This is a genomic window from Hyphomicrobium sp. B1 (assembly GCF_049532635.1).
GTDB lineage: Bacteria > Pseudomonadota > Alphaproteobacteria > Rhizobiales > Hyphomicrobiaceae > Hyphomicrobium_B.
In genome coordinates, this window is sequence record NZ_CP134871.1 from 1 (window position 1) to 227,436 (window position 227,436).

The 227,436-nt window shown below is 60.4% G+C and carries 219 protein-coding genes, 5 tRNA genes, 2 pseudogenes and 1 riboswitch (1 of these 227 only partly in view); of the genes and pseudogenes, 110 read left to right on the forward strand and 116 right to left on the reverse strand.

Annotation, left to right across the window (positions count from 1 at the left end; genetic code table 11):
• Entirely contained in the window at positions 1–2,877 is a 2,877-nt protein-coding gene (locus tag RLW55_RS00005; protein WP_423415237.1) for an autotransporter outer membrane beta-barrel domain-containing protein, read from the forward strand.
• 201 nt (positions 2,878–3,078) lie between these two features.
• Here RLW55_RS00005 and RLW55_RS00010 read toward each other — a convergent pair whose 3' ends face one another.
• Positions 3,079–4,146, reverse strand: a complete 1,068-nt coding sequence (locus tag RLW55_RS00010) for an ROK family protein (RefSeq protein ID WP_423415238.1) — start codon at positions 4,144–4,146, stop codon at positions 3,079–3,081.
• A 317-nt stretch (positions 4,147–4,463) separates the two neighbouring features.
• Here RLW55_RS00010 and RLW55_RS00015 point away from each other — a divergent pair, with 317 nt between their 5' ends.
• The 5 genes from RLW55_RS00015 (at position 4,464) to RLW55_RS00035 (ending at position 6,773) form a co-directional block, all read left to right on the forward strand.
• Positions 4,464–4,601: a hypothetical protein gene (locus RLW55_RS00015; protein ID WP_013946504.1), complete on the forward strand. Its 138-nt coding sequence runs from the start codon at positions 4,464–4,466 to the stop codon at positions 4,599–4,601.
• Between the two features lie 270 nt (positions 4,602–4,871).
• Positions 4,872–5,705 carry a ribonuclease HII gene (locus tag RLW55_RS00020; protein WP_423415239.1) on the forward strand — a complete coding sequence of 278 codons (834 nt, stop codon included), beginning with the start codon at positions 4,872–4,874 and terminating at the stop codon, positions 5,703–5,705.
• Between the two features lie 204 nt (positions 5,706–5,909).
• Positions 5,910–6,107, forward strand: coding sequence for a hypothetical protein (locus tag RLW55_RS00025; protein WP_155831180.1), 198 nt, complete (start codon positions 5,910–5,912; stop codon positions 6,105–6,107).
• A 116-nt stretch (positions 6,108–6,223) separates the two neighbouring features.
• The gene (locus tag RLW55_RS00030) at positions 6,224–6,382 is read left to right on the forward strand and encodes a hypothetical protein (RefSeq protein ID WP_409562416.1); all 159 of its coding nucleotides are present in this window, start codon (positions 6,224–6,226) and stop codon (positions 6,380–6,382) included.
• Between the two features lie 52 nt (positions 6,383–6,434).
• Positions 6,435–6,773, forward strand: a complete 339-nt coding sequence (locus RLW55_RS00035) for a hypothetical protein (RefSeq protein ID WP_409562415.1) — start codon at positions 6,435–6,437, stop codon at positions 6,771–6,773.
• Between the two features lie 43 nt (positions 6,774–6,816).
• Here the strand turns inward: RLW55_RS00035 and RLW55_RS00040 are convergent, their stop codons facing one another.
• The 4 genes from RLW55_RS00040 to RLW55_RS00055 form a co-directional block, all read right to left on the reverse strand.
• The gene (locus RLW55_RS00040; RefSeq protein WP_423415240.1) at positions 6,817–7,842 is read right to left on the reverse strand and encodes a response regulator; all 1,026 of its coding nucleotides are present in this window, start codon (positions 7,840–7,842) and stop codon (positions 6,817–6,819) included.
• 2 nt (positions 7,843–7,844) lie between these two features.
• A complete protein-coding gene (locus RLW55_RS00045) occupies positions 7,845–8,294 on the reverse strand; it encodes a response regulator (protein WP_409562413.1) in 450 nt (149 codons plus the stop codon).
• Positions 8,284–9,714 carry a sensor histidine kinase gene (locus RLW55_RS00050; RefSeq protein WP_423415241.1) on the reverse strand — a complete coding sequence of 477 codons (1,431 nt, stop codon included), beginning with the start codon at positions 9,712–9,714 and terminating at the stop codon, positions 8,284–8,286. Before RLW55_RS00050 ends, RLW55_RS00045 begins: the two co-directional genes overlap by 11 nt.
• A gap of 160 nt (positions 9,715–9,874) precedes the next feature.
• Positions 9,875–10,465 (reverse strand): NADPH-dependent FMN reductase, encoded by a 591-nt coding sequence (locus RLW55_RS00055; RefSeq protein ID WP_409562411.1) that lies wholly within the window; start codon positions 10,463–10,465, stop codon positions 9,875–9,877.
• A 166-nt stretch (positions 10,466–10,631) separates the two neighbouring features.
• Here RLW55_RS00055 and RLW55_RS00060 point away from each other — a divergent pair, with 166 nt between their 5' ends.
• Together RLW55_RS00060 and RLW55_RS00065 are read left to right on the forward strand one after the other, a co-directional pair.
• Entirely contained in the window at positions 10,632–12,314 is a 1,683-nt protein-coding gene (locus RLW55_RS00060; protein ID WP_423415242.1) for an FAD-dependent oxidoreductase, read from the forward strand.
• A 119-nt stretch (positions 12,315–12,433) separates the two neighbouring features.
• A complete protein-coding gene (locus tag RLW55_RS00065) occupies positions 12,434–12,925 on the forward strand; it encodes a hypothetical protein (protein ID WP_423415243.1) in 492 nt (163 codons plus the stop codon).
• 34 nt (positions 12,926–12,959) lie between these two features.
• Here the strand turns inward: RLW55_RS00065 and RLW55_RS00070 are convergent, their stop codons facing one another.
• Positions 12,960–13,253 (reverse strand): MliC family protein, encoded by a 294-nt coding sequence (locus RLW55_RS00070; protein ID WP_423415244.1) that lies wholly within the window; start codon positions 13,251–13,253, stop codon positions 12,960–12,962.
• Positions 13,254–13,437: 184 nt separating this feature from the next.
• Between RLW55_RS00070 and RLW55_RS00075 the strand changes: the two genes are divergently transcribed.
• On the forward strand, positions 13,438–13,809 hold the full coding sequence (locus tag RLW55_RS00075) for a carboxymuconolactone decarboxylase family protein (protein WP_013946492.1): 372 nt from the start codon (positions 13,438–13,440) through the stop codon (positions 13,807–13,809).
• Between the two features lie 132 nt (positions 13,810–13,941).
• Here RLW55_RS00075 and RLW55_RS00080 read toward each other — a convergent pair whose 3' ends face one another.
• From RLW55_RS00080 to RLW55_RS00090, 3 genes are all read right to left on the reverse strand, one after another.
• A complete protein-coding gene (locus RLW55_RS00080) occupies positions 13,942–14,853 on the reverse strand; it encodes an alpha/beta fold hydrolase (protein ID WP_423415245.1) in 912 nt (303 codons plus the stop codon).
• Positions 14,850–15,311, reverse strand: a complete 462-nt coding sequence (locus RLW55_RS00085) for a DUF1330 domain-containing protein (RefSeq protein WP_423415246.1) — start codon at positions 15,309–15,311, stop codon at positions 14,850–14,852. The genes RLW55_RS00080 and RLW55_RS00085 overlap by 4 nt, the downstream gene beginning before the upstream one ends.
• 317 nt (positions 15,312–15,628) lie before the next feature.
• A tRNA-Ser gene (locus tag RLW55_RS00090) sits at positions 15,629–15,718 on the reverse strand.
• 135 nt (positions 15,719–15,853) lie between these two features.
• Between RLW55_RS00090 and RLW55_RS00095 the strand changes: the two genes are divergently transcribed.
• On the forward strand, positions 15,854–16,345 hold the full coding sequence (locus tag RLW55_RS00095; protein WP_409562404.1) for a hypothetical protein: 492 nt from the start codon (positions 15,854–15,856) through the stop codon (positions 16,343–16,345).
• 118 nt (positions 16,346–16,463) lie between these two features.
• Positions 16,464–17,138, forward strand: coding sequence for a peptide-methionine (S)-S-oxide reductase MsrA (gene msrA / locus RLW55_RS00100; protein WP_414461955.1), 675 nt, complete (start codon positions 16,464–16,466; stop codon positions 17,136–17,138).
• A gap of 222 nt (positions 17,139–17,360) precedes the next feature.
• On the opposite strand, the gene mepA is transcribed toward msrA, so the two are convergent.
• Entirely contained in the window at positions 17,361–18,869 is a 1,509-nt protein-coding gene (gene mepA, locus RLW55_RS00105) for a penicillin-insensitive murein endopeptidase (protein WP_423415247.1), read from the reverse strand.
• A 174-nt stretch (positions 18,870–19,043) separates the two neighbouring features.
• On the opposite strand from mepA, the gene RLW55_RS00110 reads away from it, so the two are divergent.
• Together RLW55_RS00110 and RLW55_RS00115 are read left to right on the forward strand one after the other, a co-directional pair.
• Complete coding sequence (locus tag RLW55_RS00110; protein WP_423415248.1) at positions 19,044–19,754, forward strand: alpha/beta family hydrolase; 711 nt, start codon at positions 19,044–19,046, stop codon at positions 19,752–19,754.
• A gap of 95 nt (positions 19,755–19,849) precedes the next feature.
• Positions 19,850–21,502, forward strand: a complete 1,653-nt coding sequence (locus RLW55_RS00115) for a lysine--tRNA ligase (RefSeq protein ID WP_423415249.1) — start codon at positions 19,850–19,852, stop codon at positions 21,500–21,502.
• A gap of 22 nt (positions 21,503–21,524) precedes the next feature.
• Here RLW55_RS00115 and RLW55_RS00120 read toward each other — a convergent pair whose 3' ends face one another.
• Entirely contained in the window at positions 21,525–23,306 is a 1,782-nt protein-coding gene (locus RLW55_RS00120; RefSeq protein WP_423415250.1) for a DUF262 domain-containing protein, read from the reverse strand.
• Between the two features lie 195 nt (positions 23,307–23,501).
• On the opposite strand from RLW55_RS00120, the gene RLW55_RS00125 reads away from it, so the two are divergent.
• The 4 genes from RLW55_RS00125 to pdeM are packed head-to-tail and all read left to right on the forward strand — an operon-like array spanning position 23,502 to position 28,351.
• Positions 23,502–23,855 carry a DUF952 domain-containing protein gene (locus RLW55_RS00125; RefSeq protein ID WP_414461950.1) on the forward strand — a complete coding sequence of 118 codons (354 nt, stop codon included), beginning with the start codon at positions 23,502–23,504 and terminating at the stop codon, positions 23,853–23,855.
• Positions 23,840–24,937 (forward strand): quinone-dependent dihydroorotate dehydrogenase, encoded by a 1,098-nt coding sequence (locus RLW55_RS00130; protein ID WP_423415251.1) that lies wholly within the window; start codon positions 23,840–23,842, stop codon positions 24,935–24,937. The genes RLW55_RS00125 and RLW55_RS00130 overlap by 16 nt, the downstream gene beginning before the upstream one ends.
• A 58-nt stretch (positions 24,938–24,995) precedes the next feature.
• Complete coding sequence (locus RLW55_RS00135; protein WP_423415252.1) at positions 24,996–27,632, forward strand: ligase-associated DNA damage response DEXH box helicase; 2,637 nt, start codon at positions 24,996–24,998, stop codon at positions 27,630–27,632.
• Entirely contained in the window at positions 27,629–28,351 is a 723-nt protein-coding gene (gene pdeM, locus RLW55_RS00140) for a ligase-associated DNA damage response endonuclease PdeM (RefSeq protein WP_423415253.1), read from the forward strand. Before RLW55_RS00135 ends, pdeM begins: the two co-directional genes overlap by 4 nt.
• A 2-nt stretch (positions 28,352–28,353) precedes the next feature.
• Here pdeM and RLW55_RS00145 read toward each other — a convergent pair whose 3' ends face one another.
• The 3 genes from RLW55_RS00145 to RLW55_RS00155 all read right to left on the reverse strand — a co-directional run bounded on the left by RLW55_RS00145 (position 28,354) and on the right by RLW55_RS00155 (position 32,888).
• On the reverse strand, positions 28,354–29,145 hold the full coding sequence (locus RLW55_RS00145) for a TIGR02186 family protein (RefSeq protein ID WP_423415254.1): 792 nt from the start codon (positions 29,143–29,145) through the stop codon (positions 28,354–28,356).
• Complete coding sequence (locus tag RLW55_RS00150) at positions 29,145–30,071, reverse strand: sulfite exporter TauE/SafE family protein (RefSeq protein WP_409562393.1); 927 nt, start codon at positions 30,069–30,071, stop codon at positions 29,145–29,147. Before RLW55_RS00150 ends, RLW55_RS00145 begins: the two co-directional genes overlap by 1 nt.
• A 93-nt stretch (positions 30,072–30,164) precedes the next feature.
• A complete protein-coding gene (locus RLW55_RS00155) occupies positions 30,165–32,888 on the reverse strand; it encodes a sel1 repeat family protein (RefSeq protein WP_423415255.1) in 2,724 nt (907 codons plus the stop codon).
• Positions 32,889–33,240: 352 nt separating this feature from the next.
• On the opposite strand from RLW55_RS00155, the gene RLW55_RS00160 reads away from it, so the two are divergent.
• Complete coding sequence (locus RLW55_RS00160; protein ID WP_409562391.1) at positions 33,241–33,795, forward strand: hypothetical protein; 555 nt, start codon at positions 33,241–33,243, stop codon at positions 33,793–33,795.
• Between the two features lie 9 nt (positions 33,796–33,804).
• On the opposite strand, the gene pip is transcribed toward RLW55_RS00160, so the two are convergent.
• The 3 genes from pip to RLW55_RS00175 form a co-directional block, all read right to left on the reverse strand.
• A complete protein-coding gene (pip, locus tag RLW55_RS00165; RefSeq protein ID WP_423415256.1) occupies positions 33,805–34,764 on the reverse strand; it encodes a prolyl aminopeptidase in 960 nt (319 codons plus the stop codon).
• A gap of 69 nt (positions 34,765–34,833) precedes the next feature.
• Positions 34,834–36,669 (reverse strand): solute symporter family protein, encoded by a 1,836-nt coding sequence (locus RLW55_RS00170; protein WP_423415257.1) that lies wholly within the window; start codon positions 36,667–36,669, stop codon positions 34,834–34,836.
• 9 nt (positions 36,670–36,678) lie between these two features.
• Positions 36,679–36,939: a DUF4212 domain-containing protein gene (locus RLW55_RS00175; RefSeq protein ID WP_013946447.1), complete on the reverse strand. Its 261-nt coding sequence runs from the start codon at positions 36,937–36,939 to the stop codon at positions 36,679–36,681.
• Positions 36,940–37,183: 244 nt separating this feature from the next.
• On the opposite strand from RLW55_RS00175, the gene mscL reads away from it, so the two are divergent.
• Entirely contained in the window at positions 37,184–37,573 is a 390-nt protein-coding gene (gene mscL, locus RLW55_RS00180) for a large-conductance mechanosensitive channel protein MscL (RefSeq protein ID WP_013946446.1), read from the forward strand.
• Between the two features lie 98 nt (positions 37,574–37,671).
• Here mscL and RLW55_RS00185 read toward each other — a convergent pair whose 3' ends face one another.
• Together RLW55_RS00185 and RLW55_RS00190 are read right to left on the reverse strand one after the other, a co-directional pair.
• Positions 37,672–37,971, reverse strand: a complete 300-nt coding sequence (locus tag RLW55_RS00185; RefSeq protein WP_423415258.1) for a hypothetical protein — start codon at positions 37,969–37,971, stop codon at positions 37,672–37,674.
• A gap of 90 nt (positions 37,972–38,061) precedes the next feature.
• Positions 38,062–38,607, reverse strand: coding sequence for an FUSC family protein (locus RLW55_RS00190; RefSeq protein ID WP_414461941.1), 546 nt, complete (start codon positions 38,605–38,607; stop codon positions 38,062–38,064).
• Between the two features lie 141 nt (positions 38,608–38,748).
• On the opposite strand from RLW55_RS00190, the gene RLW55_RS00195 reads away from it, so the two are divergent.
• Positions 38,749–38,822: transfer RNA gene (locus RLW55_RS00195), tRNA-Gly, on the forward strand.
• 486 nt (positions 38,823–39,308) lie between these two features.
• Positions 39,309–41,129, forward strand: coding sequence for a methanol/ethanol family PQQ-dependent dehydrogenase (locus tag RLW55_RS00200; protein ID WP_423415259.1), 1,821 nt, complete (start codon positions 39,309–39,311; stop codon positions 41,127–41,129).
• A 137-nt stretch (positions 41,130–41,266) separates the two neighbouring features.
• Here the strand turns inward: RLW55_RS00200 and RLW55_RS00205 are convergent, their stop codons facing one another.
• Together RLW55_RS00205 and RLW55_RS00210 are read right to left on the reverse strand one after the other, a co-directional pair.
• On the reverse strand, positions 41,267–41,443 hold the full coding sequence (locus RLW55_RS00205) for a hypothetical protein (protein WP_423415260.1): 177 nt from the start codon (positions 41,441–41,443) through the stop codon (positions 41,267–41,269).
• A 146-nt stretch (positions 41,444–41,589) separates the two neighbouring features.
• Entirely contained in the window at positions 41,590–42,522 is a 933-nt protein-coding gene (locus RLW55_RS00210; protein WP_423415261.1) for a LysR family transcriptional regulator, read from the reverse strand.
• 139 nt (positions 42,523–42,661) lie between these two features.
• On the opposite strand from RLW55_RS00210, the gene RLW55_RS00215 reads away from it, so the two are divergent.
• The 9 genes from RLW55_RS00215 to RLW55_RS00255 all read left to right on the forward strand — a co-directional run bounded on the left by RLW55_RS00215 (position 42,662) and on the right by RLW55_RS00255 (position 50,636).
• Entirely contained in the window at positions 42,662–43,690 is a 1,029-nt protein-coding gene (locus RLW55_RS00215; RefSeq protein ID WP_013946438.1) for an ABC transporter substrate-binding protein, read from the forward strand.
• Between the two features lie 32 nt (positions 43,691–43,722).
• A complete protein-coding gene (locus tag RLW55_RS00220) occupies positions 43,723–44,598 on the forward strand; it encodes an ABC transporter permease (protein ID WP_423415262.1) in 876 nt (291 codons plus the stop codon).
• A gap of 10 nt (positions 44,599–44,608) precedes the next feature.
• Positions 44,609–45,388 (forward strand): ABC transporter ATP-binding protein, encoded by a 780-nt coding sequence (locus RLW55_RS00225; protein WP_409562382.1) that lies wholly within the window; start codon positions 44,609–44,611, stop codon positions 45,386–45,388.
• Positions 45,389–45,413: 25 nt separating this feature from the next.
• Positions 45,414–46,187 carry an SDR family NAD(P)-dependent oxidoreductase gene (locus RLW55_RS00230; protein ID WP_423415263.1) on the forward strand — a complete coding sequence of 258 codons (774 nt, stop codon included), beginning with the start codon at positions 45,414–45,416 and terminating at the stop codon, positions 46,185–46,187.
• Positions 46,184–46,897, forward strand: a complete 714-nt coding sequence (locus RLW55_RS00235) for an SDR family NAD(P)-dependent oxidoreductase (RefSeq protein WP_423415264.1) — start codon at positions 46,184–46,186, stop codon at positions 46,895–46,897. Before RLW55_RS00230 ends, RLW55_RS00235 begins: the two co-directional genes overlap by 4 nt.
• A 14-nt stretch (positions 46,898–46,911) precedes the next feature.
• Positions 46,912–47,700 (forward strand): creatininase, encoded by a 789-nt coding sequence (locus RLW55_RS00240; RefSeq protein ID WP_423415265.1) that lies wholly within the window; start codon positions 46,912–46,914, stop codon positions 47,698–47,700.
• Positions 47,697–48,290 carry a DUF1989 domain-containing protein gene (locus tag RLW55_RS00245; RefSeq protein ID WP_423415266.1) on the forward strand — a complete coding sequence of 198 codons (594 nt, stop codon included), beginning with the start codon at positions 47,697–47,699 and terminating at the stop codon, positions 48,288–48,290. The genes RLW55_RS00240 and RLW55_RS00245 overlap by 4 nt, the downstream gene beginning before the upstream one ends.
• On the forward strand, positions 48,287–49,165 hold the full coding sequence (locus RLW55_RS00250) for a dimethylarginine dimethylaminohydrolase family protein (protein ID WP_423415267.1): 879 nt from the start codon (positions 48,287–48,289) through the stop codon (positions 49,163–49,165). Before RLW55_RS00245 ends, RLW55_RS00250 begins: the two co-directional genes overlap by 4 nt.
• Before the next feature lie 187 nt (positions 49,166–49,352).
• Positions 49,353–50,636 carry a diguanylate cyclase gene (locus RLW55_RS00255; RefSeq protein ID WP_423415268.1) on the forward strand — a complete coding sequence of 428 codons (1,284 nt, stop codon included), beginning with the start codon at positions 49,353–49,355 and terminating at the stop codon, positions 50,634–50,636.
• 24 nt (positions 50,637–50,660) lie between these two features.
• Here the strand turns inward: RLW55_RS00255 and RLW55_RS00260 are convergent, their stop codons facing one another.
• A complete protein-coding gene (locus tag RLW55_RS00260; protein WP_414461931.1) occupies positions 50,661–50,915 on the reverse strand; it encodes a hypothetical protein in 255 nt (84 codons plus the stop codon).
• Between the two features lie 394 nt (positions 50,916–51,309).
• On the opposite strand from RLW55_RS00260, the gene RLW55_RS00265 reads away from it, so the two are divergent.
• Positions 51,310–51,537, forward strand: a complete 228-nt coding sequence (locus tag RLW55_RS00265) for a hypothetical protein (RefSeq protein ID WP_013946428.1) — start codon at positions 51,310–51,312, stop codon at positions 51,535–51,537.
• A gap of 35 nt (positions 51,538–51,572) precedes the next feature.
• Here RLW55_RS00265 and RLW55_RS00270 read toward each other — a convergent pair whose 3' ends face one another.
• Positions 51,573–51,758 (reverse strand): hypothetical protein, encoded by a 186-nt coding sequence (locus RLW55_RS00270; protein ID WP_035575729.1) that lies wholly within the window; start codon positions 51,756–51,758, stop codon positions 51,573–51,575.
• 393 nt (positions 51,759–52,151) lie between these two features.
• Between RLW55_RS00270 and RLW55_RS00275 the strand changes: the two genes are divergently transcribed.
• Positions 52,152–52,295, forward strand: a complete 144-nt coding sequence (locus RLW55_RS00275; RefSeq protein ID WP_423415269.1) for a hypothetical protein — start codon at positions 52,152–52,154, stop codon at positions 52,293–52,295.
• A gap of 312 nt (positions 52,296–52,607) precedes the next feature.
• On the forward strand, positions 52,608–53,198 hold the full coding sequence (locus RLW55_RS00280; RefSeq protein WP_423415270.1) for a lysophospholipid acyltransferase family protein: 591 nt from the start codon (positions 52,608–52,610) through the stop codon (positions 53,196–53,198).
• 15 nt (positions 53,199–53,213) lie between these two features.
• On the opposite strand, the gene RLW55_RS00285 is transcribed toward RLW55_RS00280, so the two are convergent.
• The gene (locus tag RLW55_RS00285; protein ID WP_423415271.1) at positions 53,214–54,470 is read right to left on the reverse strand and encodes a class I SAM-dependent methyltransferase; all 1,257 of its coding nucleotides are present in this window, start codon (positions 54,468–54,470) and stop codon (positions 53,214–53,216) included.
• 151 nt (positions 54,471–54,621) lie between these two features.
• Between RLW55_RS00285 and RLW55_RS00290 the strand changes: the two genes are divergently transcribed.
• A complete protein-coding gene (locus RLW55_RS00290) occupies positions 54,622–54,984 on the forward strand; it encodes a DUF3175 domain-containing protein (RefSeq protein ID WP_414461930.1) in 363 nt (120 codons plus the stop codon).
• A gap of 13 nt (positions 54,985–54,997) precedes the next feature.
• Here RLW55_RS00290 and RLW55_RS00295 read toward each other — a convergent pair whose 3' ends face one another.
• The gene (locus RLW55_RS00295) at positions 54,998–56,284 is read right to left on the reverse strand and encodes a glycosyltransferase (RefSeq protein WP_423415272.1); all 1,287 of its coding nucleotides are present in this window, start codon (positions 56,282–56,284) and stop codon (positions 54,998–55,000) included.
• 384 nt (positions 56,285–56,668) lie between these two features.
• On the opposite strand from RLW55_RS00295, the gene RLW55_RS00300 reads away from it, so the two are divergent.
• Positions 56,669–57,529 (forward strand): transporter substrate-binding domain-containing protein, encoded by an 861-nt coding sequence (locus tag RLW55_RS00300; RefSeq protein ID WP_409562370.1) that lies wholly within the window; start codon positions 56,669–56,671, stop codon positions 57,527–57,529.
• A gap of 94 nt (positions 57,530–57,623) precedes the next feature.
• On the forward strand, positions 57,624–58,946 hold the full coding sequence (locus RLW55_RS00305; RefSeq protein WP_409562369.1) for a glycoside hydrolase family 3 N-terminal domain-containing protein: 1,323 nt from the start codon (positions 57,624–57,626) through the stop codon (positions 58,944–58,946).
• Positions 58,947–58,954: 8 nt separating this feature from the next.
• Here the strand turns inward: RLW55_RS00305 and RLW55_RS00310 are convergent, their stop codons facing one another.
• On the reverse strand, positions 58,955–59,518 hold the full coding sequence (locus RLW55_RS00310) for a nuclear transport factor 2 family protein (RefSeq protein ID WP_414461927.1): 564 nt from the start codon (positions 59,516–59,518) through the stop codon (positions 58,955–58,957).
• 300 nt (positions 59,519–59,818) lie between these two features.
• On the opposite strand from RLW55_RS00310, the gene rpsU reads away from it, so the two are divergent.
• Positions 59,819–60,172 carry a 30S ribosomal protein S21 gene (rpsU, locus tag RLW55_RS00315; protein ID WP_423415273.1) on the forward strand — a complete coding sequence of 118 codons (354 nt, stop codon included), beginning with the start codon at positions 59,819–59,821 and terminating at the stop codon, positions 60,170–60,172.
• A gap of 78 nt (positions 60,173–60,250) precedes the next feature.
• Here the strand turns inward: rpsU and RLW55_RS00320 are convergent, their stop codons facing one another.
• The 8 genes from RLW55_RS00320 to RLW55_RS00355 all read right to left on the reverse strand — a co-directional run bounded on the left by RLW55_RS00320 (position 60,251) and on the right by RLW55_RS00355 (position 70,064).
• Entirely contained in the window at positions 60,251–61,078 is an 828-nt protein-coding gene (locus RLW55_RS00320) for an alpha/beta hydrolase (protein ID WP_423415274.1), read from the reverse strand.
• Positions 61,079–61,090: 12 nt separating this feature from the next.
• Positions 61,091–62,479 (reverse strand): YiiX/YebB-like N1pC/P60 family cysteine hydrolase, encoded by a 1,389-nt coding sequence (locus RLW55_RS00325; RefSeq protein ID WP_414461925.1) that lies wholly within the window; start codon positions 62,477–62,479, stop codon positions 61,091–61,093.
• A 157-nt stretch (positions 62,480–62,636) separates the two neighbouring features.
• Positions 62,637–64,061 (reverse strand): NAD(P)(+) transhydrogenase (Re/Si-specific) subunit beta, encoded by a 1,425-nt coding sequence (locus tag RLW55_RS00330; protein ID WP_423415275.1) that lies wholly within the window; start codon positions 64,059–64,061, stop codon positions 62,637–62,639.
• A 65-nt stretch (positions 64,062–64,126) separates the two neighbouring features.
• Positions 64,127–64,528 (reverse strand): proton-translocating transhydrogenase family protein, encoded by a 402-nt coding sequence (locus tag RLW55_RS00335; protein ID WP_423415276.1) that lies wholly within the window; start codon positions 64,526–64,528, stop codon positions 64,127–64,129.
• A gap of 11 nt (positions 64,529–64,539) precedes the next feature.
• The gene (locus tag RLW55_RS00340) at positions 64,540–65,679 is read right to left on the reverse strand and encodes a Re/Si-specific NAD(P)(+) transhydrogenase subunit alpha (RefSeq protein ID WP_414461923.1); all 1,140 of its coding nucleotides are present in this window, start codon (positions 65,677–65,679) and stop codon (positions 64,540–64,542) included.
• 109 nt (positions 65,680–65,788) lie between these two features.
• On the reverse strand, positions 65,789–65,932 hold the full coding sequence (locus RLW55_RS00345) for an aa3-type cytochrome c oxidase subunit IV (RefSeq protein ID WP_013946414.1): 144 nt from the start codon (positions 65,930–65,932) through the stop codon (positions 65,789–65,791).
• Positions 65,933–66,108: 176 nt separating this feature from the next.
• Entirely contained in the window at positions 66,109–68,022 is a 1,914-nt protein-coding gene (locus RLW55_RS00350) for a potassium transporter Kup (protein ID WP_409562361.1), read from the reverse strand.
• A gap of 194 nt (positions 68,023–68,216) precedes the next feature.
• A complete protein-coding gene (locus tag RLW55_RS00355; RefSeq protein WP_423415277.1) occupies positions 68,217–70,064 on the reverse strand; it encodes a M3 family oligoendopeptidase in 1,848 nt (615 codons plus the stop codon).
• 300 nt (positions 70,065–70,364) lie between these two features.
• Here RLW55_RS00355 and RLW55_RS00360 point away from each other — a divergent pair, with 300 nt between their 5' ends.
• The 3 genes from RLW55_RS00360 to RLW55_RS00370 all read left to right on the forward strand — a co-directional run bounded on the left by RLW55_RS00360 (position 70,365) and on the right by RLW55_RS00370 (position 76,293).
• Positions 70,365–71,873 carry a sigma-54-dependent transcriptional regulator gene (locus RLW55_RS00360; RefSeq protein ID WP_423415278.1) on the forward strand — a complete coding sequence of 503 codons (1,509 nt, stop codon included), beginning with the start codon at positions 70,365–70,367 and terminating at the stop codon, positions 71,871–71,873.
• A gap of 464 nt (positions 71,874–72,337) precedes the next feature.
• Entirely contained in the window at positions 72,338–74,521 is a 2,184-nt protein-coding gene (locus RLW55_RS00365) for a L,D-transpeptidase family protein (protein WP_423415279.1), read from the forward strand.
• Positions 74,522–74,742: 221 nt separating this feature from the next.
• Positions 74,743–76,293, forward strand: coding sequence for a DUF882 domain-containing protein (locus RLW55_RS00370; RefSeq protein WP_423415280.1), 1,551 nt, complete (start codon positions 74,743–74,745; stop codon positions 76,291–76,293).
• 22 nt (positions 76,294–76,315) lie between these two features.
• Here RLW55_RS00370 and RLW55_RS00375 read toward each other — a convergent pair whose 3' ends face one another.
• The 3 genes from RLW55_RS00375 to RLW55_RS00385 form a co-directional block, all read right to left on the reverse strand.
• Positions 76,316–77,245: a hydrogen peroxide-inducible genes activator gene (locus tag RLW55_RS00375; protein ID WP_024275407.1), complete on the reverse strand. Its 930-nt coding sequence runs from the start codon at positions 77,243–77,245 to the stop codon at positions 76,316–76,318.
• A gap of 318 nt (positions 77,246–77,563) precedes the next feature.
• Complete coding sequence (locus tag RLW55_RS00380) at positions 77,564–77,860, reverse strand: DUF2312 domain-containing protein (protein ID WP_013946407.1); 297 nt, start codon at positions 77,858–77,860, stop codon at positions 77,564–77,566.
• Between the two features lie 266 nt (positions 77,861–78,126).
• Positions 78,127–78,435: a DUF1244 domain-containing protein gene (locus RLW55_RS00385; protein ID WP_414461918.1), complete on the reverse strand. Its 309-nt coding sequence runs from the start codon at positions 78,433–78,435 to the stop codon at positions 78,127–78,129.
• Between the two features lie 177 nt (positions 78,436–78,612).
• On the opposite strand from RLW55_RS00385, the gene RLW55_RS00390 reads away from it, so the two are divergent.
• The 4 genes from RLW55_RS00390 (at position 78,613) to RLW55_RS00405 (ending at position 82,665) form a co-directional block, all read left to right on the forward strand.
• The gene (locus RLW55_RS00390; RefSeq protein WP_423415281.1) at positions 78,613–79,908 is read left to right on the forward strand and encodes a glycerate kinase type-2 family protein; all 1,296 of its coding nucleotides are present in this window, start codon (positions 78,613–78,615) and stop codon (positions 79,906–79,908) included.
• A 101-nt stretch (positions 79,909–80,009) separates the two neighbouring features.
• Positions 80,010–80,429, forward strand: a complete 420-nt coding sequence (locus RLW55_RS00395; protein ID WP_085941688.1) for a DUF1036 domain-containing protein — start codon at positions 80,010–80,012, stop codon at positions 80,427–80,429.
• Positions 80,426–81,871, forward strand: coding sequence for a pyruvate kinase (pyk, locus tag RLW55_RS00400; protein WP_423415282.1), 1,446 nt, complete (start codon positions 80,426–80,428; stop codon positions 81,869–81,871). Before RLW55_RS00395 ends, pyk begins: the two co-directional genes overlap by 4 nt.
• A gap of 44 nt (positions 81,872–81,915) precedes the next feature.
• A complete protein-coding gene (locus RLW55_RS00405; protein WP_423415283.1) occupies positions 81,916–82,665 on the forward strand; it encodes a DUF4336 domain-containing protein in 750 nt (249 codons plus the stop codon).
• 17 nt (positions 82,666–82,682) lie between these two features.
• Here RLW55_RS00405 and RLW55_RS00410 read toward each other — a convergent pair whose 3' ends face one another.
• Both RLW55_RS00410 and ykgO read right to left on the reverse strand, forming a co-directional pair.
• Positions 82,683–83,405, reverse strand: coding sequence for a tetratricopeptide repeat protein (locus RLW55_RS00410; protein ID WP_423415284.1), 723 nt, complete (start codon positions 83,403–83,405; stop codon positions 82,683–82,685).
• An 85-nt stretch (positions 83,406–83,490) separates the two neighbouring features.
• Entirely contained in the window at positions 83,491–83,616 is a 126-nt protein-coding gene (gene ykgO, locus RLW55_RS00415) for a type B 50S ribosomal protein L36 (protein ID WP_013216601.1), read from the reverse strand.
• 412 nt (positions 83,617–84,028) lie between these two features.
• On the opposite strand from ykgO, the gene RLW55_RS00420 reads away from it, so the two are divergent.
• Positions 84,029–84,520 (forward strand): cupin domain-containing protein, encoded by a 492-nt coding sequence (locus tag RLW55_RS00420; RefSeq protein WP_423415285.1) that lies wholly within the window; start codon positions 84,029–84,031, stop codon positions 84,518–84,520.
• A gap of 145 nt (positions 84,521–84,665) precedes the next feature.
• Here the strand turns inward: RLW55_RS00420 and RLW55_RS00425 are convergent, their stop codons facing one another.
• The 3 genes from RLW55_RS00425 to cpdR all read right to left on the reverse strand — a co-directional run bounded on the left by RLW55_RS00425 (position 84,666) and on the right by cpdR (position 86,387).
• Positions 84,666–85,556: a class I SAM-dependent methyltransferase gene (locus tag RLW55_RS00425; RefSeq protein WP_409562348.1), complete on the reverse strand. Its 891-nt coding sequence runs from the start codon at positions 85,554–85,556 to the stop codon at positions 84,666–84,668.
• Between the two features lie 283 nt (positions 85,557–85,839).
• Positions 85,840–85,914 (reverse strand) — tRNA-Val (locus tag RLW55_RS00430).
• Between the two features lie 86 nt (positions 85,915–86,000).
• On the reverse strand, positions 86,001–86,387 hold the full coding sequence (cpdR, locus tag RLW55_RS00435) for a cell cycle two-component system response regulator CpdR (RefSeq protein ID WP_013946396.1): 387 nt from the start codon (positions 86,385–86,387) through the stop codon (positions 86,001–86,003).
• 283 nt (positions 86,388–86,670) lie between these two features.
• Here cpdR and RLW55_RS00440 point away from each other — a divergent pair, with 283 nt between their 5' ends.
• Together RLW55_RS00440 and hisN are read left to right on the forward strand one after the other, a co-directional pair.
• On the forward strand, positions 86,671–87,570 hold the full coding sequence (locus RLW55_RS00440; RefSeq protein WP_423415286.1) for an N-formylglutamate amidohydrolase: 900 nt from the start codon (positions 86,671–86,673) through the stop codon (positions 87,568–87,570).
• A gap of 554 nt (positions 87,571–88,124) precedes the next feature.
• The gene (gene hisN / locus RLW55_RS00445; RefSeq protein WP_423415287.1) at positions 88,125–88,937 is read left to right on the forward strand and encodes a histidinol-phosphatase; all 813 of its coding nucleotides are present in this window, start codon (positions 88,125–88,127) and stop codon (positions 88,935–88,937) included.
• A 2-nt stretch (positions 88,938–88,939) separates the two neighbouring features.
• Here hisN and RLW55_RS00450 read toward each other — a convergent pair whose 3' ends face one another.
• Positions 88,940–89,911, reverse strand: a complete 972-nt coding sequence (locus RLW55_RS00450; protein WP_423415288.1) for an alpha/beta fold hydrolase — start codon at positions 89,909–89,911, stop codon at positions 88,940–88,942.
• 211 nt (positions 89,912–90,122) lie between these two features.
• Here RLW55_RS00450 and RLW55_RS00455 point away from each other — a divergent pair, with 211 nt between their 5' ends.
• The 3 genes from RLW55_RS00455 (at position 90,123) to RLW55_RS00465 (ending at position 97,345) form a co-directional block, all read left to right on the forward strand.
• Complete coding sequence (locus tag RLW55_RS00455; RefSeq protein ID WP_409562344.1) at positions 90,123–90,581, forward strand: Hsp20 family protein; 459 nt, start codon at positions 90,123–90,125, stop codon at positions 90,579–90,581.
• A gap of 545 nt (positions 90,582–91,126) precedes the next feature.
• Positions 91,127–95,854, forward strand: coding sequence for a glutamate synthase large subunit (gene gltB / locus RLW55_RS00460; RefSeq protein WP_423415289.1), 4,728 nt, complete (start codon positions 91,127–91,129; stop codon positions 95,852–95,854).
• A gap of 51 nt (positions 95,855–95,905) precedes the next feature.
• Positions 95,906–97,345: a glutamate synthase subunit beta gene (locus RLW55_RS00465; RefSeq protein WP_024275402.1), complete on the forward strand. Its 1,440-nt coding sequence runs from the start codon at positions 95,906–95,908 to the stop codon at positions 97,343–97,345.
• Between the two features lie 47 nt (positions 97,346–97,392).
• On the opposite strand, the gene RLW55_RS00470 is transcribed toward RLW55_RS00465, so the two are convergent.
• From RLW55_RS00470 to galE, 3 genes are all read right to left on the reverse strand, one after another.
• Positions 97,393–98,742 carry a DUF459 domain-containing protein gene (locus tag RLW55_RS00470; protein WP_423415290.1) on the reverse strand — a complete coding sequence of 450 codons (1,350 nt, stop codon included), beginning with the start codon at positions 98,740–98,742 and terminating at the stop codon, positions 97,393–97,395.
• 99 nt (positions 98,743–98,841) lie between these two features.
• The gene (locus tag RLW55_RS00475) at positions 98,842–100,101 is read right to left on the reverse strand and encodes a lytic murein transglycosylase (RefSeq protein WP_414461909.1); all 1,260 of its coding nucleotides are present in this window, start codon (positions 100,099–100,101) and stop codon (positions 98,842–98,844) included.
• Between the two features lie 83 nt (positions 100,102–100,184).
• On the reverse strand, positions 100,185–101,186 hold the full coding sequence (gene galE, locus RLW55_RS00480) for a UDP-glucose 4-epimerase GalE (protein WP_409562340.1): 1,002 nt from the start codon (positions 101,184–101,186) through the stop codon (positions 100,185–100,187).
• A gap of 203 nt (positions 101,187–101,389) precedes the next feature.
• Between galE and galU the strand changes: the two genes are divergently transcribed.
• Together galU and RLW55_RS00490 are read left to right on the forward strand one after the other, a co-directional pair.
• Positions 101,390–102,286, forward strand: a complete 897-nt coding sequence (galU, locus tag RLW55_RS00485; RefSeq protein WP_423415291.1) for a UTP--glucose-1-phosphate uridylyltransferase GalU — start codon at positions 101,390–101,392, stop codon at positions 102,284–102,286.
• A 302-nt stretch (positions 102,287–102,588) separates the two neighbouring features.
• Positions 102,589–103,620, forward strand: coding sequence for a KpsF/GutQ family sugar-phosphate isomerase (locus RLW55_RS00490; protein ID WP_414461908.1), 1,032 nt, complete (start codon positions 102,589–102,591; stop codon positions 103,618–103,620).
• 13 nt (positions 103,621–103,633) lie between these two features.
• On the opposite strand, the gene RLW55_RS00495 is transcribed toward RLW55_RS00490, so the two are convergent.
• The 7 genes from RLW55_RS00495 to thiS all read right to left on the reverse strand — a co-directional run bounded on the left by RLW55_RS00495 (position 103,634) and on the right by thiS (position 109,253).
• Positions 103,634–104,086 carry an NfeD family protein gene (locus RLW55_RS00495; RefSeq protein ID WP_024275399.1) on the reverse strand — a complete coding sequence of 151 codons (453 nt, stop codon included), beginning with the start codon at positions 104,084–104,086 and terminating at the stop codon, positions 103,634–103,636.
• A gap of 36 nt (positions 104,087–104,122) precedes the next feature.
• Positions 104,123–105,103, reverse strand: a complete 981-nt coding sequence (locus RLW55_RS00500; RefSeq protein WP_423415292.1) for an SPFH domain-containing protein — start codon at positions 105,101–105,103, stop codon at positions 104,123–104,125.
• Between the two features lie 176 nt (positions 105,104–105,279).
• Positions 105,280–106,341 carry a ferrochelatase gene (gene hemH / locus RLW55_RS00505; RefSeq protein ID WP_423415293.1) on the reverse strand — a complete coding sequence of 354 codons (1,062 nt, stop codon included), beginning with the start codon at positions 106,339–106,341 and terminating at the stop codon, positions 105,280–105,282.
• Between the two features lie 40 nt (positions 106,342–106,381).
• Positions 106,382–107,434 (reverse strand): CHAD domain-containing protein, encoded by a 1,053-nt coding sequence (locus RLW55_RS00510; protein WP_423415294.1) that lies wholly within the window; start codon positions 107,432–107,434, stop codon positions 106,382–106,384.
• 120 nt (positions 107,435–107,554) lie between these two features.
• Complete coding sequence (locus RLW55_RS00515) at positions 107,555–108,157, reverse strand: thiamine phosphate synthase (RefSeq protein ID WP_409562334.1); 603 nt, start codon at positions 108,155–108,157, stop codon at positions 107,555–107,557.
• 28 nt (positions 108,158–108,185) lie between these two features.
• Complete coding sequence (locus tag RLW55_RS00520; protein WP_409562333.1) at positions 108,186–109,001, reverse strand: thiazole synthase; 816 nt, start codon at positions 108,999–109,001, stop codon at positions 108,186–108,188.
• Between the two features lie 33 nt (positions 109,002–109,034).
• Positions 109,035–109,253, reverse strand: a complete 219-nt coding sequence (gene thiS / locus RLW55_RS00525; RefSeq protein WP_423415295.1) for a sulfur carrier protein ThiS — start codon at positions 109,251–109,253, stop codon at positions 109,035–109,037.
• 168 nt (positions 109,254–109,421) lie between these two features.
• Here thiS and RLW55_RS00530 point away from each other — a divergent pair, with 168 nt between their 5' ends.
• Positions 109,422–112,865: an acyl-[ACP]--phospholipid O-acyltransferase gene (locus RLW55_RS00530; protein WP_423415296.1), complete on the forward strand. Its 3,444-nt coding sequence runs from the start codon at positions 109,422–109,424 to the stop codon at positions 112,863–112,865.
• Here RLW55_RS00530 and RLW55_RS00535 read toward each other — a convergent pair.
• Genes RLW55_RS00535 through RLW55_RS00545 form a run of 3 tightly spaced genes read right to left on the reverse strand, consistent with a single transcriptional unit; the run spans position 112,824 to position 116,069 of the window.
• Positions 112,824–113,822 carry an FAD-dependent oxidoreductase gene (locus tag RLW55_RS00535; protein WP_423415297.1) on the reverse strand — a complete coding sequence of 333 codons (999 nt, stop codon included), beginning with the start codon at positions 113,820–113,822 and terminating at the stop codon, positions 112,824–112,826. The genes RLW55_RS00530 and RLW55_RS00535 overlap by 42 nt on opposite strands.
• A 25-nt stretch (positions 113,823–113,847) precedes the next feature.
• A complete protein-coding gene (gene ggt / locus RLW55_RS00540; protein WP_423415298.1) occupies positions 113,848–115,593 on the reverse strand; it encodes a gamma-glutamyltransferase in 1,746 nt (581 codons plus the stop codon).
• Positions 115,594–115,643: 50 nt separating this feature from the next.
• The gene (locus tag RLW55_RS00545) at positions 115,644–116,069 is read right to left on the reverse strand and encodes a cupin domain-containing protein (RefSeq protein ID WP_409562328.1); all 426 of its coding nucleotides are present in this window, start codon (positions 116,067–116,069) and stop codon (positions 115,644–115,646) included.
• Positions 116,070–116,230: 161 nt separating this feature from the next.
• On the opposite strand from RLW55_RS00545, the gene RLW55_RS00550 reads away from it, so the two are divergent.
• From RLW55_RS00550 to otnI, 4 genes are all read left to right on the forward strand, one after another.
• Entirely contained in the window at positions 116,231–116,488 is a 258-nt protein-coding gene (locus RLW55_RS00550) for a hypothetical protein (RefSeq protein WP_013946370.1), read from the forward strand.
• A 457-nt stretch (positions 116,489–116,945) separates the two neighbouring features.
• Positions 116,946–118,109, forward strand: a complete 1,164-nt coding sequence (locus RLW55_RS00555; protein WP_423415299.1) for a L,D-transpeptidase family protein — start codon at positions 116,946–116,948, stop codon at positions 118,107–118,109.
• Positions 118,110–118,265: 156 nt separating this feature from the next.
• Positions 118,266–119,234 (forward strand): lipoyl synthase, encoded by a 969-nt coding sequence (gene lipA / locus RLW55_RS00560; protein WP_423415300.1) that lies wholly within the window; start codon positions 118,266–118,268, stop codon positions 119,232–119,234.
• Between the two features lie 17 nt (positions 119,235–119,251).
• Positions 119,252–120,040, forward strand: coding sequence for a 2-oxo-tetronate isomerase (gene otnI, locus RLW55_RS00565; RefSeq protein WP_423415301.1), 789 nt, complete (start codon positions 119,252–119,254; stop codon positions 120,038–120,040).
• Between the two features lie 21 nt (positions 120,041–120,061).
• Here the strand turns inward: otnI and RLW55_RS00570 are convergent, their stop codons facing one another.
• From RLW55_RS00570 to RLW55_RS00630, 13 genes are all read right to left on the reverse strand, one after another.
• Complete coding sequence (locus RLW55_RS00570; RefSeq protein ID WP_423415302.1) at positions 120,062–121,000, reverse strand: CysB family HTH-type transcriptional regulator; 939 nt, start codon at positions 120,998–121,000, stop codon at positions 120,062–120,064.
• Positions 120,997–122,091, reverse strand: a complete 1,095-nt coding sequence (locus RLW55_RS00575; protein ID WP_409562322.1) for a sulfate/molybdate ABC transporter ATP-binding protein — start codon at positions 122,089–122,091, stop codon at positions 120,997–120,999. Before RLW55_RS00575 ends, RLW55_RS00570 begins: the two co-directional genes overlap by 4 nt.
• Positions 122,091–122,984: a sulfate ABC transporter permease subunit CysW gene (gene cysW, locus RLW55_RS00580; RefSeq protein WP_013946363.1), complete on the reverse strand. Its 894-nt coding sequence runs from the start codon at positions 122,982–122,984 to the stop codon at positions 122,091–122,093. Before cysW ends, RLW55_RS00575 begins: the two co-directional genes overlap by 1 nt.
• Complete coding sequence (gene cysT, locus RLW55_RS00585) at positions 122,984–123,820, reverse strand: sulfate ABC transporter permease subunit CysT (RefSeq protein ID WP_423415303.1); 837 nt, start codon at positions 123,818–123,820, stop codon at positions 122,984–122,986. The genes cysW and cysT overlap by 1 nt, the downstream gene beginning before the upstream one ends.
• A gap of 222 nt (positions 123,821–124,042) precedes the next feature.
• Positions 124,043–124,678, reverse strand: coding sequence for a helix-turn-helix domain-containing protein (locus RLW55_RS00590; protein WP_423415304.1), 636 nt, complete (start codon positions 124,676–124,678; stop codon positions 124,043–124,045).
• Between the two features lie 245 nt (positions 124,679–124,923).
• Complete coding sequence (locus tag RLW55_RS00595; protein WP_423415305.1) at positions 124,924–126,207, reverse strand: porin; 1,284 nt, start codon at positions 126,205–126,207, stop codon at positions 124,924–124,926.
• Positions 126,208–126,397: 190 nt separating this feature from the next.
• Positions 126,398–127,138 (reverse strand): RBBP9/YdeN family alpha/beta hydrolase, encoded by a 741-nt coding sequence (locus RLW55_RS00600; protein ID WP_409562318.1) that lies wholly within the window; start codon positions 127,136–127,138, stop codon positions 126,398–126,400.
• Positions 127,139–127,390: 252 nt separating this feature from the next.
• The gene (locus RLW55_RS00605; RefSeq protein WP_423415306.1) at positions 127,391–128,425 is read right to left on the reverse strand and encodes a sulfate ABC transporter substrate-binding protein; all 1,035 of its coding nucleotides are present in this window, start codon (positions 128,423–128,425) and stop codon (positions 127,391–127,393) included.
• A 203-nt stretch (positions 128,426–128,628) separates the two neighbouring features.
• Positions 128,629–129,204 (reverse strand): DUF3299 domain-containing protein, encoded by a 576-nt coding sequence (locus tag RLW55_RS00610; RefSeq protein WP_423415307.1) that lies wholly within the window; start codon positions 129,202–129,204, stop codon positions 128,629–128,631.
• A 25-nt stretch (positions 129,205–129,229) separates the two neighbouring features.
• Positions 129,230–130,489: an ABC transporter permease gene (locus RLW55_RS00615; RefSeq protein WP_409562315.1), complete on the reverse strand. Its 1,260-nt coding sequence runs from the start codon at positions 130,487–130,489 to the stop codon at positions 129,230–129,232.
• Positions 130,486–131,244, reverse strand: coding sequence for an ABC transporter ATP-binding protein (locus RLW55_RS00620; RefSeq protein WP_409563228.1), 759 nt, complete (start codon positions 131,242–131,244; stop codon positions 130,486–130,488). The genes RLW55_RS00615 and RLW55_RS00620 overlap by 4 nt, the downstream gene beginning before the upstream one ends.
• Positions 131,245–131,247: 3 nt before the next feature.
• Positions 131,248–131,829 (reverse strand): DUF2796 domain-containing protein, encoded by a 582-nt coding sequence (locus tag RLW55_RS00625; RefSeq protein ID WP_409562314.1) that lies wholly within the window; start codon positions 131,827–131,829, stop codon positions 131,248–131,250.
• 156 nt (positions 131,830–131,985) lie between these two features.
• Positions 131,986–132,357 carry a hypothetical protein gene (locus RLW55_RS00630; protein WP_423415308.1) on the reverse strand — a complete coding sequence of 124 codons (372 nt, stop codon included), beginning with the start codon at positions 132,355–132,357 and terminating at the stop codon, positions 131,986–131,988.
• A 206-nt stretch (positions 132,358–132,563) separates the two neighbouring features.
• On the opposite strand from RLW55_RS00630, the gene RLW55_RS00635 reads away from it, so the two are divergent.
• On the forward strand, positions 132,564–134,543 hold the full coding sequence (locus RLW55_RS00635; protein ID WP_423415309.1) for a sensor histidine kinase: 1,980 nt from the start codon (positions 132,564–132,566) through the stop codon (positions 134,541–134,543).
• A gap of 169 nt (positions 134,544–134,712) precedes the next feature.
• Positions 134,713–135,147 (forward strand): response regulator, encoded by a 435-nt coding sequence (locus RLW55_RS00640; RefSeq protein ID WP_409562312.1) that lies wholly within the window; start codon positions 134,713–134,715, stop codon positions 135,145–135,147.
• Between the two features lie 55 nt (positions 135,148–135,202).
• Here RLW55_RS00640 and RLW55_RS00645 read toward each other — a convergent pair whose 3' ends face one another.
• Positions 135,203–136,582: a CHASE3 domain-containing protein gene (locus RLW55_RS00645; protein WP_423415310.1), complete on the reverse strand. Its 1,380-nt coding sequence runs from the start codon at positions 136,580–136,582 to the stop codon at positions 135,203–135,205.
• Positions 136,583–137,182: 600 nt separating this feature from the next.
• On the opposite strand from RLW55_RS00645, the gene RLW55_RS00650 reads away from it, so the two are divergent.
• From RLW55_RS00650 to RLW55_RS00660, 3 genes and pseudogenes are all read left to right on the forward strand, one after another.
• On the forward strand, positions 137,183–137,356 hold the full coding sequence (locus tag RLW55_RS00650) for a DUF1328 domain-containing protein (protein WP_013946346.1): 174 nt from the start codon (positions 137,183–137,185) through the stop codon (positions 137,354–137,356).
• A 36-nt stretch (positions 137,357–137,392) separates the two neighbouring features.
• Positions 137,393–137,472 (forward strand): annotated as a pseudogene (locus tag RLW55_RS00655) (CsbD family protein); the annotation flags it as partial.
• 159 nt (positions 137,473–137,631) lie between these two features.
• Complete coding sequence (locus RLW55_RS00660) at positions 137,632–138,090, forward strand: PRC-barrel domain-containing protein (RefSeq protein ID WP_423415311.1); 459 nt, start codon at positions 137,632–137,634, stop codon at positions 138,088–138,090.
• 92 nt (positions 138,091–138,182) lie between these two features.
• Here the strand turns inward: RLW55_RS00660 and RLW55_RS00665 are convergent, their stop codons facing one another.
• The 7 genes from RLW55_RS00665 to cbiE all read right to left on the reverse strand — a co-directional run bounded on the left by RLW55_RS00665 (position 138,183) and on the right by cbiE (position 143,702).
• Positions 138,183–138,986: a response regulator gene (locus tag RLW55_RS00665; protein WP_409562309.1), complete on the reverse strand. Its 804-nt coding sequence runs from the start codon at positions 138,984–138,986 to the stop codon at positions 138,183–138,185.
• Between the two features lie 89 nt (positions 138,987–139,075).
• On the reverse strand, positions 139,076–139,630 hold the full coding sequence (locus tag RLW55_RS00670) for a sigma-70 family RNA polymerase sigma factor (protein WP_013946342.1): 555 nt from the start codon (positions 139,628–139,630) through the stop codon (positions 139,076–139,078).
• Positions 139,627–139,785: a NepR family anti-sigma factor gene (locus tag RLW55_RS00675; protein WP_244420968.1), complete on the reverse strand. Its 159-nt coding sequence runs from the start codon at positions 139,783–139,785 to the stop codon at positions 139,627–139,629. The genes RLW55_RS00670 and RLW55_RS00675 overlap by 4 nt, the downstream gene beginning before the upstream one ends.
• Before the next feature lie 233 nt (positions 139,786–140,018).
• A complete protein-coding gene (locus tag RLW55_RS00680) occupies positions 140,019–141,341 on the reverse strand; it encodes a cobyrinate a,c-diamide synthase (protein WP_423415312.1) in 1,323 nt (440 codons plus the stop codon).
• Positions 141,338–142,099, reverse strand: a complete 762-nt coding sequence (gene cobM / locus RLW55_RS00685; RefSeq protein WP_423415313.1) for a precorrin-4 C(11)-methyltransferase — start codon at positions 142,097–142,099, stop codon at positions 141,338–141,340. The genes RLW55_RS00680 and cobM overlap by 4 nt, the downstream gene beginning before the upstream one ends.
• Complete coding sequence (locus RLW55_RS00690) at positions 142,096–142,482, reverse strand: cobalamin biosynthesis protein (protein ID WP_409562306.1); 387 nt, start codon at positions 142,480–142,482, stop codon at positions 142,096–142,098. The genes cobM and RLW55_RS00690 overlap by 4 nt, the downstream gene beginning before the upstream one ends.
• Positions 142,479–143,702: a precorrin-6y C5,15-methyltransferase (decarboxylating) subunit CbiE gene (cbiE, locus tag RLW55_RS00695; protein ID WP_423415314.1), complete on the reverse strand. Its 1,224-nt coding sequence runs from the start codon at positions 143,700–143,702 to the stop codon at positions 142,479–142,481. Before cbiE ends, RLW55_RS00690 begins: the two co-directional genes overlap by 4 nt.
• A gap of 14 nt (positions 143,703–143,716) precedes the next feature.
• On the opposite strand from cbiE, the gene RLW55_RS00700 reads away from it, so the two are divergent.
• A complete protein-coding gene (locus tag RLW55_RS00700; protein WP_423415315.1) occupies positions 143,717–144,505 on the forward strand; it encodes a cobalt-precorrin-6A reductase in 789 nt (262 codons plus the stop codon).
• Here the strand turns inward: RLW55_RS00700 and cobJ are convergent.
• The 6 genes from cobJ to cobW are packed head-to-tail and all read right to left on the reverse strand — an operon-like array spanning position 144,475 to position 152,164.
• Positions 144,475–145,233: a precorrin-3B C(17)-methyltransferase gene (cobJ, locus tag RLW55_RS00705; RefSeq protein ID WP_423415316.1), complete on the reverse strand. Its 759-nt coding sequence runs from the start codon at positions 145,231–145,233 to the stop codon at positions 144,475–144,477. The two genes, RLW55_RS00700 and cobJ, sit on opposite strands and share 31 nt — an antisense overlap.
• Entirely contained in the window at positions 145,230–145,973 is a 744-nt protein-coding gene (locus tag RLW55_RS00710) for a precorrin-2 C(20)-methyltransferase (RefSeq protein ID WP_423415317.1), read from the reverse strand. The genes cobJ and RLW55_RS00710 overlap by 4 nt, the downstream gene beginning before the upstream one ends.
• Complete coding sequence (locus tag RLW55_RS00715) at positions 145,970–146,599, reverse strand: precorrin-8X methylmutase (protein ID WP_423415318.1); 630 nt, start codon at positions 146,597–146,599, stop codon at positions 145,970–145,972. The genes RLW55_RS00710 and RLW55_RS00715 overlap by 4 nt, the downstream gene beginning before the upstream one ends.
• A complete protein-coding gene (gene cobG, locus RLW55_RS00720) occupies positions 146,596–147,864 on the reverse strand; it encodes a precorrin-3B synthase (RefSeq protein ID WP_423415319.1) in 1,269 nt (422 codons plus the stop codon). The genes RLW55_RS00715 and cobG overlap by 4 nt, the downstream gene beginning before the upstream one ends.
• Positions 147,861–151,127, reverse strand: coding sequence for a cobaltochelatase subunit CobN (cobN, locus tag RLW55_RS00725; protein WP_423416441.1), 3,267 nt, complete (start codon positions 151,125–151,127; stop codon positions 147,861–147,863). The genes cobG and cobN overlap by 4 nt, the downstream gene beginning before the upstream one ends.
• Positions 151,127–152,164, reverse strand: a complete 1,038-nt coding sequence (cobW, locus tag RLW55_RS00730; RefSeq protein ID WP_414461871.1) for a cobalamin biosynthesis protein CobW — start codon at positions 152,162–152,164, stop codon at positions 151,127–151,129. Before cobW ends, cobN begins: the two co-directional genes overlap by 1 nt.
• Positions 152,165–152,274: 110 nt before the next feature.
• Positions 152,275–152,459, reverse strand: a riboswitch (cobalamin riboswitch).
• A gap of 60 nt (positions 152,460–152,519) precedes the next feature.
• Between cobW and cobU the strand changes: the two genes are divergently transcribed.
• Genes cobU through RLW55_RS00745 form a run of 3 tightly spaced genes read left to right on the forward strand, consistent with a single transcriptional unit; the run spans position 152,520 to position 155,140 of the window.
• Positions 152,520–153,044, forward strand: a complete 525-nt coding sequence (gene cobU / locus RLW55_RS00735) for a bifunctional adenosylcobinamide kinase/adenosylcobinamide-phosphate guanylyltransferase (RefSeq protein WP_423415320.1) — start codon at positions 152,520–152,522, stop codon at positions 153,042–153,044.
• 3 nt (positions 153,045–153,047) lie between these two features.
• Complete coding sequence (gene cobO, locus RLW55_RS00740) at positions 153,048–153,668, forward strand: cob(I)yrinic acid a,c-diamide adenosyltransferase (protein WP_423415321.1); 621 nt, start codon at positions 153,048–153,050, stop codon at positions 153,666–153,668.
• Positions 153,668–155,140, forward strand: coding sequence for a cobyric acid synthase (locus RLW55_RS00745; protein ID WP_423415322.1), 1,473 nt, complete (start codon positions 153,668–153,670; stop codon positions 155,138–155,140). Before cobO ends, RLW55_RS00745 begins: the two co-directional genes overlap by 1 nt.
• On the opposite strand, the gene cbiB is transcribed toward RLW55_RS00745, so the two are convergent.
• From cbiB to RLW55_RS00780, 7 genes are all read right to left on the reverse strand, one after another.
• Positions 155,124–156,098: an adenosylcobinamide-phosphate synthase CbiB gene (cbiB, locus tag RLW55_RS00750; RefSeq protein ID WP_423415323.1), complete on the reverse strand. Its 975-nt coding sequence runs from the start codon at positions 156,096–156,098 to the stop codon at positions 155,124–155,126. The genes RLW55_RS00745 and cbiB overlap by 17 nt on opposite strands.
• Positions 156,099–156,139: 41 nt before the next feature.
• Positions 156,140–157,639 carry a uroporphyrinogen-III C-methyltransferase gene (gene cobA, locus RLW55_RS00755; RefSeq protein WP_423415324.1) on the reverse strand — a complete coding sequence of 500 codons (1,500 nt, stop codon included), beginning with the start codon at positions 157,637–157,639 and terminating at the stop codon, positions 156,140–156,142.
• Positions 157,640–157,756: 117 nt separating this feature from the next.
• On the reverse strand, positions 157,757–158,773 hold the full coding sequence (locus tag RLW55_RS00760; protein WP_414461865.1) for a DUF4340 domain-containing protein: 1,017 nt from the start codon (positions 158,771–158,773) through the stop codon (positions 157,757–157,759).
• A 12-nt stretch (positions 158,774–158,785) separates the two neighbouring features.
• Positions 158,786–160,816, reverse strand: coding sequence for a GldG family protein (locus RLW55_RS00765; RefSeq protein ID WP_423415325.1), 2,031 nt, complete (start codon positions 160,814–160,816; stop codon positions 158,786–158,788).
• Between the two features lie 9 nt (positions 160,817–160,825).
• A complete protein-coding gene (locus RLW55_RS00770; RefSeq protein WP_013946322.1) occupies positions 160,826–161,572 on the reverse strand; it encodes an ABC transporter permease subunit in 747 nt (248 codons plus the stop codon).
• A complete protein-coding gene (locus tag RLW55_RS00775) occupies positions 161,565–162,527 on the reverse strand; it encodes an ABC transporter ATP-binding protein (protein WP_409562291.1) in 963 nt (320 codons plus the stop codon). The genes RLW55_RS00770 and RLW55_RS00775 overlap by 8 nt, the downstream gene beginning before the upstream one ends.
• A 147-nt stretch (positions 162,528–162,674) precedes the next feature.
• Positions 162,675–163,496: a rhodanese-related sulfurtransferase gene (locus tag RLW55_RS00780; protein ID WP_409562290.1), complete on the reverse strand. Its 822-nt coding sequence runs from the start codon at positions 163,494–163,496 to the stop codon at positions 162,675–162,677.
• A gap of 195 nt (positions 163,497–163,691) precedes the next feature.
• Here RLW55_RS00780 and RLW55_RS00785 point away from each other — a divergent pair, with 195 nt between their 5' ends.
• Positions 163,692–163,922, forward strand: coding sequence for a hypothetical protein (locus RLW55_RS00785; RefSeq protein ID WP_409562289.1), 231 nt, complete (start codon positions 163,692–163,694; stop codon positions 163,920–163,922).
• A gap of 104 nt (positions 163,923–164,026) precedes the next feature.
• The gene (locus RLW55_RS00790) at positions 164,027–164,557 is read left to right on the forward strand and encodes a hypothetical protein (protein WP_414461862.1); all 531 of its coding nucleotides are present in this window, start codon (positions 164,027–164,029) and stop codon (positions 164,555–164,557) included.
• Between the two features lie 4 nt (positions 164,558–164,561).
• Here the strand turns inward: RLW55_RS00790 and RLW55_RS00795 are convergent, their stop codons facing one another.
• The 4 genes from RLW55_RS00795 to RLW55_RS00810 all read right to left on the reverse strand — a co-directional run bounded on the left by RLW55_RS00795 (position 164,562) and on the right by RLW55_RS00810 (position 167,993).
• On the reverse strand, positions 164,562–165,257 hold the full coding sequence (locus RLW55_RS00795) for a Crp/Fnr family transcriptional regulator (protein ID WP_409562287.1): 696 nt from the start codon (positions 165,255–165,257) through the stop codon (positions 164,562–164,564).
• A 138-nt stretch (positions 165,258–165,395) separates the two neighbouring features.
• Positions 165,396–165,941, reverse strand: coding sequence for a tetratricopeptide repeat protein (locus RLW55_RS00800; RefSeq protein ID WP_409562286.1), 546 nt, complete (start codon positions 165,939–165,941; stop codon positions 165,396–165,398).
• Between the two features lie 203 nt (positions 165,942–166,144).
• On the reverse strand, positions 166,145–166,636 hold the full coding sequence (locus tag RLW55_RS00805) for a hypothetical protein (protein WP_409562285.1): 492 nt from the start codon (positions 166,634–166,636) through the stop codon (positions 166,145–166,147).
• Between the two features lie 97 nt (positions 166,637–166,733).
• Positions 166,734–167,993, reverse strand: coding sequence for a cupin domain-containing protein (locus RLW55_RS00810; RefSeq protein WP_409562284.1), 1,260 nt, complete (start codon positions 167,991–167,993; stop codon positions 166,734–166,736).
• Between the two features lie 458 nt (positions 167,994–168,451).
• On the opposite strand from RLW55_RS00810, the gene RLW55_RS00815 reads away from it, so the two are divergent.
• Positions 168,452–168,733: a hypothetical protein gene (locus tag RLW55_RS00815; protein ID WP_013946313.1), complete on the forward strand. Its 282-nt coding sequence runs from the start codon at positions 168,452–168,454 to the stop codon at positions 168,731–168,733.
• Positions 168,734–169,093: 360 nt separating this feature from the next.
• Positions 169,094–170,026: a hypothetical protein gene (locus RLW55_RS00820; RefSeq protein ID WP_423415326.1), complete on the forward strand. Its 933-nt coding sequence runs from the start codon at positions 169,094–169,096 to the stop codon at positions 170,024–170,026.
• Positions 170,027–170,047: 21 nt separating this feature from the next.
• Here RLW55_RS00820 and RLW55_RS00825 read toward each other — a convergent pair whose 3' ends face one another.
• From RLW55_RS00825 to RLW55_RS00840, 4 genes are all read right to left on the reverse strand, one after another.
• Complete coding sequence (locus tag RLW55_RS00825; protein ID WP_423415327.1) at positions 170,048–171,454, reverse strand: molybdopterin-dependent oxidoreductase; 1,407 nt, start codon at positions 171,452–171,454, stop codon at positions 170,048–170,050.
• A 297-nt stretch (positions 171,455–171,751) separates the two neighbouring features.
• Positions 171,752–171,827 (reverse strand) — tRNA-Phe (locus RLW55_RS00830).
• Between the two features lie 89 nt (positions 171,828–171,916).
• Positions 171,917–172,141 (reverse strand): DNA gyrase inhibitor YacG, encoded by a 225-nt coding sequence (locus tag RLW55_RS00835; protein WP_013946310.1) that lies wholly within the window; start codon positions 172,139–172,141, stop codon positions 171,917–171,919.
• 8 nt (positions 172,142–172,149) lie between these two features.
• Positions 172,150–172,884 carry a Maf family nucleotide pyrophosphatase gene (locus RLW55_RS00840; protein ID WP_409562280.1) on the reverse strand — a complete coding sequence of 245 codons (735 nt, stop codon included), beginning with the start codon at positions 172,882–172,884 and terminating at the stop codon, positions 172,150–172,152.
• Positions 172,885–173,051: 167 nt separating this feature from the next.
• Between RLW55_RS00840 and RLW55_RS00845 the strand changes: the two genes are divergently transcribed.
• A complete protein-coding gene (locus tag RLW55_RS00845) occupies positions 173,052–173,759 on the forward strand; it encodes a Crp/Fnr family transcriptional regulator (protein WP_024275376.1) in 708 nt (235 codons plus the stop codon).
• Between the two features lie 30 nt (positions 173,760–173,789).
• Entirely contained in the window at positions 173,790–175,070 is a 1,281-nt protein-coding gene (locus RLW55_RS00850; protein WP_414461857.1) for an adenylate/guanylate cyclase domain-containing protein, read from the forward strand.
• A 9-nt stretch (positions 175,071–175,079) separates the two neighbouring features.
• Here the strand turns inward: RLW55_RS00850 and RLW55_RS00855 are convergent, their stop codons facing one another.
• The 5 genes from RLW55_RS00855 to RLW55_RS00875 all read right to left on the reverse strand — a co-directional run bounded on the left by RLW55_RS00855 (position 175,080) and on the right by RLW55_RS00875 (position 179,090).
• Positions 175,080–175,577 (reverse strand): UPF0262 family protein, encoded by a 498-nt coding sequence (locus RLW55_RS00855; RefSeq protein ID WP_409562278.1) that lies wholly within the window; start codon positions 175,575–175,577, stop codon positions 175,080–175,082.
• Positions 175,578–175,585: 8 nt separating this feature from the next.
• The gene (gene hisD / locus RLW55_RS00860) at positions 175,586–176,884 is read right to left on the reverse strand and encodes a histidinol dehydrogenase (RefSeq protein ID WP_414461856.1); all 1,299 of its coding nucleotides are present in this window, start codon (positions 176,882–176,884) and stop codon (positions 175,586–175,588) included.
• Positions 176,885–176,920: 36 nt separating this feature from the next.
• Positions 176,921–177,394 (reverse strand): DUF2948 family protein, encoded by a 474-nt coding sequence (locus RLW55_RS00865; RefSeq protein ID WP_409562276.1) that lies wholly within the window; start codon positions 177,392–177,394, stop codon positions 176,921–176,923.
• Between the two features lie 96 nt (positions 177,395–177,490).
• Positions 177,491–178,783, reverse strand: a complete 1,293-nt coding sequence (gene murA, locus RLW55_RS00870; protein ID WP_423415328.1) for a UDP-N-acetylglucosamine 1-carboxyvinyltransferase — start codon at positions 178,781–178,783, stop codon at positions 177,491–177,493.
• A gap of 115 nt (positions 178,784–178,898) precedes the next feature.
• Positions 178,899–179,090, reverse strand: a complete 192-nt coding sequence (locus RLW55_RS00875; protein ID WP_013946301.1) for a hypothetical protein — start codon at positions 179,088–179,090, stop codon at positions 178,899–178,901.
• Positions 179,091–179,297: 207 nt separating this feature from the next.
• Here RLW55_RS00875 and RLW55_RS00880 point away from each other — a divergent pair.
• Positions 179,298–179,372 (forward strand) — tRNA-Thr (locus RLW55_RS00880).
• Between the two features lie 146 nt (positions 179,373–179,518).
• The gene (locus tag RLW55_RS00885) at positions 179,519–180,880 is read left to right on the forward strand and encodes a tyrosine-type recombinase/integrase (protein ID WP_409562274.1); all 1,362 of its coding nucleotides are present in this window, start codon (positions 179,519–179,521) and stop codon (positions 180,878–180,880) included.
• Between the two features lie 47 nt (positions 180,881–180,927).
• Here RLW55_RS00885 and RLW55_RS00890 read toward each other — a convergent pair whose 3' ends face one another.
• Positions 180,928–181,125 (reverse strand): hypothetical protein, encoded by a 198-nt coding sequence (locus RLW55_RS00890; RefSeq protein ID WP_409562273.1) that lies wholly within the window; start codon positions 181,123–181,125, stop codon positions 180,928–180,930.
• A gap of 183 nt (positions 181,126–181,308) precedes the next feature.
• Here RLW55_RS00890 and RLW55_RS00895 point away from each other — a divergent pair, with 183 nt between their 5' ends.
• From RLW55_RS00895 to RLW55_RS00955, 13 genes are all read left to right on the forward strand, one after another.
• Positions 181,309–181,785 (forward strand): DUF6878 family protein, encoded by a 477-nt coding sequence (locus RLW55_RS00895; RefSeq protein WP_409562272.1) that lies wholly within the window; start codon positions 181,309–181,311, stop codon positions 181,783–181,785.
• 1 nt (position 181,786) lies between these two features.
• Complete coding sequence (locus RLW55_RS00900) at positions 181,787–182,182, forward strand: hypothetical protein (protein ID WP_409562271.1); 396 nt, start codon at positions 181,787–181,789, stop codon at positions 182,180–182,182.
• 31 nt (positions 182,183–182,213) lie between these two features.
• Positions 182,214–182,600 carry a DUF6915 family protein gene (locus RLW55_RS00905; protein ID WP_409562270.1) on the forward strand — a complete coding sequence of 129 codons (387 nt, stop codon included), beginning with the start codon at positions 182,214–182,216 and terminating at the stop codon, positions 182,598–182,600.
• 147 nt (positions 182,601–182,747) lie between these two features.
• Positions 182,748–183,245: a hypothetical protein gene (locus tag RLW55_RS00910; protein ID WP_409562269.1), complete on the forward strand. Its 498-nt coding sequence runs from the start codon at positions 182,748–182,750 to the stop codon at positions 183,243–183,245.
• Positions 183,246–183,444: 199 nt separating this feature from the next.
• Positions 183,445–183,780, forward strand: coding sequence for a hypothetical protein (locus RLW55_RS00915; RefSeq protein WP_409562268.1), 336 nt, complete (start codon positions 183,445–183,447; stop codon positions 183,778–183,780).
• Positions 183,781–184,133: 353 nt separating this feature from the next.
• Positions 184,134–184,523 (forward strand): plasmid mobilization protein, encoded by a 390-nt coding sequence (locus tag RLW55_RS00920; protein WP_409562267.1) that lies wholly within the window; start codon positions 184,134–184,136, stop codon positions 184,521–184,523.
• Positions 184,520–185,989: a relaxase/mobilization nuclease domain-containing protein gene (locus RLW55_RS00925; protein WP_423415329.1), complete on the forward strand. Its 1,470-nt coding sequence runs from the start codon at positions 184,520–184,522 to the stop codon at positions 185,987–185,989. The genes RLW55_RS00920 and RLW55_RS00925 overlap by 4 nt, the downstream gene beginning before the upstream one ends.
• 27 nt (positions 185,990–186,016) lie before the next feature.
• Positions 186,017–187,012 carry a hypothetical protein gene (locus RLW55_RS00930; protein ID WP_409562265.1) on the forward strand — a complete coding sequence of 332 codons (996 nt, stop codon included), beginning with the start codon at positions 186,017–186,019 and terminating at the stop codon, positions 187,010–187,012.
• A 52-nt stretch (positions 187,013–187,064) separates the two neighbouring features.
• Positions 187,065–188,096: a hypothetical protein gene (locus tag RLW55_RS00935; protein ID WP_409562264.1), complete on the forward strand. Its 1,032-nt coding sequence runs from the start codon at positions 187,065–187,067 to the stop codon at positions 188,094–188,096.
• Positions 188,097–188,116: 20 nt separating this feature from the next.
• On the forward strand, positions 188,117–188,920 hold the full coding sequence (locus RLW55_RS00940) for a vWA domain-containing protein (protein WP_423415330.1): 804 nt from the start codon (positions 188,117–188,119) through the stop codon (positions 188,918–188,920).
• A 1-nt stretch (position 188,921) separates the two neighbouring features.
• The gene (locus tag RLW55_RS00945) at positions 188,922–189,806 is read left to right on the forward strand and encodes a protein phosphatase 2C domain-containing protein (protein WP_409562262.1); all 885 of its coding nucleotides are present in this window, start codon (positions 188,922–188,924) and stop codon (positions 189,804–189,806) included.
• Positions 189,806–191,824 (forward strand): type IV secretory system conjugative DNA transfer family protein, encoded by a 2,019-nt coding sequence (locus RLW55_RS00950; protein ID WP_409562261.1) that lies wholly within the window; start codon positions 189,806–189,808, stop codon positions 191,822–191,824. The genes RLW55_RS00945 and RLW55_RS00950 overlap by 1 nt, the downstream gene beginning before the upstream one ends.
• Positions 191,825–191,893: 69 nt before the next feature.
• Positions 191,894–192,325, forward strand: coding sequence for a hypothetical protein (locus RLW55_RS00955; protein WP_409562260.1), 432 nt, complete (start codon positions 191,894–191,896; stop codon positions 192,323–192,325).
• Between the two features lie 2 nt (positions 192,326–192,327).
• Here the strand turns inward: RLW55_RS00955 and RLW55_RS00960 are convergent, their stop codons facing one another.
• The gene (locus RLW55_RS00960; RefSeq protein WP_409562259.1) at positions 192,328–192,696 is read right to left on the reverse strand and encodes a hypothetical protein; all 369 of its coding nucleotides are present in this window, start codon (positions 192,694–192,696) and stop codon (positions 192,328–192,330) included.
• The gene (locus RLW55_RS00965; RefSeq protein WP_409562258.1) at positions 192,696–192,995 is read right to left on the reverse strand and encodes a primase-like DNA-binding domain-containing protein; all 300 of its coding nucleotides are present in this window, start codon (positions 192,993–192,995) and stop codon (positions 192,696–192,698) included. The genes RLW55_RS00960 and RLW55_RS00965 overlap by 1 nt, the downstream gene beginning before the upstream one ends.
• A gap of 185 nt (positions 192,996–193,180) precedes the next feature.
• On the opposite strand from RLW55_RS00965, the gene RLW55_RS00970 reads away from it, so the two are divergent.
• The 14 genes from RLW55_RS00970 (at position 193,181) to RLW55_RS01035 (ending at position 208,085) form a co-directional block, all read left to right on the forward strand.
• A complete protein-coding gene (locus RLW55_RS00970; RefSeq protein ID WP_409562257.1) occupies positions 193,181–193,828 on the forward strand; it encodes a hypothetical protein in 648 nt (215 codons plus the stop codon).
• A 177-nt stretch (positions 193,829–194,005) separates the two neighbouring features.
• A complete protein-coding gene (locus RLW55_RS00975) occupies positions 194,006–194,926 on the forward strand; it encodes a restriction endonuclease (protein ID WP_409562256.1) in 921 nt (306 codons plus the stop codon).
• A gap of 166 nt (positions 194,927–195,092) precedes the next feature.
• Positions 195,093–195,659 carry a hypothetical protein gene (locus tag RLW55_RS00980; protein ID WP_409562255.1) on the forward strand — a complete coding sequence of 189 codons (567 nt, stop codon included), beginning with the start codon at positions 195,093–195,095 and terminating at the stop codon, positions 195,657–195,659.
• Between the two features lie 10 nt (positions 195,660–195,669).
• Positions 195,670–195,942, forward strand: coding sequence for a hypothetical protein (locus RLW55_RS00985; RefSeq protein ID WP_409562254.1), 273 nt, complete (start codon positions 195,670–195,672; stop codon positions 195,940–195,942).
• Positions 195,943–195,950: 8 nt separating this feature from the next.
• On the forward strand, positions 195,951–196,352 hold the full coding sequence (locus RLW55_RS00990) for a hypothetical protein (RefSeq protein WP_409562253.1): 402 nt from the start codon (positions 195,951–195,953) through the stop codon (positions 196,350–196,352).
• Positions 196,349–197,176: a hypothetical protein gene (locus tag RLW55_RS00995; RefSeq protein ID WP_423415331.1), complete on the forward strand. Its 828-nt coding sequence runs from the start codon at positions 196,349–196,351 to the stop codon at positions 197,174–197,176. The genes RLW55_RS00990 and RLW55_RS00995 overlap by 4 nt, the downstream gene beginning before the upstream one ends.
• A 193-nt stretch (positions 197,177–197,369) precedes the next feature.
• The gene (locus RLW55_RS01000) at positions 197,370–197,927 is read left to right on the forward strand and encodes a hypothetical protein (RefSeq protein ID WP_409562251.1); all 558 of its coding nucleotides are present in this window, start codon (positions 197,370–197,372) and stop codon (positions 197,925–197,927) included.
• Positions 197,928–198,090: 163 nt separating this feature from the next.
• The gene (locus RLW55_RS01005) at positions 198,091–202,425 is read left to right on the forward strand and encodes a strawberry notch-like NTP hydrolase domain-containing protein (protein ID WP_423415332.1); all 4,335 of its coding nucleotides are present in this window, start codon (positions 198,091–198,093) and stop codon (positions 202,423–202,425) included.
• A 14-nt stretch (positions 202,426–202,439) separates the two neighbouring features.
• Positions 202,440–203,459, forward strand: coding sequence for a DUF7146 domain-containing protein (locus RLW55_RS01010; RefSeq protein ID WP_409562249.1), 1,020 nt, complete (start codon positions 202,440–202,442; stop codon positions 203,457–203,459).
• A gap of 308 nt (positions 203,460–203,767) precedes the next feature.
• Positions 203,768–204,691, forward strand: coding sequence for a DUF2493 domain-containing protein (locus RLW55_RS01015; RefSeq protein WP_409562248.1), 924 nt, complete (start codon positions 203,768–203,770; stop codon positions 204,689–204,691).
• A 45-nt stretch (positions 204,692–204,736) separates the two neighbouring features.
• Complete coding sequence (locus tag RLW55_RS01020; RefSeq protein ID WP_423415333.1) at positions 204,737–205,255, forward strand: helix-turn-helix domain-containing protein; 519 nt, start codon at positions 204,737–204,739, stop codon at positions 205,253–205,255.
• Positions 205,206–207,209: a ParB/RepB/Spo0J family partition protein gene (locus RLW55_RS01025; RefSeq protein ID WP_409562246.1), complete on the forward strand. Its 2,004-nt coding sequence runs from the start codon at positions 205,206–205,208 to the stop codon at positions 207,207–207,209. Before RLW55_RS01020 ends, RLW55_RS01025 begins: the two co-directional genes overlap by 50 nt.
• A gap of 130 nt (positions 207,210–207,339) precedes the next feature.
• Complete coding sequence (locus tag RLW55_RS01030; protein ID WP_409562245.1) at positions 207,340–207,738, forward strand: hypothetical protein; 399 nt, start codon at positions 207,340–207,342, stop codon at positions 207,736–207,738.
• A 149-nt stretch (positions 207,739–207,887) separates the two neighbouring features.
• Complete coding sequence (locus tag RLW55_RS01035) at positions 207,888–208,085, forward strand: hypothetical protein (RefSeq protein WP_409562244.1); 198 nt, start codon at positions 207,888–207,890, stop codon at positions 208,083–208,085.
• 300 nt (positions 208,086–208,385) lie between these two features.
• Here the strand turns inward: RLW55_RS01035 and RLW55_RS01040 are convergent, their stop codons facing one another.
• Both RLW55_RS01040 and RLW55_RS01045 read right to left on the reverse strand, forming a co-directional pair.
• Positions 208,386–209,354 carry a helix-turn-helix transcriptional regulator gene (locus tag RLW55_RS01040; RefSeq protein WP_409562243.1) on the reverse strand — a complete coding sequence of 323 codons (969 nt, stop codon included), beginning with the start codon at positions 209,352–209,354 and terminating at the stop codon, positions 208,386–208,388.
• 88 nt (positions 209,355–209,442) lie between these two features.
• Positions 209,443–209,610, reverse strand: coding sequence for a DUF262 domain-containing protein (locus RLW55_RS01045; RefSeq protein WP_423415334.1), 168 nt, complete (start codon positions 209,608–209,610; stop codon positions 209,443–209,445).
• Between the two features lie 432 nt (positions 209,611–210,042).
• Here RLW55_RS01045 and RLW55_RS01050 point away from each other — a divergent pair, with 432 nt between their 5' ends.
• Entirely contained in the window at positions 210,043–210,642 is a 600-nt protein-coding gene (locus RLW55_RS01050; protein WP_423415335.1) for a hypothetical protein, read from the forward strand.
• Between the two features lie 331 nt (positions 210,643–210,973).
• Here the strand turns inward: RLW55_RS01050 and RLW55_RS01055 are convergent.
• Both RLW55_RS01055 and RLW55_RS01060 read right to left on the reverse strand, forming a co-directional pair.
• A pseudogene (locus RLW55_RS01055) lies at positions 210,974–211,103 on the reverse strand (integrase); the annotation flags it as partial.
• 81 nt (positions 211,104–211,184) lie between these two features.
• Positions 211,185–212,054 (reverse strand): hypothetical protein, encoded by an 870-nt coding sequence (locus tag RLW55_RS01060; RefSeq protein WP_409562240.1) that lies wholly within the window; start codon positions 212,052–212,054, stop codon positions 211,185–211,187.
• A 333-nt stretch (positions 212,055–212,387) separates the two neighbouring features.
• On the opposite strand from RLW55_RS01060, the gene RLW55_RS01065 reads away from it, so the two are divergent.
• The gene (locus RLW55_RS01065) at positions 212,388–213,725 is read left to right on the forward strand and encodes a helix-turn-helix domain-containing protein (protein ID WP_409562239.1); all 1,338 of its coding nucleotides are present in this window, start codon (positions 212,388–212,390) and stop codon (positions 213,723–213,725) included.
• A 123-nt stretch (positions 213,726–213,848) separates the two neighbouring features.
• Here the strand turns inward: RLW55_RS01065 and RLW55_RS01070 are convergent, their stop codons facing one another.
• Together RLW55_RS01070 and RLW55_RS01075 are read right to left on the reverse strand one after the other, a co-directional pair.
• Positions 213,849–214,727 carry an ImmA/IrrE family metallo-endopeptidase gene (locus tag RLW55_RS01070; protein ID WP_409562238.1) on the reverse strand — a complete coding sequence of 293 codons (879 nt, stop codon included), beginning with the start codon at positions 214,725–214,727 and terminating at the stop codon, positions 213,849–213,851.
• 2 nt (positions 214,728–214,729) lie between these two features.
• Positions 214,730–215,044, reverse strand: coding sequence for a helix-turn-helix domain-containing protein (locus RLW55_RS01075; RefSeq protein ID WP_409562237.1), 315 nt, complete (start codon positions 215,042–215,044; stop codon positions 214,730–214,732).
• A 131-nt stretch (positions 215,045–215,175) separates the two neighbouring features.
• Between RLW55_RS01075 and RLW55_RS01080 the strand changes: the two genes are divergently transcribed.
• From RLW55_RS01080 to RLW55_RS01095, 4 genes are read left to right on the forward strand one after another with little or no spacing between them, the layout of a single operon-like run.
• Positions 215,176–215,397, forward strand: coding sequence for a DUF2188 domain-containing protein (locus RLW55_RS01080; protein WP_409562236.1), 222 nt, complete (start codon positions 215,176–215,178; stop codon positions 215,395–215,397).
• A 6-nt stretch (positions 215,398–215,403) separates the two neighbouring features.
• The gene (locus tag RLW55_RS01085) at positions 215,404–216,414 is read left to right on the forward strand and encodes a CBASS cGAMP-activated phospholipase (protein WP_409562235.1); all 1,011 of its coding nucleotides are present in this window, start codon (positions 215,404–215,406) and stop codon (positions 216,412–216,414) included.
• Positions 216,411–217,610, forward strand: coding sequence for a nucleotidyltransferase domain-containing protein (locus RLW55_RS01090; protein ID WP_409562234.1), 1,200 nt, complete (start codon positions 216,411–216,413; stop codon positions 217,608–217,610). Before RLW55_RS01085 ends, RLW55_RS01090 begins: the two co-directional genes overlap by 4 nt.
• Entirely contained in the window at positions 217,610–218,086 is a 477-nt protein-coding gene (locus RLW55_RS01095; RefSeq protein ID WP_409562233.1) for a hypothetical protein, read from the forward strand. Before RLW55_RS01090 ends, RLW55_RS01095 begins: the two co-directional genes overlap by 1 nt.
• Positions 218,087–218,417: 331 nt before the next feature.
• Here RLW55_RS01095 and RLW55_RS01100 read toward each other — a convergent pair whose 3' ends face one another.
• Both RLW55_RS01100 and RLW55_RS01105 read right to left on the reverse strand, forming a co-directional pair.
• Positions 218,418–219,401 (reverse strand): hypothetical protein, encoded by a 984-nt coding sequence (locus RLW55_RS01100; protein WP_409562232.1) that lies wholly within the window; start codon positions 219,399–219,401, stop codon positions 218,418–218,420.
• A gap of 2 nt (positions 219,402–219,403) precedes the next feature.
• Positions 219,404–220,252 carry a hypothetical protein gene (locus tag RLW55_RS01105; RefSeq protein ID WP_409562231.1) on the reverse strand — a complete coding sequence of 283 codons (849 nt, stop codon included), beginning with the start codon at positions 220,250–220,252 and terminating at the stop codon, positions 219,404–219,406.
• Positions 220,253–220,325: 73 nt separating this feature from the next.
• On the opposite strand from RLW55_RS01105, the gene RLW55_RS01110 reads away from it, so the two are divergent.
• A complete protein-coding gene (locus RLW55_RS01110) occupies positions 220,326–221,156 on the forward strand; it encodes a hypothetical protein (protein ID WP_409562230.1) in 831 nt (276 codons plus the stop codon).
• A gap of 422 nt (positions 221,157–221,578) precedes the next feature.
• On the opposite strand, the gene RLW55_RS01115 is transcribed toward RLW55_RS01110, so the two are convergent.
• Positions 221,579–223,795: a heavy metal translocating P-type ATPase gene (locus RLW55_RS01115; RefSeq protein ID WP_409562229.1), complete on the reverse strand. Its 2,217-nt coding sequence runs from the start codon at positions 223,793–223,795 to the stop codon at positions 221,579–221,581.
• Positions 223,796–223,899: 104 nt separating this feature from the next.
• Positions 223,900–224,325 carry a MerR family transcriptional regulator gene (locus RLW55_RS01120; RefSeq protein WP_409562228.1) on the reverse strand — a complete coding sequence of 142 codons (426 nt, stop codon included), beginning with the start codon at positions 224,323–224,325 and terminating at the stop codon, positions 223,900–223,902.
• Positions 224,326–224,420: 95 nt separating this feature from the next.
• Between RLW55_RS01120 and RLW55_RS01125 the strand changes: the two genes are divergently transcribed.
• Entirely contained in the window at positions 224,421–225,116 is a 696-nt protein-coding gene (locus RLW55_RS01125; RefSeq protein ID WP_409562227.1) for a ZIP family metal transporter, read from the forward strand.
• Between the two features lie 1,258 nt (positions 225,117–226,374).
• Positions 226,375–227,436: the 5' portion of an efflux RND transporter periplasmic adaptor subunit gene (locus RLW55_RS01130; RefSeq protein WP_409562226.1), read on the forward strand. 231 nt of this gene lie beyond the right edge of the window; 1,062 of the gene's 1,293 nt are visible here — the first part of the coding sequence; it begins with the start codon at positions 226,375–226,377; its stop codon lies off the right edge, out of view.

The following is a 227,436-nucleotide window of genomic DNA, read 5'->3' on the forward strand; positions in this document are numbered from 1 at the left end:
ATGTCTCGTCTGTTGAGTAGCGCGGCACACACCGCGCTTGTTGCTGTTCTCGTGTCCTATCTTCCTGCGCCTTCTGTCCATGCTGCCGATATCGTCGTCAACAGCGGCGATACCAACACAACAGCTCAGACACTCAAAAACCAGGACACACTCACCATTCAGGGTGGAGGAACCCTCGACGTTTCCGCAACTGCGATCAAGCTCAAGGATGATTCCGCAGCGCCGGGGATCGTGATCGACAACTTCGGCACCCTAAAATCCGGAAACCGCGGCGTCGATACGAGCGGTAGCAGCACCATCCGGACGTTCACCTTCAACAACGAAAAGGGCGCGACCGTCGACACGTTTGATGACGGCATCCGCATCGATACAGACGTCACCGACGGAAAAGTAACAATCAACAACGCTGGAACCATCACCTCGCAAACCGGCCAGGCGATTGATCTCGACTCGATTTCGACCAATGGCGCCACGATCAACAATTATGCGACCGGTGTAATTAGCACCCAGGATTCCGACGCCATCCGCGCCGGAGGAAACGGCACAGTCAACAACTGGGGCAAGATCATCTCTAACGCTGCCGCGCCGGATGACTCCAAGGACGGTATCGATTTTCAAGACCACGCGGGCACGGTCAATAACTACGCGGGCGGCGTCATCTCAGGTGCGCGCCACGGCATCACCAGCGACGTTGACGTGAACGTCTACAACGAAGCCGGCGCCAGCATCACCGGCCGCAACGGCTCCGGCGTCGGCTCCGACGGCAACGGCACGGTCCTGAACTACGGCACCATCACCGGCACTATCGACGACGTCTCAGAGAACGGCGATGGCGACGGCGTCGATATCGACTTTAAAGCCAACATCACCAACTACGGCGCAATCCAGGGCACGGGCGCGAAGGGTGAAAAAGACGGCTCGCCGAACACCAGCGAAGGCATCGCGGCGGGCGGTGGCACCATCATCAACGGCTCGGCCAATGCCGTCATCAGCGGCAAGGACAACGCCATTCTGATCGATGACAGCAATGCGAGCGACGCCCCGTACGCGACCCAGATCACCAACCTCGGCACCATCCGCGGCGAAGACGGCTTCGGCATCCGCATCATCGGCACTCAAAACGATACCATTCAGAACGCCGGCCTGATCGAGGGCGCGAACGGCGAAGCGGTCAATCTCGGCGGCGGCGACGATACGCTGATCGTCAACACGGGCGGCAAGTTCATCGGCCTTGTCGATGGCGGCGCCGGAACCGACACGGTCGATCTCGACGGCACCGGCACGTTTGCGGGCGGCGTCAACTTCGAAATCCTTGACGTCAAAGGCGACTGGACGCTGACTGGCACGCAAAGCTACAGCAACGGCGCCACACTTGAATCGGGCAAGCTCAGCGTCGATGGCACGCTCGACGCCGACTTGACCACGAAGGCCGGAACGATCCTCGCCGGCAACGGCACCATCGAGTCGGCGTCCATCTTCGGCACCATCGCGCCTGGCCATTCGATCGGCACGTTGACCTTCACGGGCGATTATCAGCAGCAAGCCGGTTCGACTTACGAAGTCGAACTCGACAGCACTGGTAAATCCGATCTCATCACCGTCGACGGCGCCGCGACGCTCGCTGGCTCCGTCGTCGTGAAGCCCGCTTCGGGCCAGTATAAGCTCGGAACGCAATACACGATCCTGACGGCGCAGACCGGCATTACGGGCGGCTACACCAGCGCGACGGACTCGATGCCCTTCATTGACTTCGCGCTCGCCTCCGACGCCAACAACATCTATCTTGACGTTACGCGCAGCAACGTGACGTTCCAATCGGTTGCCATCACATCGAACCAACGCAAGGTTGCCGCTGCGATCGACAGCCTCGGCTCGAACAGCGCCGTTTTGAATTCCGTCGCGAACGCCACCAGCGAAGAGGCAGCCCGCAGAGCCTTCAACAGCCTGTCCGGCGAGATCTACGCCTCCGCAAACGGCATCATGCTCGAAGACAGCCGCTTCCTACGCGACGCCGTGATGGACCGTGTCAGAAACGATCTGGAAGACCAACCCCGCGGCGGCCTCTGGGGACAAGCATTCGGCTCGCAAGGCACGTATAGCGGCGACAGCAACGCCGCAGGTGTCGACCGCACCATTGGCGGTGTCTTCGTCGGCGTCGATACCAAAGCCGGCAGCTTCGGCAGCATCGGCATCGCCGCTGGCTACAGCCACGCTTCCCTCGATGATGATGGCCGCAACTCGTCGCAAGAGCGCGATGATGCCCACCTCGCTCTCTATGGCGGCGGCCGCTGGGGTGCGCTCGGCGTGCGTTGGGGTGCGGGCTACACCTGGGCCGACCTCGATACCAAGCGCCGCTTCGATCTTGGCGGAACGACTGACGAAGCGCGCAGCAATCAAACCGCTGGCACGGCGCAGGTCTTCGGCGAACTCGGCTATCACATCGGTTTGGGAGGAGTCGATTTCGAACCGTTCGCCGGCATCGCCTACGTCAACCTCAACACCGACGATTTCCATGAAGCTGGCAGCGACGCTGCCCTCAAGGGCTTCGGCGACAACCAGGACCTGCCGACAACGACGCTCGGCCTCCGGGCCGCAACCAACGTCATCATGCAGAGCGGCACGATCTTGACGACACACGGCATGGTCGGCTGGCGGCATGCGCTCGACGACGTCGACACAAGCCAGACACTCGCCTTCTCCGGCGGCTCAGCGTTCTCGATCGAAGGCGTGCCGATTGCGCGAGATACGTTGATGCTGGGCGCTGGCCTCGACATCAATTTCTCGCCGGATCTCAGCGTCGGCCTCTCCTACAGCGGCGAGATCGGCGACGACGTCCAGGACCATGGCGTCAAAGGCAACCTGTCCTGGAAATTCTGACGCGCCTTGTGGACGTCGAGCACGAAAAATATGACGGGCACCTCCAAAGTTATGATCGCTTAAAGAGGTGCCCGGCCACCAGGCCTGTTGTTTGTGAAGACAAGCGCGGACGGCAGATCGTATCTGCCAGAGAAATCCTAAGAAGCCTGTAACCGCGGAAACTGACGCGGCGGCCAATGCCAAAAATTTTTGCCGCCGTTATCAATCCTTCTTCACGTCCCGATTTGAAAAGCGCGCATTGCCGAGCCCGGTGCCGATCGTCAAAACCGCCCAGCGCTGCCGGTCCTGCATGCGCGGCAGCTCGCTGAGGCCCTGCACCACCGCATCGTTGTGCATGACGACCATCGTCTCTGATCCGCCGATCTCGGGGATCGCTGCCTTGATGGCGCTCGGAAGATGGAAGCCACGAGCCTCCCAATTCCCCGGAAGGTTCTGGCCGCCGCGGTCGATCGAGCCATCTTCGCGGATAATTCCGGGGCAGCCGATCCCGATTACCGGCGCCAGCGCAAACTTCTCTTTCTCGTTCCAGCGAATTTGCCCTTCGAGCATTTTGACGAGATGGGCAACCGCCTCGGTCCTATTGGTTTCCGCATCCGCGTGACACCAGATCTCCGAGCCTGCCACTTTGCTCTTCATGAGATCAGAAGATTTCTTGAGGTTGAGTTGCACCGTCCCGGCGCGAATGTTAGTGCCGCCAATATCGACCGCCAGCATCGTGTCGTGCCCTTTGAGCATCCAAGCCGGCAGCAGATGCGCTGCCCCGATGAGGCCGGCATCGTCCGGATCGTTGTGGATCATCTCGATGTCGACAGCGATATTCTCGGCTTTCAGCAGCAGCCCGGTCCGACCGGCCACAAGCTCTCCGATCCGGCTGCCACTAAAGCCGCCGCCGACGACGATAGCTTCCGTGTCCCGCCACTCCTGGGTTTGCAGAAAGCGGCGAATGATTTTCGCAAACTGCTGAGAAAACTCTTCGACGGCGCTCTGAACGAGACCCGCAGCCTCCGGATCGCCTTCCTCGAGTTCCGCGACAAGGTCATCCTTCTTGAGCTTGTCCGTGCTCTTGTTTCCGAAGGGATCCTCACCGGCGTCTTTCAGCGGCTTGCGCCATTTTTCGACGATTTCCCAGAACGCGCTCTTACTCGCCTGGTCGCCGATGAAGCCATCGCCGTCCCGGATTTCGATGTTGTAGCTGTCGACCGTTACGCTCGGCAAAACGGCGGCGCCATGGGTCGGAAGATCGGATCGAGAAGATATCGGTTTGTCCATCGGCACAACGACGCCGGATGAGGGAAATTGGTTCCCCCTGGAACCAACGAATGTCGGCGCGACTTGCACTAAGCAAAGCGGTGAAAGGGAAAAATAATGCCAAAAACGCCCAGAACACCTGGAACTCACGCCGATGACGACGCGACGCAGCAACCACGTCAAACAGAAACGCCGACGAAGCGCGAGCGGTCCGCCGTCGCCAACGAAGACCACACCAAAGCGCGCCAGAAACTCGCAGACGAAACCCGCGCCCCAGAACGCAAGCGGCGTGCGTAAATATGTTTTTGAAAACCGTTCCTATCCGAGCGGAGGAAAAAATGACGATCAGAAAAGTGAAGGCCGGATATCGCCTAGTTTCCAAGAAAGGCAAGAACCTCGGCACCTATAAGACAAAGGACGGCGCCAAGCAGCGCGAACGCGAAGTTCAATATTTCAAGAAGGCAAAAGCCAAGTGAACGTGGCCCACCATGGGATAGGGCGTCCCGGCAATCCGCATGATCCCGCGACCGATCCCGGCTTTGATCCCAATATCGAGCCAAGTGAACCCGAGCCGCTCCCCGAGCCCAGTTCGCCCCCGCCGCCGGATCAGCCGCCTGAGGAACCTGACGTCCCGCCTGTAATCCGGCCTCGTAGAAACTGAACCGAGTTGAAAGTTGACGCTCGCGGAGCGCCCGTGCCACGGTCTTGCCGAACAAGACCTCTACGCGTGCCCTGTGAAACTCAATTTGTCAGAACTTACCCTTCGCCATGTGCGCGAAGGCCGGCCTCTCGATAAGGCGCTCGAAGCCGCACTGCGGCGTGATCCGCGCGCTGGCGCCAGAGTCATTCTCTCAGCCATAGAAAAGCGCCGCTTTGATAATCGCTCGGAAGGCCAGAGGCTGCGCAATTTACTGCGCTTCGAAACCGATTTGTGGTCGTCGGGCGTGCTTCTGGTGGCAGGCGTCGACGAAGCCGGCATGAGCCCGCTGGCCGGACCGGTGTGCGCAGCAGCCGTCATCTTCGAACCCGGCACCCGCATTCCCGGCGTAGATGACTCCAAAAAGCTTGACGCCGTCTCGCGCGAGCGTCTTGCCGTCGAAATCAAGAAGGTTGCAGTGACGTGGGCCGTCGGCTGGGCCGAAGTACATGAAATCGACAGCCTGAACATCTACTGGGCCGGTATCCTGGCAATGCGCCGCGCCGTCGAAGGTTTGGCCAACCCGCCCGATCACATTCTGCTCGATGCCCGGCGGATCAAAGACTTGGCTATCCCGCAGCAGGCGATCGTGCGCGGCGACTGCAAAAGCCTGACGATCGCGGCAGCCTCGATCATCGCCAAGACCTCGCGCGACGCCAAAATGCACGATCTTGATGGCGAATATCCCGGCTACGGCCTCAAGACCCACAAAGGCTATCCGGTCCGCGAACATCTCACGGCATTGAAAATACTGGGCGCTTCACCCATTCATCGCCGCTCGTTTGCGCCGGTCCGCTCCGTGCTCGGCCTGCCTCCGCTTTATGACACAACATCATTCAACGGCGATGACAGCGCCTCGATAGCAGATACAGAAGAACGCTGATCGTCCCCCAGCAGAAAACCCGCAGCGCAACCACGCCATTCGGCTGCTCGGATTTCTCTCAATTTATGACAGTTGTGATACTCGGCCTGAGATGATTTTTGAACGGCGGGGGATCCATTGCGGATGAAATCCGCTATAAGCTGGGGCCTCGCAGTAGCGTAATCAAAACGCGGGGTGAGCGTAATGATGTCGGAAAGCGATCTCATGGAAGCCAGGTCAGAAGCCCGGCTCATACTCGACCTCGGCGACGAGGAGGTGAGCCAAATCTTCTTCCAGCAGACGATGCGGCGCAATCTGACGCGTACCGTCCGCCACCTAGATCGATTGGTGCAAAGCGGCGGCGACGACCGCAGGCTCGGCGAGAGCGCGTTGGAACGACTGGGCTTCGGCGCTCAGAATTAATCCAACAGTGGTCAATGTCCGGCCATCCCGGCGCATAGCTGCCCCGCACCGCTCACATTCGTAAACGGGAACTTATTTCTCCGGTTGAGACTTAATTCGCGGAGAAGGGAGGCGGCATGCTCGCCATCGTTTACGATTTTTTGTTGCTGCTGTCGGTCGCCGCACCCCCGATCGTCTTTTGCTACCTGCTGTATCTCGGTTTGCAAATTTCCGACCGGGATGGAGCGGAGCCCGCCGAGGTTCGCCGTACCAATCAGAAATCTTCGCGCCGATAATTCGGCATTGATGTTCGAGGCTGACATTGGATGAAGCGATAGGAGAACCGTAATGGCTTCCAAATCGTTCGTTGTCGTCGACCGGACTCGCTCATGCGGCCTCGAACTGAGAGACATTGTCGTCAAGTCCGGCGACACAGCCCATATCTTCAGCACATTTTCTCCCGCGCTCGAAATGATCGAACGCAAACACATCGACGCCGTACTCGTCGAATTCGATACCGACAAACAGACGACGGCGTTTTGTACAGCCGTGCAGGCTCTCGGCGTGCCGGTGATTTTTCTGTCGGCGCCGTTTCATCCGTTCGACATTCGTGAATTCGGATTTGTCGCCTCGTTCCCGGATCTGCCGCACGCGCCGAAACTACCGGTGCAATACGTTCGCCGCTAGCGACGCAAACTGCCTTCCGCAAAACCTGCACGCCGCTCGAGCTTCAAACTGGAAATGTCAGCACGGCCCGCGTGCCGCTGTCTCCACCGCTGAAGTCCAGCTTGCCGCCGATGCTCGACGTCATCGACGTCATGACACGTGTGCCCAAACCGGTGCCGCCCGCCATCTGCGTTTTGCCGAGACCGACGCCGTCATCCTCGACGATGAGAACGACTTGGCCCTCCCTCATGGAGACATCGACGCGGATTTCGCCGTCGGCACGATCAGGATAGGCATACTTATACGCGTTCGTAACAAGCTCGGTGACGACGATGCCGATCGAAACCGCCTTGTCGGTCGGAATGGACAACGGCACGCTGTTGAGATGGACGGGATGGTTGCGACCGGCATCGCCCATCGCCCGCTTCAAATCTTCGATTAGGCTGGTGAGATATTCCTTAAGATCCACCGCCGTCACATCTTGCGACGTGTAAAGTCTGCGGTGCACCCCCGCGATCGCTATGATCCGCGCACTCATTTGATCGAGCAGATCCTGCGCGCCGGGATCACTGAGCGAATGCCGTTGTAGCGCCAAAAGTCCGGCGACGATTGCCAGCGAATTGGCAACGCGATGATTGACCTCTTTCAGCAGCAGTTCAGCCCTGTCGCGCGCCAAGCGGATTTCCGTCTCGGCCGCTTCCATGTCTCGCCGCAGCCGCTCCTGCTCCAACGATGTCTGGACGGCCTGCATCAACAGCTCTCGGAAATGTCCTTGCACATCCTTCCAGACGTAATCGATCGCTCCCGCCTTGAGCGCTGCGACGGCAACGCGGCTATCTTCCGATCCGGTCACGTAGACGACTGGCGGCGGATTAGGGAGCGCTCGGATTTCCTTCAGCACCTGCAGCCCGACCATTCCGGGCATGTGATGATCGAGCGCTACGATATCGAACGGCTTGGCGCGAACGAGATTTAGTCCATCATCGCCCGAATGAGCGAGTTCGACGTCGAAACCACCCGCCTGCAGCGTTTTTTGAACCAAGCGCCCGATGCCCGGATCGTCATCGATGTAGAGCACCCTCGGCGCCATGATCAGTTGGTTTCCGGTACCTGGATAACAGAAAAGAAAAGCCCCAATTGCCGGATCGCATTCGCGAAGTTCTCGTAGTCGACGGGCTTCGTGATGTAGACGTTGGCGCCGAGATCGTAGCAGCGCTGAATTTCGCGTTCGTCGTCCGTTGTCGTCAACACGACGACGGGTGTCCGCTTGGTATGCTCGTTCGCCTTGATCTTTTCGAGGATACTGACGCCAGTCATGTCGGGAAGGTTGAGATCGAGCAGCACAAGCAGATGCTTTCGCGCGCTCGTCTCGCCGCTTCCATTCGGACCAAACAGAAATGCCAGCGCTTCCGTTCCATTCACAAATGGAATGATGTCGTTGTTGACGCCCGCGCGCCGGATATTCTTTTCGATGAGGCGCGCGTGTCCAGCGTCGTCCTCGATCATGACGATCTGGACCGCCTTACCTTCACTATTGGGCATTCGGCTTCTCCGGTAGTTTACGAGGCAGCATGACGCGGAACGTCGTGCCTCGTTTGAGTTCAGACGTCATCGTGATCTCACCCCCGAGGCGGCGGATCAAAGTCTTGACGTGCGCCAAGCCGATCCCTTCGCCTTGTTTATCCTGTGCTCCAGCGCGCCGAAAGAGGTCGAACACGCGTTCCGCATCGTCGATAGCGATGCCGCGACCGTTATCGCGAACCTCGATGACGATTGCCCCCCAGCGGCTCGGCACCTGCTCAATGACGATCTTGGGCGCGCGTCCCGGCATAGTGTATTTCAGTGCATTATCAATAAGGTTGCCGAAAACCTGCTCAAGAGCCAGACGGTCGGTTTCGATCGTCGGCATCGGCCGCAAAACCTCGACCTCGCCGTCCGCTTCCGTAACCCGGTGCTGCACAGCTGCGATGGCGGAATCAAAAAACTCTTCCAGATCGACCGTCTCGGGCCGGAGAATTCTCTGCCCTTCCCGCGACAGTTTAAGGATCGCCTTGATCAGCCCGTCCATCTTATGTGTCGAAGTCCGGATGAACCCGATCGATTCCGGCAAGTCTTCACGGATCGCGGTCCGGGCGGCTGGCCCCGATTCCAGTTCATCGAGCTTGGGATCCTCGCAAAGGCTCACAAGCGTCCCCAGCCCCGCTTCGAGCTCTGAGGTATACCCCATGACATTCACGAGCGGCGCCCGCAGGTCATGACTGACGATATAGGCGAAGCGCTGAATTTCATCGTTCGCACGCTGAAGGTCCGCTGTCCTTTCCTTAACGCGCTCCTCAAGCCCCATATTGAGCTGCTCCATCTTGCCGCGAGTTGCCAACAGAGCGCGCGTATATCGCAAGATCGTCGCGGCGGCGCCCAGGGCCGCCAACAGGATGACGACACCCGCGCCCACGGTGAACCAACGAGCAAGCATCGCATCGTCCTGCTGGCTTTGGATGCTCTTGGTTAACTCAGCTTCGACCAGCTCCGTCTGCTCTTCGACAAGCGTGCGGATAGTGTCCATCAGGTTCTTGCCACGGTCGGATTTAACCACGGCCAATGCCCGCCCCGAGTCGCCCTCTGTCTTCAGGCGAACCGTCTCGGCAAGCTCCTCGAGCTTGTCTGCCGTCGCTGCCGCCAATTTATCGAAGCCCGCGTTGAGTTGGGTTTGATCTTTGAACTGTCTCCGAACCTCCGCCAGCCGTTGCGGCACATCCGTAACAGCCAAGTTATATGGCTCGAGATACCGGCTTTCGCCCGTCAGCAGATACCCGCGCTGCCCCGTCTCCGCGTCCTGAACTGCCGACAGGAAACGCGTCAGAGCCCCACGTTGCTCACGAGCGGAAATCACGTCGCGCGTCGAGGTGCTGGTCTTCTCCAAAAGCCAGAAAGAAACCGCAACAAGCACGACAAGCGTCAACACGCCAGCCGCCGCGAATACATATGTAACGCGCAAAAGATTCGAAGAATTCGCGCCCATTAACCGCTCGGCTGCCCCAGTCTATTTTTCTCCGATAAGACAGTTTCGACCAAAGTGCTATCTGAAAAATAACTTCGGAACTGCCCAGCGAAGCTTCACAATATCAGTAAGGGGGCGCGCGTTTGGCACGCTGCGCCTTGGCGGCTTCGGTCCACCAGGAGAGATCGTCGGCAAAACGCGGAAACATCTTCTCCAAAGCTTTGCCACCTTCACCCATCGGCTCGCCGTCGGGGCCGAGCGTCTGCCCGATCGGACCGACCGACAGCGTACTGGAGACGACGATCATTCCCATTTCCGATAGCGTCCCATGCCATGCCGTCGCAGAGCGGACACCGGAAAGCCGCCCGGCCGAATAGCTCGCGATCGCCGCCGGTCTCCAGAACCATTCTTCAAGAAAATGATCGGTGAGGTTCTTGAGGCCGGGCTGCATGCCCCAATTGTATTCGCCGACCACGAATAAAAATGCGTCAGCGGCTTTGATTTTCTGCGCCAGCTCTTCCAGCGCCGCGGGCGCAGTGCCGGGCTTGTGCTCCTTGTACATCCGATCAAGCATCGGCAGGTTCACGGCTTTCGCATCGATCAATTCGACATCGGCGCCCCGCTGCTTCAAGCGCGACACCAGAAAATCAGCAAGCCGAATGCCCATCCGATCGCTGCGATATGAACCGTAAAAAACGAGAATTTTATCGGGCACCCAGATCTCCAGTCCAAGATACATCGCAACGGGACTGACAACGACGCCGGCGGCGTTTCGGTTCCATGACCTGCCGCTTTTATCCGGGCTTTATCCGCCCTATTTCGTTGCGCAACGCCGCAGTCGTGAATATTGAATACCTATAACGACGTAAATGCGAGTTGCCATGACCTCGAACGTGGGTTCCCTCACCGCAAATCGGCGCGAGCAGATGTTCCCGCATCTCGAAGCATACGAGATCGAGCGCGTACGCCGTTTCGGAGAGATCAAATCCTTTGCCGCAGGCGATGCGCTTGCCCAGGTCGGCAAAGTCGGCGCCGGTGTGATCATCGTGCTGAGCGGCAGCGTCGATGTCACCCAACGCGACATGAAGGGGCACAATACGCCCATCGTCACGCACGGACCGGGCTCGTTCATGGGAGAACTTGCTCAGTTGTCCGGCCGTCCCTCGCTCGTCGATGCCGTCGCGACGACGACGGTCGAAGCGCTCGTCATCGCACCGTCGAAACTGCGCGCCCTTCTCATCGCCGAAGCCGAGCTTGGCGAACGGATCATGCGTGCACTGATCTTGCGCCGCGTCGGCCTCCTGGAAACAGGAGCAGGACCCGTCATCGTCGGCCGCGCAGGCAATAGCGACGTTATCCGCCTGCAGAACTTCCTGTCGCGCAACGGCCATCCCCATGTCGACCTCGACCCTGAAAACGATCCGGAAGCACGCTGCCTTATCGAGCGCTTCCACGTCGATCCATCCTCACTTCCAATCGTGCTTTGCCCGAGCGGCGACCTTCTGCAAAACCCGACCGAATTGAAGCTTGCCCGCTGCCTTGGCCTCGTTGGCCCGCTCGATGAAAACCGCCTCTATGACGTAACGATCGTCGGCGCGGGACCGGCGGGCATGGCCGCAGCCGTTTATGCTGCCTCCGAAGGACTGTCGGTGCTTATTCTCGATTGCCGATCGTTCGGCGGCCAGGCCGGCGCATCCTCGCGCATCGAAAACTATCTGGGCTTTCCCACTGGAATAACCGGCATGGCCTTGATGGCGCGGGCCTTCAATCAGGCGCAGAAGTTTGGCGCCGAATTCGCCATTCCCTCGGAGGTCGTCGGCCTCGAAACACATGGCAGCGACAGCACCACCAGTTTCACGCTGCGACTCGCAGACGGCCAATACGTCCGCACGCGCACCGTCGTCGTCGCGACCGGCGTCCGCTATCGCCGCCTTGGCGTCGAGAACCTGCACGATTTCGAAGGCAGCAGCGTCCACTACTGGGCCTCTCCGATCGAAGGCAAGCTGTGCTCGCAGCAGGAGGTCGTCCTCGTCGGCGCCGGAAATTCCGCCGGACAGGCCATCGTCTACCTCGCAGGCCGCGCAAAAAAAGTCTGGTTGCTCGCGCGTGGCGGCGACATCTCGCTCTCGATGTCGCAATATCTCGTTGACCGGATCAAAGGCCTGCCCAACGTCGATATTCTTACGAATTCGGAAATCACGCGCCTCGAAGGTAACGATGGCATCCTCGAAACGATCGCGTGGCGCTCTCCGTCCGGCGACGAAGTCTGCCGTAGCGTCCGCCACCTCTTTCTATTTATCGGTGCCGATCCCGAAACCGGCTGGCTAGCCGAGACCGGCGTCAAGCTCGACCCCAAAGGCTTCGTCTTGACGGGTATCGGCGCGGGCGAAGATTGCGCCTCTCTGGAGACCAGCATCCCCGGCATCTTTGCCATCGGCGATGTGCGCGCCGGCTCGATCAAGCGCGTCGCAGCTGGAGTCGGTGAAGGCGCCCAGGTCGTCGCCGCGCTTCACACGTACCTTTCGTCGGCGCCCGCACCCCTTCAGGCCGCCGCAACCGTCTAATAAGTTTGCTGTTTTCTGACGTTCAGCCAACTGCCATAAGTTGGTCGCCCGTTTGGCTTAGCAGACCATCCGCGCCACGATGTGTAGGGTCTCTGCATCGCGGAATTGAGAGGACTTGAATGAGTGTTTGGCGAACGACGATTTTGACCGCAGCTTTGGCTGCCGCCTGGACGGCCCCGATCCGCGCCGACGAGTGTGATGCGCTGGCCGCAAACGTCCACGCCCAAAACCCCGAAATCGCCGTCGCCGAACGCAATACCCAGGATCAATCGGTCGTGGTTGCTCTGAAGACCGATAGCGTCGACGAATTGACGCTGACCTGCGCCAGCGACGTCGACAAAGCGCCCGAGCTGATGGCAAAGGCGAATGCGACATGGCCTTCATCCGACTTCTACGACCGCGTCTCGTCCGCAGGCGCTATCATCATGGCGACCACCAGATCGGCCATCCGCAGCGGCTCGGTCCTTTGCGCGCAGCGTGCCATGGCCTCCGATGACAACAACGCGATCTACGACATCAACGGCGATCGTTTCGAATGCCGGACGACGTCGGGTGTCGGCGGTTCGACACTGATCCGAATTTCAAAACTCAAGACCCCGCCGCCGCAATAAGCTTCTGCGCCGCGCGGCCAGGCAGAGAGGACCGTCAGCTCTTGCAGGTCGTCTGACTGTCGCCGCGCGTCAGCGTCGCGTCCCTGCCTTTGATCCAGAACTCGGTATCGCACTTCACATAGCGGCCACCGTCGGCAGACGGTGCTTGCGGCAGGTTCATCGTCTCGCCCGAACCGGCGAACACGAGATGGGCGGCGCTTGGCGACATGTGAAACGTCGCCGTTAACTCCGTCTTGTCGGCGCAAACATAATGGACGGGCTCCATCGCCATCGCAGCCGGAGCGGCCGCAACGATTGCCACGAACGCCAGAAACAAACGAAGCCGCATGTTCCCGTCTCCTCAATCTGTGAGAGCCTGATCTTCACGCGTCGATGGTTAGCCGATTTCTAATAGCACCGCCGGTTTGAATTCGTCGAGGCGAACCCCTGCTGATGACGGACCTTGACGCACATCATAGCGGCTCCCTCACGCACGGCGATTTTGTGCGTTAGCTAATGAGGAACGGACGGACATGAAAACCGACTATATGGAGATCACGAAAAACGTCAGCGCCACCTTGAAAGAACTTCGCGCTGGCGCACCTGACGTGATGAAAGGTTTCGGCGCCATCGCTCAGGCCGCGGCCAAGGCTGACGCCCTCGATACCAAAACCAAGGAGCTAATCGCTCTCGCGATCGGCGTCGCCGTCCGGTGTGAAGATTGTATCGCCTTCCATGCCAAAGCGGCCGTCGCTCAAGGAGCGACCGACGCTGAAATCTTCGAAACCCTCGGCATGGCGATCTACATGGGCGCTGGCCCCTCGGTGATGTATGCCGCCCACGCTGTCGACGCCGTCCGTCAATTCGAAGCCGCCAAAGCTGCGGCGACCCCAACGATGGCGTGATCGATCAAGCTCCGAGGCGCATACGTTTCCGATCCTATCTTATGGCTGGGCTCTAGGCGGCGAACGTCCCCGGACGGAAGCTAGAATCCGGCTTTGGTGCCGAACACCTAATGTCATGCCGGTGTGTCAGCGTCACCTTGAAACAGCTTGATGCGATCCCTTCTTCGCCACATCGCAGATCGCGTCGATCACTGTCTGCTCGAGTTCGGGAGGCAGGTCGTGTCCCATGCCTTCGATCGGTCGATAGATCGAACTGGGGATCGAGACAGCCGTGTCGTGGCCGCAGGCTGGCGGGATCAGTGGATCATCTGTTCCATGAATGACGAGAGTGGGCGCCTTGATCGTTGCTAGGCGCGCACGGCGGTCTCCCGCCACCGCCATGGCGGCGATCTGGCGCGCCGTACCGTCCGTATCGTAGCAACGCCGTGCTTCCTCGAGCAGCAGGGCACGATGGACGTCCTCGTCGAACGGATAGGCTGTTCCGGCGATCCTGCGCGCGAAGGGCAGACGCATCCTTAGAAAGCCGTCCGGATCGACAGCAGGATCCGGCGCGGGACGCATCATCATCGCCATGACATCGGAGGCGGCCTGAGGGAGAGCCGGATTGCCCGTGCTCGACATGATCGAGGTTAGTGAAACAACACGGTCGGCATGTTCGCTCGCCAGGACTTGCGCGATCATGCCGCCCATCGACCTGCCGACGACATGGACCCGTGCGATGCCGAGAGCATCGAGGAGGCCGATCGCGTCGGTCGCCATATCGTTGAGCGTATAAGGCACGTCGGGCCGGCGTCCGGCCATCAGCGCAGAGACGAGCGCCCCAAAATCAGGCGCGGCCCAGGCCGTGAAATGCGTCGAGCATCCGGCATCCCGGTTATCGAAGCGGATCACCCGATAGCCTCTTCCGGCCAAGCCCTCACAGAATCCCACGCTCCAGCGGATCATTTGCGTTCCGAGCCCTGAAATCAGCAGGAATGCTTCGGCGTCGGCATCGCCGAAACTGTCCCAGCCGAGTTCAATGCCGTTGGCCATTATTATATTCATGCCTGCATTCCCTCAGCAGGCGTGCGACATGGCATTTCCGATAGCGGGAGAAGGCGGGAGTCCTCCACCGCTGCCGAGCGATGGCCAAGCCCCGCGAGATACCCTGCATGGGCGGCGAAGGAGAGAAACGAAGCAACACTGGACTGCCGGACCAGCATTGCCAGATCCCACTGTTCGTCGGCGGGGCCGATCAGGAAGGCGCCGCCCTTGGCGAGAAACAAGATGTCGCCCCCGCTTTCGCGCAAGAAGGGCAGCGTATGCTCAACGTAGCGATCGAATGCTCGTGCACCGCTGATCGGCACAGCAGGCGCCAGTTCGGGATGGCCTGAATAATCGGCGACATCCCTGAACCTCAGCAGATTGAGCATGACGACCGGGCCGGAAAGATCGCGCTGCACGAACAGGCGCCCCGCGGCCTGTGTGGGTTCGAGATACGCTGTCGAGCCGGTTTTGTTCATGGCGGTTCCTTGAATGGGATGTATCGCTGGCCGCGCGACCGCGATGGCCACCTCCGGCAACGAACCAGAAGACAGCAATCGTTGACCCGCAGGGGCTGTTCAGGAAATCGAACGTGTCGCGCTTGGCCAGATGCCCGCGCCATTAATACCCGGGCGAAATACCTTCGTCAATTGTATCCGGGTAATATATCTGAGCCTTATAGAACCAAGCGGCGGTTCACCGCTCGAAGCTCCGCCACGTTGCGAAAGCGGGTGGGGAATATGGGAGGAAAACCAGAAGAAGCTAATCGTCGTCAAAACGGCACGTCTGACAACAATGGCGGAGAGAGTGGGATTCGAACCCACGAGACCCTTGCGAGCCTACACGCGTTCCAGGCGTGCGCCTTCAACCACTCGGCCATCTCTCCATCCGGTTCGTGGAAGGGGCGCACTATACGCATCCGCATCCCGAGCGCAACGGCACCCTGAAATGATTTTCCCCAGCTTGACGCTGGGCCGCAGGGGCCGCAAAACTGACGCTGGCTCATGAGCAACTGCCACCTATGACCAGCTCCACGCTTCTCAAGGTCTTTTCAGCTTTGGCAGCCGCTTCGGCGGCCGTTTACTGTTGGCTTTGGTACACCTCGGGCGAACAGCCGACTGCGTGGCTGCTCCGCGTCGCCGCCGCTGCACTGCTGATCGCCTTGGTCGCAGGCTTCGTGAATCCCGAATCGCGCCCGCGCCTCATGCTGCGCTTTCTCGCCGCGCTGTTCGCCCTCTTCACCCTCATCTCTTTCGCCGCCGACGTTTCGCGGCCTCGAAGCGACGGCGAAGGCGCAATCTCGCTGTTGCAGCACCTTCACAACCTTGCTCCGGCGTTCGTGTCGGCCCTGGAGCGTACAGTCAGCCGCATAACAGGGCCGGTCGGCTGGGATCCGGTGCTGACCTCGGTCCTGTCGCTTCCGGCGACGATGATCTTCCTGCTGCTGGCCATCGCCTGCGGCTTTCTGGGTCGCCCACGCCGTCGGATTCGAATTTTCGCCAACGACTATTGAAGCCCGCGACCAGCGCGCCATTTGCACCCCGGAAGCGAGTTGCAGGCTTTCTGAAACGAACGGGGAACGGCCGTCGTATACTGGGGCACCCACCCCAACGATAAAAAGGAGCTAATCCATGTTCGCACGCAAGCGCGTCGTCATGCCGACCGCCGAGACCGCCCCGAAGGGCCGTCCAACCCCGATCCTCTCCGCCAATGCCGAGCACTATCTCTTTTCGCGCCCCCTGCATGGCCCCTACCCGGCCGGCCTGGAAGTCGCGGTTTTCGGCCTCGGCTGTTTCTGGGGCGCCGAACGCCTGTTCTGGCAGTTGGGTGATGGTATCTGGATCACCGCCGTCGGATACGCGGGCGGCTACACGCCGAACGCGACCTACGACGAGGTTTGCACCGGCGCGACCGGCCACGCCGAAGTTGTCATCGTCGTTTATGATCCGAAGGTCATTTCCTACGAGATGCTGCTGAAGACGTTCTGGGAAGCGCACGATCCGACCCAGGGCTTCCGTCAGGGCAACGACATCGGCACCCAGTACCGATCGGCGATCTACACCACCACGCCCGAGCAGTTTGCAGCGGCTGAGGCTTCGAAGAAGGCCTATGAGGCTGCGATCTCCGGCAAGGGCTACGGTGCGATCACGACGGAGATCCAGCCCTCGCCGCCAGTCTACCTGGCCGAAGATTATCACCAGCAGTACCTGGCGAAGATCCCCCATGGCTACTGCGGCCTGAAGGGCACGGGCGTCTCCTGCCCGATGCCCGCTTCTGACGCAGCATCGGCGGACTTAAAGGGCTAAGTCCGCTTCGTCGCTATTCCAACGTCATCCCGGCGCAGGCCGGGATCCAGACAAGTCGAAAGACGACGCGAGCTGATGCTTGCCTGGGTGCCGACCTACGTCGGCATGACGTTGTTGCGAGTGCGCCGACAAACTTCGCCACCGCCCACCATCATGTTGTCTCGCCCGCAAGAGTGCGATGATCGAAATGGCCTCCCGGCACAAAAGAGGATGACGTCCGGCCTACTTCGGATCGGCCGTCGCCGATTTATGCATATGCGGACGCAGTGCCGGGCTCTTTGCGAGTTCCGCTGGCGACCCTTTGGCGGCGCCCGCGGTCGACGCCTTGTAGAGAGCCATATTCACGGCCGCCGCCTTGGCCAGCGCTTTCTTCACCTGCACCCTCGTCATCAGGGCAGCCGTCGGAATTTTGATCGGATCAGGCCCGGAAGCCAGCACCGCCTGACACGCCTTCGGCAAATCCGAAAGCATGATCGGTGGGCTCGGCGCCCTTGGCGGCCCAGGCGGACGCGGCGCTGGCGGACCCTTTGCAGGGATGACCTTCGCCAGCCACTGCGTCACTTCCTTGCCGCATCCATCGTCGCCTGTAGGTGGCACTTGCGGCGTACATCCTGTAGAGCCCGGCGGACATTTGATGCGCATATGGAAGTGATAGTAATGGCCGTACCACGGCCGCACTTTGCCGAGCCACGCACGATCTGTTCCCGCTCGCTCGCACAGCGCCTTCTTGATCGCCGGATGTACGAAAATCCGCTCAACCTCCGGATATGACGCTGCGCGCTTGATGAGCGCCACCTGCTTCGACGTGAACACCTTCGGATCGACTTTCAATCCTGTGTCATCAAGCATCGACGTGGCATTCAGCGTCTCGCGCTCTTTCCGCGTAAGCCGTTTCTTAGGCATCGGCGTCAGCCAGAAGTCGGCATCAAGACCGATCTGATGGCTGGCATGTCCCGTCACCATCGGACCGCCGCGCGGCTGCGCGATATCGCCGACCAGCAGTCCCGGCCAACCGTCGAGCTTCTGGGCATCCTTGGCGAACCGTTCGATCAGCGCGATCAAGACCGGGTTGCCCCAGTTGCGATTGCGCGAGAGCCGCATTTCCTGCCACGCCGGACCGTCGATCGGCAACGGCACACCGCCCGCCAGACATCCACGCGAATAGCTGCCGATCGAACGCGCCTCCATCGGCGCAGGCTTCTTGGCTTCCCCGAACAGTTGCTTCGCACCGACGAACGTCGGCCAAGTCGGCTTCTTCGGTGCCGTCAGTCCTGGAATCGGCTCAACTTTGATTTTGACTTTGATCGAAACCGGCGGCTTCTTCGACGATTTCGCAGGTGTCGTTGCGGCGCTTGCAGCATCGGGCTTGTCGGAAACGGAGCCGGTCGTCGTGCTTGCGGCAGCAGGAGCCGCGGTATCCGACGGCGGCGCCTCGGCATCGTCACCCGGCGGTTCGCTCGGCTCGGAATCAGACTGCGTCAACGCGTGCGGCCGCGCCACGAAAGCAGGAAGCGTCGAACCTTGCGCTCCATCTGCATGCCCAGGATCGGGCGCTGACGGAACATCGCTTGCGTCATCGCTCTGTCCGGACGCAGCATTCTGCGCGGATTCCGCCTGCGACGGCTGGATGAAACCAAACAAACTCGGCGTGTCGGATGCCTGAACCAGCGAACTACCGATCGCCGCCAATGCGCAGACGACCGCGAGCGCCAAGACCTTTGCGGCTCTCATGCTTCGTCCCCGTTTACCTCATGACGCTACTTTAGCTCAATCTCGGGCGAAAATCAGACCCTGCCTGCAATTTTAAGGCGCAACGGCACGCCTGTCACATCCGCACCCTGCAATTTCGCTGGTACGCCAACCGCCGGCACTGTATCAGCTCGTCTTTTTCGCATCGTGACCACCATGACCCGCGTTCAAAAATCATCCGGCGCAACAGCAGAAAAGCCTACGTCTTCGGCTCTGCCGGCATTCCGTATCGACCGCGGAAACGCTGCAGCCGACACGCGACTGATCTTAGCGCATGGCGCAGGCGCGGGGATAAGTTCGCCGTTCCTCGACACAATGGCTGCTCTCTTGGACGAACGCGGCCTGGCGCTTACGCTCTTCGAGTTTGGCTACATGGCCGGACGTCGCAATGGAGGCCCGAAACGCCCGCCGCCGCGCGCAGAAGCCCTCGTCGAAGAATACCGCGCGTGCATCGACGCCATCCACGCCGCGTATCCGCGCGCCACCCTCGTGATCGGCGGCAAATCCCTCGGCGGCCGAGTCGCGAGCCTCGTCGCCGACGAGCTCTTTGCGAAAAAGGCGATCGCCGGCCTCGTCTGCCTCGGCTATCCGTTCCATCCGCCCGGCAAACCCGATCAGCTACGGACCGAGCACCTCAAAAATCTTCGTTGCCCGGCCCTGATCGTTCAGGGCGAACGCGACCCATTCGGCAGCCGCGCCGAAGTGGAAAAATATCCGCTTTCGAACAAAATTGCGTTCGCCTGGATGGACGACGGCGACCACGATTTCGGGCCGCGGGGCGCGTCGGGCTTCACCCGCAAAGGCAATCTTGCATCCGCCGCCGACGCCGTTGCGGCATTTGTCACGGAGATTTCGAAGGCGCGTTGACGCTGCCCGCCCGTGCACCTACGGTGCGCGCCTTCGCCGCAAAGCCAGCCTTTGTACCTTTGCCATCTCGTGACCATTCGAACAGCCATAGCCAAATGACCACACTCGTCTTCACGCCCGAGCAGTCCACCGCCAGCGCCGACTCCAAGGCTTGGCCCTTCGAAGAAGCGCGCCGGCTGCTCAAGCGCCTGGAGACAATTCCCGGCGGCGACACCAAGACGGTCCTGTTCGAGACAGGCTACGGACCTTCGGGCCTGCCGCACATCGGCACGTTCGGCGAGGTTGCGCGCACGACGATGGTGCGCCATGCCTTCGAGACGCTGACAGAAGGCAAGCGCAAGACCCGCCTTCTCTGCTTCTCCGACGACATGGACGGCATGCGCAAGATTCCGGAAAACGTTCCGGACCGGAAGGCGCTCGAACCGTATCTGCAGATGCCGCTGACGACGGTCCCCAATCCGTTCGGGGGCGATTACGCAAGCTTCGGCGATCACAACAACGCCATGCTCCGTCGCTTCCTCGATACCTTCGGCTTCGAATACGAATTCGCGAGCGCAACCGAATACTACAAGGCCGGACGCTTCGACGACATGCTGCTGCGCGCCGTTGAACACTACGACGCCATCATGAAGGTCATGCTGCCGACACTCGGCCCGGAACGGCAGGCGACGTACAGCCCCTTCCTGCCGATCTCGCCGAAGAGCGGTCGCATCCTTTATGTGCCTATGAAGGAAGTGAACGCCAAGGACGGCACCATCACCTTCGCCGACGAAGACGGCCGCGATGTCACGCTGCCCGTCACCGGCGGCCGCGTAAAGCTGCAATGGAAGCCCGACTTCGGCATGCGGTGGGTCGCGCTCGGCGTCGACTTCGAAATGTTCGGCAAGGACCATCAGACCAACGCACCGGTCTACGACAAAATCTGCGAGATCCTGGGCGGCGTTCCTCCGCAGCATTACGTTTACGAGCTATTCCTCGACGACAAGGGCGAGAAGATTTCGAAGTCGCGTGGCAACGGCCTGACGATCGACGAATGGCTGACATACGCCTCGCCGGAAAGCCTCGCGCTGTTCATGTATCAGAAGCCGCGTAGTGCCAAGCGGCTTTACTTCGACGTCATCCCGCGCGCCGTTGATGAATACCTGCAATTCCTGTCGTCGTTCCCGAAGCAGGATTCCAAGCAGCAGATCGACAATCCGGTCTGGCACATTCACGCCGGCAGCCCGCCGAAGCCGGAAATCCCGGTGACGTTCGGCTTGCTGCTCAATCTGGTGTCGGTATCGCACGCCCACACCAAGGACGTGCTGTGGGGCTTCCTGCGCCGCTACGCACCGGGCGCCGAGCCCGAGAACGCGCCGATCCTCGACAAGCTCGCCGGCTACGCGATCCGCTACTACGAAGACTTCGTCAAACCGACGAAGAAGTTCCGCGCACCCGACGACATTGAGATCGAAGCCTTAAAGAGCCTCGACGCGGCGCTCGCAGCTTTGCCGTCAGGCGCCGACGGCGACACCATCCAGAATGCGCTGCTCGACGTCGGCCGATCCATTCCGCGCTATCAGGACACGACCAAGACCAGCCCCAGCGGCGGCCCCGGTGTAAAACTCGATTGGTTCCAGGCGATCTATGAGATCTTGCTGGGCCAGGAGCGCGGCCCGCGTCTCGGCACCTTTGTTGCGCTGTACGGCATTCCCGAAACCCGCGCGTTGATTGCGAAAGCACTCGGCGGCGAACTTGCCGCTGCCTAAGCATGCGGCTCCCGTCATCCCCTCACGCGAGATGCCGTAGAGGCTCCGTCGGCTCTTCGACATCGACAGGCTTGAGCGGCGGCGGGCGAACGCCCGGCCGTTGCCCGAGAAGGTCGATCCGCCAGAGCTTGCCGATCAATTCGATCAGTCGAAGCTCGCGCGCCTCGATCTGCTCCTTGCACCACTCCGTTTCACCGAGAACGTCGCGCGTGATCGCAAGAAGCGGCACCCGGCTCGAAGCCTTAGCGTAAATCTGCTTCTTGTCCTCCCACGATGCGTTGCGCGCCCGGTCGTTCTCCTGCTGCGTGATCAGCACAAGGTTGCCGAGGCTTTCCACGAGTTGCGCGCGCTCTTCCGAACTCGCGAACTTCTGGCGCCACGGACTAGACGCGGCCGGGCGCTGCGGCAGCACGTGCTCGATGGTGTAGAGGTCGGGATCGACCACATCCATCTCACCTGCCAGCTCGTCGCCAAGCCGCATCAAAAGCAGCTTGCACACCTTCGGATTGCGTTTGTGAAAATCCTTGAGATGGAAGGCGACGCCGCGAACTTCATCGCGCGACATCTGCAGAACCGGATGCGACGCGTCGATCGGCACTCCGGACCGCATAACTTTAATAAGCTCCGCAAAGCGCCGCACACGCTTGCCTGACCCGGCGCAAAGCAGCCGCGTCAGCATCGCCAATCGTTCGATCTCGTCCAAAAGAAACGCGGCCCGGTGCGGATCGTGCTTCCAGTCCTTGAGCGCAACGATAGCCGCAGGCGCCCAGTCGGCTTCCGGCAACCGATTGAGATAGATGAGCGTCCGCTGCATGCTGTGCGACAGCACGTCTTCGCCGTTATTCCTAACCAGCACATACGCTTTCGCAAGCGGCAGGAACACGTCCTTGAAGAACGCTTCCGATCCGCCGCTGTCGCGAATGACTTGCCGCACGCCCGAGACGATTTGCAGACGGCCATGGCCGTAAATCGTGCGCAAATGACCGAAGAACGGCTCGAATCCTTCGCCGAGGGCCAGGCTCATATCGTCCCACATCCCGACGGCCCACTTCGCATCGCTCGTCGACATGCGCGCCAGAATGTCGGACTTCAGGATGTCGTTGCGCTGCAGCTTCTTCCCGCGCTCGTTCAACACCACGAACATCTGATGCGACCGGTCGATGTCGTTGCCGACGATCACGACGACATAACAACTGTCGGCGATGAAATCGGCAAGTGTCCGCCGTGCCGTATTGGTCATCTCGGACAAAACGGCCTTGAAGCGGTCGCGCACTTCCAGAAGCGTCGCTTCTGGTAGGGACGGCGCGGCGAGATAGGTCGGCTGCACCGAACTTCCCGGCAGCAGAATATGATCTTCGAACACGGCGCGCTCGCGCGTCGAAAGATGCATTCGGAACCGCTCGGTACGAAAGAAGCGCGTCCCAAGTTGCGCAATGAGCATATTGTGTACGCGCTTGCCGACCGGCCTGCGCGTATCGGTTTCAAGATCGCGCAACACGGCAAGCAGCGTCATCAGCGTAACGAGCCGCTGCTGTCCGTCAATCACTCCGAACTCGCGAGGCGTCATCTTCGCGGTGAGCTTCGAAGTCTCGGCGCCAGGCGCATCCATCAACACAACGGCGCCCAGAAAATACGTCTGATCGGCCTCTCCGCCCGAGCAGACGCCGGCAGCCTCCATCAAATCGTCGAGAAGCTGCTCGGCCTGTTCTCGTCCCCACGAGTACGGCCGTTGGAACAGCGGAATGTTCAACAGATAGGGTCCGAAGAACAGTTCCGAAATCGTTAGCGACGCCGTTGGATACACGAAAACGAAGACCTCTATCTGCCATCCGCGGGTACCGCATCCCCGCGACCCGAAATTGAAAACCCGCGATACACGAAACGGGTTGCACGCATATGCAGCCGTGATAGCAACGGGCTTGCATCGGCGCCACACTCTCCGTGTCGCTGCGGCGTAATGATATCAGTGAGAGAGCGCCATCAAAATTCAAACTCTGCAATGAACAAAATCGTATTCAAAATTGCTACCGTCCGTGAATGGTCTAAGGCGACCATAGATGGAGTATATACCGGATCGGTCGATGATCGTCGTGATGGCTTCATACATCTTTCGGCGCAACATCAGCTTCCCGGCACATTAGAAAAACATTTCAAAGACAAAGGCGATCTTGTTCTCATCGCGTTTGAGGCCTCGACATTAGGCCCCGAACTCAAATGGGAACAATCGCGCGGCGGAGACCTTTTCCCGCACCTCTACAGCAACTTGTCGGTGTCCAAAGCAATGTGGCAGCGTCACCTTCAAAACGATGAGAATGGCATACCGCGAATTGAAGAGGAATGGTTCGTGTGCTGAAAAATTTCTACCGCTTCGCGCGCTCCGCGCTTTTCGCACTCGGCCCAGAAGAAGCCCACGAGGCTTCCCTCAAGGCACTGGAATGCGGAATTTACCCGCGCCCACTCAAACCCGACGATCGCGTGCTGGCGCAATCCGTCTTTGGTCTTGAATTCCCCAACCCCATCGGCATCGCCGCCGGCTACGACAAAGACGCACGCGTACCCGACGCAGTCCTTGGAATGGGCTGCGGCTTCGCCGAAGTTGGTACGGTAACACCGAAACCGCAGAGCGGAAATTCACGCCCGCGTGTATTCCGCCTCCTGGAAGACAAGGCCCTGATCAACCGGCTCGGCTTCAACAACGGCGGCCACACCGCGGCATTGGACCGGCTCGAAGCGCGAAAAAATCGCGGCGGCATCGTCGGCGTCAACATCGGCGCGAACAAAGACAGCGACGACCGCGGCGAAGATTATGTTCTGGGATTGATGCGGTTCACATCGCTTGCCAGTTATTTCACCGTCAACATCTCCTCGCCGAACACGCCAGGCCTGCGCGACCTTCAAGCGCCCGAAGCGCTCGACGAACTTCTGACGCGGATCATGGCGACGCGCACGCGGCTGGTCAAAGATGGTGCGTTACGCCGTCCGATCATCGTCAAGATCGCGCCCGACATCGCCGAGGCCGACATCGCGCCGATCGTCGAACGCCTCGTCGCGCACCGCGTCGATGGCATCGCAGTCTCCAATACGACCCTCACCCGCAACGGCGTCAAATCGCCGTTGGCGCACGAGACAGGCGGCCTCTCCGGACAACCGCTGTTTGCCCGTTCGACCGCCATGCTCGCCCGCATCTACCGGGAAACCGGCGGAAAAATTCCGCTCATCGGCATCGGCGGCATTGGTTCCGGCAAGCAGGCCCTGGAAAAAATCGAAGCCGGCGCCACATTGTTGCAGCTCTATACGGGTCTTGTGTACGAAGGGCCAAGCCTCATCAGTGAGATCAAGTCCGTCCTCACCGACGCCCTGAAGAGCAGCGGCCAGTCGAGTCTCGCCGCCATCCGCGGCCGCCACGCCGACTACTGGGCGAAACAGCCGCTTTAGAGATAGAATGCCGCGGGGACGGTACCAGTCGAACGCTTATCGCAACGAAGTCTGATACGTGCCGCGTAAAACCACCGACAAGCCCCCCCGCAAAGCGCGCCCGCCAACCTCGCGCGCAAAGCCGAAGCCGCGCAGCGCTGCGTTGGTCGCACCGCTGCTGAAAAAGAAATCACGTCGCGCCGAAGCTGCTCTCGATACGGCACACCTCCCGCCAGAAATCGCGGACTGGTTTGCGCATCGCGGCTGGACGCCAAGGCCACATCAGCTGGCACTTCTTGATGCCGCCCGCGAGCGCCGCTCGACACTGCTGATCGCTCCGACCGGCGCGGGCAAGACGCTCGCGGGCTTCCTGCCGAGCCTGATCTCCATTCATAACGGCGGCCGGAAGAAAACCGGCGCCGGGCTGTACACGCTTTACATCTCTCCGCTGAAGGCGCTTGCCGCCGACGTGGAGCGCAATCTCAACACACCAATCGAAGAGATGGGGCTGAAGGTCCGCACCGAAACGCGTACCGGCGATACGTCCCTCGCGCGCCGCCACCGCCAGCGCGTGAAGCCGCCGCACATCCTGCTGACGACGCCGGAGCAGGTTGCGCTCCTGCTAAGCCACCCGGACGCGCCCTATCTCTTCGCTGATCTCGATACGATCATCCTCGACGAGCTTCACGCGCTTGCCGCCTCGAAGCGCGGCGATCTGCTCGCGCTCGACATCGCCCGCCTTCGAAAGCTCGCGCCTAACGTCATGACCATCGGCCTGTCGGCAACCGTCGCGCGCCCGAGCGAATTGCGCGGCTACCTGGTAGCGCAGACCGATCCCGAAACGATGACGAACCTCGCCGGTCTCGTCACCGTCAAAGGCGGCGCCAAGCCCGTCATCGAAATCCTGGAAGCGGAAAACGATATCCCCTGGACCGGCCATACCGCCCGCTACGCCATGCACGAAGTCTACGACGCAATCCGCGCGCACAAGCTGACGCTCATCTTCGTCAACACGCGCATGCAGGCCGAATATGCCTTCCAGGAACTCTGGCGCATCAATGACGATAACCTGCCGATCGGCCTGCATCACGGTTCGCTCGAAGCTGCCCAGCGCAAGAAGGTCGAAGCGGCGATGGCCGAAGGCCGCCTGCGCGCCGTCGTCGCCACCTCCACGCTCGACCTCGGCATCGACTGGGGCGACGTCGATCTTGTCATCCATCTCGGTGCGCCCAAAGGTGCAAGCCGCTTGCTGCAACGCATCGGCCGCGCCAATCACCGGCTCGACGAGCCGTCGCAAGCAATCCTCGTTCCCGGCAATCGCTTCGAAGTTTTGGAATGCCGCGCCGCCCAGCAAGCCGCCGAAGCTGGCGATCAGGACGCGCAGCTGTCCCGCAGCGGCGCACTCGATGTTCTCGCCCAGCACGTGCTCGGCATGGCCTGCGAAGCCCCCTTCGATCCGGACACGCTGTTCGATGAAGTCCGCTCTGCCCTCCCCTACGCGGGTCTCACACGAAATCAATTCGACCGCACCGTCGATTTCGTCTCGACCGGCGGCTACGCTCTTCGCTCCTACGAACGTTTCGCCAAACTCCGCCCAACCGACGACGGTAAACTGCGTGTCGCCAATCCCCGCATCGCGCAACAATACCGTCTGAACATCGGCACCATCGTCGATGCGCCACATCTCAAAGTCCGCCTCATCGCCCATCGCGGCGCCAAGCGATTGCCGAACATGGGCGGCCGGGTGCTGGGCGAAGTCGAAGAATATTTCGCCGAGCAACTGACGCCGGGCGATACATTCGTCTTCGCCGGCCAAGTGCTGCGCTTCGAAGGCATTCGCGATACCGAAGTCTTCGTCACGCGGGCCAACGCTGAAGACCCGATGGTGCCAAGTTACGACGGTGGCAAATTCCCGCTGTCCACGCATCTCGCGCGCCGCGTTCGCGATATGCTCGCCGACCCGAGCGTCTGGTCGGCGCTTCCAAATCCTGTCGCCAACTGGCTTGAGTTGCAGACCGAATTCTCAGTCATGCCTGCGCCCGATGAGGTGCTGGTCGAAACCTTCCCGCGCGGCAACCGCCACTTCCTCGTCGCCTATCCGTTCGAAGGCCGCCTCGCGCACCAGACGCTCGGCATGCTGCTGACCCGCCGCCTCGACCGTATCGGCGCCCAGCCTGTCGGCTTCGTGGCGAATGATTATGCGCTCGCCGTCTGGACCCATGGCGATATGTCCGATCTCATCGCCAACGGCCGGCTTTCGCTTGCCGAACTCTTCGACGAAGACATGCTTGGCGACGACCTCGATGCGTGGCTCGCCGAAAGCGCCTTGATGAAGCGGACATTTCGCCTTGCGGCCGTCATCGCCGGTCTGATCGAGCGGCGCCACCCCGGGAAGGTAAAATCCGGCCGCCAAGTGACGATCTCGACCGATCTGATCTATGATGTGCTCCGCCGCCACGACCCGAACCACCTTCTGCTGGAGGCAGCCTGGGCCGACGCGGCCACGGGTTTGCTTGACATCAAGCGGCTCGGCACGTTTCTCGCTCGCATAAAAAACCGAATCAGACATCAAATTCTCGACCACGTGTCGCCGCTCGCCGTGCCGGTGCTGTTGGAGATCGGCGTTGAGCTGGTCTACGGTCAGGATCGCGATGCGGTTCTGCGTGCGGCGGCCGACGAATTGATACGCGAAGCGACGGGGGATGCAGAGCAATGAACATGCTGAAACCGGAGCGCATCGGGCTCGATGATTTCGCCGATCAGCCGGTCAACATCTGCGGAAAGACCTTCCTCGCCCATAAATTCGGCGCACTCTACTGGCCTGCCGAGCGCGCGCTGATCGTCTCCGACCTTCATCTCGAAAAAGGCTCGGCGTTCGCGGCGCGCGGCCAGATGCTGCCGCCTTATGACACGCGAGAGACCCTGAGCAAGATGGCAGCTCTGATTGATCGCTACCAGCCCGAAACGGTCATTTCGCTCGGCGACAGCCTGCACGATTCCGATGGCGCGGCGCGCATGGATCAAGCCGACATCGAAAGCCTCCACATGCTGCAGGAGGATCGCGACTGGATCTGGATCACCGGCAATCACGATCCCAAGATCGACCGCACGCTGGCGGGCTATGTCGTCGAGGAAGTCATCGTCGGCGGTATCGCGCTCCGTCATGAGCCACGTTCCGGCGCGGCGACGCATGAGATTGCCGGACATTTTCATCCCGCCGCCCGCCTCGTGTTTCACGGCACCTCACTGCGGCGGCCATGCTTCGTCGGCAATCGCCTGCGTCTCGTGATGCCGGCATTCGGTGCCTATACGGGCGGTCTCAATATTCTCGACATGGCCTTCGAACCGCTGTTCGGCGATGATGGTCTTGACGTCTGGATGCTCGGCCACGAGGGCCTCTATCCCGTTGCCCCCCGCCTGCTGCGCGACGATTGAGGTCAAACCGGCTTACGGAATGCAAACGCCGCCGCAAGCCCCGACGAGACCGCCAGCAGCACCGTCACGACGCCGTAGAGCAATGGCTTCGTCATCGCTGTCTCATGAATGTAACGCTCGACGCCTTCACGTTGCAGCATGACGCGGTTGCTGTATTCGCCAAGCATGTGGCCGCCTTTGAATAGATACACATGCGCCGTCAGCGGCCCGACGGGCACGTTCGGCGGCAACGCAATCGTCGCACGGAAAAGACTGCTGCCGATGAACGACGTGCCGAAGTCCGATTTGACGTAGACGCGCTCTCGCTCCTTCAAACGGATCAGCGCTTCCTTGAACGCTTGCAACTCCGCCGGATCGGTCGCATCCGTTCGGCTCTGCGCAGCGCGAACCATCCGCACATGATCGAACCCGATCCCTTGCGCATCGAGCACCGCCTTGTCCGCGATCTCATCAATTGGCCGCGTCGAGGCAATGGCATAATAGCTCGGCACCGACGCAAAGCGCATCGACTGCGTGTTGACCCATATGCCGCCCACGCGCGACTTTCGGCGCACGACGACCGGCGCCGGAATGCCTTCGACCACCACAATCACGTCATAGGTACCGGCCTCTGGACTGGATTGCACGCTGTTCGTGACCGCTCCGAAGACCAGAATTTCCGTGCCCGTGAAGCTCGATGTGATGGCGACCTGCCGCGTCGAGGCGTCGGCTTCGACGCCTTCTTTCGGCACCTCCGCCGCCGCAGCGCCTGCGAAACCGATCATCACGGCCATCGTTGCTAAAAACCACCGCATCAGGATGCCCCCGCCACAGCCGCGAGCGAGAACAGATCGGCAGGCGGTACGACAAGCTCGTACGCCATCCGCGCAGCAACGAGCAAAATGACCGCGCCCAACAACGCGCGCAGATGTTCGCCGCGCAATTTCTCCCCAATCATCGTTCCGAATTGCGCACCAATCACCCCGCCGACGATCAAGATCAAAGCGAGCACCACATCGACCGTCTTGTTCTCGACAGCGTGCAGCACGGTTGCCAGCGCCGCAACGAATACGATCTGAAACAGCGACGTGCCGATAACGAGCCCTGTCGGCATCCGCAAGAGGTAGATCATCGCCGGGATGATGACGAACCCCCCGCCGATGCCCATGATCGCCGACAGGCAGCCAATGAACATGCCGATGATCACCGGCGGAACGGCGCTCATGTAAAGCTTCGAGCGTGGGAACCGCATCTTGAGCGGCAAGCCTTCCATCCAGCCATGCTGACCGGATTTTCTGGCCGTCGTCCCGCCAGTCGAGCGCACCCGCCGCGACGCGTTGATGCCCTCTACGAAAATCACCGTGCCGACCACGCCGAGAAAAATGACGTACATGAGCGCGACAGTGAAATCGAAGTATCCCAGACGCCGCAAGATCTTCACCGCACTGACGCCGAGATAGGTTCCCGTCAGGCCGCCCATCAGCATGACGAGCCCCATCCGGATATCGACGTTGCCGCGGCGATAATGCGTGATCGCGCCCGATACCGAAGACGCCACGACATGCGAGGCGCTGGTCGCCACCGCGACCGCCGACGGAATGCCCAGAAACGTCAGCAGCGGCATGAGCAGAAAGCCGCCGCCGACACCGAAAAGACCTGAGAGAAAACCGACACTCATCCCGAGAGCCAAAAACACGATGACGGAAACCGACATCTCGGCGATCGGCAGGTAAAGGGTCATCCTCGGATCCGAAACGGCATGGTACAGGCGATGGAACTAGCGTCTAACAGGATTTCCCGCCAGGAGACACCACGCGGCGCGTCACGGCAAGCTCTAGCCGTTGAGGCCGTTTCTGGGATTTTGTTTCCATAGATCGCCGGCAACGTGGGCATCGTTGATCGCGCGATCGGTAGGCGTCATCCGCCAGGCGTCAATCATCTTTCTCGCAACGGTAATATCCTGCGCCGTCAGCTTGCCGCGAAGAATATCGCGGCGGCGGACTGCATCTGCGTCACCACCTTGCGCGGCAAGCGAAAGCCACATGAACGCCGTCCTCAGATCGCGCGTCACGCCAAGACCGTTCTCATAAAGAACAGCCAGATTGAATTGGCTGTCGGGCAGGCCGCGCTTGGCAGCTTCCTCGAACCATTGCGCCGCCGTCGTGTAATCGGGGGCGCGATCCGATTGGTTGGCCGAGAGCACAGCGAGATTGTGCATGGCCTTGATGTTGCCCTGCTCGGCTGCGCGCAGATACCAGGTGCTTGCTTGCTTCCGGTCGGCCTTCAAACCGAGACCACGTTCATAAAGCGTGCCGAGACGATACTGCGCCAAGGCGAAACCCTGTTCGGCCGAGCGCTGATACCATTTCGCGGCCTCAGCGAAGTTCTGCGGCACGCCCTCGCCTTCCGCGAACCGCGCGCCGACTTCGAACTGAGCCGATGAGTCCCCGTTAGCCGCCGCGAGCCGAAACGACAGCGGACCGATCATCGCCGGCGGCATATCGAGCCGCGATGACTTCTGCCCCCCGACCGGTGCGCTTGTGTTTTGCGCCGGCGGCGCGATGCCTTCCGTTTCCGCTTCCGTCGGAATCATCGACGCCGGGACCACGGCAGATTCGCCTGGCCGCGCCGCAGCGCTTCCAAGCTCACCCGAAATGTTCGCCATCGCCTGATGACGCCGCGCCTGGATCAGCTCGGCTTCCGTTACCGGATGATCGAGATCGACCGCAACGCCTGTCATCGGCAGCGTCGTCCGCGGTCTAGAATCCGGGTCGATCGAGGCCGTCGTCGCAGGCGCGCCGCCGTCATGCGGACTGAGATCGCTGCGCGGACCATTGACCCCGCCTTGCGCGTTCGGTTCACCAGCGGGCGCCGAAGGGGCTTGCGACCCCGACGACGGCTCGGAAGCCGACGGTGCACCCGAAGCCTTTGCTGAATCAGTGGCGTTGCCCGGTTGGACTGTCTTGCTTTGCGTGGTGGTTGCAGGAGCGGCCTCCTGCACGGCCGCCGACTGGGGCTTGCTTTCGAAGCCGAAGGCATACCAAAGCCCGGCAAGCGCCAAGAGCACGAAGCCCGCGATGATCATCAGCCGCGGCGACGGCGCAGTGGGTCCCGACGTGTTCCTTGCAAGCGCGCTCGAAGGCCGGATTGGCCGGCTGCCGGCTGGCGCCGAGCCGCTTGCATACGCCATCCGCGTTGCCGACAGCGATGGCGCGACGGAATCGTCAATGTCGTCGCCCTCGGCGCTGAGACGCATCTTGGCCCGGCGCGCATCAGCAATGAATTCCTGCCGCATCTTTTCGCTGCGCAGCGCCATTTCTTCCGGCGACATTCCCGTCTCGCTGACCGCCGAAAGCGGTGGCGGCGAGACGGCATCGGGAAAGGCGCCATGGCTATCGTCTTCGTCGAAAGCAAACGGCTGAGCACCAAAGTCGTCATCGCGCAGTGCATCGCTGCCGAACATTTCCGTTCGCGCGCCGTAGTTGGCCGCATGGTCAGCCTCGAAGATCCGCGGCGGCGGTTGCTGCGGCGGAAAGTCGATCGCTTCCACCCGGTCGAGCAGACGAACCATAGCTTGCTGCATGGTATCGAGAAGCATTGCGGTTTGTTCGCCGCCCTGACGGTTTTCCGTCATGAGCTGCTCGATCAGCGGACGAAGCTCGTCCGCTGCCACATTTCGCTCATCCGGAGGCCGGCTCGCAAATCGCTGCGCCGTTTCTTCCGCTACCGCCCGAGCGACCGCACCGATGTCTGCCGATTTGGCGTTCGCCGCCTGCATCTCCGCGAGTGTTTGCGACACGTTCGCAAGCTGCGCTTCGATAGTGTTGAGCCGATCGAGCTGATCGTTCGTCTTTTCGAGACGATTGACGATCTCTTCCATGTGCGCCTCGATCTGCTGCACGGTGGCGAGGTCGTCATGGGTGGCAACGCCTGCGAACACTTTCGCGAACTGGCGCTCGAACTGATCGAAACGCTGATCGAAGTCCGAGAACTTGCTCTCGGGCTTCACATGCGCGAGCGAATATTCGATGCCGCGCGCAATCTCGGCGAACCGGCTTTCAAGCCATGCCTCGTCGATGTTCGAAGTGCCGCCCGTGGCCTCGTCGGCATCGCGTGCAGAGGCTGCAGACGGCGGATAGGCGGACGCTTCATAGACACTGGCGAGCGCTTCCGCGTCGTCCCGGTCCCAAGGATTGTTGAGATCGGCATGGCCATAACGTGCTGCCGCCCGATGCTGGCGCGTCCGCGCCGCACCACGCGCAGCGCTTCGATCGACATCGACCAGCCGATGAGCCAGCTCGCCAATGCCTGCTTCGATCTGCTCGAAGGCCGGCGCGAATTGATCGGGAATGCGCATACGAAGGAGATCGGCCTCACGCCCCATCCCCGAAATCCGATCCTGCATTTCACTGAGCGCAGCCGTGTGCCGACGATCGGCGTCCTGAAGCTGGGCGGCAATCGTATCGAGGATCGATTTGAGTTCGTCGCGGCTGTCGTCACCGGACTCGTGCGGGTCCCTTCCCTCCCGACGCTCAGCACCCATTTCCGATTTCGACATCTTCCCCTCGAGACAGCGCGATTGCGAAAGGTCCGGGAGAGCGCAGCCGCCGCGCGCTCGGGACATCGGGGGGTCCGTACCGCGCAGGTCAAATGCGATCGTTGGCGGACGCGACACAAATCAGCTTCGAAGGCAACTTTTGGTCGCCGGGAGTAAACGTCGAGTTAAGGAGCGTGCCAGGACGATAAAAATCGCGACTTTTCAATATATTATTAGAGGAAACTTTTGATCTGGCGGCCGCCGACACCACCGCCTCGCACGGGTTGATTCGCTGAAATGGCTGTGGCCAGCGGTCTTGCCATAGTTCCGGCATATGACCATTTCGCTGGTAACGGTCAGCGGAGGACTTTCAATGACCTTGAGGGCGACGCGGGCAACCATGCTCGGTCTTTCCATTCTGCCGATACTGGCAGCGGCTTCAGTTGCAGAACCATCGGGTGACACCGCCGAACGGTTCACGATGTCCCCAGTCGAGGGCGGCTTCCTGCGTCTCGACAAGCAGACCGGCGCCGTCGCCATGTGCGCCAAGAGCGGCAACGAATGGGCCTGCAAATCCGTCGACGATCAGACCACCAACACACCCGCCGACAAGCTTTCACGCCTTGAATCGGAGAACCACGATCTGAAGGCGCGCGTCAAAGAACTTGAAGAGATGATCGAGACACGACCGCCCGGTGTTCCGTCGCCGCCCGGTCCGCTTGCCGATGCGCCACCGCCGGACGACAAGGTCCAGCTCCCGACGGATGAGGAAGTCGATCAGGCGCTCGACTACATCTCGCGTGTCTACAAAAAGATCCGCGATCACGTCAGGGATTTGGATAAGCCTCTGCCGCCGGACGACCACGCCGCGCCGTCACCGCCGCCCGTGCCACCATCGGCCACGCCGGGTCCAAAAGGCTCGCTCTAGATAAAGATATCAGTCCGCAAATTTGCGCGTAGCGCGGATGAGTTCGTGCAAGAGCCCCGGTTCCGTCATGGCGTGCCCGGCGTCAGGCACAATGCGCAGATCGGCGTTACCCCAAGCCTTGGCGAGCATCACCGCATTCCGCACAGGCGTCACGACATCGTAACGTCCGTGCGCAATGACGCCGGGAATATCCTTCAGGCGATGGGCTTCAAGAAGCAACTCGCCGTCCCTCCGGAAGAAACCAGCGTTGACGAAGTAATGGCTTTCAATTCGGGCGAAGGCCAGCGCATAGCTGTCTGCGCCGAACCGTGCCACGCGATCGGCTTCCGGAATGAGCGAGAGCGTCGTCCCTTCCCAGATGCTCCAGGCACGCGCTGCGGCAAGGCGGACGCTGAGATCGTCGGACGTCAACCGGCGGTGATAGGCGCCGATCATGTCGTCGCGTTCGTCGGGCGGAATCGGCCGCTGGAATTCGGCAAAGGCTTCCGGGAAAATCCAGCTGCATCCGTCCTGATAGAACCAGCGCAGTTCCGCTTGCGTCAGCAGAAAAATGCCGCGCAAAACCATCGCGGTCACTCGCTCGGGATACGCTTCCGCGTAAGCGATCGCCAGCGTCGACCCCCACGAGCCGCCGAACAACTGCCAGCGGTCGATGCCGAGTTCGCTGCGAATGCGCTCGATGTCGGCGACGAGATCGTGCGTCGTATTGTGATCGAGCGACGCGTTCGGCGTCGAACGCCCGCACCCGCGCTGGTCGAACAGCACGATGCGATAACGGTCGGGATCGTGAAACCGCCGCATCGTCGGATTGCAGCCGCCGCCCGGACCGCCGTGCAGAATGACGACCGGTCGACCATTCGGGTTTCCGCATTCCTCGACGTAAAGCGTATGCCCGCCGCCGACCGGCAGCCGGGTCTCGCGGTACGGCGTCAATGGCGGATAGAGATCGAGGCGATCGCGAATGGTCATGGATTGCTCTTTAGAGGCCCCAAACCGCCCGAGCAATCCTGAACGGCCCGCAAGTCGCCATTCGAGCCATCACGTGCGCGAATGTTTACGAAGCTGGAGCCGCTGCATCTCGCGGTCGTAGATGATCTCGCCGCCCGGAACCCGGATGTCGCGTACCATCTCGACGGTGTGACGGCTGACCTCCGGCCGCATCAAGCTCGTGCCGATGGCCAGCGCGAACGACACGGGCAGCCCGAGAATGCCCGCGATGGCGCCTGGCGTCGAAAGCGTCCCCATCTCGCCCATCATGATGGCGAACGCTCCGGCGACAAAGCCCGAGATGACCCCGACGATCGCACCGCCGACCGTCAGTCTCTTCCACCAGATCGACAGGACCATGACGGGGAAGAGGCTCGCACCCGTCAGCGACAGCGCCCACAGCACGAGCCGCAACGGATCGCTCGGCGCCGTGACGCACAGCATCGCACCACAGAACGCTACGACCACGATGAAGCCGCGCACGATCCACACCCGGCTCTGCGTCGTCGGCGGCTCCCACGACATGCCTTGAACGACATCCTCGCCAAGAACGGCAGCCAGCGACACGGTCGTGGCGGACGCCGTGACCAATGCAGCGGCCACAGCGCCGGCCAGCAGGAGATAAGAGAACGCCGATGGCAGATCGACGAGCAGCGGCAAAGCAAACAGCACGCCGTCGCGATCGAACTTCAGGCCTGCAAATCCCAGCCGTGTCGCTGCCTGATCGAAGGTCACGATATGATGCGCCGCTGCGTTATGCAGCCATTGCGGCAACGGCCCGAGCCGCTCGCTCATCACGGCGTCAAGGGTGAAATCTCGAAGGAAGATTGCCGCCGAAGAAATCGTGAGGAGAGCCAGTCCGGAAAAGACCGTCGCCCAGCCGAGCGATTTTCGCGCCTCATACACGCCGGGCGTCGCCGCGACGCGCGGCAGCAGCCACGGCGCGGTGCTGACACCCGTCGCAATCGCGAAAACACCAATGATGAAAGCCAACGGCCCGATCGAGCCGAACGGCTGCGTATAAGGCTTTGTCAACGCGGAAAAGCCCTCAGGCGGCAGCTGGAACGCCATCGGCCAGACCTTGATGAGCTGCAATCCTTCGTTGACTTCGTTCCGCACCATCCCGCGCACCATCGGACCGTTCGCGAGTTGCGGAATGGGCAGGCTCGTCACCATAACGCTGATCGTCGTCGCGACGCCAAGCACGGCGAGAAACAGCGCGATCGATTGCGCAACGCCCGTCCAGGTGAAGGAACGCTTGCCGCCTGCCGCCGTCGATATCGCAATCGTCAGCGCGAGGAGAAACACCAGATTGTTGGCGCTGCCGCCGACAAGGCGCTGCGCGACGTGGCCACCAATGCGCAATTCTGCCGACAGCACGAGCAGCATCGGCACAGCCGCGATGCCTGCCGTGATGACCCTCAGTCCCCGGCTCTCAAAACGCCGGCCGAGATAGCTCGGCACGGTGAAGGCGCCGAACTTCCGGTAGAACGGTGCAAGCCCGATCGCCATGATGACGAAGCCCGTCAACGTGCCCATCAGCAGGATGACGGCATCGAATCCTGAGAAAAAGAATGCGCCGGTGCCCGCCACGATGAAGGTGCCACCCAGCGCCGAAGCACCGAGCAAAAGCCCGGTATAGGCGGCGGGAACCCGGCGCCCGGCCGCAAAATAGCATAGGATGTCGTTCGTTCCGACGCACAGGCCGATCGCGGCGTAGATGATGATCGGCCCGGCGAGAAACGCGATGCGCAGGAAGCTCTCATCGAACTTCAACTGCTCGAAGATCAGGACAAGAAGGAACAGCGCCGTATATAGGGCGGCGAAAATGCTGAAATACGTGCCGAGGCGCGGATTGATCAATCTCGCGCGCGCACCGAACGCCATGCTCCCGCCTCACATATCTTCGTGCGCGCCGTGCCAGTGATCGATGGCATTCTGGCGGTTGACGTAGCTCGCGACCGTTATCAGGGCGATCACGAAAAATCCGTGAGCCGCAAGAAAGTACCCGAGCGGAAACCCTAAGAACCGGCTGGAGTTCAATTGCTCGGCATAGAGCGGCAAAACGATGACCAGCGCCAGAAACGGTATGATGCTCGCAATGACCTGCCACTTGGTATGGCGCCAGTAGGGCTTGCGTTCTTTCCGTTCAATCATCTCGCCGGATCCCCCAAAGTCGCCGCTTTCGCACGCGGCGCCCCACCGCCTGTCGCCCTCATTATGCCCGCCGGCCAGGGCCTTTGTCCAATGCTACTCCGGTGGAATTTGGCCGCCGTTCCGTTGTCCTGCGCTAGATCATCCCCTAACATTTCGCCGCGGGAATCGCGTGCCAGCCTTCCGGGACGAAGGCGCGACGTGCCCAGGACGGGAACGGCAATATCAGCAGGGAAGGACAATCAGCATGAGCATAATTGACGAATTCAAAGAATTCGCCATGCGAGGCAACGTCATCGACCTCGCCGTCGGCGTAATCATGGGCGCCGCCTTCGCTCCAATCGTTTCTTCCCTCGTCGACAATGTCGTCATGCCGCCGATTGGCTACATGATGGCAGGGATTGACTTTTCCAGTCTCTCGGTTGCGATCCCCACGCCGACCGACCCGGTGCTGATCAGGTACGGCGTGTTTCTCAACGCCGTCATCAAGTTCCTCATCACCGCCTTCGCGATCTTCCTGCTCGTCAAAGCCGTCAACACGATGAAGAAGCCTAAGGCCGCTGCTGGCCCGCCCCCGCCGACACCGACGGAAGAGTATCTCAAGGAAATTCGCGACCTTCTGGCGAAGAAGGCCTGAAGCCGTCCCACAATAATGTTTGAGCTAGCGCGCGACTGTTCCAGCAGAGTGGTTGCGCGCTCTCAGACTGTTGCGCCCCTGCCTGATCGGCGAGCACGTTACTTCACGTTGTATAACATTTGCTGATTGACCCAGCCGCTGACGCCGAGACTGATGGTCGGCTTTTTCTGCTGATCGATCTCCGTGCGTGTCGCTTCGAGATCCCTGATCCTCGCGTCCATGTCCAACGACGATGATCCGCCCGATCCGACCGCCTGGTTGATCTGCTGATCGAGCGTCGAAGGCGCACGCTTTGCCGTACTCGTATCGTCGGCAACCGCGGGAGAGACGAGCAAGCCACCGCAAGCGCCCATGACAAGCGCGGCACCGGCCCAAAGCGATTTAGAGGCCCCCGGCATTCATCCCTCTCCCCGAAGTTCGACGCACCATATCTAGCATCTTCGCCGACGCGGCCCCGATCAATTTTTGTAAATACTTCCTCGGAGCACTCAGTCGTCGTGAATCGGCAGGGAAGCGGCTTTAGGCTTCACCGCCTCCGGCTTTTCGGGTGCCACCATCACCATGGCGGAGATGACCGTTTCCGACAGCCCGTGCAGCAGCGCGCCAACGATGCCGCCAAGCAGAACTTCCGCACCCCGCTGAAAGCCGACGACAGCCAACGGTGTCGCCGCGTCGGTGCTGAGAAAAACGATCGGACACGTCCACATGCAGACCCGGAGCATGGGGTAACGCCGCGCGATGATCGCCGCGACGGCCACCGCAACCGCCATCTGCACTACGACATCGGCATGAAGCGGTTCGAGAAGAGACCCGATTGTAACCGCAACGACGACACCGACAACCGTGCCGAACAACCGCCCGATCGTCGCGGTTCGCGTCTCGTCCAGCTTCTCCTGCCCGACAATGACGCCGGACATCGCCGCCCACACTGGGTGCGGCAGCCCAATAGCGTTCGCAAGCACATAAGAAAGCGTCGCCGCACCCGAGCAGCGCAGCACGAATGCAACGTGGCGCGCCCATGCTTCTCTTGTCATCGGATCTCTATCATCGTGATCGACGCCTTTCGGCGCGTTGTCGCCCTCAGCGCAGTACCCTAGGGACAACGCGGCGACCAGCGATCGTACGGCTTGCGGGAACATCGTGAAAGTGTCAAAACCCGGAAAATCACGGCCTTCGCGGGCGTAGTTCAATGGTAGAACGGCAGCTTCCCAAGCTGCATACGAGGGTTCGATTCCCTTCGCCCGCTCCATCCCGCCGCTGAATTTTTAATCACATAAAGTCGGCATTGATCCGGAGTTGAGATCGCAATTCATCTAGAATTGTTATTGATCAAAATCAGCGCGCCGAATTTCTCTCTTCATGAAACGCAAGGCTGATATGCCGAGGCACCATCATGATTTCACTCAACAATAGAGAATGCGGGAATTCCTGCCGAGTATTGCAGGCAGCATTTCCAATTGTCGCATCCAACGATCGGCAATCGCTGTTGACGCATTGCAAAATATGAACTTGATTGCGGCCAGTTGCTTCGGTGGGCCTTCTTCCCGTTGGCGCAACATCCTGAGAAGACTTTCAAATCCCGAACGGTCCCAGTGATGATTTTCACATCATCGCTGCCCGAGTATATGACAATAATAATATAAAATAGGGAATTTGATGCCGGCTTCCGCCGGCGGTTGTGCACCGCTTTCGGCACCCGCCGAAGGCGTGTCAAGTCGTGAATTGGAGAACTAAAATGCGTGGAAAGATTCTAGCAGTGGGGTTGGCATTGTCCGCTTCGCTGGGTTCGTCCGCTTGGGCGAATGAGAGCGTCATTAAAGCGACGAGCGACCCGAACAATTGGGCCACTCAAAACGGCGATTACGCCGGTCATCGCTATTCGAAACTCAACCAGATCACGACCGAAAACGTCGGTCAGCTCCAGGTGGCTTGGACGTTCTCGACCGGCGTTCTGCGCGGCCATGAAGGCAGCCCGCTCGTCGTCGGCAACGAGATGTACATGGTGACGCCGTTCCCGAACGTCGTCTATGCCCTGAACCTCGCCGACGAACAGAAGATCGTCTGGAAGTATATTCCGAAGCAGGATCCATCCGTTATCTCGGTCATGTGCTGTGACACGGTTACCCGTGGCCTCCAGTACGCCGACGGCAAGATCTTCATGTATCAGGCCGACACGACGCTGGTCGCTCTTGATGCCAAGACCGGCAAAGAACTCTGGAAGGTCGCCAACGGCGATCCGAAGATGGGTGAAACCGGCACGTCCGCTCCGCTCATCGTCAAGGACAAGGTCCTCGTCGGCATTTCGGGCGGCGAATACGGCGTCCGCGGCTCGCTGACCGCATACGACGAAAACACCGGCAAGAAAGTCTGGCGCGCCTACTCGACGGGGCCGGACGCTGAAATGCTTATCGACCCCGAGAAGACGATGTCGCTCGGCAAGCCGGTCGGCAAAGATTCTTCGCTCAAGACGTGGAGCGGCGATCAGTGGAAGATCGGCGGCGGCGCGACCTGGGGCTATATGGCTTACGATCCCGACTTGAACCTCGTGTACTACGGAACCGGCAATCCCGGCACTTGGAACCCGGTTCAGCGCGCTGGCAAGGACGGCAAGCCGATCGATCTCAAGTGGTCGATGACGCACTTTGCGCGCGATCCCGACACCGGCATGGCCAAGTGGGCCTACCAGATGACGCCGTTTGACGAGTGGGACTATGACGGCATCAACGAGCCGATCCTCGCCGATATCGACGTCAAGGGCGAGAAGCGCAAAGTTGAAGTCCACTTCGACCGCAATGGCTTCGCCTACACGCTCGATCGCGTCACCGGCGAACCGCTCGTCGCCGAGAAGTTTGATCCGATGGTCAACTGGGCGTCCAGCATCAACCTCGACAAGTCGAGCCCCGACTACGGCCGTCCTGTCCGCGTGAAGAAGTACTCGACCTTCGCTCACGGCACCGACTTCGACACTAAAGGCATCTGCCCTGCGGCTCTCGGCGTCAAGGACGAGCAGCCGGCGTCGTACTCGGAGCTGACGGGCCTGTTCTACGTTCCCGCCAACCACGTCTGCATGGACTACGAGCCGTTCAAGGTTTCGTATGCTGCTGGTCAGCCGTTCGTCGGCGCGACGCTCTCGATGTTCCCGGGTCCGGATAAGCCGGAGCGCATGGGTACGTTCCTCGCTTGGGACGCAGGCAAGGGCAAGATCGTCTGGTCGAAGCCTGAGCAGTTCTCGGTGTGGTCTGGCGCTCTGACGACCGCTGGTGGCGTCGCCTTCTACGGCACGCTCGAAGGCTACTTCAAAGCCGTCGACCAGAAGACCGGCAAGGAACTCTACAAGTTCAAGACCCCGTCGGGCGTTATCGGCAACGTCTTCACCTACATGCAGGGTGGCAAGCAGTATGTCGGCGTTCTCTCGGGCATCGGCGGCTGGGCCGGCATCGGTCTGGCAGCTGGCTTGACGAACCCGAACGACGGCCTCGGCGCTGTCGGCGGTTACTCGGGCCTTGCTTCCTACTCGAACCTCGGTGGCTCGCTCACCGTGTTCGCACTGCCCTAACGATCTGCGAGATGGCCCGGCGCAGCCTGGGCCATCCCACGTCCGCCGGGAAAACCGATCAGACAAAATTTAAGGGAGAGGACCGTGAGTCCTCTCCCTTTTTTGCTGCCGGCACGGACAGGCGGAATGTGTTGGCTCTAAGCCGCCAGTTTTTCCTGGGGCTTCACATGCTCACCTGCACCAGCGGCAGACGACTTTGCTGTCTGCGATTGCTTCCAGCTTTTCCAGCTTGTTGCGTTGTAGCTCAGCGCAAACGCGAAAAGGCACATCGCTCCGATGCAGATCGCCAGATAATAAAATTCGATCGTTGTCATGGTCGCCTCCCAAACAATTTGAGACAGCGTAGGAGCGCAGAGCGCGGCGCAATTGATCCGCATCAACGGATGCAGCAATCCGCCCGGATCAAGATCCGCGCTAAATCAGATTTTCCGAAAACGATCTGCCGAAGCTCTGATGAGCGTCAGGCCGCTTTACCAACCGCACCCCCCTTGCGCGTTTGGTTCGCATGCTGACTGAGGAAGCGCACGAAGCTGCGCACGAGCTGCCGGTCACCGTCGCTTTTCCGATAGGCCGCGAAGTGGCTAGACACGAACTGATAGGTTTGCGGCCGGAGTTCGCGCATCAAACCCTGCTTTGACCAGCTCTCGCCGATGTGCCGCGGTAGGAAGCCGATGAAATAGCCGGACAGGATCAGCATCACTTGCGCTTCCATCTGAACGACGTTGCCTGACGCGCGCGGATGATCGGCGCGATAGAGATCGTCGAACTGCCGATAACCGCGTACCGAGAACTGTGCCCTTTCGATCGCCTCCCGCGTAATCGCCGATGTCGGAGCGTCGAACAGCGGATGCCCCTTGCCGCAATAAAGCCCATGCGGCTCGCGGTGCAAAGCAACGTACGTGACACCCGGCGCTTTCTGCGAGAACGGCCCAATGACAACGTCGCGGCGACCGTCTGCGATGGCTTGCTCAAGGTGATTCGGTGTTCCGAGTTCAAGATCGATGAACACGTTCTCGGCGTTTTCCATGAAGCGGCCGACGACGTGCTGCAGCCCAAGCGCCGAATTCGTGACGATGCCATCGACGATTCCGATGCGAAGCCGCCCGACGAGTTGACCGTTGTACTGCCCGACCCGTTCCTCGAAGGAGCTAATCTCCGCAAAGAGCTTTTGGGTCGCGATATAGGTTGCTTCGCCGAAAGGCGTCAGCCGGAACCCTCGTCGTCCGCGTACGCACAATTGCGCGCCGAGCCTGCGCTCAAGCGCCGCAAGGTGGGTGCTGAGGGTGGGTTGGGAGAGATTGAGCGCAATCTGAGCATCGGCGAAGCTACCGGCTTCAACCAGCGTCATAAACACCCGTAAAAGGCGGATATCGATGTTATCGAGCCGACGCATCGAAACTCCTTCGCACAAAGCAGCATCACATCACATCGGCAGTTTTCAATGTATCGTTTAAATAATCAATATTTTCATAGATGTTATTTTAGCCAACTCTCCATTGCCGAAATCGTGTCGTCAGCGAGGGGTTATGACCATGCATATGGCAATAGGGTTCCGCCGGTTCACCGGAGTCGGTCTGGCAGTGGCGCTTTGGGCTGGCGTATCGGTCGCCGCAACCGCTGCACATGCCGACGAGAAAATCCGCATTCTCTGCCCGACCTGGAGCGGATACGCGCCGGTCTTCGTCGCGCAGGATCTTGGCTACTTCAAAAAGCTTGGCATCGACGTCGACATCAAGTTTGAGGACGAACGCGCCAACGTCATGGCAGCGATGGACCGCAAGGACATCGAGATGGATATGCGCACCGTCGGCGAATATCAGGGCAAGCCGCGCGATGCCAAGACGCCTGGCGTCATCATCGGCACCATCGACGAGTCACTTGGCGGTGACGGCGTCATCGCGCCGGGTGACATCACCTCCGTTGAACAGCTCAAGGGTAAGACCGTCGCATCCGAGCCGAACATCCCAGGCCGGCTGCTCCTTCAGATGGCGCTCAAGGCAAAAGGCTTGACGCTTGCTGACCTCGACGTAAAGCAGATTGCGACCGCCGATACCGTCGCCGTCTTTGCCGATCCATCGATCTCCGCCGTCGTTTCCTATCAGCCGAACCTCTCGCAGGCCCTCGACAAGATCAAGCAGCGCAATCCGCACCTGCTGATCTCGTCGGCGCAATATCCCGGCATCATCGTCGACGTCATCATCGTCCGCCAGGACGACTTGAAGGCGAACCCCGAGAAGTACAAGAAGTTCATGATCGGCATCTTCAAAGCGATCGACTACTTCAAGAGCAACAAAGCGGACTTCATCAAGCTGGCAGCACCACACTTCAACCTGACACCGGAAGAGTTCGCCGCTTCGATTGACGGCAGCCTAGAATACACGGGCTACGCACAGACGGCCGGATATTTCGGCAAACCCGGCGCCCCCGGCTCGCTGTACAAAGTCTTTGGCGAAGTCATGAAGCTGAACCTGGAAAACGGCGCGGCCGATCACGACCTCAAGGCCGCAGACCAAATCGACAATTCGATCGTCTCCGGCATCACTGAAGCCGACCTGAAATAATCAGCCGCGAACCAGCCGAGCCAGGCCATCTCGTGACGAGCAAAGCAACAGCATCGACGGCAGCAGTGGTCGAACGGCGACCGGCGGCGGCGCCAAACGCCAAGGCGCCGCGCGCAGCGTACCGCACCCGGAACCAGTTCTTCGCGTTCCGGGGCACACTGTCGAGACGGGCGCAAATCCTGACATCAATTTGCGCTAGCCTAATCGTCATCGCGGCATGGGAAATTTCGACCCGGCTCGGCTGGATCAACTCGCTCTTCCTGCCGCCCCCCAGCGTCACCGTCGAAACGCTGTGGATCATGATCACGCAGAAGCATCTGCTTTGGAATGCAGGTGTCTCGACCTTGCGCGTGTGGGTGGCCTTCACACTTTCCGTCGTGATGGCGATCCCGATCGGCATCGCGATGTCGAGCTTCCGCGGCGTCGGCGCCGCCCTGGAGCCGATCGTCGACTTCATCCGCTATCTGCCGGTTCCCGCTCTCGTTCCGCTGAGCATCATCTGGTTCGGCGTCGGCGAAACGACGAAGATCTTTCTTCTCTGGCTCGGCACCTTCTTTCAACTCGTCCTGCTCGTCGCAGACGACATGCGCCGCGTGCCGCAGGAATACGTCGAGATCGCCTACACCGTCGGTGCACGTCCCTTCCAGATGCTGAAAGACGTCGCCTTCCGCGCCATGCTACCGAGCCTATTCGACAACCTGCGCATCACGCTCGGCTGGTGTTGGACCTATCTCATCATCGCGGAAATCGTCGCCGCCGATAACGGCCTCGGCTTCGTCATCTGGGCGGCACGACGCTACATGAACACCTCCGAGGTCATGGCAGGCGTCGTCACCATCGGCTTGATTGGCCTGCTGACCGATCAGATCCTGCGCCTCGTCCACAAGCGCTATTTCCGTTATCTCTGAGAGGCGCGCCGTGGCACCAGCTCCCTATCTCGTATTCGACGGCATCGCGAAATATTTCGGCGATCTAGAAGTCGTCGCGCCAACGTTCGACCTCACCGTCAGGCGCAACGAATTCATCGTCTTCCTCGGCCCCTCTGGTTCCGGCAAGACGACGCTGATGCGCATGGTCGGCGGCCTGGAAACGCCAAGCACCGGTGAAATCCGCCTCGACGGCCAACCAATCCGCGAGCCGGACCGCGACCGCGGCATGGTCTTTCAGTCCTACTCATCGTTTCCTTGGCTGACCGTCGCCGAGAATGTCGCCTACGGCATGAAGTACCGTCTCGATATGACGCCGGAACGCAAGGCGACGCGCCTCGCACATTACTTGCAACTCGTCGGCCTCAGCGACTTCGCCGACGCCTATCCGAACAAGGTCTCAGGCGGCATGCGCCAACGCATCGCCATCGCCCGAACGCTCGCTGCAGGCTCCGACGTTCTGTTGATGGACGAACCCTTTGGCGCATTGGATGCGCAGCGCCGAGAAGATCTTCAGATCGAGCTGCGCCGCATCCAACAGCAGGACGCCAAGACAATCATTTTCGTCACGCACGACGTCGACGAAGCAGTTTTTCTCGCGGACCGCATCATCGTCTTCTCCAAGCGCCCCGCACGCATGCTTGAGGAAGTCGACATTGCGGCAGCTCTCGGCCCTGATCGCACGCTGGAGCTTCGCGACAGCGAACGCTTCTTCAGGTTGCGAACGGAAGTTTTGAAATTTGTCCGCGCCGCAGCGGGCCACGATAACTAGAGCGCAAAGCGCCGCAGGAAAGCAAATGTGCATCAATCTCAAAAACAAAAGCGTCCTCGTGACCGGCGCAAGCCGCGGAATTGGTTTTGGCATCGCTGAAGGCTTCGCCGAAGCAGGCGCCGACTTAGCAATCCTTGCCGACGACGACACCGTGCATGAGGCCGCCGACAAAATCTCGAAGGCGTACGGCCGTCCTGTTCGTGCCTTCGTCGCCGATATCACCGACAAGTCCGCCGTCGCCAAGGCATTCTCGGAAATTTCCAAGCTAGACGTTCTCGTCAACAACGCGGGTCTCGAATTGATCACCCCGCTGACCGATCCGAGCGACGAAGTTGATGCCACGTTTGCCCGCATCATGGACATCAACGTCCGGGGCACCTGGAACGTCACGCGCGGCGCGCTACCGCTTCTGAAGACCGGCGCGCGTATCATCAACACCGCGTCCGTCTGGTCCAAAAGCGCCGTCGGCGAATTCGCCGCCTACATCGCATCGAAGCACGCTGTCGTCGGCTTGACGCGCACTTTCGCACGCGAGCTTGGACCGCGAGGCATCACCGTCAACGCGGTCTGCCCAGGCTGGGTCCGCACAGTCGCATCGGTTCGTTCGGCGAAAGTCATGGCCACGCGTTCGAAGCGCAGCGAAGCCGACATCTTCGACGATGTCGTCGCCGCTCAGTGCCTCCCCGGCCTGATGGAGCCGCAGGACGTCGCCGGCCTCTACCTTTTTCTCGCCAGCGACCTTGCTGCCAACATCACCGGACAGGCCATTGGCGTCGACCGCGGAGAATTTCTTGGATGAGCAGAGAATTAAAAGATCTGAAAGTCGTCGTTTGCGGCGCCGCAAGTGGCATCGGGCTTGCGACGGCAGATCTCTTCGAGAAGAAAGGCGCGCACGTCGCTCGCCTCGATTTCGAACCGATCGAGAAGGGCCTGTCGTTTCAACTCGACGTCACCGACGAGATCCAAGTTGCAGAAGCGATCGCCGCCGCCGATAGCGCGCTTGGCGGCATAGACGTCATGGCCAATTCGGCTGCCGTCTTTCGCTACGGCCCCTTACTCGAAACGCCCGTTGCCGACGTCCGCAAAGTGTTCGACGTCAATCTCGTCGGCACGTTCCTCGTGACGCGCGAAACAGTACGCATGATGAAAAGCCGCGGCAAAGGCGGCAGGATCATTCTCTTCAGTTCCGAACTAGCCCAGCTCGGACGCGAGCATCACGCCGCCTATTGCGCCACCAAAGCCGGCGTCAGCGCCATGGTGCGCTGCTGGGCGAAGGAATTCGGCCCCGACATTCTCGTCAATGCCGTGGCGCCGGGCCCGACCGACACGCCGCTTCTCGATTTCGAAAACCTGCCCGACGAATGGAAACGGCTTGAAACGTCCAATCCGCTCGGCCGCATCGGCAAACCGGAAGAAGTCGCGGAAGCCGTCCTGTTTCTCGCCAGCGCCGGCGCAACGTTCATCACCGGCCAAGTTCTCGGCGTCAACGGCGGCGCCTCGATGGTTTGAAGGAAAGAAAAAGCATGACCGACCGCATCTTTATGAATGAGATGAGCTGGACAACGTACCAGAAACGCATCGAAGACGGTGCCATCATCCTGCTCCCAACGGGCGCCACCGAGCAGCACGGCCCACATCTGCCGATGGGCACCGATGCCCTGCTCGCGACTGCCGTCGCAGCCGATGTCGCAAAGCGGATCGACGCCATCGTCGCGCCGGTCCTCTCGTTCGGATACAAGTCGCAGCCGAAGATGGGCGGCGGCAATCACTTCTGCGGCACGACCAGTCTCGATGCCGATACGCTTGCGCACGTGCTGCGTGACGTCATCAAAGAGTTTGCACGCCACGGCGCGCGCCAGCTCGTTCTCATCAACGGCCACTACGAAAACATGATGTTCACGATCGAAGGCGTCGATCTCGCCCGTCGTGAGCTGGCCTATATGGGCATTCACGATTTCGAGGTCATGCGCCTCGAATATTGGGATTTCACCAAGCGCGAGACGCTCGACAAGATTTTTCCTGACGGCTTCCCCGGCTACGATCTCGAGCATGCCGCCGTGATGGAAACGTCTCTGATGCTCCATCATCATCCGCATCTCGTCGATTTGTCGGCACTGCCCGACGACAAGCCCGCGAGCTTTCCGCCCTACGATATGTATCCGACGCGCACCGGACTGGTGCCGTGCTCCGGCGTGCTGTCGCCCGCACACGGCTGCTCAGCAGAAAAGGGCAAGCTGCTGGCGAACGACTATGCCGAAGGCGTCGCCGCCGCGATCCGCAAAGAATTTCCGAACACAAGGGTGAAGCCATGAGCGATATCCACGTCGTCCCAGCGCGCCAGGGCCGCGCTGTCGCGCTCAAAGCCGGGCAATCGATCAAGATCATCAACACGCATGGCCATCAGGTCGTCGATACGTGGGCCTTCAACGCCGAAGATCTGAGCGAGTTCCTCTCAATGGAGCACATGCGCGCCGCCATCGACCGCATTCGCCCAATGCCCGGCGACAAGCTCGTCACCAACAAGCGACGCCCGATCCTGACGCTCGTCGAAGACACCTCGCCCGGCATCCACGACACCTTCATCGCCGCATGCGATATCTATCGCTATCAGGGCCTGGGCGTCGCCGATTACCACGACAATTGCGCCGACAATCTACGCTCCGGTATGGCGGGCCTCGGTCTGACACCGCCTGAAGTGCCCTCCCCGCTCAATCTCTGGATGAACATTCCGGTGAAGACCGATGGCACCATCGGCTGGGAAGAGCCCGTCTCGAAACCCGGCGACTACGTCGTGCTGAAAGCCGAGATGAACTGCATCGTCGCGATGTCCGCCTGCCCGCAGGACATCATCTGCATCAACAAAGGCGCGCCGACGGACGCGCACTACGAGGTTCTGGCATGAGCACGACGACCGTCTCCATTCCGTGGGGACTCGATTCAGAAACCGGCGTGCTCCGGCATGTTCTTCTCGGCAAACCTGACTTTTTCGAATGGCGGCCCGTCGGCGCCGTTTCCCGGCAGACGCTCGCGCTCGGACTCCGCTTCGATGCCCAAGCCGCCATGTCGCAGCATCGCGAAATGGTCGATGCTTTCGAGCAAGCGGGCGTCACCTGTCATTGGCTCGACGCGCGGCCTGAGCTGAAATACGGCGTGTTCGCTCGCGACTCGAGCGTGATGACGCCCTTCGGCGCCGTCATCACCATGCTGCAGACCCGCTACCGCCGCGGTGACTATGCGCTCGTCCTGAAGTTCTACGAAGAAGCCGGAATCCCGATCTGGAACATGATCACCGCCGGCCATTTCGAAGGCGGCGACTTCATGGTCGTCGAACCGGGATTTGTGCTTTGCGGCTACGGCGGCGAACGCTCCGAGCAGGAAGGCGCCGAGCAGATGTGCAAGTGGTTCCGGGAAAAAGGCTGGGAGGCTTACGCCGTGCCCTTCCCACCGCATTTCGTGCACCTCGACGTGTCGGTCGGATTCATCAACAAAAAGCTCGTTGCCGTCGCTCCCGACGCGCACCAGCCGTGGTTCCTCGATCTTTTGAAATCGAAGGGCTACGAAATTCTACCCGTCTCCTATCATGACGCGACACAGCTCGGCACGAACATCGTCGCTCTCGGCAACGACCGCGTGTTGTCGACCGCCGCGAACGAGGATCTGAACGCCCGCATGCGCTCCCACGGCATCGAGGTCTTCGATCCTGACCTCCGGATGTTCACGCTGGGCGGCGGCGGCCCACACTGCCTCTGTCAGGCCCTGCGGCGCGATCCGCTTTGATGCGATTTGTGCCCAACGTCTCACAAATGATCATCAGGCAGCGAGGATACCAATTCGCTGCCTGTTCATTTAATCTTCCGTGACCGGCCTAATTGGACTGGCCAAACAATACTGAATTGTTGCATATGAGGCGGCCGTGAGGCCCGTCGGTCATTCTCGGCAAAGGATTTGTCGGTATTGTCCGGGTATGATTCTGCTCGATTACAATTCATTGCTGATCGCTCTGAGCTTCTGCAGCGCAGGGGTGGCGCTGACGTTCTTTGTGAGCTGGCTGGTCTCGCAGTCTGACCGCACCCTGATGACGTGGACGCTCGGCTCCACGAGCCTCGTCGTCAGCATTCTGGCCTACAGCAATTTTGTCGCGCACTATTCGCCTTCGGTCGGCATCGTAGCTTTTTCTGCGCTTCAAATCGGATTGGTGTTCTTTCTCGGAGCTGCCTACCAATTCCGCACCGGATTGCTTCCCGCCAAACTGATGATTGCCAGCGCGCTGATCGCCAGCGTTCTCACCACATCCATGATGGTTAGTGGTTATGACGGCCTTTGCTACATCGTGTTCAATCTCGCGGCGATGCTGATCTTATGCCAAACGGGGATCGAATATTGGCGCTGCCGCCACGAATCTCCGCTCCTGCTGACGACACTCACAACCCTTTATGTTGTAGGCGGCCTGTCGTTCGGCCTCTGTGCCTTTGCTCTGGCACAGCAGGGCGAATGGATCATGAACCGCCCGCCCGACGACTGGGCCGAAAATCTGAACCTCATCGTTTGCCTCGCCGATACGGCCGCGATCGGCGCGCTCTCCCTCGGCCTCAATCAAATTCGTCTGACACGACGCCACAAGCGCGAGGCCGAAACGGATTCCCTGACGGGCCTCTACAATCGGCGCGCGTTCTTCGATCGCGCCGCCGCATTTCGTGCGCCGACGAGCATCGTGGTCGTCGTTTTTGACGTCGATCACTTCAAGCAAGTCAACGACGTTTATGGCCATCAGATCGGCGATACCGTACTGCAGACGTTTGCCGAAATTCTGAGGGACACCGTACGGGAGGGCGATCTCGCTGCGCGCCTCGGTGGTGAGGAATTCGCCATTCTGCTTCCCGACGCAACACTGAAGGCGGCCCTGCTCGTGGCCGAGCGCATCCGCAAGAAATTCGCCGAGAAGCGCTTTTTTTCCGACGCACAGCTGTTTGGCAGCTCGGTCAGCGTCGGAATATCCAAGGTCGGCGACGAAACGATGTTGAACGACTTAATTATTCAGGCTGACGCCGCCCTCTATGTCGCCAAACGCTCCGGACGCAATCGCGTCATTCTCTTTTCAAGCCGCGAGGACATCCGGCAGCAGAAGCACAGCATTGTTCCGATTGATCTGGAAGGCTCGGAAGCCGAGCGGGCGAACGTCTACGGCGCTGTGGCAGAAGCCGCGCACCATCATTCCCAACGCAAGGCGCGCTTGACCCGCCGCATCTAAGACCCAGTCAGGAAAAAATCCGCACTATCTTCCCGGCAAATGGTCTTGAGGCTGCACCGAGCCCGCGATGTAAGGCCCCGACATCGGTGACGGATGGGCCATCAAGCTCGGATTGGTATCGTCCAGCATCGGACGCAGCGCTCCGCACACGAACCAAAGCGCAAACGAAAATCCGACCAGCAGAAGAATGATCAAGGCATCGAGCACGCCATCACCATCGCGCATGCCAATACCGAATTGAGAGTCGTCGTTACGGTCGCCGCCAGAATAGAGGGCCATGGCTCTTTCCTCGCTTCGTCTCGCCTCCGTCAGTCCCTCAACAGTCTGCAGGCCGTCCGAATCCAACCGGATCCCCGTGACCGATCGCGCAATGGCCGCATCATGAATGTGCGCTCTCGAAAGCGCGGCGAAAAGACCCCAGACAGGCGCCAGGGGTTAAAATCGGTTACCGGATGATTAAAATACCGTTCACCGTCCGCGCGATTGGCAGTTGCCTTGAGCAATGCCTTTGCGCTCCGATGCGTGCCAGCAACCGAGCGCCGGCGGAAACGGCCGATCGGTTTTAAACGCTCGGTTTTCCGCATCCATCAGCGACGAACAGCTCACGAAGGCTGGGGGGAACCAAGGCCTCGGCTAACGCGTTTCGTCCAGAATATAAGTTAGGATAATGCTCATGACCGTTGAAAGCATCGCAGTCAGTAATAATCAGCCGGTAGAGCTCTTCGATGCCCGGTCGCGGATCGCCCACCTTGAGGCGAAGGTCGAGCAGGCCGACTACCTGCTCGCGGAAGCTCTCGATTCGTCCGTCGATTACGAGGACATGCTGAGAAAAATGCAGATGGCCCAGAAGACGCTCAAAGAAGCACTCGGTCAGGAGCGGGAACTTATGCGCCTTGCGTGACGCCCGCCGCTCTAACCGCCGTTTCAACTGAAATTTTAGTGCATATCGGCCTGCTCGACGCGGTAGCGGTACGGCAGGTCGAAACAATAATGAGCGCCGGCCTTTTCGGCCTCTTCCCAGGTTTCGAATTGGGCGCCGATAACCTCCGACGATCCCCCGAAACAGCCTTCGTCGTCTCCGCGACAGGATTCACACCAGACGACGACGCGATATTTGTCCATTGCCACCCTCGTAAAGTCCTTGCACGAGCATTTTTAGCTGCGCTGCAGCATGACCTCCTTTTTCTGCCTCTGCCGATGAATTCATCATGAACGCCGCTGTCATCCACGCTTCAATCGCGCCACAGTTGCCTATGATATCGATGCCATTCGGCCTTTGCCTCAAACGGCGTCCTGCGCATCAGCGCTGCCCTATCGGGGCCTGAACGCGGGTTGCTGCCACGGCTTGCTTACCTGCCCCACTCAGAGCCGGAAAACCGTCCTCGGACGAAGCGCCGCAGGCTCCGCGCGAAAACGTGGCCCAGAATTTCTGCTGCCGCAGCTTGTATGGGCTGGCAAAGAGCCCTATGCCGCCCGCTTCAAATTTGGAAAACCGTTTATCCGTTGGATTTCTGTATGCAAAAGCAGGCCGGAAAAATTCGTCTCTGCGAGGACGATCACGCATCGGACGGGTATTACGTCCTCATTTCCCTGATCTGCATCGTGGTTGCAATGACCTCTGCCCTCATCATCACTTATGGAATTGAAATGCTGATCTAGCAGACCCACCGACCACGGCATAAACGTCTCCTACTAATCACCCGTTGCTAAGTATTGCGATGCAATTGCCTCTTGCCATACTTGAGCTAACTTTCGTTCAAGCGGACAATCCCGTCCCACTATTCAACATTTCGGAACGACGACGCACGCGACAAGATAATGGTTCGTCAGCCTTCCAAAACAAATCGCTTCGCCATCAGTGCGTCCAGCCGCTTTGTCGCCGGCCTTATTCGGACCGTCAGGCGGACATCGTCCACGGTTTATGAGCCGGCCGATTTCTTTGATCGCCTTCGCGCCCAGGTGCCGTTCATCATGGCCATGTGGCACGGGCAATTCATGATGCTGCCGGATCTGAACACCCGTGAATATCGGGTCGAAGCCATGGTCGCCCGCCACGGCGACGCCGAGCTCGTCGCTCAGGTTCTGGCCCGCTTCGGAATCTCGGCGATCCGGGGCGCTGGCGCGGCAGGCCGCAAGCGTGATCGCGGCGGCGCCTACGCTCTTCGCGCGGCAGTGAAGGCCCTCGAAAGCGGCTCCATCGTCGCCATGACCGCCGATGTTCCGCCAAGACGCCCACGGACCGCTGGCGAGGGCATCGTGACGCTCGCACGGCTCTCTGGCCGTCCAATCATCCCGGTTGCAGCAGCGACGTCTCACTTCGTAGTGCTCAATACCTGGAGCAAGATGACGGTGAACTTGCCTTTGTCACGGCTGGCTTGGGTTGCGGGCGAGCCGATTTTCGTCTCCCCCGATGCGGACGACGAAGCGCTGGAGAAAGCCCGCCTTGCGGTCGAGGCTTCGCTAAACGCAGTTACAGCGCGCGCCTACGAATTGGCGAAGGCAACCGACCGCCAGCCCCTCACCGGCAACAAGCAGAGCGGAACGCCGCGCCTGTTTCTTTAAGAGCGGAAGACGCGGCTATTCTGCCGCGACCGTGTGATCCGCATTGGCCTGCTTCTCCCGCTTGCGCAGGCGATCCTCTTCAGCCGAGATGTAATCGCGTGTCCGCGGCACGCTGTCGATTTTTTTGGCAAGCTGGATTTGGAAGACCATCAAGCCGCCGTATCGAAAACCAGCCTCACCCGCGGCCAGATAAAATTCCCACATTCGACAGAAGCGCTCACCGAGCAGTGCGGCGGCTTCAGCGCGCCGTACCATGAAGCGCTTCCGCCACGCCAGCAGCGTATCGGCGTAATGCAGGCGCAAGACCTCAACATCGGTAACGATCAGGCCAGCCTTCTCGATGGCCGGGAACACTTCCGCGAGAGACGGAACGTAACTGCCTGGGAAAATATACTTCTCGAACCACGGGTTCATCGCGCTGCGCCCGTCGAGCCGACCGATCGAATGCAAGAGCATAATGCCGTCGTCCTTGAGGCACCGCCGAACCGTCTTGAAGTAAGTCTCATAGTCCTTGAGACCGACATGCTCGAACATCCCGACTGAAACGATCCGGTCGAACGTCTCCGTCAGCGCCCTGTAATCCTGCAGCCGAAAATCAATGCGTTTCGCAAGACCCCTCTCGCTGGCGCGGCGCTTCGAAACTTTGAGCTGTTCCGGCGAAAGCGTAACGCCGGTCACCTCGGCGCCGGCAATACCCGCCAGATAGAGCGCCATGCCGCCCCAGCCGCTGCCGATATCGAGAACCTTCGCGCCCTGCTTGACGAGAAGCTTCGACACAATGTGCCGCTTCTTCGCGAGCTGAGCAGTCTCCAGATCCTGGTCCGGTGTTTCGAAATAGGCGCACGAATACTGGCGATCGGAATCGAGAAAGAGCTCATAAATGCGATCGTCGATATCGTAATGATGGTGGACATTATCGCGCGACTTGCCCTCGGAATTCGCGCGGTGAAATGGCTCCAGCAGATTGCGCAGCGTGTGCTGCAGCCAACCGAACTGCGGCGGAGTCAGGCTGTGAAGATTGTGCCCTAGCAGTTCCAGGAGATCGTAAACGGTGCCCCCAGATACGGTCAGCCTGCCGTCGGTAAAAAGTTCTCCCAGCGCCATCTGCGGATGGAAGAAAAGTTCACGCGCCGCTTTGTTGTCTTTGAGGGTGACGACGAGAGGGACCCCGGTCCCGTCCCCCGATGAGAGCCTATCACCGTTGGGCATGACGACCGTGAGGCTTCCGGTCTTGATGCACTGTTTCAGAAACGATTGGAGCAGGCGTTTCATGGGCAGGCCGTCGAATATATCTGATACTCAACACAACGAAAGAAATTTGGTTCCGGCCAAATTCCCGTCGGCACCAGGAACTTAACAGATTTGCGTCGGTTTTTCATCATCGTTCTGTCATGCGTCAAAATACTCAAGCAGCGAGGAAGACATGGCGCCAAAAAATCAAATTGCTTCGGTTACGAAGCGTAAAACGCATTCAGCGAAGACGACGAAAAATGCGCGCAAATCCCCGCGCTCGACGCATCGCTGGTCTGCGCAAGTGACGAAGACGAGCGATGCCCTCGATATCAAGGCGCATCTCTTCGAGGGACGCGACCCGTCAGAGATCGCCAAATCGCTGAAGCGATCGGCAGAAAGAAGCAAACGCCGGAAGGGCACGCCTTATCAATCGGCCATGTCGATGCTGACGTTTTACATCAATCGCGCCGGAAAGAATCTCACCTCCCGCCGACGCCAGACGCTCGATCGCGCCAAGGTCGAATTGCGGAAGGCGTTCGGGCGATCTGCATAGCGGCCGTCGCCAATCATGCCCTTTGTCTCGCCATGCGAGCCTGTCGGCGTACGCCGTGGGTCGTCTTCTCCCAGAAGAAAGGTCTCCTGACGAGATCGAGGATCGCGCTATAGGCCGCGAGTGAAATCGCGAGCCAATAGATCGGCAGCAAAACGACGGAGAACACGCGTCCCGATATGCCCGCTGAAACCGACGTCACTAAAATCAGCAGCGCCGCTGAACCATATCCCACGATCAGATTGGCTCCAAAGAGCCAGAAGAGAAATTCGTTCTCCGGCAGGACGCGACCTCTGAGCACGGCCTCCGTCCCAACCAGCACATAGAACCATGGATGCGCGAGCATCGAGATCAGCATGGCCGAGATGGTCACCTGAAAACCAAAGAACCTCCAGGCTCCGAGATCGCGCCAAAGCCGTAGCGGGCGTCGCATGTGCACGAGATAGGTTTGCATCCATCCCTTGATCCAGCGCGTGCGCTGACCGCGCCAGACGCGCCACGTAACCGGTGCCTCCTCCATGGTTTCGGAATCGATGATCGAAACCTCGTAGCCAAGACGTGACAACCGGATTCCGAGGTCGGCATCCTCGGTGACATTGAACGGATCCCAGCCGCCACATTTCAAAAGCACGTCGCGGCGAAAATGGTTCGACGTCCCGCCGAGCGGAATAGGCAATCGCAAATGATCGAGCGCCGGTAACACCCCTCCGAAAAGCGCCGCGTATTCGAGCGTAAATTGGCGGCTGAGAAAAGAGTCGTCCGGATTGAACACTACAAGCCGCGCCTGCACGCATGCGAGTCTCGGACCGCCGCGAACGAACGCCACTGCCGCCAGACGAAGTTGGTCAGGATCGGGACGGTCCTCGGCGTCGAACACCGCCACCAGCGTGCCGCGCGCTTCCTGCAGCGCATAATTGAGCGCTCTAGGCTTTGTCTTGGGTTGACCGCGCGGAACCGTCACCACACGCATGTTGGCGCCGAGCCCGGCGTGCAAAAGCGCATGCCGTGTCACTGCATCATCTACTTCGGTGATGAAAAGAATTTCGAGCCTGTCGCTTGGATAGTCGAGCCGACCCATCGCGCGGACGAGCGCCGGCACGACAGCAACCTCGCGATAGAGCGGAACCAGGACCGAAAATGTCGGCAGCCGGTTATCGTACCGACGGTCAAGCCATCGCGGGTCGACCGCTTCTTGATGGCCGCTCACGACCCGCCAGAGCGCCGCCAACCGCAACACCGAAATCATCAGAAACGGCACCGCAATGGTCAGCGACCAGAGTACGAGACCAAAGTCGTCAAGCAAGAAAAGCCCGGCCGTCAAACCCGCTAGCGTGACGAACAAAAGCACCCGCTGCCACAAAAGCAGCGGAGAAGCGGCGGAAAAGTCCGGTGCCCGCCGTCGCAAATCGTTGACCGCACGGTCCAGTTGCCCAATATCGCGTTGAAAGGGGGGCTGAGCGAACACGCGTCCAGACGGCGGTGGACGACCGCGCGTTACACGTGGCGGCACGCGGAATGTCCGCGTGGTCGGCGTTTTGGGCCGAGTCCCCAGCATGGCATGCACCTGACTGGCCCCTCCGACGGTCACGCCGCCCAGCCAGTGACAAACTATATGCTCAAGATGCGTAAAATTAAAAGCCAAGAATGGGCGTCGATCGCGGACACGAGAACCCGGAGTTCTTTTGAAATGAAAGCGCAACGACTGAGCCGAGATGCACTTCTGGCGATGGCCGTGGCTTTTTTCGCGGCACTCAGCCTTGCAGCACCAGTCGCAGCCCAGGACGCATCAGGATCAGACCCTGCCGTTGCCAACGTCGGCGCGTCCAAGGATGCCGCCCCGCCCCGTCGTGTCGTCATCCGCTTTCTGACTGACAACGACTATCCGCCATTCGATTTCTACGACGAAGACGGCGTGCTCGTCGGCTTCAACGTCGATCTCGCCCGCGCCATCTGCCTCGAACTCAACACTTCATGCGATATCAAGGTTCGCCCTTGGGACGAGTTGATCCCCGACCTTTTGAAGGGCGAGGCCGATGCCGTCATCGCCGGACACAAGGTGACGGCAGCGGCGCTGAAGCAGGTCGATTTCACCGATCGCTACTTCCACACGCCGGGTCGCTTCGCCGCCCGCAAGGACGAGCCGCGCGTGGGGATGACACCCGGCAAGCTCGAAGGCAAACGCATTGCTGTCGCCCGCGGCACCCCGCACGAAGCGTTCCTCCGAGCGTTCTTCCACGACAGCCCACTCGTCATTTACGAAAATCCCGACTTGGCGCGAGAGGCGCTGGCTGCCGGCAAGGCCGACTTCCTGTTCGACGACGGCATCTCGCTGGCTTTCTGGCTTAACGGCACGCTATCGCGCCAGTGCTGCGAAATGCGCGGCGGTGCTTTCCTAGAGCCCAAGTTCTTTGGAGACGGCATGGCCATAGCCGTCCCCAAGAACGATCCGCAGATTAGGCTCCTGCTGAACAAAGCACTGGAACGCGTTCGCGCTTCTGGACGTTTCGAAGAACTCGTTCAGCGCTACTTTCCGGTCAGAATTTACTGAGACGAAGCTGGCGTGCACTGCACGGCCATAAAAAAACAAGCTTAATGCGGCATCGGCATGCGACGGCACGATCCGCAAGCTAATTTGACGAGCTATGATTCAAACTGTGATCCGCGCCTTGCTGCTCGCCGTCCTGTCAGTCGCACTGATCGTGCCGGGCGGCAACTCGTCCGATGCGCGCTCCGGCTATCATAAATCTGGCTCGCGCAAATATCATAAGCGCCACTCGCCGCGTTATCATGCCCGCAACAAAACCAGACGTGCCAAGCTCGCAGTAAAAGCCGAGCCCGCGCAGCCGGCCTTGCCGCAACGGCCACAAAAACTTCTGACGCGCGACGAAATCCTGTCATCCGATCCGCAACGGCTCGAACGCCTCGGCGGACGCATCGTCGTCGGCTTCGATAGCTTTTCTCAGGTCAAGCCGCTCGTCGAGAAAAAGGCCATCGCCGGCATCTTCATCACCGATCACAACGTCCGCGGCCGAAAAATCCAAGACGTCGCCAAAGACATCGACGACCTGCAGATGATCCGCCGGCAGCAAGGCTTGCCCCGCCTCATCGTCGCCGCCGACCAGGAAGGCGGATACGTGTCGCGGCTCTCGCCCCCGCTCAAGTGGCAGCCTACGCTCGGTATGATCATTGCCAAGCTCAAGACCGACAGCGATCGCGAAAAAGCCGTCCGCCAATATGCCGAAACGCAAGCGCGCGAACTGGAACGCCTCGGCATCACGATGAACTTTGGCCCCGTCGTCGATCTGCGGCTTGGCAAGCCAAATCGCAACGACGGCGAAACCCGCATCTATTGGCGCGCCATTGACGACGATCCCTACCTCGTCGCCAAAGTCGCGGGCTGGTACTGCGATACGCTGACGAAATTCAACATCATCTGCACGCTGAAGCATTTCCCCGGCTTGGGTCGCGTGACGCGCGACACACACGTAACGTCGGCAGACATCAGCGCCGGTTCAAGCCAGCTTGAACTGACCGATTGGGTGCCGTTCCGCCGCGTAATGACGGAGCCCGGCGTTGCGACTATGCTTGGCCACGTCCGGCTCGACAGCATTGACAGCACGACGCCGGCGTCCTTCTCCGATATCGTCATCAACAAGGTCGTGCGCCCGCGCTTCGAAAACGACGGCCTCCTCATCACCGACGACTTCAGCATGGGCGCGGTCACGAAATCGCGCGACGGCTTGGGCGGCGCGGCCGTCAAAGCGCTCGATGCAGGGGTCGATCTGATCCTGCTGTGCAGCGTCGACAAGAGCTACGACATCCTGATGTCCGCGTTGATCGAAGCCGACCAGAAGGGCGAAATCTCAATCGCGCGCGAAAACGAGACGCGCGAGCGGCTGAAGCGCTACGTCTTCGTCGACGATCGCGACCTGCCGCCGTCCGCTCCCGTTCAGGCGCAGCAGTAAGACGCGCCTCAAAGATCCGATGCAGGAGCCTTGGTCAGCGTCTTCTCGAACGGCTCGCCGATGGTCCTCGGATCGGCCGCGAGCGAATGGCGAACGATTTCCCACTTCTCGCCGACCCGTTCGAATTCGGTCTTGTACCGCCCGCCAAGCAACATCCGCGTCCCTTTGCGCTCGCCGGTGATGCGATAGATCACAGGACCGCTGACGGTCGCCGAACCGCATCCGGCGACGAGCGATGCCGGGCGGATCGACAGCCGGGGATGCCGGGAAAAGAAATCCTGATAGTAGGTCCGGATCGCATCGCGGCCCTTGTAGACCTTGCCGTCCTTGGTCGCGACCAGCGTTGCATCATCAGCATAAAGGGTCGAAAGCTGTTCCGCGCTCCCGCTCACGAACGCTGCGCGCCAGCCATTGAGCAATTGAACCATCTGGACCTCGGAAAGCTTGGCGCACCCCGGCCCGTCTGTTTGGCCATTCGCAGCCTTGGCCGGGCTGTAGGCTCCTCCGGCACTGGCGATCATCAGAAGACCGATCGCTCGGAGCAATGGCCGGGCATTCCAGGATCCTGTCATAGGCGATCCTTTCGCGGACGAGGCTGTCCCAATCCTCTCTTGATGTTATGATTCCCGCTGTGCGTGAAATTTCGGTTGCCGCCTTAACCGAAAAGGCGAAATTCCGCGGCCGAAAAGGCCCATTCGGCGTATCGTTGGGCCTAGCGGTGCCCTGACGGATTTCCCGTCCTGCCGATTGCCAATCTTCATCGTCTTTGATACAAGGCGGCCCAGAACACGCGCGGACACCGGCGGCCAAACCTCCGGAGTCGGTGGTTTTGCGCATTCAAGAGACAGAATTTCTTCAGAGGATACAACTGCTTGCAGGTTCTCGTTCGCGACAACAATGTTGATCAGGCTCTCAAGGCGCTTAAGAAAAAATTGCAGCGCGAGGGCGTTTTCCGCGAGATGAAGCTCCGCGGTCATTTTGAAAAGCCTTCTGAAAAGAGAGCCCGCGAGAAAGCCGAGGCGGTGCGCCGCGCTCGCAAGCTCGCCCGCAAGAAGCTGCAGCGCGAGGGTCTCCTGCCGAGCAAGCCTGCAATGGCGCGTGGCGCCGGTGGCAAGGGTGGTCCCGGCCGTGGCGGCCAGGGCGGTGCAGGCGGCGGTTTCCGCGGCGGCCAGAACGGCGGCAGCGCTGGCGGAGCCAGCAGCGGCGGCACCGGCAGCAGCTTCTAAGCCATCGCCGCAAAGCGACGACACAATCAAGGCTCGCGATGTCCGCGGGCCTTTTTGTATTGCTGAAAGCCGGTCCGTTTAGTCACGCGCCAGCAACTTTCCCGCGCGCAGTCTGTCGATCCAGCCATTCACGAACGCGAAGGTGGGTCCGTCATGGATGACATGCCCTCCGCCGTGAATGATCTTGATCTCCTTCGGCTCATGGGCGGCAGCGAACAACCGGCGGGCCATCTCGACTGGCACGACCTCATCGGCATCCCCGTGCATAATAAAAATCGGCACGTGGACGTCATGGATGTATTTGATCGATTCGTATCGATCCTTCAGCAGCAGCCCGACCGGTAGCCACGGAAACTCCGCCGACGCCAATTCGAGAATGGACGTGTAGGGCGCATCGAGAATAAGCCCCTCGACCTTCTCATCCTTCGCCACCTGTATCGCCACCCCCGAGCCGAGCGATTCGCCATACAGAATGATGTCGCGGGATTCCACGCCGTCGCGGATCAGCGTCTCGTAGGCAAGTTTCGCATCCGCCACGTTGGCCGTTTCCGTCGGCGACCCCGTAGAACCGCTGAAGCCCCGGTACGCCAGCATGAGCATGCCGCGCCCGTGCTCAATATATTTCCGCATCGTCTCAGCGCGGAACGCCAGCGAGCCGCCATTGCCGTGAAGATAAAGCAGCGTCGGCTGACCCGGCCGCGCCTTGCGGTACCAGGCAATCAGCTTCTCACCGTCGGGTGTAGGAATGACGAGCTCAGACACGCCCACGAGCCCCGCAACCGCGGGCGCCGTGCGCACGGGATCGGGGAAATACAGGAACCGCCGCTGCGCCACATACATCGCCCCCGCCACGACGACGTAGAGGAGAACGAGAGTGATCAGAATGTATTTGAGAACCAAAAGCACGCCCGCCTTGGGTCAGTCACGATGACGAACCAGATACCCGATCCTGTCACCTTCTCGTTCACGAATGCTTTCGAGCGCTGCCATCGCGTCTAAACCATGAAGCGGGACACCCGTCTCCGCAACGCAATCCTGATTGAGCTTCATGAGTTCCCGATAGATCGGCTCGGCCGTTTTGTGCAGCATCGCAACCACGGCAACGGTCTTGCGCGGCATATTGATCGGGACGCGGGGAAAGACCGACGACAGAACTTCCTTAGCCCCTTCCGAGAAGTGTGACGAAAAGCGGCCTAAAAGAGAAACGAGCTTGACCGCCGTCGTCTCTTCGAAGCGATAGTTGTATCTATCCATCCACTCGAAAAGCTTGTCCATCGTGAAGTCTTGCAGGCGAATGCCGGCCGTATCGCGATAGTCCTGCCATTCGGCGACAAGATCGAAACCCGATTCCATGTCGATGTCGGCAGGCGCAAACGTCAGGTCGGTCGCGACACCGACGCGGTCCAGAAAATCCTTGTTCTTGCGGGCGATGTGCGTCGGATAGGTCGGCAGCCTGAAAGTCCCAAAGCTGCCCTGCTCATAGGCGAGCCGGACCAGCTTCGAACAAAACAAGTTCCGCGTATCGTCAGTGCGCATCGAGAAATCGTAAAGGATGCGCTTGCCGCCTTTCGCGTGCGACGCCGCCACGTAATCGAAAATGTATTTAGCCGCGCGCGCTCCGAGATCGGCATCACGATGACGATAGAGCACAGCGCGCACGATGTTATGGTCGAGCGCCTTCGCGAGCGGGGTGATGGTAGCGCCGTCTTCGATCAGGCTCTCGACCATCCAGTGGTCGCCCTGAGGATCGATGTAGACGATGCCGATATGGCTGAACTGGCTATCGACGTCACCGATCCGGGCGATGGCGGCGCTGTTGTGCGCCGTGCCTCGCACCAGCACGACGTCGCCCGAGCGAAAATGGTGGGCCGCGCCGCTGCGGTAGAAGTCGTAGTTCACGAGCGTGTTGTTGTCAGCGCCGGTGAAGCCGCGCAGCAGATATCCGTTCTCGTTTGTGCGCGGATGCCCTGTCGTGATCTCACCAAGCATGTCCGACACGTATCGGAGCACCCGGAAGACGTCTCGGAAGCCTTGCGTCACCTCAGGCGTCATCAGGCCGAGCATCTCGTAATGCGCCAGGTGATCGCGAAGCCCAACACGCAAATCAAACAGCCGGTACATCAACTGCGGCGCCTGCCGCGCGATGCCCACCACGTCGTAATCGGCAAATCGCGCCTTCGATGCCCGCTCATAGATGAATTGCAGGTTGCGGGCGAGCAGCGCCGAATTCGTTACCGGCGTCGCCGCGAGAATCTCGATGTGCTGGATATCGTTTTCGAAAGACGCCGACGCGACAGGAGCCAACACGGAAAACCCTCAAACTCACCCTTGGCTGCAAGTTATAGCAGACCGGCCCGGTTCTGACCCGAGCCACCGCAATCGGCAACCTCCTGTTGCCGATCCGCCCCATTGGCCGACGATCTACGGCCAGTCGGCTCGCACCGACCCTTGGGCCCGCCCCAGCCTAGTCCGCAGCCAGGGCTTTAACGATCTCTTCCGTCATTTTCTTGGCATCGCCTAACAACATCACGGTGTTGTCGCGATAGAAGACAGGGTTGTCGATACCGGCATAGCCCGACGCCAGTGAGCGCTTGTTAAAAAACACCGTTCCGGCCTTCCAGACCTGAAGAACCGGCATGCCGTAGATCGGCGACGTCTTGTCTTCCTCGGCCGCCGGATTGACGACGTCGTTGGCACCGATGACGTACACGGCGTCAGCCTGTGCGAACTCGCTGTTGATGTCTTCGAGTTCGAAAACTTCGTCGTAGGGCACGTTAGCCTCAGCGAGCAGCACGTTCATGTGACCCGGCATACGTCCTGCAACCGGGTGAATGGCGTATTTGACCTCGACGCCGGCCTTTTTCAGCGCGTCCGCCATCTCGCGCAACGCGTGCTGCGCCTGGGCGACCGCCATGCCGTAGCCCGGCACGATGATGACCTTCGACGCATTTTTGAGAACGTAGGCGGCATCTTCCGCCGAGCCGAGCTTGACGGGCTTCTGCTCGCCGCCGCCTGCAGCTCCGGCCGCCGCAGTCTCGCCGCCGAAACCGCCCGCGATGACGGACAGGAACTGCCGGTTCATCGCCTTGCACATGATGTACGACAGGATGGCGCCCGACGAGCCGACGAGCGCGCCGGTGATGATCAACGCGACGTTGCCGAGCGTGAAGCCGATGCCCGCAGCCGCCCATCCCGAATACGAGTTCAGCATCGAGACGACGACCGGCATGTCGGCGCCGCCAATCGGGATGATGATCAGGACGCCGATCAGCAGCGAGAGCGCCACGATCAGCCAGAACAGCCACGCCGACCCGCCCGACACGATGAACGCGTAGATCATCAGGATCAGCAGAATGCCAAGGCCCGCATTGATCAGATGCCGCGACGGCAACATGATGGGTTTACCCGACATCCGCCCCGAAAGCTTCGCAAACGCAATGACCGAACCGGTGAACGTAATCGCGCCGATCGCAACGCCGAGCGACATCTCAAGCAGGCTGCCGGCCTTGATCCCGAGATCGGGCGCCGCCGGATCGACGAGAATGCCGAACGCCGATGGCGCGTAAAGCGCACTGGCCGCAACGAACACCGCGGCGAGACCGACAAGTGAGTGAAACGCCGCGACGAGTTCCGGCATCATCGTCATCGGAATTTCGCGCGCCGTCTTGGCGCCGATAAAACCGCCGATGCCGATGCCAAGCACGATCAGGATCCAGGACGTCGCCGTCGGCTCGGCGAGCCCAAGCGTCGTAAGGATCGCGATCGTCATACCGATCATACCGTAGAGGTTGCCCTTGCGCGATGTCGCGGGGCTCGACAGGCCTCTAAGCGCCAGGATGAAGAGAACGCCGGCGGCGAGATAAAGCAGAGCGGCGACGTTTGCGGACATAGGTGCGTTCCCGGGCCTGTTATCGGATTCCTGCGGCGGTTCTCATGCGACGAGCGACGCGAGCGTCAGCCCTCTTTCTTCGGTGGAGGCGTTTCTTTTTTCTTGTACATGGCGAGCATCCGGTTGGTGACGAGGAAGCCGCCGAAGATGTTGATCGACGCCATCGTCAATGCGAGGAACCCGAACACGCGAGCGATGCCGCTGTCCGAACCCGTCAGCGAAACACCGACAGCGAGCAGCGCGCCGACCACGATCACGGACGAGATCGCGTTCGTGACGCTCATGAGCGGCGTGTGCAAAGCCGGTGTCACCGACCAGACGACGTAGTAGCCGACAAAAACGGCAATCACGAACACCATCAGCTCGTATACAGACGGGCTGACGCCATGCCCCTCGGCCGCGAAAGCCGACGATGCCGTTAATGCCGTGACCGCAAGAGCGGCGAGCAGAGTTTGGATCAAGCGCATGGCAAGGCTCCTCATGCCGTCTTCGTCGCAAAATTGGGATGCACGATCTGCCCGTCTTTAGCGATCAGCGTTCCCTTGATCAGTTCGTCGTCCCAATTCACCGCCAGCGTCTTTTCCTTCTTGTCGATCATCGTTTCGAGGAAAGCCAAGAGATTGCGGGCGTAGAGACTTGAAGCGTTGACGGCGATAGTGCCTGCAAGATTGAGCGGCCCGAAAATCTTGACGCCATTCGGCGTCTCGATCGTTTTGCCGGGCTCCGTCATCTCGGTGTTGCCGCCGCGCTCGGCCGCGAGGTCGACGATGATCGAGCCGGGCTTCATGCTCTCGATCATGGCGCGCGAAATAAGCTTCGGCGCCGGACGACCGGGAATGAGCGCCGTCGTGATGACGAGGTCTTGCGATTTGATGTGGTTGGCGACGAGTTCGGCCTGCTTCGCCTGATATTCCGCGCTCATCGGCTTGGCATAACCGGCAGCCGTCTGCGCTTGCTTGAACTCATCATCTTCGACGGCGATGAACTTCGCACCGAGCGACTGGACCTGCTCTTTTGTCGCTGGCCGAACGTCTGTTGCTGTCACCTGCGCACCGAGCCGCCGCGCCGTCGCAATGGCCTGCAAGCCCGCAACGCCGACGCCCATAATGAACGCCTTTGCCGCCGGAACTGTACCGGCGGGCGTCATCATCATCGGGAGCGCCTGACCGAACATCGAAGCGCCATCGACGACGGCCTTGTAGCCCGCAAGGTTCGCCTGGCTCGACAGCACGTCCATTGACTGCGCGCGCGTCGTGCGCGGCATGAATTCCATCGAGAAGACGGTTGCGCCGGTCCCCGCCAACGCGTCGAGACCGTCGCGCTCACCGTAAGGATCGACCATGCCGGCAACGATCGCACCGGGCTTCAGTGCTTTGACATCATCGACAGATGGACGGCGAACCTTCAGCAGAATATCGGCGCCGGAAAGCGCATCGGCTTTGCTGACGATCTCCGCGCCGGCGGCGCGATAAGCGTCGTCGGAGAAGCGCGATCGAAGTCCTGCGCCCTGCTCGATACGAACGAGCGCGCCGAGGCCGGTGAATTTCTTGACCGTGTCCGGCGAAACGGCAACGCGCGGCTCGTCGGCCGGCTCACTGGTGACAGCTATCGTAACCATGTCTCGGTCCAATCGATGGGCGGCAGGGGCAGAACCGGAAAAAGCAAAGGGGCAGTCCATTACCGGCCTGCCCCATGACGTCACCTAATTGGCGTAGGTGAGCCGGGGATCAGACCAGAAAGATCTTCATGAGGACGAGAATGACGGCCACTGTGATGACGCCAATCTTTAGGAAGCGCACGAAATCGCGGTAGGTTTCAAGATGCGCTGCGTAGTCCATTGCCGGGCTACCCTTCGAGGTATCGATATCCAAAGTTTCACTCCCCAGTGGCGTGTTTTAAAATCTGTATGGGGTTAGGTATCTCAAGATGTGGCGAGCTTCAAGGTGTCGCAGTCTGGCCTTTAGCTCAGTTTGCGCCAGAAAATCAGCAGGGGCCGCGCACCCACCGTACGGCATCGAGCCTAGGTTGTAGAAGCGAGCAAGCCTCGCTACACCGCAACCTGTGTACCGACCTCGACGACTCGGTCGGTCGGAATCTGGAAGTAAGTCGTCGCGTCTTCCGCGCTTCCTGCCAGCATAATGAACAGGCGTTCCTGCCAGCGCGGCATCTCAGACTTCGCTGTCATGCGCAGCGAACGCCGCGACAGAAAGAACGACGTCGAGCCAATGTCGATGTTGCAGTCCTTCCGGCGCGCATGTTCGAGAATCTTCGGCACACTCGGCGTTTCCATGAAGCCATAGCGCGCAATGATCCGGATGAAATGATCGGAAACGCGCTCGATCGTCAGCCGCTCATGACGGGCTACGCGCGGCGTCTCTTCCGTTCGGATTGAGAGCAGAATGTTGCGCTCATGCATGACGCGATTGTGCTTCAGGTTATGCATCATCGACGTCGGCGCCGCATAGGGATCGCCGGTCAGAAACACGGCCGTTCCCGAAACGCGATGCGGCGGCTTCGCTTCGAGCTTGCGCACGAGCCAATCGAGGTCGGCCTCGTTGCGCTTCGTGACTTTTGCCAAAACGCGCGTGCCGCGCACCCAGGTGAACATGATGATCGCCAGCATGCAGGCGATGGCGAGCGGCACCCAGCCGCCTTCGAGCAGCTTCAATATATTGGCCGAGAAGAACGCCTGCTCGATCAAGAGCAGCGGAATGATGATGAGCGCAACGCGCCACAGCGGCCACTTCCAGCATTTCCAAATGACGAAGAACGCCATCAACGAATCGATGACCATCGCTGCCGTCACCGATACACCGTAGGCCGCCGCCAGATTGGACGACGTCCTGAAGGCAAAAGTCGCGACAAGAACGGCTACGAAAAGGATCCAGTTGACCCTCGGCATATAGATCTGTCCGGCCATGCTCTCCGACGTATGCCGGATCTCGAAGCGCGGCACGAGGCCGAGCTGGATAGCCTGACGGGTCAGCGAAAAGGCGCCCGTTATCACTGCCTGGCTTGCGATCACGGTCGCGAACGTCGACAGGACCAGCATCGGCACAAGCATGAAGTCGGGATAAAGCTTGTAGAACGGGTTCTCGATCGCATTGGCGTCGTTCATGACCAACGCGCCCTGGCCGAAATAATTGAGCACCAGCGCCGGCATGACGAAGTAGACCCAGGCGACAGAGATAGGCTTCCGGCCGAAATGGCCAAGGTCGGCGTAAAGCGCTTCGGCGCCGGTACATGCCAGAAAGACGAGGCCCATCACTGTCAGGCCCAGAAATCCGTGGTGGTAGACAAACGAAATGCCCTCAATCGGATTGAGGGCACGAAGAACGTGCAGATTGTCGGCGATGTGGACGAGACCGCCCAGCGCCAGAACGGCAAACCAGACGCACATGACCGGACCGAAAAATCGCGCGACCCGGTCCGTGCCACGCGACTGCATCCAGAAAAGACCGGCGAGAACAATGACGGCGACCGGAATGACGGCGCGCTCGAATTGCGGCGCGATGAGTTGCAGGCCTTCGACCGCCGACAACACCGAAATCGCCGGCGTAATAACCGCATCGCCATAAAAGAACGAAGCGCCGGCGATGCCGAGCGCGCCGAGCAGCGGCGCGCTGCGACGGGCGACGGTCTGGCCCAGCGCCATCAGCGCGAACATACCGCCCTCGCCCTTGTTATCGGCGCGGAGCAAAAGGAGCACGTATTTCACCGTGACGACGAGCGTCATGCTCCAGAAGATAAGCGACAGCACGCCGACCGCCGCCTCCGCGGCGGTTAGTCCGCGGTGCGAAGCAGCTGTGATAGCCTCCTTGAAAGCATAAAGCGGACTCGTACCGATGTCGCCAAAGACGACACCTACCGAGCCCAGTGCCAATGCCCAGAAGTTCTTACTGTCATGCCCCTCTCCGACGCCATAATCGGCAGCCTGAGAAGAGGCGGGCGCTTGTGCCATTCAGGCACCTCGACCTGTCGAATTGGGCTGCATCGCAGCAAAGTGGCGGGCTTCTACCCTCACGTCGAGCCAATGGAAAGCGTTAAATTCGCCACCCCCGAGTTGCCTTTCCAGCGGACCGTTCGGCAGCACACCTTCGCAGGATTCGCTGCACCGCCGAACAGTCGGTTTTATGAACGCTTTCTAGAGCAGGCTCAAGACATGGTTTCCAGTTCGTCGATCATCCCCTCGATGACCTTAAGTCCCTTATTCCAGAACTGAGGATCGCGCGCATCGAGCCCAAACGGCGCCAGCAGCTCCGAATGGTGCTTCGACCCGCCGGCTTTCAACAGATCGAAGTATTTCGCCACGAACCCGGGGTGGGCTTCGGCGTAAAGGCCGTAAAGCGAGTTTACCAGACAGTCGCCGAACGCGTAGGCGTAGACGTAGAACGGCGAATGAATGAAGTGCGGGATATAGGTCCAGAAGACCTCGTAGCCGGGTTTCAGATCGATCGCCGGCCCCAGGCTTTCCGCCTGTACCTCCATCCAGAAGCCATTGATCTGCTCGGCCGTCAGTTCGCCCTCGCGGCGCGCTTCGTGAACCTTTCGCTCAAAAGTATAGAATGCGATCTGGCGCACGACCGTATTGATCATGTCCTCGACCTTGGCCGCGAGCATCGCTTTCTTTTCGCGCGCATCCTTGGTCTCAGCGATGAGCGCGCGGAACGTCAGCATCTCCCCGAACACGGATGCCGTCTCGGCGAGCGTCAACGGCGTCGGCGCCAGCAGCGGACCCTGATCGCGCGCCAGCCATTGATGGACGCCATGGCCAAGCTCATGCGCGAGCGTCATGACATCGCGCGGCTTACCGAGATAATTCATCATGACGTAAGGGTGCACCGACGGCACCGTCGACGCCGAGAACGCGCCTGGCGCCTTGCCGGGCTTCACCGGCGCATCGATCCAGTTCTTATCGAAGAACTGCTTGGCGATCGTCGCCATCTCGGGTGCAAAGCCATTATAGGCCCGAAGAACGATCTGCTCGGCTTCCGACCACGTGATCGTGCGTTCCGGTTTGTCGGGAAGCGGCGCGTTGCGATCCCAAGACGCCAGCGTCTTCTTGCCGAGCCATTTGGCTTTCATTGCGTAATAGCGATGCGACAGCAACGGATAGGCCGCGCGGACACTCGACACGAGCGCGTCGACAACCGGGCCTTCGACACGGTTCGCAAGGTTGCGGCTGTCTGAAACGTCTTTGAAATTGTGCCAGCGGTCGGAGATCTCTTTGTCTTTCGCAAGCGTGTTCGTGATGCGCGAAAACAATGGCAGGTTCGCTTGAAAAACTTTGCTGAGCGCTTTCGATCCTGCCTCGCGCCTCTTCTCGTCGGCGTCCGACAGCAGGTTGAGCGTCGGTTCAAGCGAAAGCGCTTCCTTCTCGCCATCGACCTCAAATCGCAGCGCCGACATTGTCTCGTCGAACAGCCGGTTCCACGCGCCGCGGCTCGTCTGCGATTTTTCGGTGAAAAGCGTCTCGATGCGTTCGTCGAGCTGATGCGGCTTTTCCTTCCGCAGATCATCGAACCACGGCTTATAGCGCTTGAGGCTTTCGTGCTTCAGCGCCGACTCAAGCACGGCGTCGTCGATCTGATTGAGTTCGAGTTCGAAAAAGATGAGATCGGTGTAGAGCTTCGTCAGCGCTTCCGAGACGTCGGCATTGAATTTCGCACGCGCCGGGTCCGTCTGATTGAGAACATAGTAGAGTCCGGAAAACGATCCGAGCTTGCCCGCTAGATCGGACAACTTCTCGTAATCCTTGACCGGATGGATCAGCTTGTCGCCGTCCTTGGCGAGTTCCGCTAAGCGCCCTTGATACGTCGCCTTGATGCGCGTCGCCTCAGCGGCCGCTTCTTTGAGATCGCGCTGAATGGCCGGATCGTTGGGGCCGGAATAGAGATCACTCAGATCCCATTGCGGCATGTTGCCCAATGCGTCCTTGTCTTCCGCCAACTTGGTCGCGGCTTGTGGAGCGAGAGTGATGTCGGACAACGGCCACCTGCGCATGAGAACCTCTATAGTTAAGAATGCGAGCCGTGGCTTAGCACAGCCTCGGAAAAGATGAAATTTGACGATCTGGACAGATGTAGGGTCGGGACCGGCTGAAAAAAACTTTCGCGAGAGTTCAGCCTCTTAGCGAACAGCGGCGAAATTTGCGTCACCGCGAAACCTTACGTTTACCGTTGTCCGGCAATGATGTGCTCGTTGCGTAAGTTCCGGGTCACCAAGTGTGTGAAGCTGGGGCAGTCTGCTTCCATTGCTCAAAAACGACCCTCGTGTCTGCGTTAGAGTAAAAGTTGCGTGAAAATGTCAAAGCGTATTCTGATCGTCGATGACGATCCTGCCCAACGTCGAATTCTCGAAGAGACCATCAAGCGATTTGGCTTCGAGACCAAATCATGTGGCTCCGGCGAACAAGCCATTCAAGTTCTCGAAGGCCAGGAACGCCCCCAGATCGGTCTCGTCCTGTTGGACTTGATTATGCCGGGGATGGACGGCATGGCCGTTCTTGACCGTGTCGGCCACGTTGCTGGCATGCCGCCGATCATCGTGCAGACCGCGAACGGCTCGATCGAAACCGCGATCAACGCCATGCGCCGCGGCGCAGTCGATTTCGTCATCAAGCCCGCCTCGCCAGAACGGCTCGAGGTATCCATCAAGAGCGCCCTCAAAATTGAAGCGCTGACGGACGAAATCACGCGCATCAAGAAAACCGCCGAAGGCAAGCTGACGTTCGGCGATCTCGTTCTGCGCGGCGAAGCGATGACGCGCGTCATCACGCTCGGCAAGCGCGCCGCCGCATCGAACATCCCGGTTCTGATCGAAGGCGAAAGCGGCGTCGGCAAGGAACTCATCGCACGCGCCATTCAAGGCGAGAGCGATCGCGCCGGCCAGCCGTTCATCACCGTGAACTGCGGTGCGATTCCCGAAAATCTGATCGAAAGCATTCTGTTCGGTCACGAGAAGGGGTCGTTTACCGGCGCCATCGACAAGCGCATCGGCAAATTCCAAGAAGCCGATGGCGGCACCCTCTTCCTCGACGAAGTGGGCGAGTTGCCCCTCGAAGCTCAGGTGAAGTTGCTGCGCGCCCTGCAGGAAGGCGAGATCGATCCGGTCGGCTCCAAGCGTCCGGTGAAGGTCAACTTCCGCCTTATCTCGGCGACGAACCGTGACATGATCCAGCAGGTCAAGGACGGCAAGTTCCGCGAGGATCTCTATTACCGCCTCAACGTCTTCCCGATCTTCGTTCCGCCGCTGCGTGAACGCGTCGAAGACATCCCCGAGCTTGCACGCCACTTCATTGCCCGCTTCGCCGCCGAGGAAGGCAAACGCGTGACCACGATCTCGGACCGCGCCATGCGTTTGCTGCAGGCCTATTCCTGGCCAGGCAACGTTCGCCAGCTCGAGAATGCGGTCTTCCGCGCGGTCGTCCTGGCCGACGGTCCTGAACTCACGGTTTCGGAATTCCCTCAGATCGCCGCCCACGTCGATGGCTTCGAGGCGGAAATTCCGGCCGCACCTTCGGTCGTCCAGAAGCCGCAGGCCTACACCGGCCCGGCCCTTCTCGGCGCCGAGAACACCGTCCCGCATACCGTCGAGATGAAGACCTCATCGGCGGGAAGTGCGCTCGGTATCCAGGCTATGGCTGAGGACGGCGAAATCCGCTCGCTCGAAGCCATCGAAGCCGACATGATCCGCTTGGCTCTCGGCCGTTATCGCGGCCACATGACGGAAGTCGCCAAACGACTCAACATCGGACGCTCGACGCTCTACCGCAAAATGCAGGAATACGGCCTCGAGCCCCGCACCAACTAGACACGTCACCGAACCTTAGAGGCTGCACGCCAAAGGCGAGAGTGGAGCGCGCATGCACGCGCCCTCCGTTCCCGCCACCATGCGACCAGACCGCACACAACATTCTGTTTACATCCGACCGGTCTTCAAGATCGCCGGCCAGGATGAGAGAGCGAGCCCCTTCGCCCTCGACAGCAAAAGCCCCGGCTGCATCCGGGGCTTTTGCATTTTGGCTATAGCTGTCGCGAAATCCGACGCGCTGCAATCAAATTGAAACTTTCCGCTTTCTATGGTGTTGGAAGTAATCGAATCGGGTGGGCGCATCGGACGCGCCGTATTGGCCCGTTTTCTGTGCATTTAAGGGCACGAAGCAGCAACAGTTTCGCCACAGCGCTGTGCAACACAGTTATGTCCCGCGATCTGGTTGGTCAGACGAAACGCTGGCACCTATCTATCGCCGGGGGAGTTGAAAGGTGGTTTTCGGAATGCGCGTCGCAAAAGTCCTGGCTGTCGGCCTGTTGCTGACGGCCAGCGCAGGATCAGCCGCGTTGGCACTCGATCCCGCCAGTGATCAGCCGACAAGTGATCAACAATCGACAAGTGGGCAGTCCAACAGCACGGATAGCGCGACACAACCTGCCGCTGCTCCCGCAGCCGGTTCACAGGAAACGGCGCCAGAACATCAACCCGCAGCAGACGCTGCCAAACCGGTACCGGACGCTTCCACCGCTGCACAGGCCCCAGCAGCGCCGGCGACCGACAGCGCGGCTGCTCCCGAAAGCAAGCCTGCAGCCGAAGCTCCGGCGTCGGAAGCCAAGGCGCCGGAAGCACCTGCCATTACCGACAAACCAACCGACACGGCTGTATCCGCGCCGGCTGCTGAAACGCCTGCACCTGCTGCCGACACCGCAGCTGCCCAACAGCCCACAATCGTCGCCGACGATCGGCTGCTCTATCTGCCTATGGAAGACTACATTCAGAACAACGCCAAGAAGGCGCTATCCGGAACCGACGCTGCCGATCGCGACGCGCTCGCAAAATTCTATCACGACCGCATGGGCGCAACGCTGTGGGTCGACAAGCACGGCTTCACCCCCGAAGCCAAGAGCCTTATTTCGGCGCTCCAAGGTGCCGATGATTGGGGCCTGCGCTCGGCCGATTTCAAGATCCCCGATCTGAAGGCGAACGCCGACGGCGGCTTTAATCCCGACGACCTGATGGCCGCAGAAGCCCGTCTGTCGCTTGAGGCGATGGAGTATGCGCGCGATGCACACGGCGATCGCATCAGCGATCCGTCCGCACAGCTCGGCACCTACATCGACCGCAAGCCGGTACTGCTTGATCGCAAGACCGTCATCGACGATCTTGCGGCAGCACCCGACAAAGCTGCCTATCTGACCTCGCTCAACCCGCAGCAGGAGCAGTTCCGCCGTTTGCGCGAGAAGCTCCTCGCACTGCGGGCGTCGGAAAAGGCCGAGGAAGCGCTTAAAATTCCCAGCGGGCCGAATATGAAGCCCGGCCAGAGCGATCCCGCAATCGCCATCCTGCGCAAGCGCCTGAAAGTCACGGTGCCGCCGGTCAAAGCTGACGGCTCGCCCGCCGACGAAAATTATTACGACAACGCGCTGGCCGACGCCGTCAAGGCGTACAAGGAGCAGAAGGGCATTCGCCCGGCGAGCTTCTGGATTACGAACGTGCTGCGCAATTCGCTGAACGCCGGCAATGGCGTCACGACGGACCGCCTCGTCGCAAATATGGAAGAATGGCGGTGGATGCCCGCCGATCTCGGCAACTACTACGTCATGGTCAACATCCCGGAATTCAAATTCCGCGTGGTGTCGAACGGCCAGGTCATCCATGAAGAACGTATTGTTTCAGGCCGGCCCGACGCACAGTCGCCGATCTTCTCCGAGACGATGAAGACCGTCGTTATTAAGCCGCGCTGGAACGTTCCGGACTCGATCAAGATCAAGGAACTGCTGCCAGGCCTCCGATCGGGCTACGATTCATTGCGTCGCCAGGGTCTGGTCATGGAATACAACGGTCGCAAGGTCGATCCGCGGAATGTCGATTGGTCTCGCACCGACATTCGCAATTTCCATGTCTATCAGCCACCCGGCGGCGGCAACGCGCTCGGCGTCGTGAAGTTCCTGTTCCCGAACAAGCACGCGGTCTATCTGCACGACACGCCGAGCAAAAGTCTGTTCAACGAACCCGTCCGCGCGTTCAGCCACGGCTGCATGCGCGTGCGCAACCCCGTGTCGCTGGCTGAGCTGATCCTCGACAAGGATAAAGGCTGGGACAAAGAGAAGGTTGACGATCTCGTCAAGAACGGCCCGGAGGAGAACGAGATCGCCCTCGATCATCCTATTCCCGTGCACGTGACGTATTTCACGGCGTGGGTCGATGATAACGGCGACGTTCAGACCTTCAACGACATCTACGGCCACGAGAAACGCATTACGCTCGCGCTCGCCGGCAAGTGGAACCAGATCGTCAAAGCTGACGAAAAGAAGGTGTCGCCGGAAGACATACCGAATGAGGGATGGCGCAACGACGGTTTCGCATCGCTCTTCGGCGATGACGACGAATACGACAGCCGCGGGCGCCGCAAAAAGCACAACGGTGGCCTCGGCAGTTTCTTCAAGCAGGTCTTTGGCGGCTTCTGAGCACGCCCAACGACTGACGAAGCAGACATGAGAAGCCGGCCGCGTAAGCGAGCCGGCTTTTTCATTTGCCGAGCCCACCGGCCTTTTTATCGCCCTTTCCGAAGTTTTAGATATCGGACGGGGATAGTTACTGCCTCTTAACGGTTCGGGGTTAATCGTTAACGGCCGAGCATTTGGCCCCAGTCGGGCTCGGAATGTTTTTAGTAGGGACGGGGGAATTCGTGGCCGCTCGCCGCTCAGGGCTGGTATTCGGCGCACTCGCGCTGATTTTGTCTGTGTGTCTCAACGCCGACAAGATGACGGCGGCCGGGCAGCCTAATGAGCGCGTGATTTCCCTCTATCACATCCACACGCACGAACGCCTGACCATCGTCTACAAGCGGAATGGAAAATACATTCCCGAGGCGATGACGAAGATAAATTACATCATGCGCGACTGGCGCAAAAACAAGATCATCACGATCGCGCCCGCCACTATCGACCTCGCCTGGGAAATGCACGAAGAGCTCGGCTCGAAGGAGCCGATCAACATCATCTGCGGCTATCGCACGGCAAGCACCAATGAAATGCTTCGCGAAACGCGCGGCGGTCAGGCGCGGTTCAGCCAGCACATCACCGGCAAGGCGATCGACATTACCTTCCCCGACATTCCGCTGAAGAAGATGCGCTACTCTGCGCTGATCCGTGAGCGCGGCGGCGTCGGATACTATCCGACGTCCGGCATCCCCTTCATTCACATCGACACGGCCAACGTTCGCATGTGGCCGCGGATGCCGCGCCAGGAGCTTGCCCTGCTCTTTCCGAATGGCCACTCGAAATTCGTGCCCGCCGATGGTCGTCCAATCACCCCGGCCGACGTTAAAATCGCACGCAGCCGGTTCCACGAGCTTGCAACCCAGGTCGCCGAATTCTTCCATGATCGCCGTGAGCCAGGAACCTCGCGCACCATGGTGGCGTCCCTCGAGGTCAGCCCGCCGAAGAAGCATCTCAACGTCGTCGCCTCATTGGGCTTAGGCACGCGCCCGAAAACAGCCGACGGTTCGACCCGGCGCAACGTCAACATAACGACCGAGCCCGATCCGTCGCTCTCGCCGCCGGTACGTCCGTTCGCGCCCGCGTCGACGGTTGCTTCGCTCGAACCCAGCGATGGGCAATCACAGGCTATCGCTGTCCCGAGACTGATCGACCGCTCGTCGCATTTCACGGTTCCGTCGCAAGCCGATCGCAGCAAGCTCAATGATCTGGTTGCGTCCGCCGCCTCGATGCCGCTGCCGGAACTCATCCAAGGTCCAAGACCCGCCGTTCGCCCGCAGAAAGCGCTCGCCGCCGCAGCCATGGCTGAAAATCGCAAACCTTCGGAAGCGCCGATCGCTCAAGTCGCAAGCCTCGATCCGGCAGCCGGAACCGTCAGCGATATGCGCCCGGCCAGTATGACCGAATGGGCGCAGGCACCGGCCTACGACGAAGACCATCCCGACGAGATGGACTATCGCCCCTTCCCGCTTGCTCCGTTTCTGACCAACGAACCGACGGCCCGCGACAAGCCGCTCGCACCGATGCAGGCTCCCGACGTCGCCGCTACGCTCGAAGTCCTGGATGATGTCGATACGCTTGAGCCAATGCGGTTCCGACCGGGACGCCAATTGGCGGAAGCAATGTGGTGCGATCAATTCAAAGGCAAGGCCGTGCACGCCGAAGCCCTGAAGGAACTGGAAGACAGCCGCATCGCAACGGGCATCTCGAACCGTCCCGTCCAGACCAGCGCCCGCTGACAAGTCGCTAAGTTGACTGGCGCTAAGCCTCGAGCGCCGCAACGCCGCGCTTGAGCGACACCTGCCCCGCCTCGTTGACGAACTTGCCCAACGCCAAAAAATCCGCGCGCCGTGGACTTGACCGGCGCCACGCAAGCCCGATGGACCGCGACGGCTCAGGATCAACGAAGCGGATCATCTTGATGTCGCGACCACGACTTTCGATGCCGATGCAGATCTCCGGCAGCAGCGTGATTCCGAAACCTGCCGACACCATCTCGACGATAGTCGACAGGCTCGACGCTCCGAACGTGTTGACATCATCGACCTGCTGCAAGCTGCAATAGGTGAGCGCTTGATCGCGCAGGCAATGCCCCTCTTCGAGCAGCAGAAGGCGGTCGTGCTCGACCATCTCCTTCGTTGCTCGCACGCGGCCCGAGAGCTTTCGGCTTTTCGGCATCGCCAGCAAAAACCGGTCTTCGAAAACGGGTAGCGTTTCGATATCCGGATTTTTGATCGGCAAAGCCAAGAGCAGCACGTCGAGTTTCCCCTCGACCAGCTCATCCGTCAGAACCTGCGTCTGCGTCTCGCGAACGTGTAGCTCGAGATCAGGATGATGCTCCTTCAGCAGCGGCAGAAGCGGCGGCAGCAGATACGGCGCAACCGACGGAATGACACCCAGCCGAAGCGTCCCGGAAAGAAGGCCGCCCGCGTGCTGCGCATAATCGACGAGATTGCGGACGTCGTTGAGAAGCCGCTGCGCGCGTAGCGCGATTTCCTCGCCCTTCGGCGTCAGCTTGATGCCGCTGCGCGTTCGCTCGACGAGCGCAATGCCCAATGAGGCTTCAAGATCCTGAATCTGCATCGACAATGCAGGCTGCGTGACCGCACAAGCATCGGCGGCGCGGCCGAAATGCTGTTCGCGCGCGAGCGCGTCAAAATACCGGAGCTGCTTGAGTGTGACGTGAACCATCAGAAGGTCTAATGCCCAGCGCAAGAAATAGCGATTTGTCCTTATCACGACCGGGCATTAGGGTGAACCTGAAGACGCGTAGAACCAATCACATTTCCGCGCGCACAGAGGTGGCAGTCGAAAGACTGCCGTCGCCAGCACCGCCCTTTCCTCAGCGCCGAATGGGGACTGGGTGGTGCTGTTTTATTACGGGTTGCAGATCGGCGTTACCGCGCCTTGCGGCCGGCAATGAAAGCCCATGCTGGCGACCGGCCAATCGAAGCCGCGCCCCGCAGCCGGCTCGCGGAACGCGAGCGCAGGGCGCAACTAAAGGCTCTCTTACTCAGCGGCCATCATCGCGTCGGCAAGCGCTTCCGTATTGGGCGCCTGATCCAGCATTCCCAGCGCATGCATGTAGACTTCCAGGATGCTCTCTTCTTCTTGGCGCTCCTGGTTGCTCTTCTTGCGCAGCCGAACGATCTGGCGCAGCGCCTTGACGTCGAAGCCGACGGCCTTGGCTTCCGTGTATTTGTCACGGATATCGGCCGCGAGCTGCTTCTTTTCCTCTTCGAGGCGTTCGATCTGTTCGACGAACTGGCGCAGCTGATTTTGCGCCGAGGCTTGAAGCGTGCTCATGGGAACTCCTGCTGTCTTGTTCCGCCGACGCTAACGGCGAGCGTCGGCCACAGCAAGGCGGCGATCCCCGCTATCCAAAGGGATAAATTTGGTCCGCCATCTTGACGTTGTATATGTCGCGGAGCGTTTTTGAGTCGCTGCGGTGCCGCGCCTTGCGGCCGGCTCTCCAAAGGAGAGTCGCAAGGCGCAAAAAAGCCGGCCGACTGCTTGCTCCAAAGCCGTCCCCGGCGGCCGGCTCGCGGAACGCGAGTCGCCGGGGACCACGATTAATGATCTCTCGGCCGGTTCTGTTCGAAGGCCGCCTGTTTATCGGGTGACGCTTCGGTCTGATGCTTGGCTTTCCACTCCTGGAACGGCATGCCGTAGACGATTTCGCGGGCGTCATCCTTAGACAATTCAAGCCCCTTGGCCTCCGCCGCGTCCGACATCCAGGTCGCCAGGCAATTCCGGCAGAATCCGGCCAAATTCATCATATCGATGTTCTGAACGTCCGTTCGCGACCGCAAATGCTCGACCAGACGCCGGAATACCGCGGCTTCGAGTTCAATTGTCGTCTGCGGATCGAAAGTCTTCATGGCCAACTCCTTGACCGGCAGGGTCCTGCGACAGGCCTTACGACATAAGCACCATGCCGGCCACCCGAAAGGCCCGCATAAGCTGCGGCCTCTGATGCCTTGACGGAGACGGAGCGTTTGCGCAAACCAGACCCCCAATAATGAGATAACAAGCAGGCATCGGCCTAGGGAGACACTATGAAAGACGGCACGAACGGCGGCGTCCGCGAGACTTTGAGCACGCTGTTCGAAACCGCTTATCGGACGGCCCACCCCGCGGTTTGCCTGCCTGCGCACCTGCCCAAGGTCCCTGAAGGCGGCCGGATCATCATCATCGGTGCCGGCAAGGGCTCTGCCGCGATGGCCGTCGCAGCCGAAGAGCATTACATCGCGACAGGCGAAGCCGACAAAATCTCGGGCCTTATCTCGACGCGCCACGGCTTCGGCTTGCCGACCAAGATCATCGAAATCCTGGAAGCGGGCCACCCCGTTCCCGACGCAAATTCCATCGTTGGTGCCGAACGCGCCATTGCGCTGGCGAAGAGCGCCGGTCCGAACGATCTCGTTCTTTGCCTGTTGTCGGGTGGCGCTTCGGCGATCTGGGCGGCTCCGGTGCCAGGCGTCAGCTTCGAAGCCAAGCAGGCCCTGACGAAACAGCTGCTGAAATCCGGCGCACCGATCTCGGAAATGAATTGCGTGCGCAAGCACCTCTCCGAAGTCAAAGGCGGCAAGCTCGCTGCAGCTGTCTATCCGGCGCGCTTGCTGACGCTCGCTATCTCCGACGTGCCGGGCGACAATCCCGACGAGATTGGCTCCGGCCCGACCGTCGCCGACCGCTCGACGCTGGCGGACGCGCGCGCCGTGCTCGCCAAATGGAAGATCACACCGTCGCCCGAGATCGCGAAAGCGCTCGACGATCCGAAAAACGAAACGCTGAAAGCCGGCGATCCAAAGCTCGCCAATTCGACTTACAAAATCGTCGCCGCACCACGCGCTTCGATCGAAGCTGCAGGCGCCGTCGCGCGCGATCTAGGCTATCGCACCATCATGCTTGGCGACGATCTTGAGGGCGAAGCGCACGAGGTTGCCCGCAAGCACGCCGAGATGGCGCTCGAAGCGAAAGCCAAGGGCGAAAAGGTCGCGATTATGTCCGGTGGCGAATTGACCGTCACGGTACGCGGCAACGGCTCCGGCGGCCCCAACCAGGAATACGCACTCGGCCTCGCCATCGCATTGAATGGCACGCCGGGCATCTCCGGCCTCGCTGGCGATACCGACGGCATCGACGGCGGTGGCGGACACCACAGCGATCCGGCAGGCGCCATGGTTTTCCCCGATACGCTCGCACGGGCTGCGGCACAAAATCTCAATGCCGCCAAGTTCCTGGAGAACAACGACTCGACGGGTTTCTTTCGCCCCATAGGCGATCTTATTCTGTGTGGCCCGACCCAAACCAACGTCAACGATTTCCGGGTCATCCTTGTCGATCCGTAAGCAAGACAAACGTCGTTGGCGAACGGCTGGGGACACAACCAGAACTCTCCGCTATAGGAATTGGAGCTTCTGACTTGCCATCCCGCAATTCTTCGCGCGCCATTGTCCGGCACGTCATCTTTTCGTTGGCCTTATGTGTTTACACGTCGGCGGCACATGCCGACCTGAAGCTTTGCAACGCGACATCGAGCCGGGTGGGCGTCGCCATTGGTTATCAGGACACCACAGGCTGGGCGACGGAAGGCTGGTGGAATATCGCATCGCAAACCTGCGAGACGCTTCTGAAGGGAGCCTTGCCGAGCCGCTACGTTTACGTCCACGCCGTCGATTACGATCGTGGCGGCGAATGGGGCGGCAAAAACGACATGTGCACGACAGAAAAGTCCTTTGCCATCCGGGGGGTTCAGGATTGCGTGAAACGCGGATATAAGCGCACCGGATTTTTCGAAGTAGATACTGGCGAGGCGAAGGAGTGGACCATCCGCCTCACCGATCCGGGCCAAGGAAATGCAGACAAATGAGACGTAATCGGCGGGTCAAGATTGTAGCGACGCTTGGACCCGCGTCTGCCTCCCCGGAGATGGTCGAGCGCCTGTTCATGGCGGGCGTCGATGTCTTCCGTATCAACATGAGCCACTCGACCCACGACGGTTCGAAGGCGCTCTATAACACCGTGCGCGCCTGCGCCGCGCGCCATCGCCACCCCATTGGCATCCTTGCCGACTTGCAGGGTCCGAAGTTCCGCATCGGCAATTTCGACGCCGGCCGCATCAACGTGCCGACCGGCGCGATCTTCAAGTTCGACCGCGACGAAACGCTCGGCACGGAAGAACGCGTTTACCTGCCGCACGAGCAGATTTTCGAAGCCATCCAGCCGGGCCACAACCTCGTCCTTGACGACGGCAAGCTGCGCATGCGCGTCATCGAAGCGTCGCCCGTGCAAATCAAGGCCGAGGTCACGACCGGCGGCATGCTCGCAAGCCGCAAGGGCATTTCGATGCCCGACACGCTGCTGCCGATCAGTCCGCTCACGGAAAAAGACAAGGCTGACCTAGCACACGCGCTGAAACTCGGCGTCGATTGGGTTGCCTTGTCGTTCGTCCAGCGCGCCGAAGACGTGCACGAGGTGCGCCGTCTGATCGGCAATCGCGCCGCCATTCTCTCCAAGATCGAGAAGCCGTCCGCTGTCGCAGCACTCGAAGAGGTGATCGCGGCGTCCGACGCAATCATGGTCGCACGCGGCGATCTTGGCGTCGAAATGCCGGTCGAGAAGGTGCCCGGCATCCAGAAGAAGATCACGAGACTGTCGCGCGCCGCTGGCAAGCCCGTCATCGTCGCGACGCAGATGCTCGAAAGCATGATCTCCTCGCCGATGCCGACGCGCGCCGAAGTCTCCGACGTGGCGACTGCAGTGTTCGACGGTGCCGACGCGATCATGCTCTCGGCAGAAAGCGCCGTTGGCCAATACCCGGTCGAAGCCATCCAGATGATGGACAAAATCGCCCGCGAGGTGGAGCACGATCCGGTTTACGAGCCGATGCTCTACGCGACACAGACCGAGCCTCTGCCGACCGGTGCTGACGCTATCGCCGCCGCCGCATCCGCCATCGCCGACACGGTGAAGCTCGGCGCCATCGTCTGCTACACAGCGACCGGCTCGACCGTGCTACGCGTCACGCGCGAACGCCCCGGAATTCCGGTCATCGGTCTGACGCCGGTTGAATCGACGGCACGTCGGCTGGCTCTGGTCTGGGGCGTCCATACCATCCTGACGGGCGACCCCGAAAACCTCTCGCACATGGTGCGCAAGGCATGCCGCATCGCGTTCGAGGAAGGCTTGGTCAAGGCACGCGAGGGCATTTTAATCACCGCCGGTGTCCCGCTCGGTAGCCCCGGTGCGACGAACATGATCCGCATCGCCTTCATCGACGATTCCGGCGCACCGATCGCGGAAGAGGTGTAAGCCACCCTTATTGCATCTCGCCGGTCTTCACCCATCTTTTGAAGATGCACGGCGACGATGCAAAACAAACCTATCCGCCGCTCAACACCCTGAAGCCGGTCGCGGAAAACGTGTGGCTCGTCGACGGTCCGCTGATCCGCTTCGGCCCTCCGCTTTTGAAAATGCAGTTCCCGACCCGGATGACGCTCATCCGGCTCAAGACCGGCGACGCGTTTATTCATTCTCCAACGCCGCTGAAGCCCGAACTCCGCGCCGAGATCGAACGCATCGCAAAGCCCCATTGGATCTTGGCGCCGAACCGCTTGCACTACTGGTGGACGCCGGACTGGAAGGCGGCCTTCCCGGCAGCCGAGGTTTACCTCGCACCACGCATCAAGGAGCAAGCCGGTAAACGGATCGACTTTCCTTCTCTGCCGTTGGATCGCGATAGCGGCTATCCGTGGGATGGAGAGATCGCGACGATCTCCGTCGCTGGCCGGTACATGACCGAATTCGACTTCTTCCATCGGCCGAGCCGCACTCTGATCCTTGCTGACCTGATCGAAAATTTCGAACCCGACAAACTTTCAATCGGAATGCGCTTGCTGGCCCGCCTCGGCGGTTGCCTCGCTCCGGACGGCGGCATGCCGCGCGATCTCCGCGCAACGTTTTCGAATGAAAAAACGGAGCTTCGCAAAGCCGTCGAAACGATGATCGGCTGGAACCCGGAACGCATCATCGTGGCGCACGGCCGCTGGTACGAATCCCACGGCGCAAGCGAACTGAAACGCGCCTTCCGCTGGCTTTTGACCTAGGCGCGCAAACGAAGGCTTCAGATCCCCTGCCCTTCAACTTCCTTTTTCAACTCGTCGCGTGCCGTCTGGCCGCCCTCGATGTTGGGGTGCACTTTGAGAAGCTGGTCGTAGACTTCCAGCGCAGCTTTTTTCTCGCCCATCTGCACGAGGATCTTGGCCATGCCGTCAAGCGCCCGGAAATTATTCGGCTCAAGGGCGAGCGCCCGTCTTAGATCGCCCAGCGCCGCCGCGTAGTTGTTCATCCGGTATTCGATATAGGCGCGATGGCTCCAGGCCTCCGCATACTGCGGCTCGAGTTCGACGGCCGCATCGAGGAAAGGCAGAGCCTTCTCGTTTTGATTCTGCGCCGAGAACAGCTCACCGCGGTCGATCAGCAGATTGACGGTATCGCCGCCCTGCATACGCCAGAGCCGCTCGATGACGCCGCTGATCTCGCCCGCCTGACGATGGTCGCCTTCGGTCGCGAGATAGGCGTAGAGATTGTCGAGGGTCTTGGAGACCTGTTCCGGTGTCTGCGGCCACGGCAGGCCCATCAGCCCAGGCGGCCCCTTCTGACGCGCTTGAGCACCGGGAGACGGCGCTACGGGCGGCGCTTTCTTGACGGCAGGAGGCGGTTGCGGCGCCGGCACCGGCTCGGCAGGGAACGGCTGGGTCTTCAGCAGCTCATCATCGGCGGCAGCGTTTGCCGCCCCGCCCGTGAGGATCAGAAGACCGATAAGAAGGCGCGCAGGAAAAATCATGCCCCGAAATTAATCCGGGGCATGGCGTTTGGTCAAAAAGACTCTGGTGAATTCGCCGTAACGTCGCATAGACGCCGGCAGCGCCTCAGCCCTGACGGGCCTTGAAGCGACGGTGAGTCTTGTTAATGACATAGACCCGGCCTTTACGGCGCACGACGCGATTATCGCGGTGCCGCGAGCGCAGGGACTTCAAAGAGTTTCTAACTTTCATAACGACACCGGTTAAAGCTGGTGGACAGCTGGAGGCTGAACCTCCAACCCCATCGAGACGGGGCGAAGCTGCGGGATGAAGCCTGCGTTTTAGCGATTTTTTGGCCGAGGCCAAGTGCCTTTGTGCGCTTTTCGGAGAATTTCGCCGTGGTTTTTCGGCGCCCCTCCCCCCAAATCCTGCTGTTTCTCAACATTTCGGCGACTTTGCCCTATGAAGCCCCGAAATTTACCCCCGTGGGGGATAAAAACGCTAACGCAAACGCCTTAGACCATGGAAGGGCCGAGGGCTCATCTGAGTTTGGCGGTACAGGCAATTTTCCCGGCGCTGAGCAGGCAAATCGCCGTTGTCATCCCATCTCCGCACCTATTTATGCAGTGCTTCGGCTACTCACATAGAGACGGGGTGAAAGGAAATGAGCATCAGAATTTTGGTGGCAGGATTGGCAAGCGTGGGGGTTGCAGCGCTTTCGACATATGCGTTCGCCCAGGACGACCAAATCCAGCGATTGACGACAGACAAAATGGAAAATTTCGAGCTGGGCACCATCGCATGGAAAGATGAGCCCCTGCTCCCCAAAGGCGCAAAAAGTGCGCTCGTCATAGGCAACCCCAGCAAGCCCGGCGTCTTTATGGCTTATCTAAAATTCCCGGCGAAATATGAGATTCCAGCCCACACTCATCCCTTCGCTGAAGTGATCACCGTTCTAAAGGGCACGGTTTGGAACGGCATGGGAGAAATGCTGGATCGCGAGAAGGGCAGCAAGCTCGGCGTCGGCGCTAGCTTCACATTGCCTGCTGGCCACGCACACTATCTGTGGAACCAGGAGGAAAGCGTCGTTCTCCTTACCGCGACCGGTCCGTGGAACATCAAATACATCAATCCTGCCGACGATCCGCGCAAATAAGGATCACGCAATCGACACACTTTGCGACAGGCCGGCCATTCACGGCGAAGCCGAAATCCTTTCCGGGGCTCGGCCGACCTGACGTTGGATTTCGAGTGTATGTTGTATCAGTTGCTGAGGCCGCCGGTCGGACGCAGGTCTCGGCTCAATTCAACGACGGCTTGTGGATAACGATAGCAGGAAACAGGCCATATCTTCCACACTGTGATGGCAGACAACGCTGCATCGATAGCAAAGTGTTAAGAAACAACCGACCACGCCAATCATTGCTGACGTATCGGCGCATGAACTCGTTATCGATCAAACGATAACAGTCGTATGAGTAGGTGAAGGGCCAGTCTTGTTCTTCAAACCATTTTCGCAGTTGCGGCTCATCGGGATCACGTTCCGGAACGTGATCGGATGCCCTATCCACTTCCGCACCTAAACCAAATTTTGACGCGAGCCTCTCAAGCCGGAATGCAAAGCCGGAGTGAAGCCATCTGTAGACGATCACCGCGACCCCGCCGGGTTTCAAAACGCGCCACAGTTCCAAGATAGCCGACCTCTGCAGATGGACGGGCAATTGATAGATGAGGTGATTGCATGTGATCGCATCGATCGAGCCGCTAACGAGAGGAAGCCTCGTTGCGTCCCCTTGGACGTAAATGCCCCTATCGCTGAGCTTTTGTTTGGCTTGCTGCAGACCGGTGATCGAGAGATCAATGCAAATACGCTTCTTGAAATTTTGCCCGTAGCTGAGAAGTTCCGGATGCGCGATCGGGCCGCTCCCGACGTCAACAATATAGTCGCCACCCTTTTCGAAATATTTGCTCAGGCGGGAAATGCAGTGACTGGTATGCTCGATTTGTACCTGTTTGGATTCGTTGAGAGCGTCTGTTTCTTTGAATTTACCATTGGCATTCTGCGCCCACCCGAATGAATCATACCAATCAATGATATTCGATGGGGTTGTCGGCTCATTCTCCTGCGGAAGAAGCACTGCGATGTCATCGAAGACGCGATAGCTCCCGGCTTCATCGTCGGTGACATACATATCGCCTCGCCGCCGAAGGGGACGGCCAGTTACAGGACACTGAAAAATATTATCCGCGTGCGCCATAGTGCCGATGCTAGTGCGGCAAAATGGTAAAAGCCTATTCGGCTAAAGGACGTATACCGACAATCTCCCTGATGTCCTGCCTAAAGCTCACGAAGTCCACTTTTTTCGGGGTAAATGCGCGGATTCTCGTCCTCGAAGCTCGAGTCGGATCAATAGGCGGGCAATGATGGGAAAGACCGCAGGCGTTCCGGAAAACCAAAGAAACCAGAGGTTTCGATGGTGGGCACTAGAGGGATCGAACCTCTGACCCCTACCATGTCAAGGTAGTGCTCTACCGCTGAGCTAAGTGCCCGGAAGAAACGAGCTTCTAGAGGGTTAGCGATACCCAGGTCAAGCCCCGGAACGCCGCAATTTGACGATTATAGTCGAAACGCCGTTTCAAGCTGCCAGCAAGCGGTCGACTTCCTTGACCAAGTCCTTGAGATGGAAGGGCTTGGAAAGAACACGTGCGTCTTTTGGCGGCTGGTTTTCACTATTGAGCACGACCGCCGCAAACCCGGTGATGAACATGATCTTGAGATCGGGATCGATTTCGCTGGCGCGCCGCGCCAGTTCGATGCCGTCCATCTTGGGCATGACGATATCCGTCAGCAGCAGCGTGAACGGCTCGGATTTCAGCCGGTCGTAGGCGTCTTCGCCGTTTTCGAAAGCGACGACATCGTAGTTCGCTTTCTCCAGCGCCTTGACGAGAAAGCCGCGCATGGAGTCGTCATCCTCGGCGAGCAAGATGCGACGGATCGGCAGGCTGGATGGCTTAGCGGTCATGGCTACTCTGAATGTGCGAAAACCCCGGACGAGCAATACCCCATATCTCGTCGTACGCAAACTTGGCCCAACTTAGGTAAACGGAGCATGAAACTGTGGAAAGGATCGCTCGACTTCGTGGCGAAATGCTTATTTACCTGGAAACGGCATTGTCGCGCGTAAGCTATGTGCAATCCGCATCACGCTAAAAGTCTTGCATGGACTTCGCGCCGCACCGTTGGCAATGTAGGCCGCTCTGAACAAACATTCTCAAGCCGGGATCTGAACGAGACAACGCCGCACCATGCCCGACGATAGATCCCACGACGTGCCCAGCGCATTTTTCCCGTCCTACGATGTCCTGTCGCCGCGGACACAGGGCGTGCCTTTCGTATTCTCGTCACCGCATTCCGGCCGCCTCTATCCGCCCGAATTTCTAGCCATTTCCAGGCTTGACCCAAAAACGCTGCGCCGTTCTGAAGATTGCTTTGTCGACAAGCTGTTCCGCCCCGTAGCGAGCCTTGGCGCGCCGCTCATCAGCGCGCGTTTTCCCCGCGCCTATCTCGATCTCAACCGCGAGCCCTATGAACTCGACCCGGAACTGGTGCTCGAACCGCTGCCCGCCCACGCCAACACGCAGTCGATTCGCGTCGCCGGAGGGCTCGGCACTGTCGCCCGCATCGTTGCCGACGGCGAGGAGATCTATCCCTCGCGGCTGCGCCTCGAAAACGTGCTGGCGCGCATCGAGCAGCTTTATTTTCCATTCCACGCGGAGCTTTCCCGTCTCGTCACGCAGACACGGGAAAACTTCGGCTATGCCGTCCTAATCGATTGTCATTCGATGCCATCGACGGCGATGGCGCCTGGCGGCGCCCAGCGCCCCGACATCGTCATCGGCGATCGCTTCGGCGCATCCGCCGATCCGCGCCTCACGCTTCTTATCCGCGACGAATTCCAGCGGCGTGGTTTCAAAGTACAGTTGAACCGTCCATATGCTGGCGGCTACATCACCGAGCACCACGGCCGTCCCGGACGAGGCACCCATGCCATCCAGCTCGAAATCAACCGCGGGCTCTATATCAATGAACTGACGTTCCAGGAAAACTCAGGCTATCAGCGCCTGTCGGACGCTCTGATTGATATCGTATCGACGATGTTCCGCGAGGTGCCGGGCATTCTCGACTACCGCGCCGCCGCCGAATAAATGGCGCGCTCCGAGGCACCGGATTCACCATAGAAAAAGGGCCGTCCGAATTCCACGAACGGCCCAAGTCTAGGGAGGAAACGCCCAAGGAGGGCTGCGAAGCGCGAGCGGAGCTCACATATCGCACTGCAAAAATTAAAGGTGCAGCGCATCACCAGCAAATGCGTTTTCCGCAAATCTGGTTATCAAAAAGTGCAGGGCTAAAATTCAGGCATTTCAAGCGCCTAAGTTTGGCGCAACCACTGCGGGCAAAAAAATCCCCAATAAAGAAAGGCCGTCCGAAGCCGAACGGCCCAAGTCTAGGGAGGAAACGCCCAAATTGGGCAGCGAAAGCGGTGAAGCGTGTCATCGCACTCGCAGTCATCACGATGAGCCGGTTCGTGGCGCATCGCAATCTAAACGCGTATTGCACTAGCACATTAAAAGGTGGCTGTATCCAGCTCGCCACAACTTACGTTACTAATATGTATCTAGTTCAACCTTGCTCTATAACGGCATAGCGACTGGCGCTATCAGGAGCGTCTGTCAAACAATTGAAATCTAAGGGTGACCGCGTGGCGGAACGTGTGCCGGCGACCGAATTTCAGGCCATTGTCCGCGTCGCGCAGGATCTGGCCGATATTTCCGGCTCCGTTATCCTCAAGCATTTTCGTAAACCAATGCCTGTGGAAAACAAGGCGGCCGGCGGGGCTTTCGATCCCGTGACGAAGGCCGACCGGGGCGCCGAGAAAGCGATCGTCCAGGCGCTGTCAACCCGCTTCCCCGACCATGGCATCGTCGGCGAGGAGTTCGGCACGCGTCCAGGCACCAGCTCCTATAAGTGGGTCATCGACCCGATCGACGGCACCCGCGCCTTCATCATGGGCTCCCCGCTTTGGGGTACGCTGATCGGGGTGATGAAGGACGACCAACCGATCTTTGGCCTAGTCGATCAGCCATTTACCGGCGAGCGCTTCTGGTCGGGCGACAAGGCGGCCTACCACAGTCTGCGCGGCGGCCGTCCGGCCCGTATCAAGACGCGCGAATGCACCAAGATCGAAGATGCGATTCTGACCTCGACCCACCCCGACCTGTTCGAGACCCCAGAGCAGTCGGCAGCGCTCGCGGCCCTCAAATCGAAAGCCCGCCTCACCCGTTACGGCGGCGACTGCTACGGCTATTGCCTGCTCGCATCCGGCTTTGTCGACGTCATCATCGAATCGGGCCTGAAGCCTTACGACATCGTCGCCATCATCCCGATCATCGAGCGCGCCGGCGGGGTGATCACCACATGGACCGGCGGCGACCCATCGTCCGGTGGTGACATCATCGCGACCGGCGATCCGCGCCTGCACGAAGACGTGCTGGCCCTGCTCAACAAGCTTTAGTTTTATAGGCGACCTTCCGACGGCAACGTTTCGACGCCCATGTAGGCATCGAAAGCGGCCCAGAACCGCTGCCGGATGGCGTCCGTCTCTTGCAGAATCTCATGCCGCGAACCCGGCATCAGAACGTGGCCGCCGGATTTAAGATCGACGGCAAAATCTTCGATCGCCTGCGTCGAAACGACGTGATCGGCGCCCGCCGCAAAGAGCATCATCGGCACGCACACGTATTTCGGATAATCGGGTCGCGAAAGCATGGCGCAGCTTCTCAGCGCCGCCCGGAGCCAGCCGACCGTCGGCGACCCGAGCGCCAAGTCAGGCGCAGCCTCAATGATCGATTTCACCCGCGACCAGCGCACGTAATCGCTCGTCAGCCTGTTATTCTCGAACGCCATGAGATCGTTCGGCTGGTCGGTGCCGCCGCGAACGTAGGCGGTCGCCAGCCCCAGCATCGACGCCGTCGAAGCATAAGCCTTCGCCAGCGGCCGGCTCGCCCCGAGCATGCGCTCGTGGATGTCGATCATCGGCGACAGAAGAATCATGCGCGAGAACGGGCTCGCTTCGTCCTGCGCCCCGCGCAGCAGAATGTTGCCTCCGAGCGAATGACCAAGCCCGACGAACGGCTCCGGCAGGTTCGGCCGCACGATCTCGTCAACAAATATCGCTAGATCGCGGTCGTATTCGGTGAAGGCGACAACGTGCCCCTTATGCCGGTTCGACAAGACACGCTCGGACCCGCCCTGCCCGCGCAAATCGAAGATTGCCACGGCGAAGCCGCGCCGCCTGAGATCGGCAACGACCTCGAAATACTTCTCGATGAACTCGCCGCGCCCCTGCACGATGATAACGGTGCCGCGCACCGGCCCGCGCGTGGCCTCCCAAAGCGCCGCGCGCAGCTTGCGGCGGTCGTAGCCGTCGAAAGCCAATACCTCGGCACCGCTTGGAACGGGATTGATCGAAAGCGAAACCAGTTTCATCTGCCGCTCTTCATGCTCATGCGCGCAAGGCGAAAATATTGGGGAAGAAACGCGAACCAACGCGATTAACACATGATCTTGGCAGGCAGCCTCTTGAAGCGAATATTCGGCTTCCTACCTGTTTAGTGTGGTTGCCGCAAAGCGGGACCGCACTGGAAAAACCGAGCCAATTGGCCCGTTTTTACATGTCGCTTCTCATGGAGGATATGTCATGCGACACGCTGAATTTGCCCCCTTTTACCGTTCTGCTATCGGCTTCGACCGCCTGTTCCAGGCGCTCGATCGCTCAGTGAGCTTCGATAGCGAATCCACCTACCCGCCTTATAACATCGAACGGACCGGCGAGAACGCCTACCGGATCACGCTCGCTGTTGCTGGCTTCTCCCAGGACGAGCTGAAGATCGAGGTCAAAGAGCAGACCCTCACGATCGCCGGCGAGAAGGCCGCGGACGCCGAAGGCAAAACCTACCTTCACCGCGGCATTGCTGCCCGCGCGTTCGAGCGCCGCTTCCAGCTTGCCGACCACGTCGATGTGACGGGCGCCAAATTCGAGAACGGCCTCCTGCATGTTGATCTCGTCCGCAACGTCCCGGAGAGCAAGAAGCCCCGGACGATCGCGATCGGCACGGGTGAACCCGTCCAGCAGCTCGAAGCCAAAGCGGCTGCGTAACCTCACGTCTCTCGTGTAGCCTGGAACGGCAGCCTTGCTTCGGCGGGGTTGCCGTTTTTTTGCCTGCCTTCGGGCCTGCGCTGACCATAGGAAATTTTGTTGCCCGGTACTCGCTCGGAGCTTGCCGAAAAAGATCATTGCCACGGCTGCGTGTTACCGCTTGTGCCGCAGTGTCAAATCTGTAGAATTTGCTAGATAGGTCAACATTGCTGTCCTTTGTGCGCCGGTGGGTGGGCGTCTGAGAACAGCTCGGACGTTTGCATCGGCCGTAGCGTCGCTTTACGGCTTCCGAGTGGCGGCGTGGGAGAAATAGAAGTGCTCGAATACAGGATATGCGGTTTGCAGAGCCGTGCGATCGGCGGCGGGCTCCATTCCATTAACCACCACGTGTTATCGCGCCCTGACCGAAAACGGCGGCGCTTGGCGTAATATTCTTCGACCGACGAGATTGCGCAAAAGTCGAACAAACAAAGCGGCCCGCACCCGGGCACGCTTCCGAATAACGAAGTTCTGAATTTGGGCCAACGGGCCATACGAGGCGAGAAATGAGCGAAGGATATCTGTCTCCGCTGGAAGACGAAATCGGCACGGGAAGCCGTCCGGCGGCAGCAGGCCTTTTTGATCCGGCTCTTGAGCGCGACGCATGCGGCGTCGGCTTCATTGCGAACCTCAAGGGTCGCAAATCACACAGCATCGTCGAAGGCGCCTTGAAGATACTCGAAAACCTCGAGCATCGCGGCGCGGTCGGTGCCGACCCGCTTTCCGGCGACGGCGCCGGCATCATGATTCAGATCCCGCATGACTTTCTGGCCGCCGAAACGAAGGCGCTCGGCTTCGATCTTCCAGCACCGGGCGAATACGCTGTCGGCCACATCTTTATGCCGCACGACGAACGCCTGCGCGCGCATTGCGAGCGCGTCTGGGCGCGCTGCCTCAAGGAAGAAGGCCTTGAGCTGATCGGCTGGCGCACAGTGCCGGTTGAAAACGGTTGCTTGTCGGACATGGTGCGCGATGTCGAGCCGGTGCATCGCCACGTCTTCATCCGCCGGCCGTCAAGCATGACCGATCAGGAAGAGTTTGAGCGTCACCTTTATATGGTCCGCAAGGTCGTCTCGAATGCGATCCACGACGCCTATAAGGGCCGCGACATCGGCCACTACACCGTGTCGCTGTCGACGCGCACGCTCGTCTACAAGGGCATGTTCCTGTCCTTCCAGGTGAAGGCCTATTACTCGGACCTGTCCGACCCTCGCCTCGTGTCGGCGCTCGCCCTCGTGCACCAACGCTTCTCGACGAACACGTTCCCATCGTGGAAGCTCGCGCACCCCTATCGCATGGTTGCGCACAACGGTGAGATCAACACCCTGCGCGGTAACGTCAACTGGATGGCCGCACGCCAGGCGTCGGTGTCGTCGCCCCTGTTCGGCGACAAGATCTCGAAGCTCTGGCCGATCTCGTATGAAGGCCAGTCCGACACCGCCTGCTTCGACAACGCGCTCGAATTCCTCGTCATGGGCGGCTACAGCCTCTCGCACGCGGCGATGATGCTGATCCCCGAAGCGTGGGCCGGAAATCCGACGATGGATACCAACCGCCGCGCCTTCTACGAATATCATGCCTGCTTGATGGAGCCGTGGGACGGCCCCGCCGCCATGGCGTTCACCGATGGCCGCCAGATCGGCGCGACGCTCGACCGCAACGGTCTGCGTCCGGCCCGCTACCTCGTGACTAAGGACGACACCGTCATCATGTCGTCTGAGTCCGGCGTTCTGCCGGTCGAAGAAGAAAACATCGTCAAGAAGTGGCGCTTGCAGCCCGGCAAGATGCTGCTCATCGACCTCGAAAAGGGTTGCATCATTTCCGACGAAGAGCTGAAGGCCGAGATCGCCGCCAGCCACCCGTATGAGACGTGGCTGAAGCGCACGCAGATCAAGGTCTCCGACCTGCCGCTGCCGTCGAAGAGCGCCACTGCCGCGAAGTCGAACGTCGCCCTGCTCGATCTGCAGCAGTCGTTCGGCTACACTCAGGAAAGCATCAAGTTCCTGCTGACGCCAATGGCGGAAAAGGGCGAAGAAGCCACCGGCTCGATGGGCACCGACACGCCGATCTCGGCGCTGTCGTCGAAGTCGAAGCTGCTTCACACCTATTTCAAGCAGAACTTCGCGCAGGTCACGAACCCGCCGATCGACTCGATCCGCGAAGAGCTGGTGATGAGCCTCGTCTCTTTCATCGGCCCGCGCCCGAACATCCTCGATCTGCAAGGCACCTCGAAGCAAAAGCGCCTCGAAGTCGACCAGCCTATTCTGACGAACGAAGATCTGGAGCGCATCCGCGGCATCGGCGCGGTCAAGGATAACGACTTCGAGTCAATTACGATCGACATCACCTATCCCGCGGAAAAGGGCGAAGGCGGCATGGGCCCGGCGCTCGACGGCATCTGCGCCGAGGCGGAGGAATACGTTCGCGCCAAGGAATTCAACATCATCATCCTGTCCGACCGCCGCGCCGGACCGGACCGCATTGCCATTCCCTCGCTGCTCGCGACGTCGGCGGTGCACCACCACCTGATCAAGCAGGGCCTGCGCACCTCTGTCGGCCTCGTCGTTGAGACCGGCGAAGCCCACGAGATCAACCAGTTCTGCACGCTTGCGGGCTATGGCGCCGAAGCCATCAATCCGTATCTCGCATTCGAAACGCTCTACACCATGATCCCGGAACTCCCCGAGGGGACGACGCCGGAAATGGTCAAGAAGCGCTTCATCAAGGCCATCGGCAAAGCCATCATGAAGGTGATGGCGAAGATGGGTATCTCGACCTACCAGTCCTATTGCGGCGCTCAGATCTTTGATGCCGTCGGCCTGCGGTCGAGCTTCGTCGAACGCTATTTCACCGGCACGCACACCCAGGTCGAAGGCGTCGGCCTGCGCGAGATCGCGCGCGAAACGGTTGAGCGCCACAAGTCGGCCTTCGGCGATATCCCGGTCCTCGCCAACGCGCTCGACGTCGGCGGCGAATACGCTTACCGCGTCCGCGGCGAAGCCCACATGTGGCGTCCGGGAACGGTCGCCGACCTGCAGCATGCCGTTCGCGCAACCGACAACAAGGAAGCGATGAGCGGCCGTATTCCGCAGAAGTTCCGCGACTTCTCGAAGGCGATCAACGACCAGTCCGAACAGCTCATGACGCTGCGCGGCATGTTCCGCCTGCGCTCGGCGGAAAGCTTCGGCCGCAAGCCCATTCCGCTGGAGGACGTCGAACCAGCCGCCGCCATCGTCAAGCGCTTCTCGACCGGCGCGATGAGCTACGGCTCGATCAGCCGCGAAGCCCACACCACGCTCGCCATCGCGATGAACCGCATCGGCGGCCGCTCGAACACCGGCGAAGGCGGCGAAGAATCCGACCGCTTCAAGCCGATGCCGAACGGAGACTCGATGCGTTCGGCGATCAAGCAGGTCGCCTCGGGCCGCTTTGGCGTGACGACGGAATACCTCGTCAACTCCGACATGATGCAGATCAAGATGGCCCAGGGCGCGAAGCCCGGCGAAGGCGGTCAGCTGCCCGGCCACAAGATCGACGCGACGATCGCGAAGGTCCGTCACTCGACGCCGGGCGTCACGCTCGTCTCGCCTCCGCCGCACCATGACATCTATTCGATCGAAGACTTGGCACAGCTCATCTACGACCTGAAGAACGTCAACCCGAAGGCTGACGTCTCAGTGAAGCTCGTCTCCGAGGTTGGCGTCGGCACCGTCGCTGCGGGCGTCGCCAAGGCGCGCGCCGACCACGTGACGATCTCGGGCTTCGAAGGCGGCACCGGCGCATCGCCCCTGACGTCGATCAAGCACGCGGGCAGCCCGTGGGAAATCGGTCTCGCCGAAACGCATCAGACGCTCGTCGCTAATCTGCTGCGCGGCCGTATCGCCGTGCAAGTTGATGGTGGTGTCCGCACCGGCCGCGACGTCGTCATCGGTGCGCTGCTTGGCGCCGACGAGTTCGGCTTCGCGACCGCCCCGCTCATTGCGGCGGGCTGCATCATGATGCGCAAGTGCCACCTGAACACCTGCCCGGTCGGTGTCGCCACGCAAGATCCGGTTCTGCGCGCAAAATTCTCCGGCAAGCCTGAGCACGTCATCAACTACTTCTTCTTCGTCGCTGAAGAAGTCCGCGAGATCATGGCTCAACTCGGCTTCCGCACCTTCAACGAGATGATCGGTCAAAGCGATCAACTCGATAAGGATCGCGCCATCGAGCACTGGAAGGCGCGCGGCCTCGACTTCACCAAGCTGTTCCATAAGCCGCACGCCCCGGCTGGCGTCGCGATTTATAACAGCGAGCGCCAGGACCACGGCCTCGAAAAAGTTCTCGACGTCAAGCTGATCGAGCTGGCGAAGCCTGCTCTCGAAGGCAAGAAGCCGGTAAAGGCGGAAGTCGACATCAAGAACGTCAACCGCTCCGCGGGCGCGATGCTCTCGGGCGAGGTTGCGAAGCGCTACGGCCATACCGGACTGCCGGAAGATACTATCTGGATCTCTTTCAAGGGGACCGCGGGCCAGGCATTCGGCGCGTGGGTCGCGCACGGCGTCACGCTCGATCTCATCGGCGAAGGCAACGACTATGTCGGCAAGGGATTGTCGGGCGGCAAGCTGATCGTCCGCCCCGATCCCAAGTCGAGTATCGTTCCGGAAGAAAGCATCATCGTCGGCAACACGGTGCTCTACGGCGCCATCACCGGCGAATGCTATTTCCGCGGCGTGGCCGGTGAGCGCTTCGCCGTCCGTAACTCGGGAGCCTACGCTGTCGTTGAAGGCACGGGCGACCACGGCTGCGAATACATGACCGGCGGCGTTGTCGTCGTGCTCGGTCAAACCGGCCGCAACTTCGCTGCCGGCATGTCGGGCGGCATCGCCTATGTGCTCGATGAGGACGGCAATTTCGAAAGTCGTCTCAACAAGGACATGGTGCAGCTCGAAGCCATCACGGCCGATCCGGGTTCGCTGCAGAAACTCGCCCAGCAGGGCGGCGATGTCGCGATTGCGGTCCACAACGTCATGGTCGACATGCGCGAGCAGGACGCCGAGCGTCTGCACACGCTCATTTCGCGGCACGCGCATTACACGAATTCGCGCCGCGCTCAGGACATCCTGAAGAACTTCCAGGCCTACCTGCCGAAGTTCAAGAAGGTGATGCCGGTGGAATACCGCCGCGCGCTGACCGAGCTCGCCAAAGCCCGCGAAACCAATCGCGAAGCTGAGCTCGAAGCAGCCAAGCAATAACGATCACACCGGCACATCGCGGATAGACAAGACGAAAGAAGAAACACGAGAATGGGCAAGCCGACTGGTTTTCTGGAAATCGAGCGCGCCGACCGTAAGTATCGCCCGGTCGAAGAGCGCCTGAAGCACTATAAGGAATTCGTCGTTCCGCTGTCGGAGCCTGAAATAAAAAAGCAGGCTGCGCGGTGCATGGATTGCGGCATTCCCTATTGCCACAACGGCTGCCCGGTCAACAATCAGATCCCCGACTGGAACGACCTCGCCTATCGCGGCGACTGGAAGGAAGCCGCCGACAACCTGCACTCGACGAACAACTTCCCGGAAGTGACGGGCCGCATCTGCCCGGCGCCGTGCGAAGCGTCATGTACGCTGAACATTGACGACACTCCGGTCACGATCAAAACCATCGAATGCTCGATCGCGGATCGCGCGTGGGAAGAAGGCTGGGTGCAGCCGCTGCCGCCCGAGAAGAAGACGGGCAAGAAGGTTGCGGTCATCGGCTCCGGCCCCGCAGGCCTCGCCGCCGCGCAACAGCTCGCGCGTGCCGGCCATGAGGTCCATGTCTACGAGAAGAACGCTCGTCCCGGCGGCTTGCTCGTTTACGGCATTCCCGACTTCAAGATGGAGAAGGGTGTCATCGCCCGCCGCGTCAAGCAGATGGAAGCCGAAGGCGTGACTTTCCATTGCGGCATCCATGTCGGCCAGGATCTTTCGGCGAAGTATCTGGAATCGAAGCACGACGCAGTGCTGATCGCCATCGGCTCCGAGCAGCCGTTTGACTTCTTCGCCAAGTCGCCGGGCCGCAATCTCGACGGCCTACACTACGCGATGGATTTTCTGCCGCAGCAGAACCGTCGCAACGCCGGTGAACCGCAGAAGCCGAAAACGAAAGAGATTTCGGCGGCGGGGAAGCACGTAATCGTGATTGGCGGCGGCGATACGGGTTCCGACTGCATCGGCACCTCGTTCCGCCAAGGCGCGCTGAGCGTGACGCAGCTCGAAATCATGCCGATGCCGCCGGAGAAGGAAAACAAGGCACTCTCCTGGCCGCACTGGCCGCTGAAGCTGCGCATCTCGACGTCGCAAGCCGAAGGCGCCAAGACCGAATATTCGATCTCGACCACGGGCTTCACCGGCGAAGACGGCAAGGTGAAGAAGCTGAACTACACGCGCGTCAATGCCAACTTGCAGCCGATCAAGGGCACCGAGGGTGCGCTCGACGCTGATCTCGTGCTGTTCGCGATGGGCTTCTCGGGTCCCGTCGAATCCGACATCGTCAAGGAATTCGGACTTCCCGTTGTGCCACGCGGCCGCTTCAAGGGGCTCGACGCGACGGACCGCGACTACAAGCTCAGCACTTCGCCGAAACTGTTCTGCGCCGGTGACATCCGTCGCGGGCAGTCGCTCGTTGTCTGGGCGATCCGCGAAGGCCGCCAGGCTGCGCACGCGATCGACAAGTTCCTGATGGGCTCGACCGTCCTGCCGCGCTGACGCGAGATAAACAACGCGTCAGCCTCCTCCACCAACGAAAACAAGCGTTACCCGCGCGGCTGCTGCATCGCGGGTTTCGCCTCGCTGGTCGTATCGGGTTTTGGCGGCCACGTCAGATCGTCGGCGCGCCCCGGCTTCGGCTGCAGCCGTTCGCCTTTCACGAGGAGCCGGAAGTAGGGCGCTTGCGTCGGCGACAACCGCCCACGATCCCGATTGCCGGACGGCGAGATCGAACTCATCAGCGTCAGCCCGCCCGCGATTTGATCGACCAGCAAATCTCCTCGCTGGCCAGACGCCTCGCGCCGCGCCATCAAGGCCACGACCGACGCTGGGATCGCCGGACGAACAATCGGGATTGTCTGCGTCTCGGCGCGGCCATTACCGCTGACGATCTTCAAAATGATTTTGCCGTCGTCCTCTTTCTGATCGCCCGAGGCGTCTGCAGTCGCGGACGCTGGAGTGCCGGTCACGCCATGCGCGCGAACAATCGGCGTCTTCGCACTCGCGTCATTGTTGGCAGCTACGGGCGACGACGGCGCCGGTGTTTTCACGGCATTGCCTGGATTGATCTTCGCCTGCTCCGCATCCGACCCGAGCAGCGGAATGTTTCGGTTCTGCTTCGCCTGAATGAGATCCGGCCGCAGCTCCTTCTCGACGAAATGCGCCAGCTTGCGATTGCCTGCGACGGTGAAGTTCACGCCGTCCCGGAGACGAAGCAATCGGATTGCGCCCTCGAGATCCGGGCCATATGCAGAATATCCGCCGTTATCGTCGGTGAACCCTTGATATGCGTCGATGTACTTAAAGCCATTGAGATAAGCCCGTTCGCGGATCACATCGTTGATGCGCTGTGCAAGATCATTGGCGTCCGAGCGCGCGAAATTGGGAAGTCCGACCCAATAGACAGCCGCGCTGCGCGTCTTGAAAACGCGCATAAGCCGGTCGATCCGCCGCGTATATTCAATGAGCCAAGCTTCGCTGCCGATCGGCAGGCGCTTGCCGTCGTCAGGCCGGATCGAAATGCGATCGTCCTGTCCGGTCATGACGATGGCGATGTTGAACGGCTGGCCCGCCACCGCTTTTTCCAGCGCCGCGACTTTGGCGTCGAAGTTGCGCGACGCGATAGCGGCGAGCGGCGTCACCTGCTTCTGGATGTTTAAACGCACATCGGAATTGAACGCCACTTGCAGGCCGCTCAATAGCCCAGGCGCAAAATCGTCACCGAAAACGCTCACCTGATAGACGTCGTTGTCCGGAAAGGGCGTGAGAAACGTTCCGACCTGATCATCGTCGGCAGCCCAAGCATTGGTCGTCCAAGCCAATGGCGCAAGCAAAACCGCAACCACGACGGCAATGGCCGCGCCCAGAAAGCGGAAATGCCGAAGCAAGGACTTCATGCCGTGTTATGTGCCTTTCGTGGGTTTCGATGCCGACGAATCCGGCGATCAGCATACAGCGTCGCGACCTCCGCTCCAACGCCCGCCGCACCCTTTCCGTCAGCGCTTGGCAGCCTGGGACTCCGCATGCGCCAGCACCCGTTCCGACGGCCAGCAATCGATGGAGAGGCCGTTAGCCTTCTCGTAGAGGCCGATCTGCTTGCGCGTGTTGGACCCGATCTTGCCGTCGATCTTGTCCATCGGATAGCCGAGTTGCTGCAGCCGCGCCTGAATGCCGGCCACGGTATGGGTCCTCGGCTGCGCGAACGACGCCCACGGCGTGACGAAATCGCCGCCGCCACGGATGCGGTCGCCGAGGTTACCAACAAACAGCGCATAGAGGTCGGACGTGTTGTAGAGCCGAATGACGCGGAAGTTCTGCGCCGCCAGAAATGCAGGACCGTAGGCGCCCGCCGGCATCATCAGATAGGCGTCTGAAGCCAGTTCCGTCTTCGTGAACGGCCGCCCGCTGGCTTTCTTGAAGCCCATCTTCACCCAATCGGCAATCGGGCGCGTATCGGGCGGGCCTTCCAGCGAGCAATCGGCATGCTGAGGCGCGATGACCTCGTACCCCCAGCGCGCGCCAGGGACCCAGCCCTTTCCTTTGAGCTGCATTGCCGTGAACGCCAGCGCATCCGCAACGGAGCGCCAGATATCGATCTTGCCGTCGCCATCGCCGTCGATTGCAAATTTGAGATATTCGGTCGGCATCGCCTGCGTCAGCCCGACGGCGCCGGCCCACGACGACTTCATGTCTGAACGCGGAATCCCCTTCTGCAGCATGACGAGCGCCGCGATCAGCTCATCGTGAAAGCGTTCCTTGCGCTTGCCGACATAGGCGAGCGTCGCCAGCATCTGGATGGCATCCTTCGACGGATGATAACTGCCATAGGCAGTTTCACGTCCCCAGATCGCAACGAGCGTATAGCGGTCAACGCCCGTCAGCTTTTCGATCCGCTCGAGCGCCGCCCGATGCTCGGCGAGAAACTTTTTTCCCTGAACACCGAGCTTCTCAAGATAGGGCTTCGACAAATAATCGGCCGCCGTCTTGGTGAACTCGGCCTGTCCAGCGTTGTCGATCTTCGGCCGCCCCGGAATGTCGAGATCTGGAATGCTGTAATCCGGCTTCACGCCCGCAAACGCCGTATCGAACGTTTTGCGGCTAACGCCTGCCGCCTTCGCCTGCGGCCATAGGCTCGCGATGAAACTTGAAAAATCCTGAGTTGGCTTGGCACTGGCGGCGACCGATGTCAGCGCCAGCAGCGCCGATGTGAGCACAGCCGCGGCGCTCGCCCTAAAATACGTGTTCTTCAAGAGCATTGCAGCGCTGCCTTCTTTGAACGTGGCGGCTCGACACGCGCCGCTCTTATGCGCGTGCCCGATGTTAAGGGCATTTTTGCGGCTCAGCTCGCCAGTGCGCCAGCCTTCAGCTCATCGACGCGGCGTTCCCAATTCAGCGCCTGCGCCACGATTTGTTCAAGGTTGTCGTGCTGCGGCTGCCAACCCAGCTGATCGCGGATTTTGGCCGAAGCCGCAACGATCGCCGCCGGATCGCCCGCGCGCCGGGGCGACAGTAGAACTTTGAAATCGACGCCCGATACGCGCTTCACCGCGGCGATAACTTCAATGACGGAATACCCCTTCGAATAACCGCAATTGAAGATGTCCGACGCCCCGCCCCGGCGCAAATGCTCAAGCGCCACCGAATGCGCATTCGCCAAATCACTCACATGGATGTAATCGCGAATGCACGTGCCGTCGGGCGTCGGATAATCGATGCCGAAAATCTCCATATGCGGACGCTTCCCAAGCGCCGTCTCGCACGCGACCTTGATCAGATGCGTGGCGCGCGGCGTCGATTGCCCCGACCGGCCCTTCGGATCGGCTCCGGCGACATTGAAATAACGCAAGGCGATAAACTGGAAATCGTAGGCGCGCGACGAATCCGACAGCATGATTTCGGTCATCAGCTTCGATGAGCCATAAGGCGACATCGGGGCCGGTGGCGCTGTCTCCGAGACGGGATTATCCTCCGGATTGCCGTATACGGCGGCGGTGGAAGAAAAAATGAAATGCTTCACGCCGGATTCGACGGCAGCCGCAATCAGCCCCCGTGATTTCACCGTATTGTTGAGATAGTAGCCGAGCGGATCAGCAACCGAATCCGGAACAACGACAGATCCCGCGAAATGAATAATAGCATTTACGTTATGCGAACGGATCGTTTCCCTGACGAGATCGTTATCTGCAATATCTCCGACCACCAGCGCCGCCCGGCGATCGACAGCCCAACGAAATCCCGTGGACAGATTATCGATGACGACAACATCTTCGCCCGCGTCCAGAAGCTCCAGAACCATGTGGCTGCCGATGTAGCCGGCGCCCCCCGTGACGAGCACGCTCATAGTTGCAATGAACTCCTGATGTCTATACCCACAACAACTGTCGATTCCGCTCGAAGACCGGCTCAGACCTAATGGAGACCGCTGCTTTGTGCAAATAACTCATTCATAATTCTGCGCGACAACTTCGTCTTTCGGGCACGCTTTAAATCCAAAATCGTAAACAATTGAACCTGGAGCGCGAGCCGGCGCACTTGGAGCATCTGATGAACGCTATCAAGAAACCAATTCGCAAAGCCGTATTTCCTGTTGCCGGTCTCGGCACCCGGTTTCTGCCTGCAACCAAGGCCGTGCCAAAGGAAATGCTGACGGTCGTCGACCGTCCTGTGCTGCAGCACGTCGTCGATGAGGCGCGCGCCGCCGGCATCGAGCATTTCATATTCGTCACTGGACGGAACAAAGGCGTCATCGAAGACCATTTCGATAAACAGTTTGAGCTTGAAGCGACGCTCGCAACGCGCGGTAAGAAAAAGGAGCTTGAGGCCCTCGAACGCGACCTGCCGCAAGCGGGTCAGACGAGCTTCACGCGTCAGCAGGCGCCGCTCGGGCTAGGCCATGCCGTTTGGTGCGCCCGCGAGCTTGTTGGCAATGAACCGTTCGCGTTGCTTCTGCCCGACATGCTTCACCATGGACGCACGTCCTGCCTCGCCGACATGATCGACGCCTATTCGCAAACCGGCGGCAATGTGATTGCGGTCGCGCCAGTCCCCGAAGATCAGACGCACCAGTACGGTATCGTCGGCGTCAAGGATGTGAAGGCCAAAGTCTCCGCAATCACGGAAATGGTCGAGAAGCCCAAGCCCGGTACGGCACCGTCCAATTTGCACATTACCGGCCGCTACGTCCTGCAGCCTGAAGTATTCGATCTCCTCGCGAAGCAAGAGCGCGGCGCCGGGGGCGAAATTCAGCTGACGGACTCCATGATCGCTATGATGAACGGCGCCGGACAACCGTTCCATGCCGTGCGTTTCGACGGCGATATCTACGACTGCGGCTCCAAGCTTGGCTTCCTCACCGCCAATGTCGCCATCGCTCTCGAACGCGATGACCTCGAAAAGGACTTCCGCCGCGAGCTCAAGCGTCTCATCGGCACAAACGTCTGAGCGATCGGTCTGCCGGGTGTTCTCCCGGGCAATTCCCTACGCGAATCAGAGAACGCCGACCTTCGCTACCATTGCGCCGCCACAGACAAAGAGGGTGGCGCAATCGGCCGCCCATCAACAGTGCAAAGCTTCGCTTAGCCCCCGCGGCCGCGCGTCCTCCCCTGAAAACACTTGGTTAATGCACGGCTGCGGCGCCGCTGGACTTGCATGGACAGCCCTAGAACGCGAAAAGTGTTAACGCCAAGCCGCCGGGTCCTTTATGTTCAGGCAGACGCGGCAGGCGAACGGGGGACATAGAGCGCATGCAACGGGTCATTCCATTCCAGTTACCTGAAATTGAGCGACAGGAAGCAGAGGTTGTCTCCGGCGAGGCGACACCGATTTCGTCCGCCCTTCGTACACTCAATCTCGCGGCCGAAGGGCTCGCCCAGGTCGCGCACGATATCGCTGGCCCCCTCTCCGCCGCTTTCGACGAAGCCGTCGGCCGGCTGAAGGCCGTCGACGGTCGCGTCATCGTAACGGGCATCGGCAAGAGCGGCCACGTCGCCCAGAAGATTGCCGCGACTTTCGCATCGACCGGTACCCCCGCGTTCTTCGTCCATCCGAGCGAAGCCTCCCACGGCGATCTCGGCATGATCACGAAGTCCGACATCATCGTCGCGTTTTCCTGGTCGGGCGAAACGGTCGAACTCAAACCGATCATCACTTATTCGCGGCGCTTCGCGGTACCGCTCATCGCCATCACATCGCAGGCAAACTCTGCTCTTGGCAAACAGGCGGACGTCGTTCTGCAGCTGCCGCGTGTGAAGGAAGCCTGCCCCCACGGCCTTGCGCCGACGACATCGACGACCATTCAGCTCGCCCTCGGCGACAGCCTTGCCATCGCGCTTCTCGATGCGCGCGGCTTCACCGCCCACGATTTCAAGATCTTCCATCCTGGCGGCTCTCTCGGCGCCAACCTCAAATACGTTTCCGACGTCATGCACCAGAATGAGCGGATGCCGCTGATCGAGACTGGCGCTTCGATGGCGGATGCGCTTGTTGCGATAACGGCGAAAAGCTTCGGCTGCGTCGGTGTCACCGACGCCGACGGCAAGCTCATCGGCGTCATCACCGATGGCGATTTGCGTCGCCATATGGGGCCGGACTTGCTTCGGGCCAGCGTCAATGACGTCATGACCGCCAAGCCCAAAACCATTGCACCGACGTTGCTGGCATCAGCCGCTCTGGAACTCATCAATTCCTCGCGGATAACGGCGCTCTTCGTCGTCGACAAGCAAAAGCCCGTGGGCATCGTCCATGTCCACGATCTGCTGCGCGTCGGCGTCGCCTAGGAGCTGCGGCGCATCAAACCCGTGAAACGACGAGCACGGTGCCGTCAGCGCCCGTGACTTTGACATTGGCGCCCTTAGGGCCGTCCTCGCCTTTCGCCACCCAGACGGTGTCGCCGACCCGGACCTTCCCGCGTCCGTTGACGATCGCATCCTCAATCGTCACGATACGGCCGATATACTGCGCGCCGCGAATGTTGAGATCGGCAACGTCAGGATGCGCCGACTCTTCACGGCTCTTGTGCCGAACCCAGAACACTGCCGCCATGGCGATCAGCGCGAACGCAATAAGCTGCCACTCCCAGGCGAGCGGCGTCGTCAGGCCGATAACGCCGACGATTGAGGCCGACAATCCGAACCATACGAAGTGCACGCCGGGAACGATCGATTCCATAATGAACAGAACGACGGCCAGCGCGAACCAGAGCCAAGCCCCGAATTGTCCGATCAGTGACGAAAGACTTTCCATTGACGCCATCGCTCCCTCTGCGAGTAAGCCCTGGCCTTATGTCGTCGGTACCGAGCCAGAGCGCGGCGTACGCGGCGGCGACGACTTCGGAGCATCGCCGCCAAATGCTTCGCCCGCAATCTGCGCGATGCCGCCGAGCGATCCGATGACCGACGACGCTTCAAGCGGCATCATAATGATCTTCTGGTTCGGGGACTTCGCCAAGGCTTCGAGCGCCTTCATATAATTGTTTGCGACGAAGTAGTTGATCGCCTGTACGTTTCCACCCGCGATGGCGTCGGAGACCATTTTCGTGGCCTTGGCTTCGGCTTCCGCGGCACGCTCACGAGCCTCCGCATCACGATAGGCAGCCTCGCGTCGGCCCTCCGCTTCCAGAACGACGGCTTGCTTTTCGCCTTCGGCTTTCAGAATGGCCGCCTGGCGAAGACCTTCGGATTCAAGGATCTGCGCGCGCTTCTCGCGCTCGGCCTTCATCTGCCGGGCCATGCTGTCAACGAGGTCCCGCGGCGGCGCGATGTCCTTGATCTCGATGCGCGTCACCTTCACGCCCCACGTCTCGGTGGCGGCGTCCACGACTTGCAACAGCCGGTGATTGATCTGATCGCGGTTCGACAACAGTTCGTCGAGATCCATCGAACCCATCACTGTACGAATGTTCGTCATCGTCAAGTTGATGATCGAACGTTCGAGATTATCGACTTCATAGGCCGCCTTGGCCGCATTCAGGATCTGATAGAAGGCAACGCCGTCAACCGTCACCATCGCATTGTCGCGGGTGATGACATCCTGACTCGGAATATCCATCACCTGTTCTTTCATGTTCAGCCTGTGTGTCACCTTTTCGAGAATGGGGATCAGAATATGCATTCCCGGAACCAGCGTCCGCGTGTAACGGCCAAGGTTCTCGACTGTGAAGTTCGAACCCTGAGGAACGATTTTGACAGTCGACCAAAGCCCCCAGATCGCAGCCGCCAAAAGGATAAAGCCAAAAAAACCGAAACCGCCGAAATCGGACATGCCGTCCTCCCCTCACGAGCGAATCGAAATGAAAATGGGAAATTCGCGCGTCAGGTTTAAGTCTCGGAAACAAACATTCGGTAAATATTGGGTAATATATCGATATATGGCAGTAAAAAGCAGGAAATTGAACAAGAATTAGTGGCCAATAAGAAGTATTGGCCACTTTCCAGTGTCTAAAGCCATCCCGCCAGCTCGCGTCGAACGACCGCTTCAATAACGTCCACCCCTTCGGGACTATCATTGAGAGCCGGCAAATAGGCGAATTTTTCTCCGCCGTTCGACTCGAAGATATGCCGGTTCTCGCGATCAAGTTCCTCAAGCGTTTCGAGACAATCGGCAGAAAAACCCGGCGCGACGAGTGCGATCTTTTTCACACCCGATTTCGCCAATGCTTCGACGGTCTTGTCGGTATAGGGCTGCAGCCAGGGATCGGTACCGAAACGCGATTGGAATGTCGTCAACCACCGGCTTTCCGGAATTCCCAATTTCTCGCGCAAAAGCCGCGACGTTTTCTGGCATTGGCAATGATACGGATCGCCAGCCGCGAAATACTTCTCCGGCATACCGTGAAATGTCGCGATGATTTTCTCGGGCTCGAAATCGAGCTTCGAAAGCTCCGCGCGCATCGACGTCGCCAGAGCCTCGATATATGCCGGATGATCGTGATAGCTCGGCGACGTCCGGATCGCCGGCTGCCAACGCATCTTCATCAAGGCCCTGAATGCCTGATCATTCGCCGTTGCCGTCGTCGCCGCAGAATACTGCGGATAAAGCGGGACCAGCAGAATACGATCGCAGCCCTGGTCCTTCAGCGCCTTGATCCGGCTTTCTGTCGACGGATTTGCGTAGCGCATCGCCCAATCGACGATGACACGCGGATCGTTGCCGAGCCGCTGCGCCAACCGCTCGGCCTGATTGCGAGTGATCGTCTTCAGCGGACCTTCGTTCTTTTCGTTATTCCAGATCGTCGCGTAGTCGCGACCTTTGCGCGACGGGCGCGTCGTCAAGATGATAAGATTGAGGATCGGCCACCATTTCCACTTGGGTTCCTCAATCACGCGGTCGTCGGATAGAAACTCCTTGAGGTAACGGCGCATCGGCCAATAGCTGGTGCCATCCGGCGTACCGAGGTTGAGCAGCAGAACGCCGATGCGGCCGAGCGCGACGGGTGGATGCTCTCGCGGCAACGCGACCGGCTCGCTAGCGAAATTGCCTTGTTTCGGAACTTCGTTCATCCGCTCTCCCAACGCCGGCGTTTATTGCGATCCTACAGGATCAGGCCCGGCGCTTCGACGGGGTACGTCTTTCGTCTTTCGCGGCCACTCTCGGCTTCGCCGGAGCAGGCCGTAATTCCGGTGCCAGATCCCGGACTTCCGCCGCAACCGGCGCAGCTTCGTCCTGAACACCTACTTGGCCCGAAGGAGGCTGGACTTCAAGCTGCGGATCGATAGAACGGCTGCAGCGCCAATAGGATGCCACGCGGCCAACGAAAGCGTCGGACTTCTCGGCAAAGAGGCGTTTGACGCGATATTCCGCTGTGGCGCGCAAGAGTTGCTGCTGCTGCCGGCAGAGCGTTACTGCGGCATCTTTCTGCTCATCGGTCATTGCTGGAGATTTGGCCGCCGCTGCAATCAGTACCGCCAGATCATGATCGTCGCCGAGCAACTGCGAGAGTTCGCGTGCCGCGTGCGCCCTGACGGCAAATTCATCGGGCCACGCCTTCGACAAAAGCGACATCTGCCGCCAATGCCATTGCACTGCCTTGCGCAGATCGTGAAAATTCTCGTCGGTCGGTTCTTCGTAGGCATACTTCGATGCCATCCGCCCTTTGCGATAGCTTTCCTCGAGCCCTCCGGAGAGCGCTGCAAAGCCACGCTTGCTGAAGGGCATCTTCGCAAACTTTGCGGCTTCACGCTCCAACAGATGCTGCGCCCTGCGCGCAATATCGGGCTCAAGCGTTTCCGGCCCGTCTGGCGTCTCGGCCGTCAGCGCCAACTTCAGCGGCGCAAGCGACGCTGCAGCATTCGCAACATCATTCGAAAGTTTGGCGATTGTCTCCAGCATGACTGTGCGATCGCGGCGCGCCGACAGCAGTCTGGCAATCTCACCCAGCGCCTTATTCCGCTGCCGAGCCTTATCGCCGCCGATGGCGCCGGCGGATAACCGCACCAGCGAGCGCAGCCGCTTCAGCGACTTACGGCACTCGTGGACGTTTTTAGCCCCGACATCCGCCCCTGCGAGTTCAGCCAAGGCGGCGTCCAACTGCTCACGCGCAATCCGGCGAAAGCCTTTTTCAACAGGCTCATGGGTTTTGAAGCGATACGGCATACGCAGAAACGGCTCTGAACTCGGGCGAGGACGGGAAATCGTTAGCGTAAATTCGAACCACACAAAACTGTCATAAACGAGTGCGCTGACAAGGTCCTGGTTAACACGAAATTCGTCCGTCTATCGAGTTTGCAACTGTCGCAACCAGAGTTCGATCCGCTCATCGGGGCGGGCGGCCGTAAAGAAATCAGTAATCACGGCGAGGCTATCAGCGCCCGCTTCTAATACTCCGGCCGCACGCTCAGGCGTCAAACCGCCGATTGCAACGAGTGGCAATGCGCCGATCCTGCGCCGCCATTCCTTAATTTTATCAAGACCTTGCGGAGCCCAAGGCATCGCCTTCAGCTTCGTTTCGTAGATCGGCCCGAGCGCCACATAATCAGGTTCGGCCGCCAGCGCGTTATCGAGTTCGACAATATCGTGCGTCGAGATCCCGAGCTTGATCCCCGCGAGCTTGATGGCTTCGAGGTCAGCGTCGCGCAGATCGTCCTGTCCCAAATGGATAAAACCGACGCCCGCGTCCAGCGCTGCTTCCCAATAGTCGTTGAGCACCAGCGTACAGCCATGCTCCTTGCAAAACGCATTGGCGCGTTTGGCTTGCGCCGCAACATCCGCGGCGGACGCGTCCTTGATCCGAAGCTGCACGAACGTCACGCCGAGAGGCACGATGCGCTCAAGCCAGCCGACATCCGGCACGATGGGATAAAAGCGATCGAGGATCATCTGCAGAAAACTCTGATACCGCCGCTACTCAATCGAGATCGAAAAACGGCGTGCCTGCGACGGGCGTTGAGGGCACGGCCATATCACGCGCCGGAATGAGACCAGCTTCGTATCCCAGTCGTCCCGCCTGAATCGCAGCTGCGAAAGCGGCCGCCATGCGCACCGGATCGGCAGCCTTGGCGACTGCCGTATTGAGCAGCACCGCGTCGTAGCCTAGCTCCATCGCCAACGCCGCATGGGACGGCGCGCCGATGCCCGCATCGACGACGAGCGTAACGTCAGGGAAATAAGCCCGCAAACTCTTTAGCGCCGGAGCGTTGGCCAAACCGCGTCCGCTGCCAATCGGCGCGCCCCACGGCATGATGACCTCGCATCCAGCACGCTGCAGACGCTCAGCAACCGACAGATCTTCCGTCGTATAAGGAAGCACCTTGAAGCCGTCGCGCGCCAACACGCCGGCGGCCTCCACCAACCCGAAGACGTCGGGCTGCAACGTGTCATCGTTTGCGATCACTTCGAGCTTGATCCAAGTCGTATCGAACAGCTCGCGCGCCATTTGCGCGGTCGTAATCGCCTCGCCCGCCGTCCGGCACCCGGCCGTGTTCGGCAGCACGCGCACACCGAGATCACGAATGATTTCGAGAAACCTCTCGCCAAGCTTGCCACCGGCTGCCTCACGACGCAGCGACACCGTCACGACGCTTGCAGCCGAAGCCGTAACCGCCCCTTTCAGGATTGCCGGAGACGGATAACCCGCCGTTCCGAGCAAAAGCCGCGATGCAACCGTCTCGCCGTAGATCAAAAAGCTCTGCGCCGTGTGCAGCTTGTCGTCACGAATGTTCATATCGACCCAAAGGCCTCATCTAGCCGCCCAGATCTAACCACCTTGGCGCGCGGAAACGATCTCAACCCGATCGCCGCCGTCGAGCGCCGTCGTAGCACGCCGTGCCTCGGGCACGAACTGGCCATTAAGCGCGGTCGCGACCTTGGCACCGGCAAGCCCCTGCTCGTCGATCAGAGCTGCAAGCGTACGGGCCACGCTTTCGGTTTTTCGGCCGTTGACGACCAGTTCGATCCTGGCCTCGTGTTGTACCATCGCCCTATCTTCTGACCTGATCGCCGGACATGGGAATTTCAACATCGTTTACCAGAGCGCATGCCGAATTTTTACCTCATATCGTCAAAATCGATCAAAAAGGCCCCGCCAATCCGCCGCATTGCTCCCTTCCATCTCTCCGCTTCGCAGAACAAGGACCGCCCGCACATGTTTGCCCGCCTGTTGTCGTCGCGCCGTTTCGCGCCGCTGTTCTGGAGCCAACTGCTGGCGGCGCTCAACGACAATCTGCTCAAGAACGCGTTGGCCATGCTCGTCGTCTACAAGCTGGCGATGGAGAACGGCCCGGCGTTGGGCACACTGGCAGGCGCCGCGCTCGTGCTGCCGTTCTTCCTCTTCTCTGCACTCGCGGGCCAGCTGGCCGACAAGTTCGATAAGGCTAAAGTCGCAGCGCGCGTCCGGTTGATCGAAATTCCAATTGCGGTCGCTGCCGCCGCGGGCTTCCTGATCCCATCCGTGCCATTGCTGTTCGTTGCGCTGATCCTGTTCGGCACCCTGAGCGCCTTTTTCGGACCGGTGAAATACGGCCTGCTACCATCACACCTCGAAGTGAAGGAATTGCCATCTGGCAACGCCTTGATCGAAGGCGCAACGTTTATCGCCATTCTGATCGGCACCGTCGGCGGTAACTTCGCGTCCGGCAGCCACGCGGAGCTGATCGCGGTCTCCTGCGCCATCATCTGCATTTCGGTTCTGGGCTGGCTGTCCGCACGCCAGATCCCGCCAGCGCCGTCATCCGTGCCCGATCTCAAGATCGACAGAAACATCGCAACCTCGACGATCACGTTGCTGAAAGATCTGCGCAGCGACAAACGCATCTGGCAAGGCGGACTGATCACCTCATGGTTCTGGCTCGTCGGTGCAGGCGTTCTTGCGCTGCTGCAGAACCTCATTCCTCAGGTGCTGAACGGCGCACCCTCCGTTTATACGTTGGCGCTTTTCACATTCGCGGTAGGCGTCGCTTTCGGATCGGTCGTCGCCGCCCGCGCCAGCTCCAACCGCCCGAACCTCGCCCTCGTTCCGATCGGCGCTCTGCTGATGGGCATTTTCCTGCTTGATCTCGCTTGGCTCGCTTCAAGAATACAGCCCGCCGCGACGCCAATGACGCCGTGGGACGTGCTCACGACGCTCGGCGGACTCCACATGCTTATCGATCTCGCAGGCATCGCAATCGCGGGCGGCTTCTACATCGTGCCCGCGTTTGCCGCGGTGCAGGCTTGGTCGCCGGTCGATCACCGCTCGCGCGTCATCGCAGGCTGTAACGTCCTTTCGGCTGCGTTTATGACCGTTGTCGGCCTGCTGATCGCCGCTCTGCAGTTCGAAAAAATTTCCGTCGCCACGCTTTATGCGGGCCTCGGCCTCGCCAACATCGTCGTCGTCGCACTCGTCCTGCGCGCGTGGGGCGCCGAGGGCGTGAAGGATGTGAGCCTGTTCCTGTTCAAGACGTTCTTTGGGCTCGAAGTGCACGGCCGCGAAAACCTTCCCAAGGCCGGCGAGCGCGCGATCATCGCGCCAAACCACGTCAGCCTGCTCGATGCGGGCCTCATGCACGCCTTGGTGCCGTCGCACACGGCCTATGCCGTCGACACGATGATTGCGCAAACATGGTGGGCAAAGCCGTTCCTGAAGCTCACGCGTTTCTACACCATTGACCCGACACGCCCGCTCGGCATGCGCGGCCTCATCACCGCGGTCAAAGAAGGAACTTCCATCGTCATCTTTCCGGAAGGTCGACTGACCGTCACCGGCGGCCTGATGAAAGTCTACGACGGCACCGCCATGATTGCCGACAAAGCCGACGCGCCGATTATCCCTGTGCGCATCGATGGACTCGAACGCTCGCACTTCGGCTACCTCAGCAAAGCGCAAACACGCAAAGCTTGGTTCCCGAAAACGACGGTGACGATCCTGCCGCCCGTCTGGCTCAAGATCGATCCGGCCCTTCGCGGCAAAGCCCGACGTCAGGCAGCGGGAGCGGCCTTACAAGACATCATGACCGACACCGCCGTGCTGACGACGCCGATCGACCAGACGCTGTTCGAAGCACTCGTGCTTGCCCATCAGACCCGCGACACCGGCAAGCCCGCCATCGAAGATCCTCTCGGCACCAAGCTCACGTACAAAAAGCTGATCGTCGGCGCACAGGTGCTGGGCGCCAAGATCGCGCCAATGCTGCCGCCCGTCGGATCATCCGTCGGCGTCCTGTTACCGAACTCGGCTGGCGTCGTCGTCACGTTCTTCGCGCTGCAGACGATCGGCCGCGTCCCTGCGATGCTGAACTTCTCTGCAGGCCCTGCAAACGTCGTCTCGGCGTGTAAGGCTGCGAAGGTCGACATCGTTCTGACGTCGCGTGTGTTCGTCGAAAAGGGACATCTCGAACCGCTGATCAAAGCTCTCGAAGGCGTCGTGCGCGTCGTTTATCTCGAAGACATTCGCCCGACGATCACCTTCGCCGACAAGGTCAAGGGCCTGATGCAGGGCACCCGCCCGCAGGTCGCGGTCGATTACAACGCTCCGGCCGCCATTCTGTTCACGTCAGGTTCGGAAGGCACGCCGAAGGGCGTCGTGCTTTCACATCGCAACCTGCTCGCGAACTGCGCGCAGACACTGACGCGGGTCGCTTGCAACGGCACCGATAAGGTCTTCAACGCTCTTCCCGTCTTTCATTCGTTCGGGCTGACGGCAGGTGTGCTGATGCCTCTCGTCGCTGGCGTGCCGATCTTTCTTTATCCGACGCCTCTGCACTATCGGATCATTCCGGAACTCGTCTATCAGTCGAACGCGACGATCATGTTCGGCACCGATACCTTCCTGACGGGCTACGCCCGGGTCGCCCACCCTTACGACTTCGCCCGCGTACGCTTGGTCGTTGCCGGTGCCGAAGCCATCAAGGACCGCACGCGCCAGCTTTACATGGACCGCTTCGGCGTACGCATTCTCGAAGGCTACGGCGTTACAGAGACTGCGCCCGTCCTCGCGCTAAACACCCCACTTGCCAACAAGGCGCACAGCGTTGGGCGCATGTCGCCGCTGATGGACTACAAGCTCGAAGCCGTGCCCGGTATCGAGCAAGGCGGCCGCCTCTACGTCCGCGGTCCGAACGTCATGCTCGGCTATTATCGCGCGGAAAATCCCGGCGTCCTCGAACCGCCGGCCGAAGGCTGGCATGACACCGGCGACATCGTCGAGATCGACGCACAGGGCTTCATCTTCATCAAGGGCCGCGCCAAGCGCTTCGCCAAGGTCGGAGGCGAGATGATTTCGCTGTCAGCCGTCGAAGCTCTCGCCGCCGAACTTTGGCCGCAGCAGACGACGGTCGTCGTCGCGCTTCCCGATCTGCGCAAAGGCGAACGCCTTGTGCTGCTGACAACCGACGCCAAATGTAAGCGCGAAGATTTCCAGAAATTCGCTCGCCAGAAAGGTGCGACGGAGCTGATGGTCCCGGCGGAAATTCTCGTTGTCAGCAAGATCCCGCTGTTAGGCACGGGCAAGCCCGATTATGTCGCGAGCCTTGCGCTTGCCAAGGAGATGGTTGCCGCAAAGCAGACGACGTCAGGGAGCGCTGAACAGAAGCCCCTCACGCCGGCCGTCTGAGAGGTAAGCCAGCACCTCGCGCGCGAGCACCGGCGCCAGCAGGAACCCGTGCCGGTACGCGCCGTTGACGCGGATAACTTTGCCGCCGTCTTCGACGACGATGCGCGGAACGTTATCGGGAAACGCAGGCCGGACACCCGCGCCCATCTCCAAAACCGACGCTTCGCCGAACGCCGGGTGCAAGGCATACGCCGAACCCAGAAGATCGAGCGCCGACTTGAGCGTCATCGGCCCGTCGTCCTCCCGCTCGACGACACTCGCCCCGACGACAAACCGTCCGTCGCCCTGAGGCACGACGTAGATCGGCTGCCGCGGATGTAACAGCCGCACTGGCCGCGAAAGGCCGACATCACGCGTTTCGATAAGCACGCGCTCGCCACGCACGCCCCTCAAAGGCTTGAGATCGCCTTGTGCGCCGATACCCCGGCAATCAACGACAATGCCGTCCGCGTTACCGTTCCACTGCACGCCGAGATGGAGCTCTCCGCCCAGCGCTTTAATTTGATCGAGAAGCCAATCCAGTGCCTTCCGCGCATCGAGATGCGACTCGGCCTCGAAATAGAGCCCGCGCTCGAAGCGGCCTGCGAGCGCAGGTTCGAGTTCGCCGATGCGCGCCGCACCTACGAGGTCATGTCCCTGGGTCATGTTTTGGAAGCGCGCCAGATCGCCTGCGTCGCGCGCGTGCGCCACGACGAGCGTGCCGTTGTCGATCGTCGCCGGATACACATCACGCCAGATCTTCAGCGCCTCTCGGCCGAGATCGCGAACGATCGGCGGTGCGCCCTCGGCTTCGCATTCCGGCGCAATCATCGCGCCTGCCCACCGGCTCGATGCCCGCGCAAACGGCGCGCTACTTTCTTCAATGAGGCGAATGCGATAGCCGGCTTTGGCCAGCGTATAAGCTTGCCAAAGGCCGAAAATGCCTGCACCGACGACGGTGATGGTCGAATTGCCCACGTCTAAAGCTGCCTGTTGCTGTCTCTCAATCGCCGAGCGCTACGCCTTCGCGGCGCGGATCTGCACCGCCTTTGAGCAAAGCGCCATCTCGCGCAACCGTATTGACGCCCGACGTCATCGTCGCGCCAGCGACGGCCTGACCGTATAGCGTAAGTTCATAAGCGGGCCAAAGGATCGGCTGCGAATACTCGATCAATACCGGTCCGCCCTGGCTGCCGAAGTTGGTCAGAGACGCCGCCTGTTGCGCGTTCATATCCCAATCGATCATCGCAACGAGCGTCTTCACGACATAGAGAATGATCTGCGACCCGCCGGGCGAGCCGGTCACGATCTCCGGATTTCCGTCCGCGCCGAGCACGATCGTCGGCGCCATCGAGCTACGCGGACGCTTTCCACCTTCGACGGCGTTAGCGACAGCTATGCCATGATCGTCGACAGGCTTGAACGAAAAATCCGTCAGCTCGTTGTTGAGCAGGAATCCCTTCGCCCACAGATGCGAACCGAACGCGCTCTCGATGGTCGCCGTCATCGAGAACGCATTGCCATCATCGTCGATGATGGACATCTGCGTCGTGCCGGGCACCTCATACGTCGCATCGACGCCGAATGTCTTCTTCGCGAGTCCCGGCGGCAGACCCGGCTCAGCTTTCTCCATCGCTCTCTTCGGATCGATCAGCTTCCTCCGCTCGGCGAGGTAGCCATCGTCAAGCAAACCGGAGGGAACAGGAATGCGCTCGGGATCGCCGATGTAGCGGTTGCGATCGGCATACGCGAGCTTTTCAGCTTCCGAGACGATGTGCAGCGCTGGCGCGGTCATCGCCGCAGCCGGACCTTGCACTTGCGGGAACGGTTCGATGAGCTTCAGCACCGCGCCGACCGTCAACCCGCCAGACGACGGCGGCCCCATCCCGCAGACCTTACGCCCGCGATAATCGACACAAACCGGCGGCCGCTCCGGCGCGGTGTACGAAGCGAGATCGGCGGCGGTCATATCGCCTTTGATGCTTGTCGCGCCTTGCACAGCCGCAACGATCGCATTGGCAATATCGCCGGAATAAAAAGCCTCCGGCCCCTTATCCGCGATCAAGCGAAGCGTCGCGGCATATGCCGGGTTCTTCAGCAATTCGCCTTCCGCGCGCGAGCGCGTTCCGCCTTCGTAAAAGTAAGCGCGCGCTTCCGGCGCAAAGTTTTGCGGGTCGTCTTTTGCAAGCAGAACAGCAAGCCGCGGCGAAACGTGAAAGCCGTTCTCCGCAAGCTTGATCGCCGGATCGAACAAATCCTTCCACGGCAGCTTGCCGTGCTTTTCATGCGCCACATAAAGAGCGCGCAACACGCCCGGCACGCCGACGCTTAGGCCCGACAAAACGGCATCTTCGAAGGCCATCGGCTTGCCTTCTTTGGTCAGGAAGCGGTCCGGCTTCGCGGCGGCAGGCGCCGTTTCGCGTCCGTCGTACGTCGTGACCGAACGCGTCTTCGCATCCCAGTACGTGATGAAAGCCCCGCCGCCGAGCCCCGACGACTGCGGCTCGACCAGCCCAAGCACCATCTCAGCCGCGATTGCAGCATCGACCGCGGACCCGCCGCGACGCAGAATCTCGCGGCCGGTCTCCGCCGCCAGCGGCTCTGCTGCAGCGATCATATGCCGTTTGGCGGTAACGAGTGCTTTCTCGGTTGTTCCCGATGCAGCCTCAGGCGGCGGCCGAAATTCCTGCGCCGACGCTACGGTAGCGACAAGCAGACACGAAGCGGCGAGTAAAATTCGAAACGTCATTCCATCTCCGGGGAGGGTGTACCGCACCCGGCCCAAAGCGCGTGCGGAGATCAATAGCTTTGCTGGATGAAACTCTCGGGCGTTCCGTCTTCAGGGTTGACGAAGATGATATCCTTGGGATCGCGCCGGGGCGTATCGACCGAAAGAAATACCACTGGTCCTTCAAGGATATCGGGGAGCGCATGGACCGTCCCCTTCTCAAAGAACAATAGCTGACCGGGACTGAATTCCGCAATCGTCGCCGGATCTTTCATCCAGAACGTGCCGCGACCTGAAAACACGTAAAGATACTCGTCGCACGTGGCGTGATAATGCGGCGGCGTCGGCTTGTAGACGCGGAAAACCCGCGCGCTCGCAGCCTCCCTGTTCGTGAGGTAGCGATCGACGAGCAGAGTCGTCGCTGTCTCGGGAAACGACGCGGCGACCTCGGCGATATCGAAACGGCCCGTCGCCGAAGCTTCCGGTTTTTCGCTCATGAATAGAACCTCGAGTTTCCTGGTCTCGACAGTACCCCGCAGTGGCAAATCCGGCACGCGGCGCGATTCCCCTGTTTATGGCGCTTTGACAGTGGCTGTCTTTCGAATGCGCACCCGCTAGTTTCCGGCCGGGAAGACCCATTTTCGATCTGGAGGGGCAAATGCGCTCATTGAAACTCGGATTTGCAGTGGCTGCAGTAACGTGTGCACTTTCTGTAACGGCTCAGGCCGGCAGTTGCGTCAGAGTTGCAGCGGTCGGCGATGGCCTGACCCACGACCTCGCCGTTATCATGTCGACCCACGGTCTCGCGAACATCATCGAGGGTAAGGGCCGCACCGGCAAAGGCCCGGTTCACACCAAGTGTGTGCCCGGCACGTTCGGCACCCAGTGCACCTCCTGGCAGAACGCCTGCAACTAGCTCTCGATAGTAGACTGACCGACATCATCGCGCGGCCAAATTCCGTCGGCCTGGTTTCGCGCGATGATGCCTGAGGCCCTACCAGTTACGGCCGCAGCTGCTGTGTTTCCGCACACACCGGCAATCCATACTGAACAATCGTCTCGAAAACGGACGCGGCACAACGCGGCCAGTGTTCCGATTTTGTTCCCGCCGCAGCTCTATCGAAGCCCGCACTGGTTCAGACAAAGAACGAACATCGTCTGTCCCCGTCATCGAACCGCAACACGCAGTGCGAAAATTTCGAAAACTCTTGGAAAGTCAGCGATCCGAGCACAATCGGCGCCCAACTGTGACTTCCCTGCTCTGCCGATAAAAACGGTCCTGAACTATACCCGCTCTTCATAATTCGGCGCACAGGATGATCACCCGTTCTGTGCATTGTTAACTATTGTTGCCAAACCGGAGCATCCCCCCGATGAATCTGCCACGTCGCCTCAGCGGATTAGCTCTCGCCGCCCTCATCATGGCTGGCGGACTGGTTTCCGCGTCTTCGGCCAAAGCCGAGGATCTCGTCGATTTTCTCTGGGGTGGCAGCCCTGAATATGGCGGTGGCCGCAGCATCGTCTCTTTCGACCCGCAATATAAGCCGGGCCAGATCATCGTCTCGTTCTCCGATCGCCGCCTCTACTGGATCATGAAGCCGGGCGTTGCGCTGACCTACCCGGTCGCCATCCCGACCGGCGAAGCCCGCTGGCAAGGCGTTACCAAAGTCTCGGCAAAGCGCGTCAACCCACCGTGGACGCCGACGCCTGAAATGGTCCGCAACAACCCCCGCCTGCCGCGTTGGGTCCCCGGCGGCCATCCGATGAACCCGCTCGGTATTCGCGCGATGTATCTGGGCTCCAGCGCCTATCGCATTCACGGCACAGACGCGCCGTGGACCATCGGCCAGGCCGTTTCGCACGGCTGCATCCGCATGACGAACCAGGACGTGCTGGACCTTTATCCGCGCGTGCCGGTCGGAACGCGCGTGACGGTCACGTGGCAGCAGTTCAAGACGCAGACCATCTCGGATGGCAGCAACCTGCCGCGCTATACCGACAAGGACTCGAACCCGCGGGCCGCAGCGGCGGTGCCCGCCCAGAGCCAGCAGCCCGAGCAGACGGCCGCCAAGCAATCGACGGGCGGCGGCATCGAAAGCCTGTTCTTCTGGGACGAGCCGAAGAAGGCGGTTGCGACCGCTTCCGCCTCTGAACCGGAGCCGCAGAACGATCAGCAGAACGCGCGCGACGCCACGAAGGACGATGACGATTTCGTGCCTGAGAAGAAGGCCGAAGCGGAAAAGCCCGCAAAGAAGGTTCACGAAGCGCGCGCCGTAATTGAAGAGCAAGCCCCGACGGACGCGCCGAAGAAGAAGGCAACGAACGCCTCGGCCGCCAAAAAGAAGCCGGCGGCCGCTGCCGTCGCGAAAGTCCCCTCGGCTTCCGATCCGTCCACGGATCCGACGGTTGCAGTTCCGGACCCTGTCAAGCCGACAGCTGCGACACGGGCATCCGACGCGACGCCTCGTGCCACTAAGGCATCGGTTTCGAGCAGCGAAATTGCTCATGTCCAGCAGGCATCGGTTCGAGTGCAATAAGCCGCCACGATCCGGCCTTGAAAATGCAAGGGCGGCTCCCACGAGCCGCCCTTTTTATTATCCTTCCCCGCGTCTGTCGCCGATCAGCCTAGCCCTAGGTCTTGTTGCAATCCGACCGCCACGGCGGCTATGCTCGGCCAACCTTCAGTTGGACAGATGGCGACCTTGACCACTCTGCTCGATACCGTCGGCATGCCGCCACGTCCGCGCCATCCCGAGAAAGCTTCGCATACTGATACCCCGGCGCTGCCCAAGCCGAACTGGCTACGCGTGCGCGCCCCCGGCTCGACGGGCTACGACGAAACCCGCTCGATTGTCCGCGCTCATCGCCTGCACACGGTCTGTGAAGAAGCCGCCTGCCCCAACATCGGCGACTGCTGGCAGAAACGCCATGCCACGATGATGATCATGGGAGGCGTCTGCACGCGCGCCTGCGCGTTCTGCAACGTCGCAACGGGATTGCCCACCGCGCTCGATCCTGACGAACCGAAGCGCGTCGCTGATGCCGTCGCCAAACTCGCCCTTGAGCACATCGTCATCACGTCGGTCGATCGCGACGACCTGAGCGACGGCGGCGCGGCCCATTTCGCCGCAACGATCCATGCCATCCGCGCAGCGTCTCCCGAGACGACCATCGAAGTTCTGACGCCGGATTTCCTGCGCAAGGACGGCGCGCTTGAAATCGTCATCGAAGCCCGCCCGGATGTCTTCAATCACAACCTCGAAACCGTACCGGGCCTCTATTTGAAAATTCGCCCCGGCGCGCGCTATTTCCATTCGCTGCGGCTGTTGCAGCGAGCAAAGGAACTCGACTCGAGCGTCTTCACGAAATCGGGCATCATGGTTGGCCTCGGCGAAACACGCGAAGACGTTCTACAAGTCATGGACGATCTGCGTTCCGCCGACGTCGATTTCCTGACGGTCGGACAATACCTGCAGCCGACGCGCAAGCACGCCGAGGTCAAGCGCTACGTCCCGCCGGATGAGTTTGCCGGTCTCGAACAAGTCGGACGCGCCAAAGGCTTTCTGCTCGTCGCCGCCTCGCCACTCACTCGGTCGTCCTTCCACGCAGGCGATGATTTCCGCCGCCTCAAAGCGGCCCACCGCGCCCGCGTCTCGCCTTAGCCCGAATAGAGAAACCAATGCCGAAGTTTGCGGCCAACCTGTCGCTGCTGTTCAACGAGCTGCCGTTTCTCGATCGCTTCGAGGCCGCCGCAGCAGCGGGCTTCGACGCCGTGGAATTCATGTTTCCCTATGACTTCGAAGCCGAGGACATCCGCGCCCGCCTCAAAGCCAACGGGTTGCAGCTCGCTCTATTCAATCTTCCCGCCGGTAATTGGTCGGCAGGAGAACGCGGCCTCGCGATCTATCCGAACCTTGTCGGCGAATTCCGCGACAGCGTTACCCGCGCGGCGAAATACGCGACGACCCTCGGCTGCAAACAGCTTCATTGCCTCGCCGGCGTCGCCCCCGTCGGCGGCGACATACGCGCCATGCGCAAGACATATGTCGAAAACCTGCGCCATGCCGCGCATGTGCTGGCCGACAGCGGCATCACGCTCCTGATCGAAGCCATCAACACCCGCGACGTTCCGGGCTACTTTCTTGACACCACGGCGAAGGCCGCCGACATCGTCGAAAGCGTGGAAGCGGAAAACCTCCGCCTGCAGTACGACGTCTACCATATGCAGATCATGGAAGGCGATCTTACCCCGACCATCGACAAATACCTGAAGATGATCGCCCACGTGCAGATCGCCGATACGCCCGGCCGCCATGAACCCGGCACCGGCGAGATCAACTATCCGTTCATCTTCAAGCATCTCGACAGCATCGGCTATACCGGCTGGATTGGCTGCGAATACCGCCCCCGCACGACGACCTTCGAGAGCTTGGCGTGGTTTCGCGCGTTGAAACCGCACGTCGGCTAAGGGGGACCGAAATCGGCGTGCTTATGCCGACGCATCTGTCGGCGCCGCCGTCCCTGCCTTGACGACCTTCTCGGTCAGCGCCGGCGCGCAAAGCTCGATGAAGCGATAGGCGAATCCCCGCAGAAAACGTCCGCGCCGTAGCGCAATCCGAGACGTTGACTGCGGAAAGAGATGCGTCGTGTCGAGCAGAGTGAGACCTGTGTCCCGTTGTTCATCGTAAGCCATTGAGGCGACAATGCCGATGCCGAGCCCGACCTCGACATACGTCTTGATCACATCGGCATCGAGCGCGGCCATGACGATATCAGGAGCAAGATTGGCCGACGCAAACGCCGCATCGATTGCCGGACGTCCCGTAAAACCCTCGTGATACGTGATGATCGGCCATTCGGCGATCTTATCGAGCGTCAATGGAGCGCCGTCGTCGAGCGGATGCCCCTTTGGAACAATCACAGCGTGGTGCCACGAGTAGAATGGAAACGACACATGCTCGGGCGTGTCTTCCAGCGCCTCGGTCGCGATTCCGATGTCCGCGGTGCCATCGCTCAGCATAGCCGCGATTTCCTTCGGCGTGCCTTGCTGCAGGATCATATGGACGTTGGGAAACTCCTTTCGGAATGCTGCAATCGGCCCCGGCAACGCATACCGCGCCTGCGTGTGTGTCGTCGCAATCGTGATCTCACCGCGATCCGACTTTGCGAATTGATCCGCCAGCCGCTTGATGTTTGCCGTATCGAGCAATATGCGATCGACGATCTGCGCCAGCTCCTTGCCCGGTTCCGTCAATCCCAGAAGCCGCTTGCCACGGCGCACGAACAGCTCGACGCCGAGCTCATCTTCGAGATCCTTAATGTGCTTCGAGACGCCGGATTGCGACGTGTAGAGCGCATTCGCAACTTCTGTCAGATTGAAATTACGCCGCAGCGTTTCTCGAATAATGCGGAGTTGCTGGAAATTCACGACGCGTTGCTACCGTTCTGATCTGAGAAGACACGCAATTTGCGTGCCTTGAGTTTAACACGTTGCCCGGCCGAAAGGCCGAGTGATTGCAATTCGCGCCCCGGAATTTCCACCTCAAAAAATTCCTTCCGGCCCTCTCGCGCCTCGCCGTTAGCAATAAGTTCCACACGCGCAAGCGCACCGTTGCCCAGAATTCGGTTAATGCGTGCCGATACGCCGTCCTCAGACTGGTCATAAGAAACAATCTCAGTGTCCTGCGGCCGGCTGAACGCAATGACCTGCTGGCCGTCGGAGAAATGCATGTCTTCGATGCGAAGCCTCTCGTCGCCGATGCGCACGTAGCCTTGTTCGACACGCCCTCGAAATTCGTTGACGGATCCGATGAAGCCATAGGCGAACGCCGTCTCTGGATACTGATAGATCTCACCCGGTGCACCGATCTGCTCGACTCGCCCCTTGTTGATCAGCACGATGCGGTCCGACACTTCGAGCGCTTCGTCTTGATCGTGCGTCACGAAGATAGACGAGATATGCAGCTCATCGTGAAGCGTGCGAAGCCAGCGACGAAGCTCTTTGCGCACTTTTGCATCGAGCGCGCCAAACGGTTCGTCGAGAAGAAGAACGCGCGGTTCGACCGCGAGCGCACGCGCCAGGGCGATACGCTGACGCTGGCCGCCTGAAAGCTGCGACGGAAAGCGGTTTGCAACCCAGCCAAGTTGCACAAGCTCAAGAAGACGCGTAACTTTGGCGCGTATCTCTTTCTCACTCGGCCGTTCGCGACGCGGCCGAACCCGCAGCCCGAACGCGATATTCTCGAACACGGTCATGTGCCGGAACAGTGCGTAGTGCTGAAACACGAACCCGACGCGCCGCTGCCGCACATCCTTGTCCGTCGCGTCGACACCGTCGAGCAATATTCGTCCGCTGTCGGCGTGTTCAAGCCCGGCAATCACCCGCAGAAGTGTCGTCTTTCCGCATCCCGACGGGCCAAGCAAGGCGACGAGCTCGCCGTCCGGGAATTTCAGCGAAATATCGTCAAGCGCCTTGAACGTACCAAAGTTCTTGTTGACGGCTAAAACTTCGATGCTCATCAGCCATGCTCCTCGGTAGCCGACTGGCCTGCCCGCCATTCGACGTAAGTCTTCAACACCAGCGTCACGAGTGCCAACAGAGCGAGCAGCGACGCCACCGCGAACGCGGCCGCGAATTGATATTCGTTGTAGAGAATTTCCACATGCAGCGGCATCGTGTTGGTCTCGCCGCGAATATGCCCAGACACGACCGACACGGCGCCGAACTCACCCATGGCGCGCGCATTGCAAAGGATCACGCCATAGATCAGCGCCCACTTGATGTTCGGCAACGTGACACGCCGGAACGTCTGAAAACCTGAGGCGCCAAGCGAAACCGCTGCTTCCTCTTCGTCCCGCCCCTGCGCCTGCATCAACGGAATAAGCTCGCGCGCAATGAATGGAAACGTCACGAAGATCGTAGCCAGAACGATGCCCGGCACCGCGAATATGATCTTGATATCATGATCCCGGAGCCAAGGCCCGAACCAGCCCTGCAGCCCGAAGATCAGCACGTAAATCAAGCCTGCGATGACCGGCGATACCGAAAATGGCAAATCGATCAGGGTGACGAGCAGATTTTTTCCGCGAAACTGAAATTTCGCGATCGCCCATGCCGCCGCCACGCCGAAGACGAGATTTAACGGCACCGATATCGCAGCAGCCAACAACGTCAATCTGATGGATGCCAGCGCATCAGGCTCGACGAGAGACGCAAAATAGGTGTCCACGCCTTTGCGGAAGGCTTCGGCGAACACGGCAATCAATGGCAACAGCAGGAACACTGCAAAGAACGTCAGGCCAAGTCCGAGCACGACGGCTTTCACCCAAAAAGCATCGCGCGTCGCAGGATTGGCTTCGAACTTTCGCGCCCCATCGAGACGCGCATCGAACGTACCAGCAAGACCGGCCATCAGATCGCCCTCCCCGTTCGGCGCGACGTCCACGCCTGCAAGCCGTTCACGATCAACAGCAGAATGAACGAGAAGACGAGCATCACCGATGCAACGGCCGTAGCGCCGCGATAATCGAACTGCTCAAGCTTCGTGATGATGATCAGCGGTGTGATTTCCGAAACCATCGGGATATTGCCGGCGATGAAAATCACCGAGCCATACTCTCCAACGGCCCGCGCAAATGCCAGCGCGAAGCCCGTCAGAAGTGCAGGCAACAACGCCGGAAAAACCACGCGTTGGAATGCCTGCCTGCGGTTAGCACCAAGGCTCGCCGCTGCCTCTTCAAATTCCGTCTCAAGGTCTTCGAGGACTGGCTGCACCGTTCTGACGACGAACGGTAAGCCGATGAACGTCAGTGCAACAAGCACACCAAGCGGCGTGAACGCGACCTTGATGCCTAACGGCTCCAAGAGACTGCCAATCCAGCCGTTCTTCGCATAAATGGCGGTCAGCGCGATGCCTGCGACCGCCGTCGGCAAAGCGAATGGCAGGTCGATCAGCGCATCGACGACCTTGCGACCGGGAAATGTGTAGCGCGTCAATCCCCATGCAAGCAGCAAACCGAACACCGCGTTGATGAGAGCCGCAAGAAGCGACGCGCCGAACGTCAATTTGTAAGATGCGACGACTCGCGGTGTAGCGACCGCTGACCAAAACTCAGCCCACGACATTGTCGCGGTTTTGAAGAAAACGGCCGACAGCGGAATAAGGACGATTAGCGACAGGTACGCGAGCGTAAACCCGAGCGACAATCCGAAACCCGGAAGGACGCGTTTGCGTGAAGCGCTTGCCATGACCCGTTAAATCCTAGGCCAGAAGCGCGACGGCAACGATGAAGCCGGAGACGGCCAGAACCGTCGCCCAGGCAACCACGGTGCCCAACATCTGCGTATTGAGGATCATTTCCGCGCCTCTGCTAATGCGAACAGAGCGCATACTATGTGAGAGGCCGCGCCCCTCTAAGGAAGAAGAGTTGCTAAGCATTTTCGATTGCCGAATGAATGGGAGAGATGACGTCAGACTTGGCGTTTACGAGAACTCGTTGCTTCAAACGAACTCGAGACAAGCAACGCCGTTGCGTCTTTTTCGCCGGGATTGAAAAAGGTGTGCGCAGCATCGCCGTTGAAAAGGGCGGCATCACCGCTCGAAAGACGCATTGGCGTCTCTTCGCCGACCGTAATTTCTAATTGACCGGCGATCATCACCAGCGTTTTTTTGCTGCCCGACGGCGACGTCCGGCACGTCTCGATGTAACGCGGTGCGATAGTCACCTCATAGATCTCCACGCTCTGAGGCTCGCCCCATGGAAAAAGCGCGCGGCTGATAAATCCGCCTTCGCTCGACGCCACGATGGTTGCGCGATCATGCGGAATGACGATCGTGTCTTTGACGCCTGGGCTCGAAATCAGCCCGGAAACCGAAACGTTCAAAGCTTCCGCAATGCGCCCCAATAGGTTGATGGTCGGCGCACTTTTGCCTGTCTCAATCTGCCCGAGCATCGCCCGGCTGACGCCAGAAACGGAGGCAAGCTGCTCCAGAGACAACCCTTGCCGGCGACGAAGATGACGGAGATTTTCGCCGACGATCATCGACAGCTTAATCGATGCACCCGCGATCGAGTGGAGCTGCGGACTGTCTTCTTTTCTTGCCATCGCAATCGCCATCGGCCTACTCGCAGTCGAGTGATCCTCTGCGAATACAGATAGCCGAGCTACGATACCGTCAGAACGAAGAAGAAATGCTGAGCTTATGCGGCGCCTTCAATAACGGCCGCCCGAAAAATGACAGTGCTTCTTATAAAATTGCGAGAAGAAGGACACTCGATGGTCCTCCTTCTCGCGAGAGTCTGACGGGAGGGTCAGAAAATCGTACGTATCTTAACCCTGGCGCCCCAAGATCAGAAGTTGATCTTCGCGCCTGCAATGACCTGCTGCATGGCCGAAAGCTCCGTGGGTGCCGTGTTAGGCACATTGCCGACAGTGACGTCGCCATCGACATGCTGATAGACAAGGTACATCGTCATCTCGGCAGCTTCGAAGTTCTGAGCCGCGCCCAGCGCCCAGAAATTGATGTTGGCATTCTGCGTCTGAAGTGTGCCCGAACCGTTTACGTTTGAACCAGCTTCATCGCGCCGATATTCACCGAAGAAATTCGTCTTACCGAACGAATTCCATTTGTTTTCGATACCGCCCTGCACGAACCATGTGAGATCGTTATCATCGACAAGGTTCTTGATCCCCGGCGCAACGAGATTGGCACGGGTATCGTTATTCTGATCGCCGTAACCACTGTAAACGTAGAGACCTGTCGGGACGTGCTGAATTAGACCGGCGACACCCCACCATTCGCAGTTCATGCCATTGTAGGGTGACGACGAAGAGCCCTGGCACGGCGTCGAAGCACCGTCAGTCGAGTTTCCGTAACCCGCGCGAGCCGTATATCTAAAATCACCCGCCTCTCCGACATAAGATACAAGCATGTCCCAGACATCGTCCTCGCCCCACGAGGTGGCAAAGGTGAAGCCTCCAAACGTCGGCGTTTCATAGCGCACAACATTACGACGGCCGCTATCGCCTGGTGTCGAGTTGTTGAAACCGCGCAGTGCATCCGACCAGCGCAATTGCGTTGTGCTCGTAGGCGACGCCTTGATGAAATTGCCGGCCTTATCACGCAGGAAAAAGTTCTGCATGTAGTCCGGCGCGCCTTCCGCATCGTAGAAGTTTCGCGTCATCGTCGTGTCGGCATCGTCGAGTAAGTGATAGGTCGCCGTGCTTTCCTGTCCGACGGACACTTTGCCGAAGGTTTTGCTCTTCAGGTACCAGCTGCTTTTGCGAACAAGAAGACTGTTGGCACCCGTCGAACCGTCCGGACTGTTTTGATCGAACTTCGAGCTATTGCCGCCCCAAACGCCGATTTCGAGCAAATAGCCGGCCGAAAGATCCGGAGTGACCCGTGCTTCGCCGACGAACCTGAAGCGCGACTGCTCAACCGGGTTGGTTCCAACGTAGGCGTTGCTTTCGTGACCGTCGTCCCACCAGATGACATTCTCGTTGACCCAGCCGGAAACCGTCAGGCTAACTTTGCGATTGCCCTTCCGCGCCGTCGTCGCTTCGAGTTCGGCGACGCGCTCTTCAAGATCCGCGCAGCAATCTCCCCCGAGATCCGCAGCAGCGGCGGGCATCGCCCAGCCGCCAATCAAAAGAACGGCAGCCCCATATTGCCACCCCCGCCTTTTTCCCCACACTCGCTTCATGCCGTCAGACCCCATAAGATTGGCAGAATTTGCCTCTGCCTACCGCTTTGTTTTCAATAACTTTCTTTGTGAACGTCGGGCCGTGTCAATTGCTCAACGCGTCCATTACACTTTTCTGTCATAGCGGAGTGGCTATCTTGCCACCTATGATATCAGAGTCGGGGCCATACTCGGCCCGCCCCGCCGCGCGCAGCACGGCAGCAGCTCCGCCAAGGTCCCGAACATTGACCGAGCTCCCTTCGCGCCTCCGAAAACCGTAAGGCCGTCTCGCTAGCAAATGCTTTGTCTGGAAGCGCGACTGCAGCAGGCTGAGAGCTGCAAGGCGCTCCGATGATCGACGAAATTCCGCGGCCTTTCGCAGCCGTTCAAGCAGTGTCAAAGCCTCTGGCCATGGGCCAAACCCGGCGTCGGCATTGATATGGCCCGCAGCACCGAGATTGAGGTAATCGGCTCCCCAAAAACGCGACCAACGCTCAGCCGCCTCTGCCGACATCCACGGATCGTTACTGCTCGCAACGACGATCGTTGGAAAGGCCAGCCGCTTTGCCGGAAGAAAATCGGCGACGCCAAAGTGTTCGGGGTCGGCCGGTGCAACGAGCAGCACACCGCTGATTCGTTCCGCGTGATCGCTGGCGGCTTGTACGGCGGCAAGGACGCCGAACGAGTGGGCAGCGACGAAGATCGATCCCTGAGCCCGGACGATCTCACGTCTGATCCGGGCCGACCATTCCGGCAGATGCGGATCGTTCCAATTGCGTTGTGTGACGCGGACGCTGCCGGCGACGCGATGCTGAAGCCAAGTCTGCCAATGCGTCGGCCCGCTAGAATGGAGGCCAGGTACGATGAGGGTCGTGGACATGAAAGTCATCCTCGAATGCAGAGCCGTAAGCGGCTCTTGAATTTATGGGTTTGTTCGTCAGGAAGGCTGGCGCCGAAGACATTCGACATTTCTGGAAGCCCTCCAGGCAACAGCTCTCGCGCTTATGCATTCGCATCGACTCGGTTCTCTCTTCTGATGATCCTTCGCGCGCCGCCCAGTCCCACGCCCATTGGCAAAAATTGCAATGAGAACATCAGAATTGGCGCGGCGCACGGCTTTAAATTGAAGGCTTCAGCTTTTATTTCCGGGCGTATAGATCTGATCGAAGATGCCGCCGTCAGCAAAGTGCTTAGCCTGCGCCTTCGCCCAACCGCCAAAAACATCGTCGACGGTGAAAGCCTTCACAGGCGCAAACTGGCTTGCGTATTTAGCAGCGACTTTTTCGTCACGCGGACGATAGAAGCTCTTCGCTGCGATCTCCTGCGCCGGTTCGCTGTAGAGATGCTCGAGATAGGCGTGCGCGACCTCACGCGTACCGTGCTTGTCGACGACCTTATCGACGACGGCAACGTTCGGTTCAGCGAGGATGGACACCGAAGGCGTTACGATCTCAAACTTGTCAGGACCAAGTTCTTTGAGCGAAAGATACGCTTCGTTTTCCCAGGCAATCAGCACATCGCCGATGCCGCGCTCGACGAATGTCGTCGTCGATCCACGTGCGCCTGAATCGAGAACCTTGGTGTTCTTGTAGATCTTGCCAACGAAATCCTTCGCCGTTTGCTCGTTGCCCCCCGGCTGCTTCAGCGCATACCCCCACGCCGCGAGATAATTCCATCGCGCGCCGCCCGACGTCTTCGGATTGGGGGTGACGACCTCGACGCCGTCCTTAGCAAGATCCGGCCAGTCCTTGATGCCCTTCGGATTGCCCTTACGGACAAGGAACACGATTGTTGACGTATAAGGCGCCGAATTGTTCGGGAACTGCTTGATCCAGTCGGCTTTGACCAGATCGCCGTTCTTATGCAGGGCGTCGATGTCTGCGGCCAGAGCCAGCGTTACAACGTCGGCATCAAGACCATCGATGACCGCCCGCGCCTGCTTGCCGGAGCCGCCATGCGATTGCTTGATCGTGACGGTGTCGCCGGTCTTGGCTTTCCACCACGATGCGAATTCCTTGTTGTAGGCCTGATAAAGCTCGCGCGTCGGATCGTACGAGACGTTGAGCAGCGTGATGTCTTTGGCTGCAGCGAGACCGGAAAATCCGGCGAGCCCCAGGCCCAGCGCCGCGCCGATGGCGGTTCGGCGGGTCAAAGTATGGATTGACATAAGGAACCTCTCAAGGTGTGCGTTAACCTGAGAGCGAACCTATTGGGCGACATGTCCTCCGCGAACGAAGAAGAACTGCTGAGCTTATGAGAGGCCGCGCGCCGCGAAACACGCACACCTCGAATCGACCGCAGACTAAAATAACAACCTAGACAAGGGCGCCCGAGAAGATTTTCATCCTCCGGACAGCCCCTTGCATCGCGCTATTGCTTTCGCGGCTCCACGCTATCTGCGGTCATTGTGTAGCCGGCATCCGCGAGCCCAGTCGAAGCGAGACTCGTGCTGATTTTTCCCGTCACGGTCACCGGATCGAATTGTCCGCCGACTTCGAATCCCTTGTCCGTTTTCACGTAGATGATCTGGTTGGCCGGCGGCGGCGGCACGTGAATGCACGCGCCGACGAACGGCACCAGCAGAAATTCCTTCACCGTCGTCGCGTCGAAATCGAGCGGCACGACATACCCCCCGATGGAAACAGTCTGGCCGTTAAGCGCCTGGTTGATCGCCGGAGGCTTGTCATCGCCCGGCTGATGCCGCTTCACCGACATGAAGCGTCCTTCCGGCAACGGCGGCGGGGGCGGCCCGGCATCCGACAACGGCACCGAACCGCCGAAGAATGTCTTGGACTTCATCACGGTATTGGCGGCTGGCATGGTCTTCGGAATGAGGTCCGCCCATTTCAGTTGCCGCGGAGCTTCGGCCGCAGCGCTCGACGCCATTCCGGCAAGAAGCGCGAGCGGCAAAAACGCCCTCGATACCGACACGAATAACGACGTCATGTTCTCCTCCAATCGAGGCTTCATCTCAAATTCTAACCATCATGCCGTCGGCGAGCGACAGCCTGTAGGCACGCAACGCGGGTAGCAGTCCGGCCAGGAAACCGGCCACGACGATCGCGCCGAGCTTCAACCACTCATCAGGGCGTGGGGGGTCGATAGGAAGGCTCAGACCATACGTGTGATCGATGTAAGGCCGCGCCAGATAAAGTCCCGCATAAAGCCCCACGGTCCCGATGACCACCCCCGCGAGCGTCAACAGCCCACCTTCGACCGCGAGAAGCCCCAGCACCGTCGCTGGCGTCGCTCCCACGGATCGCAGAATGGCCATTTCGCGCCGTCGCTCGTTAAGCGTCGTCAGGATCATCGTCACCATGCCGAGCAGCGCCGTCGCGACCACCATCGCCGAGACCACCGACAGCGCCGTCTCCGCCGTTCCGATCAGTCCCCAAAGCTCCTGCAAAGCAACGCCCGGCATGATCGCGGACAACGGCTCTTCCTCATAGTTGTTGATCCGCCGCTGCACCTTGAACGTCGCGAGTTTGGATTTCAGACCCACCAGCGCCGCCGTGATGGCCCGCGGAGTCAAATCCATCTTGCGCACTTGATCTGCCGATATGCTCTGCCCCGGCACCGGCGCGCCGTTCTGCCAGTCGATGTGGATCGCCTCGATCGCTTCGAGACTGACATGCACTGTGCGATCAATCGGCGTTCCAGTCTTCGCCAGAATGCCCGAGACGCGAAACGGCTTGTCTTCGTGCTCGATGAACGAGATCGAGCCGACACCGTGCGCCACGACGATCTTATCACCGACCTTGTAGCCAAGTTGCTCGGCCACATCCGAACCGATCACGGCGTCGAACAAATCCTTGAACGGACCGCCCGCAGCGAACTGCATCGTCTGCCCGTGGCGGAATTTGTAATGCGTGAAATAATCCTGGTTGGTGCCGAGCACGCGGAAGCCATGATGGCTGTCCCCCAGCGACAGCGGCACGATCCAGGAAACTTCTGGCATCTTAGCGATGTCCTGATAGCTCTTCCACGTCACGTTGTTGGTGGCGTTACCGATGCGAAAGACCGAGTAAAGCAGCAGGTTCAAGCTGCCGCTTCGCGCGCCGACGATGAGATCCGTGCCGGAAATGGTATCGGCGAAGCTCTCGCGCGCACCCGTCCGTACCTTCTCGACACCGAGCAGAAGCATGACGCTCATCGCAATGGCGAGTACCGTCAATAAAGCCGTCACCCAGCGATTGAGCAGCGATTGAAAAGCAAGTCGCGCAATCATCATGACCGGCCACCGCGCTGCGATTGAGCGATATCCTGTAGGCGGACGACCCGGTCGAAATGCGCAGCTAGTCCTTCATCGTGACTGACCATGATTACGCTGGCGTCCACCTCCCTGCTTTGCGCAAAGAGTAGTTTCAGAAATGCGCCTTCCGTGTTTCGGTCAAGAGCCGACGTCGGCTCGTCGGCCACGATGATTTGCGGTGCGCCTATCAATGCGCGTGCCGCGGCCACACGCTGCTGCTGACCGACGCTCAAGCTAGCGGCCTTGCTCGACGCGATCACGGTTTCATCAAGGCCCAGCGCCAGCAAAAGGCGTTTCGCAACATCTTGCAAAGGCCCCTCACGCAACGCATTCTCACGGCGCAACTTCGAAAAGCGGAGCGGCAAAAGCACGTTGTCGATCAGCGATCCATAGGGAAGCAGATTGAACATCTGAAAAATAATGCCGAAGTGGTCGACGCGGAACCGGTCGCGCGCAGCGCCGCCGAGTACCGCCATGTCCTCGCCGCTGACTTCGATCCTGCCACTATCCGGTACGACGATACCGGCAAGCAGACTGAGAAACGTGCTCTTCCCGCTGCCCGACGGCCCGAGCAGCAGAAGCTTCTCGCCGCGGCGAAGTTTGAAGCGATTGATCGTCAGCGTGAACGGAGACGGTCCCGGCCACGAATACCTGACATCAGCGAATGAAACCGCATCGAGAGGGCTCTTGCCCTCTCTCGCAGCCGCCGGTGAAGCCACCATCAGCTCGTGCATCACTTACATCACGCCGGTGAGATCGAGCGTCGGCTTTTCGCGCGTCATCTGCGCCTGCGTCTGCCCTTTCGGCGTCGTGACGTTGACATTCAGCAGCTGACCGCCGGCAAAGTCGGTGAAGTATGCTGTTTCCATGCCCGTGACGCTTTCCGGCGCCTCGCACGTGATGGTGTAAGTCGCATGGAATTCCGAATGCTGCGGCTCGCCCGGCTTGTCGTCGTCATCATCCTTTTCGCCCGGGTGATGTGTTTCCTTGCGGCTTTCGACATTCGCCGTGTCGGTCTTGCACTTCGCAGCGGACGGCAGCTTGAAAACATTCAGCACGTCTGCGAGCTGCGCCTTGGCTTTCTCGACCTTCGCCTTCTGCTCATCCGTAGTAGCGACGTGCTCGAACCCGACAATGTCCATGCCGGGGGCAACAAGCTCCATCTCGATCTTGTTGCCTTCGATGGCGATATCGAGCGTACCCTGACCGTGCACATGCGGTCCGAGCTGGCGATGCTCGGCCTGGTCCGCGAGAACGGGCAGCGACACGAGAATGGCCAAGGACGCGATTGTCGATCTGGCTGTTGAAGCGGTGATCATGAAAATCCTCCAACGGGTGATAAGTTGCGGCATGCCGCGCATGCGCCGCGCTAGCCGGCATGAACCGAGGCTCTGGTGCCATCGTGCCTGACCGGCAATTGAATCAAAAAAAGAAAACAGTTCGCGACGCGCTCGCGCGCCGCGCAGCGTCGGCTATCAGCCGCGTGCGATGGGCGGCGGTCCCCGTGCTCGCACTTCAGTCAGCCGTGGGAGGCTGACCGTCTGCGGTTCGTCGGCTTGGAGCCGAACACCATGCGCAACCGCCGGCAGCGGCATGTCGAATGAAACCGGCGTGAGCGACGTCGCCGCTATTGCCGTCGCCCAACACAGAATGCAACCGTCGTGATCATTCTGGTGAGGCGCGCAAGGGCGGTCATTTGACGGGCGGCACATGCCCGCCGTCATCGCTCGGGATTCGATGCCCGCGCCGCGCGAAATGTGATGATGAAAGTCGGCAACAGCCATCTGCACGCCGAACGCGAAAAGCGTCAGCCAAAGCAGTCTCAGGCGGAGTCGCGCGCTGATCATCAATCCCCAAACATCTTGGCCGGCGCAGAGTTCGACCGATCTTGTGTCACAATCGTGGCGTTCGCCGACGGCGACATCCCGACAACCCCGTGCCAAGATGGATAACGCTCAGAATAAGTCCAAAGCGCAAGTGGGAACCATTGAGACAATTGGGCATTTTCATTTGACGGCAGGGTCTGGCGAACCATGACGATAAGAAGCGGATTGTGAACAATAATTTATTGCAGAGGTTCTTCAGACCTCATCTCGCTCGAATGCTGCCGCACTTCCTCTTCCCAAGAGCGCCTTCCCGCCTGCTCGCTTACGCGCTTTGCCTCGGTATCCTTCTGCCGTCGCTGACGTTCGCCGCCTACCTGCTGACCCAGCTCCATGCACGCGAATTGAGCATTCTGCATCAGTCCGCTCAAAGCCGGGCGTTGCTGACGGCATCCTATTTCGATGAACGCATGGCAAGCCTCGTTTCGAGCCTTAAGGAACTCGCCAGCCCTCCGGCAGAAGCTTCAGAAAGCGTTTACGACCACTTGAAATCGGAACTTGGCCGTAACGGCATTCTCGTCTTCAATCGCGCAGCCAATCTCGATCTGCTATCTCCAACCAGCGGCGCCGATGCCGCCATCGCCGCGCTCGACGCGCCCGCGCGCAGCGCAGCTGCCGCCGCCTTAGCGACCCTTGCGCCCCAGATCACACCGTACGGCATGGCAGCGAAGGGCGGAGTGAACATCTGGATCGCATCCACCGATAAAGCCGCGCCTCCTGTCGTGCTCCAAGCGCGCATTCCCTCGGCCTATCTCACCGCAACATTGAAGAATTTCGTCTCGGACGGTCCGTGGTCGATTTCCATCGTCGGCGGCGATGGCCAAGTTTACGCCGAGGCCAACGGCAAGCCCCTCAAGGCGTCCTATTCCGAGGCGGCAGACGCCCCCTCCCTCGTCGAAGCGTTCGCCGATACGTCGCAATTCGGCTGGAAAATTGCGGCCGGCGTTCCATCCCGATCCATAGAACTTCACACCCGGCGCAACTGGATGACCTTCGTGGCGATTTCTTCTTTGCTCGCCATTGCTTCGTTTACCGGAGCGACACTGTTAACACGGAGCGTAATAGAAGAATCGAACTCGGATTTGGCCCAAGCTCCCCGCATGCCATCGTCAATTGATCGCCCGTCAAAAACGAGATCTGGCCTGATGTCCATCCCAGCGGCCGATGATCGCGCGCGCGCGGCATTGAAAGCCGGCAACGTCGGCGTTTGGGAATGGGACCTCCGGTCAGGCGCGATCCACTGGGACGCCGAAATCGCTCGGATATTCGGTCACGCGGTAAATGGCGATCAGCTCGCCCATCGCCTGCTGCGACTTGTCGAACCGAGTGACCGCCGCCCCCTGCTCAGCGCAATCTCGGCCGCTCTTGCGAACATGACGCCGCTCGCCGTCGAGGTCCGCGTACGACGTCTGGACGGTCAAGGCCGCTGGATCGCCCTCCGCGGCGCCGCAACGAAAATTGCGCGCGGAAAGATCTCTGTGTTGTCTGGAGTTGCATATGACGTTACGGACCTGAAGGTCAGCCTTACGCGTACAGACGCGCTGCTTCGCGAAGTTTCCCACCGCTCGAAAAACCTTCTGGCGCTGATCCTGGCCATGGCCCGTCTGACGGCGCGCGATGCCGTCGACGTCAAATCGCATTTGAAAGACTTCACATTGCGGGTCGCCGGTCTTTCTGCATCGCAAGATCTGATTGTCGCCTCCGACTGGCAATGTGTCGATCTCGCAACTCTGGCCTCAGCCGAAATCGGCGCCGTCGCACGAACCGACGCTGATCGCATCAGTGTCTCCGGGCCGCCGGTGTCATTGACTCCGGAAGCTGCACAGTCATTCGGCATGGTCCTGACGGAACTTGCACTCAATGCGGTCGAGCACGGCGCGCTTTCATCCGCAAAGGGGGAAGTCCATCTGTCGTGGACCTTTCCAGACGCCGAAACCATCGAGATCATCTGGCACGAAACCGGAGGTCCGCCATTTCCCGTAGACGGACCAACAGGTTACGGCCGATCCGTCGTGGAAAGATTCTCGACCCAAGGCCTGAAACTATCGGTCCATGCCGCCGCCGGCATCGACGGCTTCAAGTGGACTTTGACAGGCCCGCTGGCAAACGTCGGAGCGCGCGGCGGTCGCGAAGCTGAACCCTCCGTCTGAAACGGCGTCCGCCACGGACCGAAGTTAAGCAAAAAGACACAGTCGTACGTTGCGGGCGTCACACATGTGGAACCTTCTTCGGTTCGCCACGTTTCCGGAATCACAGACGCTGCCCCGCCCCATTTCGGTGGAATCGTAATCCGGCATCGTCTGTACTGCGGGGAAAACGATGAACGTCCTGATCACCGAAGATGAACCGATACTGGCCGATGAACTCGAAACCATCGTCAAGGATCTCGGCCACGAGGTCGTTGGCATTGCGGGATCATCGCGCGGCGCACTGAAGCTTGCTGAAACGTCGTTGTGCGATCTCGCTCTGGTCGACCTCCACCTCAGCGATGGAGCGACGGGGACGACCGTGGCACGTCACCTAAGTGAAGCACGGCACGCTACCGTCATCTTCACGACGTCCAATCCCGGCCGCGTTCCTGAAGACTTCTCTGCGGCCTGCGGAGTGCTCGTAAAGCCGCTTTCCGAGCAGGCCGTGAAGTCGGCGATTTCTTTCGTCGCGGATTGCATCAAGACGGGCCACTCGGCGCGACCGAAGCCCCGTTCGCTACATCTTTCCCCGGCCTACGCAGCCCGCTGGAAAGTCGCCTGCTGACTTGGCGCACGCGGCACACGTTTGTGAAACATTTTTCCTCGATCACGACCGTCGCCTACGCTGACGGCGGACGCTCTTCGTGCTGCAGCGGTGTCAGTTGCTCGGGATCGGAGAGAACGAGATCGGTCAGTGTAACGATGACACGCGTTCCGGGCTTGTCTGTTCCTGGACGCATGGTTTCATATGAAATCGTTCCGGAAAACTGTCGCGTCAGCAACGCAGCGATTTTGGTTCCGAGCCCTTCGGAGTGTTGCACCGCTCCGTCATGATCTGTGGTGGATGAAACTACGGCGCTGCCGCCAACACCAATGCCATCATCCTCAACGACGAGTTCCGCGCCGCTCTCGCCCTTCCGTTTTAAGAGAACGTTGACGCACCCGGACCCGCTCTCACCGAAAGCATGCTTGAAGGAATTCACTACGAACTCCTGCGTCAGCACGCACAGTGACGTCGCAACCTGAGCCGACGCAAGCAATGGCGGCACGTCGACCAGCAGCACAATACGGTCCTCTCCCGCAGCTTCAACAACATCATCGAGCACGGCCTGGATCAGCGTATCGATTCGCACAAGCTCCAGATCGTTGACGACGTTGATACGCCGCTGCGCGCTGGCGATGGCATGGATGCGGTCACGCGCGCCCATCAGCGTCTTCAGAGATTTTGGGTCCGTCGTATGCCGAATATGCAAATTGATGAAGCCGACGACCAGCGCCAGTGTGTTGCCGATCCGATGCGTAACGTCACGCAGCAGTGCTTCAGCACGCTCCCGCTCCGCTTCGGCCCGGTCGCGCTCGATGGCCAGTTCTTCCGTACGCGACCTTACGCGCTGTTCGAGAGACCTATTCGCCGACGTCAAGGTCAGCGCCGTAAGCTCAAGAGCCGCCACCCGCTGACGCTCGCGGATCATAGCGACAAGAGCTAGCGCCGCGCACGCCAGAAGCGTGGCCAGCATCGCGCCGAGAAGCCATGAACTTTGTCGACGGAATTGCTTGAGTTCCCTGCGATAGAGCATCTGCTCTTGCTGCTTTGCGGCTGCTATCTGGCTTCGCAACCGCTCCATGATTTTGCCGCCGAACTCATCGGCGCCAAACGGGCGAGGCGACACATCACCGCCCTTACCCGCAGCGGCCATGTTCTTATCGAGAACCTCAAGCCGCTCTTTGATCGTCTGGTGTATCGACTCGATCACCGCGATCTGCCCAACGTTACCGGCGACCAGACGGACCAGGTTATTATGGATGAGCGAGACAGCGCCCTTCGCCGATTGATAGGGCTTCAGATAGCTTTCGTCCTTCGTCAGCAGATAGCCAAGCTGCCCGTTTTCGAGATCTTGCGTAGCGCTGAGCCACTTGGTCAGTTCCTGCTGGACGAGCTGTGTATGTGTAACCTCGTCGGCGGACTTGACCATCCACTGCCATGCGACGATCGCCGTCATCCCTGACAACACGGCGATCACTATCCAGATGAGCAGCGTTCGAGTCGCGTTCCAGGTAGGAAACAACGAGACGTTCCGAAATATGTTGAAACCAACCATAACGAGTGCAGCATATCCAGGACTTCTCCTGGAATGCTACGACATCCACACCTTTCCCCCGCGAGACCTAATCTTTTTAAGTTATCATGATTTGCGCGCGCCCGCCCACCGGCACACTACAGCTTCGGTAAACGCGGCTGAATCGGCATCCCACATGCTACACCAATTCCGCGCCATAGCAGACCTCTCAGACTTGTAATCCGCGTCGGTGGCTTTTTGGGGAACTGCCTGCAGGACGGCGCGTTTGATCCATGTGACCGCGTCCCACACTCCCTCCCACTCCCCCCGTGGCCCAGGGGCGCGGCCCTTCCGATGAGAGTTCGCGACCGCTTTCCCCCGAGCGGCGCGAACTCTACATCTTTGGTCCATTCCAACCCATCGCGAGCCCTAGATTTACGGCCGTCGTACCGTGGACTGCCCGCAAAGTCGCCGGAACTGCGAGCTTGGCATGCACGTTAGATCGCTATTCGGGATATCAGATTAAACCGATCGGAGATCTGGATGGGAAATCTTCTGCACTACGCGATCGTATTCCTGATCGTCGCGCTTGTCGCCGCCGCTTTCGGATTTGGCGGCGTGGCCGGTACGGCGATGGAAGGCGCACGCATGATCTTCTGGGTGGCGATCGTTCTGTTTGTCGTGTCGCTCATTGCCAACTTCGTCCGCCGGGTTTGATCAAAAAGTCGTCAGGCCGATTGAAAAGATTCGCTCATGGACTGGAACCGCGTCCAAGGAAATTGGAAACAGTTCACCGGCAAAGCCAAGGAGCAATGGGCAAGCTGACAGATGACCTGTCGCCTGCCTAGCAATAATGTCCCTGCACTGATTTTCTGCGGCCGAGCGTGTTCGGCCGCTTTTTTGATCTCCCGTAGAAAGGCCAAGTGCCCGCGAAAATCGGAACAAAAACGAAGAGCGAAAGATTGACCAGATAGGAACTTCGGGAGAGCGAAATGAAAAAAACAAATATCTATCGCACCATGCTCGTCGCTGGACTGGCAATCGCTCCGGTCGCGGCGACGACATCGGCATCGGCTCTGTCATTCGTGGCGACGCAGGGCGGAGGCGAACAAAGCACCGCGAGCGTCATCGGACTTCCGGTTGAGAATAACGCCGGCGACAAGCTTGGCGACATCAACTATCTCATCCTCGACAATACCGGAAAGATCAGCACGGCCGTTATCGGCGTCGGCGGCTTCCTCGGTGTCGGTGAAAAGAACGTCGGCATTCCCTACAACGAACTGTCATTCACCGAGACGAACGGCCGCCGTATCGCCACCGTCGACGCGACTAAGGAAACGCTGACGAATGCTCCGAGCTATACGTGGACTGAAAAGTCGGCGATGGAAAAAATTGGAGATCACACCAAAAATTCCGTTTCGGGCTCGGAGACGAACAACTCGTCGAAATAATCCAAGCCTCGCTTTTCAGGCGCGAACACGAAATCGGGCGCGGAACAATTCTTTGTCTGCGCCCGAAAGATCTAAAGCCTGAAGTCGCTATATCAGGCCGCGCGCTGTCCAGCCTTTTTCGATTTCAAGCCGAAGAACAGCGACTGGCTGATCATCGCCTTGACGACGGCAGGCTCGAAAGGTTTCGTAATCAGGAACACGGGCTCAGGCTTGGTGCCGGTCAGCAGGCGTTCCGGGAACGCTGTGATGAAGATCACCGGCACACTGATGGTTTCGAGAATTTCGTTGACCGCTTCGAGGCCTGAACTGCCATCGGCAAGGTGGATATCAGCAAGCACCAACGAGGGCGCTTTCCTCGCAACCTCTTCGACCGCCTCCTGATGCGTACGGGCGACGCCCTGAACGCGATGGCCGATATCGACCACCAGCGCTTCGAGATCCATGGCGATCAGCGGCTCGTCCTCGATGATGAGAACGTCCGCCGAAAGCTGCTCTGCAATTTCGGCGCCGGCCATTTGCAGCAGTTCTGTCACATGCGCGGGCGTCACGTCGAGAACCTGCGCAGCCTCGGCGGTTGAAAAGCCTTCGACCGAGACCAGCAGGAATGCCTGCCGCGGCAGCGGCGTGATCGACTCAAGACGGCGCTCCGGCAGCGGCTTGTCGTGCGAGACTTCTTCCGCCGTATGATTGACGGCGAGCGAATTCCAGACCTTCGTGAAAGCCCGATAGAGCGCCACACGCGGTGCAATCGACTTATCGAATGCGTCGGAATCGGCAATCAGTGCTTCCAGAACGGCCGCTACATAGTTATCGCCTGAAGCCTGGCTGCCGGTCAGCGAACGGGCATATCGGCGGAGATAGGGAAGGTGGGGAGCAATAGATTCGGCAATCGACATTGTTCACCTCGTAAGCTCGTAATTGGCAAGAAGACAACGGCGCGTTCGGCACGCGATCATCTTTCGTTCAGTCGTTTCGTCCGTCCAACTCACCCTCGACTGACAGCCCGAGTGATGCCGACGAATTCTCCATTCGGATTGAAATTCTCACCGTCTTCGAAACCAAGAGCCTTGTTCAGCGCGACACGTGCGCGATTGACCCGGCTCTTGACCGTTCCGACCGCCGCATTGGTGATCTCTGCGGCTTCCTCATACGAAAAGCCCTCGGCTCCGACCAGCAGCAGCACTTCCTTCTGATCATCGCTCAGACTGCCGAAAGCCTTCTTGAAATCGACGAGGTCCATATGGACCTGCTGCTCCGGCATCACCGACATACGTTCCGCCAGCGCCCCATCGGCATCCTCCACCTCGCGGCGGCGCTTGCGAAGCTCTGAGAAATAGGTGTTGCGCAAAATGGTGAAAAGCCAGGCTTTGAGGTTCGATCCGCGCTCGAAACCTTCCAAGTTCGACCATGCTTTAACGAGCGTGTCCTGCACGAGATCATCCGCGCGCGTCGGATCCCCGCACAGGGAATTCGCGAACGCGCGAAGATTCGGCACTGCACTGATCAACAGAGCCTGCAGGTCGTCGTCGGTCTTGGTCACGACTGGCCTCCTTGCCCTTGATCCTCCCGCTGCTTCAATTTCTGCAACAGCGCCACAAACCGATCAGGAACCGGCTCATTGATGAGTTCGATATAAGCCTCCCGCAACCGCTGGCCAATCTGGCCCTGCAGCTCGACCGGTAAAGGTGCCTGCATTGTGACTGAATCCCCCCGCTTGGGGTCACTGCCAGTGCCCATCGTACAAAGACCTTATTGACGGATTCCGTGGTAACTTTCGCTCGTACTCCGGGTTCCCGACGAACCTTCCAGACCTAAATGCATGACGATCCGAAAAGTTCCGCCCCCGCGGTAACCTATTGAATTGCGCGAATTCCGAGGTGCGCAGCTTCACCGGAAAATATAGCCCGACACGACCGCGAAACGGTAGCCTATCTATCGATAAAGTGAAAAAAGGATCCCGTTGCAAAGCCGCGGCGGCTCCCCCCATTTTGCAGCGCTTCTCCGTCGGAATTCTCCAGTTTGAAAAGCGGCGCGTCCGGAGACGCAAGAACGCGCGAATAATGAAACTCGTGCCCCATCAGGATATCGCCCGGAGCCCCCAAAGGGCACGGCGCGACGAGTTCCGCTCGTCGATACCCGAGGTTCATTTTTCGCACTGCAAAAGATGTTTCCAACCCCAAAAGGCCGAGCATCTCGTGCCGCTCGCCGTCAGCATCTATCAATCCCGCGCCGAGCACCATGTACCCACCACACTCTCCATGAACGGGACGTGACTGGGCAAATTCGAAAATCGCTGCCTTAAACCGCCGGGCACTCGCGATCGCCCCCGCGTGCAGCTCCGGATACCCGCCGGGTAGCCAGACCACGTCGGCACTCGCGTCGGGCGCTTCGTCCGCGAGCGGTGAAAAGGGCAGGATCTCGGCACCTGCGGACCGCCAGCCCGCCAGCACGTGCGGATAAACAAATGAGAAGGCCGCATCGCGGGCGAGTGCAATTCGTTGTCCAGGCGGCGGCACCGGCCTTGGCTCACCCGCTTCCATACGTCCGCGAAATGCGCAGCCCATGATCTTATCGAGATCGACATGTGCTTCGATGAAATCCGCCAGCGCATCGAGACGGCTGTCCAGTTCCGCCGTCTCCTCGGCCTGGACAAGACCCAGGTGCCGCTGGGGCAGCACGACACCCGTTTCGCGCGGCAGTGCACCTGCGACCGGCAATCCGACGCGTTCGAGCGCGTCCGTCGCAAAGCGAATGTGGCGCGGGCTGCCTGCCCTATTCAAAATCACTGCCGCGATTGTCACGCCATCGCGATAGCCCTGAAATCCTCGCGCCACCGCAGCAGCAGTCTGCGATTGGCCCGAGATATCGAGGACGAGCACGACAGGCCATCCCGTGGCGGCAGCGATATCGGCACTGGCGCCGTTGCCCCAAAGACCCGGCCGCGACACCCCATCGAACAGCCCCATCAACGCCTCGCAAACGACGATATCGGCGCCTTGCGACGCATCCGATAGGATGTACGCGGCATGATCCGGCCGCATTGCCCAGCTATCGACATTGTACGACGACCGCCCTGCTGCGACGGCATGAAAAGCTGGGTCGATGTAATCCGGCCCGCACTTGAACGGCTGCACCCGCAGCCCGCGCCGCTGCAAAGCCCGCAGCAGGCCGAGCGTCACCGTCGTCTTGCCGGAGCCCGAACGCGGCGCCGCGATCATAATGCCGGGCGGCAGCGTCCGAGCTTCGCTCATGACACCCCGCCTCGGAACCGACGCCGATAATCGACGCTGTAAAGTGCGCTCTCGCGAAAATCGTCCCGCCCCAACGCGTCGCCGACCAGGATCAACGCCGTGCGCTCCGGACCTGCTTCGGCTGTCTTAGCCGCAATCGTCCCAAGCGTGCCGCGAATAACCTGCTCGTCCGGCCACGTCGCGCGATAGACGACGGCCGCCGGACAATCGGGGCCGTAGAAGGGCAGCAAACGGCGCACGACATCCGCAATCGCATGAATGGAAAGATGTACCGCCAGCGTCGCGCGCGTTGCGGCAAAAGCTTCGAGCTGCTCCGTTTCCGGCATCGACGACGCCCGCCCCGACGTGCGCGTCAACACAACGGATTGCGCCACTTCAGGTAACGTCAGCTCCCGACCAAGCACCGACGCAGCAGCCGCAAACGACGGCACGCCGGGGGTAATCGTATAGGAGATCCCGAGTTGGTCGAGCCGCCGCAACTGCTCGCCGAGTGCACTCCAGATCGAGAGATCGCCCGAATGCAGTCGCGCGACGTCCTTGCCTTCGCGCGTCGCCAACTCGATACGCGCCATGATTTCGTCGAGCGTCATCGGAGCCGTATCGACGATCTCGGCGCCGGGCGGGCAATGCGTCAGCAGCGCTTGAGGCACAAGCGATCCGGCGTAAAGGCAGACCGGACATTTTGCGATGAGATCGCGCCCACGAACGGTGATGAGATCGGCGGCTCCCGGACCCGCACCGATGAAATGCACGGTCATGTCCCCTGCTCCCGTTCGTCCGCCGATTGCGCCGCCGCAATCGTGACATGACCGACTGTCCGCCGCGGCGCGATCAACCGCGATCCAGGCCCAGCACCGGCGAGGGCCGCCGCTTCCGCGATCGAGGCAACGCCGAACAGCGAAAGCGATCGCTCGGAGCGCGTCAGACAGTCCCCATTTCGTGCGCGCATGCTGTCAATCGTAACGGCACGATAGGCAAGCGACGCCTGTTGCGCCGCCTCCCGCACATGAGAGGCAAAAGCCGCTGCCTCAGACGTTGCAACTACGTCAGCGCCTCCCGCGCGCTGCCGCGCATCATTCAAAGCCGCTGCAAAGTCTCGCTGCTCCGCACGGCTATTGGCACCGATGCCGATCGCGATCATGAGGCACCTGCAGGCTTTTGCGCCACCCACTGCATGATCGGCAATGCCGGACGCCACGTCGTGCGCGATCCGACCGGCTCGGCGCGTTCAACGCTCAAGCGCGTCAACGTTCCACCATGGCCATGATAGGCAGCGAGCAGGCCAAGCTCGGATTCAATCGTGACGGCATTTGCGACGATCCTCCCGCCCGGCTTCAGCGCCGCCCAGCACGCTTCGATAACCGCGCCTCCCGCCGTGCCGCAGCCAATGAAAATGGCATCCGGCTCCGCCAATTCTCGAAGCGCATCCGGTGCCGCTCCAATCTCGATCCCAAGATGCGGTACACCCAGCGCGACCGCGTTGCGCATAGCCCGTGCCGCGCGCGCTTCATCACGCTCGATGCCGATCGCCCGGTTCGACGGATGTGCGAGCATCCACTCGATCCCGATCGAACCGCTTCCTGCGCCGACGTCCCACAGCAATTCGCCCGCTCCAGGTCTCAGCGACGACAGCGTAACCGAGCGGACTTCACGTTTCGTCAACTGTCCGTCATTCTCGAAATAGCTGTCAGGCAACCCGCTCGTGAAGGGGATCGCCTGCGCATCCGGCCCGGCGACCACGTTGATGCCGATGATGTTCAAAGGATCGACGCTCGTAAAATCAAAAGTATCGGCGGTCGCCCGTCGGATGCGCTCGCGGCTGCCGCCAAGCGCCTCCATCACGATCATCTCGCTGTGTCCAAACCCAGCCGTCGTCAGCAATGCCGCGACTTCGCCTGCTGTAGTGCTATTCAGCGCCAACGCGAGAATGCGGCGCCCATGATGCACATGGCGACGGACGAGAGGCGTGTACCCAGGCATATTGAGACCGAGCGTTGTCACCTCTTGCAGCGGCCAGCCGAGCCGCGCTGCCGCAATTGAAAAGCTCGACGGCGACGGCACCACCAGCATCTCATCAAGCGGAATGGACCGCGCGAGCGTCGCGCCAGCACCAAACCAGAACGGATCGCCGGAAACGAGCACCACAACCGGCGAACCGCGCCGCGCCAGGATCGTCGTGGCAGTAGCTTCGAGCGGTTTTTCCCATTCCGCTTTTTCGCCGCGCGTGTCGCCAATCAAATCAAGATGTCGACGCCCGCCGATGATAAGATCAGCTCCATCGACGAGGCGAAGCGCCGCCGCGCTCAACCCCGAACGCCCGTCTTCGCCGATTCCGATGATGGACAACCAGCGTCCGCTCATGGCATTGCGCTCACATGACAAAAGCGATCATGACGACGACGCTGCGCATCCTGCTCCTCGGCGGCACAACCGAAGCGGCAACGCTCGCCGACCGTCTTTCGACGGCCGACAACATCGAAGCGAGGCTTTCGCTCGCCGGACGAACAGTTAATCCCGCAGCAAGCAGGCTTCCGACACGCGTTGGCGGTTTCGGCGGCAGCGACGGACTTGCCGCTTACCTGCGCCAGGAAAAGATTGACCTGCTGATCGACGCCACGCACCCTTTCGCGGCGCAGATAAGCGCCAACGCCGTGGCGGCCGCGGCGGCCACCAACATTCCGCTGCTCGCCATCGAACGCCCGGCCTGGACGCCGGTCGAAGGTGACAACTGGATTGAGCACGACAGCATCGATGCCGCGATTGCCGCTCTTCCCACTGAGCCTCAAGACGTCTTTTCGGGTTTGGGACGCCAGGCCATCGACGCGCTCTGTCGCGCGCCGCTGCATCGTTATCTGATCCGCGTCGTCGATCCGCTCGAGCTGCCCTGTGAGCTGATCAACTCCGAACTCATCGCCGCGCGTGGACCGTTCCGAACGGGCGAGGATGCCCGGCTGTTCGCGGACTATGACATCCGCTACGTGCTGGCGAAGAATGCAGGCGGCAGTGCCGCTTATGCCAAGATTGAAGCTGCGCGCCAGCTCGGCATTGCGGTCCACATGGTTCGCCGGCCGGCGATCCCAGATCGCACGAAGGTGTCCTCCGCAGACGAGGCGCTGACCTGGATCGCAACCCATCATCGGTCGCGCTCCGACCTCGGCGTATAAACCCACGCGCGCCCATCGCTCGCCTGCACGGTCCGCGTCGCACGCGATCCAATCATCACGAGCGTGCGCATATCGCACGCCATGTCGGTCGCGGTTGCTAACGTCGCGATATCGATCTCTTCATCTGGGCGTCCAACCGCGCGCGCGAACACGACGAGCGTTTCAGCAGGCAACACGTCACCCAAAATCTCGAACGCCGACCTGATCTGCTGCGGCCTCGCCTTCGATGCCGGGTTGTAGAGCGCAATAACGAAATCAGCTTCGGCCGCAAGACGCAGACGCTTCTCGATCGTCGCCCAAGATTTCAAATTATCGGACAACGAAATGGCGCAGAAATCGTGCCCCAGCGGCGCCCCGATCCGCGCCGCCGCCGCCAGCATCGCGGTAACGCCGGGCTCGACACGAATATCGACGCCGTCTGCAGCCGCCGGATTTTTCTCGACGGCCTCGTAAACCGCCGCCGCCATGGCAAAGACGCCCGGATCTCCACCCGACACGATCGCAACGCGACGTCCGCTCGCGGCAAGTTCGAGCGCACGTTCCGCCCGCGCCAACTCCTCGCGATTGTCGGAAGCCTCCAAAATCTGGCCGGCCCGCGGCGTCAAACGATTAACATAGGGCGCGTACCCCAGAATGACATCCGCCCCGCCGACGACATCGGTCGCCGCAGGCGTCACCCAACCTTTCGGACCGGGCCCAAGCCCCACGATAGTCAACTGTCCGTTCATGCGATGCGCCGTCCTCGTCCGCCCGGAAGCAGGACAATTGAGAAATAGGGAACCGCGCACTCTCCGAGGTCAGACAGCTTCGCGACGCGCTCGCCCGGCATCGTTCCGCGCTCTACATAAATTGCATCGTCGAAACGACCCGCCGCGCTCAGCGCCCGTTTGATCTTCTCGATGTTGTGGCCAACCTTCATGATCACGGCCGCGTCGGCAACGCCAAGGTGTTTCGTCAGCGCCTCTTCATCGAGCGTACCCGGCAACACTGTCATGACGTCGTCACCGTAGGTGATCGGCGCCTGCGCCGCCGTCCAGCATCCCGACATTCCCGTGATCCCAGGGATGACCATCACCTGATGTGCAGCCTTGATGCGATCATACATGTGCAGAAACGATCCGTAGAAAAACGGATCGCCCTCGCATAGCAACGCCACATCTCTACCGCCTTCGAGATGAGCGACAATCGCCGCCGCGCTCTCTTCGTAGAAATCGCGGATCGCCGAAACGTACCCATCTTCTCGGAAATCGATCTCGGTCGTCACCGGATATTCGAACGCCGCCTCGACAACATCGGTGCGGATATGAGCATTCGCAATGGTTCGCGCGTGTCCCGTGCGTCCCGCCTTGCGGAAATGCGCAACGACCGGCGCTGAACTCAGGACGCGCACCGCCTTGAGCGTCATCAGCTCCGGATCGCCAGGCCCCAGCCCGACGCCGAACAACGTGCCGGATTTAACCTCGCTCATTCGGCCTCGCTTGCGAGCGCATTGACCGCTGCTGCAGCCATCGCGCTTCCGCCTTTGCGGCCTTTGACGATTGCAAATGGAACGCGCCCATCAGCCGCCAGCGCCTCCTTCGATTCGGCCGCACCGACGAAGCCAACCGGCATGCCGATGACAGCCGCAGGTTTTGGCGCGCCCGCATCGAGCATTTCGAACAGCCGGAACAGCGCCGTCGGAGCATTGCCGACAACAACGACGGAGCCCGCAAGCTTCGACCGCCAAAGCTCCATGGCAGCGGCCGTGCGCGTATTGCCGATCTGTGCCGCGATCTCAGGTACGCGCGGATCGCGCAGCGTGCAGACGACGTCATTCTTCGCCGGAAGGCGCGCACGCGTGATGCCATCTGCGACCATCATCGAATCGCAGAGGATCGGGGCCCCCGCTTTGAGCGCCGCCTCAGCACCGCGCGCAAACGTCGGTGACATCACAATATCGCGGGCTACCTCGACCATGCCGCAGGCGTGGATGATCCGCACCGCGACGCGCTCCTCGACCGGTGACAATCCGGCGAGATCGGCCTCTGCCCGGATGATCGCGAACGAGCGCGCGTATATCGCCGCTCCGTCGCGAATGTAGTCTTGTACCGTCATACTACGGGCTCCAGGATCAAGCGCGAAATCGTCGTGCTCATGTCGTCAGCATTGATCGTATCGTGTACGCGCATCGAATCCGCTGAACCGTCTCTGATGATATCGTACCGGCCGCCACGGCCGACGAGTGTCAAACGTGCTTCCGTCCGCCGCGCGCACCCCTTCTCGCATCCGGAAATATGCAGCGAGCAGCCGTGCAGCGAACCCTCAAACGTGTCGGCAAAGCGCTGCGCGTCCCGCCGCGTATTGGCGCGTGCATTTTTGCACCCAGGCGAGCCCGGACAGACATCCATCGCGAGCCGTATATCGTCTTCTTGCACGATCAGTCCTGCGGCATTGGCGTCCCGAAGCAATTCGTGCGCATGCATCGCATCCTGCAGTGGAAAGACGAGCACGCGTTCTGGGCTTGTGCGAACGTCTTCAGCGCCCGCCACTGTCGCGTGATCGCAAAGCGCGGCAAGCTGATCAGCAGTAATCCGCCCGAAGGGAAAACCGACGCCAGCTCCGAACACGCTGTCGTTCCGCTGCAACAATCCCACAGGCACACTGTCTGCAGCCGCTTCACCCAGGGGCGTCGGAAGCGGCAAACCTGCCATTGCAAATACCCTTGCGACGCCGAACTGAGCAACCGCGTCGCGCATACGCCGAAAACTCGCGTCATTTGCCTTCAGCTCGATAAACGCCAGCGCCAGACGATGCATGGCATCGACGACCTCTCCGCGCGCAACTTCGCAGCCCATCCCAATCGCACCATCGAGCACGATTGAGAAACAATCATCGCGCACGGACATCATGATATCCGCGCTGCGTCCGCCGATGCGCGGCGTCGCCACGCCTGAAAAACTGAAACCGAATTTTCCGGGCAGAGACCATAAGCGCGCATCTCGCAGTAGGACCGTCTCCAACGCTGCCGCGAGATCGCAAATATCCGCGCGCCGCGGATCAAGCCCGCTCAACGGATCGACGACGACGTTGCGCACGGCCTCCGCGTCCGCAGACGGATCCAGCAAACCTGCCGTATCCAGCGCACCGAGAAGCACTGCGAATGCGCCGTCACTCACGCCTCTGATCTGCAGATTGCCGCGATTAGTCAAATCAATATCGCCGGACCCAAACTGAGCGGCGATCGCACCGATGGCTCGCAACGAACTGAGCGAAAGAGCGCCCGCGCGCGGACGCACACGCACCAGAAGCCCGTCGCCCGAACGCATCGGACGATGCGCGCCTGGGCACCAGCCTTTCCTCAAATGATCCGCCGACGTCATTCCGCTGCCTCGCGCGATGAACCGTCTTTGTTTGCGAGTTCGCCGATATCGTTGCGTCGCGGCTGCCAAAGCCCGCGCGCAATCGCCTCCTCGAACCGGCGCCGCATTGCCGCGATTGCGTCGGGGTTCTCGCGCGCGAGAAATGCTGCGACCACTGGGTCACCGAGATATGCCTCGTAGAGCCGCTCGAAGCCGCCGTTGTCGACGGCCCGCGCCGTCGCCGCGAAGGCGAATGCCGCGTCAACGCTCTGCGCCATCTCCGCGCCGCCGCGGAAGCCGTGACGCATCTGGCCCTCGATCCAGCGGATGTTCGCAGCGCGCCCATGAATCACGCGGGCACATTCTTCCTGCAGCGTGCGAACGCGCGGCGCATCTGGCATTGCCGTATCGCCATGATAAAGCGCTACGCGATCGTTTCCGAGAGAAGCAGCGGCAGCCGCGAACCCACCTTCGTGTGCCGCAAAGTCACCGCCGGTTAGCAAATCAATCTCGCTGTGATCCTGCACATGCACGAAGGCGTCTGCCGATTTCACGCGTCTTTCGAAGCCCGCGCTCGTCGCTTCCGAGCCATCGCCGCGATACGCCGACAGTGTGCTGGCGAGATACGACCGCCCAAGATCGTCACGCTCGCTCCAGTCGCCGCGGTCGATGTGCTGCATTACGCCGGCACCGAAGCTGCCGCCAGCCGGTCCGAAAATGCGATCGAGCTTTGCTTCGGACGACGAGGCCTGGCGCAGCGGATTATCGCCGACATCTTCTTCAAGACTGGCAACGAGCGCGACGGCGCTATCAAACAACGCAAGTTGCGCTCCGAACATATCGCGGAAAAGTCCTGAGATCCGCAGTGTCACGTCAACACGCGGACGGCCAAGCTCCGCCAATGCCTCGGTCTCGACGCCCGTCACGCGATAGGAGCGCTGATCCCAGACGGGGCGGACGCCAAGCAGCGCCAGCGCGGTTGCGAGTTCCTCGCCGCCAGTACGGAGCGTAGCGCTGCCCCAAAGATCGAGCACGATCGCGCGGGGCCATTCGCCATGATCGGAGAGATAGCGATCGAGGATAGCTTTCGCCGCACGCTTGCCGTTCGCCCACGCCGTTGCGGTCGGCACGCTGCGCGGATCGACGCTGAAAAGATTGCGTCCTGTCGGCAGTACATCAGATCGCCCTCGGCTCGGCGCTCCAGCAGGACCCGGCGCGATGAATTTTCCAGCAAGCGCCCGCGTGATCGCTTCAAGCTCCCCCTTATCGAGAATATGTAGCCCGTCGCGGATCGACAGCTCTTTCACATCGCACAGAAAGGCGTCGATGCGCGTCAACGCTTCGCTCGCCGCCATGCCCGCATCGAGGCCGCACTGGGCCGCAATTCCGGCACGAATGGCGGCATCGACGATCTGATCCGACAGAACCTTGCGCCGCCTCGGATCAAGACCTTCCGCCGACGCGAATTCATCGACCAGCCGTTCAACCTCACTCAACGGCCCCGACAGACCGGCATCCGTCATCGGCGGCGGCTTATGTCCGAGCGTCACGGCAGATAGCCGCCGCTTCGCCTGCGCCGCTTCGCCGGGATCATTGACGATGAACGGATAGATCATCGGCGTAGGACCAACCAGCGCGCGCGGCGCACACGTTTCGCTGCCCGCAACGGCCTTGCCCGGCAGCCATTCGAGCGTGCCGTGCGCGCCGAGATGAATAAGCGCGTCGATCTTTGCGACGTGTCTTAGCCAGAGATAGAACGCGACATAGCTGTGCCGTGGCGGTGTCGCCGGATCGTGATACTGCGCCTTCCGGTCAAGCGCCTGCCCGCGTTCCGGCTGCAGTCCAATCAAAAGACTTCCGCACGGCGCGACACGAAAGCGGAACGTGTTAGCAACGAGTGCGTCATCATCTTCTGGCGGTCCCCAGGCGCTGACGACGCTTTCTTTAAAGGCTTCTGGCAGCGCATCGAATGCTGAACGGTAAGCATCAAGCTGCCACCCGATTGCCTGTGCTGGATCGAGTCGCGCCACAAGATCGCGACTGTCCGACGGACGATAGGCGACGTCATAACCCGCGTCTTCGAGATGCGACGCGATCCTGCACGCGCTCTCAAGGCCATCAAGTCCAACCGCGTGCGCGATCTGATCCGGCCGCCCCGGATACGTCGAGAGCAACAGACCAATGCGAAGATCATGGCGCGAGGCTGAACGAAGCTTCGCCCAACGCGCGGCAAGCTCGGCAACATGCGAAACGCTTGGCTTATAAGGCACATGGCGCAGCAACGACACGCCGAGTTCCGTCCCCAGCGTATCCGCTTCCTTGAACGATACGACGCCCGCAAACAACCGTCCGTCGAGCTCCGGCAAAACGACGTGCATCGCAAGGTCAGCAGCACTGAGGCCGCGCTGCGACTTCCCCCAAAGCGTAAACGTTGAATTGGCGAGCGCGACCTGCAAGACCGGACAATCCGCAACGTCGAGCGGCGAGGCATCCGCGCCGTCGCGTGAGGCAAACGCCGTCGCATTGACGATGACGCTCGGCCGGAGACGTTGCAGCTCATCCTGAAGCCAAGCCGCGGCATCCGCTGCCTTCAGGCTTGGAACGTAGAGCGCCGCCACTGCCAAGCCGCGATCTTCAAGCGCGTCCACCAAAGCATCGACTGGCGCAACATCGCCCGCGAGCAAATGTGAGCGATAGAAAACAACGGCAGTCGCCCCGAGCGCATCGTCGGTTTGCGCGCTTTCCCGATAGACGCCGAAATTCGGAATCTCTCGCGGCGATGCAATTTCTCCACGCGCGTCGCGTTTGCCGAGCGTCGCCAGCAAAGCCATGCGTGTATTCTCAATGCCGCCAACATCGAGCAGAGCCTCAAGCCGCGCCAGCTCATCCGGACCAAGCGTCGACAACGCCGAGAGTCGAATGTCCGGTCGCCCGTCGCCTGGCACGATAGCAAGTGTGATTCCCAGTTCGCGGCAGCGCCGCCCGAGTTGCTCGCCGCCATACCGCCAATAGTCGAGGCCGCCCAGCAGGCGCACGAGCACGGCCTTCGAACCTTTCAGCGTCGCGTCGGCAAACAGATCGACCGACATCGGGTGGCGCAAGGCGTTGAGGTTTGCGATCCGCACACTCGGTTGCGTGCTCTCGGTGCCGCGAAACGCAGCCGCCGCCATCGCAAGGTCGGAATCGGAGAACGACAGAAAAACGATATCGGCCGGTGCGAGTCCGAGGTCTTGAGGCGCAGCGGCCTCGTCAAGTTCCCGGCTCTCGCGAACGACGATATGCATCATGCAGCGCCCGTCAGGGTCCGAGTGATGCCGTCGCGATCAAGCCCCTTCTGACCGATGACGACCAGCCGGCCCACCCGCGCCTCGCCCGATTGCCATGCACGTTCGTAACGCGTGTCGATCCGCTCGCCGACCCCTTGCAAAAGGAGCCGCATTGGCTTCCCGCCAATGGCCGCGAAGCCCTTTACACGCAGCACGTCATGATCGTTGGCGATCGCTTTTGCGCGCTGCGCAAGATCGTCGGGCGACGATAGCTCCGGCACTTCGACGATGAACGTCTCGAAATCGTCGTGATCGTGTTCCGGTTCGGCATCGTGATGCGAAGGTCGAGCGGCGAGATCATCTTCCGCAGCTGCCGAAATGCCGAGCAGCACATCTGTCGGAACGACCCCATTTTGCGTTGCCACGATCTTGATTGCCCGCGGCACCATGCTGCGAATGTCTTGCGCGATCAAAGTCGCGTCTTCCGGCGAAAGATGATCGCACTTGTTGAGCACGACGAGGTCGGCGCAGAGCAGCTGATCCTCGTAAACCTCTTCCAGCGGATTTTCATGATCGACGGACGGATCTGCTTCGCGCTGCGCCGCGACCTTCACCGGATCGTCGGCGAAGCGACCGGCGCGCACGGCCGGGGCATCGACGACCGTCACCACGCCATCAACCGTCACACGATTACGGATATCCGGCCACTCGAAGGCTTTGACCAGCGGCTTCGGCAGCGCGAGGCCTGACGTCTCGATAATGATGTGCTCCGGCGCGGGCTCGCGCGCCAAAAGCGCTTCAAGCGTCGGAATGAAATCGTCAGCGACGGTGCAACACAGGCAGCCGTTCGTCAGCTCGATAATGTTTTCTTCCGGGCAATTCTCAACGCCGCACGACCGGAGGATCGTCCCGTCCACGCCGACATCGCCGAATTCGTTGACGATCAGCGCCAAGCGACGGCCTTGCGCGTTCTCAACGGCATGGCGAACGAGTGTCGTTTTGCCCGCTCCCAAAAAGCCGGTGACGATCGTGACGGGGACCTTGCGCGTGCTCATTGCCCCGCCTCCACAGACATTGAATTTTCGGAAGACCGGCCAGACGCGCGGTATAGCGCGCGGGATATTCTGAAGTGCATCTTAACCTTTCTCGCCCCACCGGCGATAAGTTGGAAATCTCGTTGACGGCAGGTCTCCTGGCTCGCGGGTCTTGGCATTAGGCGACCTTCCCGGGCTGTTGCCCAGTGGCGTTCTCGCCTATGCTCACCGCGCACAGTTGCGGGGGCAGCTGCGGAGTAAATACCGCATTCCCTTTTGAACCCTCTTGCGAGGGACCGTCGTCCCAATCGATAAGTGAGCCCACATCTTACGTCAATCGCAATAGCGGCCTCTGCGGCACGACCGAAAGTTTATAATGACGACTTTGCACCTCCCGCAGCTGACCCTCATCCTCGGGGGCGCCCGGTCCGGCAAAAGCGCTTACGCGGAGCGCCTTTTGACAGGCATTCCCGGGCCTTGGGCTTATGTCGCCACGGCGGAAGCGTTCGACGACGAAATGCACAGCCGCGTCAAGCACCACAAGAGCCGCCGCGGCGCGGGATGGGTCGATCACGAATCGCCCCTCGAAATCGCCGACGTGCTGGCCAACCGCGTTGCAGAGCTTCCCTCTCTGGTCGATTGCCTGACGCTCTGGACCTCCAATCTGATGCACGCCAACCGCCCCGTTCCGGAGGCAAGCGACGCATTGCTGGCCGCCGTCGCCAAACGCGTCGCGCCCTGTGTGATGGTCTCGAATGAGGTCGGCCTCGGTATCGTGCCGGACAACGCGCTCGCCCGCGCCTTTCGCGACGAAGCCGGCCGCCTCAATCAGAAGATCGCAGCCGCCGCCGACAAGGTCATTTTCGTCGCCGCCGGACTGCCGCTGACATTGAAAGGCTGAGCCGTGAGCAACAATCCCACCACGGTCGACGACGCCGAGCGTCACAAAGCCAAGATGGCAAAGCGCAAAGCCGTGCAGGATGCCGAGGTCGCCTCGAAACAGATCGAAAAAGGCGTGCTGCTCGTCCACACCGGCCCCGGCAAAGGCAAATCGACGGCCGCATTCGGCCTCGTGCTGCGCGCGCTTGGACACGGCTGGCGCGTCGGCGTCGTCCAGTTCATCAAAGGCGCGTGGAAGACCGGCGAACGCGACGCGCTTGAACGCTTCGGCGATCAGATCTCCTGGCACACGATGGGCGAAGGCTTCACCTGGGAAACGCAAGACAAGGCCCGCGACATTGCCGCTGCCACGCGCGCCTGGGCGAAGGCAAAAGAACTGATGGACGATCCATCCATTCGTCTGCTCATTCTCGACGAACTCAACATCGCACTGCGTTACGATTATCTGCCGCTCGATGACGTGCTCGAAACGCTCCGCAAGCGGCGGCCCAATCTTCATGTCGTCGTCACAGGCCGCAATGCCAAGCCGGAATTGATTGCGCTCGCGGATGGTGTGACGGAAATGGGCGCCGTGAAGCATCATTTCGCCGCCGGCATCAAAGCTCAGGAAGGCATCGAATTCTGATGCCTGCGCGCGCGTTGATGTTCTCAGGCACCGGCTCCGACGTTGGCAAATCGCTGATCGTCGCCGGGCTTTGCCGTTTTTTCTCCAACCGCGGGGTTCGCGTCGTTCCGTTCAAGCCCCAGAACATGTCGAATAATGCCGCGGTCACGGCCGACGGCGGCGAAATCGGCCGCGCCCAGGCATTGCAAGCGCGAGCCGCGCGCGTTGCGCCATCCGTGCACATGAACCCGGTGCTGCTGAAGCCCGAGACCGAAACCGGCGCGCAGATCGTCGTACAAGGCAAAATGCGCGGCTCGGCGAAAGCGCGCGATTTTCAATCGAAAAAGAAAGAGCTTCTGCCTGCCGTTCTCGACAGCTTCGCGCACCTCAGAGCGAACGCTGATCTCGTTCTCGTCGAAGGGGCAGGCAGTGCGTCCGAGATCAATCTCCGCGCCAACGACATCGCCAATCTCGGCTTCGCACGCGCCGCCGACGTTCCGGTCGTACTGATCGGCGACATCGATCGCGGCGGCGTCATCGCCAGCGTCGTCGGCACACGCCACGTCCTCGATCCCGACGACGCGGCCATGATCCGCGGCTTCATCATCAACAAGATGCGCGGCGACCCGACGCTCTTCACCGATGGCATGACGGCGATTGCCAATCTGTCCGGCTGGACGCCGCTCGGCCTCGTGCCGTTCTTCCCCGACGCTCCCAAGCTGCCTGCCGAAGACGCGCTCGGATTGCGCGACCTCATGAAAACATCGAAGTCCGGCGGTGAAACGAAACTGAGCATCGCTGTGCCGTTGCTGCCGCGCATCTCGAATTTCGACGACCTCGATCCGCTACGCAACGAACCTGGCGTCATCGTCGAACTGATCGAACCCGGTCAGCCGATTCCGGTACACGCCGATCTCGTTCTACTGCCGGGCTCGAAGACAACCATTGATGACCTAACAGCCTTGCGCGCCGCAGGCTGGGACATCGACATCAAAGCGCATGTTCGCCGCGGCGGCCGTGTGCTCGGGCTGTGTGGTGGCTATCAGATGCTTGGGAAACGCATCGCCGATCCGAACGGCATCGAAGGCCCGCCGCGCGCCGTCGATGGCCTCGGCCTTCTCGATATCGAAACCGAGTTCGGCACCGAGAAAACGCTAGAGCGCGTTTCCGGCACGCTTACGGGTTCCATAGCGCCGTTTGAAGGCTATGAAATGCACGTCGGCAAAACGACTGGGCCAGACACCGCGCGCCCCATGGTGACCTTCCCCGACGGCCACCTCGATGGCGCCACCTCGCCAGACGGCCGCGTCTCGGGATGCTACATTCACGGCCTATTTGCGTCGGACGCTGCACGCCGGACCTTTCTGGCCTCTTTGGGCATGGAAACATCTGCGCTCAGCTACGATACAGAAATCGACGCCATCCTCGATCGCTTTGCCGAGCACCTCGCCCAACACATCGCAATCGAAGAGCTCCTCAGCCTGGCAAGATGATTGCGATGAGCAGCAGACTGCCGACCATGACGCCCCAAGCCGTCGTCGTCAGCCGCAGCGCAGCGCGAATATCTTCTGCTGTTGCATCGCGCTTGCCGTCGCCCATGTAGGCATCTTCAACGCGCGTCTCGCCGTAGACCTTCGGACCGTTGAGCTTCAGCCCGAGTGCGCCCGCGAGCGCGCTCTCCGGCCAGCCCGCGTTCGGCGAACGATGCTTCGATGCATCGCGGGCCACAGCTTCGAGCGTTCCCGCCACCGACGCACCCGGCGTGAAGATGCTCGCCAGCGCCAGCAGCAGGGCTGTCAATCGCGAAGCAGGAAGATTGACGAAATCATCAAGACGCGCTGACGCCCACCCGAACGCCTCATGCCGCGGCGTCCGATGCCCTATCATGCTGTCAGCCGTGTTGATGGCCTTGTAAACGACAAGGCCCGGCAGCCCCAAGATCGCAAACCAGAACACCGGTGCCACGATGCCGTCGGAGGCATTTTCAGCAAGGCTTTCGATAGCCGCCCGCGCCACGCCGTGCGCATCGAGCGTTTTCGGATTGCGCCCGACAATGCGGCCGACCGCTTGTCGCGCATCGTCCAAACCATATTGATCAAGCGCACGGGCCACATCTTCGACGTGCGTGTAAAGACTCCTGCTCGCAATCAGCATAGACGCCAAGAGCGCTATGAAAAACGCCCCGAAGGCAACGTGATCGAAGTACTGCTCCAACGCCCAGGCGATGACACCGGTAATGACGATAAGAATGCCGAGCGCCAACACGCCCTTGTTGCGCCTGACTTGCGAGCTGTCGGTTTCCCGATTGAGCTTTTTATCGAGAAAGGAAATGAATCGCCCGATCCACGATACGGGATGCCCAATACGCTGATAAAGCCAGTCCGGATATCCGAACGTGGCCTCAAGCGCGAGAGCGCCGACAAGGACGAAGAGCGTTTGTGCGGCTGTCACGGGCGGCTATGCGGGCAGGACGTGCAGAGCACGCCACGTCATCATGACTGCCCCGGCATGGCATCGAGCGCCGCAACGATAGCATCGGCCTGCTCCGAGACATCGCGAACAGTCGCGTAGCGCAGCGCTTCTCCGACCATCACAAGCACCGGACCGTCCGGATGCGCCGCATGAAGCTCAGCCGCGATGGTCGCGACGGTCGCTATGAAAACCTGCTCGTCCGGTCGCGTCGCATTCGCAACCGCAATCGTCGGCGTATTGGGATCGAGGCCGTGCACCAGTGCCACGTCGGTCAGTTCCGCAAGCGTGCGCTTTGGCATGTAGATGACCGTCGTCGCCGCGCTGTCGGCAACTGCGCTCCAATCGATATCTTCCGGCAGATGTCCGCGACGATCATGCGCCGTGATGAACTGCAGCCGCCGCGCGTGATCGCGGTTCGTCAGCGAAACTTTGAGGCTGGCGGCCGCACCCTGCGCCGACGTCACACCCGGCACGATGCTGATCGGAATGCCCGCGCTGCGGCAGGCCTCGATCTCCTCTCCCGCGCGCCCGAAAATCAGCGGATCGCCAGATTTGAGGCGGATCACCTTGAGGCCCTCGCGCGCCAGCGAAACCATCGTCGCGTTGATGTCCGGCTGCTTGCAGGATGTGCGATAGCCGCGCTTGCCGACGTCGATCATCCGCGCGCCGGGCCGGACGAATTCGAGGATCGGCTTGGCCACAAGATCGTCGAACAGCACGGCATCGGCGGATTGCAGCGCCTTCAGCGCCTTCAACGTCAAAAGCTCCGGATCGCCCGGACCGGCACCAACCAATGTAACCGTTCCCATTGGCACGTCGGATGCCTTTGGCTCGTCAGCTTGCACGCTGGCCCGCTCCGCTATCGATCCGGCTTCAAAATAGCGGGTCTCGAACGGCGTGCGCGGCTGCCAACCGTAACGTTGCAGCTCCGGATCGAGATGCTCTTCCTCCGGCCAGCCGAGCAGAAGATAGCCGACGAGCTTCCAGTCGGCAGGTGCATCGAGCGCCTTTGAAACCTCCGCCGGATCGATGATCGACACCCAGCCCAACCCAAGTCCCGCCTCGCGTGCCGCAAGCCACAGCACCGTCACCATGCACGCACACGAATGATCGAGCGTCTCGGGCATCGTCTGCCGGCCGAGACCGTGGCCTTGCAAAGCGCTCCTGTCGCAAAACACCGCGAGATGCACCGGCGCGGCATCAAAGCCGGAGAGCTTGAGCCGGTTATAAAGATCGGCCTGATCCCCGACGTAGGCTTCCGCCGACCGGTCCCGTGCCACTTGGAAATTCTTGATGATGGTTGAGCGCGTCTCGGCCGAACGCACGTTGACGATGCGCCACGGCTGGCTGTTGCCGACCGACGGCGCCAGATCTGCAAGGCGCAGAAGGCGGTCGATCAGCTCGTCAGGAACCGGGTTCGGCCGGAAACGGCGGACATCGCGGCGCCAGCGGACGAGTTGCTCGAGCGAAGCCCGGCCGTCCTGCTGCTGATTGTGGTCGCTGGTCTTGCGGTTGGTCATGGTGAATAAATGCGTTCGGTCAGAAATGCCGTTGCGGCAATCCCGACCTATAGCACCATTCGACGCCCGCCGCGCAAGCGCTCGGCTTTCCGGCCCGAAACCTGCGGCGTTACGGCGTTATGACCCTGTATTTTCCAACAGATCGTCTTGTTTCTTAAGCAGGCCCGACACCTTCGCCACCGGAATCTTAAATTCCCAACCGGTCGTCAGCGCCGCGATATCATCGGCCTGCTTCTTAGCGTCGCCAGTGCCTGAAGGCGTGACAATGACCCAGGCCTGCTTGCCGTCCGACTTGACGTCGAGTTGAATTTTTAAGCCCTTGTCGGTTTCGTAGGACACCTTCCCAGCGTCCGGCAGCGTCTCGGATTTGTCCGCCTTACGCACACCTTGGAAGTCGACATAACTTGCGGACTCGATGATCTCATCGACCGAGTTCACATACTTCAGCTTCTTGCCGGCCGGCATCTGCGCCAGCTTATGCGAACCGTCCTTCTCCGAATCGATCTGATAGGCCGGTTGCCCCGCAACTTCGATCGACGCCGTCTTGATCGAATTCGTCGGAATATCGACGACGCGCGTCTTCACCCAATCGCTGAGCTTGGCTGACGCATCGATCGGCCGGTCTGCGAGCCAGCTCTGATCGGTCCCCGGCTTGCGAACATATGTGCCGTTCTTGTTGGTTCCGAACGCATCCGCCTTACTATTGCCGGCCACGATCTCGCCAATGGCGTGTCCGCTCGCATCGAGAAACCGGATCAGCCGCGACGAGCTTGTTTTCGGATCGCCGAGACCGAGAATAGGCAGCATATCCTTCTTCGCCGTCTTACGTTCGACGAGCGATGCTTCCGACGCATTGAGCAGCAGCTTGCGGACGGCTTCGACATTCGCCGGGTAATCTTGCTGGCTCGCGACCACCCACTTGCCGTCCTTCAGCGCAAGCTTGATCGTATTGCCGCCTTGCTCGACTTCGATCACCGCGACTTTATTTTCCGCTGGAGTGAGCGCCGGCAGTGCCGCTTCGCCGTGGATGATGGCGGTCGGCGACCAAGGCCGCGACGACACGAATGCCGTCACCGCAACCGCCAGCGAAAGAATAGCTGCACCGAGCAGAGCTACGAAGGTCTTGGGCTTCATCGCGCGTCCTCCTCAGCGTTCGTTCTTCGGTGTCTTGCGGCGCTGGCGTGTCCGTTGCCACGACACGCCGACTGCCGCCATGCCGAGCATCAACGGCACGAGAGCGATGTTCGCGAACTTCAGCCAGCCGCCGAGGTTATCAATGTCCTGGCGAAGCGCGAGTTTGACATTGCGGAGTTCACGCCGCGTATCGACCATCTCGCCGCGGAACTTCTCGACGGTCTCCTGTTCCTTATCGGAAAGGATCGCGCTGCCGCCATTCCCCGAGGCTTGAATTTTCTGCAGCTCCGCTTGCGTGGTCTTCAGCTTGTCTTCCAGCGCTTCTTCCTTCGCACGGAATTTCTGCTCTGCGCCCCGGCGCAGATCTTCGACCAGCGTGAACGGCCGGTCTTTGACGCCGCGCCCGCGCAGCGCGATGAGCGCATTACTGCCGGAAAGATTTTCAAGCGCCCCGACAACAAACGCAGCGTTGTGCGCCGTTGGAATGGCGACGTCCTGCCCGAGGCTGTTGTTCACCCAGAACTGATCCGCCAGAATGTCCGTATCGGCAACGACGATGACGTTGATCTTGCCCGATTTGACTTGGTCGCTTTTGGCGGTGTCCGAAGCCGCGGCGGGTACTGCATCCTTTTTCGCCGCATCCGCCGTTGAAGTACCGGCTTTACCAGCAGACTTATCTTTCTCGTCTTTCTTGGCCGCTGCATCCGCGGCTTTTGGCGGACCGTCCGGGAACGCCGACATCACGTCGCCCGAAAGGCGCGCTGCAAGCACGAGCTTGTGACCGCCGGAAACGTAATTGCGCAACAGAGCAAGCGGATCGGCGCCATAGCCGACATCCTTCACGTTGACAGCCTCGGCACTGTCGCTTGTCTCCAGAATGGGAGAGAAGTCGACCGTCGCGCCGTCTTTCTTGCTCAAGAAGCCTGCCGACGCGACGTTGATCTGATCAATGCCCGCCGACAGCACGTCTTTCGGATTGATGCTTGATCTGTCGAGCCCAAGCCACGCGACAAAGTCGGTGACCGCAGGCTGCCCCGTCTGTGGGTTTTGGAACTGTACGCGCCTCGCGTGCTTGATGTCCGTCGCAACCTTCGATCCGTCGTAGTTTACACCCCAGCCAGCGAGAAGTTTCGTCAACTCCTTCTCGCCATTGCCCTGGTTCTGCAGAAGTTGCATCTCCGCCGTATCCGAAACCGGATCGGTGAAGATCAAGACTTTGCCGCCTTTCAGCGCGAATTGATCGATGGCGTAAGCGGCATCCGGCGTCAGCTTCGTCGGCTGCGCCACCATCAATACGTCCAGACCGGCCGGAATTTCCTTCACATCCTGGTCGATGGGTTTGACGTCGAAGAACTCGCGGATCTGCCCCATCATCAGCCACGGCTGCGTCTGTTGCTGCCGCATCGGCGACTTGCCGCCGTCGAGAGGCAGCGACGTCATCAAGCCGACGGTGCGCTTCTTCGGATTGGCAAGCGAGTAAATAAGCTTCGTGACATCATATTCGAGATACGACTCGCGGCTCGGATCGAAGAACGGAATGACCTGCTGATTATCCGTCGCGTTTGTCGCGACGAGGCCGAAATATCCAACGTCGCCATCCGCATTGAGGCGAAGCCCTCTAAGGCCCCCTTCGACAGCTTTGTCTTCCGCATCAGAGAACGGTTCGGGATCAAGGATAGTAAGCTGCAGCTTGCCGCCCGAGATATCGCGATAGCGCTCGAACAACTCACGTACACGATCGAAATAGCGCACGATATCAGGCGAGGCGTCGGCAAGGTTTTTCGAAAAATAGAGCCGCGCCGTGATCGGCTCGTCGATCGACTTCAGGATCTGACGCGTGCCGTCCGAAATCGTGAATAGTCGATCTTGCGTAAGGTCGGCGCTCCACGCCTTGAGACCGATCGTCGAGGAAAGGTTGACCGACAGTAGGATAACAGCGCCAAGCGCCAATCCGCCCCAGGCAAGCGTCGATCTCTTGAATGACGAGAAATAAGCCACCGTCGCTTTCAATGCGCCGGCGACGGGTCCAAACCCGTTCGACATGGCCAAACCTCACTGCGCTTTCTTCTGGTCGATCGCGATCACCGTCGCGAACAGCCAGAAAACGATCATCGAGAAGAAGAAGATGAGTGTCGGTAAATCGAGAACACCACGCGTGATCTGCTCGAAATGCGAAAGGAAACTCATCGACGAAACGGCAGACGCGAAGAACGCCGGCGTCCAAGCCCTCAACCCGCTCTGCACCATCTCCAAGCCGCTCATCGTGAACAGGAAGCAGATGAGCGACGCGACGATAAAGGCGATGACCTGGTTCTTCGTCAGCGTCGAAACGAACGAGCCGATCGCCAGAAACGCACCTGCCATCAGAAAGCTGCCGATGTAGCTCGTTAGAATGACACCATTGTCCGGATCACCAAGAATGTTGACCGTAATCCAGATCGGAAACGTCAACACCAGCGCGAGGCCGATAAACGCCCATGCCGCAAGAAATTTGCCGAGGATCGCTTCAAGCGGCGTAATCGGCAAAGTCATCAAGAGTTCGATGGTGCCGGTCTTGCGCTCTTCCGCCCAAAGCCGCATCGCCACCGCAGGCACGAGCAGCAGATAAAGCCACGGATGATAGGCGAAGAACGGAAACAGATCGGCTTGCCCGCGCTCGAAGAAATTGCCGACATAGAACGTCAGCGCACCGGTCAGGGCTACGAAGACCGTCAGAAACACGAGCGCCAGCGGCGTCGCGAAATATCCGCGAAGTTCACGCTTGGCAATAATCCAAGCGTTATCGAAAGTCTCAACCATTTGAGCCTCCGTCTTCAGGCATGGTGATCTGTCGGAAGACATCGTCGAGGCGGCCGCGCTCTACATAAAGCTCATCGACCGGAATGTTCTGCGCGCGAAGCAGCGCCGCCACCTCGGCCGCGGCCATCTCCTTCTGCTTCGGGATCGCGCGAAGCAGAAAATGGCCGTTCGGCTTACCGAGCGTCTCGACCTTCGCAACGCTGCTCGCGCTCGACAGCACTTTGATCGCGGCGTCCCCGCGCTCGGCAATGACCTTGAGCGATACCGCGCCGTGATAATGCATCCGCTGCATCAGATCGTCGGCCGTACCGTCGGCGACGATGTGCCCCCGATTGATGACGATCGCCCGCGAGCAGACAGCCTCAACCTCTTCGAGAATATGAGTCGAGATGATGATCGCCTTGTCCGAAGACATATCGCTGATCAACTCGCGAACGTGATGCTTTTGATTCGGATCGAGACCGTCCGTCGGCTCGTCCATGATCAGCACGGGCGGATCATGCAAAATGGCCTGCGCGAGGCCGACGCGCCGTTTATAACCTTTCGACAGCGTGTCGATCACCTGATCGAAAACGGTACCGAGACCCGCACGCTCGACCGCGCGATTGATACGGGTCGTAAGCTCCACACCGCGATAACCGCGAATTTCCGCGATAAATGTGAGAAAACTGCGCGGCGTCATTTCGGCGTAGGACGGCGCCCCTTCCGGTACGTAACCGAACAGTGCTTTGGCTTTTTTCGGATTTTCGAAAACGTCGACGCCGCAGATTGCGGCCCGTCCGGCATCCGGTTCGAGAAAGCCGGTGATCATCTTCATCGTCGTGGACTTACCGGCGCCGTTCGGTCCGAGAAATCCTAAAACTTCGCCCTTTGCAACTTTGAGCGATATGCCATCAACGGCTTTGATCTCGCCAAACTGTTTTTCGAGTCCGACGGCTTCGATCAGGTCCGTCATTGAGGTCCCCTTGGGTGAGGTAAAGGCGCGTTAGTCGAAAACGCTGAATGACGCCAACCGTCCAAGGGGTCAAGTTTGATATCCTTAAATTTTAGACAGCAAAAACGGCCTATTACCTGATGTTCCCGCCGTCTCTACGTAGGTACTTCACGCGCCTTCGCCACCGACCGCATCGCGACAGCGTTCGCAAAGATCGCTATTTCCTTCGCTTGCACGCTTGATCGGAGATCCACATTTCAAACAGAGCGTATGTTGCCCGGGGCGCACGCCGTGTTCCAGCGCAACGCGCTCATCGAAGACAAAGCACTCGCCGCGCCACAGACTCTCATCGGGTGCAATCTGTTCGAGATACCGCAGGATTCCGCCGTGCAATTGGTAGACGTTCGTGAAGCCTTCCTGAAGCATGTACGAACTTGCTTTTTCGCATCGGATGCCGCCCGTGCAGAACATCGCAATCTTCTGTGAGCGGTTATTTGACAATGTGCGGCGCACGTAGTCGGGAAATTCAGTGAAGGATCGCGTCTGCGGATTGTGCGCGCCTTGGAACGTTCCGACATCGAATTCGTAGTCGTTACGCGTGTCGATGACGATCACGTCGGGATCAGAAATCAAAGCATTCCAATCTTCCGGTTCGACGAGTTCGCCGGTTATGGCGCCCGGCTCTGTCCCCGGTACGCCGAAGGTGACGATCTCGCGTTTGATCTTTACTTTAAGGCGCTGGAACGGATGCTCCGCCGTCTCTGAAAATTTGACGACGAGATCGGAAAAGCGCGCGTCCGCTCTGACCGCCGCAAACAGCGTATCGATCGCGTCGTTTGCACCCGAGACGGTGCCGTTGATCCCTTCACTAGCAACGAGAATGGTGCCCTTGATCTCCTGCGCCGCACACACTTCGCGAAGCGACGTTTGAAGCGCCGACGGATCGTCGATCAATACAAATTTATAGAAGGCAGCGACTTTGACGGCCACGCGATGAGTTCCGGCAATTGAGTTTGAGAAGGCCCGCCCCGGCTGTCCGATACGCGGTCGCCCATGTCCTTAAGACCCGCGTCGCCCCGGTGCAAGAGCCCTTCCCTGTCACCGGAACCTTAACAATATCGGGCAAATATCTTGACCGGAATCAAGCACTGGGTCCTCGAGCCATGTTATAAGAAGTGCTGGAAAATGCTGGTCTTGGAGGCCTTCGAGATGGTGAACCTTCTTCTTCGCCCGGTGATGTTCGTGGCAGCGGCCATCGCAGGCTGGTTCGTCGCCGAAGACGCCGTCAACTTCGACGTCATCCAGATGGTCGTTGCACTATTTCTGATTACGATCGTCGTCGCCGTCGCCGCGTTCTGGGAAACGCTGTCCGATTGGTACATGAACCGGAAGACAAACCGGAAAGTGAAGAACTGAGCAGCGTTCTCGTCGAACTGACGCTTCGCGTCCGTTCGCCTATTATAAACCGTTCTGATATATCCAGGGGCACAACGTAACCCTCACATCTGCACGGACACCTCGTGGACCTGCCAAGTCTTGCCCGCGACCTCGATAAACTGGCGACGGCTGACGCCGTCGTTGCGGACAGCTACATCCGATATGCGTTGAGGAAGGGCGTTCTCTATGGCCTCGCCGGCATTCTTGCCGTCCTGGGCCTCGCGATTATGGGCTTAGCGCTCTATTGGCTGCTGGAAGAGAGCCTCGGCCGCATCGGCGCCGCAGCATTGGTTGGCGTCATCGGCTGTCTTCTGGCAAGCCTCGTCGCGATCATCGCGATGCTTCAGCGCCCTGGACGCGAATATGCCGTCGCCCAGGAAATGCGGAGATCCACTGTCTCGGCCCTCGAGAAAAACGTCGGAAGCCCGGCCATAGGGCCTAGTGCCTATATCTATCCTGCCAGCGAGGTATTGATCAGCTCAGTCTTGCTGCCGCTGCTGGGATCCCTCATTCACAGCCTCAAATCGCCCCGCAGCAAGGCCGCGGAAACACCGGCCAAGCTGGACAACTCCACCGCCTTGAGCGCGCCACCAGCGGAGTCTCGGGAAACCTGACGCCTCACTGACCTGCAAGTTCGGCTAAACGGTCGCCGTCCAGGATGTGAACTTCCGTACCGCGGACGACGTCAATGACGTGCATCGTGCGCAGCTTCGTGATCGTCCGGCTGACCGTCTCGATCGTGAGACCCAAGAGATCCGCAATGTCGGAACGGCGCATCGGAAGCTTGACGACGTTCTCTTCGCCATCGGAGGCCCGGGCAGAAAGGCCGAGGAGGAAGCCCGCCAACCGCTCCATCGCGCTCTGCTGCCCGACCGACACGAGCAGGCTGCGAGCAGCCGCGAGCTCGGCCGAGACGGCCTTGTAGAGCCTCAGTGCCAACCCAGCATCGCGGGCAGCTTCCTGTTCCAGGGCGGCCGCCGACAGGCACCGCACTTTCGCCGGGCACGTCGCCTGAGCATCGAAAATGTGCTCGCGCAGCGTCCCGAGCCCGATGTAATCGCCGGGATATGCAAATTCGATGATCTGGCGCCGGCCATCACCGAGCAACTTAGAAAGCGCGATGACACCTTCTTCGATGCGGAAAACATGGGTCCGCGGATCGCCATCGCAGAAGACATGCTCTTTCGCTTCGATACGCCGGATCGTCCCACGCTCAAAACGATCTGCAGAACTGTCGCTTGAAGAACTGGCAGCGGAGGCCGCAATGTGTGCCCCGTGGGAATTAGCTCCGATGACCTGAGAAGCGCCCAGCATGTCCAACCTCCTGCAATGCCGACTGTCTGCGGTGTGTCAGGAGTTCTAGCGACCGTTCGTTCGGCACATATGCGGCTGGCGTAACGGTTTGTAATTGTTTGTAACAGCGAGAAAGTTACGCGATAGCAATGCGTTAGCCTATTCGCCGGGCTGGGCGCCTGCCTGCGAAGGGCCATTTGCATCGGCGCCTAGACGTTTTAAGCCTTCCGCCGCTGCATAAAGCGTCGGCTCCAGCGCCAAGGCCGCGCGGAAGTCGGATATGCTGGCTGTCCGGTCGCCGATCATCTCGTTGGCGAGCCCTCGATTCAGAAATGCGGGAGACATGTCGGGCGCCAACTCGATCGCCCGCGAATAATCGGTAATCGCCCGATCAGGCTTGCCTAGATCGAGATACACGTTGCCGCGATTGTAATACGCGAAATTGTTGGCCGCGTTGGCGTCGATCGATGACGTAAAATCCGCTATAGCTTTCTTCAGCTGATGCTGCTGGGCGTAGGCAATGCCGCGGTTCATGTAAGCCGTGGACAGCGGATCGCCGAGCATCGTGCGCCCGATCACTTTCGTGCAACCACGAATTTGCCGGGCCAGATTGGCACCGTCGTTACAATCCGCAATAGCGTCAGCCCGTCCGGCGGCCGGAATGACCGCTACAATAGCCAATATTGGATAGACGACACGTCTCACGGGTACACGGCCTTGCTACTCACTGGACCGACCGTTCCTTGCAGGAACAGGGACCGAAACATTTGGCGCTGACTATGCGGCCTCTCCAAATATGCCGCGCGCCAGCACAGTCTCAAGACCCAGCATCACGCGGCGCGGATAAAAATTCCATAACAGAACGAATTTATGCACGTTTGATTTGTGTCACGTTAAAAACGCCGACTTTAGCCGCCATCGACCATAAGTCTCCCCCGCCGCCCGCTCGTGCCCCTGGCAGGCGCGTTGCTGAAAAGGCGCGCATAGAGCAGCGCAAGGCAGACGAAAAATGCGGTATGCGCCGCGGCAAACCAAGCCATGCCCGCAACCGTCAGATGCCGCGACCCAGCGAACCCTTCGCCCGTGAGCGGCAGCACCACCGCGGCGTTGAGCACCCATACGGCAAAGGCATAGAGAAGCCCCTTCATAACGGAAGCCCCTGGAAGGGAGGGCTCCAGAACGAACGCATAAACGATAGCCATCGCCATGCCGACGGCCGCGTGAAATTCCCATCGGAATGCAGCCGTCGCGGGCAAGTGAATGCCGGTCGTTATCTGGAGCAGCCGGAGCAATCCGCCATGCGCCGTCGCCAGCGAAATGAGGTCGGCAGCGCGCAGCAGCAGCGAATTTAGCGTAATCGCGATAGCGCCCGCGATGAGCGCCGCAAAGATTCGAGACATGTTTAAACCAGAAGAAACCATGGCCGCCGTGGTCTTGTACGCCGGGGCGGCCATAGTCCAATGATTTATTGTGATGGTTCTGCGCCGATGCCGGGAACTACCCCGGCACCTTGCCCGGTACGATTCCCGGCGCGTCACTTGGGAATTTCGCGATGTCGGCAACATCGATGTTGAGGTGCTGCGCCACAAGAGACGGCGGCGTATGGGTCAGCCAATCGGAAAGGCTGATCTCCTGATAGTCGGGGACTTTGAAGACAGCCACAAACTTGAGGTCGGTCTTGCCGACGTTCTGAATCACATGCCCTTGGCTCTTCTTGACGTAGCCGACGTCCCCCGGCCTGAAATCAGCCGTGACAGCATGCGGCCCGGCATCGAACACAGTCATGCGGCCCTCGCCTTCCATCCAGTACTGCCACTCGTCTGCGTTCGGATGCCAGTGCATTTCACGCACGGCGCCCGGCTTCAAAACCTCCATCGCCGCAGCGATCGTCTTTGAGGCTTTGAAGATCGAGCTGTCGGCCATGCGCAGTTCGCCCGAAGGATTGGCTTTGACCGGCTTCGAAGATCCGAGCTTAAAGGTGAACGGATTGGGTGGCGTACCGCCCGACGCGACAGCCGCTTGATCGGCAGCGAGCGGCCCCGGCTCCTTGCCCTGGAATATCCAGAGATCCTGCAGCGGAATATTCTTGAAGACATCTTTCGGCACGCCAAAATTTGCGGCCAAGATATCGGGTGGCGTATGCGCAAGCCAATCAGTGACCAGCAGCGTGCTGTATTCCGATTGCCGGCCTTCGTCGAAAACCAGCACGAACTCCGCCCCGTCAGGACCAAGGCCCTGAAGCGAGTGCGGGAAGCCCGCTGGAAAATACCAAAGATCGCCCGGTCCAACGTCATCAACGTAGGCATGACCCTCCGGGTCAAGAACGGTCACGCGGCAGCGGCCGTTCGTCATGATCGCCCACTCGGCTGCCAAGTGCCAGTGCATCTCGCGAACGCCGCCCGGCCCAAGCCGCATATTCACGCCCGACACCGCCTCAGAAATAGCGAAGTCGGCCTGCGTTAACTGCCGAGCCCATCCACCATTCTGGATGCGCTTCTGCGCATTGTTGAACGATCCCCAGAAGAGCGGCATGCCGCCGACATCCGTGGGCGGCGGACTTTCGAAAGACGGAAACTGACTATTGATGACCGGGTTCTTGGGACCTGGATCCGACAGCCCACCAGGATTGGCGTTGATTGCACCTTCAGCCGGCTGATCGGGATTTCCAAACGTCGCTGCACGCGCCGCCGCTGAAGATGCCAACGTGCCGGTCGCCGCCGCGATCGCGAGAATATTTCTGCGGGAGATTTCGTTCATGAGACACGCTCCAATCGAGATGCAAAGCAATCATCAGCGGAGACCATTGACCACGCCGCCGATCTGAAGTGCGACGAACGTAGTGGGGCAAAAGGCAACCTTCTTTCACAATCGCCGCGGTGATTGCGGATTAGCACGAACGGCGATCAGACCAAGAAACCGGATCGATGATAGCCAGCTGCTAAATTCTAAAACTGAAAATCGGAAATTGAAGGCATCAGCGCCCATTCAGGCCGCATCGCATGGATAATCCGCACGCGTTGCGGTGGGCTCAATATACCTACGTATAGCGTTCAGAAACGATTGTCTCCTGCACTCATCCCAACGTCGCCGTTTTACGAACCTTTGTGCGATAGCGAAAGAAACGTGAGCGGACCAAATTATTGGTCAGCTGCTCACGAGCCAACGAGACCCGAAAGCAGCGGAAAATAAATCAAAGCTCTTTGGGAGTAATGGCTATGTCAATGCACAAGATTCTTTCCCTCGCAGTCGTTGCCGGTGCGTTCGCTCTTTACGGTGTCCCAGCAAATGCTGAATCGCTTCCGGAAATCGTGAACCAGCAGATCAGCGATCGCGGCGTCCCGAGCTACTCGGGTGCAGAAAACGGTTCAGATGCATCGATCGTTCAGCAGCAGCTGCAGCAGTACGGTAACTCGGCGCAGCCGGATGTTGATGCCTCGGCCTCGCGCGGTCACGATGACTCGCTCGTCCGCCTTCAGTACGAACAGATCCCTCACTAACCACTAACGATAGCAGACCCTCGCTTGCCCTAAAAAACCCGCCGCTCCTCCCGGCGGGTTTTTCTTTTTTGTTTAATGCAACGTTGAAAAACGCCGGTGAGTTAGCCTGAATATTGCAGGCAGGATGTGCGACGGCCGAGAGCGCGCCATCACCGATCGCAGCGTCATCAGTTCATGAGTTAATCGCGCCGCAGATGTCTAATCTGCCAGCTTCAGAGAGAAAATCCCGCAACGGCTGTGCGTATTTTCCCAATTGAACGAGACAAATCTCCCAACACGAACATTTATCTCTACACAGATAGACTAGCCCATAAGGCATATGCCAGCGTATTCGGATCGTTATATTTTTCGGAGTAAGCGATGCCGACAATATTGCTGGGCGGCCGACGCGATTGGCGAGAAATTCTCACGACTAAGCATGCTCGCCTGACAGCACCGCCCCCAAAAAAGAAAAAGCACTTTTGGAAACGTGCCCGCACTGTCGCGGCGCCCGAGCCGATCGGGACACGGCCGAAAATCACATTCCTGGAAAAAGAATTCAGTCGAGACACTGTGCGGGAATCGGAATTCGATTTCATATTGCCATTCTCAATGGAAGACTACGCCATACTGCGAGATTGCCCGCAGGTTCGACACAAATGCATCTTCCCGGAAGAACACATCGCGAAAGCTATAGACGATAAGATAGTCTTCAACGCGCTGATGATGGAGTGTGGATACGCAAACTGCATTCCACGCGTAGGCTCACCAAGCGAATTGGAATTGCCCTTCATTCAAAAGCGACGCGTCGATGAGTACGGAATCCATACCCGCATCATCACGAAGAGGTCAGAGACAGATAGGATCCACGATCCCGACTTCTATTTTCAAGAGTACGTTCCAGGTGCCGAGGAATATGCTACGCACGCGATCTGCGTCGCCGGCCGTCTGGTTTACGTGAAAACATACAAATATCTGTTCAACAGTGATACTTACACAAAGTCGGCGCAAAACCATCCGTTCTGCGTTGAAGACTTAGGCGGGTACATACCATCGGAGCTTGCCAGCATTTTCGCAGACCTCTCTTACACCGGATGCGCATGCTTTAACTTTAAGCTCAAAGATGAGACGCCGATGATTTTCGAACTCAATCCTCGGGTCGGAGCGTCCTTCGCAAGGAATTACGAGCCCTATCTGTGGGCGTATATGCGCGCTGTGCAGGACAACAACAGAAGAGCAGCAAACCCGGAAGTCCCACGTTCTGGTCTGAGCAGAGCTTCGCTCACGGAAATAGCTGCACGCCAATCGCAGTGAACCTTCCTGCATCCGAAAATCTCAGGAAAATCGAACGAAGAATTTGGGAATGGCGGAAAAATCATAGCCGCCCGCATTATAGGGCACCCGCGCAGGTTGGCGATCGCCCCGCCCATCGACCACGCACGTTTCGATGAGATATGTTCCCGGTAGAGGCGACAACGGAATTTCGAACCTCACCCAGGTATAGCGGTTAGGCTGATGATCGATGATCCGTGCTGGCTCCCATTGGCCGCCGTTGACGCGCACATCGACGCGTTTCACGCCCCAGTGCGGCGCCCAAGCATAGCCCCGCAAGGTCTGTGCCCCCGACGGCAGGACGGGCAGTTCACCGCGATTAAGCGGATAGTTGGATGGCATCTGCGGTTGCTTGGCGAGCACCAATGGTATTGCAAGCATGGACCGGGATGTATGCCACGTCACCGGAACACCGATGACGTTCTTCGGCGTGACGAATCTAAACTCGTCGTCGCTGGACGGTTTCGGCGGCGGATAGTCCGGCCCAATCATGGAGTGGCCAATTGTGTTCAACCGCACCCAGAAATCGTGCGACGCAATCTTGATTTCGGTTAGCCATTTCGTGGATGCGCCGCCACACCAGCCCGGCACGAGAGCCCGGACTGGAGCGCCGTGATCAGGTGGCAACGGCATGCCGTTCATCTTGAAGGCCAAACCGATGTCCTCGCCGCGCTCGATCAGTTCACTGATTGGAAGCGGTCTGCCGGTATCGGATTGAGTGTTCGGCGCCTTGCCGTCGACTCCCGACCAGAAAAGCACGCTCTTGGCATTGGCCTTCAGGCCGACACGACCGAGAATCTCGCTCATCGGAACGTACTGCCATTCCGCCTGTCCTACGCCGCCAAGCCCCCAGCCGTTTCCTGATACCTTGGTTGGCGACGACAGCATGTCCTGCTGTTCCCAAAACAGTGACCGGCCATTCCCCGCACACTGCATGACGCTGACGATCGACCGCGACGGCATCCTGAGGATGTCATCGTATGTGAGTTCAAGCGGCCGCTCTATCGCGTCGCCATGGATTTTGAGACGCCAGAATCGCGGATCGACGCGCTGATCGATCTCCGCACGTGGGGTCGGATATTCGTTGCGAATGTAGAATTCTTCGACTGGCGTAATGTACGTATCGAAGTTCCACCACGCCCCTCCTTGGTTCGTGGCGTTGAGGTCGGTGAGTAGACCGACGTCCTTCACGAACGAGGGATGATAACGGGATGGCCCACTGCCGCCATGCAGAAAACTTAGTCTCGGCTGTTCCGGCGCGGATACTGCCTGTGCGGCCGCGCTCGCGTTTTTTGCACCCAGCATCCCTGCCGCTGTGAACCCCGTAGCGCCAAGAAAAAACCGGCGCCGGTCGACGGACGACCTATCGGAAAATTGCCCGAGATGCGCGTCAACGAAGGCGTCGTTCATAAATCTCTCCATCTCCGGTCGAATACCCGGACGTACTGGATTTCATTTGTGAACGCCGACACGCGGCCGATCGCGAAAGTGTAGCGGAGGGGCGCACTGCACTTCACGGAGAAGGCAAAGCCTAACAGCCTCTGCTCCGCCGTTACAATGAATGATCAACGACAGGCACACCCATGCGTTTATGCGGCCGTCGCGAGCATTCCGCGCCGTCCGTACAAGGACGCCAGATTTTCCGGATTGAGGCCGTGTTCTGCTGAACGAATTTTAGCGAGGGACTTCAAAGAATACGTTGGGCAATGGTGCCCAGGGGCAGAATTGAACTGCCGACACTGCGATTTTCAGTCGCATGCTCTACCAACTGAGCTACCTGGGCCTGCCTCCGCGGCGCAGAGCCCCGAACGAAGTAGGCGGTCCTTATAGGGGGGCGATTGGCGGTATGCAAGCGCCTCTCGCAAGGCTTTTTTATACCCCCTCGTCTTCGTCCCCCGAACGCTTGCCGTTCTCGGGCGGCGTCGCGTTGTCGCCCTCGTCTTCGTCCCGTCCGGCAATGGCATAACCGCCCGTAAACCACCGCGCGAGGTCGATATCGGCACAGCGCTTAGAGCAGAACGGCCGATAGGCCTCGGCAGCCTCCTTGCCGCAGATCGGGCACTTGAGCGGCTTCGCTCCGGACTTGGCAGCGGACATAACGAAACTCAATCTCGGTCGACTTCGGCGTATTTCAGCCAGTTGTACTGGATCGGGAACTTCTCGGAATTGAGAAGCCCCACGACTTCCGTCAAGGGCAGGCCGACCACGTTCGTATAAGAGCCGATCAGCCGCTGCACGAAGCAGCCGGCCAAGCCCTGAATGGCGTATCCGCCGGCTTTGCCGCGCCATTCACGCGAGGCGATGTAGGATTCAAGCTCCGCCTTGTTGATGTAGCGGAAGCGCACCCGCGTATCGACAATCTTCGTCCGGACGCGATCGTCCGGCGTAATCAGGCAAATGCAGGTCTGGACCTTATGTGTCCGGCCCGAAAGCAGTTGTAGCGACGCCATCGCCTCTTCGATGTGCGCCGGCTTCATCAGAATCTTGCGACCCATTGCAACGACCGTATCGGCGGCCAGGATGTAGGCGCCTGCAAGCTCCGGATCGTTGGCGATTTGCGCGCGTGCCACTTCCGCCTTGGCGCGGGCCAGCCGGGACACCAGGGCACGCGGCATTTCTCCACGCTTCGGCGTCTCGTCGATAGAGGCGGGGCGCAGTGCATCCGGATTCACCCCGACCTGAGCCAGAAGCGTAACCCGGCGGGGACTGGCGCTGGCGAGCACAAGCTGCGGCCGCTCGATAGCAGCGTTCGTCTCCGATCGCTCGCGCGACAGCGTGCGCCGCAGCGTTTCTCGTCCGGGCACGCCGGACCGGGCAAAGACGGGCAATAAACTGCTCATGAGCGTCGTTATCATAACCGTGACCACAGGCGATAGAATAAAGGCGACACACAAGAGGCGAACAATGCGGCCGTCGTCCCAGCCTTTGCAAGCCCCAGCCCATGCGTTGCAGGCGGCAACAAAACAGGGCATGAATAGCCTGATCTTTCCCAGATTTGATGGCCGCAATGGCTTTGAAACCAGACCCCGCCGACGTACTTGCCAGGACGCCGCTTTTCGGCACGCTCGACGAATCGAGCCGAAAGGCTGTCGCAGCAGAGCTTCGTGACTCCGCCTACGAGCCCGGCCAGATCATTTTTTCGCGCGGTCAGGCCGGTTTAGAGCTTCACATCGTCACCAAGGGCCGCGTCCGGCTTTCGGTCCTGACGTCCGATGGCCGCGAACTATCTTTTGCGCATGTCGAGGCCCCTTCGATCTTCGGCGAGTTGGCGGTCTTCGACGGCCTTCCCCGCTCCGCCGACGCGACCGCCGTCAACAAGGTCGAAACGTTGATGCTGTCGAAAGCCGCATTCGTCCGGCTGCTCGGTACCCAGCCCTCCGTCGGCGAGGCCGCGGTGCGTTTTCTCGCTGGCCGTCTGCGCGATGCCGATGAGCAACTGGAAGCAATCGCCCTGCACCCGATCGAAGCCCGGCTTGCGCGCTTTTTCCTTGCATCTGTTCGCCAGAAGGACCCGGCCGGAAAAGCCGAGAAAGTTTCGCTTGCCCTCCCAATTTCACAAAGCGAGCTCGCCCTGCTCGTCGGCGCCAGCCGTCCGAAGGTCAACGCCGCGTTGGGCATGCTCGAACAGGAAGGCGCCATCGAGCGTCGAGGCCAACAGGTCATTTGCAACATCGCGGCACTGAGCGGCATCGGCCGCCTCGACGACAGAGATTAGTCGTCTTGCCGCAATCGCCGGACCAAGCACATGACGATCGTTGATCGGCCAAAGCGGCGTGCCCTGCCTACGTTGGCAGTTGGGTGGTTGAAGGCCGCCTTCGATGGTATCCGCAGTTTTATTCGCCGGATATCCAATATCGGCATCAAAGGCTATCCGCCGGACATCCAGCGTCGCCTCAAGATCGTCAATGTATTCTCGGCGCTCGTTGTCGTCACGACCTGCATCTACGCAGCCCAGCTCTGGGCCTCTGGCGTGAAAGAGATGCTGCCGGCCGTCTATATCAACTTAGGCGTCGCGCTAATCGTCGCTCTCGTGCCGCTCATGCATCGCTACAACGAGATCGCGGGCGGACTGCTGCTCGTCGTCGCCGAGTTTTCCGCTCTCATCGGGTTCACCGCATTTTTCGGACGGATGGGCGGCGCACCACTGCAATACGTGATCGCCGCCGCAGCGCCGTTCGTCATTTTTGAAGCCCGGCGCTTCCGGATCATCATCGCCATCGTCTGGCTGGCGCTGATCCTGCACCTGTTCGTCTGGTTCTCGTTTCCCATGGAAGCCGCCAAGTTTCGTGTCGACGAGAAGACGATCAACTCGCTCTACGTCCAGGCCGCCGTGACGACGTTCGGACTGATCGCCGCTTGCGTTTATTATGCCTTCAGCCTGTTCGAGCGTGCCAAGGCCGAAACCGAGACGGTCCTCCGCAACGTCTTGCCTGACAGCGTGGTCGAGCGCCTCAAGGAAGCACCGGGCGAAACGATCGCTGACGGCTTTTCCGAAGCCTCGGTGCTTTTCGCCGACATCACCGGCTTCGTCGGCATGGCGCGCGGCCTCGGCCCGGAAAAAACGGTCGCGCTTCTCAATCACCTGGTCATCGCCTTCGATGAAATCGCGGATCACCACGGCGTCGAAAAAATCAAGACCATCGGCGATGCCTACATGGTCGCCTCCGGCGTACCCGTCCCTCGCAAAGACCATGTCGAAGCGCTTGCGGCCACCGCACTCGACATCGTCACGGCAGTGAAACGCATTAGCATTGAGGAAAATATTCCAATCAGCGTTCGCGTCGGCATGGCATCGGGCCCGATGATGGCAGGCATCATCGGCAAGAATAAATTTAGCTATGACGTGTGGGGCGATCCGGTCAATCTCGCGAGCCGTCTGGAACAGTCGAGCAAACCGGGCTTTATCGCCATCTGCCCGACATGCGCCGGCGCGCTGCAAAGCACGTTCGTTTTAGAACCGCGCGACGACATCGAGATCAAAGGCGTCGGCCAGCAGACCTCCTGGTATCTGCTTGCCCGCAAATGATCCGGCCACTCATCCCTTCCAGTGCAGCGAGCAAACGAGCGTGAACAGCCGCCGCGCCGTATCTTCATCGACGACGATCCGCGGCAACAGCTTTTCCTTGAGCAGCACACTGCCTTCGTCGTGCAGCGCGCGACGGCTGACGTCGATGGCCTGAATACGGGCCGGTGGCGCTGTCCGGACCGCTTCGTAGTACGACTCGCAGATCATGAAATAATCTTTCACGATCCGCTTGAGCGGAGCCAGCGCCATACCCAGTTCAACCGGATCGCCGCCTTCCGCTGGAGAAATTGCCAGAACGAGGCGCTCCTCCGTCAGCGACAGATGCAGCTTATATGGACCTGCATCCATTTCTTCGACGCGAAAGCTGTTGCCGTCGAGGATATCAAAGATCGCGACTTCGCGTTCATGCTCGATACTCGAGTTCGCGCGCCCCAGCGACTTTGCATCGAGCGTGATCTCTATCAGCCGGTCCCGGCTCTTTTCCGGTGAAGCGACGGTTTGGTCCATCTCGTTTTTTAACCTGCTTTTTCGAGCCGGATTTCCACGGAACGCCGATGCCCTTCGAGCCCTTCCGAGCGAGCAAGCGTCATCGCAGCAGGGCCAAGTTTCGACAGCGCCGCCGCATCGAGCTTCAGGATCGACGTCCGCTTCATGAAGTCGAGAACGCCAAGCCCGGATGAGAACCGCGCGCTCCGCGCCGTAGGCAGCACATGGTTCGATCCCGAAACATAATCGCCGATCACTTCCGGGGTCACACTACCGATGAAAACAGCACCCGCGTTACGAATTCGTTTCGCGAGATCTTCGGCGTCTGCGGTTGCAATCTCCAGATGTTCGGCAGCGATCCGATCGGCCAGCGGCACAGCCTCACCAAGCGATCCTAGAATGATCGTCGCGCCATACGTGTTCCAGCTTTCGCCCGCGATATTTCCGCGCGGCAGCGTTTCGAGCTGGCGCTTCACGGCTTTTTCAACTGCGTTTGCGAACTCCGCATCGTCCGTCATTAAAATCGACTGCGCCGCCGTATCGTGCTCGGCCTGCGCCAGAAGATCGGCGGCGATCCATTCCGGATTGTTGTTCTTGTCGGCAATCACCAGAACTTCCGACGGCCCCGCGATGGAATCGATGCCGACGACGCCGAACACCTGCCGCTTCGCCGCTGCGACATAGGCATTGCCAGGCCCGACAATTTTCACGACCGGCTTGATCGTCTCCGTGCCGTAAGCGAGCGCTGCCACGGCCTGCGCACCGCCGATGCGATAGATTTCCGAGACGCCGGAAATTTTTGCCGCCGCCAGCACGAGCGGATTGAGATCGCCGCTCGGCGACGGCACCACCATGACGATGCGCGGCACGCCCGCAACTTTCGCCGGTACGGCATTCATCAGAACTGAACTCGGATACGACGCAAGTCCGCCCGGCACATAAAGCCCAACGGATTCCACCGCCGTCCAGCGATGCCCAAGCTCGACACCCGCGGCGTCAGTATAGCGATCGTCCGTGGGCAATTGGCGCTTGTGATGCTCGGCAATGCGATTGCATGCGAACGTCAGCGCATCGAGCGTCTCTTCCGAACACGCCGCATACGCCGCCTCGATTTCATCGGCCGTCACCGCAATGCCGGCCTTCTTGAGATCGAGACGATCGAACTTCTGCGTCAAGTCGATCAGCGCTGCGTCACCACGCTTGCGGACATCCGCGATGATCTCGCGCACTGCGTTATCGACATCGACCGACACTTCGCGCTTGAGGCCAAGAAGCTCAACGAACTGCGCTTCGAAACCGTTATCGTTATTGTTGAGACGCACAGGCATCGGCAATCTGTCCTTGGGAAGCGATCGAAAAGCAGATCAGCTTGCATCCTCGGGATGCTCGGGAGAGCGTTTTGTCCCCCACGCCGCCCCGAGATCTTTCAGCTCGACCTCGATACATTCGACGCTCAGCCGAATGGCCGCGCCACCTGAAAATGTCAACGTGACATCGCCTTCGGGAGAACCTTCGCCGCCCTTCGGCTCGAACGTAACGGCCAGCAGCGCGAGCGCTGTTCTTTTGTCCTTGAAGTCAATTCCCTGTACTTGCGCGGCATTCACCCGCTCGAACCGGATACCTGCCCGGCGGCGCTCGAAATTCTCGTCGCGGCGCCCCTGCGCGGTCTGCGAATGGCCCAGCGCATTCGCCCAGTCGAAACGATTGACGATCGCAGCAAACCGCTTTTCCTTCGGCAAATACGTCATCTCGCCGACGCGCAGCACCGCATCCTGCAAATGCGCGGAAATAATACCGAGGTCTAAGGTATCGAAGGCGATGAGCTTAAGGTCCGGCATCGGGCGCGATTGTCTCCGCAAGGCAGGCGGGCGGCTTGGAAAGGCCGAGTGATACAAAGACGCGCCGAAAGCTGCAACGTCTCCTGGTACAGAACCTCAACCGCTGCTGAGGCGCTCGATTTCAGCACCGCAGGCGCCGAGCTTCCGCTCCAGCTGCTCGAAGCCGCGATCCAGATGGTAAACGCGGTTGATGACCGTCTCGCCCTCACCTGCGAGCCCCGCGATAACGAGCGAGACAGAGGCGCGAAGATCCGTCGCCATCACTGGCGCGCCTTTCAGCGCTTTCACGCCTTTGATCGTCGCCGTGTCGCCATGGAGCTGGATGTCTGCGCCAAGCCGCGCCAATTCCTGCACGTGCATAAAGCGGTTCTCGAAGATCGTTTCGCGAATGACGCTCGTTCCCGATGCGCACGTCAAAAGCGCCATCAGTTGTGCCTGCAGGTCGGTCGGAAATCCTGGAAACGGCTGCGTCTCGACCGACACCGGCCGGATGCCGCCGCCATTCCGCACAATGCGTACACCGGTTTCGGTGGCTTCGACCGATGTGCCCGTCTCGCCCAGCACATCGAGCGCAGTCTTGAGATCGTGAATGTGCGCGCCTTCGAGCAGCACATCGCCGCCCGTTGCCGCTACCGCCATCGCGAATGTGCCGGTCTCGATACGGTCTGGCAGCACCGTATGCACTGCGCCTTCGAGCCGATCGCGGCCCTGAATGCGCAGCACCGACGTGCCGATGCCTTCGACATGCGCCCCCATTTTCGTGAGGCACGTCGCCACGTCACCGATCTCAGGCTCGCGTGCTGCATTCTCGATCACGGTCTCGCCCTTGGCGAGAGCCGCGGCCAACAGCACGTTATGCGTGGCACCGACCGACACCTTCGGAAATACGATATGCGCACCTCGAAGTCCCTTGGGCGCCCTGGCGACGACGTAACCGCTGTCGATGTCGATCTCGGCCCCGAGTTCCTTAAGACCCATGAGATGCAGGTCGACCGGCCGCGTGCCGATGGCGCAACCGCCCGGCAGCGACACCCGCGCCTCGCCCATTCGGGCGATCAACGGACCAAGCACCCAGAAGCTCGCCCGCATCCGCGATACCATTTCATAGGGCGCGGTTGTGTCGACGATGTCGCGCGCCGTCAGATGGATGGTGTCGCCGAGATGGCCGGACGGGCTCGAACGCTTGCCATCGACGGCAAGGTCGACGCCGTGATTACGCAGAATTCGCACCAGAAGATTGACGTCCGCGAGATTAGGTACGTTCTTCAGCGTCAGGCGGTCTTCCGTCAAAAGGCTGGCGATCAGCAGCGGCAAGGCCGCATTCTTGGCGCCGGAAATCGGGATACTTCCCCGAAGCGCGTGGCCGCCGACAATTCTGATCCGATCCATGAATTCCAATCGTCTCCATGTGGAAAATCCGCACGAATCGGCCAGAGGGCCCGAGATCGCGTGATTATCCGTTGAGCATTACCCTCGGCAAGCCGCTTTTCCGGGTGAAGCAGCCTTAGTCCTCATGATTGCCGGACGATGTTTCCCCGTCGTCCCCATCCGTCTCTTTGTGGCGCCGCGCCGCAGCCTTGCGGCGTTTCAGGTTGGCGCGCAACTCCTCGGCGAGGCGCTGCTTCCGGGACATCTGGGCGGCAGACGGCTTTGCACCCGGATTTGCAGGCGGTTTTTGCGGCAAATCTCCGCTCATTCAGCCTTCGCGCGTCTCGGAATGTGTCGCAAGACTTGCATCTTCATGCTCCGTCCTCCCCCCTTGTCGATAGCTTGGCTTTCCGGCTTGCTCGCCGTCAAGCCTTGTGGCAGTGTCCGCCCGCCCGAGCCAGGAACATTTCCGGCACGCCGGTTGGCGCGCCTGAATTTTCCGTTCGTTGGCCCTCAAAGGCGATACGCCAAATCAGCTGCCGTAGCTCAGTGGTAGAGCACTCCCTTGGTAAGGGAGAGGTCGAGAGTTCAATCCCCTCCGGCAGCACCAGCTTATTTGAGGGAAACGCAGGAATTACGGGCATCGGCTCATTTTTTCCGTGCTGACCCGTAGCGCCCCGTAGGTTTCGCCGAACACTTCGACGAACACGGTGCTTCTTTGAGAAACGCTCGAGGATCATAACCTCGGAGCTTCACATGTCTGAAAATAAGCCCTCGATCAGCCCCATCGCGAAGGAAGGATTCTGGTGCCTTCACCGCCGTGTCCCCAAGGCATACACGCCGTATGAGCGACGCGCGTGGGTCACGATATCGACCGGCATCCGGGTCGCGCAGGATCCCCGCGCCATCCTCGCCCGCCAGAAGATCGAAACCCTGGACCGCGACCTCAAGCGCTATTGGGAGAGTCTCTCGGCGGGCGAAACACCGGCGAGTGCCAAAGCAATCTTCGCCGCGAAGAAGCTTGCGGTTCAACAGAACTGCCCGGTGGTGACCGACGCCAGCATACTCAGTGGTCACCTCACGGAACTCGCGCGCCGGATGGAACTTCTCATTCCGGGCCTCGACCTCGCCTCGGCAATCAAGGACCCTCCCGACACCCTCGCAGCCCGCATCACCCTTGCCGCCGGTCTCCCCGAACGTGAAGTGCATGATGACCGCAGCGGGCTTCGGGTTTCGCAAATGATCGAGGAGGTGGAACGCATCAACGCGACCACACTCGCCCAGAAGTCGCCGGCCCAACGGAAACGGTGGAAGGACCATCGGCAAACCAATTTGGATCTGCTCCTGCGCACCATCGGCTCCGACCCGTTGGTCTCGGAACTGTCCACCAAGCACACCCACCCCTTCCGGCAGCACTTCCAGAGCCGGGTCCTCAACAACGAGATCGCAATCAACTCCGCCAACCGCGCGATGAACACCGTCGCGGGCCTCTACTCGGTCATCGCCAATTTCTACCAGTACGAGGTGAAGAACCCATTCACGGGGACGCGCATCCTCGGCGGACAAGACGGGAAACGCGTGCCCTTCGACACAGGCTTCATCCAATCCCACATCCTCCGGGAAGGCTTCTTCGGCGAAGTGAACCCCGAGGCCCGCAGGCTGATCTATCTCACGGTGGAAACCGGCCTCCGCCTCTCGGAGGCCTGCGGCCTCACGGAAGAGGACATCCATCTGGACACCGATTTCCCTTACGTGAAAATCACCCGCAGGGGACGGACCACCAAGACGCTCTCTTCCTTACGCGAGATTCCGCTCGTCGGCGTCTCCCTGCTCGCCATGCGCGCGCAGCCGAAGGGTTTTCCCCGCTACCGGGACAAGGCCGATACGGCAAGCGCGCTCATCTACAAGGCCCTGAAGTCGCGCGACTGCCTCCTTGAAGGACAATCACTCTATTCCCTCAGGCACAGTCTTTCGGACCGGCTTCGTGCCGTCGAAGCCCCTCGGGATGTGATCGAGGACATCATGGGCCACACCCATATGTACGGCGATGGGTCTTCCCTCGAACACAAGCGGAAATACCTGCAGAAAATAGCCCTCGTCCCGCCCGCCACCATTTAAAAAGAAAGGGGGCCAGTTTGAAGCCTGGCCCCTCCGATATCACCCCGTCATTGAGGGGCGCCTTTTCTCGACAACGCCTCGAGTATTCTCCTCGCGCGCTCGCCGGGACCTTCCTTGCTTGCCTCGGCAAGCGCGTTTTCCAGCCTGCTCACCCACGGACCATAACGATCGGACACATGGACCGTCGCATAGGCCATGATTTCAAGGAGTTTCTGAATTTTCTCCGCTGACAGCTCATCATCCATAGGGCGCTCCGCACAAACCGGCGGCCGTCATCCCATCCGCGGAGCCCGCAGGCCAATACCATCACCTCAACCACGGGGAGCTACGGGACTTGCCCGCAGAGTCTTGAAGAACAGGCGAACCGGCCGGGCCGGGAGGAGAGGCCTCCCGCGCGAGCGGCGGGGGAACATCCGAAAGCCAGCCCCATGAACGAGCCCGCCAAGCACCCCATCATCACCAAGGCCGAACAGCACTACCTGGACCTCGCCCTCAAAATCGAAAGCCGCAAGACAGCGATCTTTGCGGCGATGAAGGCGCTACTTCTCGAAAGCATCGTTGTCACCTACGACGGCGAAAGCGACGAGGGGCAAATCGAAAGCATCACGGGTTCCCGGTATCCGGCGGGGTACGTGCCCACCAACACCGATGCCGACCTTGCTGCCCTGGTCGATGTCGATCTCACAGGCACGCCAGCCGTCGCGGCGTCCGCGTATGACTTCTTCCCCAACCTGCATGAGCTCGCCGAGGACCTTGCGTGGAACCTCATCGAAATGCACGACGCCGGCTTTGAGGACAACGATGGCGGTTACGGCGAGATCACATTCGATGCCGCCACGGGCAAGGTCAGGATGGAGATCAACAGGCGTTTCGTGGACGTGGCCACCAGCGAGCTGGAGGCATGACATGGACTACATCTCCATCTGCCGCAGCAATTACTTCAAGGTCCGGGATGCCAAGCGGTTCGTCCGCTGGTGCCGCTACCATGGGCTTGAGCATTGGACCTATGAAAACGAAGGCGAGACCTTCCACGCCATAGGCAATGACGATGGCGGCGGATGGCCGTCCTACAATCACGATGGCGAGTTCGATTTTGAAATCGAACGGGAGCTCCAGTCCCACCTCGACCCGTCGACGGTGGCCATCATCTATTCCGCAGACCATGAGGGCTTGCGATACGTCGGCGGGCACGCCGTGGCGGTCCACGCCACCAAGCCGCCCACCTATCTGGGGCTGAAAGCCATCGTCGCGCTGGCCCGTACAGCCTACGGGCCCGAGGTCACCATCGACGACGACAACTAACCCACCCCGTACCCAACGAAAGCACGCACCCATGGCTCACGCCTACCATCATGCCATTTCCTCCGTCAAAAAATGGGGAGGCACCACCGACGACTATCTCGCCATCCACGCCTGGTTCGACGAAAGCAAAGGACAGCTTTGCGATTTCCGGCACCGCGCCTTGCGCCACCACGCCGAGGGCATCCTGATGATGGAAAGCCTATTTGGCGTCACTCTCACCCTCTCCACCGGCCGCGTGATCCCGACGCGATGGGTGGGCGAGCAGCATGTCCGCGAAGACCTGGGGCGCATCCCGACCTTCGCCGACTGGGCGCGCGAGATCCGGCCCCAGCGCTGGATGGGCGCCGCGAAGAAGCTGTCAGAGGAAGCGGACCAACGCGAGCTTCAGAACCGCGAATGCAGCCCGGTCCAGAATTGAAAGCCCCTGCCTCGCTTTTCCACCGCCCATCCATGAGGAGGGTTACGGGCCATGCACCGCAGTTCATCATCGGAGGCGTTCCTGCGCGACGGGGGATTCAACAACCGCCCGCCGCGCGCCCCGTGATGCGCTTTACACAGGTGCGCAATGGCCCCGATCACCAACATCAGACCAATTCCCTACCCGAAATCCGTCAACGGCGAGTATGTGCGTGTCCTGCTCACCGCAACCTCACTCATGCCGAATGACGCGAATTTCCGGCATGCCCTGCGGTTCATCCGGGACGTGTACGGCGAGCCCACCGTTTTTCACGCCGCCGGAAATTTCCACGACCCCGATTTCAGGACCCAGCGCTTCTGGGCCCGCGCCGAAACCGTCGGCAATGATGAAATGGAATATGACCCCGACGGGATGAATGACCTCGATGACCGCGGTTGGCTACTCCCGGACGACCCGCTCACCGCCTGTGCACATCTTTGGGATTTCGCCCGACCACACGTCCTGCTTGCGGTGCAGGGCTCGTTGTTCACGCGCTATCTCGCATTCCGGGCGACGGAGGGGGACATCCCCATCGTCACCATCACGCGATACCGGCCTTCAACGGTAGAGAGGATCTTGGGAGGGGATATCGTCACCCCGGACTGATGCACTCCCTCATGGCAGCTTGGCCACAGGGGTGTATGCCGCAAGCATGCGCCGTGGATACCCTCTGCCCAAGATGGCAGCACGGGACCTTGCTTCCGGAAGCAAGGTGCCACCGTAATGCGGCCACCATGCTTCATAATGTGATTTCAACGACGGGAAACAAGGTCCCTTGCTTCCGACCCTGCCGCAGCGGGGGACCATGCTGCTGACCGAAGAGCACGACGCCGGGACCCTGGTGCGCATCTACGCGACGCAGCAGGCAAGTGTTGTCACCTGGTTCGAGGATGACGGCGGAGGTGGAACCGTCCTGCACGCCGAGCTCGGCGAATTCGCATCACCCTGGTCAAACGGCGACGAGAAGGTCGAGGCGGTGAAGGCCGCGGTCCTCATGGACGTCGCCCGCCGCTTGAATTGCCCCGTGGACAAGGTGTTGTGCCGTTCGCTGTCGGAGCTTGCGTTGGTCACCGACCCGCTGCTCGAACACAAGCACAGTTGGAGCGGCCGTCGCCACTCGCGCTCGTCTCCCTCGCGCTAAAATCATCTACGTGTCTCTAGGGAATTCCCTATCGTCCGTGTGCAAACGCATTTAAAACGTGTCGCAGAGTCGTTTCACGTCCGTTCCACGATGCAGCTCATCGCCTAAAAAACCTTCGGGGGTCCGGGGGCAGAAAGCCCCCGAGGGCTCAGATGATGCAACCATGGTTGCGATAACATTCGGCAACTGTCGGTGCCGGCGGGTGTACGGTCTGAATACAACACATTAGATTGCTCCTAGTGGAGCAAGCAATGCTTTTGGGCCCATAAATGGGCCTCAAAAGCGGTCGCATTCGGCCTTCAGCCTCAAGCGCCCTGCTTGTCCCTCAAGCGCCGGGAGGGCTTTTTACAACGATGCCTGCGAAGGGTTCTTCGAAACGATCGAAGCCGCTATGCCTGCGGCGCAAGGTTGCGTTCACCGACGACGAGGCGGCGCGTCTCGTCACGGCCGCGAAGCTTGCAGGGAAGGCGCAGTCGAAGTTCATGCGCGATGCGGTGCTGGCGGCGATGGGTGAAGCGCCGGCGCCCAAGCCCAGGCGCAATGCGGTGAAGGACCAGGCGGCCGCCGAGCTGGAGCGCGTGAACTGGTTGCTCGCCAACCTTTCCAAGAACGTCAATCAGCTCGCGCGGCAGGCGAACGCCGGCATGGTGCAGGTTACGCGGCGCGAGACCGAATACCTGCTGAGCCAGCACCAGCTGGTGCTCTCGAAGGCCGCGGCGGTGATGGAGCGGCTGCTCGCGTGATCGGCAATGTGCACAAGGGCGGCAACGGGTTCCGGGGCATCGTCAACTATCTGCTGCACGGGAAAAGGGACGAGCCCGATCCGGACCGCGTCGCGTGGGCCATCACCCGCAACATGCTCGTGCACGATCCGGACCTTGCGCCCGCCATCATGCGCGCCACCGCCAACCAGTCCGCGCGGTGCTTGAAGCCCGGCTACCATTTCTCCATCAGCTGGCGTCACGACGAGAACCCGACCGACGAGTTGATGCGCATGGTGGGCGACAGCACCATCGCGGACCTCGGCCTCACTGAACATCAGGCGCTGATGCTTTGCCACAAGGACAAGGCACACCGGCACCTGCACATCCTCGTCAACCGCGTCCATCCCGGCACGCACAAGGCCTGGCACACCGGCAAGGACTACGAGCGCCTGGAACAAAGCATCGCGCGGCAAGCTAAGGCGCTCGGCATGCTCCACGTGCCCGGCCGGTTCAACGAACCCGAACGCGCCCTTACGCAACCCCGACATGCACGCGACGGCGAATTCCAGAAAGCGCGCCGCGAGGCCAAGCCCCGCCCCCTGGACAGGTGGTCTCTGGACGAAATCAAGTCGCGCAAGCTGCAACTCGGGCCGATTTTCGAGGGCTCGCGCAGTTGGGACCAGCTCGCGCAGAACCTCGCCCGAGAAGGTTTGACGATCACCCGCAAAGGGCAGGGGCTCATCATCGCGGATGCCTTTGGTTTCATGAAACTGTCCGATCTCGGCAAGGAGGTCCGTCTCGGGACGCTTGAAGCGAATTACCGCGAGCGCTTCGACGCCTTCAACGCGCGCGGCGGAAACAACGGCTTGTTGTTCCCGGACCAACCGTTGTCGGCCGGACTCCTTACCCCCGCGCGCGATGTGGATACCGTCAGCCCGCTCCTGAAATCCCGAGCCCGACCTATCCATGCGGATGGCGCAAGCGAAGAGGACGGTGGCTACGATCCCGGTCATGAGCTGTCAGACCGCGAACGCGACGAGGAAGAGAAGCAACGCCTCCGTGAGGAAGCGCGGCAACGCCGCATCGTCGAACGCGAGGCCGAGCTTGAAGAGCGCGCACGCCGGAAGGCGGCTTCCTCATGGAGCGATGCCGACGAAGCCGCCGATGCCGCCGAACATTCCCTTGATGCGCGGACGGCGCCGACGCCCAGGGAGAAGCCCGTGGAACAACCCGACCCGCTGTCCGATGCGCATGAGGAGCTTGCCCTCGCCCGCGCCACGCTGGACCTCAGCTACGCCCTCGGCGGCCTGGTCAGCGATGCCCAACGCGAACGCGCCCGGCAGGATGTCGAAGTTGCGCAGGAGAAGGTCGACGCAAACCTCTCCTTCGCCGACAAGCTCAAGGCCGATATCGCCGAAGCCCTCCAGGCAAAACCGGAGCCGGCACCCAAAGCGGCCCCGGAGCCCGAGCCGGAGCAGGACGAGGACGACGAAATGGAGATGTAGCGCACGCCCCCATTCCACGGTGCCGGCATGAAAGGCCGGACCGTGTGGGGGGTGCGGTTCTACCGCGACGATGACATCCCGGACGACTGGGTGGAGCTGACACTCAGCGACGCCGTGGGATCGGACGGCGGCGCAGCGGCGGTCCATGTGGTGCTCCCCGAAACAGACCCGCCGCTTGTCGCCAAGATCTTCAATGATGAGATCCGCAACCGTGTGCAGACGGTTCCGGGTTACGCCGATCGCGTGTTCATCCCCGCGCTTTACTGGGATACCCTGCGCGAGGAATTGCCCTTTGCGACATGGCCGCGGCGCGCCCTCTTCGACCGCCGGGAACCCGACGCGGCGTCGAGGAACGCCCATCTCATCGGCTTCACCATGGAGCGGCTGGAAAACACCATCTCGCTCAGCGATCTCGCGGTCCACATCAAGAATACGATACCGCTACTCCGAAAGGCCCATGGGCCCGACCGCGAAGCCGTCTACCACATCTGCGCCAAGATGGCCGAGCAGCTGGCCGAGCTCCATCGGCACCGCTGGGGATTCGTCTTCGGGGACATGAGCCCCAACAACATCCACGTCAGCCGCAACTGGCGGGACGTCTACTTCATCGACACCGACAGCTACCAATTCTCGGCTGGGAAGGGGCGTTACCCGTTCCCGCTGTACGGCCTCACGCCGAATTTCATTTCCCCCGGGGCCAACGCCCTCCTCAACGCCAACAAAATGGTGACTGCGGCGCACGACGATTTCGTGCTCGCCATCCACATCTTCATCCTGCTTACCGCCGACGCGGGCATCGTCTGCCATCCGTTCAAGGAGGAAGACGATTTCATCGAACAGCGCCTGTTCCCGTTCGAGACGTCGCCCCCGGATGTCAACCCCGCCCTGGTCGAGGTTTACCAGTCTTTCCCCGCCGCGTTCCGCGATGCCTTCCGTAAGACCTTCACCACATCGACGCCCGTCACCGCGCAAGAGTGGGTGACCATCATCACCGACCAGCGGAGGTTACTTTGGCGAAGCTGAAGAACCGCCTCCAGCGGTCACGGCTGACACGTTCGAACCCTATGATCCCTACGTGGTGGACGAATTCACGCACATCCCAACCTTCCTTACCAAGGAAGCAGAAACACCGGCACCGGCAAAGCCCGAGGCCAAGGACTTCATCCCCTTCACTCCGGCTCCCACCTTCAGGCTGGAAAAGTACCCAAATCCTCGCGCCCTCACCAAGGAGGAGGAGGAGGCCCGCGACGCGCCGTACTGGTTTCACCGGGACGACCACCGGGCGCGATTCACGCGCGGCTTCTGGACAACATTCCTCGTTGGGTTTGCCATGCTGTGGTGGGCCCCCAAAACACTCCCCGGCCCGCCCTTGCCCGCGACGCCTCCGCCGCCGCCCGCGCAAGACCAACACCAGACCCCTCCCACGCCAGTTGGATCGGCCGGACGCCTTCCGGCCTTCGCCCCGGTGGCGCTCGACCCGGCGGCAAGGAGCAAAGACCCGCTTCCTTCCTTCATCACCCGCAGGTGGATGCCGGCGCCCTCCGATTTCCTCACCGGGAGGGCGTCCGTGCGTGACGCGTTGATCTCCGGCCTCGCCGCCTCCCTGCTTGTCGAAATCAGGGGCGTTCTCGGAACCCACCTCGAGGGTCCCGCCTCTTCGGCCGACGACGGGAACGCCGTCGCAAGCCTTGCGGCGCTGGTCGGTGACAAACACCCGGACAATCCCGCCGCCATCAAGACCGACCTCCATAAGGCGCGGGCGCGGGCCCTGCACATGGCACGCTACCGGGGACACTTTCCGCTCCCCGCAAGCACCACCGATGGCATCATGGCCCTCCTCGACGTCGACGACGTCCTCATGCTCACCGACACCCTCAATCTGCTCGGCCGCGACAGCACGAGCCACAGCTTCGAGGCCGCGCTCAAAGCGCCTGGCGCCAAGGTGGCCGGGTCTACCTCGCGCCTCAACGACGGGTGTTTCGCCTACAGCCTGACCTTCACCCGCGACGCCTTTGCCGGCCATGAGAACGGCAAGGCCTGCCTCGCGGGCAGCAAATGGATTCTCGCATCATCAGCCAAAGGAGGAGACGACACATGGGGAAGATGATCAAGGACATCAACGGCAACATGCTGGCCGACGACGATGAGATCGCACCCGCCAAAACCGGCCTCAAGCGCTACCCCTTCCTGTTCCTCGTCGACATCTCGGGATCGACGGGCGACCAGCCGGACCCCGACATCCACCACATCAACACCTCCCTCGCCAACATCATGGACCTGTTGCGCAAGCCCACGCCCTCATCCGAGCTCGCGAAGCAAATCGACAAGGTCGATGTCTGCATTGTGAGCTACTCCGACGACGTCCACGACGTCATGCCCTGGAAGGAAGCCGAAAAGATCCCCGCCTCTTTGCCCCTGCTGGTTCCGATGGGTGGGACGTCAACGGCCAAGGCCTTCGAATACGCCCTCAACCGCATCGCCGACCGGCTGACCTTCTACAATACCAAGAAGCTCGGGTTCGGCATGCCGCACATCATCCATTTCACCGACGGGGCCATCAACGACGCGAAGCCGGGCGACGCCAAATGGAACGCCATCAAGAGCAGGCTGAGCCAGGTCGACGGCAGGACGAATTCGGAGAAGCGCATCGCCACCATGATCAACTTCATCTCGCCGAAGGGATGCTCAAAGGATTTCGTCGAGGTGGACGGCCGCAAGATGTCCGGCATCGAACTCCTGTCCGAACTCACCGGCGCGCAATCCATCTACGAAATGGGCAAGGAGCAGACGACCTTCGAGGGGTTCGTGAAGCTCATCACGGTACTCATCACCAAGATCACCCACAACTTCCGCACCCAGGACGCCGTGGATGAAGCCGCCAAGGCGATCAAGGACGGAAAAACGAAACTCAGGAACGTGGGGAAGGGCTGAGATGGCACGCATGGACATCACCCCTCGCTACGACTTCGCCTGCATGCAACGCATCCAGACCGCGATGCGCCCCCCCTGGCTCATCGTGTGCTTCGGCCAACAGGGTGTGAGGCATTACAAGGAAAACCAAGCCTGCGAGGACAATTTCGTCGTCGGCGGCTGCGATGACGCCGCCGGAACCCACGTGACATGGTTGGTGCTCGCGGACGGCATCTCCAATTGCAGCCATTCCCAGTGGGGAAGCCGCGAAGCGTGCCACGCCGTGAACGCCTATCTCGGACGCGAAATCAGCAGGGGCGCGAAACCGGGACTCGACGTCCTCACCCAAGCCATGGGGGCCGCGCACACCACGCTTGCCGACCTCGCGGCACGGATGAACAGGAGCCTCGATGAATTCGGCACGACACTGGCTATCGGTTTGCTCCATGGCCAATCGATCTACGCCGCAACCATCGGGGACTCCAGCGCGGCGATTTCCATGGTGTCCGAAGCGGTCACCGACGCACCCTCAGGCGACCCCACAAGATCCTATGCCCCGTTCTGCACGGCCAAGCCATCCGGCAAGGACAATTACTCCTACAGCGTGACCGAACCCACATGGATCGACATGATCGCGCGTGCCGAAACCCACAACCTCGATGTGGACCTCGTCATGCTCGCCACCGACGGCGGCCACAACTTCTTCCTCGACCCCACGCCCGAAGGGCATGTCTTCGACCCCGCCTATCCGGAGTACCTGCTCGGCAAACTCCGTAACCCCAAGGTGGGGCCTCTCCTGATCGGGAATGTCCTCTCGTTCTTCATGAAGGAGGTAAAGGCCGAGCATGACGATGACCGGACGGTCCTCATCGCCGTCCGTTACCCCGAACCCGAGGAGGCCGCGTGATGCCCGGCGGTTATCTCACCATCTCGGCGCATCCCCTGCGCAACCTCTCCGACTACAACGACCAGACCTTCCTGACCCACGTCGACACGCTGCTGTCCGACCCGCGCTCTGTCTTCTCGGCGCCCGTGGAGGACCTCACCGGCTACAGCGGGTCGTACCACAACCTCAACCAGCACATCTCCACCGCCTGTGAAGCCCAGAAAGCCTCCAACATTGAATACCTCGGCGACGTGGCGTCGAGCTTCGGGTCCACCAAGGGCCTCATCACCGTCGCCGCGAAACACCTCGGGAAGCGCATCTCGCATTCCCGCAAGCACAACGGCGCCCTGAAGCTCATCCACGAATTCGTCGTGTCGCGCCCCGCCCTCGCCTTCGACGACAAGGAACGGCAGATTTTCCGGGGCGCGGCCGAACTGGTGGCCGCCGGGGTTTACAACGGGGAGCAATGGCGGCGGTTGCTGGCGATCCTGGTGTGGAACAACGGCAACTGCCAACTCGAACCCACCGACGAAGCCCAGGGCAATGCCCGCGTGCTCGAGATCAAGAACCTCCTGACCCAATTCCTGATGAAGGAACTTCCCGCCACCACCACGGTCCTCGCGCAAACGGCCAGGGACATCAGCGCGCACCGAGCGATGGCATCGGCCGCCCAAACCGTCCAGACCGGCGCGCGCTGGATGACGCCGGCCGACGTCGAGGCCAGCCGCTACTACAGCGACGTGGTCTCGCCCGACGCGTTGGTGCTAGGATACCACCCCATCTCCGGCAAACCCCTGACCTTCACGGGCAACGAAAGCCTCATCTCCATCGGCGGCCCGGGCTCAGGCAAAAGCCAGACGCAGGTCATCCCCAACCTTCTCACCTACCGCGGCAGCGCCATCATCCTCGACGTCAAAGGCGAGTTGTGGGACGCAACCGCCGGCTACCGGGAAAAACACTTCGGACCGGTCTACAAGTTCGCGCCCACCGACCCCGACGGCCGGACACACCGCTACAATCCCTTCGACTTCATCTCGAAGAAGCCCGGCGAGGCCGCCAACGACTGCACCGTCTTCACCTACCAGGTGGTGGAGCACAACCCCGACCTCACGCAGCCGTACTGGGAAAACCGCGGACGCGACATGATGTGGGCCTACGCGATGATGGTCGCCCTCAAAGCCTCTCCCCAAAACCGCACCATCCAGGGATTGGGTGAACTGCTCGCCACGCCACCGGCCAAGGACCCCAACGCCGAGATCATGCAGCTCGTGCGGATGATGAAAAGGGTCGCCGAACTCACGAACATCTCCGACCTCGCCGCCGCTGCAGACGCCATCCAGACCGGCATTAACTCGAAGGACCGGCTGGAAAGCATCCTCGACACGGCGCGGCGCTACCTGGCGCTCTTCAACCGCAACCCCGACCTCAGCGCGGCGATGTCGACATCCGACTGGCGCCCGCAGATCTTCAGGAGCCAGCCCGGCGCGTCGCTTTTCATCACCATCCCAACAACCGACCTCGAGGCCTTCGGGCCGATCGTGCGCACGATGCTGTTCCAGCATTTCCGCATCTTCATGGCCACCCAAAGCAGGCCCGGCGAATTGCCGATCACCTTCTTCCTCGACGAGATGCCCCAGCTCGGCAACTTCAATTCCATCCTCCAGCTCCAGGACGTCGGCCGTGGGTCCGGCCTGAGGCTGTGGATGTTCTGCCAATCGCTCGGCCAACTCGCCAAGGCGTTCGGCCAAAACCGTTACGAGGGTGTTGTTGATGCCTGCCGGGCGCGTTGCTTTTTCCAGCCCGACAACCAGGCGGTGCGGATGATCGAACCGAGCCTCGGCGAAACCCAACATCTGTTCCATGGAACAAAAGAACCACTGGCCCGGGCCAACGACCTCATGGGCAAGGCCTTTGATGACAAGATCATCGTGACCACGCGCGGCGACCATCCCGTCGCCCTCGACAAGCGGTGGGCATGGAAGGAGATGCAGCACCTCATGTTGCCACCGCCCCAGCTCAAATCGATCAAGACCGTATAGGGTTTGATCTGCCCGCATTGACACGGTTCGCCATCGTGCAAGGCTTCTCGTTCAAGGGAAGCCGCATGGATGGAATTCAGCTATGACGACTGGGATGAGGAAGAGGAGGTAGAGCTTTTTGCATCGACAGCGCTCAAGGCGCCGTCGCCCTCTCCCTGGCGATCGTTGACCTCGGAACTGGCCCGCATGGGCGGGGTCTCGTCGTCCTCCATCTATCCCTACGGCTACAGCGTCCATTACCTCATCCGCCACCTCACGGCACGGGAGGGGAACATCCTCGCGGCGGACGACATCTTCCGCCATTTCCGCTGCCACTTGCCCGAGGACAAGCGCATCCCGAACATCGGATGCGACCACTTCCTTGAGCACCTCGCCCGGTGGGGCTCCGTTGCGGGGTTTCGCCTGGAAGGAAGGTGGGTGGCGGGAGCGGCCTATCGGACCCCGCCGCTGGACCTGCAGGCCACACAGGCTTTTGTCGAAGCGCTCGCCCTGCTCGGCTGACGTCAGCGGGAGAGGCCGTCCTCCTCTTCCATGTCCTCGGCGTCCATCTTGGCCATGGCGGGTATGAGCGGGTTCACCCGCTCCTCATCTCTTGCCTTGGCCTTCTCGGCCTCGCGGGCGCGCTCACGTTCCGCCGCATAGGCCCTCAGCTGCTTCAGCGGCGCGAATTCCCCGACGCGGGCCTCGGGGAACGATTCCAGCCGATCCAGCAATTGGTCCATCTGCCGCTTGGCGTGGTGCTTCGCGAAACTCCGCTCCGCCCTGCCCCTGAACCGTTCATGCGCGAGCAGGGCATGTTCCAGCAGCACATTCTGGGGAAGCTCCTCGCCCCGGTCCTTGGCGATGCGCTTCAACGTCTCCACCGTCCACATCAACCGCCCTTTCCGTGTTTCAAGGCAACGTCACGGTAGTAGACGTTGGCGCCATGCTGGCAGCGGACGATTCCCGCCTTGGCCGCGATCAGCTTCCACTCCTCCTCGAAGGACGTGAGGGTGAGCCGCTCCTCGTTCCTTGACTTGCACCAGCCCTGATATGCATCCCACAACTGGGTGATGGTCGTGAGGGTCTTGTCTTCCGGGACGAGGTTCTCCGCGGCGAAGGTTGCGATGCGCCAGCCGAGGCATTTCCCGTCGGCGAGCTCGTCGCCCTGTGTCGCGCTGTTGAGTTCCATGGCCCCACCAGTAGCGCATGTCACGCGGCGGCGGACCATTCACGTGGATAGGTGCTGCATGCCTACGGAAGAGTCAGCTTGTCCACCGTGTGCATGCGGTTGAGGCAATCTTGTATCCCCACTGTATTGACGCGGTATGCACCCTTCGGGGAGGCTTCGCGTGTCCACCAAAGAAAGAAACGACCATGGACCAAAAGACCAAGCCTTCCTTCTCTGTCAACATGCAGGCCGGCCCGCGCCAAAGCCGCTACGGCAAGCAACTGCCCCACTACAAGGGGACCATCACCGCGCCCGAGTCCGGCATCGCGCAAGACGTCGCGCTGTGGAGCGGCGAATACACCAACCAGGCAGGTGTCGTGATGACCTACTTCAATGGTGTGGTCGAACCCGTCTCCCGCTCCGCCGACGCCATGGTGCAAATCCGCGCCCGCGCCGCCTCCGCCGAGAAGGCTGCCCCGATCGCCATCGGCGGCAAGGATGGCCGCGAGCCCATCACCGTTGAGGACGGACGCGTTGTGCTGTTCGAAGCCCAGCACAAGGACGGCACCAACATCGCTTCCAACGGCAAGCGCCGCGCCGACGTCTACGGCTACTGGAACAACGGCGGCCAGCTGGTGCAGATCGGCGCCTACGTCAGCAAGCAGGAAGGCCGTCTCGCCTCCCTCGTGGGCAAGACGCAGTTCCCGCTGTCGAAGGAGCAGCTCGAGACCACCGGCGGCGAAATGGACCAGGCCGACATCGACAGCATGAGCCGCATGCTGGAAGAGCGCGACGAAGTCGTGCCCTTCGGCCAGGATCCGAAAGCCGGCAAGCGTGCGCGCGGCGGACGGTAATCAGGCGCTCACCGATGAAGGCCCTTCGGGGCCTTCTTGTTTATCGTCCTAGCCAACTATAGCCCATTAGTCAGCGCAACTTGCTATACGGTCGTCTATTGGATTGGGCTGAATAACGAGCAATAACTAGAGACTCTACGCGGCTCGCTTTTTTTGTCCAACAACCTTTGAAGCTTCATGACCACCAACAAACGCCAGTCCCGCTACGACCAGCTCCTTGACAAGTATCACAACATACTTTCGACCAAGTCTGGAACTCGTTACGAAATCCTCGCCGCGTTAGTGTTCAAGGCCCTGGACGACAAGCGGGTGGTTATCCACGATCTCAAACTGGCCGGCGCTGCCGTGCAGCACCAGATTGACGTCACCGTCGACATCGCCGGCACCACACGGCGCACCCTCATCGAATGCAAGGACTACGACCTCTCCGGCGGCAAGGTCGGCCTCGACATCATTCGCAGCTTCAGGTCCGTCGTTGAGGACACCGGCGCCGACGAAGGTATAGTCATCACCTGCAATGGCTTCACTGAGGACGCTCAAGCCTACGCCGCATCCAAAGGCATCAAACTTGCCGTCTTGCGCATCTTCGAAGAGCGCGACCGGGAGGGTCGCATCGAGAGGATTATCATCAACATCACAGTCCAGCGACCCGCAAACCCTAACGTCACCATCAAGATCGAGCCCTCACATTTGCCGACCTACACCGCGCAACTAGCTGCCGCCGGAATATCCAACGGCATCCACGTATCCGACCGGGTATACTTTGTGAACGGTTCAGAACAGGTGCAATTCAACGAGTTTCTGTCCCCGCGCGTCGACGAGGCCATGCTCACCACCGCCAACACTGTCTCGGTCTCTTTCCCCTCGGCCGGCTGGCAACTTCAAGTCGACGACAACCTTCCCCTGCCATTCCAATCCATTGATCTTGCTTTTGACATTCATGAACAAACTCTCACCAGCCAAATCGTCTCGACCCGCGTCGCGGAGCTCATCCTCTCTGGTTTTGGCCCCGATGACCTCATCGTATTCGGCGACCAGATCGAGCGCTACGCCGTTGACCCCGTGACAGGCGCAGCCACTCGGAACCCCGCTGTCTAGTTCTGTCACGCCACACCAAGCTCCAATTTCTTTCTACTGCAGTCGACACAGCCTCGGGCTCCCGTAACCTCCCGTAGATCACGTAAGGCTGTTTGATTGGTCCCCTCTTGCGGACGCTTATGTCGGACGCCGTCGCAATCACGCGCGGTGTTCACACGAGGTCCACATGGCCACGAAACGATATGATGCCCCCCTGCGCTTCCACGTCCACCTCAACAAGGGCAAGCAGCCCGGCGACAGGCAGCCGTTGCTCACCGGCGGGATCCTGCCCCCCGGCATCGACCAGGAAAGGAAGGTCTCGCTCTGGGCGCACTACACGGGCAAGGAAACCGCGAAACTGCCCGGCATCCTCTCCGGCAGGATGAGTCTGGGGCTCTCGGCGGAAGACCAGTTCGCGCAGTTTTCCAAGGACGGTCTTCAGGACCAATCGGTGCACGAGCTCGCGATGAACGGCGAGCGAGACCCGATGCAGATCAAGCCCGGCGAGGTGGTGCTGTTTCTGGCGCCCAACCGCGACGAGGCAAAGAAGCAGCCGCACTACTTCGGCTACGCCAACCCCGGCGCGGGCGAGCCCCTGACCTCCATCGGCGGATGGGTGGGCACCGACCGCAACGGCGATCTGCAGATCACCGGCGACACGCAGGTGTACGAGCCGCGCAATGAGCAGGAGAGGTCCAACCACGGCCGCGAACCCATCGACGAGCAGGAGGACGAACACGAACACAGCATGTGAGGACGGGCCTTTGCCCGCACGCGAAGGGGCGGACCGCTTCGGCGGCTCGCCCGACCCCAACCCTTCAACGACCTTGCTGTTGCCGCCCTCCGTTTCATCAATGGGAACCCACGCCATGAACGAACGAGAATACAATCGCCGCCAGCAGAAGCGCTTCCTGATGACCCGCAAGCGCCTTTTGGTCCGTGTGCAGAAGGTGCGCATCGCGCGCGCGCGCAAACTCTGGATGGCGAAGACCAGGAAGCTCGAGGCCTGGGCGCATGCGCAGGAGATGGCGCGATGAGGCGCGTGATGAAGCCCTACGGCGCGCGCTGCGAACACGGCAACCTCGTCCTCGAGTTCGCGGAGCCTTGGGACGGCACGCCTTGCCTCAAGCAGTTTCCTCCGCATGTGCGCCGCGCGTTGCTTTCGGAGCCGCAGATCAAGAGCGGCATCCATCTTGAGGCGGTGCTGACCGCCGCGCATTTGGGCGGGGACGTCTTCGTTGCGGTGAAGGACGATGTCGAATGCCTCATTGCCACCCGGTTGGTGCTGGAGCGTTTTCCGATGGACCCGGTGGCGAAGGACGCGGCGTTGACGTTTCACGATTTCGCGGGAGCGTCGGCCTCGCCGCTCGATGAGATCCTGGAGAGCGCGACCTTCGAACCGCTGGCCGGCGCCGATGAGGAAAACGAGGAGGAGGCGGCGCCATGAAACCCTTCCGCCGCGTCATCGACTATGTCCGCGACCGCCATGGCACGCTCAACGTCTACGTCATGGGCCCGCTGGAAACGGCCAGCACCATCGACGATTTCCCGCAAGGCGTCATCAACGCGATGGAGGGTCGGCGGTGGCCGCAGACACCGTTTGAGCTCGAAGCATCCGAAGCGGCGCTGAAGCTCGGCGAATGGCTGGCGCGGGCGGCGGCCTCCGAAATGGAATGCCACCACGCGGTGGCGGTGATGGAGCGGCTGATGCCGAATGATCCGCTCACTGACGAGGCGCGGGCGGCGTTTCCGCACCGGACGCTGGAGCAGGTGGCAGACCGCGAGGCCTACGACATCGAGATGGGGCTCGTAAGCCTCGTCCGCGACCATGTCATCCTCGAGCGCGCGGTCCGGTACTCGCGAAGCGCCGATGGGGCACTGTCCATCCAGCTGGACCCGGATTGGGATGGCGTTTCCCGGCTGGTCTATTTCCCGGACCACATCCAGCGCACGGTGCAAGGCCGGCCGCTGATGCTCTCGCCGGAGTACACCGAACGGGTGCGCGTAGCGAAGGCGATGGGGCCGGATGTCCATGCGGCGGTGTGGGATGACACCCAATGCGTGCTGGCGGCGCGGCTGGTCGCGGATGCGACCCTTCCCACGGACCCGTTCCGGCAGGAAGCGTTGCGGGTTTACGGAGAGGGTCATGAGGACCCCCAGCCGATCAGGAATTTGGCGGAGCCTTTGGTGTTGCAGGCGGCGCGGGTTCGCGGGTCGGCTTTGCCAGAGGTGATGCTGCTCGATGAGGCCGATGATGAGCTGGAGATATGAGAGGCCTTGTCTGGAATGGGTTCGGTGGGGCGCTCCCTCGGTTCCCTCGGGCCACGCTCTACTCGGCGATGCCTCACGGCGCCGCGTTCCGCGTCTCCGCCCTCGCGGGTGACGATCGTTGCGCCGGAACAAGTGGCGAGGCCGGTGGCCAGGAACACAGACTTGCATACTGACATAGGGAGAAGACACAACGATGCCGCCGTTGCGCACGTTCAAGAGTGATGCCATCGTCTTTAGGCGCGGTATCGCCGTCGCAGGACTCATCGGTGACAGCTATGCCCCACGTGCCGAATGGACCCGCGTCCGCAAAACGGCCGAGGCGTTATTCACCGAAGGCCCGGCGCACCGGCAAACTTTTCCGGACCACGGCATGGACGCCGAAGGCACCGGCTACCTCCTCGAATTTGGCAAGCGCCAGTTTTTCGCCATGGTGCCGGCGGTACCGGGACCGGAGTTCCCGCTCGCGAACGGCCAGCCCCAAATCATCATGACGCGCCCGCGCACCACGCAGGAATGCGCCTTCGTCTACCGCCTCATGGAGCAATGCCATCTCGGCCTGCAGATGTCCCCGGCAACGGGATACAAAAACGTCTATCCGCCGACGGTATCGCTGGACGCCGTGCTCGCCGAGAAAATGGCGGCGGGAGCAACGCGCATCAGCCTGGAATCAATCAGCGCAACAGCCTTTCGCGTGAATGACGGCGCGGAACTGTCACGCTTCCTGCGGTCAATCACTGGACGCGTCGCGTGACAGCCCCGCGACGGTTGTCGGCCTGGGCGGGTCCGCCAGCACCGCCGTACGGGGAGCTTTTTCATTTCAAAGGCGAGAGGGAAGAGGAGGGGCCGGGAAGGGTGCCCTTGAGGGGTTCGCGAGAGGCGCGGGCCCCGGGGTGAGTCAATCGGAGCACCCGCCCATGTACACACCGTCTGCCATCACGACCGCCACAATAGCCGCTTCGCCGCCTTCTGAGGCTGTTTTTGAATCCTCAGACGCACCGGCAATCATCCGGGCGGGCGAAATCCTCCTCAAAACGCTCTCAGGCGGCCGTCACCTCGACGCGACGATCCTGCGGAGCGCCATGGAGACCGCGTTCGGGGCCTCCGACGCGAGCGGGGCGTGGAGCTGGAAGGACGCTTACGAAAGCGTGGAGGTGGCGCAGGTGCTGTTCCTCAGGAAATACCTGCCCGCCATCCGCCGCGAACGCTCCCGCGCCGCCGTACTCACGATGCTGGAGAAGACGGCCGCCTTGCTGCCCACCCACACGCGGCGGTCGGAGGAAAGCGTCGCCCTCCAGCAATTCTCGACACCTCTGGAGCTGGCCTTTCTGGTGGGCGAGGCGGCGGGATTGCGCGCCGACGATGTCGTCCTTGAGCCCTCCGCCGGCACAGGGCAGCTTGCGGTGTTCGGCGCGGCGGTGACCAATAAGCTCGCGCTCAACGAATACGCCAACAGCCGCGCGGACATCCTCCAGCTGCTGTTCCCCGGTGCCCCACTCACGCGCTTCAACGCCGAGCAGCTGCATGACCGCGCGGACAGGTCCCTGGTGCCGACCGTCGTGTTGATGAATCCGCCCTTTTCGGCCTCGCCCCACGTCAGCGGCACCATGGCGGGCGTGGATCTCCGCCACCTGAGGTCGGCCTTGCGCCGCCTGGCGCCGGGAGGCCGGTTGGTGGCCATCACCTCGTTCGGACTGACACCCGACGACACCCGCTATGCGGATGCCTTCCACCGCATGCGGGCCGAGTGCACGATGCAGCTTTCGGCCGGGCTCGACGGCAGGCTATACCGCCGCCACGGAACCACCATGGAGACGCGGCTCCAGGTCTTCGACAAGGCGCCCACGCCGCCCGGCCATCGGCCCATCCGGGGCATTTGCGCCACGCCCGCCGAATTGCTCCACCTGATTTGCGAGTTGCCCGCGCGGTTGCCGTCGTCCGGGTCATACCCTGCGGCTCCCGTTCCGCCGAAACCGGCCGGGACACGCGGGACCACGATCACCCCATCGCCCGCGCCGGCCGCCGGTCCCGCCGTGGCTCGCGAGACCCAAGGCATCGAGCTCGACTACGAGGTGATGTCCGACGCCCAGCCCCGCGCCACGTCGATCGACGCCTTGTACGAACCTTATGCCCCCGAGCGCATCCGCATCCCCGGCGCGGCACCGCACCCCGACAAGATCGTGCAGTCGGCGGCGATGGCGTCGGTGCTGCCGCCGATCCCGACCTACCGGCCGCATCTGCCGGACGGCCTGGTCGCGCAGGGATTGCTCTCGGCCGCCCAGCTGGAAACCATCATCTACGCGGGTGAAGCCCACGCGCGCCACCTCGCCGGACGGTGGACAGTCAATGAAACGCTGGACGTCCTCACCGCCACGGCGGACGGCGCCGGGGTTTCGTTCCGCCGCGGCTTCTTCCTCGGCGACGGCACCGGCGTCGGGAAGGGGCGGCAGGTCGCCGGCATCATCCTCGACAACTGGCTCAAGGGACGCCGCCGCGCGCTCTGGATCTCCAAATCCGACAAGCTGCTCGAGGACGCCCAGCGCGACTGGTCGGCGCTGATGCAGGAACGGTTGCTGGTGGTGCCCCAGGACCGCTACCGCCAAGGCAAGCCCATCAAGCTCCGCGAGGGCATCCTGTTCACCACCTACGCCACGCTCCGCTCGGAGTCCGAAGGCAAGCCATCCCGCCTGCAGCAGATCCTCGACTGGGTCGGCCGCGATTTCGACGGCGTCATCGTCTTCGACGAGGCCCACGCGATGGGCAACGCCGGCGGCTCCACATCCAACCGCGGCCACCAGAAGGCGTCGCAGCAAGGCCTCGCCGGCCTCAAGTTGCAGCATGCCTTGCCGGAGGCCCGCGTGGTCTACGTGTCCGCGACCGGTGCCACGACTGTCGAGAACCTCGCCTATGCGCAACGCCTGGGACTATGGGGCTCGGACGACCTGCCGTTTGATACGCGCACGTCGTTTTTGGTTGCGATGAATGAAGGCGGCATCGCCTCCACCGAGGTGCTTGCCCGCGATCTGAAGGCGCTCGGCCTCTACGTGGCGCGGTCGCTGTCCTACGAGGGCGTGGTGGTCGAGATGCTTGAACACACGCTCACGCCGGGCCAGGTCGAGATCTATGACGAGTACGCCAAGGCCTACCAGATCATCCATGCGCATCTGAACGAGGCCCTGTCCGCCACCGGGATCTCCGGCGAGGCGGGCGAATGCCTCAACAAGAATGCGAAGAGTGCCGCGCGGTCCGCGTTCGAAGGCAACAAGCAGCGCTTCTTCAACCACCTCATCACCGCGATGAAGATGCCGACGCTGATCGCCGACATCGAGGCCCAGCTGCGCGATGGCCACGCCGCGGTGGTGCAATTGGTCTCGACGTCGGAAGCCTTGCTGGAACGCCGTCTCGCCGAGTTGCCGCAATCCGAATGGGACGACCTCAATTTCGATGTCACGCCACGGGAATATTGCCTGTCGTATTTGAAGCATTCGTTCCCGGTCCAGCTTTACGAGACCTACACCAACGACGAGGGGCAGCTCGCCTCACGTCCGGTCTTCGACGCCGAAGGCAATCCTGTGGCGAGCCGCGAGGCCGAGGAGATGCGCGACGACCTGATGTTCCGCCTGTCGGCGCTGCCGCCGCTGCAATCGGCCCTTGACCAGCTCATCCACCATTTCGGCGCTGACGCCGTGGCGGAAGTCACCGGCCGCTCGCGCCGCATCGTGCGCAAATCCACTGCACGGGGTGAGGTGCTTGCGGTCGAGAACCGTCCCGCCTCGTCAAACATCGGCGAGACCCAAGCCTTCATGGACGACAAGAAGCGCATCCTCGTCTTTTCCGACGCCGGCGGCACCGGCCGGAGCTACCACGCCGACAAGGGATGCCTCAACCGGCGCAAGCGCGTCCATTACCTCCTCGAGGCCGGGTGGAAGGCGGACACCGCCATCCAGGGTCTCGGCCGCTCCAACCGCACCAACCAGGCGCAGCCTCCCCTGTTCCGCCCCGTCGCCACCAACGTGCGCGGAGAAAAGCGTTTCCTCTCCACGATCGCGCGCAGGCTGGACTCGCTCGGCGCGATCACGCGCGGGGAACGCAAGACCGGCGGCCAAGGCTTGTTCCGCGCCTCGGACAACCTCGAAAGCGTTTACGCGTGGGCGGCGCTCCGACAGTTCTACACCCTCATCCATCTGGGGAAGGTGGCGTGCTGCTCCCTCCGGATGTTCGAGGACGTGACCGGCCTTTCGCTCACCAACGCGGATAGCGGCACGTTGCTGGACGATCTCCCGCCGATGCACACGTTCCTCAACCGGATGCTGGCGCTCCAGATCGGTTTGCAGAACGCGCTGTTCGAGGTCTTCGAGGACCTCATCGACGGACGCGTGCAGGAAGCCATCGCCAAGGGGACCTATGAGGTCGGGCTTGAAACCATCCGCGCGGAACGGTTGGAACTCGTGGGCCGCCGTGTCATCGCGGTGCACGGCCTCACCGGCGCGAAGACCGAAATCCTCGACATCAAGCGCCGGGACCGGAACAAGCCGTTGCAGCTTGCCGAGGTCCTCGCGCGCGCCTCGGAGGCCGGTGATGCGGCGGTGATGCTTGTCAACAGGAAGTCATCCCGGGTGGCGCTGCAGGTTCCGACCTCCTCGCTCACCTTGGACGACGGCACGGTCCAACAGCGGGTGCGATTGCTGCGGCCGACCGAAAATATCGCCGTTCCCGTGTCGATGATGGAGGACACCCACTGGGAGGCGACCGACCGCGCGACCTTCGGCGCGCTGTGGCAAGCCGAAGTCGACGCCGTGCCGGAATACGTCGACAGCCGCTTCCACATGATCACCGGCCTGCTGCTGCCGATCTGGAAGAAATTGCCGTTCGCGCACCCCCGCGTGTTCCGTTTTGTGACCGACGACGGTGTGGGTGTGCTCGGCCGCCTGTTGCCGCCCGAGTGCCTGGACCAGTTCGACGTGCCGGATGGCCCGCACCTTTCAGCCGAAGAGCTGTGGCAACGCCTCACCGACGGCGGGACCGTGAAACTGGAACCGGGCTTCGTGCTCAAACGCGTGCGCAGCATGGGCCAACCGCGCATCGAGCTCCAGGGCTTCACGCACGACATGCTGCCGAAGCTCAAGGCCATGGGCCTGTTCCCGGAGATCATCGCCTACGCCACTCGGTTGTTCCTGCCCACCGGCGCGGATGGCCCGAGGGTCCTTTCAAACCTGCTCGCACGTCATGCCGTCGTGCGGAAACCGAATTGAGTGAGGATGACGCCATGGCACACGACATCCGGCATATCTCGGAGCGGTTGGCGCAGCATGCCGAGGCGGTATGCGCGCACTATCTCTCGAACGGCATGAAGAGCGGCCGCTACTGGCTGGTGGGCGACGTCTTCAACACGCGCGGGCGGTCCCTCTGGGTGCGCCTGGTGGGCCCGACCTCAGGGCCGGGTGCCGCCGGAAATTGGACCGATGAGGCGACCGGCGAATATGGCGACCTCGTCGACCTCATCCGCATCAACCGCCAGCTCAACAACTGGTCCGACGTGCGGGAGGAAGCGCTCACGTTCCTGTCCGAACCCCGCCATGTCGAGTACCCCATGCGTGCTCCGGCACCGCGCAACAGCCCCGAGGCCGCGCGGCGGTTGTTCGCGGGGTCACGCCCCGTCAAGGGAAGCCTTGCCGAGACCTACCTCTCCTCGCGCGGCATCACCGGGCTTGGCGACATCCCGTCCTTGCGGTTCCATCCGAGTTGCTTCTACCGGGCGCGCGACAGCGCGGCCTTGATGAGGCTGCCCGCGCTCGTCGCCGCCATCACCAGCCTTACCGGCGATGTCACCGCCGTGCTCAGGACCTACCTTGCCGAGGATGGCCGGGCCAAGGCCACGGTGAGCACCCCCCGCCTCGTGCTCGGGGACCAGCTCGGCCATGCGATCCGCATCGGCCCGGCGGGAGACGCGCTGCTCGTCGGGGAGGGGCTTGAGACCGTTCTTACGTTGCGTTCGCTCCTGCCCTCGATGCCGATGAACGCGGCGGGCTCCGGGAACCACCTGGCCGCGCTCCGGCTGCCGAAGGACCTCAAACGCCTCTACATCGCCGTGGACAACGATTCTCCCGGCAGGACGGCGGCGCAGTCGCTGATCTTCCGCGCCATGGATGACGTCGCGCACATCCGCCTGCTCATTCCCCGGCACGATGACTGGAACACCGATCTCGTGCGGGATGGGCCGGAGGCGACCTTTGCCCGGTTGGCCGATCAGTTGTCGGAGGTCGACCGGCCCCCGCGCGCAAGATAGGGGGCCGGACGGGAAGGGGTGCGGTTTGGGGAGACCCGAGGTGTGGGGCCCTCCGACGTCCATCGGCCTTTAAGGGGCGGCGAGTGGGCCAGAGTCCGGTCCGGGCGCAACGGCGGGCCTGGAACTCTTTTCCGCCGGGCGCTTCGCGCCCTTTGCATCGCGAAGCAAAAGAGTTCGGCCCTTCGTCCTCCGCTCCGCTACGGCCGCCAAGAGGGGCGGTGCTGCCCCGCCCGGAACCCCGGCCAAGGGCTCGCCGGAAAGGCCGGCGATGGGCGCCGGCAAGTCCTCAAACAACGGGAGCTTATCCCATGACACTCACCAATCCCTTGACCGGCTACCCCACCTCCTCCGCCACCGCGCGCGCCGCGGACCACATGGCCCTCCATGGCTTCTCACCGCGCGAGGACGAGCCCGACACGCGCCCTGTCCCGGAAGACGACGCCATCGCGGCCATCGTCACCCACCTCTTCGAGGCCGTCACCGCCCCGCTCGCCGACACGGCACTTGAGCCCGACGTGCCGAACCTCCTCTGGTCCGTGGTCAACATGTTCCAGATCAAGCTGGACCGGCTGCAGCGCGAGCTCGACGACAACGAGCTCCGCCAGCGCGAGGCGCAGGAGCAGCAGGACGGTTCCGAAATCCGCTCCCTCGAGCTCGAGCGCCTCCTCGACAAGGGCCACAACCTCCTCGACCGCCGCGAGGCCTTCGAAGCCATGCGGGACGCCGCGGCCGAATCCTACGCCGACTTCACCGGGTCCGCCTGGAAGCCCAGCCGCGGCTCCCTCGTCAACCACAAGAAGATGACGGCGTCGCTCATCGACAGCCGCGACTTCCTCTCGGCCCGCAAGTACGCCGAGACCAACGTGCTCCTGCCCTCGGGCACCAAGATCGCCTTCGCGGGCGGCCAGGACTGCAACGATGTCGACGGCATCTGGAGGGTCCTCGACAAGGTCTTCGCCAAATACCCGGACATGATCCTCATGCACGGTGGCAACCAGCGTGGCGCCGAGCGCATCGCCTCCTGCTGGGCCGAAGCCCGCAAGGTGCGGGAGTTCGTGTTCCGCCCCGACTTCAAACTCCACGCCAAGGCGGCGCCGTTCAAGCGCAACGACCGCATGCTGGAGGCCATGCCGCAGGGCCTGATCGTCTTCCCGGGCAACGGCATCACCGACAACCTCGCCGACAAGGCCAAGAAGCTCGGCGTCTCGCTCATCGACATGCGGAGCCGCTAGCTCCGCCAATAGCAACCGCCAGCGCGCTGCGCTGGCGGTCCTTTCATGGTGGAAGAGGAAAAGAAAGGGGTTCGCACCGCGGAGCACGGACAGAAGAGACAATCCCTCATTGCCCGCATCAACGGGAGAACCGCCATGGCCTATCCATCACCACCCATCACCCTCGAGGCGCGCAAGGCCTTCCTGCAGGACAAGCTCGTCGCCGCCCTCCACGACACCGTGGGCTTCGTCGCCCCGCACGACCTCTCCTGGATCGCCGATGGCGCGCTCATCCGCTTTGCCCTCGAGCGCTGCCATGGAAACCTCACCAAAGGCGGGCGCCTGCTCGGCATGACCCGCATGACCTTCAAGAAGCGGGTCGTTGCGCATGGCTTCGACCATGTGTCGTTCGGCGGCCAGCGCGGGCGGGATCAACGACGGCCCCAGGGGAAAGGATGGGATGGCGAGGGTGAGGAAGGCAGAGGGGAGAGAGAGGCTCTCCCGGGTCTTCCGAAAACCGACAGGAGTACCGACCATGGCCAAAGCCAAACCCGCCGCGACAGCGCCGATCCCGCAGCACAATGAAATCACCGTGCCGCTGAACAAGCTCGTCCTCAGCGCCGCGAATGTCCGCAACATCTACGACCCCAAAAGCATCAGCGACTTCGCCGAAAGCATCGCCGCCAAGGGCCTGCTGCAAAACCTGATCCTCCGGCCCGCCGGCGATGCGGACGGCGTCGGCCTCTACGAAATCCACGCGGGCGGCCGTCGCTTCCGCGCCCTGCAGCTTCTCCTGAAGCAAGGCCGCATCGCGCCCGACTTCCCCGTTCGCGCGATCGTCGAGACCGCCGGCGTCGCCGCCGACGTGAGCCTCACAGAAAACACCGAGCGCGAGAACCTGCACCCGCTCGATGAGTTCAAGGCCTTCAAGGCGATGAAGGATGACGGCATGTCGGATGCGGCGATCGCCGCCACCTACCGCGTCACGCCCACCGTGGTGAAACAGCGCCTGCGCCTCGTGTCGGCGAGCCCGAAGCTCCTTGACGCCTACGGCCGCGACAAGCTCGACCTCGATCAGCTGATGGCCTTCTGCATCATCGACGACCACAAGCGCCAGGACACGCTCTTCAAGGCGATCTCCAACGGCACCATGAACGGCGCCGCGTGGGCCATCAAGCGCGCCCTCACCGAAAACACCATCGCGCTCTCCGACCGCCGCGTGAAGTTCGTGGGCCTCAAGGCCTACGAAGCCGCGAACGGCACCGTCCTGCGCGACATGTTCGACACCAAGGACAGCGGCTACATCGAGGATGTCGACACCCTGACCCGTCTCGTCGATGCGAAACTCGCCACCGAACGCGCCGCCCTCCTCGCCGCCGGATGGAAGTGGGTCGACGCCGCGCTCGATGTCGACTACGCCGCCAAGCAATCCCTTGGCCGCATCACCGGAAGCTCGGCGCCGCTGACGAAGAAGGAGGAGAAGCGCCTCGAGAAAATCGCTGCGCGCCTTGAGGAACTCGACCGCATGTCGGAGGATGACGCCGACGAGACCGACGACGGGCTCCAGGAGGAATTCGAGGCCCTGGACGCCGAAGCCGAGGCCATCCGCAAAAAGCCTGCCGTCTTCACCACCGAGGAGATGGCGCGCTCCGGCGTGCTCCTGTCGATCAGCCCATCGGGAGAGCTCCTCGTGCAGCCCGGTTTCGTGAAACCCGAGGACGAGGAAAAAGCGGCAACGCCCGAGGCCACCGCAACCTCGGATGATGAAACCGAGGATGACAACGCGCCCAAACCCATCGCCGAGCGCCTTGTGCAGGACCTGACCTCATACCGCACGGTGGCGATGCGTGATGCCATGAGCAAGGACTTCCGTGTCGCCTTCGTGACCACACTCCACACGATGGTCCTCTCGCACTTCTATCATGCCTCCTATGACAGCTGCATGCAGTTGAGCATCCAGCACAACTTCGCGGCCAACGCGCCGGGGCTGGACACCTGGAAGACCACGGTCGCCCTCGACGAGCGCAATGAAGCCTGGCGCGCGAAGCTGCCGAAGGACCGCACCAAGCTCTGGGCCGCCCTGTGGGACATGGACGATGCCGAGAAACACGGCCTCTTCGCCCACTGCGCCGCGATGAGCGTCAATGCGGTCCAGACGAGCCGGCGAGATGTCAAACGCAACCGCGACCAGGTCGCGCACGCGTTGGGCCTCAGCATGGTGGCGGCGGGCTGGCAGCCCTCCGGCGACATGTACCTCTCGCGCGTGTCCAAGCCGCACATCATCGCGGCGGTGGAGGAAGCACTCGGCGAAGACAAGGCGCACCTCATCTCCGACATGAAGAAGGAGGGCATGGTCCGTGAGGCCGAACGGCTTCTCACGGGCACGGGCTGGTTGCCCGAGGTTCTAAGGACCGTCGATCCGGCAACCCTTCTGCCCGATGTGGATGAGGCCGATGACGGCGAGGCCGAGGGCGAAGAAGCCTTGCCGGAGTTCCTCACCGAGGCTGACGGCGACACTGAAACCGCCGTTGCCGCGTGAGCGCACCGCTGGTCGTCTGGGCCACCTTCCCACCGGGAGGTGGCCTATTTCTTTTTCCCGGACCTATCCGCCCGGATGGTTACGTTCGCCGTGCCCCCGCCCATCATCGCCGCTCAACAGGGAGCACCGCATGACCGAATTCCTGCAGTTCTACGTCCACTGCTCGCGCACCAGGCAGCGTTACATCGTGAGCGGCTACGTCCAGAACGGGACCCTGCACTGGGCGGCCGCCTTCATCCCCAAACCAGGCTATTCCGCGCCTTCGCTGCCCCCTCCTTCCGCGGCGATCTACAGCAGCATCGACGCCTCGAAGTTCCGCTGCCCGTGTTGCGAAACATCCGGCACCAACAACGGCACCAAATTCGGGATGTGGACCTGCAGCACCTGCGGTTCCGTCCATTGCATGGGAACCGACAACCTCGGCAATTGCCATGGATCGTGCGGGCAGCCAACCTGCATCCATGAGAGGGCGAAATTCGATAATCCCGCCCCTTTGAGCGTCCAGATCGCCCAGGGGCACGACCGTTAGTGAACGTTGCAGGGGTTTCAAAGCGGGCCGCGTCGCCAGCGGCGTCCCACTTGATGTCCACTTCGTGGGCACACGCCGAAGCTCGATCCGTATGCTTCTTTTACTCCCACCTGCTTGTGCGCCTTGGCGCGGTGATCTTTACTTGCAAGATGACGAACGATTTTCACGAGCCTGAATTCCGCCGGCTCTTTGACCGGGCCTTTGACGGCACGCAAAGCTTCGCCGAATGGATGGCGATGAACCGGTCCGCCTACCGCGTGATGAACCGCGCGGACGCCGATGACCGCGGCGCCGAATTCTATTTCTTCATGCTCGATGCCTACGACGGGCAGCTTGCCCTGGCGTGAGCCCCAGGTTCGGGCTGATCACGACCGTATGACGCCGGGCCCATGGGGCAACTCCCCGGCATGGCCAAGCGCCATTCCGAGATCCCGCATGTCGATGAGCGCGCCGCAGCCCGGGCAGACCATGTAATGGTCCGCCTCACCTTCCGGCGCCCAGCCTATCGGCACACCGATAATACATGGTTTCCGATCGTCACCCATGACGGGGAAACCAACTCAACTCCCGATCCGTTGCCGGCCGGACAGACGCAGGAGGTCGTCCAGCAAAGGCGCGCGTGCCCGACGCCACGCGGCAACCCACCGCTATCCGAAAATTTCCTTCATCAGCGCCACGACCTGGTACTGGGACGTGCACTCGAGGTGGCAGAGCACCTTGCGCATATGCCAGCGCACGGTTGGCAACGCCACGTTCGCCTCCTCCGCATACTGGCGAAGGTCGAGGCCACGGACCAGCGCGCACACCAGCCGCGCCTGCGCGATGGAAAGCTTGGTGACCTTCGACACCCGCATCGGATCAAGCATCAGCGGCTGGCGGAGGGGTTTAAGGTGCAGGAGGGCAAGGTGCTCGCCGGACACCCAGCTTGAGCGTTCCCGCGACAGGTGACCCAAGAGGTCGTTTTCAAGCAGCGTTCGCGCCTCCTCATGCGCGCCCCTGAAGAAGGCCTCCACCATCTCCGCAAACATCCGGCTCGCCTCGCGGGTGCCGAAGTTCAGTTGCTCGTTCGGCGAAACCGAGACATTCGCCGCGCCGGAATGCAGCAGGTTCTTGGCCAGGAGGTTCATCGCGTGGATGTGGCGATGTTCATCGATCAGCAGGCAGGGGTGCTTGCTGTACATCGTCACCCGCTTGATGTGGTTCACGTCCTTGTCGAACAGGCGGTGGCTGTGCTCGAGCGCGGCCAGGACTTTCGGGTCGGTGAAGGCGCCCACCGCTTCCTCGAGGTCCCCGTCCCTGGCTCCGGTCGCGTAGACGCCAGCCGCCACGCCGCGAGGCTCCAACGCCACGATCCTTGTCTTCCAGGGCACCACCCTCGGTTTGGGGGCGGCACCTGTCCCCACCGGATGGCAATTGAGGAACCCCTCCACGTCCGCGCGGGCGGGGCCGGTGGCAATTTCGTAAGTGAGCTTAGGCCGCTGGCTCACGACAAAGCGCAAGGCAATGCCGGCGAGCATCTGGCTCCGAGTCATTATTTCCGCAAGATAGGAATTCCATGCCTGCAGAAGATCGACGTCGGTCGACGCCTGGATCACGCTATCAATAAGCATATTCACTCAAAACATCTGATAAAATAACATCGTTAAGCTGCCGCAGCCGACGGTCGAACGCAAGGACCAGATAACGACTGCGGAGCCGCGGAACTCACAAATCCCAGGCAGTGGCCAACGTGCCGGCCAGCTCACGGGTAAGCAACGCTTCAGCGTTTTCCGGTCCCCACCCATAGGGCCGCTGATAGAGAGGGAAGCTGAAGACGAACGCGTCGGAAAACAGGTCGCCTATATCCAATTGCTCGGTTTCAAAAGCTGCCACTGAAAATACCCCGCTGTACACCCACGCGCAAAACATACGCGGGCGCGGCGGCGGGATGCCCATCCACATGAATAGGTCGCGAAAGAAAATCACCCCATGCGGGGAGGGGCCTTATTTGTCGAAGGCGAGAGGCTTGGTCCGGCAATCCCCGACGTGATGTTCAGGCCCGGAACGCGGAAAGCATTTCGCTGCTCCGGGGTTCGCTGCCATAGAGCTGTCTTTACAGCCCCTTTTTCTCGCACGGCGTGATCTGTTGCTTATTGGCACTGAAGCGTTTCGCGCTCTCTCGGTGGATAGGTTCTGCCGCTTTTGCAGGCATTTAGAAGCGCGTCCGCACCAACGGTGCTAAAATAGCCCGGCAAGAAAGCAAGTCATTTGGGTTCTCGTTCAAGCCTCTCGGTCGATGCGGCGTTAGCGGAAGAATTGTCCGCGTTGTCGAAGAATAAGCGTTGCCCGCCGGTGAGGCGGGCAACGGACGAGGCAATCCGCGACTACATTGAACGGAAAAAGCTTACCAGCGAACAGCAGTGGTGGGAGGAAACTCTCCGCCGCCTGGACAGCGTCAATCACGTCCAGGCGGAAGACGATATCGATGCGAAAGAGATGTTCGATGTGGTGCTGTCGCCCTTGCGGAAAGAATTCGGAAGCGTTGCGGATTTCCGCGCCCCGCAAATCTTCACCGGCGGCACGCCGCGTGCGCGGCCGGTCTACATGACGGCGGGCGCGGGGCTCGACCTTTTTGAGCTTTGGCGCGTCGTATTCAGCAAGCGGGCGTTCCGCGCGAACGCCGCGGTCAATAAGCTTGGTAACTTCATCGAGCGCATCAACGCCGGGATCACGTTGCGGGTTGATGTTCACGATGACCGGGCGGATGGGCTGAGGAGCATGCGTGTTCCCTCCCTGACGGCGCTCAACGTGCTGTTTGTCCGCAATCCTCGTCGCATCGTCATCGCGCGGTTCGTTTACCCGGGCATGACGAGCGAAGGCGAGGTACCGGCGCGGTTCTCCCGCAAAAAGTTGGGCATGGCCTGATCCGAATTACGTGCGGCGGGAGACGAAGGCGTACCGCTGTATCCGAATTTATGCAGAAACGTTCTGAGCGATTGTCGTTACAGAAATCAATGGCGGGAGGTCCAACGCCGGACTCGATTTAACATAAGATACATTATGCGCTGCGATAGCCGCATGTGATTTCCTACATAATCAAACAAGTCGGTTCTGTTCCTTCATCGAGCGCCTTCTCGATTATTCCTTCGAAAATCGCCTACAAGACGTCCGCTAAGTCCCAATTGCGGAAGTAGACGCGCCGGTATCGGCGAGGCGAAAGCGATCTCCGAGCACGTCCGCTCTCGGAGGTATCGCGTTAAATGTCGATCGCATCATCAACCTCGATGCCGAGATAACGAACCGTGCTCTCGAGCTTCGGGTGTCCGAGCAGTTGAAACGCGCAGGTTACCAGTCCATCGGTAAATCAGCATGGCCTTAATTCGCCGCGGGCCGGCAAAAAGGACCTGCCCCGCCTTCCTCTTTGCAATCAGTTTGTTCCAATGTGTACGAGTTTAAGCCAACTGCTCTCAAGTCTCTTTGTTGGGCCGCCGGCGTAGATCGCGAGCAATAGTCTCAGCGGCGACAGGCATTCCAATCTCAGCGAAAAACGTGGTGGCAAATCTAACGAAAGGGCCTCCAACTTCTCCAGTGCCACTTGGTCTCGAAGCGCCTGCTTTGCGTCCATATAGACCTTCAAAACATTCTGTCAGCTTATCGCGGACAAATACTTGCCGTGAGTTCGCGCTTTCGTCGTTGCGCTGTCGCTTAGTTTCCGCTTGTCTCGCGTTTGCAGTCATATTGGCGATCAGCGTAAGCTCGGCTGTGAGAGATCGAAACTTTTGTAATTCAGGCCAGTCCGAAATAAGGCGATCAGTTGCCGGATCGTTCAAGATGTCTCGGAATCGGCGCGATGCCTTCGCAAGTTTTTCGGCATGACCCACCGGCGGGCGTGCGGCCGTTGATGGATAGATGTGAAGAACGTGCATGTCATTTAGCAGAAGCGCGATCGCCGCAATGCCGTAGAAATACATCTCTTCCGGTGTGAACCGGCTTGCGTTCCCATTGTCGCGAATACTATTCCAATCCAGAGGAACGATGGGCAACTCGGCTGCGGCTAGTATTCTGTGAGCCTGTTCGGGGCTAAGGGAGAACCAATCACGAGGATCAGTTTCGATCTTACTCGATGGGCTGCTCGGCATCTCATCGCCGAGAGCCTTGTGCATTAGTTTTACTGCTCGATCTGGATCGTAGCTTACGAGCACTCGGCTGAGTTTGCCAACGCCAATGACCGCCACGGCACAAAATCCAAGGCTAGTATGCGCGCGCCGCATCAACAGTTCCCTGGTGGAGCTGCCGATGTCATTCTCTTCACTTGGCTTAGGGGCTTCGGCTTCCATTTTCGTAGAACTGACCTCCGCAAGAAGTATGTGGTGGATCGCCGACTAAGGCGATCCACCACAGCCCGCGAACCTGGAAACCTCTCCAACCAATCAGGCTGGCTGTTGTCCGATGTTCAGGTTCCTTCAGCAGGTGAGGCCTGCTGTAGAGGCAAGAGAGGACACCGCCCTTTCCTTGAATTTGTACCTATATCCGAGCATCCTCGATTCGGAGTGGGCGGCCTCCGCAAAAAGTCGTCCAACCCGCCCACTCGGGCCCATCAAACTTGCGCGGCGAAAAAACGTCCACAAGCGCGGTGCTGGCACTGAGCGCCAGCAAGCCAATGGTAGTCTATGACCGACGAGCAAATTCAAGCGCTGATCAATAACCTTCAAGAAGGCCTCTACGTTGAGGTCAAAAACTGGCTCGGAGGACTGGCAGAGGAGCGTGAGAGAGCGCGATTGGCGAAAGAGATTATAGCACTGGCCAACAGCGGAGGCGGTGCAATATTTATTGGTTTCGACGACACGGCTCAGGGGCACCCGGAAATTGCACCGGAGCAGGGACACCTAGAGGCTTTCTCACAAGACCGGATTGCAGCGGTGGTGGCGCGATATGTAACTCCGCCCTGTCAGTGTCGCGTCGCGTATGCCCAAAGACTGGGTTCAGAGATCAGGCATCCCGTTATCATTGTTCCTGGAGATCACCGGACGCCATTGTGGGCGTCGCGCGCAGATCCCGAGCAGCGCATACTACAAACGGATCGCGTCTACGTACGTCGACCTGGGGGGGCAAGTGAACCATCACGAACGCAAGACGATTGGGAGAAACTCATTGATCGGCTGGTGAAGGCGCGCCAAGACGACCTTCTCACTGCGATGAGGAAGGTCATAAACCCTCTGGCTGAGACTGATCAAACTCCAAGACCCAATCTTGAAGAGTGGGATCGCGAAAGCTACGCGGCATGGACCGCGAAGATAGCGCAGCTGGCGGCCGACAGCCCACACCGATTGGCCGAGGGACATTGGACATTTTCGTTCTCGATAGAGGGTTTCCAAGCAGAGTCCCTGAACGCACTCAACGAGATGCTGCGTCAGGACATGCCGGCTTATTCTGGTTGGCCGCCATTTACGTACTTGCAGGCGGAAGGACGTCGTCCCGTAGCTCGTGGCGATCTGATCGAAGCGTGGCTTGCCAACCTTGCAGATAACAACGGCGAAACCAGTGACTATTGGCGCATTTCGCGGGATGGGAAAGGCTTTCTGTTGCGCCCGATGCAAGAGGATCGTGCTGACTTCATGGCGAACCGCATGCCTCGACCGCAACCACCTCTATTCGACTGGATTTTGCCGATTTACCGTGTGACGGAACTTCTAAAATTCGTCGAGGCTCTGGCGTTACGTTTTGCTGGCGCGAACTCGCAGATCAGTGTGATTCTTCGGTACTACAGCGCCGTGGGAAGACGATTGTGCTGTCATAGCCTAAGATGGAACGTGCTAGAGGGCGCGCGGTGTGCCGAAGAATCAATTTCGAGCAGTCTGACCTTTCCCACCGAGGAGATCGGAATCAACATTGAGGAGCGGGTGCAAGCACTTCTGGTTCCGATCTTCGAGCAGTTTGAATTCACGGAGCTACGAAAAGCAATTGTCGATCGGGTTGTGCAAGAGGTCCTCGGAAATAGGGCGCGCTAACTTGGCACAAGTGCGGATCTCAGCCGCATTGGCTCCGCGCTACGTTAAGTTCAAAGGGCAAGAAATTAGCCCGTCCAATAGCGAATGTCCGCTGAAACGGAGAGACGGGCGGCGAAGGCATGGTCATTTGCGCGCGAACCTCGGCGTCCAGGATTCTAGCAGTTCAGCTTCCTCATCTTCTTGCTGGTCCGGATCGTCCGGTAGTGCTTCACCGGTCAAGATCGTCAGCGTAAATCCATATTTACCGAGGCCCAGCACTTCTTCGTCCAGGGAAATGCGCGAGCTGCCGTCGAACCAGGCGGCGAGATCCGTCTCTCCGCAGGTCTTGTTGCCGCCAACAATATTTTCTCGATCGGCATTGAAACGCGCCGTCGCGCTCGCCGGCAGTTTCATGCCCTTCTTCAGCCATTTCAGCTTACCGAGCGCTTTGAAATTGTCGGTCATGAACGCGTAAGCGACGGCATCGCCTTCACTCACAACGATCGCCATCGGGTAAGGACTGCATGCCGCAGACCTTATTGCTGCTGCGGTCGCAGAGGATTCCGCCTCGGATGCCAATTTCAGGATTCCCTCAAGCCCGGTCTGATGCCGTTGCAGAAACTTCTTCGTGAGGGACGATGGAAGAAGAAGCCCGGCTGCAAAGTGATCGGCCTCGAGCTCTATTGAGGAACTCTGTGTAAAGTTCGCGCGCGACATGTGCACTCCGCCGGCCCCTATGATCTCTTCAGGATGCCCAGGAAGGAAAAAATGCCCCAATTCGTGCGATACTGAAAAGTTCTCGAAGCCACGGTTGTTGTGCTCCGTCGAATAGATTAGCGTCACAAGATTATTTACGAAGATGAGGGCGCCCGATATTCCCGGCGCGTCGGGCGGCTTCGCTTCGACAATAATATCGTTGTCGGCCGCAATCTGCAGCGGTCGAATGGGAAACGTCGTGAACCCGGCTTCCCTCGCTACCTTTTCTCCGAGTTGCGTCGCAAGTTTTAAGCGAAATGCCGCCATGGCTACTTCTTCTTGCTGACCATGTTGTCGATGACACCCTGGATGATATCTCGGTCTCTGACCGACAGCTTGTCTTCATCGCGAAACGCTGTCGTCGCTTCTCCCGTGCCGAGCAAATAGTCCGTCGAGATAACAAGGGCTTTGGCGAGCGCACGAATGTTGTCGAAGGAGGGTTTTCGTCGGTCGGCTTCAAAATGCGCTATAGCCGACGAATCCATGCCAGCGCGACGTCCCAATTCAGACTGGCTGAGTTCCCGATCTTCGCGAATGGATTTCAAACGGGAACCGAAACTTGATGATATGATTGACCTGGTCATGACGAAAGCGTATAGATTCCACTGCTGAGGTCGTCAATGTCGCGGACCTCCTTTTTTTGGCCCGCGCCTATGACAGTTCGTCAAGTAGCGTATGACGGCGCGAATCCGAGGTCAATAGAGGGCTGCTAGAAATGGGCAAGAATCAACATGTGGTTCCACACGGCGACGGATTGGCCGTCCGCGGCGAAAACAACAGCCGCGTGACGTCCACCCACGCGACGCAATCCCAGGCGGAAAGCGCTGCGAGGAGCATCGCGATCAACCAGCGCAGCGAGGTCGTCATTCACCGGCCGAATGGCGAGATCCGCGACAAGAATTCCTACGGCAACGATCCGTATCCGCCCAAGGGATGATCATCGATGTCGGCCGAGAACCTTGATCCGCTGCCTATCCGACGCATTCTCTGCCTTGACGGCGGCGGGATCATGGGAACTCTGCCGGCATCCTTTCTCGCCGCTATTGAGAGAAATCTCGATCGCCCGATCGGCGAATACTTCGATCTGATCGCCGGAACGTCGACGGGCGGCATTCTCGCCATTGGCCTCGGCCTTGGATTGAGCGCCCAGCAGCTCCTGGACCTCTACGTTGATCGAGGGCCTTTCATTTTTGGGGAAGGAACGTCAGGGCTTGAAGGTTTCATCTCTCGCTTAGGTCGCAAAATCAAACACTGGGTAGCGACGAAGCATGACGCGACTGCTCTCCGACGCGAGCTCGATGCCATACTCGGCCAGAGGCAGCTCGGGGAATCTCGAACACGATTGTTGATCCCGTCCTGGGACCCTCTCCATCGCAGCGTATACATCTTCAAGACGGCGCATCACGACCGGTTAAAGACCGACTATTCGCGCCTTGCCGTTGACGCCGCAATGGCGACAGCCGCCGCGCCGACCATTTTCCGGCGGCACACCACGGCGGATCACGTCGGGCTTTTTGACGGTGGCGTCTGGGCGAACAATCCGATCGCGCTTGCCGTGGTCGAAGCCATTTCCATTCTCGGTTGGCCCTCGAGCAGCCTTCGCATTCTAAGCCTGGGCTGCGTCAACGAAGTGTATGCGCTTGGCGCCGCTCCCGGAAAGATCGGCATCATCCGCGATCTTTCGCGGCTTTTCATGGACGGGCAATCGCGCGGCGCGCTCGGTATAGCGAAACTGCTGACGGGACATGAGCATGAGCGGGAGGCGATCTTTCGCGTCTGTCCGGACGTTCCGAAGGATCTCTACGCGATGGATGACACCCGCAAGATTTCCGAGCTTCGCGGGATGGGCGCGGCGGCGGCCCGGAAAGAGTGTCCGCGGCTTGAGCCGATCTTCTTTCAGGCGCCCGCCGAATCGTTCGAACCTATCCATAAACTCAAGGGAACGTTGACATGAACTTGATTGCGCCGCGCGCCAATAACTTTCCCGACGTCGTTCGGAAGTCGGCGGTCTATTCCATCCTCGATGAAGTCTGCCGCGAGCTGGAGCTGACCGAAGCGCAGCTCGTTGCCGCAAAGAACAGCTACGAAGCGGTGGCAGAGTGGCTCTCGGAAAGCGACGATCCCCTACTCCGCGCCATTCGCGTGTACGCTCATGGATCGGCCGGTCTCGGCACAAGCGTGAAGCCTCTCGGCCGAGAAGATTTCGACGTCGACCTCATCTGCCTGGTGCTGGGTTTTTCTTCTCGTCGCTCACCCGCCGAACTGAAAAAGCTCATCGGCGACAGGCTTCGGGACAACGCGCGATATGCCCCGATCCTGGAAGAAAAGAAGCGTTGCTGGCGATTGAACTATGCCCGCGAGTTCCATCTGGACATTTCGCCCACGATCGTGAACGTCGAATGCGTCAACGGTGGAGAGCTGGTCCCCGACAAAAAGCTTCGCGACTGGAAGCCCACGAATCCAAGCGGTTTTAAGGCCATTTTTGAACGCCGGGCAAATCTGCGGGCGCGCCTGCGCGCGGAAAAAGCGGCCTATGCGAATGACCGCGCCGACGTCGCGCCTTTCCCAACCAAGATGACGGGCAAAGGAGTGTTGCGTCGCACAGTTCAGCTACTCAAACGCCACCGCGATATCTATTTTGAGGACACGACGAAGGAAGTCGCGCCTATCTCGATCGTCATCACGACCCTCGCCTCAATGGCTTACGAATTCTGCGTCGGAATATTCGAATTCGACACGGAATTGGACGTTGTCGTCGAGACGATCCGGATGATGCCTCACTTCATAGAAAAACGCTTGATCGACGGCCGCATCCATTACTGGGTGGCAAACGAGAGTACGGTGGGTGAAAACTTCGCGGACCGGTGGAACGCCGAGCCGGCTCGCGTCGACGCTTTTTTCGCCTGGCACGCAAAAGCACTGTCCGCCTTTGAACAGGCCGCCGCAGTCGACGGTCTCGACCGGGTGACGAGCAGCCTTGAAGGCATTCTTGGCAAATCCGTGGTTCGCCGCGTCATGGACCGACGAACAGATTCCATTGGCGCCGCACGCGGCTCCGGCAGGCTGTACATCGGATCGGCGGGCAGCTTGAGTTTTTCCAGTGCCGCCGGCGCGGCACCGATTCCCCGTAATACGAACTTCGGTGACTGATGAAAAACAGGAGTGATCGGCCGGATCTCAGCCTTGCCCAGCAATATCTCTTCCTGAAATCCAGCCGGGTCGGAGATGGTGTTGGCTCATTGAAGGCCGCCGCCCTGACGTGGGAATACCGGGACCGTCCCACACCGCTCAGCCGCGAGTACACATTACGCATTGTCTATCGGCTCAGCATGAGTCCGCAAGTCTTCGTACTAAATCCCGACATTGCCGCTCTCGCCGGCAACCGCGAACTGCCCCATGTCTACCGCAATCCGCTGCGGCTCTGTCTCTATCTGCCTGGATCGGGCGAGTGGGCCGCGCACATGAGAATCGATCAGACCTTCGTCTCGTGGGCATCGGTCTGGCTCTTCTACTTCGAGGAATGGCTTGCCTCCGGCGAATGGAAAGGCGGCGGCGTACATCCCGAACCTGCGGATCGCGAAGAACAGCCGCGACGAGCGCGGCGGGCATCACGATCGTCACGCTAGTCGCGTAATCATCTGCTACAGGCGCGACGATACCACCAGGCTAAAACGTCCACTTCGAGCCCAAAAGGGGGAGACGCTTTGTCTGCTTATTGACGGATACCGGTCATGATCATCTGACAATTGAGTTAGCCGTTCAATGATCCGGTGATGTCGGCTTTCTCGGCATCGCGACGGCACGACCGCAAGGTCCCAATTGCAGACATTCACCGTTTGGTTCGCGAAGCAAGAGAGCGCGTTCCCGAACAAGTCTGCTTTCGAATGAAAAGCAGAAGTAATCCCGACTGCGCGATCGTCTGCTCGTGACCCTAAGCGGACCTGACCCACCTTTGCCTCAAAACGGGATCTCATCGTTGAAATTTCCTGCGACCTTTGCCGGCAGAGCCTTCGCCGGCAGCGGAATATTGCTCACCACGAACAGGTTCAGGATGTCATTCCGATCCATGAAAAGAATTTGACTGCGCTTGCCCTGGTCGAGCTTCTCTCCTAACCAATTGCGCGCCTGCTTAGTGATCTCGCCTCCAGCGATGATGAAGGCGTGGTCGACTAATACTCGGCGATTGACCTCGGGATCGAAGATCTCGTGTCCCAACATCATCAAGACCTGGTTCAGGATCTCGGCGACGTTGGCGCTGCCGGGCCGGGTCGCTCCGGCAGAATCGATCTTTGCCTTCTTCGCCTGGATGCCGAAATAGAGGACATGCATGGTCGGCAACGTGAAACGCATCCACACGTCCTTGCCGTACTCCAAGGCCTTGTCCGCATGGCCGGCGGCGGTGATGCGGTGGAAACCGAGCTGCCTGAACATCGGCAACAGGATGTCGCCGATCAGTTCGTCCTCAGAACACGCATCGAGATAGGCGCTCAGCAAGTCCCGCCTCTTCCTCTCCTCCGCCGTCAAGGGACGATGGGGACTGGAGAACTCCGAAAGCTTGTCGGATGCGATGTGCCGAAACTGGGCAACGCCACGCTCGTCATAGAAGGCTTCGAACCCCTCCCTGCACATGGGCGCGTTCAAGGCGGCCAGCGCCTTGGCGCGGTCGTTGTCACCCTCCGCCGCGTCGGCCCGGTCGAGGAGCACGCGCAGCACGCGGGCAAAACGGGATGGCAGCATGTTGGGTTGGGGCGCCGGATCCGCCAGCAGTTCGGCGAGACGCTCGGACGTCCAAGCCCAACGCGTCGTGCCGTCGTGGACGAAGTCGAGGCCGCACTCCTCGAAGAACTCGGTGATGCGCGAGCTAGACCGATAGACGAAAAATCCGGTGTCACCGATCACGCATTCTGCGATAGCCCTGAGGTTTCTTGATTTGAAATTCATGCCTAGTTCCGTTTGAGGCGCTCGTGCTCGCCCAGCATGTAGGTGATGTAGCTCCGGATGATGTTGCAGAAGACCAGGGCATCGTTGGCCGTCAGGGGCGTCCCGTTCTGCAGGTCTTGCCCATGTCGGATCCCGCCGCCCGTCGGCGACGAAAGATAGCCGTGCAGCGCCACCATCGCCGCAAGAACCTGGCGTTGATGCGTGCTCAAGGTCTTGGCCTGCATTTCCTTGACGATGGCGTTGAAGTATTTGCCCTTGATTGTACCGCCCCCAGCCTCGACACCGTCGAATCCGGTCGACACCGACTCGAGCACCCACAGCAATTCGGCGACGGCCTGTCGGCCCTGCCCTTTGGCGAGAAGATATTCCGATTGGGAAATGGCCGCCTGGATAACCTCGTGCGCCTGCTCGTCGAGCGAAGGTGGTTTGGCGGGCACTTGGACCGGACGGTGGTTGGCGGCTGGGACCAACGCCCCGTCCTCAACCCGGAAGGCGGCACTGTGCTTTGCGAGGATGCGGTTGATCCGCTCGGTCGATGGAACAGGAAGCTCCGTGTCGGAGGATCGTAAGGTCTCGCAGCCGGAACAGAACGCCTGAATAAACAGTGCCGCGTTATTCGCGGCGTCGCTCATCAGGTTCTCCATGTCGGAAGCTGCCCAGCTTTCGCTGCTGCTCGGGTTGACCGTTTCCCCGACACAGGCGGCGAACTCGCGCTTGAATAGCTCGAGCACCCGTTGCGGGCGCGAGGCCTGTCCGCTCATGCGGCGGATGAGCTGGAGAAACTCTGTGAACACTTCGGGCGGAATTGCCCCAGGGCTGTTCTCTTCCCATTGCGGATCGATCTTGAGCATGCCCTACTATAACACGACGGCGACGCAGCGCTGGATCGGGAAGCTCCTGTCCACCACGTTCTAGTCTGGGTCCATGAGCAAACGATTCCTTTTCGATTTCGACCGAATCTCCGACTGGCTACCGCGCGTCGACGCGGTGCTGCTGCCTCTTATGCCGCCGAATGCGGTCACTGCGCTCCAGGCCGCCGCACCAGAGTACGTCGAAGACGCGCGCGACGTGGCCGTTGAGCTGGGTGGTCGCGAGAGTATTGGCAATGCGCTGCTGGGCTGGCTGGGCTTGGTCGATGTCGCCGCCTATCACGGGACGCGGGCGAATGCCGACGATGAAGCCTCGATCAACCGGAGCGGCTTGCTGCCGTTGGTCGCCAACGACCGCAAGGCGAGGCTCGTGCGCGCCCTGTCTGGCCACGCGGGCTGGGCTTCGGCGTCGCAACGCCTCGATGACGTCATCGACATGTACGGCCCACGAAGTCGTCACGGGAAGCGCGAAGGCCAGGCGCACCTGACCTTGTCTCGAGAGGCATTGGTCGACGGGTTCAACCACTACCTTCAGCTTGGCGCCGAGATCGACGGGCACATGGCGCGTGAGCTGCTCGGCGCCGATGGACTTGACCTGCTGAGGCGCGACGGCCGTGCCATGGTTTTCCGCTTTCGGGTGTCGGGCGAGGCCGCTTTGAGGGTGACCCACCCGTTTTTCACGCCGGCGGAGTTGATGGCGCGCGGGGATCTGCCAAACATCATTGGCGAAGTGGTGTGCGCATGGGCTTACAAGAAATCATACCCGGAGAAACCCGGAACCCGGATGCACGTGGATTGCGGTCTCGTTTTTGAAGCGGCCGTCCCGCCGGACTGGATTATCGGCAGCGAAGTCATCGATGAGGGCCTACTGGACGACGCGACCTAGCGCGCCCGATCCTGCGCGCGCTTGTTCAGTTTTGAAATCACCTCTAGGCCGACAATCGGTGTCTGCTAATGGCCCGCAGCCGTCATTCGATCGACGTCTGCTCGTGAGGCTGCAGCAGACGCTGTTGCGAAGGGTCATTGGCTATTTTGTAATCATTGCAACCCAAGTCCGCCTTCTCGGCAAAGCTGACTTAGGAGTTGACTCGCAGGTTTCGTACAAATTTCACACGGACCGTCTTGTCGGTAGCGTCGAGCCGAAGAGCCGCTTCGCCGAGAAAGCGGACATCGCGCCTTGTGCGCGCCATACCACTTAAGGGTAGCGATGCTTGTCTGCTTTCCATCGTAAGCGGACATGGTCAGGTTCTCCGCCCTGGGCCAATAGCCGTCGTTGGGTTCAACGGTGGTCTCGTGCCTATTGGTTCATTATCGGCTGTATGGCGGTTTCCAGCGCAGCAGACGCATGGCGTTGGCCGTAACCAACACAGTTGCGCCGGTGTCCGCAAGAATTGCTGGCCAGAGGCCGGTGATGCCGACGATCGTCGTAATCAAAAAAATGGCTTTGAGACCAAGCGAGATAGCGATGTTTTGATAGATATTCGCCATTGTGCTTTTCGAGAGCGCGATCATTTGCGCCACGTCTTCAACTCTTCCGTGAAGTACCGCCGCGTCCGCAGTTTCCAGCGCTACGTCCGTGCCTCCTCCCATCGCGATGCCGACATCGGCAGCGGCAAGCGCTGGTGCATCGTTAATGCCATCCCCGACCTTGGCGACCACATCCCCTTTTTGGCGCAGCTCGCCGATGATGCGCTTTTTATCTTCCGGCAATAATTCGGCGCAGACTTCGATATCGAGCTGCCGCCCGATCGCTTCTGCGGTGCGTCGGTTGTCGCCAGTGAGCATAATCGTCTTAATCCCCGCAGCCGCGAGGGCCTTCAGTCCGGCGGACGCGTCGGGGCGGGGCTCGTCGCGCATTGCAAGCGCACCAGCAACACTATTATCGGCGATGAGGATGGATACGGTCTTTCCCTCCTCATTAAGTGCTCTGACCTTTGCTGACTGGTCCGAGCTGAGCGCCGCCATGGTGCTAGCTGCTTTCGGCGACCCGAGGAACACCTCGATTTCATCGACCTGGCCGCGCACGCCTTTACCGCCGATGGCTTTAGCATCGGAGACGGCAGGGAGAGGATCTATCCCACCATTCGCGGCATGTTCTAGAATGGCATTTGCGAGCGGATGACTTGATCCCTTTTCAAGAGCCGCCGCGAGCCGCAGGACCTGCGCTTCATCGCGTCCAAATGCAACGACGTCTGTCACACGCGGTTTACCTGCTGTCAGGGTGCCGGTCTTGTCGAGCGCGACGGCGGTGATATCTCGAAGCGTCTCGAGAACGCCACCGCCTTTTATGAGTAAGCCGCGACGGGCGCCGGTCGAAAGCGCGGCTGCGATGGCGGCGGGCGTTGAGATTACAAGGGCGCAGGGACATCCGATCAGCAGGATTGCTAGGCCCTTATAGATCCAACTACTGAAATCACCGTCGAATATCAGCGGTGGAACGATTGCGACGACGGCCGAAGCGACGACCACGCTGGGCGTGTAATAGCGCGAGAAGCGATCGATGAAGCGCTCGGTGGGTGCCTTGGCGTCCTGCGCCTCTTCCACAAGCTTGACGATGCGCGCAATCGTATTGTCAGAAGCAGCAGAGGTAACGCGGACCCGCAATACCGCATCACCGTTGATTGTACCGGCGAAAACGGTTCCGTCGGCGCCCTTTCGCACTGGCGTACTCTCTCCCGTGACCGGCGCTTCGTCGATTTCGCTTTCGCCCGAGAGAATGACGCCGTCGGCCGGAATGCGATCCCCTGGTCGCACCATGATCGTGGAGCCAACAACGAGGCTTTCCGCCAGCACTTCTTTCGTTTGGCCGTTCACTTCGACCCATGCCGTTTTGGGCACAAGCTCGGTCAGCGATTGAATGCTGGCGCGCGCCTTTCCCGCCGCGACGCCCTCCAGCAATTCTCCGACCATAAACAGAAAAACAACGACCGAGGCCTCTTCGCTGGCTCCGATGATGACCGCGCCGATCGCGGCGATCGACATCAGCATCTCGATGGAAAAAGGCGTGCCTGAGCGCGCCGCCATAACGGCGCGTCGGGCGATTGGGATGAGGCCGACGAGCATGGCCGCGATAAAAAGCCATGGTTCCAGTTGCGGAAATAAATTGCCTCCGACCCATGCTGCGGCTAGCGCAAGACCTAAAGCAATTGTCAGGCGGCCTTTGCTCGATGCCCACCACGCGTTGCGCATCGGTCGCTCAGAGTTCACATCGTCCGCATGTCCGTGCTCGGTCTCCTCGGAGTGGTGCCCGTCGGAACAGCAGGAGTGGATGGCTTTTGGCGATCTAACTTCGGACGAATTCGACGCTGCTTCTTGCGCGAGCGAAAATCCGAGCGCCTTTACGGTCTTTTCGATGGTGTTTGTTAAGCCGATGCGGTCCTCGGAGCGCACGGTCATTTTCTGTGCTTGAAAGCTAACTTTAACGTCTTCGACGCCTCCGAGCCGTCGCACAGCGGTTTCAATTTTCGACGCGCAGGAACCGCAATCCATTCCTTCGACGCGATAGCGGATCTCGTGGGTAGTCATGGCTGGTCCTCAAGTTAAGAGACCAAAGCCTAATTCCTATAGTGACTAGAGGAGCAAGCCAAAATTCCGGCTAACTTCACCCTGGATGATAGAGGCGCGACAATTCAGACATGAGTTTCGTGCATACATTTGGCGTGATCCGCCAGCACTTCGATGACCCGACACTGGCTGACGTGGCCGTGACTACAGCCGTCAATCATCCGTTTCAACTCCCTCTGCAGTGCCCTGAGGCTCTTCAGACGAAGTTCCACTTCGCTTAATCTTGCGCGCGCTATCGTGTCGGCGGAATCGCACGATTGCTTGGGATTGTCCTGAAGCCTGAGCAACGTGCGGATGGCATCAAGTTCAAAACCCAGTTCACGGCAATGTCTGATAAACGCGAGCCGGTGCAGGTCATCCTCCACAAAAAGGCGCCGATTGGCCTCGGTTCGCGCCGGACGCGGCAGAAGACCTATTTCCTCATAAAAACGGATGGTGGGTACTTTGACTCCACTGAGCTTGGCGGCTTCCCCAATCGACACCTCATTCATTTTGATTGCTCCTCTAGTCACTAGAGAATGTACGAACGATGGGACCCCAGTCAAGACTCGGCTCGGAGATCATCCGAAACTGAAGGCAAATCATAATGTCCATTGCTCATTGGCTGCTTATTTCGCTTATCCCGGTGTCTGCGACCGTGATTGGATGTCTCGTTGCCGCCCGATACCAGCCCGGTCCCTTGATCTCGAGTGCGATCCAACATTTTGCAGCCGGCGTCGTCTTTGCGGCAGCGGCGGGAGAGGTTTTGCCTGAGCTAAAGCATGGATCGTCGGTGTGGTCGATTGCGATTGGGGGTGGAATCGGCATCGCAACCATGTTGACCCTCGAACAAGTGGGTAAGCGCGTGAGCGGAACGGCGGGTGTTGTCGCACTCGTCGCTCTGGATCTCTTTATCGACGGCTTGGTTTTGGGCCTTGGCTTTGCAGGAAGCGCGAAAGCGGGCATTTTGCTCACCTTCGCGCTGACACTCGAGGTTCTTTTTCTCGGCTTGTCTCTGTCGCTCAAACTCAGAGAGAACAACTTCAAGCCGACTGCCATCGTCGCGATGGTTGCGGCGATCTGCATATTGCTGCCTCTTGGCACGCTTTCCGCGGGCCTCGCCACTCAACTGCCCACGATCATCCTGAGCGGCTTTTTCGCTTTCGCACTGGTGTCTTTGCTTTATCTGGTAACGGAAGAGCTGCTCGTGGAAGCCCATGAAAGCGGTGACGCGCCGTGGGTCGCCGCCATGTTTTTCGTGGGCTTTCTTCTGTTGCTCATTCTCGATGCGCTCATTGCATAAAACGAAAATTATCTTTGGCACGAGCGGGCGTTTATATGGCGGCCCCAGTTGCCTGGGCCGCTATTCGTACCGTTGACGCTTTTGGTGCCGGAGCGCCTCAAACGGGTCCACGCGCTGATGCGTATTCAAAATCTGCGAAGTATTCGGGGTGGTTCACGCTGGCTTCTATTGTCAAGCCCGTTATCGACGAACTTATTGTCTGGGGTACGTAGAGACTGCTCTCGAACTCCGTGGTTATGGCGATGCGGGACATCCCGCAAGGAATAAATATGGCAGAGATTCGAGGACCCTCGGAAGACCCTCCGGCGTTGCGCAGCCTTGAAATTCGGACCTTTGAGCGATGTGTAACACCAAGACCGCGATTACGTGTCACTTTGCGATGCCCAATGAACATCCGGGTGATTTTTGTCGCCGATGCCCTCGTATGCTTGCAACGCGCTTCAACATCGACCACACGATCTTCGAGATAGACGTCGGGTAGAGTGCCGACTGCGAGATAGAATCCGACGACGTGATTTGAACCCATCTGTTCGAATAGATTTGCTCAAATCCAAATCATTGACAATTGAAGTCAATTAATTGACTTTCGCCGTCAATTTCGTCGCGACGCAATAGTGTCCGAAAATAAACAATTCCTGCGGCAAATTCCGCGGCGGCCGATTTCCAGCAATTGGCAGTCGCCTATCGACTTGACTTCGCCACTTTCACAAACCATTTTCGCGACCATGATCGGTTCGGCGAAAAACAATCGTGGGGATGCAGCTGACGCAATCGCGTCTTGGCTCATGCCCTCGCTTGTCTCTCGCACAAATCGGTTTTTAAAGGCGCTCCTCGTCGCGTTCCTTGTGTTTTCCGGCATGCCGGTCGCGACGTCACATGCGCAGTCGCATTTTTCGACGGGCGGACAAGCGCACATTGCCTTAGTCAGCCAAAGCGATGCGCAGGACGACTCCGATGCAGGCGGCACGCTGTTCAATGGTCTTGAGCATCACGTGTGCAGCTGCCCTTGCGTCCAACCAGTCCCAACCAGATCCCACTACATTTCCGCGTTCCTTGAGGGTTCGCGCGTGAATTATCCGGCTTACTTGGACACTCTCGGGGATTCCTTGGAGCCAGATCCTATTCACGAGCCACCTCGGTCCATCGCAGGCGCATAATCGCTCGTGCGGGCGTGATAACTGCAGCGCGGCGTACCTCTTCCATCGTCTTTAAAACCTGAAGCTTTGAACGCACGCTTTCGTCAAGCGCCGCGGTCAGCATGGATTATATTGTCATGAAGCGACTTGGTCTTGTCGCCGGCTGCCTACTCGTGGGCACGTTTGCGGGTGCGTACTTTTTTCATACAGAGCGTTTTGCGGTGACATTTCGAGATCTCATCGGTCTCGAATCTCAAGCAGAATCTGCACATGCCGCGAAAGACTCGGATCAGGGGCATGAGGGCGAATCGCCGAAACCAACGGGCCACTCCGGTCCGGAAGGCGGCAATGAGAATGAGCAGCTGGCTATCGCAGCTGACCAGATCGCGCAATCCAACATTGCTGTTCGACCCGCTGAAGCCGGCGTGTTGCGTTCACGCCTACGCGTTCCCGGCACGATCATCCCCGATCGCAACCGCGTGGGCCGCGTACCGTCTAAAGTCGTCGGTACCGTCGCGGAGTTGAGAAAGGGACTTGGCGATCCGGTCCAAGCGGGCGAGGTCATCGCCCTCCTCGATAGCCGCGAGGTTGCGGACGCGAAGAGTGAATACATCGCAGCGATTGTGAATTTCAAGCTTCAGGAAACCTTGTTCCAGCGTGAGAAAACCCTTTGGGAGAAGCAGGTCTCCTCTGAACAGCGCCTCCTTCGCGCCGACGCTACCTATCGGGAGGCGCAAGTCCGACGGGACGTGGCGAAACAAAAGCTCTCCGCGCTTGGAGTCAGTGAAGACGCGATCACGAAGCTTGCGGATGCGACTGACGAGCCTAAAGGCCTTGAGCGCTACGAGATCAAAGCGCCAATCGGAGGCCGCGTGGTCGAGCAACTTGTCGACGTCGGCACACCGATGGGCGGAGAAGGGCAAGCGCACGAACTCTACGCCATCGCGGATCTCAGCAAGGTCTGGGTCGAGTTGACCGTTTCGCCGCAGGATCTTCCCTTGATCAAGGAAGGCCAGCAGCTGACCTTGGAGGGTGCTGATAAGGCGCGCGGCACGATCATTTTCACCAGTCCGGTTCTCAATCAGGACACCCGCTCGGCACGAGTAATCGCTTCGGTCGACAATCGCGACGGCGCGTGGCGCCCAGGCTCCTTCGTTACGGCCGATATTGCCGTGTCCGAAGCG

Excerpts from the sequence above, each read along its gene's own strand:
- RLW55_RS00005 (WP_423415237.1), top strand. The coding sequence starts at position 1 with ATGTCTCGTCTGTTGAGTAGCGCGGCACACACCGCGCTTGTTGCTGTT.
- RLW55_RS00010 (WP_423415238.1), bottom strand. The coding sequence starts at position 4,146 with ATGGACAAACCGATATCTTCTCGATCCGATCTTCCGACCCATGGCGCC.
- RLW55_RS00015 (WP_013946504.1), top strand. The coding sequence starts at position 4,464 with ATGACGATCAGAAAAGTGAAGGCCGGATATCGCCTAGTTTCCAAGAAA.
- RLW55_RS00025 (WP_155831180.1), top strand. The coding sequence starts at position 5,910 with ATGGAAGCCAGGTCAGAAGCCCGGCTCATACTCGACCTCGGCGACGAG.
- RLW55_RS00030 (WP_409562416.1), top strand. The coding sequence starts at position 6,224 with ATGCTCGCCATCGTTTACGATTTTTTGTTGCTGCTGTCGGTCGCCGCA.
- RLW55_RS00035 (WP_409562415.1), top strand. The coding sequence starts at position 6,435 with ATGGCTTCCAAATCGTTCGTTGTCGTCGACCGGACTCGCTCATGCGGC.
- RLW55_RS00040 (WP_423415240.1), bottom strand. The coding sequence starts at position 7,842 with ATGGCGCCGAGGGTGCTCTACATCGATGACGATCCGGGCATCGGGCGC.
- RLW55_RS00045 (WP_409562413.1), bottom strand. The coding sequence starts at position 8,294 with ATGCCCAATAGTGAAGGTAAGGCGGTCCAGATCGTCATGATCGAGGAC.
- RLW55_RS00060 (WP_423415242.1), top strand. The coding sequence starts at position 10,632 with ATGACCTCGAACGTGGGTTCCCTCACCGCAAATCGGCGCGAGCAGATG.
- RLW55_RS00065 (WP_423415243.1), top strand. The coding sequence starts at position 12,434 with ATGAGTGTTTGGCGAACGACGATTTTGACCGCAGCTTTGGCTGCCGCC.
- RLW55_RS00070 (WP_423415244.1), bottom strand. The coding sequence starts at position 13,253 with ATGCGGCTTCGTTTGTTTCTGGCGTTCGTGGCAATCGTTGCGGCCGCT.
- RLW55_RS00075 (WP_013946492.1), top strand. The coding sequence starts at position 13,438 with ATGAAAACCGACTATATGGAGATCACGAAAAACGTCAGCGCCACCTTG.
- RLW55_RS00080 (WP_423415245.1), bottom strand. The coding sequence starts at position 14,853 with ATGAATATAATAATGGCCAACGGCATTGAACTCGGCTGGGACAGTTTC.
- RLW55_RS00085 (WP_423415246.1), bottom strand. The coding sequence starts at position 15,311 with ATGAACAAAACCGGCTCGACAGCGTATCTCGAACCCACACAGGCCGCG.
- RLW55_RS00095 (WP_409562404.1), top strand. The coding sequence starts at position 15,854 with ATGACCAGCTCCACGCTTCTCAAGGTCTTTTCAGCTTTGGCAGCCGCT.
- msrA (WP_414461955.1), top strand. The coding sequence starts at position 16,464 with ATGTTCGCACGCAAGCGCGTCGTCATGCCGACCGCCGAGACCGCCCCG.
- mepA (WP_423415247.1), bottom strand. The coding sequence starts at position 18,869 with ATGAGAGCCGCAAAGGTCTTGGCGCTCGCGGTCGTCTGCGCATTGGCG.
- RLW55_RS00110 (WP_423415248.1), top strand. The coding sequence starts at position 19,044 with ATGACCCGCGTTCAAAAATCATCCGGCGCAACAGCAGAAAAGCCTACG.
- RLW55_RS00115 (WP_423415249.1), top strand. The coding sequence starts at position 19,850 with ATGACCACACTCGTCTTCACGCCCGAGCAGTCCACCGCCAGCGCCGAC.
- RLW55_RS00125 (WP_414461950.1), top strand. The coding sequence starts at position 23,502 with ATGAACAAAATCGTATTCAAAATTGCTACCGTCCGTGAATGGTCTAAG.
- RLW55_RS00130 (WP_423415251.1), top strand. The coding sequence starts at position 23,840 with ATGGTTCGTGTGCTGAAAAATTTCTACCGCTTCGCGCGCTCCGCGCTT.
- pdeM (WP_423415253.1), top strand. The coding sequence starts at position 27,629 with ATGAACATGCTGAAACCGGAGCGCATCGGGCTCGATGATTTCGCCGAT.
- RLW55_RS00145 (WP_423415254.1), bottom strand. The coding sequence starts at position 29,145 with ATGCGGTGGTTTTTAGCAACGATGGCCGTGATGATCGGTTTCGCAGGC.
- RLW55_RS00150 (WP_409562393.1), bottom strand. The coding sequence starts at position 30,071 with ATGACCCTTTACCTGCCGATCGCCGAGATGTCGGTTTCCGTCATCGTG.
- RLW55_RS00155 (WP_423415255.1), bottom strand. The coding sequence starts at position 32,888 with ATGTCGAAATCGGAAATGGGTGCTGAGCGTCGGGAGGGAAGGGACCCG.
- RLW55_RS00160 (WP_409562391.1), top strand. The coding sequence starts at position 33,241 with ATGACCTTGAGGGCGACGCGGGCAACCATGCTCGGTCTTTCCATTCTG.
- pip (WP_423415256.1), bottom strand. The coding sequence starts at position 34,764 with ATGACCATTCGCGATCGCCTCGATCTCTATCCGCCATTGACGCCGTAC.
- RLW55_RS00170 (WP_423415257.1), bottom strand. The coding sequence starts at position 36,669 with ATGGCGTTCGGTGCGCGCGCGAGATTGATCAATCCGCGCCTCGGCACG.
- RLW55_RS00175 (WP_013946447.1), bottom strand. The coding sequence starts at position 36,939 with ATGATTGAACGGAAAGAACGCAAGCCCTACTGGCGCCATACCAAGTGG.
- mscL (WP_013946446.1), top strand. The coding sequence starts at position 37,184 with ATGAGCATAATTGACGAATTCAAAGAATTCGCCATGCGAGGCAACGTC.
- RLW55_RS00185 (WP_423415258.1), bottom strand. The coding sequence starts at position 37,971 with ATGCCGGGGGCCTCTAAATCGCTTTGGGCCGGTGCCGCGCTTGTCATG.
- RLW55_RS00190 (WP_414461941.1), bottom strand. The coding sequence starts at position 38,607 with ATGACAAGAGAAGCATGGGCGCGCCACGTTGCATTCGTGCTGCGCTGC.
- RLW55_RS00200 (WP_423415259.1), top strand. The coding sequence starts at position 39,309 with ATGCGTGGAAAGATTCTAGCAGTGGGGTTGGCATTGTCCGCTTCGCTG.
- RLW55_RS00205 (WP_423415260.1), bottom strand. The coding sequence starts at position 41,443 with ATGACAACGATCGAATTTTATTATCTGGCGATCTGCATCGGAGCGATG.
- RLW55_RS00210 (WP_423415261.1), bottom strand. The coding sequence starts at position 42,522 with ATGCGTCGGCTCGATAACATCGATATCCGCCTTTTACGGGTGTTTATG.
- RLW55_RS00215 (WP_013946438.1), top strand. The coding sequence starts at position 42,662 with ATGCATATGGCAATAGGGTTCCGCCGGTTCACCGGAGTCGGTCTGGCA.
- RLW55_RS00230 (WP_423415263.1), top strand. The coding sequence starts at position 45,414 with ATGTGCATCAATCTCAAAAACAAAAGCGTCCTCGTGACCGGCGCAAGC.
- RLW55_RS00235 (WP_423415264.1), top strand. The coding sequence starts at position 46,184 with ATGAGCAGAGAATTAAAAGATCTGAAAGTCGTCGTTTGCGGCGCCGCA.
- RLW55_RS00240 (WP_423415265.1), top strand. The coding sequence starts at position 46,912 with ATGACCGACCGCATCTTTATGAATGAGATGAGCTGGACAACGTACCAG.
- RLW55_RS00245 (WP_423415266.1), top strand. The coding sequence starts at position 47,697 with ATGAGCGATATCCACGTCGTCCCAGCGCGCCAGGGCCGCGCTGTCGCG.
- RLW55_RS00250 (WP_423415267.1), top strand. The coding sequence starts at position 48,287 with ATGAGCACGACGACCGTCTCCATTCCGTGGGGACTCGATTCAGAAACC.
- RLW55_RS00255 (WP_423415268.1), top strand. The coding sequence starts at position 49,353 with ATGATTCTGCTCGATTACAATTCATTGCTGATCGCTCTGAGCTTCTGC.
- RLW55_RS00260 (WP_414461931.1), bottom strand. The coding sequence starts at position 50,915 with ATGGCCCTCTATTCTGGCGGCGACCGTAACGACGACTCTCAATTCGGT.
- RLW55_RS00265 (WP_013946428.1), top strand. The coding sequence starts at position 51,310 with ATGACCGTTGAAAGCATCGCAGTCAGTAATAATCAGCCGGTAGAGCTC.
- RLW55_RS00270 (WP_035575729.1), bottom strand. The coding sequence starts at position 51,758 with ATGGACAAATATCGCGTCGTCGTCTGGTGTGAATCCTGTCGCGGAGAC.
- RLW55_RS00275 (WP_423415269.1), top strand. The coding sequence starts at position 52,152 with ATGCAAAAGCAGGCCGGAAAAATTCGTCTCTGCGAGGACGATCACGCA.
- RLW55_RS00280 (WP_423415270.1), top strand. The coding sequence starts at position 52,608 with ATGGCCATGTGGCACGGGCAATTCATGATGCTGCCGGATCTGAACACC.
- RLW55_RS00285 (WP_423415271.1), bottom strand. The coding sequence starts at position 54,470 with ATGAAACGCCTGCTCCAATCGTTTCTGAAACAGTGCATCAAGACCGGA.
- RLW55_RS00290 (WP_414461930.1), top strand. The coding sequence starts at position 54,622 with ATGGCGCCAAAAAATCAAATTGCTTCGGTTACGAAGCGTAAAACGCAT.
- RLW55_RS00300 (WP_409562370.1), top strand. The coding sequence starts at position 56,669 with ATGAAAGCGCAACGACTGAGCCGAGATGCACTTCTGGCGATGGCCGTG.
- RLW55_RS00305 (WP_409562369.1), top strand. The coding sequence starts at position 57,624 with ATGATTCAAACTGTGATCCGCGCCTTGCTGCTCGCCGTCCTGTCAGTC.
- RLW55_RS00310 (WP_414461927.1), bottom strand. The coding sequence starts at position 59,518 with ATGACAGGATCCTGGAATGCCCGGCCATTGCTCCGAGCGATCGGTCTT.
- RLW55_RS00330 (WP_423415275.1), bottom strand. The coding sequence starts at position 64,061 with ATGTCCGCAAACGTCGCCGCTCTGCTTTATCTCGCCGCCGGCGTTCTC.
- RLW55_RS00335 (WP_423415276.1), bottom strand. The coding sequence starts at position 64,528 with ATGCGCTTGATCCAAACTCTGCTCGCCGCTCTTGCGGTCACGGCATTA.
- RLW55_RS00340 (WP_414461923.1), bottom strand. The coding sequence starts at position 65,679 with ATGGTTACGATAGCTGTCACCAGTGAGCCGGCCGACGAGCCGCGCGTT.
- RLW55_RS00350 (WP_409562361.1), bottom strand. The coding sequence starts at position 68,022 with ATGGCACAAGCGCCCGCCTCTTCTCAGGCTGCCGATTATGGCGTCGGA.
- RLW55_RS00355 (WP_423415277.1), bottom strand. The coding sequence starts at position 70,064 with ATGCGCAGGTGGCCGTTGTCCGACATCACTCTCGCTCCACAAGCCGCG.
- RLW55_RS00360 (WP_423415278.1), top strand. The coding sequence starts at position 70,365 with ATGTCAAAGCGTATTCTGATCGTCGATGACGATCCTGCCCAACGTCGA.
- RLW55_RS00365 (WP_423415279.1), top strand. The coding sequence starts at position 72,338 with ATGCGCGTCGCAAAAGTCCTGGCTGTCGGCCTGTTGCTGACGGCCAGC.
- RLW55_RS00375 (WP_024275407.1), bottom strand. The coding sequence starts at position 77,245 with ATGGTTCACGTCACACTCAAGCAGCTCCGGTATTTTGACGCGCTCGCG.
- RLW55_RS00380 (WP_013946407.1), bottom strand. The coding sequence starts at position 77,860 with ATGAGCACGCTTCAAGCCTCGGCGCAAAATCAGCTGCGCCAGTTCGTC.
- RLW55_RS00385 (WP_414461918.1), bottom strand. The coding sequence starts at position 78,435 with ATGAAGACTTTCGATCCGCAGACGACAATTGAACTCGAAGCCGCGGTA.
- RLW55_RS00390 (WP_423415281.1), top strand. The coding sequence starts at position 78,613 with ATGAAAGACGGCACGAACGGCGGCGTCCGCGAGACTTTGAGCACGCTG.
- pyk (WP_423415282.1), top strand. The coding sequence starts at position 80,426 with ATGAGACGTAATCGGCGGGTCAAGATTGTAGCGACGCTTGGACCCGCG.
- RLW55_RS00405 (WP_423415283.1), top strand. The coding sequence starts at position 81,916 with ATGCACGGCGACGATGCAAAACAAACCTATCCGCCGCTCAACACCCTG.
- RLW55_RS00410 (WP_423415284.1), bottom strand. The coding sequence starts at position 83,405 with ATGATTTTTCCTGCGCGCCTTCTTATCGGTCTTCTGATCCTCACGGGC.
- ykgO (WP_013216601.1), bottom strand. The coding sequence starts at position 83,616 with ATGAAAGTTAGAAACTCTTTGAAGTCCCTGCGCTCGCGGCACCGCGAT.
- RLW55_RS00420 (WP_423415285.1), top strand. The coding sequence starts at position 84,029 with ATGAGCATCAGAATTTTGGTGGCAGGATTGGCAAGCGTGGGGGTTGCA.
- RLW55_RS00425 (WP_409562348.1), bottom strand. The coding sequence starts at position 85,556 with ATGTATGTCACCGACGATGAAGCCGGGAGCTATCGCGTCTTCGATGAC.
- cpdR (WP_013946396.1), bottom strand. The coding sequence starts at position 86,387 with ATGACCGCTAAGCCATCCAGCCTGCCGATCCGTCGCATCTTGCTCGCC.
- RLW55_RS00440 (WP_423415286.1), top strand. The coding sequence starts at position 86,671 with ATGCCCGACGATAGATCCCACGACGTGCCCAGCGCATTTTTCCCGTCC.
- RLW55_RS00450 (WP_423415288.1), bottom strand. The coding sequence starts at position 89,911 with ATGAAACTGGTTTCGCTTTCGATCAATCCCGTTCCAAGCGGTGCCGAG.
- RLW55_RS00455 (WP_409562344.1), top strand. The coding sequence starts at position 90,123 with ATGCGACACGCTGAATTTGCCCCCTTTTACCGTTCTGCTATCGGCTTC.
- gltB (WP_423415289.1), top strand. The coding sequence starts at position 91,127 with ATGAGCGAAGGATATCTGTCTCCGCTGGAAGACGAAATCGGCACGGGA.
- RLW55_RS00465 (WP_024275402.1), top strand. The coding sequence starts at position 95,906 with ATGGGCAAGCCGACTGGTTTTCTGGAAATCGAGCGCGCCGACCGTAAG.
- RLW55_RS00470 (WP_423415290.1), bottom strand. The coding sequence starts at position 98,742 with ATGAAGTCCTTGCTTCGGCATTTCCGCTTTCTGGGCGCGGCCATTGCC.
- RLW55_RS00475 (WP_414461909.1), bottom strand. The coding sequence starts at position 100,101 with ATGCTCTTGAAGAACACGTATTTTAGGGCGAGCGCCGCGGCTGTGCTC.
- galE (WP_409562340.1), bottom strand. The coding sequence starts at position 101,186 with ATGAGCGTGCTCGTCACGGGGGGCGCCGGCTACATCGGCAGCCACATG.
- galU (WP_423415291.1), top strand. The coding sequence starts at position 101,390 with ATGAACGCTATCAAGAAACCAATTCGCAAAGCCGTATTTCCTGTTGCC.
- RLW55_RS00490 (WP_414461908.1), top strand. The coding sequence starts at position 102,589 with ATGCAACGGGTCATTCCATTCCAGTTACCTGAAATTGAGCGACAGGAA.
- RLW55_RS00495 (WP_024275399.1), bottom strand. The coding sequence starts at position 104,086 with ATGGAAAGTCTTTCGTCACTGATCGGACAATTCGGGGCTTGGCTCTGG.
- RLW55_RS00500 (WP_423415292.1), bottom strand. The coding sequence starts at position 105,103 with ATGTCCGATTTCGGCGGTTTCGGTTTTTTTGGCTTTATCCTTTTGGCG.
- hemH (WP_423415293.1), bottom strand. The coding sequence starts at position 106,341 with ATGAACGAAGTTCCGAAACAAGGCAATTTCGCTAGCGAGCCGGTCGCG.
- RLW55_RS00510 (WP_423415294.1), bottom strand. The coding sequence starts at position 107,434 with ATGCCGTATCGCTTCAAAACCCATGAGCCTGTTGAAAAAGGCTTTCGC.
- RLW55_RS00515 (WP_409562334.1), bottom strand. The coding sequence starts at position 108,157 with ATGATCCTCGATCGCTTTTATCCCATCGTGCCGGATGTCGGCTGGCTT.
- RLW55_RS00520 (WP_409562333.1), bottom strand. The coding sequence starts at position 109,001 with ATGAACATTCGTGACGACAAGCTGCACACGGCGCAGAGCTTTTTGATC.
- thiS (WP_423415295.1), bottom strand. The coding sequence starts at position 109,253 with ATGGTACAACACGAGGCCAGGATCGAACTGGTCGTCAACGGCCGAAAA.
- RLW55_RS00530 (WP_423415296.1), top strand. The coding sequence starts at position 109,422 with ATGTTTGCCCGCCTGTTGTCGTCGCGCCGTTTCGCGCCGCTGTTCTGG.
- ggt (WP_423415298.1), bottom strand. The coding sequence starts at position 115,593 with ATGACGTTTCGAATTTTACTCGCCGCTTCGTGTCTGCTTGTCGCTACC.
- RLW55_RS00545 (WP_409562328.1), bottom strand. The coding sequence starts at position 116,069 with ATGAGCGAAAAACCGGAAGCTTCGGCGACGGGCCGTTTCGATATCGCC.
- RLW55_RS00550 (WP_013946370.1), top strand. The coding sequence starts at position 116,231 with ATGCGCTCATTGAAACTCGGATTTGCAGTGGCTGCAGTAACGTGTGCA.
- RLW55_RS00555 (WP_423415299.1), top strand. The coding sequence starts at position 116,946 with ATGAATCTGCCACGTCGCCTCAGCGGATTAGCTCTCGCCGCCCTCATC.
- lipA (WP_423415300.1), top strand. The coding sequence starts at position 118,266 with ATGGCGACCTTGACCACTCTGCTCGATACCGTCGGCATGCCGCCACGT.
- otnI (WP_423415301.1), top strand. The coding sequence starts at position 119,252 with ATGCCGAAGTTTGCGGCCAACCTGTCGCTGCTGTTCAACGAGCTGCCG.
- RLW55_RS00575 (WP_409562322.1), bottom strand. The coding sequence starts at position 122,091 with ATGAGCATCGAAGTTTTAGCCGTCAACAAGAACTTTGGTACGTTCAAG.
- cysW (WP_013946363.1), bottom strand. The coding sequence starts at position 122,984 with ATGGCCGGTCTTGCTGGTACGTTCGATGCGCGTCTCGATGGGGCGCGA.
- cysT (WP_423415303.1), bottom strand. The coding sequence starts at position 123,820 with ATGGCAAGCGCTTCACGCAAACGCGTCCTTCCGGGTTTCGGATTGTCG.
- RLW55_RS00590 (WP_423415304.1), bottom strand. The coding sequence starts at position 124,678 with ATGGCAAGAAAAGAAGACAGTCCGCAGCTCCACTCGATCGCGGGTGCA.
- RLW55_RS00595 (WP_423415305.1), bottom strand. The coding sequence starts at position 126,207 with ATGCCCGCCGCTGCTGCGGATCTCGGGGGAGATTGCTGCGCGGATCTT.
- RLW55_RS00600 (WP_409562318.1), bottom strand. The coding sequence starts at position 127,138 with ATGTCCACGACCCTCATCGTACCTGGCCTCCATTCTAGCGGGCCGACG.
- RLW55_RS00605 (WP_423415306.1), bottom strand. The coding sequence starts at position 128,425 with ATGTCAATCCATACTTTGACCCGCCGAACCGCCATCGGCGCGGCGCTG.
- RLW55_RS00610 (WP_423415307.1), bottom strand. The coding sequence starts at position 129,204 with ATGACGTCGTTATTCGTGTCGGTATCGAGGGCGTTTTTGCCGCTCGCG.
- RLW55_RS00615 (WP_409562315.1), bottom strand. The coding sequence starts at position 130,489 with ATGATGATTGCGCGACTTGCTTTTCAATCGCTGCTCAATCGCTGGGTG.
- RLW55_RS00620 (WP_409563228.1), bottom strand. The coding sequence starts at position 131,244 with ATGCACGAGCTGATGGTGGCTTCACCGGCGGCTGCGAGAGAGGGCAAG.
- RLW55_RS00625 (WP_409562314.1), bottom strand. The coding sequence starts at position 131,829 with ATGATCACCGCTTCAACAGCCAGATCGACAATCGCGTCCTTGGCCATT.
- RLW55_RS00630 (WP_423415308.1), bottom strand. The coding sequence starts at position 132,357 with ATGATCAGCGCGCGACTCCGCCTGAGACTGCTTTGGCTGACGCTTTTC.
- RLW55_RS00640 (WP_409562312.1), top strand. The coding sequence starts at position 134,713 with ATGAACGTCCTGATCACCGAAGATGAACCGATACTGGCCGATGAACTC.
- RLW55_RS00645 (WP_423415310.1), bottom strand. The coding sequence starts at position 136,582 with ATGACGGCGATCGTCGCATGGCAGTGGATGGTCAAGTCCGCCGACGAG.
- RLW55_RS00650 (WP_013946346.1), top strand. The coding sequence starts at position 137,183 with ATGGGAAATCTTCTGCACTACGCGATCGTATTCCTGATCGTCGCGCTT.
- RLW55_RS00660 (WP_423415311.1), top strand. The coding sequence starts at position 137,632 with ATGAAAAAAACAAATATCTATCGCACCATGCTCGTCGCTGGACTGGCA.
- RLW55_RS00665 (WP_409562309.1), bottom strand. The coding sequence starts at position 138,986 with ATGTCGATTGCCGAATCTATTGCTCCCCACCTTCCCTATCTCCGCCGA.
- RLW55_RS00675 (WP_244420968.1), bottom strand. The coding sequence starts at position 139,785 with ATGCAGGCACCTTTACCGGTCGAGCTGCAGGGCCAGATTGGCCAGCGG.
- RLW55_RS00680 (WP_423415312.1), bottom strand. The coding sequence starts at position 141,341 with ATGAGCGAAGCTCGGACGCTGCCGCCCGGCATTATGATCGCGGCGCCG.
- cobM (WP_423415313.1), bottom strand. The coding sequence starts at position 142,099 with ATGACCGTGCATTTCATCGGTGCGGGTCCGGGAGCCGCCGATCTCATC.
- RLW55_RS00690 (WP_409562306.1), bottom strand. The coding sequence starts at position 142,482 with ATGATCGCGATCGGCATCGGTGCCAATAGCCGTGCGGAGCAGCGAGAC.
- cbiE (WP_423415314.1), bottom strand. The coding sequence starts at position 143,702 with ATGAGCGGACGCTGGTTGTCCATCATCGGAATCGGCGAAGACGGGCGT.
- RLW55_RS00700 (WP_423415315.1), top strand. The coding sequence starts at position 143,717 with ATGACAAAAGCGATCATGACGACGACGCTGCGCATCCTGCTCCTCGGC.
- cobJ (WP_423415316.1), bottom strand. The coding sequence starts at position 145,233 with ATGAACGGACAGTTGACTATCGTGGGGCTTGGGCCCGGTCCGAAAGGT.
- RLW55_RS00710 (WP_423415317.1), bottom strand. The coding sequence starts at position 145,973 with ATGAGCGAGGTTAAATCCGGCACGTTGTTCGGCGTCGGGCTGGGGCCT.
- RLW55_RS00715 (WP_423415318.1), bottom strand. The coding sequence starts at position 146,599 with ATGACGGTACAAGACTACATTCGCGACGGAGCGGCGATATACGCGCGC.
- cobG (WP_423415319.1), bottom strand. The coding sequence starts at position 147,864 with ATGACGTCGGCGGATCATTTGAGGAAAGGCTGGTGCCCAGGCGCGCAT.
- cobN (WP_423416441.1), bottom strand. The coding sequence starts at position 151,127 with ATGCATATCGTCGTTCGCGAGAGCCGGGAACTTGACGAGGCCGCTGCG.
- cobW (WP_414461871.1), bottom strand. The coding sequence starts at position 152,164 with ATGAGCACGCGCAAGGTCCCCGTCACGATCGTCACCGGCTTTTTGGGA.
- cobU (WP_423415320.1), top strand. The coding sequence starts at position 152,520 with ATGACGACTTTGCACCTCCCGCAGCTGACCCTCATCCTCGGGGGCGCC.
- RLW55_RS00745 (WP_423415322.1), top strand. The coding sequence starts at position 153,668 with ATGCCTGCGCGCGCGTTGATGTTCTCAGGCACCGGCTCCGACGTTGGC.
- cobA (WP_423415324.1), bottom strand. The coding sequence starts at position 157,639 with ATGACCAACCGCAAGACCAGCGACCACAATCAGCAGCAGGACGGCCGG.
- RLW55_RS00760 (WP_414461865.1), bottom strand. The coding sequence starts at position 158,773 with ATGAAGCCCAAGACCTTCGTAGCTCTGCTCGGTGCAGCTATTCTTTCG.
- RLW55_RS00765 (WP_423415325.1), bottom strand. The coding sequence starts at position 160,816 with ATGTCGAACGGGTTTGGACCCGTCGCCGGCGCATTGAAAGCGACGGTG.
- RLW55_RS00770 (WP_013946322.1), bottom strand. The coding sequence starts at position 161,572 with ATGGTTGAGACTTTCGATAACGCTTGGATTATTGCCAAGCGTGAACTT.
- RLW55_RS00775 (WP_409562291.1), bottom strand. The coding sequence starts at position 162,527 with ATGACGGACCTGATCGAAGCCGTCGGACTCGAAAAACAGTTTGGCGAG.
- RLW55_RS00785 (WP_409562289.1), top strand. The coding sequence starts at position 163,692 with ATGCTGGTCTTGGAGGCCTTCGAGATGGTGAACCTTCTTCTTCGCCCG.
- RLW55_RS00795 (WP_409562287.1), bottom strand. The coding sequence starts at position 165,257 with ATGCTGGGCGCTTCTCAGGTCATCGGAGCTAATTCCCACGGGGCACAC.
- RLW55_RS00805 (WP_409562285.1), bottom strand. The coding sequence starts at position 166,636 with ATGTCTCGAATCTTTGCGGCGCTCATCGCGGGCGCTATCGCGATTACG.
- RLW55_RS00810 (WP_409562284.1), bottom strand. The coding sequence starts at position 167,993 with ATGAACGAAATCTCCCGCAGAAATATTCTCGCGATCGCGGCGGCGACC.
- RLW55_RS00815 (WP_013946313.1), top strand. The coding sequence starts at position 168,452 with ATGTCAATGCACAAGATTCTTTCCCTCGCAGTCGTTGCCGGTGCGTTC.
- RLW55_RS00820 (WP_423415326.1), top strand. The coding sequence starts at position 169,094 with ATGCCGACAATATTGCTGGGCGGCCGACGCGATTGGCGAGAAATTCTC.
- RLW55_RS00825 (WP_423415327.1), bottom strand. The coding sequence starts at position 171,454 with ATGAACGACGCCTTCGTTGACGCGCATCTCGGGCAATTTTCCGATAGG.
- RLW55_RS00835 (WP_013946310.1), bottom strand. The coding sequence starts at position 172,141 with ATGTCCGCTGCCAAGTCCGGAGCGAAGCCGCTCAAGTGCCCGATCTGC.
- RLW55_RS00840 (WP_409562280.1), bottom strand. The coding sequence starts at position 172,884 with ATGAGCAGTTTATTGCCCGTCTTTGCCCGGTCCGGCGTGCCCGGACGA.
- RLW55_RS00845 (WP_024275376.1), top strand. The coding sequence starts at position 173,052 with ATGGCTTTGAAACCAGACCCCGCCGACGTACTTGCCAGGACGCCGCTT.
- RLW55_RS00850 (WP_414461857.1), top strand. The coding sequence starts at position 173,790 with ATGACGATCGTTGATCGGCCAAAGCGGCGTGCCCTGCCTACGTTGGCA.
- RLW55_RS00855 (WP_409562278.1), bottom strand. The coding sequence starts at position 175,577 with ATGGACCAAACCGTCGCTTCACCGGAAAAGAGCCGGGACCGGCTGATA.
- hisD (WP_414461856.1), bottom strand. The coding sequence starts at position 176,884 with ATGCCTGTGCGTCTCAACAATAACGATAACGGTTTCGAAGCGCAGTTC.
- RLW55_RS00865 (WP_409562276.1), bottom strand. The coding sequence starts at position 177,394 with ATGCCGGACCTTAAGCTCATCGCCTTCGATACCTTAGACCTCGGTATT.
- murA (WP_423415328.1), bottom strand. The coding sequence starts at position 178,783 with ATGGATCGGATCAGAATTGTCGGCGGCCACGCGCTTCGGGGAAGTATC.
- RLW55_RS00875 (WP_013946301.1), bottom strand. The coding sequence starts at position 179,090 with ATGAGCGGAGATTTGCCGCAAAAACCGCCTGCAAATCCGGGTGCAAAG.
- RLW55_RS00885 (WP_409562274.1), top strand. The coding sequence starts at position 179,519 with ATGTCTGAAAATAAGCCCTCGATCAGCCCCATCGCGAAGGAAGGATTC.
- RLW55_RS00890 (WP_409562273.1), bottom strand. The coding sequence starts at position 181,125 with ATGGATGATGAGCTGTCAGCGGAGAAAATTCAGAAACTCCTTGAAATC.
- RLW55_RS00895 (WP_409562272.1), top strand. The coding sequence starts at position 181,309 with ATGAACGAGCCCGCCAAGCACCCCATCATCACCAAGGCCGAACAGCAC.
- RLW55_RS00900 (WP_409562271.1), top strand. The coding sequence starts at position 181,787 with ATGGACTACATCTCCATCTGCCGCAGCAATTACTTCAAGGTCCGGGAT.
- RLW55_RS00905 (WP_409562270.1), top strand. The coding sequence starts at position 182,214 with ATGGCTCACGCCTACCATCATGCCATTTCCTCCGTCAAAAAATGGGGA.
- RLW55_RS00910 (WP_409562269.1), top strand. The coding sequence starts at position 182,748 with ATGGCCCCGATCACCAACATCAGACCAATTCCCTACCCGAAATCCGTC.
- RLW55_RS00915 (WP_409562268.1), top strand. The coding sequence starts at position 183,445 with ATGCTGCTGACCGAAGAGCACGACGCCGGGACCCTGGTGCGCATCTAC.
- RLW55_RS00920 (WP_409562267.1), top strand. The coding sequence starts at position 184,134 with ATGCCTGCGAAGGGTTCTTCGAAACGATCGAAGCCGCTATGCCTGCGG.
- RLW55_RS00930 (WP_409562265.1), top strand. The coding sequence starts at position 186,017 with ATGAAAGGCCGGACCGTGTGGGGGGTGCGGTTCTACCGCGACGATGAC.
- RLW55_RS00940 (WP_423415330.1), top strand. The coding sequence starts at position 188,117 with ATGCTGGCCGACGACGATGAGATCGCACCCGCCAAAACCGGCCTCAAG.
- RLW55_RS00945 (WP_409562262.1), top strand. The coding sequence starts at position 188,922 with ATGGCACGCATGGACATCACCCCTCGCTACGACTTCGCCTGCATGCAA.
- RLW55_RS00950 (WP_409562261.1), top strand. The coding sequence starts at position 189,806 with ATGCCCGGCGGTTATCTCACCATCTCGGCGCATCCCCTGCGCAACCTC.
- RLW55_RS00955 (WP_409562260.1), top strand. The coding sequence starts at position 191,894 with ATGGAATTCAGCTATGACGACTGGGATGAGGAAGAGGAGGTAGAGCTT.
- RLW55_RS00960 (WP_409562259.1), bottom strand. The coding sequence starts at position 192,696 with ATGTGGACGGTGGAGACGTTGAAGCGCATCGCCAAGGACCGGGGCGAG.
- RLW55_RS00965 (WP_409562258.1), bottom strand. The coding sequence starts at position 192,995 with ATGGAACTCAACAGCGCGACACAGGGCGACGAGCTCGCCGACGGGAAA.
- RLW55_RS00970 (WP_409562257.1), top strand. The coding sequence starts at position 193,181 with ATGGACCAAAAGACCAAGCCTTCCTTCTCTGTCAACATGCAGGCCGGC.
- RLW55_RS00975 (WP_409562256.1), top strand. The coding sequence starts at position 194,006 with ATGACCACCAACAAACGCCAGTCCCGCTACGACCAGCTCCTTGACAAG.
- RLW55_RS00980 (WP_409562255.1), top strand. The coding sequence starts at position 195,093 with ATGGCCACGAAACGATATGATGCCCCCCTGCGCTTCCACGTCCACCTC.
- RLW55_RS00990 (WP_409562253.1), top strand. The coding sequence starts at position 195,951 with ATGAAGCCCTACGGCGCGCGCTGCGAACACGGCAACCTCGTCCTCGAG.
- RLW55_RS00995 (WP_423415331.1), top strand. The coding sequence starts at position 196,349 with ATGAAACCCTTCCGCCGCGTCATCGACTATGTCCGCGACCGCCATGGC.
- RLW55_RS01000 (WP_409562251.1), top strand. The coding sequence starts at position 197,370 with ATGCCGCCGTTGCGCACGTTCAAGAGTGATGCCATCGTCTTTAGGCGC.
- RLW55_RS01005 (WP_423415332.1), top strand. The coding sequence starts at position 198,091 with ATGTACACACCGTCTGCCATCACGACCGCCACAATAGCCGCTTCGCCG.
- RLW55_RS01010 (WP_409562249.1), top strand. The coding sequence starts at position 202,440 with ATGGCACACGACATCCGGCATATCTCGGAGCGGTTGGCGCAGCATGCC.
- RLW55_RS01015 (WP_409562248.1), top strand. The coding sequence starts at position 203,768 with ATGACACTCACCAATCCCTTGACCGGCTACCCCACCTCCTCCGCCACC.
- RLW55_RS01020 (WP_423415333.1), top strand. The coding sequence starts at position 204,737 with ATGGTGGAAGAGGAAAAGAAAGGGGTTCGCACCGCGGAGCACGGACAG.
- RLW55_RS01025 (WP_409562246.1), top strand. The coding sequence starts at position 205,206 with ATGGCCAAAGCCAAACCCGCCGCGACAGCGCCGATCCCGCAGCACAAT.
- RLW55_RS01030 (WP_409562245.1), top strand. The coding sequence starts at position 207,340 with ATGACCGAATTCCTGCAGTTCTACGTCCACTGCTCGCGCACCAGGCAG.
- RLW55_RS01035 (WP_409562244.1), top strand. The coding sequence starts at position 207,888 with ATGACGAACGATTTTCACGAGCCTGAATTCCGCCGGCTCTTTGACCGG.
- RLW55_RS01060 (WP_409562240.1), bottom strand. The coding sequence starts at position 212,054 with ATGGAAGCCGAAGCCCCTAAGCCAAGTGAAGAGAATGACATCGGCAGC.
- RLW55_RS01065 (WP_409562239.1), top strand. The coding sequence starts at position 212,388 with ATGACCGACGAGCAAATTCAAGCGCTGATCAATAACCTTCAAGAAGGC.
- RLW55_RS01070 (WP_409562238.1), bottom strand. The coding sequence starts at position 214,727 with ATGGCGGCATTTCGCTTAAAACTTGCGACGCAACTCGGAGAAAAGGTA.
- RLW55_RS01075 (WP_409562237.1), bottom strand. The coding sequence starts at position 215,044 with ATGACCAGGTCAATCATATCATCAAGTTTCGGTTCCCGTTTGAAATCC.
- RLW55_RS01080 (WP_409562236.1), top strand. The coding sequence starts at position 215,176 with ATGGGCAAGAATCAACATGTGGTTCCACACGGCGACGGATTGGCCGTC.
- RLW55_RS01085 (WP_409562235.1), top strand. The coding sequence starts at position 215,404 with ATGTCGGCCGAGAACCTTGATCCGCTGCCTATCCGACGCATTCTCTGC.
- RLW55_RS01090 (WP_409562234.1), top strand. The coding sequence starts at position 216,411 with ATGAACTTGATTGCGCCGCGCGCCAATAACTTTCCCGACGTCGTTCGG.
- RLW55_RS01095 (WP_409562233.1), top strand. The coding sequence starts at position 217,610 with ATGAAAAACAGGAGTGATCGGCCGGATCTCAGCCTTGCCCAGCAATAT.
- RLW55_RS01100 (WP_409562232.1), bottom strand. The coding sequence starts at position 219,401 with ATGAATTTCAAATCAAGAAACCTCAGGGCTATCGCAGAATGCGTGATC.
- RLW55_RS01105 (WP_409562231.1), bottom strand. The coding sequence starts at position 220,252 with ATGCTCAAGATCGATCCGCAATGGGAAGAGAACAGCCCTGGGGCAATT.
- RLW55_RS01110 (WP_409562230.1), top strand. The coding sequence starts at position 220,326 with ATGAGCAAACGATTCCTTTTCGATTTCGACCGAATCTCCGACTGGCTA.
- RLW55_RS01115 (WP_409562229.1), bottom strand. The coding sequence starts at position 223,795 with ATGACTACCCACGAGATCCGCTATCGCGTCGAAGGAATGGATTGCGGT.
- RLW55_RS01120 (WP_409562228.1), bottom strand. The coding sequence starts at position 224,325 with ATGAATGAGGTGTCGATTGGGGAAGCCGCCAAGCTCAGTGGAGTCAAA.
- RLW55_RS01125 (WP_409562227.1), top strand. The coding sequence starts at position 224,421 with ATGTCCATTGCTCATTGGCTGCTTATTTCGCTTATCCCGGTGTCTGCG.